This is a genomic window from Fodinibius roseus (assembly GCF_900129315.1).
In the GTDB taxonomy this organism is placed as follows: domain Bacteria; phylum Bacteroidota; class Rhodothermia; order Balneolales; family Balneolaceae; genus Fodinibius; species Fodinibius roseus.
This window is the reverse complement of sequence record NZ_FQUS01000003.1, coordinates 1-230686: the sequence shown is the minus strand read 5'-3', so window position 1 is coordinate 230686 and position 230686 is coordinate 1. Positions and strand designations below refer to the sequence as shown.

Here is a 230686-nt window from a genome sequence, read left to right as displayed (position 1 = left end):
TATATCCGTAATCGCAAGCGGAGAATCAAATAAAAAGGACAGCCTACCGGTGTAAGCTGTCCTTGCTGCCATAACCAATAACCAATCAATGGATGTATATATGGTGCGCCGGTTGGCAGCGCCGCCGGCACGATCTACATATCCAGCTCAGCCATCACCTCATCCGTGATATCGTATTGCTGTTGCGCTTCATCCGAGGCATACAAAATAATGACATCGCCATTACTGGTGGTCGTATTAAGCACGTAGGTAAGCCCCATATCGCCGGCCACCGTCCCGATCGCCGTATCGATCTGGTCTAACAGGGGGCCTACCAGTTCCTGCTGCTTCTGTTGAACCTCCTGCTGCAGCTCGGTCTGAAACTGCTGGAGCTCAGCGCCGAGCTGCCCGAGACGCTCCTCTTCTTTCTGTTTGGCGCTCTCGGAAATGACCGATTCTTTCTGCTGATACTCAGATACCTGCTGCTGGTATTCTTCCCGCTTGGTTGCCAGCTCATCACGTTTTTTCTCCATAAAATTCTGGAGACGCTGCTGCACGGCCTTCATCTCCGGCATTTTACTCAAAATAGCCTGGGGATCCACATACCCGATCTCCAGTCCCTGGCCCTGGGCCTGTGCCGGAGGCGTAGCCGCAAATCCGATAAGAAATAAACAAAAAAATGATGCTGATAGTATTCGTTTAACCATAATGCTTATTGTGTTTTCATGTGTTAGTTCGTCGCAGAGGTCTCTTTTACGCGTTGAATAACCTGTTGCGTAATATCCAGTTGCTGATCTGCAGAGTAATAGATAACGTTTTCCCCGTTGGTTGTAGCCTGGTTGAGCACAAAGTCAAGGTCATTGCTTTCGGCCACGTCGGCAATAGCCTGATCCATGGCATTGTACAGTGGTTCCAGGAGTTTGGCTCTGCGCTCCTGAATTTGTGACTGGAGGTTTTGCTGAAACTCCTGTACCGAGGCTTCCTGCTGGGCCAGTTCCTGCTCTCGTTGCTGAATTTCCTGCTCGGACATGTTTTCCTGGTTTTCCTGGTAGGCTGCCACCTCATTTTGAAAATCAGTAATTCGCTCTTCAAGCTCACCCCGCCGGGATTCAATATAGCTGTTCAGCTGTTGCTCGACTTCCGATCGCTGAGGCAGCTCGCTTAATACCTGCTGGGTATTCATGTATCCGATTTTCAGCTGGGCACTTGCCGCCGTACTTATAAGAAAAAGGAAAAGGCCCGCTGCACTCAATATCTTTTTTATCATGGATCAGGTAATATCTTTTAACGTTGCACTTTGTTAAAACGTGTGATTATACTAACAATTTTTATCAATTGCTGGACTCATTTAACGTAATTCCCAGCTCCTGTAGTACCTCTTCATTCAAATTAAATTCTTCACCGCCAAATAGTAAACCCGAATTTTGGGCGCGGTCAAAGACAAAATCAAAGCTCTGACGCGCCGCTACCCTGTTTATAGCCTCAAAAATGGTTTCCTGAACAGGTTTTAAAAGCTCTTTCTGCAACTGGAAATATTCGCCTTCAGCCCCGAATTTCTGTTCCAAATATTGCTGCCGCTGTTCCACTTTGGACTGAATCTTCTGTTTTGCCTGCTCTTTTTGTTCGTCCGTATAAAGTACCTTTTTGGATTCATAATCTTCTTTCAGCTGCTCAATTTCTTCATCCATCCGCTGTAGTTCACTATTCCACTGTGAACTCCTCGATTGCAGCTGCTGCTGGATACTTTCGTATTCCGACATTTGAGCCAGCAGGTAATCCGTGTCCACATAGCCGATTTTCTGCTGCTGTGCCCCGGCCTCGGCTGCGCCGCACAGCATCGATAACAGGACGGCAGCAAGGGACAGTGTTATGGGGGTAGCCGGCCTAACCATTAAAACGGGGCTCCGATATTGAAGAGAAATTCCCATTCGCCGGCCCTGACCTGGGTATTGGGTATGCCGTCCAGCCGGTACCCGTAACTTAGGTCAACCAGTCCCAGGATCGGCAGGAATATGCGCGTGCCGAAACCAACGGACCGTTTGACATCAAACGGGGCAAACTGGCTGGGATTCAGGTATGCATTACCCGCATCCATAAAGGCGTAGGGATAAACCTGGGCCTGGTCTTCGGTAATTGCCGGGTAACGCAATTCAAACGAATATTTCGTATATAGACGTCCCCCTACTTCCTGGCCATCCTCAAACGGCGTAATGGAACCGCCCCTTCCGCCCGGAAAACCGCGCAGGTCAATATTGTCGTCCAAAAATGACTGCCGCTGCTGCATCTGCGTACCGCCCAGCTTAAATCGCTGGAAGTTACTTCGTTTGCCCTGTGCCAGGTATCCCAAATAGCCATATTCTATGGAATTCGTGAGAACCAGGTCTCCCACAATCGTCGTGTGGTTCTGGTAGCTCGACTTGAACTTGTAGTACTGGGCAAAACCGGGCATGGGCGGGGCAATCTCCCCGGACAGCCGCAATTTAGAACCGGTGGTAGGCGAAATCCTGTTGTCCGTGGAATTACGTTCCAGGATTTGCTGGATACTCAATATGTTGGAGGCCCCTTCAGGCAGAAAAGATGCACCGCCGGCCACATCGTAAAGCTGATAGGAAAGCACGCTTTGATGTGAGAAATAATCATCCGGCCAGTCCAGGCGGCGTCCCAGTGACACGCTGCTCGAAAACAGCTCGTTGCGCTGATCGCTGCCCCGGTACTTAATAAGATCATAACTCATATTGACCCCCAGCGAAAGCGGCCGGCCCGAAAGCCAGGGCTCTTGAAAACTGGTACTGTAACTTTGATAACCACTACCGGTGACCTGCACACCCAGCGAAAGTTTTTGTCCGTCTCCCGAGGGAATGGGCTTCCATCCCTCGCCTTTCACCGCCCGCTGAATGGAGAAGTTATTGAAGTTCACTTTTGCCGAGAGTATCAGTCCGATACCGCGTCCCCCGAACCCCCCGGAAAATTCAAAATTATCGGTACTCTGGGACTCATCCAGCGAATAATTGATATCAACCGTCTGATTTTCCGGATCCGGATTCAGGTTCGGCTCAATGGACTGCTGCTGAAAATATCCTATTTGTCCCAATTCACGGATCGTTCGAATAATAGCCTGCCGGCTGTATTTCTGACCGGGCACCGTTCGCAGGTTGCGGCGGATGACATCATCATGCGTCTTGGTATTGCCCTCGAATGAAACTTCCTCGACATAGGCAATCTCGTTTTCCACAAGGTTTATATTCAGATCAACGGAGTCTTCGGCCACAATATCGATTTCAGGTTCCGCCTGAAAAAACAGGTAGCCGATATCCTGGTAAAGGCTGGTGACATCAGGCCCCTTTTGATTGATTTCCAGGCGCCTTTGAAATTTGGTTTGATTGAAGACCTCTCCCTTTTCAAAGCCGAGCGTCTGGGTGAGCTGTTCATCCGTATACACCGTGTTACCCTCCCAGTTAATGTCGCGGACCTTATACTGGGGACCTTCATGGACTGAAATATCTACCTTTACACCACGAGCCGGTGTTTCCAGCACGTATAGCCTTTGTTGGGTATAGGGAAAGGTATACACGCTGTCGCTGGTTATCCGAAAATCGAGAAAGCCGTGATCGCGGTAAAACTGTCCCAGATTATTCTTTGCCTCTTCGAACTCATCCTCTTTATACAGCTTCTTGGAAAAAAACTTCCACCATTTGTCCTCTTTAATCGTCCCCAGCGACTTCTGAAGTGTCCTGTCATCGAACTGTTCATTGCCCCCGAACGAAATATCCTTGACTTCCAGGCGCTCGCCGGCATTGATATCAAAAATGACTGTCACCCGGTTTCGCACCGTATCCGTTTTCGTCTGACTTACATTCACCTGCGTATCCCAGTGCCCCTCCTGCTCGTAATACCGCTTAATAGTATTCACCGCCTGGGCAACCGAGGATTCGGTGACCGCATACCCCGGTATAAGCGTTATTTCCTCCTCCAGGTCGCTTCTCTCCGACCGCTTTACCCCTTCAATCCGAAACGTTTCGAGACGGGGTCGTTCTTGTACGCTGATCTTCAGATAGATTCCGCCGGCTTCCCGGCCGGTTTCCACAATCTCAATATCCGTAAAGAGGCCCGTCTGATGAAGGCTTCTGATCGCCTGGCCTATGGCCTCTCCGGGGATTGTTATTTGTGTCCCTTCCTGCAGCCCGCTGGTGCCAATGACAAATTCCTCCCGGGAGGTTGTCAGCCCTTCAACTTCAATACCCAGAATTTCGTACTGCCGGGGCGTAGCATCCAAGGGATTTTCAATTTGAATGGGCGTATCGTCAGAAGTAATATCTTGAGCAATTGCAGCAGTAGAAATGAAACAAAGCAGAAAAAGTGTGAGTAATAAATTCTTCACGTGTGTAATTTCTTGAATATTGAGCGTACGTTTATATATGAATATGATAAGTCAGGTAGTCAGCTCTTGAACGTGCAATTTCGCCTGTTTTTTTTGTTCGTCTTTCGAAAGTTTTCCAAAGCGGCGTTCACGTTCCTGGAAAGAGTGGATAGCTTTGTAAAGTTCCTTCCGGCGGAAGTCGGGCCAGTAGGTTTCGGTGATATATAATTCGGAATAGGCCAGCTGCCACAGTAAAAAGTTGCTGAGGCGATATTCCCCGCTTGTTCGGATGATCAGATCCGGATCCGGAATATCGGCCGTGGACAAATGACAGCTTATCATCTCGTCATTGATGTCTTCCGGGTCTATCTCCCCGCTTTTTACCCGGCGGGCCAGCCTTTTAACGGCTTCTTTAATATCCCAGCGACCGGAATAGCTAAGGGCCAGGCATAAATTAAGGCGGCTGTTATCCTGCGTCAGCTCAATAACCTCTTTAAGCTCTCGCTGACATTTGTCCGGAAATCGATCAATCTGGCCAATCGTCTCCAGCCGGATATCATTTTCATTGAGATTATCGGCCTCCTTCCGCAGGGAGCTGGCCAACAGTCGCGTTAACGCATTCACTTCCATTTTAGGGCGGCGCCAGTTTTCGGTTGAAAAGGCGTAAAGCGTCAGGTACTTTACCCCCATCTGGGCGCAGGCTTCCGTAATATCACGAACCGAGTCTACCCCGGCTTTGTGCCCGAATGATCGCAGGTTGCCCCGGCTTTTTGCCCACCGGCCATTGCCATCCATGATAATAGCAATATGTTCAGGAAGCTGTCCCTGCTCGATGAGCTGAGCCTGCAGCTGCTTGTCACTATCTTTCTGTTCCGTATTTGTAAGCGAAATTGGTTTCAAAAGCGTAAAATTGGTAATTAGCTAAGCTATTAATATTAGAGTTTTATCCACGTTATTTCAAGCTTTATAACATTATAATTGACTGATCTGATGGTTCAGATCAATCATTTCTAACAGGGCCAAGGCTGCCTCGGCTCCTTTGTTTCCCTTTCCGCTTTCCACGATTCCGGCTCGCTGCTGAGCCTGTTCTATATTGTCTGTAGTCAAAACACCAAAAACAACCGGTTTATTGCCCTGAATATTCAATTCCGTAATTCCTCTGTTTGCAGCATCGCACACATAATGAAAATGAGGCGTGTCTCCCCGGATGACGGCCCCCAAAGTAATCACACCATCGACCTTAGGCAACAATTGCCGGGCAATAAAGGGAATTTCATAAGCCCCGGGACAGCGAACCACAACAACCCGCTCATCTTCAATTCCCTTCTGGTGTAAAACCTCCAGGGCACCCGCGAGCAGTTCATCGGTAATAAACGAATTCCATTTAGCCACGACAATGCCTATGGTACTATCCGGATCCTCAACACTTGCTTTCAATGTTCGATGATTCTTCATATTAGACGGTCATTTCTTTTCGCTTGTTAGTCAGCCTCAACAGGCGGTATACATACTTTGTATTTATGGTTACGATCCCAAAATATTTCTGGTATTTTTCGGCGCCGCCATGAAAATCACTGCCGCCGGTGATCAATAGATTGTGACGGTCTGCAAATTGTTCAATCCGTTTCTGGGTTTTATAGTTGTGACTGGGATGAATCGTTTCTATGCCGTCCACGCCGGCTACTACCAGTGTTTGGAGCTCCCTGTCCGTATATAGCTTACCCGGATGGGCTATAATCACCGCGCCCCCCGCTTCCTTAACCGTATCGATAACTTTATGGTGCGTATAGTATTCATTGTAGATGGGTCCCAGTTTCTGGTCGCTGAGATACCGGATAAACGCTTCCTTGAAGGACCCCACGTATCCCTTGTTCAAAAGGACTTCGGCAATATGAGGCCGGCCGATATTGCCTCTGAAAGCTTCTGCCTTCACTTCTTCAATATCAATATCAAACCCTTTTTGGGAAAGCTGGTCGATAATCCATTGAGCTCTTTTCAGGCGCGACTGGTAGTGGTCACGGGTAAGTTGCCGAATGGAGGAATGATCGGGATCGAAACAGTAGGCCAGCAGGTGGCATTCGCGGCCATTAAAATCTGCCGTAATTTCAATGCCGGGCAGCAACCGGATCTCGTCTGTTTTTGAAGCGGTTTCCTGTGCTTTACGATACCCTTTTAACGTATCATGGTCGGTAATCGCAATAATCTCAAGTTTCTGCTTTATAGCCTGCTTAACCACGTCGGCGGGACGCATATGTCCATCCGAGGCCAGCGTGTGGATATGTAAATCTGCTTTTGCCACTCTGTCAAAAATAAAATTTCAGGTAACGAACCAGGATTTCTCACCAAAAAGTCTGTACTTCAGCACGGCGAAGAACAATAGCAGCACAGACCCGCCCCGCACGCTATAGCCATCTTCAACGCCTCTGACCGGCAACGTTCGAGGTATGGTACACACTGTTATGATTTTTTGACCTCAAAAATCGATAGTAGGTTATCTGTATCATACGGGTACAACAATATACCAAACCTCTTTGTGAGAAATACGGGCTAACACTTTGCCACAAGCCCGTTACTTATTCGGAACTGTTTATTATCAGTGTTTCGCCCACCTGAATCCGGGAACCGCTTAAGCCGTTTAATTCTCTGAGTTTATCCACGGAAACACCGTGCTTGTTAGCTATATCAATAAGGGTATCGTTCGGCTGGACGGTATATTCACCATCAGTACCCATAAGAGAAGCCAGGGTAATATCCTCATTCCGTCGCTGTTTGAGCTCAATTTCCTGCTTTTCGTCAAAAGGCATCTGGCTTATTTTCTGATAGTAAGACTTCTTGGATTGCTCGACGTGTACCTCCAGCCGGTCGCCGGGTCGTATGTAAGCAGTCAGGTTATTCCAGGTTCTTATTTTGGAAGCCGTTACGTCAAACCATTCGGCGATATGACCAATGGTATCGCCCTTTCTGACCTCGTAGGTAATTACAGGTCCACTGGGCTTTTTTTCTGTCCGAGCTTCCGTTTTCCCGGACGAACTCTCCGGCGAGGGCTCTGAGGCGGAGGCCTGCGAAGCCTTGCTTTTATCAGCCGGACGACCGGAGGCTATCTCATCGGAGCCTTCCTTCGCGCTGCCGCCGGGAATAGGAACCACGACTTTTTGTCCGGGATGAATGGTGCTGGACAACCCCTCGTTGGTCTCATAAAGGGCCTGAACAGATGTGCCGTATTTTCGGGCGATGATACCCAGCGATTCGCCGCTGCTCACGGTATGCATCGCAACATTCGATCCGCGTTCGTCTTTAGGTATATCTTCGTAATTTTCTGCAAAGGTATCTTTCAGGCCGGCCGGCAGCTTAAGCGGGTATTTACCGCCGGGAGGCGTTGCCCAGCGCAGAAGTTCAGGGTTATATTCTTTTAACTCTTCAAGGGTAATACCGGCGGCTTCTGCCAGCGACTCCAGCGACATTAAAGGAGCCACCTGATACACATCGTAGCTGTAAGGATCCTCTTCATATTTTTTGTCAAATCCAAACGATTCCGGCTCCATACCGATCAGGGTGGCGGCAATATAGCTGGGAACGTAGTTCCTGGTTTCACTCGGCAGATGAGGCCAGGCTTCCCAATAGTTTTTTTCTCCCCCACCCCGGCGAATGGCATATTTCAGTCCGCGGGGACTGATATTATAGCCGGCTAGCGCCAGGTGCCAGTCGCCCCATACCTCGTATAAATCCCTGAGATGACGTGCTGCCGCACGGGTGGCCTTTTCCGGGTCCCGCCGTTCATCTTTCCAAAAAGTCACATCGAGTCCGTACACCGATCCCGTACCCCGGATGAATTGCCACATTCCTACAGCGGAAGCCCAGCTCTGAGCCCGTGGATTCAGTCCGCTTTCAACCATCGACAAGTGAATAAGCTCCGTGGGTACGTTCTCCTCTTCAAAAATTTCCTTCATCATCGGGAAATACTTTTCCGAGCGCTTCAACCATTTCTCCATAACTTCGGGACGTTTCATAGAAAAATACATCAGGGAGCGATTGACCTTCTCATTTTGCACAAGAGGCACGCTGGTTGAGGGCGCAGGAAGATTTTCCGGCACACTGAAACTTTCCTTCATCCATTCATCACTATCAGAAAAAAGTTCCTCCTGTATTGCAAAAATTTCGCCCTCCGCCTGCATTTCCGATTCTTTAATTCCGTAAAATTTGCGGTATTCCGTCATGATTGAGCGGTATAACTCACTAAACCGCTGCTCCGTTTGCAACTCGGGATAGGTGTCCAGCAACTCCTGCAGTCCGTATAATGCATCGGTAATATGCTTTTCAGCCTGCAGGGGATTTTCGTTCATCTGTGCTTCCATTGCCTTCACATGTATCCGGTAAATTTCAGTAATACGCTGCATCGTATCCTTCCTGAAATCCCCGCTGCTTTCCATAGAGCCTGAAAATGAGGAACGGTCGGTTCCGGCCTGTTCCTCTTCCTCTTGCTCATCCTCCAGCGGGTTATTATAGGGCAGCAGCATGGGAGAAGTAGGGACTTCCCTTAATTCAATCGCATCAGTGGGTTGTGACTGTTGTGCAGTAGCTGAGAAGCTTATCGCCAGAGATAGGATAAGAGCGGAATATAACGTCTGTTGCATAGGAGTCAAACGATGTTTATGGTGTTATAGGCATTTGTATCTATGAAAAATACCTGACAGTATACTATATATTGGGATCGAAACCGTGATTCATAATTTCTTCAATTGAACAATGCTTTATCATTATATATGACCTGGCACAGCACCCCATCCATCGCAATCTTTCTGTTCGGGACACCGTACTATACTCACGGCGGTTTCGGTTATATGACCCGGAGAATAACTTTGCTCTTATAATAACTATTATTTAACCAATGAGCCACCTCATATACTCCGGAATTTCAGGGCATTCCATACCGCCAAAAACAGCTGGGATACAGACGTAAAGCATTCATTAATCCAGGTTACACATTCAATTTGCTATCCGCCTTCGGAATTTAGGTCCAGCCGTTTCAGAGTATATTACAAATACTGTACCACAAACAGGCGTTCCGCCTGCACTTCCACCCCGGTTACGGGCGTCCGGCATGAAATTGACGGTTCGGGCGACAAACCGCATCAGGCATTATGCAAAAGCTACCGGGCTGTGGCAGAAAACACTTTTTTTCCGGCCACCCATGTTTCCAGAACCTTTGTCCGCCAAATAGTGCGCGCGGGAACTTCAAGGATATCCCGGTCAACCAGGACGAAATCAGCCCATTTACCGGGTTCCAAACTGCCCGTTACTTCTTCCTGGTGAGCCGCGTAGGCAGCATCAAGCGTGAACGAGCGCAAAGCTTGTTTACGGCTCATTCGTTCCCCCGGGTACCACCCTCCCTCGGGATGGCCCTGGTGATCCTGGCGCGTGACAGCAGCATGCAGGCCATAAAAAGGATTGACATGTTCCACCGGAAAGTCTGAACCGGAAGCCAGCACCGTCCCCTGATCCAGGAATGTCTGCCAGGCGTAGGCCCCCTCCATCCGCCCGGTACCGATACGGTCTTCGGCCATATTCATATCGCTGGTGGCGTGCGTGGGCTGCACAGAGGCGATGATGTTCAGCAGCTTAAATCGAGCTATGTCTTCGGGGGCAACGACCTGGGCGTGTTCGATGCGATGGCGTAGATTTTGGGGACCCAGGCTGTCCCGGACATTGGCAAAAGCATTCAGCACTGTGCGGTTGGCGCGGTCCCCTATGGCGTGGACGTTGGTTTGAAATCCGGCTGAAGCCGTTTTCAATAGCTGATTCGTCATCTCTTCTTCGGAAGAGAACAGTAATCCCCTGTTTCCGGGATTATCACGGTACGGCTCAAGCATAGCTGCCCCGCGGCTTCCCAGCGCCCCGTCAGCATACAACTTAACGCTGCGCAGGGCCAGCATGTCGTTGTTATATGATTTTACCGGTCCGTTTTGAGCAAGGGTGTCGAAGGTCGCCCCGGCCCCGGAGATCATCGCGTAAATCCGCGTCGTCAGGCTGTCGCGATCAGCCATTTGCCGGTATAGCCTCCAGTCTCTCACGCTTACCCCGGCGTCATGTACCGTCGTCAAGCCGTGGCTGCTCATCTGCTCAAGCGCTTCTTTCAGAGCCTGCCTCCGGGCCTCGCCCGTCGGTTCGGGCATGGCACGCTCGATCAGGCTCATCGCTCCATCTACGAAAACACCCGTCGGAGCGCCGGTTTCGTCACGTATAATCTTTCCGTCTTCCGGATCCGGGGTGGCCGCGGTAACCCCCGCTTGCTTCATCGCTGCGGTATTGGCCCAGCCCGCGTGTCCGTCTACCCGGTGCAGCCAAACCGGGCGCTTAGGCTCAGCCCGGTCAAGTTCCGCTGCGGTAGGAAAGCGACCTATATCCCAGTGGGTGTGATTCCAGCCGCGTCCCCGTACCCATGATAACCCGGGGTGATCGCTCCCGTATTCGTCAATACGCTGTAGTGCGGCCTCCAGCGACTCCGTACCCGTCAAATCTGCATTAAGCTGCTGAAAACCAAGCCCCATAACATGTCCGTGTGCATCAATCAGTCCCGGCAGCATCACTTTTCCCTTGCCATCGATAATCCTGATATACCTATCCGCAACGGGATCATCAAACGTCGTATCGCTGTAGACATCCACCACTCTCCCCTCCCGAAACGCCATCGCCGAAAATTCCTTCAGGGTTGAGGCATCACCATAGAAGGTATACCCCTGTACATTCTGAATAACGGTCGTAACTGGGGGTTCCCGCCGGCAGGAAAGGAGAGCCAACGACAACATCCAAAACAATAAAGCGTATGTTGCGGGTTTTATCATATTCATGGAGAAAAAATATCAAAAGACGACCGGTCCCGCCAGTGCTTTAGTTTACGTAGCAGGTCCAGGGGCTCAAAAGGCAGGTTATCCAGTTCATCGACCGCGGTCCACGCCACATCCTCAATCAGCTGGTCACGGTCTCCCAGTTCAGGATCACGTCCAGCCGATGGCTTTCCTGTTATTTTGCTGACTTCAAAATAGCATTCCACCGCATGGTACGGCTCGTCAATCAGCTCGCGAAGGTGCAGCAGCCGGTGAACGCCTATCTCGGTTTGCGTTTCTTCCCGGAACTCACGCCTGAGAGCCTCAACCATTGATTCCCCGAAATCCACCCCGCCCCCGGGCGGCATCCATACGGTTTTGCCGGTTACCGGAGACTGCAACTTTACCAACAGGATGGCATCCTGCTCGACCATTAACCCGCCGACGCGCAGTCGCAGCTGATGACCGAAAACGGATTCCGGTTCATTCATGGCGTTTCACTGACCACTATGCGCTCACCTTCCACCGGAATATTGAGATCATGCTCCCGGGCATGTTCCAGACTGGCTTTTACAAAATCAACAAAGAGAGGCTGGGGGTTATTGACGGTTGAACACAACTCCGGATGGAACTGTACTCCCAAAAACCAGGCGTGATCTTCAAGTTCAATAATCTCAACAAGATCACGTTCAGGATTAAAGCCGGAAAGGATCATCTTTTCTTCCACCAGCTTATAACGCAGGTTGTTATTCACCTCATACCGGTGCCGGTGGCGTTCATGGATCAATTCTTCTCCATAAGCCGCATAGGCTTTTGTTCCTTTTTTAAGTTTGCAATCATACAGGCCCAGGCGCATCGTGCCGCCCTTGTCTTCAATATTCTTTTGATCAGGCATAAGGTCGATAATCGGGTGTTCCGTATGTTCATCGAATTCGGTACTATTCGCTTCGGGCCACCCGCATATGTTCCGGGCGTATTCAATAACGGCACACTGCATTCCGAGGCAGATGCCGAAAAAGGGAATATTGTTCGTCCGTGCATAAGTGATCGCTGCCAGTTTTCCATCAATACCACGCCCACCGAAACCGGGCGCCACCAGTATACCGGAAATATCCCTCAGCTTATCCGCTACATTATCTCCGGTCAGATGATCCGATTGTAACCAACGGATATTGATCGCACAGTCGTTGACGGCTCCCGCATGAATAAACGCCTCCACAATCGATTTATAGGCATCATGGTGCTCTACATATTTACCAACCAGTGCAATAGTAATTTCAGTGGAAGGATTTCGCACAGCCTCCACAAATCCTATCCAGCGTTCCAGGTCGGGCTCCCCGGCCTCCAGCTTTAGTTTTTCAATGACCCGCTCGTCGAGGCCCTCTCCCTGCATCAGCAGGGGGACCTGGTAAATGCTTTCGGCATCAAGGGAGGCGATGACATCCGGTACTTCTACATTACAAAACTGGGAGATTTTTTTTCGGATGGATTCATCCAGCTCATGCTCGGAACGCGCCACAATGATATCGGGCTGGAGTCCGCTTTCGGAAAGCGTCTTAACCGAGTGCTGGGTAGGCTTGGTTTTCAATTCGCGGGCGGCCGAGAGGTAAGGCACCAGCGTCAGATGGATGGAGAGGGTATTTTCGCGGCCCACGTCATACCGGAACTGGCGGACAGCCTCGATATAAGGCAGGCTTTCAATATCGCCCACCGTGCCGCCAATCTCGACAATGACCACGTCATAGCCGTCGGACTCCCCCAGGGCGACGATATGCGACTTGATTTCATCAGTGATGTGCGGGATCACCTGCACCGTTTTACCCAGGTAGGCGCCCTGCCGCTCTTTGGAGATTACATCATTATAAATGCGTCCCGTCGTGACATTATTTTCCTGGGAGGTTTTGATATCCAGGAAGCGCTCGTAATGGCCCAGGTCCAGATCGGTTTCCGCCCCGTCTTCGGTTACAAAAACCTCCCCGTGTTCATAGGGATTCATGGTGCCCGGATCCACATTAATGTAGGGATCCAGTTTTTGCACCGTAACACGGAGTCCCCGCGCCACTAATAGGCGCCCCAGCGACGCACAGATGATTCCTTTACCGAGTGAAGACGTAACCCCTCCGGTTACAAAGATGTATTTTGTGGACATGAAAGCATTGGTTAATTAGGGAAAGTAAAAAATAGAAGGTTTCCGCTCATCATTCAAACCTTTATGCATTTTTTTTGAAAAAAATCGTTCTCTCCATCCGGAATCCATATTTCCCAACGGGTTCTCCTCCATCCCTCATCGATCAGCCATACCCTCCTCACCGAGGCAAGTAGGCCCACCCCAGCTTTCACTGTTCTTTCCTCCACTGGTCAATTACAGCCTTAAGAAGATCCGGTTTATTTGTAAAAATGCCGGTAACCCCGGCATCCAACAGCTTCCACATCCGATTCGGGTGATCCACGGTATAAATAAAATGAGGAATTCCGTTGCTGTTAAGATCCCTTCTTCTTTTTGTGTTAAACTGGCGATAGCTCATATTACATGCATCGGCTTTATACTGCTTCACAAGCTCGCCGGGCAATCTCTTACCCGATGCCGACCGGTTGTATAACAGCGCAACGGGCACGGCCGGATCCAGTGCTTTCAGGTGCGACACGGCCCGATAATCAAAGCTGGAAAACAGAACGTGCCGATCCATCCCATACTCTTCCACCAGCCGCAGGCATTTTTCCTCTACACCTCCGGAACCCCGATCCGTGACGGCCTCCGTCTTTAGTTCTATGTTGACCGCGATGGTACCGGCGGCAAACGCCAGTACTTCTTCCAGCGTGGGGATGTGAATCCCCTTAAAACCTTTATCAAACCAGGCCCCGGCATCCAGTGCTTTAAGCTGCCGAAGCGTGTAACCGGAGAGCAGCCCCTTTCCGCTGCTATGTCCCTCAAGTTTTGCATCATGAAAAACCACCGGTACACCATCACTGCTCAACAGCACGTCCAGCTCGATCATCTCAGCCCCCAGTTCTTCGGCACCCTTGAAAGCAGCCATCGTATTTTCGGGATAATAGGCGCTGGCACCGCGGTGGGCGATCACGATGCATCCATCTTCATTGTGCTTGTAGAGCGCGGGCAGCCGATATCGGTCGGTCATATAATATTATGCAGGGGACAAAAGGTTCTCATTGACGACTGAATATCTATTTTTCGCGCTCTTTTTTCCACGTCAGGTATTCGACAAGCTCTTTGAGCTGCTTCTTTTGATAGAAAATGAGTCCCACATTGATACCGAAAATTGCTATAATAATCAGAAAGACCGTCTGGCTGAGTTCGGTAATATCAAAATAAAAGGAATAGCCGAAAATCAACAGCGCGGCGACATTGACCGCCAGCATAATCCATTTATTGCGATCTTTTTTGTACAGTTCCTCAATCTGTTCTTCTATGGGCAGCGTTTGTTTTTCATTCTTCAAATGAATATTAATATACGATTGCATCCGCTGCTGTTCCCGGTCATCCGTAAAGTCAGTCATATTAATTCTTAGATTCCATCACTCGTTTCATGGCATTGCGCAGCAACAGGTTCGGATCATGCATTTTAGAAACCGTATGATACACCAGAAAGAACCCCGCCATGGCCGAAATACTCGACATTCCGGTCAGCAGCGTAGACAGCCAAAGCGGCTGCACATAGCCTAAAATAGTCACGGCTATAACGGTTAATCCCAGGAGAATCTGCAAAGTTCCGGCCAATATATAAATACTCGATACCGAATGGATCCGATTCATTAATTTCGAAAGGCCCCGCCCGTATATAGAATCCTTTATATTTCGATTCCTGGATGAGGTCTTCCAGTCGTTATTTCTCTTTGAATTGCTCATAACTATTTTCCGTATCTTTTAAGTAAGCCTTAATAAGCCAGCATGTACTTATAACTTAACCGAAATTGTTGATTTTTCAATCCTGTTTTTCTATGCCTGACACAAACTCCGATATTTACATATACGGCCGCAACCCGATACGCGAGGCCCTGACCAATGAAGCCGGGCGCCTCGAAAAGATCTTTGTGCGCGACTCCCTCCGCGACTCACAGCTTTCTGACATCTTTGAGCTGGCCTCGCAACATCGCATTCCTATCTCACACGTGCCCGGAGCCAAACTATACGACCTCGTAGGCGGGGTAAACGACCAGGGCGTCGTGGCGTTGAGGAGTGCCGTTTCGTATCTCGAATTCGGGGAGTGGCTCAAGGAAGTCGACACCTCAACCTATCCCGCCATCCTGCTGCTCGATGAAATTGAAGATCCGGGTAATTTCGGCGCCATCCTTCGCACAGCAGCAGCGACGGGACTGTCAGCCGTGCTGGTCCCCAAACATCGCCAGGCACCGGTCAATGCCACGGTTTATAAGACGTCGGCCGGCACCGCGGGACGCATTCCCATCGTGCGGGCTGGCAACTTGAATCAGGCGATCCTGAAACTGAAAGACGCCGGCTTCTGGATCGGTGGCCTCGACATGCAGGGCGACCGGGAGCTGTGGGACCTCGAAGTCGATCGTCCCCTCGCTTTTATCATCGGCAGTGAGGACAGCGGCATCCGGCAAAAAACCCTCGAGCACTGCGATTACCGGATTAGCATTGCCATGGAAAACAGCGTGGAATCACTGAATGCCTCCGTCAGCGCCGCCCTCTTGTGCTACGAATGGAAGCGAAAACGGTAATTAGCACCCGCGAACTCGGAGCAAAAAATCATCATGCGGCCATCTTAAAAGCACCCTTTTGCAAAACTGTTTTTTCCCCAATCTCTGCATTTTCGCAATTTCAACTTCCTCAGGTATAGTCAATACACCGCGATTTTAAAATCGCTCAGGGGTTGATATGGAGCAAAACCCTGGTTTTTCAAAACACTCTTAACATTAAGGCAGTTGCTTTCGAACATTCTTTCAGCCTCCTGAAAAGACCTAAACCCCGGATTTCTCATCAGGTAATTTTGTCCCTCAGCAGGGCGAAGGAAAATAGCAACGGAGACGTGGTTACGCTAATTCATTCATACAGTAAATATTTTGACCGCTGCTCGGAAAACTGCTCCGCCGTCTCTTCCCACTGCTCCCGGTAGCTCCCGTCTTCCAGCTGTTGCAGGAGTTCCGACCGGTCTATACCGCTGAGCTTCTCTATAAAACCGGAGAGTTCAGCCTTCGGCGTGGCATCCAGCATTGCAGCCAGCAGCTCGACTCCCAGTGCTATCGGGTCAACGCGGTTAATATCCGTAATTTGCAGTTCTACCCCGTGACATCGCTCTCCCTCGAACTTGGGGCTTGGGGCTTTCCCCGGTATGGACCTGGGTCGAAAGGAGATTCGTTCGATATTAACGCCCTCAAAATTACGCCGGAGCGGGGCAATATGGCTGGTCGTCAATGTCGTAGAGGGTGAACCGATCATCATAAAGGGATCCGGCGTTCCGCGTCCCTCTGAAATATTCACCCCCTCAAAAAGGACCGTTCCCAGGTAGAGATAGGCATGCCGGAATGTCGGCAGGTTGGGAGAAGGCGGAATCCATTCCAGTCCCGTTTCCCGCCATTTCATGGCGCGCTGCCACCCCTCCATAGGAATGACGCGCAGCGTGCTTTTGTCCGCATACTCAATCCACTGTTCACCGACCATCATCCTGGCCAGTTCTCCCAGGGTCATCCCGTGGGCCATGGGAATGGGGTAGCCGCCCACAAACGAGCGGTGCTCATCCTGCAGCATCCATCCCGAAATGTAGTTGCCGCCCGCGGGATTGGGACGATCGAGCACCCACACCGGCACGCCGTGGGCCGAAGCGGCCTCAATGACATTGCCGAGCGTGACGTTGTAGGTGTAGAAACGAGCTCCCACATCCTGCATGTCAAAAAGAAGCAGGTCGACCTCCTCAAGCATCCCGGCGGTGGGTTTTTTGGTCTCCCCGTAGAGCGAAAAGACCGGTAGTCCCGTCGCCTGGTCAACCCCGTCTTCAATGGTTTCCCCCGCTCCTGCATCGCCCCGGAAGCCGTGTTCTGCGGCAAACAGAGCGGTCACGTTGACACCCCTTGCCAATAACGTATCAAGCATATGCTCCTCCTCCACGCGCGCGGTGGGGTTCATCACCAGTCCCACCCGCTTCCCTTCCAGTTCGTCGAGATGCTCATCGATCAGTACGTGCGCCCCCACTTTAACGCCGGAATGGGAGCCGGATGACTGAGACTGGCAAGCATAGGTGCAAACAGTTAAAAGCAGCAGCAGAGATCGTAAATACATGGCAAAGCTGGTTATCAGTTTATGAGTTATCGGTTATTTGTCTCCAATAACGAATAACAAGTAACAAATAACGATTGAAAAACGCCGGTTGAAAATTTATCGCCGAACGACCTTTAAAAAATCATGCCTTATTCGCCACCACTTCAGCTTCCGTAAAGAAATAGGCGGCTTCTTTTTTGCCGTTTTCTACTGAATCGGAACCATGAATGATATTTTCTCCCACGCTGTCGGCAAAGTCGGCGCGAATGGTCCCCTCATCGGCCTCAGCGGGATCGGTCGCACCGATAAAGGTACGGAAATCCTCGATCGCATTCTCCTTTTCCAGAATCATCGGCACGCAGGGACCGCTGCTCATAAACTCGCACAGTTCATCATAAAAAGGTCGTTCCCTGTGCACAGCATAAAAGCCGCCGGCCGTGTCCGGGGTCAGACGTGTCATTTTCATTGCAACAATCGTAAATCCCGCTTCCTGGATGCGCCGGGTTACCTCCCCGATTAACTCTTTGCGTACACAGTCAGGTTTGAGGATCGTCAGCGTTCGTTCTACAGCCATTTTACTTTCCGGTCTATATTTAATGTTCAACTTCTATTTAACAGAGAACCCAAATATAACGTATTGTCCATTAATTCACGAAGAGATTTCTCAGGTCTGCCGGACCGACACATCGATGCTGCCGCTCCCCGCCCTGTTTGGAGATCGCAAAAAAGGTTTCGAAAAATCAGCTGTTTCGTTCAGGGTTAAGATCAGGAAGAAGAGTGGAATCACAGCATATAGTCCATGGATCAGGATTTCAACCGCCCGTTCACACCCAGGTTGGCCGAAAGAACGGTTTTACAAGGCACTTTAAAAATAAATCGCTTGAGAGCGATCAAATCTTACCTTAGCTTACTGTCTTGTAAAAGCGGCTAATCAACTATTATCCTAACCTACTTTTATTTATATCACCATCATGAGTCTTAAAAAAAGCTATAAAGATGCCGATCCGCCTATTGCTCACAGCTCTAAAAGAATGGGCAAAAAAAAGAACATCGCCCTTGTGGCCCACGACCACCGCAAAGAAGATCTGATCGACTGGTGCGACTTCAACCAGGGATCCCTTTCCAAGCATAACCTGTTTGGTACCGGTACCACCGGACAGCTGATTGCCGATAAAGTGGGGCTGGAGGTAACCCGGTTTAGCAGCGGACCGCTGGGCGGCGATCTGCAGATCGGGGCCGCCATCTCCAAGCACAAAATTGATATGATGATCTTCTTTTGGGACCCTCTGCAGGCGCAGCCCCATGATGTGGACGTCAAAGCCCTGCTGCGCATCGGGGTGCTCTATAACATCCCGGTCGCCTGCAACCGGTCATCGGCCGACTTTATGATCTCATCAGAGCTTTTTGATGAGGAGTACGGGCGATTCCTGGTGGATTACAGCCAGCGTTTTACCAAAAAAATTGAAGAGTAAAGAAGAGTAATTCTTAACCATCTGGAACTATGACGACGCAAAACCGCCTGGCACAGGAATCGAGTCCCTATCTCCTGCAGCATGCGGATAACCCCGTCAACTGGTACCCCTGGGGGGCCGAGGCATTTGAGAGAGCGCGGGAGGAGGACAAGCCTGTTTTCCTCTCCATAGGCTACGCTACGTGCCACTGGTGTCATGTAATGGCTCACGAATCGTTTGAGGACGAGCAGATCGCTGATATGATGAATGAGGCATTTATCAATATCAAGGTCGATCGCGAGGAGCGGCCGGATATCGACCATACCTATATGCTGGTTTGCCAGATGCTTTCCGGCAGCGGAGGCTGGCCGCTGAATGTGTTACTCACCCCGCAAAAGAACCCCTTTTATGCCGCTACCTATATCCCGAAGCGGGAGCGACAGGGACGTCCGGGCATGCGGGAGCTGATCCCCTGGATTTCGCAGCTGTGGCAAAACGAGCGTGAAAAGATCGCAAAATCAACCGATGAAATCACCCGGGCTTTTAACAAGTCCAACGCCTTTGAGCCGGGGGAGCGACTGGACCGTTCGGACCTGGAAAAAGCCTATCGGCAGTTCAAAGAACAGTTTGACAAGCAGTACGGGGGATTCGGATCCGCTCCCAAGTTCCCGGCCGCCCATAACCTGATGCTGCTGCTCCGCCTTGCGGCCAGGGTTGAGGATTCCCACGGGATTGGGATGGTCGAACAGACGCTCACCCGGATGCGGCTCGGGGGACTCTTTGACCATGTCGGAGGGGGCTTCCACCGCTACTCGACGGACCGGGAATGGCTGGTCCCCCATTTTGAGAAGATGCTCTACGATCAGGCCATGCTGCTGATAGCCTATACCGAGGGCTGGCAATCTACGGGCCGCCCGCTCTTCAGGCAGACGGCCGGAGAGATTGTTTCCTACCTGATGCGGAAGATGCAGCACCCGGACGGTGGTTTTTATTCGGCCGAAGACGCCGACAGCGAAGGCGAAGAGGGCAAATTCTATGTTTGGAGTCCCGCCGACATACGTAAGGCCCTCCCCAACCCGAAAGCAGAACTTGCCCTCGAGGTATTCAATATCACGGAGGAGGGCAACTACAGGGATGAAGCCTCCGGCCGGCGAACGGGAAAGTCTATTCCCCACCTCCGGAAGCCGATCAAAAAACTCGCAGAGGAACGGGATATGACCGAAGATACCCTTCGATCCCGGTTAGAGGCCATTCGAAAGAAACTGCTTGCCGCGCGACAGCAACGGGTGGCTCCCCTGCTGGATGATAAAATTCTCACCGACTGGAACGGGCTGACCATTGCGGCCCTGGCCAAAGCGGGACGTGCATTCGACAACGAGGACTACCTGCGGCAGGCGGAACGCTGCTACCGCTTTATTGCCGATGAACTGATGCCCGACAAAACCACCCTTCTCCATCGCTTTCGAAAAGGGGAAGCCGGGATTGACGCTCATGCCGATGACTATGCGTTCCTGATATGGGGACTGATTGAACTCTATGAGGCGACCTTTAAAAGCCGGTACTTGTCCCGCGCCGTAGAACTAAACAACACGTTCATGGCACGTTTTTGGGATCCCGATAACGGCGGATACTTTTTTACCTCACGGTCGGGCGAAGAGCTGCTGGGGCGAAAAAAAGAAATATACGACGGGGCCCTGCCCTCAAGCAACTCCGTGGCTATGATGAACCTGTTGCGTCTGGGACGGCTGACCGGGAACACCGGGTGGGAAGAGAAGGCGGATCAAATCAACAAGCTGTTTGCTTCGGACATCCGCAAGGCTCCCACCGGCTTTGGGTTTGCGCTCCAGAGCGTGGATTTTACTGCTTTCGGCTCACAGGAAATTATCATTGCCGGGCCCATAGATAACGACCAAACGAAGAACATGCTGCGGCCCCTGCACCACCGCTTCCTTCCCCGTGCGGTTGTCCTGTTAAACGATCCGGCGGATGAACAAATCGGGGAGATAGCCCCGTTTCTTTCGAACTTTCCGGTGCAAAAGGGACTACCGACCGCCTATGTCTGCCAGAATTTCAGTTGCGAAATGCCCACTACCGACCCGGAGAAGATGCTGGAGATGATTGAGAAATAATGTTCGGCCTGCTATTTCGGCTGAAGTTCTATCACCGTAACGGTAGGCGGCGCATTATAGCGTACCGGTCCCAGGGTAAACCCAAGCCCGTTATTTACGTGGATGGGGAGTGCCCCTTCCCAATACAAGCCGCTGACATATTTTGTCTCCCGCTCGGAAGCCGAAAAATCCATGCCCATAAACGGCACGCGTATCTGTCCCCCGTGCGTGTGCCCGGCCAGCATCATATCGTAATGATGTTTCATGGCGCTTTCGATCAGGTAATCGTTAACCTGGTGGGAGGCAAAAATTTTCAGCGCGGCTTCCGGTGCGCGGCGGGACAGCGAATCCACGGTATCCGGGTTCGAACGCCGGCTGTATACTTCCGTAACACCCGTCAGCACAGCAAAGGAGGAGCTATCCACCGGAATCCTGATGTTTTTATCCTGCAGGAGAAAAATCCCCGATTCATTGAGCGCCCGTTTTACCTCCCCGGTGCCTGCCCAGTAATCGTGATCCCCCACGACAGCATATATGCCGTGCCGGGCTTCGGCTTTCCCGAACGCGCGGGCTGACATCCCGATGAAGTCCGTCCCATAAGAAATAAGGTCCCCGGTAAAGATGACCAGATCCGGATTCTGTTCATTCAGTTTGCTGATATAGCCGCTTATCTCCTCGCGGCCTGTATACTCATCACCCTGTATATCGGAAATGTGTGCTACTTTAAACCCGTGGAGCGGTTCAGGAAGATCTTCTACCGGCAGCGGGATATTTTCCACTACAACCCGGCTGGTATCACGGTACACTTTCCACCCCGTGTACGAAAAAACAACCACAAAGAGCAGCAAAAGCAGGCGTGCGTGGATACGATCCACGCGGCGGGGGTCCCATGAAAAAAAGCGCGTTATCCCTTTCGCCAGGTCTGCCAGAAGTATCCAGGTTGCCAGCTGAAAAACAAACACCAGTCCGAACCAAAACCAGTACGTCAGCGGTTTAGGATATTTGAGCAGATCAATATCGCCGGAAAGGTAAAAATCTATCACGCCGATGACTGGTAACAGGTAAAAAGAACATACCACAGCCGGCAGGATCTTTTTGCTCCATGTTGATTCATCCAGCAATTGTTTGGCGGAAACATATAGCCGCCAGACCAGGTATATAACGGCCGGGGCCATCAACAGTGATACCAAAAGCGTCATTCTGAGAAGCCAGGGCATTATTCAAATAGCTTAAAAGTTCTTTGTATATTGTTTTTTGATGGCGAAGGACCCTGTCGGACTTAGAGGATTGTAACGAGAGTCAGATTTTGGGATTTTTGAGGCGAATAGTGGGCCTGTTTAGCGAAAAAGAGCTCGGAATCTGGCCAAATTCGACGGATTCGCAGTAGATTTTGCTACGTTCGACAGGCTCCTTAGCCTAACGTTATTTTTTGATTTCAACAAATTTTTTTAAAGATCAAACGATTGCGCTTCTTTTTGGGTAGTAAAACAGGCATGCAGGGTGATTACCTTCATTCTGCCCGCAACCATCGGGAACGCATTTCGCGGCGATTGCGTCGGAGCAATTGAATTAATGAAACGCAGTGAGGAGCATACATCCGCTGATGGCTAATGAGCATTCACATAACAAAACGTTTAAGGAACGCTGTGCCGGCTATCTGTTGCAGACGCTTGATGCAGACGAGCGTAAAGCATTCGAGCAGATGCTGGAAAATGCAACAGAAGAACAGCAGCGACTTTACAGGGAGATGCGATCGGTCGCCAATCAGCCATCGTTTACGCAGCAACCGGGAGAATCTTCCGAATCACTGAAAAAGCGGCTTATGGAACGGATACCATCGGAGGAGGAAGATCCGGAAGCAGAAGAAATTCCCTCACCCCCCGTTCCTGCTATTGAGGAAGACCTTTCTTCGGAAAATGAAGGGGATGAGGATATGGGGGCGGAAGCAGGGGAAGAACCCTTCAACTGGGCGACCTTTTCGACCGCCGCTTCGTTTGCCCTGCTGATCCTGAGCCTGAGCCTGCTCTTCTACTCCTTTAACCTGAGCGCTGAAATCAATGATCAGGAGTCGGTTATTGACGATCAGCAGGCCGAAATTACCGGATTAGAGGAAGAGCTCCGCCGGAAAGAAAAGATGCTGGCCATCCTGGAGTCACAAGGCCTCGAGATGGTACTGATGTCCGGGCTGGAAGTCAACCCGGATGGCTATGGCAAAGTAATATGGGATTCCGAAAACCGCCGGGCACTGCTCCAGGTATCAAATCTGCCGCACGTACCGCCCGATAAAGAGTACCAGCTATGGATCATTCAAAATAACGAGCCGGTGAGTGCCGGTGTTTTTGCCGTTAGCGACACCAGTGACACCTTTTTCACCTTCGAGGAGACGGCCGATGCCCGGAATGATTCCGCCAGTGCTTTTGCCATTACGATGGAACCCAAAGGAGGTATGCCGCAACCCACCGGAGATATGTACCTTCTGGGTAACATGAACAGCGATGCGGAGGGGCCGTAGGAAGAAAAGTCACCGGTTATTCATCTTCCGGAACAGATATTCCTGCATGCTGAGTACTTTGACGCCTGACGGCACCTCAGTCATTGCGGGATCAACGGGCGCTTGCTTTATCTCCGTAACTTCCAGGGCCGATGTGAGTTTACCATCTTTATAGGCTTCCAGCTTCAGCGGAAAATAGTTTTCCTTAAAAACAAGATCCATCGGAAAATCATCACTGATCAAAGCGTCGGTATCCCCGCCCCACGGCTCAGCCAGCATTCCCCAGTTCACATCGATTTCGTTTGTCATCCAGACTTCGGAATAGTTCTGGTCGGGATCTGATTCATCCCTGAAAACAAATTTTTCGCTCCGGTAGCCTTTAATCGTTTGCGTGTCCCCCGTTCGATTTTGCCGGATATCATAGTCTTTGTCCAGGGGCTCACCACCATTACTGCCGTTATTAAACATATTCATAAGAGAAGTGATATCCGTTTTGGCAATTTTCAGCGCTTCATCTCCCCCCGTTAAGAATACGAAATCCTGTGAGTCGAGGCGGACCAGCACCCCGTCGGTCTCCAGGGATTCCATAAAGTCATACTTTTTCTCCCCCTGCAGTAGTATCCGTTCCGGGGTAATATACAGCATAAACCTATCGCCACTTGTCTCATTTCCCTCCGTATATTCGTAACTGTTATAGGTTATTTCCCCTTCAAACTGGGCCGCGGCCGGTTGTGTAAAACAAGCTGCCATAAGCATTGCGGATAAATAATAGGTTGCTTTTTTCATGATGGATTTCTTAAAAATTAATAAATAAATGATCTGGTGCTCCAATCCCGGAGGCCGTAGCGCGCGTATAAAAAAATAGCCTGCCGAAGATATTCATCGACAGGCTAACTAACGAGTGAAAGAAATTAAAATTATGCTTCCCGGAGTACATCCATATCAACATTGACTTTGTGGATCCACCCACCCGCAACCACATCGTCGCCTTCGTAGCAGACGACCGCCTGTCCCGGTGCAATAGCTTCACGACCGGTTGGGAACGTGACCTCGATCTCATCTTCTCCCAGCTGCTTCAGATGTCCCCTGACACCGTCATCATTATATCGGATTGTACCCGTCACATCCATTTCACCGCCGGGCACTTCACCGTACTTGCTCAGGTTCACATTCCTGGCGCGGCAAGTGGTGCTTACCAGGTCTTCCTTTTCACCGATGGTAATCACATTGGTGGCGGGATTGATATCGGTTACGTATACCCGTTTTCCGAGCGCCAGGTCAAGCCCGCGACGCTGACCGATGGTATAGAACGGGTATCCCTCGTGCTCTCCGACAATATTGCCCTCCTGGTCCACAAACTTACCGCCCTTCACGCGCTCTTCGAGTCCATCCACCCGATCCTTCAGGAAGCGGCGATAGTCGTCATCCGGCACAAAACAAATTTCATAGGAATCCGGTTTCCCGGCCACTTTATCCAGGCCGAATTCTTCGGCCAGCTCCCTGATCCGGGTTTTTTCAAAATTACCCAGTGGAAATTTTGTGCGAGCAAGGTGCTTTTGCTCGACTCCCCAGAGAGCGTACGACTGATCCTTCCTCGGATCCCGTCCGCGGGAGATCACCTGCCGGCCGTTCTCTTCGCGTACCCGGGCGTAGTGTCCCGTTGCAATAAAGTCGCACCCCAGGTTATCCGCACGGCGCAGCAAGGCAGCCCATTTGATATGGGTATTGCACAAGACACAGGGATTCGGCGTGCGTCCGCTCATATAATCATCGACAAAACGGTCGATAACCCAGTCGCCGAATTCTTCACGGATATCCACAATAAAATGCTTGAACCCGTGCTTCACGGCAATCTGCCGGGCGTCATTCATGGACTCGAGCGTACAGCAGCCGGTTTCTTTATCCGATTTCCCGCCTACCCGCGAGTAATCCCACGTTTTCATGGTAATGCCGATGACATCATATCCTTGTTCTTTGAGCATAACCGCCGCAACAGAGGAATCTACTCCCCCGCTCATGGCTACCAATACTCGTCCTTTGCTACTCATGTCTGGTTACTGGTGATTGGTAATTTGTTATTTTATGGAGGCTTTTGTAAAACCCGCTCGTTTGCCCAATATCGGCATTTTCGCGAATTCAGAATCCTCACTTATGTGATAATAAGCTGTGGTTTTGAATTCGTTCAGGGTTAGACCCTGAATAAAATCCATGGTTTTTTCAGAAGCCTCTTGTTGTAAATTAGTTAAAAGTTATGGATAGCCGGCCAGGATATCCACATTCTACCGTATGGTCATTAACCGGTCAATAATATAACGAAGCCTGAAAGGTAAGAATTTTTTATGTAAATAATGTGAAGGAGAAAGTTGCGTTACCGGCTATCCTGTATTCTTCCGTTACCTGTGATAGCGAAGGTCGTACCTTGTTATGTTCACGGGATCTTATACGGGTGGCTCGGCAAATTACTAAAGTTATCCTACATATACAGGTAGGGCTTCCAGTCCTCCGATACGCCGCCTAAAAGAGACTGCAGGAAAGTAATATGAATCGGACGATAAGGCTTTCTTTTTAGGGGCATATTCGCTTCTTCCGGGGTCCGGTTGCCTTTATTCACATTACACGAATCACAGGCAGCGACCAGATTCTCCCAGCTATCACCACCCCCGCGACTTCGGGGCAGGACATGATCGATCGTCAAATTCCGGGACGAGCCACAATACTGGCAGGTATTGGCATCCCGTTTCAGAATATTATGCCGGGTCAGGACAATTTTATTATAGGGAATATTGATATAGCGGCGCAGTCGTATAACCGACGGATAGGAATATTCTTCCGTCACGGTCCGTAGTTTTTTATCCGGGTAATCATGCAGCATTTCGGCCTTATCCAAAAAGAGTAGCTTTATGGATCGATGAACCGAGCATACACTCAGCGGCTGATAGTCTTTATTTAAAACCAGAACATTGGCGTCCATAGCATTGACATATTTTTTACGGCTCTGTCTGCCTATTTTCAATCACAGACAGATATACCGGAAAAACTTTAATGTGTAGAATCAACATTAAATTTTACTAAAATGCAACCCAAAAGTGCATCAGCTTAACTAAAATGGACTTTTTATCGTTTTAGAAAAAGAAATTGATCTTACATCATCTACAAAATTTTTCATACCTTCTTTTTTCAAGTTATATCTGTTCTTAAAAATACGCGGCATCTACGCCTGAAAACCGGTCCGGTGTCTCCTGTGTGGCACCGGTTACTTATACCTGCACTATGACCTCAGAGAATACCAAAAAAATGATTCTTCCGTCCTCTCTCGAGGAGATGGACAAACTGGATTCCTTTGTCGATGAACTGCAAGAGTGGGCTTCCCTGGACCAGCAGCAGCGAAACCGAATTATGCTTCCCCTGAGCGAAGCCCTTAACAATGCCATACTTCACGGCAACCAGCTGCAGGAGCACAGGTCCGTTACCGTTGTCGCTGAGCTCAAAAACCAGCTCTTAATCATCAGCGTGGAGGATGAAGGAGCGGGATTTGATCCCGATAGTGTTCCGGACCCCCTGAAAGAAGAAAACCTGCTCAAAGAAGGAGGACGCGGTATTTACCTGATCAGGGAGTATACCGATGATATCGACTTTCAAAATAATGGTTCTAAAATAATCATGACCTTTAATTTGACCTAATTAAAATTACATGACCGGGCTTCGCTTCCGAGAGCCCGGCTATGTATTACCTGCGTATGAAAGATAGTCAGCCTGTTGCTATTTCCATAAACAGCTATCCTCTGCCAACCTACCATCCCGGATTCTGATCAAGGCTGGAATTCAATAACAGCTCGGTGCGGGGTAACGGGTACAGGTAATCCTTGCTCTCGTCAAACGTTCGCTGTTCATTAGACCCGGGCTGGGGAATAACAAGACCCCGGTCATCCAATACCACATCTTCCCCGAGCCGGAGATAAACGATTCCCTCCTGTTTGTTGTCAATCGATCCGGAATAGATAACCAAATCCATATCGCCATCATCCTCCAGATCGTATTCACCGGTACCCGGAAAATACATTCCCCGGAAGGGCTGCGTGAGTTTCTGCCCTTCCTTCCACCGCATGAGATCATCCCATCGAAAATTTTCCATAAACAGCTCAATCCGGCGTTCCCGTCGAATCTCCAGGATAATACCTTTATTGGGACTCTGCCCAATGCTTTGATACTGCTTCTCAAGAAAAGGATCAGGGCTCGCATTCGCCTGACCAAGCGACAGGTCCGGCATCGCCACACGGTCCCGAAGCAGGTTGACAGACCGGTCCAGATCGGCCTGCGTAAGGATACCCAATTCCGCTCGAGCTTCTGCATAGTTCAACAGCACCTCTGCATACCGGAACAGGGGCAAATCGGCAATCGAGGCATCATAGCTGTCATATTCCGGCTCTGTAACGAACTTCGTAATTTGATAACCGGTTACGGTGGCTCCAAAATTAGGCGGTATCGTCTGGGTTTCCCCCATCCGGTGATATCCCGGGGTACGGATCGTTTGCTTAAGGCGGGGATCCCGGTTCTGCACCTCTTCGGTAAACTGCTTCTGCCGGTAGCCATCCTTATCCGTAAAGCGGGAGCCATCGTTCATCAGGTAACTGTTAACCAAATCCTTCGGCATACCCGGGCGACCATAGGAAGAGGTGATTGTGTAATAATTCACGTTGTGATCGATCTGTTCGGCACTGTTAAACTGTCGCGCCAGAATGATCTCATCGGCAACCGCATCGTGAGAGGCAAACAGATCCCTGTAATCACTGTCCGGTTCTCCGGTTGAATAGACCACATAATTTCCGGATTCCATCAGTTCCCCGGCAGCCTGCCAGGCAATATTCAAATACTTTTCAGCGCCATCCAGGCCATGATACTTCCTGAAGGTACCTTCAAACAGTCCTACTCGGGACCGGAGGGCCAGTGCCGTCCATTTTGTGGCCTGATATACCCGCGGGGTCTCCGACATATTGTTGACCGCATAATCCAGGTCATTCAGGACGGAATCCACCACCATGCCCCGGGGATCACGGGCTTTTTGCAACGCCTGCTCGTCGTCCGGATCCACCGGTTCCGAGTACCACGGGACATCCCCAAACCGCTTGACCTTGTTGAAATAGAAGTATGCCCGAAAAAAACGGGCGACCCCGCTGTAATGACGTTTGGCAGCGTCATCATTCGCTTTCTGATAATGAGCCAAAAAATAGTTTATTTTCCTAAGATCATCCCAGGTCCATCCTGCCGAACCGGCGTCCGTCGGTACCACGCGGTCTCCCCTGATGCGAGCCGACAGCGAGGTCTCCATTATGTTGTCCGCATCCCCGTTATAGATGCTGGCCTCCGGAAACATCAGATAAAAAGAATTTGTATACAGTTCCAAATCGCTGGCCGTTTGGAAGAAGTTGTCGGTCGTAACCTCAGCGAGCGGATCGGTATTAAGGCTATCCTGACAGGCTGTAAGAAGCAGGACCGTGAGCAAAAAAACCGTGATAACAGATATATAATATTTCATCGGTCTGTGGTGGTTATTGAAACTTAATGTTTTACGTTGCATAGCGTTTAAATTTAAAAGTCCAGGTTAATGCCGAAAGAGTAGACCTTACTGAAAGGATAGGTCTGAGCGGTAGAGCCCTCACCGTAACGCTCTTCTGCCTGGGAAAAGGTGATCCCATTGGAGGCTGCCTCAGGATCGATATAGTCGGTCAACTTGCTGAATGTCAACAGGTTTTCACCGCTAAAATAGAACCGTACACGCGACCCGATTCCTGCAGTCCAAGCCCGGGGCAAGGTATAGCCGACCGTCAGGTTCTTTAGCCGCAGATAAGCAACACTTTGCAAATAGCGATCGTTGACGGCGCCCAGCTGGCGGGAGCTGCCCAGGGCTGTGTAGCCTCTGAGACGTGGAAAATAGGCATCGGGATTTTCCGGCGACCATATGTTATTTACCAGGTCCTTACGCTGGAATGAGTCGTAGGGACGATTGTACATCGCCCAAAAAATGCGGGAGTCGTTATCGGGATACCAGTCCTGTTTACCGATACCCTGCAGGAACAGCGAGAGATCGATATTATTCCATTCGGTCTGTACAGAAAAACTGTAGGGGAATTGTGGCGTGGCGTTGCCGATGACCCGGCGATCGCCCGGATTCTCAAGTGTATTATCCCCCTCGTCGATGACCCCGTCGCCGTTCAGGTCGGCATATTTTACGTCTCCGGGCAGAAGCTGACCATACTCGCCGGGCGAAGAATTGATGGATGAATTCACGCGGGTCTGGTCAGCATGACCGGCAATCTCCTCCTCACTCCGAAATAGCCCGTCAATGTGATAGCCCCATATCTCGCCAATCGTCTGTCCCTCGTAATAATCACCGAGATAATCATTGGGGTTATCAAAGTCGGTAATGGTGGTTTTTTGATTGGAAAGAGCAGCTTTCAGAGCCAGATTCAACGGCTGTCCCCCCACATCGAAGGTATTTTGATAGCCAAGCTGTACCTCAAATCCGCGCGTGCGAAGATCGGCCGCGTTCTCCTCGGGAGATGAGGTTCCGAGTACGGCCGGCAATGTACGTCCCTGCGTGAGCATACCCAGCGTACTTCGCTGGTACAGATCAACACTGGCCGTCAACTTGCTGCTCCAAAGCCCAAGATCCATACCCATATTGATCGTATTTACCTCTTCCCACGTAATATCGCGCGGATTCAATTCCGGGGGATCGATATATTCGAGTTTGCTGTCATTGATAAGGTAGTCAGCCGTGCCCTTGTTAAGCGTGGGCGTATAAGCATAGGTTGCCACCTGCTGATTGCCCAGCGATCCGTAGGAACCTCTAATCTTGAGCTGGCTCACGGCCCCGGTCAACCCGCTAAAAAAGTCTTCATTGCTGATCATCCAGCCTGCTGAAACGGAGGGGAAGAAGCCCCAGCGATGCTCTTCGGGGAATCGAGAGGTAGCATCGTAACGGCCATTGACCTCCAGCAGGTAACGCTCGTCGAAGTTATAGTTCAGGCGAAAGAAATAACCCAGCACGGCCCATTCACGGGCACTTCCGTAAGCCTCCGAAGCCCCGGTGCCCAAATCGAGCGCATTCAGGTCATCCGAAATACTATTGCGCTTTCTTGCCTGTACGGATTCATACTTAGCCTGCTCATTATTTAAACCGATCGTTTCCTCGAAGCTGTGGTCGCCGGTCTCATGGGCATATTTGGCATATATATTGAACGCCGTGTAGGTATCTTCATTCCTGTACTCGCGGAGCTGATCATTGCCGAGATACTCGATCTCTCCCGGGTGCACGGACCACGGTACCCTGGTATTCCGACGGCTTTCCCTGTAATACTCGACCCTGGTGGTATAATCGGTTACAATCTCGACATTATCGGCCGGCGTTACCGTCGCTTCAATCGTATTTCCCAGTTCCCTGTTATTAATAATCTGCTTCGATTTCCCGTACAGCAATGAAGCAAACACGCCGTCTCCTATCGTATAGTTGTTTAGTTCCGTGCGAAAAGTGGCGGTGCCGTCCGGATTCCTGGGTACATATGAAGGCAACGCGTGAACCCAAATCAGGCTCCCCCAGGGCTCTCCCCAGCCGTACATACTTCCGCCGTGACGAACTTGCTCGCTGCTGTTGAGATGAATATTGTCGGAGAGACGCAGCCAATCATTCACCTGATAATCGATCTTGGCCCGTCCGTTGTATGAATCGTAGGTATCATCCTGCACCTTTAATATGCCCGCATTCCTGTACATTCGGCCGGACAAGCTTACGCTGAGGCGGTCGCTCCCACCAGAGATGGACAGGTCGTGGGTTTGGGTGGGATGGAACCGGCGGAACATCGTATTCCACCAGTCGGTATTGCCATAGTATATATACTGCTCCCGGCCGTTTCTGTTGTCAACAACCACGTCCGGCAGCGAAGGGTCTCCCGACCGGCGCTGAAGTTGTTCATAGTCCTCCTCGGTATAGCCGGTATACGAGTTACCGGTGGTCACCCGAAAAGACTCATCCACCAGACGAGCCGCCCGGTAGGGATCTGTCACAAAGTCGGTGTTTGTTGTCGTTGTCTGCCACCCGAAGTTATTACTATAGCTGACTTGGGCCCGCCCGCTGCGGGGACTTTTAGTCGTAACCAGTACCACCCCGAATGCTGCTCTTGCCCCGTATATAGCCGAAGCCGAAGCATCTTTTAACACCGTGACCGATTCAACATCCTTGGGATTGATCTCATTAATATCCCCCTCCACTCCATCAATGAGTACCAGGGGATTCCCGCCGTTAATGGAAGTAAAGCCGCGAATATTTATATTGGGAGCGGAAGCGGGATCCCCGCTTGACTGCGTAATATTAAGCCCCGGAAGAGTCCCCTGTAAACTCTGTGACAAGTTTGCGGTGGGACGCGCTGCAATTTCTTCGCCGTCAATGGCAGAAGCAGATTCGGTGAGGGTGGACTTCTTCTGTTCACCGTACCCTATAACTACCACTTCCTCCCCGGAGATAGCCCGGGACCGCAGAGCTACATCCAGTACGGATCGCCCGTTGATGGCCACCTCACGGGTTTGATAACCGATAAACGAAAAGACCAGCGTATCCCGTATCGATGGCGCGTATACCTCAAAACGACCCTTGCTGTCGGTTGAGGCACCGATGGTTGTGCCTTTGACCATCACATTTACGCCGGGCAACGAACCGGCGTCTTCCGCTGCCGTAACCGTCCCCCTGACCAGATGATTACTATTTTGTGCCCATGCCACGGACACTGAACAGCTTAGCAGCAGACAAAACCATATGAATCCCACTCCGTTCAGCTTACCAGATGATTGCCTGTATGTAATGCCCATACCTATTGTAATCCTTTTTTATTTATGTTATTGGTTGAAAATGCCGTCCTCCCGCCGGCAGACTGTAGTTTCTCCTGCAGCAGGGAAGCTGTTTTTTGAACTGGTTAAAAGTATGGGGGCGTTATTGGCATAACATTATTGGTATTTAAAAATAATGTTATGCTTAATGCTCCATCTCCTGGATAGGTGACGTGAGACGAATTCCAGTGATCCGGCCGGCCTTTCCCATGCGCATGAAACGATGGCACGCCAAGCTTTTTAAAGTAAAAAGCCTGCAAAAGGTTTGTTTGCGTTGCCTGCGTTAATTAATTAAACTGGCTGGTGTGCATTGTGCATTTTAATACGAGGGCGGTTCCCCGCCTGTTTTGTTTTATCCGCAGGCAGGGACGTCATTTTTTTACCCGCACAACGAATGATTTCGATAAGTTGGCATTGAAAAACCAGGAGTTTCGGTCAAAATCAACTCCTGAGCGAATTTAAAACCGCGGCATATAAGAAGGCGTATGTGAGGATGTTGAATGCGCGGACATCCAGAAATTGGCCGAAAGAACGGTTTTGCAACGCTCTCTATACGTTGGCTTAGGTAGAAAGGGCAATTAATGAAAAGTGGTATTGTGAAAAACGTATTGTATCACCGGTTTTTATCCGTATTATTTTTTTTCTGGGGAGCCGCTGTGCTCCTCTCCTCATGCAGCTTCTTCAGCGGGGAATCCCGGGAGACCCTTTTCGAAAACGTTCCCTCCTCTTCCTCCAGCGTTGATTTTGCCAATGAACTGACCCCGACCAATGCGTTCAATATTTATACCTACGCCAATTTCTACTCCGGGGGCGGCGTGGGACTGGGCGATTTTAACAACGACGGCCTGCTCGATATCTATATGACGGCCAACCAAAAGGACAACAAACTCTATTTGAATGAGGGGGGCTTCACCTTTAGGGATATCACGGGAAAGGCCGGTGTCGGCGGAGACCGGGCGTGGTCCACCGGGGTAAGCGTGGCCGATGTCAACGGGGATGGCTGGCCGGACATCTATGTTTGTAATGCCGGGGAGATCAGAGGCGACGATCGCCGGAATGAGCTTTTCATCAATAACGGGGACCTCACCTTTACCGAGCGCGCCGAGGAATACGGCCTTGCCGACCGGGGCCTGTCCATCCATGCCTCCTTCTTTGATTATGATAAAGACGGCGACCTGGATATGTATCTCCTCAACTACACCTCCCAGTCCATCGGCAGTTTTGATCTCGAGCAGGATCTGCGTATCAAAACGGGCTTCAAAGGCGGGGACCGGTTTTACCGGAACGACCTCATCCCGCAGGACACCGCCGCTTCCGGAAATTCGGAATCCTCCGCAGCAGAAGTAGCCGGATTTACCGATGTGACGGATGAGGCGGGCATATACAGCAGCGACATCGGGTTCGGACTCGGCGTTTCCGCGGGGGACGTCAACCGGGATGGGTGGCAGGATCTTTTTATCTCGAATGACTTTTTCGAACGCGATTATCTGTACCTGAATAACCGGGACGGGACCTTCCGGGAAGTACTGACACAACAAATGAAGAGCATCAGCACCACATCGATGGGGGGAGATATCGCGGATTTAAACAACGACGGGTATCCTGAGATCTTCGTCACTGATATGCTGCCCGAAAGCGACCAGCGGCTTAAAACCATCACAACCTTTGCCGACTGGGAGCGGTACCAGTATGAGCTGGAGCATGACTACTACCATCAGATGACCCGCAATGTCCTCCAGCTAAACAACGGCAACGGTACCTTTAGCGAAATAGGTCGCTATGCGGGCGTGGAAGCAACGGCCTGGAGCTGGGGAGCCCTGATATCCGATTTCAATATGGACGGCCGGCGCGATATTTTCGTGCCGAACGGCATCTACAAAGATATGACCGACCAGGATCACCTGCTGCATGTCACCCAACCCAAGGTAAGAAACAGCATCGTCCAAAATAACCGCGTCAATTATCAGAAATTGCTTGAAATGACACCGACGAACCCTATCTCCAACTATATGTTTGAGCAGACGGGCCATCTCCGGTTTACCAACCGCGCTTCGGCATGGGGACTCGACCAGCCGGGCTTTTCCCACGGCTCAGCCTATGGCGATCTTGACAACGACGGCGACATGGATCTGGTCGTAAACAACGTTAATGCAGAGGCCTCTGTCTACCGAAACAGGACCCGGGAAGAACATCCCGAGCGGGGCTGGCTGCAGCTGAAACTCGAGGGCAAGGCCCCCAATACTTCAGCTGTAGGTTCACAGGTAACCCTCATCGCCGGCGGCAAGCGCTGGTACGCCGAGCAGATGCCGGTCCGGGGCTACCAGTCATCCGTCGACCCGAAACTCCATTTCGGGCTCGGCCGGGTGGAGCGTATCGACACTCTTTGGGTACGGTGGCCGGATGGCCGGCTCAGCCGGAAGCTGGATGTAGCAGCGAATCAGCTATTAACGCTCAGCCGGAATCAGGCGCGCGGGGACACCACCCGGACCCGGCAGTGGAGAGAGCAGTCCCTCCCCTCTCCTGCCGAAAACCCTCCTCTGCTGGAAGAGGTAACCGAAACTTTTGCGCTGGACTGGCAGCACCGCGAAAATGAGCAGGTCGATTTTGACCGCCAGCCGCTGCTCTTTCACGCGCGCTCCACGGAAGGTCCCCCGTTATGCACAGGCGATCTCAACGGGGACGGGCGGGAGGACTTCTTTGTCGGGGGAGCCAAAGGACAGGCCGGAGCCTTGTTCCTGCAAACGGCGGGCGGCGGATTCCAAACCGTTAGTGACGACGTTTTCAAAGCGGGAGCCGGCAGCGAGGATACCGGCTGCGCCCTGTTCGATGCCAACGGGGACGGAATCGAAGACCTGTTCGTGGCAAGCGGGGGGAGCGGATTCGCATCGGGTGACACAGCGCTGGCCGACCGGTTATACCTTAACGATGGAGAGGGAACATTTCGGAGATCAAACCGGGCGTTTTCTTCCCTGGGAAACAGCTTTAACCAGCCGACCGGTGCTGTTGCGGCCGGGGACTACAACGGCGACGGGCATACGGATCTTTTTGTGGGGTTCCGGATGCAGCCGGGCGCCTACGGAATACCGGCGGGAGGGTACCTGTTGGAAAATGACGGGTCCGGCCGGTTCCGTGATGTGACCGCAGACCGGCTGCCGGGGCTCTCCGAGGGCGGACTTATGACCGACGCGGCATGGGGAGATCTGGATGGGGACCAGGATCCCGATTTATTGGTAGCCGGGGAGTGGATGCCTCTCAGGCTGTTCCGTAACAACGACGGGACCTTCGCCGAGGCAACGGGTGAGGCCGGACTCGACTCAACCCAGGGGTGGTGGAACAGCATTGCCCTTGCCGACCTGGATGGCGATGGCGATTTGGACTGGGTGGGAGGCAATCACGGACTCAATTCACGATTTGAAGCATCCCTGCAACAGCCCCTGGAACTGTGGGTCAATGATTTTAACCGGGACGGAAACTTTGAACAAATTCTGACATCCTACAAAAACGGCGAGTCCTACCCGGTAGCCCTGCGTCACGATTTATTAGCCGTACTGCCCATGCTGGAATCAAAGGTTCCCAGCTACCACGCCTATGCAGAGACGACGGTCCGGGAATTATTCAACGGGCAGCAGCTGGAGGAAAGCCTCCACTTAAAGGCTACGATGTTATCCAGCAGTGTGGGCTGGAATGATGGCAACGGACAGTTTACCGTTTCAGCACTGCCGATGGAGACACAGCTTTCGCCGATGTACGGTATCCATGCCCGGGATTTCAACGGGGATGACCGGGCGGAACTGTTGATGGGGGGGAATCTTCACCGGGTAAAACCCCAGGCGGGCCGGTACGATGCCAGCTACGGGGTCATGCTTCGGCAGGATTCCACCGGGCGGTACCGGTCCGTCTCCCACCGGGAGAGCGGCTTTTTTGTAGATGGAGAGATAAGGGCCATCCGTCCTCTCCGCCTGAACGATCAACAGCTTATCCTAATCGCCCGGAATAATGAGCCGCTCCAGGTGTTGAAGGTCAGGGAGCCGAAATAGCTCTTATCCCACCTTTGATACCTTCATATCTGATCCAACCTTCAACCCTACTCTAATATTATGTAGACTGGACGGGCATCCAACCCCACCCGCAGGCAATACCCGACAACGAAACCATTGCCTGCGGATCACGATCAGGCTGTAATAATCAGGGTTAAAATAATATCGATATCCTACTTGGAATCCGAAAAGGCCTGCAGTTCTTCTTCAGAAGACCCCGTAGCCGCTGTTGCAGCTTCGCCCTCCTCCTCACTCAGCGCTTTCCTTCGCCACCAGTTGGCCAGCGTGGAGCCGGAGATATTCATCCACGGGCCAAACACCGCCGGTGCCAGTCCCACGGTCGCAATCTTGCCCATCTCCGCAGCCAGTCCCGAGGCCATGCCCCCGTTTTGCATGCCCACTTCGAGGGCGATCGTCCGGCACTCCTGCTCGTCCATCCCGAACAGGCGTCCCCCCCAGTAGCCCAGCAGGTAGCCGGCCGCGTTGTGTAGAATGGCCGCGCCAACCAGCAGCAGGCCGATCGACACCAGCGAATCGCGTCCCGCCGCGGTGATCACCGCAATAATCACGGCGATCCCCACCATCGACACCACCGGCATAATATCGTCCAGCCACCGGGCCTTCCCGTGCAGGAAGTGATTAAACGCCAGTCCCAGTACAATCGGCAGGATAATCATATTCAGGATACTCAGCATCATCCCCACCGCGTCGATGGGCACAAACTGCCCGGCCAGCAGCTGCATCAACAGCGGTGTTACAAAGGGGGAGACCATCGTTGCGGCCGCCGTCAGCGTAATCGACAGTGCCAGGTCCGCCTCCGCAATAAAGGCCATCACGTTGGAGGCCACCCCGCCCGGGCACGAGCCGATCAGTACCACGCCCGCGGCGATCTCCGCCGGAAAGCCGAAGCTCAGCGCCAGGCTGATGCCCACTAATGGCATGATCGTGAACTGGCAGGCCATCCCGATCAGGACACCGCGGGGCCGTTTCAGCACGCCTGCGAAATCGCTCAGACTCAGCTGCGTGCCCATTCCGAACATAATGAGCTGGATCAGCGGAACAATCAGCCGGCTGGTCTCAAAGCCGCCCACTTCGGTAATCAGCCCGGGGTAAAACATCGCCAGCGACACCGCCGCAAAAATCCAGATCGAAAAGGAAAACGACTTGAAGAGCGTGTCTGTGGACCGCACGCCCAGGGCCAGCGTGGCGAACATAGCAATGGTGACCGGACCCAATACAGCGGGACCGTAGCCCGCCACCCACAGCCCCGTCAGGAGCACCACGCAGCCCATGCTTACATATAACAATGCCTGGTATAATTTCTTCATCGTAGCGTTGTTTTTTAAATTGTTGGATTTCGGCTTGGGGTTAGCGGTCTCTGAAAAACCGTTTTTGGGGCCGGCCTCCGAATTTTCGCGAATTCAAAATCCTCCCCTACCTCTTATACTGGGGGTTAAGTTCGATCAGGGGTTGATATTGATCAAAGTTCCCGGTTTTGCAAGAACCCCCGGTTATGTTGTCACCACGTGCGCTGCTGAAGGTACTGCTTCATTTTTTCGATCGAGACGGGCAGCTGATCGATGCGGTTTTCCCTGAGCCATCCCAGAAAATCCTCCTCGATCTGATCGGTCCACTCCGTATCAATTTGTCCCGCGGTATACACCCCGGCCTCCATGCGCTGCTGGGCAAACTCATCCCGCAGTTTCACAATCTCTGCGGTAATGACCATGCCTTCCAGCAGGTGGGGCGGGATAAAGACAATGCCTCTCTTTTTGGCAAGCACCACGTCCCCCGGCATGACGCTCACCTCGCCGATTCGGATCGGCACGTTGATCCCGGTGAGCATGGTTTCTTCAAGAAAAGACGGGTGCCAGTCGCGGACAAACGCATTGAACCCCTCCAGCTTTTCCAGGTCCTCCCCATCCCGGAGCGAGCCGTTGAAAATGACGCCGTTGCCTGAATTGTCAAAAATAGAATTACCCAGATTACTCCCAATCAGGGTCCCCTGGGCAATCTTCCCATAAGAGTCAGCCAGGTAGACATCTCCCTCCCGGAGCATATCAATCGGCCAGGTATTCATCGGCCCCACATGCCCGGCCTCGGTCCCCTCGCGCTCCAGGCGCTGCATAATATCCGGTCGCTTGGGCATATACTGGGCCGTGAGCACCTGTCCCACGATGGGACGGTCGGGATGGAGTTTCTTCCAGCCGCCTTCATACTGGTTGTTATAGCCCTGTTCATACAGGTACTGCCAGGCATCCTCCAGCCTGATCTGTTTCAGCCGTTCCAGCAGGGCATCGGAGACGTCGGGGCGCCCGTCCGGCATCCGATCCCCCTCCCACTCCGAGGTGTAAAACAGGATCTCCTCTTTCGGGGCGACCAAATGGTCATCAGCCGGCGACTGTGCCACGGCCGCTGTGACCAGCAGCAGCGGCATGACTAAGGTACATATCAACACGCGTATCTTCATAAAACAATGTTCTTTTATTACTATGTTCTGATTCTAATGGGTCTTGTAACCAAATCGTACTATAAAAAAGCTTAATTACTTACCATGGGATTGTTCCTTCTGCCTGTATGTCTTTATTCAGGATAATAAGCCGATGATGCCCGGCCAGGATCCAAAGGACCTCTCACCGTAGACCCCGGAAAAAGGTTGACCGGCGTACCGGGCGACTGAAATCCATGGATTTCAAAAAGATCCCCTGTCACTCTTCCTCTTCATCCCAGGGCGAAGCCGCCAGCCCGTTGAGATCGTAGACGACTTCCCCCTCCCGTATCGTCAGTTCCGTCTCCAGTTTTCTGTCGGCCCCCGGCTTCAGGTTACCTCGCGAGTCGACAAAGCCAAAGTCCCCCTCCCGCATACCGAAGACGGCCACGTCGGCCACCGCCCCCTCGCTCAGGTGACCCAGATCCTCGCGGCCGATGACCTGCGCCGGGGTCCACGTGGAGGCCTCAATTACTTCTCCCAGCGACATGCCCATATCCATCATCTTCGAGACCACATTCAGCATGTTCTTCATCCCGTCGTTCATGCTCCCCGTATGCAGGTCCGTGCTGATGGTCGTGGGACGCAGTCCCTGCTCGAAGGCCGGAATGGCTACGGGGTAGAAAAAGCTGCCCCCGCCGTGGCCCACGTCAAACACTATGCCCCGGTCCCGGGCTTCCAGCATGCCCTCCCGGAGCTCCTTGTCCTCGTCAATCACCGCCTGGCGGGCTCCATCGGGATCGACGCTGCCGCCGTACATGTGCGTATAAATATCGCCGGGACGCAATACCTCCAGCAGCAGCTTCTCCAGCGACAGCGGAGGGGACGCACTGCCGAAGTCCACCATCACCGGCACGCCGGCACGCTCGCCGGCCTCCACTGCCTGCTCGTAGGGCCCCCACTCATGACCACGGTAGTGGGCAATTTTAACCCCCACCACCTCCGGGTGCTGCCGGGCCACCAGGGCCGTCATCTTCGGGTCCATATCGTCGTTATTTTGCTCAATAACGCCCCCCTTCATGCCGCTGCCGATAATATTCAGGAACGCCAGCACGCGGGTCCGGGAGCGGTCGATGACCTGCTCTTTGAAATGATCGAAGTTCCGCCAGCCCGCGCCTCCCACATCCACGGTGGTCGTGACCCCGGCCCGGAAGGTAAAGCCGTCGGGGGGAAGAGCCGTAAAGCTGTTGCTCAGGTACGCATCCGGCTCGGTGCCGTGGTAATGGTGCCCGTGGAGGTCGATCAGCCCCGGGGTGACGTACAGCCCGGACGCGTCAACCACGGTTTCGGCTTCTGCCGGGGACAGGGAAGCGGACACTTCCACGATCTTCCCGTCGCTGATGCCCACGTCCATCGGCTCGTCGATGTTATTTTTGGGGTCGATCACATGTCCGCCTTTCAGCAGCAAATCGTAGGACTGGGCCTGTAGGACGGAACTGAAAGCAAGCAGCATCCATCCCAGCAGCGCAATTCTGGTGATTGCCGCGAAGCCGGTGTTGCGGGTCCCCGTGCAACGGTCACATACCGCGGTTTTTATTGTTGCCATCACTGATCATTGGTTAAGAGTTATAGAGAGTTCGTGTGTCATATGCTCTGCAAGAGTACCAGAGAAAAAGGCCTGTATAGCCGGGCCTCACGTAATAAAGGGACCATTACTCATTTAAAGCCGCGATACAATCGATTTCCACCAGCGAGTCGCCCGGAACCCCGCCGTAGGTCGCAACGGTCGTACGCACGGGAGGATTATCCCCAAAACGTCCCCGGTAGGCGTCGTTCATCTCGTCATAGTCGTCGAGGTCAGCCAAATAGACATTTACTTTCAGCACGCGGTCCATCGATGATCCCGCCTTTTCCAGCTCTTCCTCCAGCGAGTTAAGCACCTCGGTCGTATGCTTGGTGATATCTCCCTCTTCGTGGTATCCTTTCCCCGCAATGTATACGAGTCCGTCGTGGGTCACCGATCCCGAAAAGAGCGGGACCTCCTGTCCCCCGGCACCCGAGGCAGGCATGCGCTTGATCGAACGGTCTTTTTTATCCGACGGCGCAGCCTGGGCCACGCCGAACATGCCGGCCACGCCGGTCAGCAGTCCCGCAAACAGTGATTTAATGATGGAGCGTCGCGATTGGTTTTCATTTGAAAAATCCATAAGTCTATAATTTAGTAGTTAATGTAAGTTAAAGGTTCGTTTGTATATATAATAGTTATATCAGTCGTTTTTCAGCATCCAGCTTCGTCCCGGCTGTTCGACCCGGAACGACTGGATATTGCCAACATCGGCAACGGTAACGTACACCGTCCGGCCCTCCGGTCCCCCGAATGCCAGGTTCGTGGTATTTTTACCCTCAACCATTGGTATTTCAAGGAGCACTTCGCCCTCCGGGGAGACCTTTACGACCGTCCCTTTCCCATGACGGGTAATATAAAGATTACCAGCGGTATCGCAACGCATGCCATCCATGCCGTTGTCAGAAAATTCAATCAACAGACGCTTATTGCTAATAGCTCCCTCCTCCGACAAGTCATACGCCCATACCTTTCGCTGTACCGACTCATTGACGTACAGCGTTTTCCCGTCCGGGCTGACTTCAATGCCGTTGGTGGTACCCATATTCTTTTCCAGGAGGGTGGTCGTGCCGTCGGGATCAATACGCCACAGCTGGCCGGTGGACTCACTCCAGTTCGGGTCACTGGCGTACAGGAGGTCATTTGCTCCGATAGCGATATCATTGGGCTGATTCATCTCCGGTTCATGGGCATAGGTAGTAATCTCTTTGCTATCCATGTCGACCTTCAGGATATTGTGATTCACATAATCCGCGATCAGCATCTCCCCCTCGCTGTTGAACCTGATCCCGTTGCCGATACTCCCGTCGGACAATTCCACAAATACACCGGCTTCTCCCTCCGGCGTCACTTTGCCGATCGTATGCTGCCGGTCATAATTAACCGCATACAGGTTTCCATCACCGTCCACGGCCGGACCTTCGGCACCGGAGGTAAAGCTGCCGGGTTCCGTAAAATGTTCAGCGGTATATATATAGGTTTCCAGTTCTGCCGGTTTTGAGGTAACACACCCGCTGCCGGCCACGACAGTGATGATACAAAAGACGGGCAGCAGCGCTGCACCCCATATCCTGAGAGAATGCGATCTGTTTATCTGCTTGTTACTCATAAAAATAATATTGTAAATGTAAGCTAAGACATTTAATCATGATTGAAACCTTATGTAAGAAGCGGGCGGAAACGGCCCTCAGTAAACAGGATCAATCACCCAACGGGGAGAGGATCTTCTACCGCTCCCGGCTTCCATGGAGACAGGAGCCGGCTTTTTAAACGGCTTGCTCCAGGACCTCCCGGATCCTCCGGGCCACAATATCCACCTGCTCCGGCTTCATCATTACGACCGTAATATATAAACCTTCATCGTTCGATGATATCTCTATTCTGGGTTTTCCTTCTTTCAGTTTCTTCACGACCTCTTCTGGACTTATCCCGACCTGGCTTTGATCCCAGCTTAACTGCAAGTCCGGAAAGTGATTCGCCGGTCCTTCATTCACCTTGAGTTCACCGCTTACGGATGGGAGAGTTTCCGCTTCCTCTGCAATCGTTTCGGTCCATCCGACCCATTCCTCCCACTGTTGTTCATGGTCCCGCTCCAGGTAGGATTCCAGGGCGACCATCATGCCGAAGATCTCCTCTTTATTCACCTTCATCCCCCTTCCTATGGAATTCGAATGCGGGTTATGGTTCAGCTTGGCCGCTTCGATGAGATCGTTCCGGCCGTACAGCAGCCCCGCACTTTGCGGTCCCCGAATCGCCTTGCCCCCGGAGAACGTAACCAGGTCAAACCCGATCTCAATATACTTGAATAAGTTTTCCGGCGGGGGCACGTCCGCAGCCGCATCGATAAAGGAGGGGATGTCGTGCTTTCGGCTGATAGCTACAAATTCCTCGTGGCCTATGCTGTGCTCGAATCCGCCAAACTGGGCAGCCGCGTTAAAGAACAGGGACATCACCGTCCGATCATTGATGGCCTCTTCCATCTCCGCAGCGCTTTCTACCTCAACCATCCTGATGCCTGTGTTCCGAACCGCGTGATCATAACTGTACCGGTGTCGTTTCTGGATGATCACTTCCCGCCGGGGTCCCGGCAGGTTGGGAAGCTTTTTAATCTTTTCTTCATCCGTCCCGGTAATCGTCGCTGCCGTACCCAGGGTGAGAGCTCCGGCAGCCCCGGAAGTGACCATAGCTGCTTCACAGTTCAGCAACTCGGCGATGCGCCGGCCTACTTTATCCTGCACTTCATACAGGTTGGCAAACTCATCGGAGGTAGACTTGATGGCCTTCACCACCTCCGGCTGCATCAGCGAGCCGGACAGAAAGGTTAGTGTGCCCCTCCCGTTTATCAGCGTTTCAATGCCCAGCTCCTCAAACAGGTCCCTTTCAGCTACCGCCGAAACCGACGAAGTTGAGGCGGTTTGAGCATCAGCATCTCCTATCTTAGCTGCCGCAATTCCACCAAAGAGAGGAAATCCGGCCAGTATTTTCAACATTTTTTTCCGGCTAATCATAACGATCTTGGTTTTACATTAACATTTTGACGTTAGTTCTGCATGCGCTGGCGAATATCGTTCACTTCTTCCGGGGTAACGGCACTTGCGTCATTATCAAAATTCTGCCGGATATACGTCAGCACCTCAGCGACCTCCTCATCGCTTAAAAAACTGTGCTGAGGCATCACATTATTGTATTGCTGTCCCTTGACCTCGATACTGCCTTCCAGTCCGTTCAGGATGACCCCGACCAGTCGATTCTTGTCGCCGGTCACCCAGTCCGTGCCAGCCAGCGGAGGAAACCGGTCCGTCCCCTGTCCATCACGCTGGTGACAGGAGGCACAATAGGTTCGGTATATCTGCTCCCCGCCCGCGATCTCCCCCTTTTGTAAATTATCTTCTTCTGGATCAGGCCGGCGAATATTGCTTGCGGTCTGCTTTTCCTCTCTCATCCGGGCCAGCTGCTCCTCCCCGAACGCCGCTTTGTCCCCGGTAAAGCTAACTTTCCAGATCCGCCCGTTTCGGTCTTCCGTAATATACAGGGAACCGTCAGGGCCAACGGCCAGTCCCGAGGGACGGTGTTCGGCATCGCTGGTGTTGATAATCGGGTCTGTTTCGGCAAAACCATTGGCAAACACTTCCCACTCCCCGGATATTTTTCCATTTTCGAACGGCACAAAAGCAATAAAATACCCCGCCTGGGGATAGGGACTTCGAATCGTGGAGCCATGCCAGGCGATAAAGGCTCCATTCCGGTAATGCTCCGGAAACTGATCGCCCTGGTAAAAAAGCAGGTCATTAGGTGCAAAGTGACCCGGAAATCCCAGTATGGGATCATCATATTCACGGCACCGTCCCACCGTTTCGCCGTCTCCCCCGTACTCCGGGGCCAATACTTTCTTTTGCTGAATATGATCGTAATAGCAATAGGGCCAGCCGAAATCAGATCCCTCGGTGACTCTCATGAACTCCTCTGAGGGCAGCACGGCATTCTCCCAGGGAGAAAATTCATTCGGAAACAACCGGTGCAAATCGTCCCGGCCGTGCATCACAAGATACAAATGGTCATCAGCCGGGTTCCAGCTCATCGCAACGATGCTTCGCACTCCTGTGGCAAAGCGTTCGCCGTCTCCCTGCTTTTGATTCTTTTTGTCATCTTCAAACCGCCAAATTCCGCCGTGATTCTCGAGTATCGGGCAGGGGTCCAGTCCGGGGATCCCCGGCGTTCGCTTGGGCTCCTGGCATGCGTTGTTCGGAGCGCCAAAAGGCACATACATGTGGCCCTTTCCATCAAATGCAAGGGGTTTGGTATTGTGTTCATGGTCGCCGTGTTCATGATCATCGATCAGAATGGTATCCACTTCTGCATCGGGGAGCAGCTGACCGGGAATAAGTTTTTGGCGGTAAACACGCAAGCTGGAAGTATAGTAAAGATAGCCGTCATGGATGGTCATTTCGGTTTCCGCAAAATTTCCGTCCCTGTTGCCGAATCTCTTGACGACATCCATGACGCCGTCCCCGGTGGTGTCACGCAGCGCCAGGGCTCCCTTTTGATCGTCGGAGGACTTCATTTTTACATAAATGTCTCCATTATCATTAACAACCAGGTGGCGGGCTTTGCCGATGCTGTCGGCCACGATGGTAACTTCAAATCCCTCCGGCACCAACAAACCGGCATTCTCGGAATCCGTATTGGTACCGGTACCATCATCCGCTACCCTGCAGTTTGTCAACAGGACAACCAAAAGAAAAAACGGTACTATTTTCAGGGGAGAATTAGCTATTCGGTTCATGCCATTTGGTTGGAAAAATAATTTAACATTTTCTGGATATTGTTAGCGCCTGGCTTCTGTGCAACAATTAAGAACGCACCCGTCTTTTTAGGGACTTACGGCATGCCGCAGTATCCCTCCCAAGAGGTGTTTATGCCACAGAAACGCGGAGGCAAGCAGGGTTTGTATGAGAAGAAAGCCGTAAAAACTACTCGCCCACTTCTACGATCATATCAATTTCAACCGGTATGTTGCCCGGCAGCGAACCCATACCTACAGCAGCACGGGCGTGTTTTCCTTTTGGGCCGAACACTTCAACCATCAGATCAGAAAAGCCGTTGATGACCTGCGGGTGCTCCGTAAAGTCACTGGTGGCGTTGACCATACCGAAAACCTTGACCACGCGTTTGACCTTGTTGAGGTCGCCGATTTCGGCTTTAAGGGAGGTCAACAAAGAAATAGCCGTTAAACGAGCCGCCTGCTGGCCCTCTTCAATAGAAAGCTCCTCTCCCACTTTGCCGATCACCTGGCTTCCATCCGGCTTATCGGGACCGTGCCCCGACAGAAAGATGAGATTGCCGGTTCGCACGCTGGGCACATAGTTCGCCACAGGCGGGGTGGGTTCTTCGTCGAGTTCGATACCCAGCTCTGACAGCCGTTCCTCGACATCGTAATCATAATTGTCGGGCTCGTTATCGCTGACCGGCTGACCGGCGTCATTGGAGCCGCAGGCAAGCAGGGTAACAACCAGAAAGAATAACAGAGCAGGTGTTGCCAGACTTCTGTAAAGAGTGTGTTTCATAAATGCGGAGAGGTTTGATAAATATTAACAGAGCTAAAAAAAGTTTGATACATCGATTATAACATACATGTCATCAGACTACAGAAGAGCAGTATTACTCTAACTAATAGGTATAACAGGGAGTAAAGGGGTTCCTTTACTCCCTGTTACGTACTATATATTACTTTTCTAATCTAATCTCTACTTTGCGTCCCACCAAAGTTCGGTAGTCTCATCATCCGATCCGGATGACAGTAACTGTACTGCATTTTGCACAGCCTCTGCATTATCCGAGTATTCACTGCTGACAAAAGGAATACGTTTTACCCGGTCAGTTACCGGAATATCGGAGTTCAGGGAATTAATCGGGTCGTACAGGGTGGGGTATCCCGTTCGGCGGTATTCCGCCCACGCTTCCATGCTGTTGGGATAGAGCGCAAGCCATTTCTGGGTAATAATCTGCTCCAGTCTCTGCTCTACACTGCCAGAATTATTAAAGGCCACCGGAATGTCGGACAAGGCCGGGCTGTTCCACACATCATCCGGGGAGGCGGGCGTATTACCGCTTTCTATGTAGGCCTCGATCTCTGCAGAAGAAGCCGAGGTATTTTCCTGCATGGAGAGGCGAATACCCTCTTCATACAACTCTTCGGCCGTTCCATTCATATTCCAGCCGATCAGCGCTCCTTCGGCTCTCAGGAAATAGACTTCAGAAGCATCCATAATATCGATAGCGGGATTGGAACCGCCACTGCTACTATTCATCCAGTCGATGCCCATATCCGAATACCGGTCGTTTAGACCCTCCTTTTCTTCTCCTTCACCTACGCCTGCCTCTTTCTGGGTTTTGGGCAAGCCGTTGCGGAATCCTTCGTAGGCGCTACCGTCCCCGTCCTGATCCCCATTGGCCGCGGGCTGAAAGTATGTTGACCGGCGAGGATCTTCATAGCCGTCAAGCGCGCTTTCCATGGCCGCACTCATGCGGAATTCGCCCCAGTCGGTAATGGTCGTATAGGGATTCCTGGAATTCTGGGTGGTCAGCAGATCGGCATTATCCGAATTGGCCATCATAACACCCGCGCTGACCGCTTTCTCGGCTTCGGTCTGTGCCAAATCCGGGGCAACATACCTGACTCTCATCGCCAGGCGAAGCCGCAGGGAGTTGGCAAACGTCAGCCACTGATCCACGTTTCCCTCGTAAATCTGGTCATTGCTGCCGAATGCATTGCCGCCCGCATTGGATTGCAGGACCGTGACCGCTGAATCGAGGGCGGCGAAAAAGTTATTGTACACTTCTTCCTGGGAATCGTAGGGTACGCTGGTCTCTCCATTGCCAAACTCCGAGTAAATAATGGGTCCCCAGTAGTCGGAAATGCGGTGATAGAGCTGTACCCTCATCACTTTGGCGATAGCATTCTCGAGGTCCATCCCGTTTTCGGCGGTAAAATTCTCGACAAAATCGAGCTGGGGTGCAGCCGTGCCATAGAAGCCATTCCAGGCCCCGTCCTGCCACCTCCCGATCATCACAAACTGATCAGAATCAAAATTTGCTGCCGTCGTTGCAAAATACTGGGCGTAAATATCCGCATGCAGCGACTGCATAAGCTGAAAAGGACCCGGACTTCCATACATCCCGAAAAACTGGGCCTGTGCAAAGGCCTGACCCAATTGAGGAGCCTCCAGGTTATTTGCGACCAGCTGGTCATCCGGCGTATTCAATTCCTCAAGGTCGTTGCAACCCGCCATAAAGAGCATGACCAGCAGACCCATGCTCACCATTGTAAGTGTATTATTTTTAAGTCTATTCATAATGTAATTCCCTTAAGACATTTGCATTAATATTATTTCTAAAAATCTATCTTGATGTTCGCACCGAACGTACGGCTTGATGGCGGAGTAAAGGATTCAAATCCTTCGGCCGCGGCATTCGTTCCGGTCATAAGGTCGGGATCCAGGTTCTCGGATGCCCGGTGGATAAAGAGCAGGTTTCTGCCCACCAGCGAGAATTTCACGTTGGAAACAGGAAGCGTGGAAATCAGGCTCTGCGGCAACGTGTAACCGAGCGTGAGCTCCCGCAACCGGGTGTTGGTGGCATCTACGACAAACGCTTCCCCCACCGGCGTATTACGTCCCCCGATCGATGTCCACAATTGCTGGGAACTGATTGGCGTGGTATTCTCGCTATACTCGGGATTTTCATCGGTCCCGCCGGTTCGCACCACCGCATCAAGATTACTGTAAATGTCCCTTCCGAACACCATACCCCCTTCACGCCCTTTCAGCGTTTGCTTGGTCAGGCCATCGTCAAACAGGATGGCATTCGTAAGAGAAGCAATGCTTCCTCCCTGGCGGTGATCGATCAGAAAGCTCATGCTCAGGTTCTTGTAGGAAAAAGTACTGCGAATACTTCCTCTCCAGTCGGGAGAAAAATTCGCGACGGGGACGGTCAGTCCGCCGGTTACCTCCGGAATGCCATCCTCTCCTACGATCACCCGTCCATCTTCTGTTCGCTCCCAGCCCCTGGAATAAACCTGTCCGAAGGGTTTACCCTCTTCAATGCGAAAAGCGCGAAGAAAATCGGTGGCCAGTGTCAGGCGAGGCTGATCTTCCGAAATCTTTTCCACCATATTTTCATTGGTAGAATAGTTCACGTTCAGATCCCAGTTGAAGTCCCGGTTTTGTACCGGCGTTGCGTTCAGAAGGATTTCATACCCTTCGTTTGATACATCTCCGCCATTCGTAAAGAAGGAGCTGGCGCCGGAGCCTACCGGTACAGCCACCTGGAACAGCTGATCCCGGGTATTGGTTTTATAATAGGTGAAATCCAGCCCCAGTCGATTTTCCAGAAATTGGACATTGGCCCCCAGTTCAAACGACTCCGTTTCTTCAGGTTTCAGGTTTTCATTGGGCAGGGTGGTGTCCAGCTGCAGAAAGCCGTTATTACCCCCGGCGGAAAGACTGGCGGTCCGGATGGTCATAAAAGGAGGGGCGCTGTTCCCCACCTTCGCCCAGGATCCCCTGATCCGAGCGTTATTTAGGACCTCCGGCATCCCGGGAATTAACTCCGTTAAACTTGCGGACAATCCGACTGAAGGATAGAAATACGATCGGTTGTCTTCGGGAAGGGTGGAACTGACGTCATTACGCCCGGAGACATCCAGGTAGATGGCATCCTTCCAGACCAGTTGTCCAAATGCATAGGCCGAATAAATGTCCATCGGGGATCCGATATTTTCGCTGGCCGCTACGTTCTGCGTATTGGAAATGGCAAAAAAGTTGGGGATCGTCAGGGCGTTATTCGTATTTGAACTCATACCGGAGTTACGCTCCTGCTTGATGTTCCCCCCGAGGTTGGCTTCCACATACCAGTCTTCGGTAAGATCCTGGTTGTACGAAAGCAGGAAATCACTGTTCCACTCATAGCCAGTGCTCTGGTTAATTTGATAATATCCATTCTGAGCGATTACATACGTATCGTTATAGCGCCTTATTTCGGCTTCTCCGCTTCCCCCGTCATAGGCGGAACGGACCATCAGGCTCAGGTAATCCGTAAAATCGTAGGTCAGCGAAGCCAGTGCATTAATGCGATCGCCGACATTCTCTCTAAGGTTCCGGTTCATAGTCCAGTACGGGTTCGCGCCTCCGTTGGAAAGCGGGTTCCAGTAGTGCTGGCGCCGGGTCCCCTCCGGTGTAAAATACTCAAAGTTTTCGGCATCCGCCGTCCGGATATTCCGCGGCATGCGGTAAATATGCCGGATAGGATTGGCAAAATTCTCGCCCGTAAACAATTGATTATCAATGCTCTGGCGCATATAAGACAGCTTGCTGTCCAGCGACAATTTGTCCGACAGCTGGCTGTTTACGCGGGCGCTGATGTTGTGGCGATCCAGTTCATTACCGGGCACCACGCCTTCTGAATTGGTAAAGGTATATGAGAAGAGAGCCTGAATATTCTCGCTTCCCATACTGGCCGTCAGGTTATTGGAGGAATTATAGCCGGTTTGAAAAGCATCCCGTACATTATCCGGCTGGGGGTTGAAGGCGTACTGTTCCCCGTCCCTTTCAGGATTCGGCGACCAGTGATCTACCATTCGTCCATCCATTCTGGGGCCAAAGCTCGACTCGGAGCTGGGAGCATATTCACCGGACGTCCCCTGACCGTACTGGTTCTGATATTCAGTTAACAACAGGGGATCCCTGAACATAAAATTGCTGCTGTAACTAATATCTATTTCTCCCGCCTGGCCTCTTTTCGTCGTAACGACGATCGCGCCGTTCTGGGCCTCACTACCGTAAAGGGCGGCCGCATTCGGTCCTTTCAGTACGTTGATGCTTTCTATAATATCCGGGTTCATATTGCTGATATCCCCGCGAATGGGCACCCCGTCGACGACATACAGCGGCTGGCTGCTCCCCGAAATAGATCGGTTCCCGCGGAGAACCACCCGGGTATCACCGCCGACCCCGGTACCGGCCTGGTTTATCTGCATTCCCGCCACTTTACCGGAAAGCGAGTTCACGACATTCAACTCCCGTGCTTCCGTCAGCGATTCGCTGTCCACACTTTCCGTACTGTAGGTCAGTGACTGCGTTTCCCGTTCTATACCGAAAGCCGTAACGACCACTTCTTCACCCGATATGGCCTGAGGTACCAATTCAACATTTATGGTCGTGCGTCCATTGATAGGCACTTCCTGGGTCTGGTAGCCAATAAATGAAAAGATCAGGGTATCCTGCAATGACGGGGCATTAAACTCAAAAGCACCATCGGCATCACTTGAGGAACCAATAGTCGTCCCTTTGACCATCACGTTCACACCCGGCAGGGGTTCCCCGGTCTGGGCATCCGTTACGGTACCTGAGATCACTTCCATATATATCGTCTCTTCCAAAGCCAACTCTGCCGGAACGATCCCCAAGGTCCGGTGGGTAAGCTTTTTATAGGTAAAACCGAATTCGGTAAGCAACCGGTCAAGAATATCAAACAGATCACGATTCAGGTATAGTATCTTATTTTCAGACAGGTGCCGGTCGGCAAGCAGCTTGCTGTCAAACAAAAAGTTAACATTATACTCTTCCTCAACCAGGGAGAGAACCTCCTGCAGGCTGGTTCCTTCTGCAACTTCATGCAGGTTTTGCGTGCTCCAGTCGCTGGCAGTGACATATACATTATTGTTACTCTGGTTATTCTGGGCCGCCGTCCATTGCGTAAAAGCGACCAGAAAAACAATCAGACTTGCTATCCATTTGTACCTTTTCATAATCATGCCTTGTTTGTTCTTATTATTGTTTGATAATGAGGGTCTCCCCTGATCGATGAATTTGAATTTCGAAAACTTCCGCTACCGCACTCGTTAATCCTTCCAGGCTCCTGAAATCTACGGATCCGGACAGTTTTTTCTGCAACAGCTCATCGTCTTCTGCTTTAACTTCTACACCATAGGTGCGTTCAATCCGATTTGTCAACACCGACAGGGGCGTGTTATCGAAAAAGAGTTCATTCGTGGACCAGGAGGTGTATACCCTTGGATTTACCTCTTTGAGTTCTACCGTATTATCGGATTTACTGTAGCGTATCATCTGGCCGGGCTGTATGGTCGTTGCGGATTTTTCTGTGGCTTCAGCTTCTTCTGAAAGGATCCGTACTTCTCCCTCCTCCAAAACGACCCTGGTCCCAGTTCCGTAGGTATCCATCGTGAACCGGGTTCCCCAGACAGAAGCGGAACCATCTTCGGTATTAACGACAAAGGTAGGTTGCCCTGTAGTTCCCTGAGATGCAATAGAGAAATACGCTTCTCCCTCCAAATTAATTCGTTTTACCGGCTTTTCCAACCAGTTTTCCCGATAGGTGATTTTGGATTTGGGAGCCAGGATAAGGGTCGATCCATCAGAAAGATTAATCGTCCTTTTTTCACCATACTCCGTTTGAACAGTTCGCAAAGCTACAGGCTCCTCTTCGGGTACCGGTTCCTGATACATATAAGCAGCCAGGCCCATAAAGGCCCCGACCAAAAGAACGGCCGCCGCTTTTAAGACCATACTGAGCGGATCGCGATTTTGGTCGTTACTCATCTTCTGTGCTATCCCTCGCGCTTCCTTTTTTGAGGCAACCTCACGATAAATGTTCTTCCATTCAGACTGAACATCAGGCAGCACCGGATCCCCGAAAGAGAAACCCGTAATTCTTTTTTGAGCTTCTTTCGCCAATTTCCGGTTCTGTTCGCTTTTCTGAACCCACCGGTTCCACCGCTTAGCCTGGCGGCGATTCAAATCTCCCTCCACCCACCTGACAAAGGAGGGGTCATCAAGCAATTGCCCTATGATATGCCTTTTTTCTTTCACGCTGAATCATCGGTTTGAAAAAATCTTCATTCACTACCATAGAGCAATTCAAATCATTTTGTACTCACCCTAATTTTATTTTTTTCTATTTACACTGAAAAGGCGGTTATATGACGTTAACGATACCTTGTGACGTAAACATTACTTCAGGAAGCGCTCTACTACAGGTGAAAATGGCTGCTCTTGTGTGCGGGCATTACTGAAACAAGCTCGAGTTGTTCGCGCAGTCTCCATTCAGGAACGGCTGACACGCAAAGCCGAACGAACGGTTGTTCAACATTCGCTTTATAATGAACCACAACGATTCAAAACACTTCAAAAAGGAACAAACAAGAGAATGAGAGCGGATAGGAGTCTATCTGTCTTAGGGGACGCGGGGAGGGTCAGACGGGTTGAATCAAATTTTTAATTTTTTTTGAGGCAAATAGTGGATCTCTTTAACGAAAGAACGTCGGAACCCGGCCATATTAGACGGAATCGCAATAGATTTTGCTACGTCCGACAGGCTTTTAGATGGCAATTTCAGAAAATTGATCGTTCATAATTTTCTTCAGCCTTTTCACCGCCCGGTACATATGATTACGTATGGACTGATAATTGATCCCCAGAATTTCTTCTATTTCGTCATAACTCATACCGTTAAAATATTTCAGGTAAAGCACCTCTTTCTGTCGATCGGGAAGGGAATCAAGGGCCTTGTACAAGGCATTTCGCTTATCCGCTTTTATTTCGTCCCTGATGATGACCTCTTCCGGCGAAAACTGGATATCGACCGTGGTATGTACTTTTTCGTCCCAGTCTACATAATGTTTTCGCTTTTTCCTGATCTTCTTCAGCAGACTTCTACGCAGGGAAGCCAAAAGATAGGCCTTGACAGATTCTACCTCATCCAAATGTGCTCTGCGATCCCACAGTACGACAAAAAGTTCATGAATACAGTCTTTGGTGAACTCCGGCCGAGACGACAATTTTATACCGTAGCCATACAGATCCTTGTAAAACAACTTAAAAATCTGTTCCCAGGCCTTCAAATCGCCCTTCAGAAAAGACTCCCAGAGTCGCTGCTCATTTGACGTGTAATCTACCATGTTCTACCTATCCTTTTAAAATAAAAATACAAGAAATTAGGCTGTAACTAATCTTCCATATAAATTTATTTATTCCTGTTGCAGATCCCTCCTTACCAGGCCACCAAAGTTTATATTCGCCTTTCGCACTATTTTTTTATAGCCAATCTCTTCTTATAGTCTAATTAAATGATAATAATGGACTATTGCCAATTAATAAAGTACCTCCAATATACATCCTAAATAATTATGATCTGTCATCCGCCTTTATTTTTTTTAAAAGCCTCAATGCAAGCAGACCGTAATACGGTTTCTGTAAGCAGCTTATGCTCCGGGAATCCAGGCCCTTCCGCCTTTTATTCAAAACCGGTAACATCAGCGTAACGTTCAGCCTGAATAGGATAAGTACGACGGGATGGAAAGTCTAAAGGATATGGTGATACGGGATAACCCGGATTTCCCGTACAACTAAATTCTTGGTGAGAAACCAGGATTAACCCAAACAAAAAAGGCGATGGATAACCCACCGCCTTTTCTATACAAATACTACTATGTCGCCGCCTGATCACATGGTCATCAATTCTGGACTTGTGCTTCCAGCTGCTTTTTAAGCTGTGCCTTCGGCACGGCTCCTACGATCTGGTCGACCACTTCCCCATCCTTAAAAATGAGCAGGGAGGGGATACTTCGAATGCCGTATTTGGTCGATGTTTCGGGATTGGAATCCACGTCCACTTTCCCGACTTTGGCTTTGCCTTCAAATTCACCGGCCAGTTCCTCCACGACGGGACCCACCATCCGGCACGGGCCACACCATTCGGCCCAGAAGTCCACCAACACAGGAGTGTCGGAATCCACATTCAGGACATCCTCTTCAAACGATTCATCTGTAAATTCAAGTGCTTTACTCATAATAACATCTTATTCGTTAGTTAAGGTTAAACTCTTTAATTATTTCAGATCAATATCGTACAATATATATTGACAATCATATCATTTCTTGCTATAGGGCAGATTGCAAAAACTTATCTCCCGTTACCGGCGCTTCGCTTCAGGGCCACCGATCCCTTGCCCAACAGGGACTTGAGTCCGCCCATCAACTCTTCGTTGGGATCGACTACAAACTTCCGAACGTGCATGACAAAGGGGCGTTTGGCCTCCCTGCTCAACACATTAAAGCGCACATTCGTTTGTCCCAGGTTCTGCTCAAACAGACTGGCCATCTCGTGCAGCTCCTCCTCACCTATCTGCGAGGTGTCAATATCCAGTTTCAGCTCAATCTGATCCTGGTATTTCTCTCGCATGCTTTCGATTCGTTCAAAACTGTTGGCGATAATCTGCGGTTTACCGCGGCGGGTGTCAATGCTGCCATCAACCACCACCAGGGTATCGACCTGGATCATTCCCAGGTTACGGTCATAGACCTCGTTGAAAGCAATCACCTCTACGGTCCCGTGCAGGTCCTCCATCTGCAGAAAGGCAAAGGGACGTCCTTTTTTATCGGTTACCCGCTTGACCTGCGTGATAATGCCCGCGCAGCGCACATCGGTACGATCGTTGAGCTGCTCCAGCTCCCCGGCATCGAGCGTATGCGAGCAAAACATTTCCACATCTTCTTCATACTTGCGCAGCGGGTGTCCGCTCAGGTAAAAGCCGATCAGCTCGCGCTCTTTGTTGAGCCGCTCAATATTGGACCACGGCTGAATCTCTTCCAGCACCGGCTCATCAATAGCCGAAGCATTGCCGCTGCCGTCCCCGAACAGGTCGGACTGGTTGGAGTTCTCCATCTCCTGTACCCGCGAACCATAGCTGATGATCACCTCCATATTGTGAAGCAGCTGCCGGCGGTTCTTATTAAAATCATCAAAGGCGCCCGCCTGGATCAGGCTCTCGAGGGTCCGCTTATTGCAAATTCTCGAATCAATGCGGCGGGCAAAATCATATATGGATTCAAAGGTACCGTTTGCTCTGCGCTCTTTTACGACTTCCTCAACGGCATTGGAGCCCACCCCCTTGATCGCCTCCATCCCGTACTGGATACGTCCGTCCACGGCCACAAACTTGCCGGCACCCGTATTAATATTCGGCGGATCCACCGTGATGCCGTTGTGGTAGCACTCCTCGATGAACTTGGATACCTTGTCAATATCCCCCATGTTATGGGTCAGTACGGCCGCCATATACTCCGGGGTATAGTTGGCCTTGAAAAAGGCCGTTTGATAGGCCACCACCGAATAAGCCGCCGAATGCGACTTGTTGAAACCGTAGTTCGCAAACTCGGCCATGATATCGAAGAGCTCTTCGGCCTTATCCGCCGATACCCCGTTCTCGATGGCCCGCTCGGTGAAGACCTTCCGCTGTTTGGCCATCACCTTCTGCTTCTTCTTTCCCATGGCGCGACGCAGCAAATCCGCTTCGCCCAGGGAATAGTTGGCAATAATCTGGGCGGCTTTCATAATCTGCTCCTGGTAAATCATAATGCCGTAGGTCGGCTTCAGCAGCTCCTCCAGGTCGGGATGCGGGTATTCCACTTCGCTTCGCCCGTGCTTGCGATCGATATATTCGGGAATAAACTGCATCGGTCCCGGCCGGTACAGGGCGTTCATGGCGATGAGATCGTCCAGTGACGTCGGCTTCAGCTGTTTGAGATATTTCCGCATGCCGTCGGACTCAAACTGGAAAGTCCCGATCGTATTTCCTTTCTGATACAGCTCGAAGGTCTTCTCATCATCCCGGGGAATCTCATCCAGTTCGTAATGAACGCCGTGGTTCTCTTCCACATACTTAATGGCCGTTTTCAGGATGGACAGCGTTTTCAACCCCAGGAAATCCATTTTCAGCAGTCCGCATTCCTCGGCGTGGGGACCGTCGTACTGGGTAATCAGTTCCTTGTCTTTGGACAGCGCCACCGGGACATATTCACTGATCTCGCCGGGCGCAATGATCACGCCCGCCGCATGAATGCCGGTCTGCCGCGCCGATCCCTCCAGGGTCCGCGCGAAACGCATCATCTTCTGTATTTGCGGGTCGGGATGCTCGAAGAGCTGCTGGATATCCTTGGCCGACTCCGGGTTTTTTCGGCTGTCCAGTACATCTTCAAACTCCGTAAAGCCGGGACCGTCCGGAAACATCTTGGTGATGCGGTTCACCTCCTCCAGCGGAACACCCAGCACGCGTCCCACATCGCGGATTGATGTCTTGGCCTTCATGGTGCCATAGGTCACAATCTGGGCGACATTATTGCGGCCGTACTCTTCCACCACGTAATCAATCACTTCCTGGCGGCCGCTGTCGTCGAAGTCGATATCGATATCGGGGGGACTCACCCGCTCGGGATTCAAGAATCGTTCGAACAGCAGGTCGTGTTCCAGCGGATCGATATTGATGATGCCCAGGCAGTACGCCACAATGGAGCCGGCGGCCGATCCCCGGCCGGGCCCCACAAACACGTCACGGCGGCGGGCTTCGGTGGTAAAATCCTGCACAATCAGGAAGTAGCCGACAAAATCCATCTCTTTAATGATCGTCAGCTCCTGCTCAATCCGCTCGCTTACCTGCTGGGTTATCTCCCCGTAGCGCTCCCGGGCGCCGTCGTAGGTAAGCTGGCGCAGATAATCGTACATCGAATCGTACTCGTCGGGGATACTGTAATGCGGCAGCAGCAGTTCCGAGCTGAGATCAATATCCTCGACTTTTTCGATAATCTCGTTGGTATTGTCGATGGCCGAGGGCTGGTCGTCGAACAGCTCCTCCATCTCTTCCGGGCTCTTCAGGTAGTAATCGGTGTTCAGATTGTTGTTGTCATCGGTAAACCGGAAACGATTGGGGTCATCAATATCGGCATTGGTCTGCAGCGCCAGCAGAATATCGTGCGCCTCCGAATCTTCCTCATCCACATAATGCGAGTCGTTCGTGGCGACCATCTTCACGTTATATTCTTTTGCCCACCTGACCAGCACCTCGTTACACCGGTTTTGGTCTTTCAGCCCGTGCCGCTGCAGCTCGATGTAATAATCATCCCCGAACACGTTCAGGTACCATTCAAACAGCGGCCGCGCCTGACTTTCTCCCTCCTTAATGATCTTCTGGTTGATTTCACTGGCGATGCAGCAGGTCGTGGCAATGAGTCCCCCGGCATGTTCCGCCAGCGTCGGCTTGTCAATGCGTGGCTTATAGTACATCCCCTCGGTATATCCCAGCGAACAAAGCTTGGACAGGTTGCGGTAGCCTGTCATATTCTTTGCCAGCAGCACCTGGTGATAGCGTGTGGTATCCTTCTTGTCGTCCATGCCCGAGGGCGTCACATAAAACTCGCAGCCGATAATCGGTTTTACGCCCTGCTTATGGGCTTCATTGACAAACTTGGGCACCCCAAACATATTACCGTGATCGGTAATGGCAATAGCCGGCATCCCTTCATTCTTCGACTTTTTGACAAGCTGGCTGATGCTGGCCGCACCATCGAGCATGCTGAATTGGGTGTGACAATGAAGGTGTGAAAAATCCATCCGGCTTACCTGAGGTTTGTGATCTTGTTCGCATTATTATACCATTCCTTAACCACAAAATTAAGGGAATATTTTGGAGAAATGAATCTCCTTTTTGATTTATCCCTCCCCCCCGGGGACGTGATACAGCTCCCAGGGCCCCCGGATCCCGGTGCCTTCCTTTATGCTGCCCTGTTACCATACAAAGTCTTTGAAAAACCAGACCCGAAGCATCGGGAAATTTCAAGGCCAGAGAGATTGCAGTCGCAGCATATCGACCACAGACGAAGATTTAATCGATCGATAGCGCCGACATTGACCAAAAAAGGTTTTGCAAAGGCTTCCATACACAAAAAAAGGCCCGATCGCGATGACCGGGCCTTCCCTTAACCGAAAATGAGCAACCCTATTACGATTACTCGATACCCAACTCCTGCTTAAGCTGAGCCAATTCATCTTTCAAGCTGCTCACCTGATCCTGTAAATCGGCCTTTGTTTCTTCAAAATTCTCACCAGTACTTTCTTTTATTTCCTGGTATTGTTCATCCAGCTCTTCCTTTTGGTCCTTCAACTCGTTCCAGCGTTCTTCAAGGGCGGGCTCCAGGGCATCTGATTGTTCATTAAGGGCCGCCTCAATGTCCTCCATCTCTTCATTCAGGGCCTCACGTTGTTTTTCCACATATTGCACAAATTTATCGTTTATCGTTTCCGCTCCCTCTTCCATCGAGCTCATGGACTCATTGGCGGATTGCTCAGCCTGCTCCTGCATCTCATTTATTTGGTCATCCGACTTCTCACTGCAAGATCCGAAAAACAATCCTACCGATAGTACAATTACTGCAATTGTAATCCGTTTCATAATACTGATACGTTCATTTATATTACTGTTAGCATCTTCAACCCCTGTTATTCATTTACTGTTCAGATGTTCCCTGTTCAACACATTTTTAATCTCTTTTAATCTCTGCTCCTTTTTGTACTATAACTTCTCTTATATATATTTACCCGGGGCTTTGAAAAACCAGGAATTTTAGTCAATATCAACCCCTGAGCGCATTCAAAACAGTAGCATATAAAAAGCATTTGTAAAGATGTTGAATTCGCGAGAAAGAAGGGATTGGCAAAAAAAAGTTTTGCAAAGCTCTCTACTCACAGACACGTTTCATTATGATTATTAGTATTTTAGGTTGCGGATGGCTGGGCCTCCCCCTTGCCGAACACCTTCGGGACAGCGGTCACAGTATCAAAGGTTCGACCACTTCCCGGGAGAAGCTGGCTCTCCTCAAAGGCAAAAACATTCAGCCATACCTGATCCGGCTGGATCCCGATCTCAATGCGGACGCCGATCCCGGGTTCTGGGACGCCGACCTGCTTGTTCTGAATATTCCTCCCGGACGAGGCCGTGAGAATGTAGAGGCCTTCCACCTGCGGCAAATTCAGTCCGTCGTCAACCGGCTTCAGGAATCCTCGATTGGTGAGGTCATATTTGTAAGCTCTACCTCGGTGTACCCCGAAAAACCGGATATTGTAGGCGAAGAGGATACCAAACCGGGCGAGGCCGTCCGCGATACCGGCAATGCCCTGCTAAAAGCGGAACAATTACTCATGAATCACTCCTCATTTGAGACAACGGTGATACGATTTGGCGGATTGTACGGCTATGATCGGCATCCCGTCAATCACCTGGCGGGACGGACGAACCTGAGCAGGGGCAATGCCCCTGTGAACCTGATCCATCAGGATGACTGCATCGGCATTATCCGGGCATTAATCGACAGCGATATCCGTAATCAGATTTTTAACGGGGTTTCCGACGGACATCCGCCCAAAAAGATGTATTATCCGGCGATTGCAGAAGCAAAGGACCTCAGTCCCCCGGAATACGCCCGGGACGAGGGGAAGGACTATAAAGTCGTCTCCAACCTGAAGCTCAAGCACATGCTCGACTACGAGTTCAAGTACCCGAATCCGATGGATTTTTAGGACCGTTTACCCCGCCCGCTTGCGGGAGAACTAACCGGGGCTTTTATCCCGCGGATCACCTTGTTTTAACCTTAAATTTTATGCAAAATCCCAGAAAACCATGAAATTAGATATTTACAGCTATCAGGCGGATGATATCACCATAGAGTACGACCAGGAGCGGTGTATCCACGCCGCGGAATGTGTTAAGAACCTACCGTCGGTTTTTGATCCGGACAAACGGCCGTGGATTCAACCTGAACATGCGTCCCCCGATCAAATAAAAAAAGTAATACACAGCTGTCCCACAGGCGCCCTAAAATATCGCGATACCGAACCACTGGAAGGACCGGAACCGCGGAATGCCATTATCATTTCGCCTGATGGTCCCGTCTTTCTGCGCGGAGATATCGAAGTGCATAATGCCGAGGGAGAAACGGTCCTGAAGGATACGCGCCTGGCCTTGTGCCGTTGCGGGGAATCCCGGAACAAACCGCTCTGTGATAATTCACACCGGGATATCGCATTTGAAGCCCCCGCTTCTTTTGATGAAAGCAAGCTAAAACCTTCCGATGCCGCAAAAGAGAAGGACCAATCCAAACTTGTGGTGAAATTGATGAAAAACGGACCTGCCTTAATAGAAGGAGCCTACCGGGTATATTCTATTGCGGCCCAGCCGGCGGCCAGTACCAGGAATATCGCCCTCTGCCGCTGCGGCAGCTCCTCTGGCAAACCTTTCTGTGACGGCACGCATAAGGAAGTGGGCTTTGAAGGGTAATATTAAATCAACTTATACTATGCAAAAACTATTTTTAACAATCGGATCCGTCGCCATGGCTCTGGCCGTGATATTGGGTGCTTTTGGAGCCCACAGCCTTAAAAAAATACTTTCAGAGGAGATGCTGACCATCTTTGAAACCGGCGTCACCTATCATTTCTACCATGCCATCGGGCTGCTGGTTATCGGGATCGTTGCACGTTACCTGCCCGACTCCGCACTGTTATCGTGGTCGGGATGGCTGATGCTCGCCGGTATCATTGTATTTTCAGGAAGTTTATATCTGCTTTCGGTCAGCGGCATCCGCTGGCTGGGGGCGATTACGCCTGTCGGGGGACTTTGTTTTATCGCCTCATGGATATTATTTGCGGTAACAGTTTGGAAAAATATATAACCGATGGTAACCATCATTTCTACGGGCAAAATTCATACTTGCAGTTCCCATTCATTATTATAACTTAACACTAATTAAATAAGTGCTTTTAAAAGCCTGGGAGACGGTTAAAACCCGTTCTATAGGCACTTAGCCAGTATCAGAAACCCCATGCGGTGAAAGTCACAGTATATGAGTATATCCATAAAAATAAACGAGCGACTCTTGCTGGTGCTGATGCTATGGCTGATTCCGATGCTTGTTTTTGCACAAAATGAAGTGGCTCGCGAGCGAAGTTCCCTGAAAGGCATTCAATCGATGGGACTTTCGGTCAACTACGAGGCCAACGCCCCGTTGACGGAAAAAACGAACATTAACGTCCCGTCCCTACAGGAAAAAGGCAAACGGGCCCTGCAGGAAGGCGGTATACGAGTCGTCCCGAGGGAAGAAGTCAGGCAGTCCGATGAAATCCCGCTATTGTATCTGCATATTAATGCCATGGATGCCGGAGAGGGACTTGTACCTTTTGCTGTAAACTTATACTTCTATCAGCCTGTAAAACTTGTGCTGAACCAGGATTTACAAACTACAGCCAACACCTGGGAAAGCGGCACAGTGGGCATTGTCTCCTACGATAAGCTGCAGCTCATAGACCAGGCAGCCGAAGATCTCCTTCAGGAGTTTATCCATGATTATAACGAAATCAATAACTAAAGCAATTAAACATTCATGAACATAGAAGATTTTCGAGAATTTTGTCTCTCTTTCAAAGGTACAACCGAACATTCTCCTTTTGAGGACAAAGATATCTTAGCATTTAAAGTGATGGATAAAATCTATGCCATTGCCGATGCAGATAAATTTAAAAACATTGAACTGAAGTGCGACCCCGTAAAGGCTTCCATGCTTCGCAATCTTTATAAGGAAGTTCAGCCCAGCCGACACATGGATAAGCGTCAATGGAACACGATCCATCCCGAAGGAGCCCTCGATGAAGAGCTGATTAAAGAATGGATCAAGGATTCGTATAGTTTAGTGGTGGACGGACTGTCAAGAAAAAAGCAAAAAAAACTGGAAAAAATGGAGGAAAGCTGAGATTAAGGCTGAGTATTTTCGCCGCGGACAAATAAGCTTTTTATACGATGGAGGCTCTTTTTCTCAAAGTTCCACACGAACTCGAACTGGCCCAAAATAAACCCGTACAGCAGGAGCAGAACCTGGTAGGCCGGAAAGACAATAATAATCCAGGCGACAATTTCGACCAGGATGGGCGTCTCGGCATTCACTCCTATCCACCCGAACATAAACTTTCGCACGTAAAGGACGGTGATGCCCGTTAATGAAAAAATAACCAGAATAAGCAGCAGGCCGCCGTAACTTTCGACCCCCCACCGCTTCATTAATTTTTCAATCAGTTTACTCATGTATCAATTCCAGATTACAAAAAATTACTGCGGTTGCCTGCCCTTCCCCTGTTCCGGCTGTCCGTAAGCAGAAGCAGTATACAACACAACAGGCTCAATCTTCTCTTATAAATTAAAACACGAAGACTGTACAACGTCCTTCTACTCTTTTTTATCAGCTAACTGTTGATAGCATCAGCTATAGCCGTGTCAGCTGCTGTTATTGTTTCATCAAGCATCGCTTCGGTATGTGAGTTTGCTAAAAACCACGACTCAAAAGGAGACGGCGGAAGATACACACCGTTCGTCAACATTCCATGAAAAAAATCCCTGAACAGTTCCCGGTTCGTTGTTTGAGCAGTTTGAAAGTCTCTTACTTCTTCCCGGGTAAAAAAGACACTCATCATCGATCCCACGCGATTGATGGTGGCTGATACCTCATGATGTTCAAAAACTTCTTTCATTCCCCGGAAAAGATAGGTGGTCTTTTCTTCCAGCTCATCATAATGAACTGGATTTTCATACAGTTCCGAAAGCAATGCGTAACCTGCAGCCATCGCAAGCGGATTTCCGGACAGCGTGCCGGCCTGGTATACCGGACCATCGGGGGATACCACCTGCATAATCTCCCGGCTGCCGCCAAACGCCCCCACCGGCAGACCCGCACCAATAATTTTTCCGTAGGTCACTATATCAGCAGTGACCCCAAACCGCTGCTGGGCACCCCCCTGGGCCACTCGAAATCCCGTCATCACTTCATCAAAAACAAGTACGGTATCCTGCGCATCACAAAGTTCACGGAGACCCGCCAAAAACCCTTTCTGTGGTGGAATACACCCCATATTACCGGCCACCGGTTCCACTATGATAGCGGCGACCTCCCCTTTGTACTCATTTAACAGCTTTTTAACAGAATTAAGGTCGTTAAAATCGGCCGTCAACGTATCTTTGGCCGTTCCCTCGGTTACCCCGGGACTGCTGGGCGTTCCGAGGGTCAGGGCCCCACTGCCGGCATTAATCAGGAACGAATCGCCGTGGCCGTGATAGTTTCCTTCGAACTTGATGACCTTATCTCTCCCGGTATAGCCCCGGGCTACACGAATAGCACTCATACAGGCTTCCGTCCCTGAATTCACCATGCGGATCTTGTCGACGCCGGGCGCCATCTGTTTAACCAGTTCCGCCATCTTCACTTCAATCTCAGTCGGGGCTCCGAATGAAGTGGACTTCGCCGCCGCTTCCTGTACCGCTTCAATCACCGGCCCGTAGGCGTGCCCCAGGATCATCGGCCCCCACGACCCCACATAATCGATATACTCCTTGCCATCGACATCCGTAAGGACGGATCCCCGGGCCTGTTCCAGAAAAACGGGTGCGCCGCCTACCGAATTGAAAGCCCGCGCTGGGGAGTTTACCCCGCCGGGAATGGATTGCTGTGCCCGTTCAAATAATGTTTTGCTTGTTTCCAACATGAAGTGATTTTTGATTTTCTAAATATAATATAAGGCCGGTTACGAGCCATTCAGTACTTTCGACGCGTCCTTTGCAAAATAGGTAGCGATCAAATCCGCGCCGGCCCGCTTGAAGCCGATTAACGCCTCCATCATCACTTCCTCTTCGTCCAGCCAGCCCTTCTCTGCAGCGGCTTTTAACATAGCGTATTCACCGGAAACATTATATACCGACACCGGCACCGATACCTGCTCCTTAACGGCCCTGACAACATCCAGGTACGGCATACCCGGTTTTACCATAACAATATCGGCTCCCTCCTGTTCATCCAGGGTTGCCTCCTTAACGGCTTCCCGGACATTGGAGGGATCCATCTGATACGTTTTTTTATCCCCGAAACCGGGGGCGGAATCCAGGGCATCCCGAAAGGGCCCGTAATACGCCGAGGCATACTTGGCGCTGTACGCCATAATGCCGGTGTGCTCAAAACCAGCCTCGTCAAGGGCTTCCCGCATAGCTCCGATACGACCGTCCATCATATCAGAAGGGGCCACCATACCAGCTCCGGCTTCAGCGTGGCTTACGGCCATTTTGGCCAGCACCTCCACCGACTCGTCGTTTACTATTTCTCCATCTTCTACGATGCCGTCGTGGCCGTAACTGGAATACGGATCCATTGCGATGTCGGTCATAACCAGCATCCCGGGAAATGCGTCCCTGACGGCCCGGACCGCCCGCTGCATCAGGCCCCCGGGATTCAACGCTTCGGAGCCTTTATTGTCTTTCTTCTCCTCCGGCACTTTTGCAAAGATCAATACCGACTGGATTCCCGCTTCCTTCAGCTCTTTGACCTCCTCAAGCAGCAAATCGAGCGTATGGCGGTAGTAGTCGGGCATGGAGGGAATTTCGATTTTCTCATCTTCTCCTTCCATCACAAAGACCGGGGCGATAAAATCCGCTGGTTTCAGATCGTGCTCTGCGACCATCCGGCGGACCGCCGCACTGGCCCGCAGCCGCCGTCCGCGTATATAGGGAAATTGTCCGTGTGTCATAAAAATACGTTTATTGATATTGACAGATTACCGGTGACCCGGGGCGAACGAGTCGCACCCAACAAATATATTCATCTTGTTACCATTGACCATATAATATTTATATTACCGGTTGACCCGGACCTGCTCCATCCGCCTTATGGCTCTTCCATTTCCAATTCTTTGCCATATGCGATCCAGTCTACAGGATTTTTGAGCCGCTCGATCAAATAGGCTTCTTCGCTGTCTTCCGGCACCTGGAAGTCATAATCCCATCGCACGCGCGGGGGCAGACTCATTAAAATAGACTCCGTTCGTCCTTCCGTTTTCAGACCAAACAAGGTACCGCGATCGTGAATTAAATTAAACTCCACATACCGGCCGCGACGGATCTCCTGAAAATATCGCTGCCGGTCGGTATAGGATTCCTCCTTTCGCCGTTTTACGATAGGCAGGTAGCTCTCCAGAAACCCGTCGCCCACTTCCGTGGTAAAGGCGTACCAGTCTTCGGGAGATCGGTTCCCGGTGGGACGCAAATAATCGAAAAAGAGTCCCCCCACCCCGCGCCCCTCGGAGCGGTGCTCGTTATAAAAATACTCATCGCACTCTTTTTTGAACCGGGGATACAGCTCGCTGCCGTGCTTGTCACAGGCCGTTTTCAGCACCCGGTGAAAATGCACCGCATCTTCATCCCGCAGGTAGTATGGCGTCAGATCGGCCCCGCCGCCAAACCAGCAGTCCCGGACCTCATTCATGGCGGCATCGTCATATAGTTCAAAATACCGGTAGTTCGCGTGCACCGTGGGCACCATCGGACTCCGGGGATGAATCACCAGCGAAAGTCCCCCGGCCCAGAACCAACCCTGCTCTACCTCAAAACGCCTGCGAATCAGTTCCGGCAATTCGCCGTGAACCGTAGAAATGTTGACCCCGCCTTTTTCAAAAACAGCTCCCTTTTCAATCACACGGCTGTGTCCCCCGCCCCCGCCTTCGCGATCCCAGTCATCGCGGCGGAACCGGGCGTTTTGCTCGAGTTCCTCCAGCCGGTCGCAGATCTCATCCTGCAGGTTTAGGATGTAATCGGTAAATCTATCCTTAATCGTCATACATGCTATCTTGTCTTTTTTCTTTCATCTATATCAAACAGGATTTTTAATCCCCCTGTTTGTCACCCTGACCATCGTTGAAGGATCTCCAGCTTGCAGGAACAGAAAATGTATCCGGGAGATGCTTCGGCAGGCTAAATGTAACATTTATGGTTTTTCAAAGCTTTTTCATACGACCTTCCTGGGCTCATACTCCTTTACGGCGTCGATGAAAGCACGGGCGTGATCCACAGGGATGTTCGGCAGGATTCCATGTCCCAGGTTTGCGATATATTTTTGAGGCCCAAAGCGGTCGATCATCCGCGTTGTCTGACGCTTAATCTCATCCGCCGGCATCATCAGCTTGGAGGGATCAAAATTCCCCTGCAGCACGATTTCGCCCCGGGTAGCCTCCCGCCCGTATTCGGGGGTAATCGTCCAATCGAGTCCCACTGCCGCAGCGCCGCTTTTGAAGCTGAGCCGCTCCAGGGCGTACCAGCTGCCTTTGGCAAACAGGATCAGCGGTACCTCATCCACTGCATCACAAATTTCCATTAGACAGGGCATCGCCCACTCGTTGAAATCTTCGGGACCCAGCAGGCCCGCCCAGGAATCAAAAAGCTGCACCACCTGGGCCCCGGCTGAAACCTGGGCCTTCAGATAGTCAATCGTAGCCTTTGTCAATTCCTTCATGACATGACGCGCCGCATCCGGATGCTGGTACATAAACGCTTTGGCTTTGGCAAAATTCTTGGATCCCTCGCCCTGCACCATATAGCAGAAAAGCGTCCACGGCGCCCCGGCGAAACCGATCAGCGGTACCCGCCCGTTGAGCTCCCTGCGCGTCAGCGTTATCGCTTCCATCACGTGATTCAGCTTCCCGGGCACGTCCCGGGCTAAAATGGCAAAAGCATCGTCCACGCTGCGGATCGGATTGTCGATCACCGGTCCCTTGCCCTTCACCAGGTCTACATCGATGCCGAGGGCTTGCGGGACCGTCAGGATGTCTGAGAAAATAATTGCGGCATCCGGGCCGAGCTCGTCGATGGGCTGGATCGTGATTTCACAGGCCAGCTCGGGCGTCTCCACCCGTTCAAAGAAGGTATATTTCTTCCGGATTTCCATGTACTGGGGCAGATACCGTCCCGCCTGGCGCATCATCCACACCGGGGGACGTTCGACTTCCCGGCCGTTGAGGGTCCGCAGTAACAAGTCGTTTTTCAATTCGGGAAATGCATTTTTCATACTATTTTTTATCTGTCCCAGGTTCTTAAAAATTAAAAAAGCTAACTGTAGCAGAGAGCTTTGCAAAATCGTCCTTCCGGCCTGTCTCTGCATCGTCGCGTATTCAATGTTCTCACTCTCGCCTAACTTATACTTTTATATTATATGTTGTGGTTACGAATGAGTCCAGAGTTTTGATATCGACCAAACTCCCGGTTTTTCAACATCCGCGATACGGTCAGCGTTTCGCTGTTATAATGCTACCCTGTAGTTAGATGCTTTCTGCTTTATTATTATCATTAAAAATATAGTTGGCCGCCGTGCGGAGGAGGACTTCGGTATCGGGTTGCCGGGCAGTTTCCACCGGCTGGTTGCTTTCCTCTTTCAGGATCTTTGCGGTAGTGGGACCGATGGCAAACAGCGGGGGCAGATGGTCGTGATCAAACCCTTCCCCCCTCTTAAAGCCCTCTACCGCACTGGGACTGTAAAACAGGATACCGCTGACCGGCTTATCGGGCAGATAGACGGGATGTATGACGGTTTCGTAGACCTCCAGCTCGATAACTTCAATTCCTTCATCCACCAGACGATCGGTCATTTCATCGCGGCTCAGGTTCCCATGAAAATAGATCACCGAATTTATTTTTCCCTCCTCGACGATCAGCTCCGCCAGGTGTTTGCCATCCTGTATGCGCGGAATCCGTGATTCAAGCCCCAGTTCCCCCAGGGCTTCCTGGGTTTTGGCTCCCACCGCAAAAAGCTGTGTTTCGGGACGCACCTGCAGGCCGGCCCTCATCAGCTCTCCCAGAGCCTTTACCCCGTTGGCGCTGGTAAACACCCAGTCCGACTTGAGATGATCATTGATCACCTTGAGGACGCCATCCCAGTAATCCGGGAAATTGAATTCAAGGGCGGGTTCGACCACCGGTTCCAGTCCCAGGATACGGGCATATTCCAGCTGCTGCGCGGACAAGGGGCGTGTGACTAAAATATTTTGCTTGTTTTGTCTCATTGATCGGGGATTAACCTTGTTGTCTGATTAACCTGAGTGATTTGGTTACGCTGAGATTTATTCGTTAGATCAACCTAAACTGCTTCATATTTAGTCCGATTTCATCTCGTCAATAACGGTGTCAGCTCCTTTGCTGAGCAGGGTCCGGGCGGCGGCATGACCCAATTCCCCGGTTTCACTGACGGGGACCCGTTCTTCACAGTCGTATCGCTCACGCCCGTCCAGGGTCAGGGCCACTGCCTTAAAGTGGACGTTTTCCTCTTCAATGAAAGCGTAGGCGCCGACCGGAGCGCTGCAGCCGGCTTCCATGTCGTGCAGAAAATCACGCTCGATCCCCGTGCATAACGCCGTATCATCGTGGTTCAACTGCGCAACAATCTCGTCCATCTCTCCGTCATCTTCCCGAACCATCACCGCCATTGCTCCCTGGGCCGCAGCCGGCACCATCCAGTCCAGGTACCCGCTTATATGATGACCCAGATCAATACGCTGGAGTCCCGCCGCGGCAAAGATAGCCCCGTCCCAGTCGTTGGTTTCCACTTTTTCCAGGCGGGTATTCACATTCCCGCGGATATTTACGATTTCGTGATTCGGGTAGCGGTGCAGCCACTGGGCACGCCGGCGATTACTGCTGGTGGCGATGGTGGCCCGGTAATCGGAGTCACTCAAAAAACCGGGGCCGCCGGGGGCCACCAGGGAATCACGCGGATCGGCCCGTTCCATAACAGCCGCTACCTTGAGGGGAAGGGGATTTTCGGTCGGCAGATCTTTAAAGGAATGAACCGCTATATCAACCTCGCCGTTTAGCTGAGCGTTATCGAGTGCTTTGGTGAATACGCCCTTGCCCCCCATTTCGGTAAGCGGGGTCGTCAGGTCTATATCACCCTCCGAGGTAACAAAAATAAGTTCGGTCTCGTGGCCGATCTCCCGGAGTTTTCGGGCCACCTGTCGGGCCTGCCACGTCGCCAGCTGACTCTTGCGGGTCCCAATACGAATCGCAGAATGCTTACTCATTATCGCCTTTCAACTCTAACTTAAACATATCATGTACCACCTTCGTTACCTGTTCCGACTCGTGATGGTCGCGCAGGTGTTCAATGGAGTAAGCGGCAATTTTATTGACAATACGACGAGTCAGATTCTCAACCTTTTCTTTATCCGTCTCTGAAATTTTATTTTTAAAAAATTCGAACTCATCTTCACGGATCGTATCGAACTTGGCCGTCAGTGCCTTGATGGTGGGCACCACTTTTTGCTTGCTGAGCCAGTTTTTGTAGTCGGTCAGTTCATCTTCAATAATCTTTTTAACCAGCGGGATATTCTCTTCGCGCCGCCGGTACGCCTCATCGGTGACATCCGTGAGAAAATCCATATTCGCCAGATCCACAAAATTCAGATCGTCAATTTCCGGGTCGATGTTGCGGGGCACCGACAGGTCGACCATCACCTTGAATTTCGGGTTCAGAAGCGACGGCTTCATATCGTCAAGCGTAATCACCGGCTCCTTGGAACCGGTAGCTACGATCACCAGATCCGCCTCGGCGATCTCCTGCGGAAGCCGCTCCATCCCCGCCACCTGCAGGTTGTACTTCTCAGCCACAAACTCCGCCCGGTCGCGCGTGCGGTTGATCAGCGTCAGTTTCCGGGCTCCGAGGTTGATCAGGTTTTTACAGGTCACTTTCCCTATTTTGCCCGTCCCGACCAGCAGAATATTCTTATTCTTCAGGTTTTCGAACGTCTTGATGGCAAACTTGACGGCGGCATAGGCCGTGGTGGCAGCGCCTTCGCCCAGGGAGGTCTCATTTCGGGACCGCTTGTGGGCCCGAAACACATGCTGCATCAGCCGATGCAGTTCACCATCAACCGCATCCAGTCTGCTGGACCGTTCATATGCTTCCTTGACCTGTTTTACGACCTGAAGATCGCCTAAAATCTGGGAATCAAGTCCCACCGTAACCTGGAAAAGATGCTCGACGGCCCGCTGTCCCTCTTTCTCAAAGCCGTAGTTGTGGAATTCCTCCAGCGTAGCCCCGGAATAAGCGACCAGCAGGCGAATAATCTCCTGGGGCGTGGCATCCCGGGCAAAAATCTCCGTGCGGTTGCAGGTAGAGATCACAAAAAGACTGTTGATGCCCTCGCGCTCTGCGCCCTGAATAAGCTCTTTCTTTTGCGCACTCGTCAGGCTGAAGCGCTCACGCACATCGATGGTCGCTTCCCAGTGGTTGACTCCAACGACACAAAAATCAGCTATGTTAGGCGGATCTAATCTCATGCTTCAAGCCGAAACCTTTTCAGATTGTGGATTGGTTCCCGTTTCAACGTTAATTTCATGGTCCAGTTTATCCATGGCCTGGCCGGCCAGCGCCTGAATATAGTCGGGATGATCATTAATCCCCGGCATAACCGTTATGTGTTCAAAGTCATACCCCTCCTCTTCAAGATCCTCTGCCAGCTCGACGCCCAGTTCGTAGAGCGTTTCAATATGGTCGGTTACAAAAGCGATCGGAATCATCAGGAAATTTTTAATGCCGTATTCAATATGGCGCTCAACCAGCTCGGCCGTATTGGGCTGGGTCCATTTTTGAGGACCCACTTTCGACTGATACCCCAGCCAGTACTCGTGATCGTAACCGCGCATCTCCATGATCGCTTCCATGGTCTGGTTAATTTCCGCCGTATACGGATCTCCGCTTCGCACCTCGAGCATAGGCGTACCGTGAGCGCTGAAAATAAAATGGGTCTTATTACGCCTTTCTTCATTCATCCCGGCCAGCGCCTCATCGATACGATCGTTCATGGCGCTCAAGTAATGCTCGTCGAGATGGTAATTTTTGACATGAAATTCTTTCCAGGGCGCTTGCCCCCCGAACTTCTCTTTGCGCGTGCTTTCCCAATCCCGGAAACTGCTGCCGGTCGTCGTCCATGAAAAGTGCGGGTACAGCGGCACCATAACAGCGTGGGTAATACCGTCCTCCACCATATCATCCATGGTCGTACCCGCAAACGGCAGCCAGTAACGCATGCAGGTGTAGACCTTCACGTGTTGTTCGGGCATCGTCTTTTTAAAATGCTTTTCCAGGGCACGCCGCTGTTGCTCCGTCAAACTGTTGATGGGGGAACAGCAGGTTGACACCACGCTGTTCTTGCGGTTCAGGCAGTGCTTGTTGCCCATACAGCCGCGGGGACAACCGTTGATCTCTTCGTAATCTTCCTGCACGTTCGGGGCCCTGAATTTAGATATAATCTTTGCAAACAGCTCCTGTATTTTTCCTCCGCCCATTTTAATAATATCTTCATCGCGGAAGAGGTTGTTTAAAAAGGGGCGTACCGCGTAATCGGCCGTGGGGCCGCCCATATTCATAAGCACGACCCCGATTCGCTTGTCATTTTCAGTAGCCATGGACGTAATCGCTTAATCTAAGGCAAACAAGGCCTTGTTGCTGTTTACTTTGATCTGTTTGCAGTTTACTGGTCATCAGGGTAAATAAATCCATTCTTTGTGAAGGGAATTTGAAGAAAGACGAATGAATTCTATTTAGAACGAGTCTAATATTTAACCCGCATCCCTGACAAATAATCGCTGATAATTTGATTCAGTATTATTTTTGAATTTATTTTTCCTGCGACAAAATAACTATTACTCGCTGCATACACAGGTAAATCAAGACATAGAACGAAACTTGCCGGGTTCCCTGCCGGGGCAACAACAGCTGTTGGTTATCCCTTCGGCAACCTAAACCAAAACCGGGTACCCTCTCCCCTCTTGCTGTCAACATGGATAGCTGTATCATGGGCCTTCAGGATACTTTCGACTACCGCCAACCCGAGTCCCGTGCCCCCCTTGTCCCTCGACCGGGCTTTATCCGTGCGGTAGAAACGATCGAAAAGCCGGTCAAGGTGTTCTTCGGAAATACCAATGCCCGTATCAGATACCTCAATGGTCACTTCCTTTTCCTGTTCGATATACTGCAGGCGTACCTCCCCCTTGTTCGTATATTTCAAGGCATTGGAAACAAGATTGTCAATTACCTGCTCTATCTTTCCGGGGTCGCCGACAGCCCGGCAGGGTTGGTCATCTATATGAAGCGCAATGCCTTTTTCCCGGGCCTTGTCGGAATACCATTCCCGCATGTGCCGGGCAATCTGAGAAAGATCAAATTTCGTCATTTCCACGAAATACTCGTCAGAGTCGTAGCGCTGCAGGGTTTTCAAATCCCTGAAGAGACGAGAGATCCGCTTGGTCTGGTTTTTAGCCGACCGGATATACTTTTCCTTTTGTTCGGACGAAAGCTCTTTCAGCTCCAGCATATCCAGGGCCGCTGAAATATTGTGGAGCGGGTTGCGGATTTCATGGGTGATATCGGCAAAAAACTGCTGCTGTTTTTCGGCAAACTGCTTGATCTGGCGGGTATCCTCGCGAAGCCGGGAAGCCATCTGGTTGAGCGAAGTTGCCAGGGTGCCGTATTCGTCGCTTCGGTTGAGATCGATTTCCCGCTCCACATCCCCCTCGGCAATATCCTGTGCGGCATTTTTAATTTGCGTGATCGGCCTGGTGAGATATCGCGAAATCCAGATACTTACGATCACGACCAGTCCGACAGAGATAAACATGCCGTAGTAGATGATCCACCGGATTGTTTTTATAGGCGCATAAATCCGGTCTTTCAGCTGCCCGACATGCAGGTACCGAATGTGGCCGGACGCATCCTGCAGTTCAATATAGCTGGTTAACAGATCCGAATCCGGATTACGCGGCAGCAGTGGAAGTCCCTCGCGCGCGCTGATGCTTTCCAGGATCCCGGCCGTCAAGTTTTGGGGGGGCACGAAGGTAGTATCGCTATCCCGGTAGGCCTCTGTCAGCTGTCCCGACGAGTCGTACAGCGCCAGCTGATAGCCGGAAGTCTGTGCGGCTTCTTTAAAGCGGGTGGAAAACTGCTCGTCGTTGGTCAGGTTGGCTACGGTTACCGCCAGCCAGCGCGTGTCCCGCTCCATCTCGGTCCGTCCCTCTTCCAGAAGGTAATCCCGGATAAACAGGATGGAATAACTGCTGATGGAGGTAATCCCGAAGATCAACAGCAGGATAAACGTCCACGCCAATTTTGAACGTATACTCATAACCGCTTATTTCCAAATAGTCTTTCAGTGTACAAAAATCCCGGAAGTATTGTATTGTTAAAATGCCGGCAGGAGCCGACTCTCGTTGAAACGCTGCCAGAGCCGTCAACCGTACAAAAGTATCCGCTCCTCAGCCTGACAGGACAGATGCATTCCAGCACTATACCTTGACGATTTCGCGGTTCAGTCCGTAACCGATGCCGCGGTAGGTTTTTATAATTTCACCCGCATCTTCCATTTTCAGGCGGAGATTTTTAACATGCACATCCACGGTCCGGTCAAACACAAACCGGTCTTCTTCGGTAATGTGTTCCAGGATCTCCTGCCGGGTATAGACGCGTTTCGGATTTTTGTAAAAGAGCTCGATCAGGGTGTATTCCGTTGAGGTGAGGTCAATTTTCTCATTTTCCACATACAGTTCCTTGGCGTCAGTATCGAGATAGGTATCCCCGTACTGCAGCCAGTTGGCCTTCTGCGGGCTCTGCCGACGAAGCAGTGATTCCACATGGGCCTTCACAAGGTTGAGGCTGGCCGGCTTGGGAATATAGTCGTCGGCTCCCAGCTCAAGGCCTTCGATCTCATCCTGTTCTTCGTCTTTGGCAGTCAGGAAAATAACGGGAATATCATGCAATACGGGATGCTTGCGGATATGACGACAGATCTCTTTCCCATTCACGTTGGGGACCATGATATCCAGTATGGCAAGATGTATTTCGCCTGCGTGCTGCTCGATCAGCTCCAGCGCCCGGTTCCCCTCATGAGCAACAAGGACCTCGTAATCATTCATTTCCAGGAAGTTAGCCAGCATTTCGGCCGATTCCTCTTCATCTTCGACTAATAATATACTGTGTCTGGGTTTCACGACAACTAATTTTGGTTACATTCTGAAACAGCTACCCGGATTATTCACAAAGAAGACTTAACTATGCGCTAAGGCTTTAAAAAATAATAGGATTACGAATGATTCCTTATTATTTATGAATAATTCAGGCTATAGAAGCATATCAAACAGTGCTCCGCCCGAAATCGTTGGTAAGATAGTAAACTTTACAGAGTATCTGAACTTCTCATTGATACCCAGTGGCTTTTGAAAAACCGGGGATTTTGTTCGATACCAAAGCCGGAACAATGGTAACCCACAGTGTATAAACAGACGATACATGATGATGAGGAGGATAGTGAAACTGTGAACATGTAGCCACTGAACAAAACAACGATTTTGCCACGGCCTCTTGCAAAATAAACCTTGTCATCTTCTGCTTGTTTCAACATCTTACCTGAACCGACGAGCAATACCCAACACCTACTAATTTAACGAAAAAGAACTCGGAATCCGGCCAAACACGACGGACTCGCAGTAGATTTTGCTAAGTCCGACAAGCTCCTCGCCAAAAGAACGGCTTTGCAAAGCTCTCTCATACTGATTTTACTGTTAATATTTATATCATATATCACATGACATTCAAAAATAAGGCAATCTGGATTACCGGGGCTTCTTCCGGCATCGGGGAAGCCCTGGCGTACGCTCTGCATGAGCGCGGGGCCAGGCTCATTTTATCCTCGCGCCGGGAGGAAGCCCTGAAGGAGGTAAAGAGCAACTGTGCCGGTTCCCCGGAAGATATTCACATCCTGCCGCTGGACCTGACGGAGACCGATGCCCTGGACGATAAAGCCCGGCAGGCACGCGACCGGTATGGCCGCATCGACTACCTGTTTAATAACGGGGGCATCAGCCAGCGCTCCCTGGCCGTGGATACCAAACTGGAGGTCGTACGGAAGGTGATGGAAGTCAATTTCTTCGGTTCCGTGGCGCTGACCAAGGCCGTGCTGCCCGCTATGATTGAACGGCAAGGGGGACATATTGTGGTGACCAGCAGCGTTATGGGGAAATTCGGCACGCGACTGCGGTCCAGTTACGCCGCTTCCAAACACGCCCTGCACGGTTATTTCGATTGCCTGCGCCAGGAAGTACACGAGCATAATATTACCGTTACGCTGGTCTGCCCCGGTTATATAAAAACCGATATCACCCGAAATGCGCTGGAAGGCGACGGAAGCAAACACGACAAAATGGGCAGGGGACAACAAGAGGGGATGCTGCCGGGCGAGTTTGCAGAGAAGCTGCTTCCCAGGATTGCCAAACAAAAAAATGAAATCTATATCGGGGGCAGGGAAATTGCGGGCGTTTATCTCAAGCGATGGGCCCCGGGCCTGCTTAACAAGCTGCTGTTAAAAACAGAGGTCACCTGACGCAAAATTTAATGGTAAAACAGCAAGACAAACCTTATGCCGCAACTCATTACCACTGCTGAACAGCTCTTTTTTAATAGCATTGATGACCTTTCCTCCATGCCGCTGCCCACGGACGTACTGATGGTCCGTCCCCTGCACTATTCGGTGGATTACGTGATCAATCCCCATATGGCGAACCAGGTGGGAAAAGTGGATACCACAGAGGCCCACAAGGAATGGAAAATGGTGCGCTCGCTGTTCGACCGGATCGGCCTCAACGTACGAATTATCGAAGACCAGGATGGATTGCCCGATATGGTATTCTGTGCCAACCAAAGCCTGCCGTATATCAATGAGGAGGATCACCGGCACGTTTTTATGAGTATCATGCATGCGGAACAGCGCAAAAAAGAGGTGCCCTACTTCGAGCAGTGGTATCGCCAGAACGGCCATGAGATCCATTACCTGGATGAACGTAAGATCGAAAATTTCGAAGGGTGCGGGGATGCCATCTGGCACAGCGGAAGGCGCCTGCTCTGGGGCGGATATGGTCATCGTTCTTCACTGGATGCCTATCAAACCATTTCGGATACTTTTAACGTGCCGGTGATCACGCTTGAACTGGCGGATGAAACATTCTACCATCTCGATACCTGCTTCTGCGTGCTGGATGAACATACCGCGCTGATCTACCCGGAAGCGTTCACGGAGCACGGGCTGGAGCTCATCCACGCGGTCTTTAATCGGGTAATTGAAGCGGCGGAATATGAGGCCGAAGAGCTCTTTGCCTGCAACGCCTGCTGTCCCGACGGACGCAATGTCATCATACAGCAGGGATGCACGGATGTTAATAAAAAATTACAGGATGCCGGTTTTTCGGTTCACGAGGTCAGCACGTCTGAGTTTCTGAAAAGCGGGGGGAGTGTCTTCTGCATGAAGATGCTCCTGTGGTAGCGGGATCATAGTCATGAGTCGTAGGTATTGAGTAGTGAGTTCAGAAAAGCGCGAGAAGTGCTAAGTCTTAAGCTGATTAAGTTGAACGTTACAGGTTGAGGTTGAGATAATGTATTCAGAACACCAGTGGTCCCATTTATCCTTTTTTAATTATTGTTTTTTACTCATGACTCAATACTCACGACCCATGATTCCTAATAGAAAATAATTGATATTAGTCCTTGGGAGGAGTTAACAACCGGCATCCTCCGGTAATTAATAATAACCTGAATGAAATACTATGGCCAATCATGTGATTCGGCTGCTTGTTTCAGCAGCAGCTACCCTGCTGCTCTTTTGGCTTCTTTCCATTGGAGTGGGACCTGCTCCTCCACTGGGACCTTTTCTGAATCCCGCTACCGGCTTCTGGGCGAATGCGGTTACGGATAAGCCGGCCGACCGCATCACGACGTTGCCGGCCGGTGCCCTTGCGGATACGGTCGGTATCCATGTCGATAAGCATAACATCCCGCATATTTTTGCCGCGAACGACCGGGACCTCTATTTTGCCCAGGGATATATCACCGCCCGCGACCGGCTCTGGCAAATGGAATTTCAGACGCACGCGGCAGCGGGAAGACTCTCCGAGATCATAGGTCCCGGTGCCCTGGAATACGACCGCTACCGGCGGCGCATCGGGATGGTGTATGCCGCTGAACAGGCCCGGGAAGAGATGCTCGGCCACCCGGAAACAGCTGCTGCCGTCCGGGCTTATGCGGACGGTGTGAACGCCTGGATTAACGAGCTTGGAAAGGCCGATTATCCACTGGAGTACAAGATACTCGATTATGAACCCGAGCGGTGGACCCCCCTGAAAACCGCCCTGCTTCTGAAAAGTATGACGTACACGCTGGCGGGCAGCAACCAGGATCTGCAGATGAGCAACACCAGGGCGTTTTTCGGCGACGCTTTTATCCGTCAGGTGCTTGATCCGGATCCCCGGCTGAATGACCCGGTTATTCCGGCAGGCACCGAGTGGTCCTTCGATCCGATTCCGGTCCAAAAGCCTGACTCGACCTTCAGGCCCTCCGTTGTGGATGATATCCCACCCTTCCGGCCCGACCCGCTCAACGGAAGCAACAACTGGGCGGTCAGCGGCTCCAAAACAGCCAGCGGCTATCCTCTCCTCGCAAACGATCCCCACCTGAATATGACCCTGCCCTCCATCTGGTACGCCGTGCAGCTGCACAGCCCGGCACAAAATGTGATGGGCGTTTCCCTGCCCGGGGCCCCCTCCGTCATTGTTGGTTTTAATGAAGAGGTGGCCTGGGGCACGACCAATGTCAGCGCCGACGTTTGGGACTGGTATGAAATGACCTTCCGCGACTCCACGCTTTCCGAATACCGGTACGACGGGACGTGGAGATCAACGCAGAAACGGGTGGAACAGATCGAGGTACGGGGACAGGAAACGGTCGTTGACACGGTGGTCTATACCCATCACGGTCCGGTTGTGCAGACCTCCGGGAAGGAACCGATGCGCTCGCATATCCCGAAATTCCATGCCATGCGGTGGATTGCCTATGAACCGTCCAACGAGCTCCGTTACTTTTTGGATATCAACAAGGCGGAAAACTATGAAGACTACCGGCGGGCCTTAACCCATTACCGGAGTCCCGCTCAAAACTGGGTGTTTGCCGACAGCAGCGATATTGCACTGACGGTTGCCGGTAGGTACCCGCTGAAGTGGGAGCAGCAGGGACGATTTGTCAGCGACGGTTCCGATCCCCGCTACGACTGGCAGGGATGGATTCCCTTCGATCACATTCCCTCGGTCAGGAACCCTAAGCGCGGTTTCGTGAGCTCGGCCAACCAGGATCCCACGGGCGATGCCTACCCCTACTACCTGGATGATGATTTTGCTCCCTATGAACGGGGACGGCGCATCAACGACCGGCTTGCGGGGATGGATGATATTACCCCGGAGGATATGCAGCAGCTGCAAATGGACACCTACAGCTATCACGCCCGGACGGTGCTCCCCCGGCTGCTGGAAGACCTGAAAGGCCATACGCTGTCCGGCCGCAAGCGGGAAGCGCTGCAAAAGCTCACCAGCTGGAACTATGAAAACAAGGGCGATCTTATCGCTCCCTCCCTCTTTGCCTACTGGTGGGAGGCACTTGAAGCGGCCATCTGGGATGATGAGTATCACGCTATTGACGCCCCGATGGAGCGGCCGGCCCGCGATCAGACGGCCCGGATGATCCTGGCCGATTCGGCCGCCCGGTGGTACGATGATATGAACACAGTGGAAACGGAAACACTGGATGATCTTATTGAACAATCGTTTCACCGGGCCTTCCGGCAGCTTAGCCGCGAATTCGGATCCTTCGGGGAACACTGGAAATGGGGCTATGTCAATAACACGAATATCGGTCACCTGGCACGGGTTCCGGGCCTGGGCCGCCGGGAGGTCTTTACCGGGGGCGCGGCGGAATCCGTCAATGCCGTCCGGGGCAGTCACGGTCCCTCCTGGCGCATGGTCGTTGAACTGGGGCCCCGGCCCCGGGCCTACGGTATCTATCCCGGGGGACAGTCCGGCAACCCGGGCTCGCCCCATTATGATGATATGATCGACGAGTGGACTAAAGGGACCCTCTACCCGCTTTGGTTTCCGAAACAGCAACCTGCCCGTGCCGATTCGGTGGCTTATTCTATTGTTTTGCGAAAGCCTTAAATAAAAGCAGCAAAAAACTGTCGTTCTGAGAGAAATGAGCGAAGCGAATGAACTTTTTTAGTATTTAGTAAAAAGTATCAGGTAGAAAGCAGTGCTAAGCGATAGTGGAATTTTCTGATATTAGCGACAACCCCACCCGGCCTCATTCATTATGATGAAACGAGTGACCGGAGCCGAAGCGTTAGATGTTCTTGTATCTGCCTGGGATGAAAGAAAATGCGATACCTGGTATTAATAAGTAACGGGGTCTGTGGAATAACGCGAAGGTTTTTTTAAAAAAGTACTATTGGGGAAGAGCTATCCCAGAGGAAAAGTTTTGACAAGTACAAGATTTTGCTATTCCCCAGGAAGTTTTTGGTTCGTTTTTCATCCTGGAAAAATGAACCAAAAATCAGTAGTATCAATTTATTCAGTCGGGGTTTTTATGACTGAAAAAACGGAATAACGTAATCTGTATTTTATGGGAAACCTTATATTCTTACACTACTGTATCCATAAACGACAACGTATAGCAGTAACACAATCATGATTTTAGCGATCCTGCTCGCACTCTCCGCCTGGATGTTGAGTTTTATTCTGCCCTGGTGGTCGCTGGCGATCCCCGCCCTTCTTCTGGGAATGTGGATGGGCAAAACCGGATGGAACTCCTTCGGTTACGGATTTTTGGGAATAGGGGGATTATGGCTCCTCCAAACGGCCTATATACACTTCGCTAATGACGGGATTCTCACTATGCGTATCGCTGAGCTTTTTAGCCTCCCTTATCCTTTTCTGGTTATTACCGGTACCGTCGTGGCAGGCGGTATGGCAGGCGGACTTTCGACCCTGACGGGCTACTTCTTCAAGAAAGTGTTCTTTAATCGCAATATATAAGGCGTAGTTATTGATTAATACTTCTCTTTCAACACCTCTCGGGTATTACGGCGATATTCCTCTATCATTTCATCTACATTCTTGATACTCTGTTCTTTTATATACCTATTGTTATTTTTCATGTCCTTTTTAAAAAGATCATAATATTCAATAGGAATACTGGTCTTCAAAAATTCGTCTCTTGACATATCGAAGACCATGCGATTATCGACCACCTTTATGTGTTCGATACTTATTTCCAGGAGTTGCTTTGCTAACTTTTTTTGTTCAGGAGTCTTTAGGCTGTCAGGAACTTGCGTTACGTAGTCGAAACCCGGCTTTAGATACGTACTGCTGTCTTTTTTAGTTGCTGCTGCCGTACTATCCTTAGCTATTTCAGACTTTTCAGATGGATCCTTACAAGCCGTAAATAATAACAATCCCCCGATAATAACTGTATATGCATATTTCATAATATATATTAAAACATCCTTAGAGATTTGAAATAGTTTTTAATAGCCAACGCCCCTCCCATTCCCCTGCCATAAGGATAAGAACACCGATAATTTGGTTATGCCTGCTCTTGTAAAGAGGAGATAAAGAGGGGTTAGTTGACCTGGGATTGCTACAAAAATATATCTTTAATACATGGATTGCCAATCACAAACCCCTCCGTTGGAGTCTGTCGTACTAAAAAAGAATCTCCCTGAATAGAACTTGTTATTTTTTTTAACAGAAATATACGGCCTTGAAAATAATGAAAACTCATTTTCCGGCCTTGAGTTGTGAGCCCCCCAGAGGGAGGCCGCAAGAACCGGCCGTAAATAGGCTTGTCTGAGCGATCCGAGAGAGCGAGTTTTGCCTTTTACAGGTTCGAAGCGGCCACACTCCGGCGAAGAACCCTCAGCCGGTGATTTTTTTGATTCCTTTTTTCATCATCGAAAAAAGGAATGGAACCTTTAGTAGAAAAAAGGGAACCCATACCAAAGTAGCGAGAAAAGCTTCCCTGAGCCATGATACCACGGGATGAACATAAAAAAATCTTTTTGATTTCATTACCAGGCTTTCAATAGTTCAACAAAGCCTGTAGATTACAAAAGTAATCATCCACCGATTAACATAGGTTGATCATGCCCCCCATGAAGCCTGAACATACCGACAGCCCCTCCTTCACCTGCACCTACTGCGGAGAAGTGAACGCAACATTTGTCGACCCTTCGCAGGGTAAAACCCAGAAATATATCGAAGACTGCCAGGTTTGCTGCCGGCCCAATGAGCTCTCCGTCTCCTACGACTATAAAACCAGGGAATTTCTCATCCAGGCCCAGCCTTCACAATAAATGAAATTTCCCCTAAGATTCCGTTGGAATTCAAATATGCGATTTGTATCTTTATGCAGTTTTGCGCTGGAATTACTGTTTCACGCACAAAAAGGTTAACAATAGGCGAATAACAAACACAACACTTGGCCTGCACGCACACACTTTTTACCAAAAGCGGGAGTCATTACGGCTTCCAGCACGCTCAAAAAATATTTGACCATTTCCCGATGGTCAGCACACCTCCCCCTTTCCCTGAATCCGGCATCTATTTCGTTGCCGGATTTTTTTTATGTCTAAATTTGAACCCTACAAAAATTTCTTTTCAATAATATGTCACTGTATTCACGAGATAAAGCGATCATTGCGCTCTCCGACGGCACCGTAGAGCATGGCTATGCCATCGGCAAAAAAGGAACCACCGGTGGTGAGCTCTGCTTTAACACCAGCATGGTCGGCTACCAGGAAATATTTACCGATCCCAGTTACTACGGTCAGCTTATGATGATGACCTACCCGCATATCGGAAATTACGGCACGATGAGCCGCGATGACGAAGCCCGGCGCGTCATGATAGCGGGACTCATTGTTCGCTCTTTTTCGTGGGAACACAGCAATTCGCAAGCCGACGGCAACCTCCAGCAATACCTGGAACGCAATGAGGTGGTCGGTATCACCGGTATCGACACCCGCAAGCTCGTTCGTCATATCCGATCAAAAGGAGTTATGAACGCCGTTATTTCATCCGATGAGCTGGATGAAGAACGGCTTGTGCAAAAAGCCCGGGACTGGGACGATATGGTCGGGCTTGAGCTGGCTACGGAGGTCACCCGCGACGAGCCGCAAACCGTACACAGCGACGGCCCTTTCAAAGTGGCTGCCTTCGACTACGGCATCAAACAAAGTATTATCGACAATTTTGTAAAACGGGGCTGCACGCTCCGGATTTTTCCGGCCAAAGGCGATTTCCGGGAAGAACTCGAACAGTGGAACCCCGACGGCTTCTTCTTTAGCAACGGGCCCGGCGATCCGGATGCCACGGCCAAATATGCGCTGGATATCGTTGACTATGCCAAAGAGACCGGCAAGCCGATTTTCGGTATTTGCCTGGGACACCAGCTGATGGCCCTCTCGGAAGGGATCTCTACCAAAAAAATGTTCGTGGGTCACCGCGGCGCCAACCACCCGGTCAAGAACCTGGATACCGGTCTGGTGGAAATCACCACCCAAAATCACGGTTTTGCAGTAGATGAAGAGGCGCTGGACGAGTCCAGGGTGGATATTACGCACAAAAATTTGAACGACGGGACGATCGAGGGACTTCGGTTCAAAAACTTTCCCGGCATTTCGGTACAGTATCACCCCGAGGCCTCGCCCGGACCCCATGATTCGCGATATCTCTTCAACCAGTTCATGGATATGATCAAAGAAGGGAAAAAGGAAATGGCTTAAGGAACAGCACGGGCACGGCACGAGCTGCTCATACACACATGTGGGCATCTCACGCCGCATTCCGGCGACGACTCACATTTCAAAAAACACGTTAATCAGCTAACAAAGAAACTTACCAACGCAATGCCACGACGCAACGACATCAACACCATTCTCATCATCGGATCAGGGCCTATTGTGATCGGTCAGGCCTGCGAATTTGATTACTCCGGATCGCAAGCCTGCCGTTCCCTGCAAGAGGACGGGTACCGGGTAGTGCTGATCAACTCGAATCCGGCTACTATTATGACCGACCCGATGATGGCCGATGAGATTTATCTGAAGCCGCTGACCATCGAATCCATTAAAGAAATTGTCGAAAAAGAACAGCCGGATGCGGTCCTGCCTACCATGGGGGGACAAACCGGGCTGAACCTGACGCGTGATCTCCAGCAGGAAAACTATTGGACGGAGCGTGGCATCCAGATTATCGGGGTGGATATTGCCGCGGTGGATATCACCGAAGATCGACAACAGTTTCGCGACCTGATGGATGAGATCGACATACCGCAGTGCCGCAGCCGCGCGGCCGAATCGCTGCTGGAGGCCAAAGAGATTACCGAAGAGCTGGGGGGACTCCCGATTGTCATTCGTCCCTCTTTTACGATGGGCGGGGCCGGCGGCGGTATCGTATGGAAACAGGATGAATTCGAGCGAAAAGTGCGCCGCGGGCTGGAAATGAGTCCCGTACACCGCGTGCTTATCGAGGAATCCATTTTCGGCTGGAAAGAGTACGAGCTCGAGCTGCTGCGCGACCCCAACGATAACGTCGTTATTATCTGTACGGTCGAAAATATCGATCCCATGGGCGTGCATACCGGCGACTCGGTTACCGTAGCCCCCTCACAGACCCTTACCGACAAGCAGTTCCAGATGCTGCGCGATGCGGCTATCAAGATGATGCGCTCCATCGGTACCTTTGCGGGCGGGTGTAACGTTCAGTTCGCTGTTGAACCGGGCAGCGACCGCTATGTGGCTATTGAAATCAACCCGCGGGTAAGCCGCTCTTCTGCCCTGGCCTCCAAAGCCACCGGCTACCCGATCGCCAAAATCGCCACCAAGCTGGCGGTGGGCTACAACCTCGACGAATTACCCAATCCGATTACCGGCAACACCTCGGCCTGCTTCGAGCCCTCCATCGATTATGTGATTGTCAAGACCCCGCGATTTAACTTTGAGAAATTTCCCAACGTTGACGAAGAACTCACTACCCAGATGAAGGCCGTCGGGGAAGCGATGTCGATCGGACGTAATTTTCCCGAAGCGCTGAACAAAGCCTTTCAATCGCTCGAAATCGGCCGCGCCGGGCTTGGGGCGGACGGCTACAATGAGCTGGATCGCAAGGATGTGCGCCAGCGACTCCTCAAACCGTACTGGGATCGCATGCTGAATATCCGCAATGCCTTCAAGCTGGGAGCCTCTGTCGAAGAGATCGCCGATATCACCAAAGTCGACCCCTGGTTTCTGCAGCAGATCCGCTACATGGTATCCCTCGAAAACCGCACAGAGGGACAAACGCTGGAGGGGATACCCAAAGAGGACTTTTTTGAGCTTAAACAGGCCGGATTCGGCGACCGGCAGATTGCCTGGATGCTCAGCCAGAGCAACGGCCAGGTAACCGAAAATGAAGTCCGGGCCCGGCGCAAGGAGCTGGGACTGAAACCCTCCTTCAAAGTGGTGGATACCTGTGCCGCTGAATTTCCGGCCGAAACGCCCTATTTTTATTCTGCCTACGAGGGAGAAAATGAAAGCGAGACGTCGGACAAGAAGAAAGTGATGATCCTGGGCAGCGGACCCAACCGCATCGGGCAGGGTATTGAATTCGACTACTCCTGCGTGCACGCGGTCAAGGCGGCCCAGGATATGGGATACGAGGCTATTATGGTGAACTGTAATCCCGAAACGGTCTCCACCGACTTCGACATTGCTGACAAGCTCTACTTCGAGCCCGTCTTCTGGGAGCGCGTGCTGGATATTTACGAGCATGAGCAGCCCGAGGGGGTCATCCTGCAGGTGGGGGGACAAACGGCCCTGAAGCTCGGCAAGCGGTTTGTGGAAGAGGGGATTCACATTTTCGGCACCGAGTTTGAGATGATTGATTTTGCGGAAGACCGCGGGTCGTTTTCCGAATTTCTCAAGAAGCTGGATATTCCCTTTCCCTCCTACGGCACCGCCGAAGATGTGGAAGGCGCCCTTGAAATTGCCGACCGCATCGGCTATCCCGTCCTCATTCGTCCCAGTTATGTGCTCGGGGGACAAGGGATGCGTATCGCCGTAAAACAGGAAGAGCTGGAGTATTATACCGAGCGCGTCCTTGCCACTCATCCCGAAAACGCTTTCCTCATCGACAAGTTTTTAGAGCATGCCGTTGAGGTAGACCTGGATGCCGTTTATGACGGCGAGCAGCTCCATATCTCGGGTATCATGCAGCATATCGAACCGGCGGGCGTGCATTCGGGCGACTCCACGGCGGTCATTCCGACCTACTCGCTCAGTGATGAGGCGCTGGATAAAATCCGGACCTATCACGAGAAGATTGCCAAACACATGGGTATCATAGGATTCCTGAACGTGCAGTATGCCGTGAAAGGGGATGAGGTGTATGTGCTGGAGGCGAACCCGCGATCGACCCGGACCATCCCCTTCCTGGCCAAGGCTACCGGACGTGCGGAAGCCCAAATCGCTGTAAAGGTGATGCTGGGCGCCAAATTAAAGGACTTCAGCGAAGAAGAGCTGACTTCCACTCTCGACAAATGGGCGATCAAGGAGCCGGTTTTTCCCTTCGACAAATTTCCCGAGGTAAAGAAGGAGCTTGGACCGGAGATGAAGTCGACCGGTGAAACAATCTACTTCATGGAAGATTTCAACGACGAACATTTCAAGAAGCCGTACGAGTTCAAAAACCTGTATCTAAGCAAGTAGGATCGCTGATTCTATTGATTAAGCTGATTACATCGATTTATTGTTATTATGTAAGGATTTGGTTCTTATTAGTATCTTACTAATAAATCAGTAATCTTATGGACTAAAATTATAAATACCGCAACATTACCGGTAATATCATCGGTAGTGCAATGAAGGTTCATTCATCACTCGGGAATGGATTTCCCGGGGTTATTTATCAACGAAGTTTGGCTATAGAATTTCGAGCGGTAAGAATTATCTATAGTCGAGAAGCCTCCAATGCCTTTGTACTATAATAGAGGAGGATCCGTCGGTAAACGAAGAGTCGATTTCTTAGTAGAAGAAAAGATTTAAGTTGAACTCAAAACAATTTCAGAAAGTAACGAAACTCATTACAATCAAATTCTGAACTATTTAACAGCCTTTCAGTTAGAAATTGGGCTCCTCATTAATTTCGGTGAGAACAGCCTGAACTTTAAACGTTTTATTAACAGTGATTTCAGATAGAATATCTGAGTAATCAGATCAATCAATAGAATCCGCGATCTATGATTAAAGAAGCACGAAACAAGCTCAATAATGTTTTTGGCTACGAAGACTTTCGTCCCCTCCAGGAGGATGTCATCACCCGGGTACTGGGAAAAAAACACGCGCTCGTCATTATGCCGACCGGCGGGGGAAAGTCGCTCTGCTACCAGATCCCCGCGCTGCTTTTTGACGGACTGACCATTGTCGTCTCTCCCCTCATATCCCTGATGAAGGACCAGGTTGAGCAGCTCCGCCAGTACGAGATTCCCGCTATCTACCTGAACAGCTCGCTTTCCCCCGAGGAGTACCAGGCCAATGTGGCCAAGCTGAAGCGCGGGGAAGTCAAAATGTTGTACCTGGCCCCCGAAACGCTGCTTATGCCTCAGACCCGGGAGCTGCTCAGCAACCTGCAGGTGGACCTGTTTACCATTGACGAGGCGCATTGCATTTCGGAATGGGGGCATGATTTTCGCCCCGAATACCGGCAGCTGAACGAAGTGCGCGAGGATTTTCCGGATGCCACCTGTCTTGCCCTGACGGCCACTGCCACCCCCCGCGTTCGAAAGGACATCGAGCAGATTCTTGATCTGGACAATTCCGAAACGTTTCTGGCCAGCTTCGACCGGAAAAACCTGTTTTTAAAGGTGGCCGACAAGGACGACCCGGTAGAACAGACGCTCGATTTCCTTTATACCCGGAAAAAACAGTCCGGCATCATCTACTGTTTTTCGCGCCGGCAGGTTGAGGAACTGTATGTGGAGCTGAAAAAGGAAGGGCACTCAGTGAAGCCTTACCACGCGGGACTTTCAAAGAAGGTACGTGCCCGCAACCAGGAACTTTTTATTCGTGACGACATCTCCATCATTGTGGCAACCATCGCTTTCGGGATGGGCATCGACAAGCCCAATGTGCGGTTTGTCATGCACTACGATATGCCCAAGAATATAGAATCGTATTACCAGCAGATCGGCCGGGCGGGACGCGATGGCTTGCGTTCCGATTGCCTGCTGCTCTACAGCCGGTCCGACAAGCAAAAAATCCAGTATTTTATCAACCAGAAAGAGGGCCAGGAGAAGGAGGTGGCTGAAAAACACCTGAAAGACCTGATGAAATTCCTGGAAACCGATGAGTGTCGCCGCAAACCCCTGATGAACTATTTCGGCGAAACCTATCCCCACGACGAGTGCGGCATGTGCGATAACTGCCTCTCGGTGGATGCGGAAGTGGAAGACCTGACGGTGCAATCACAAAAATTTCTCTCCTGTGTGGCCCGGACAGACCAACAATTCGGGGCCTATCACATCGCGGACGTGCTGCGCGGTTCTTCGGCCAAAAAAGTGATTGAGAACGGTCATAACGAGCTTTCAACCTATGATATCGGCAATGAATGGTCGAAAGAGCAGTGGATCCTGCTGGGACGCATGCTCGTGCGGCAGGATTACCTGAGCCGCGACGAAAATTACGGTTCGTTGAAACTCACCGAACAGGCCCGGGCGGTACTGAACGGGCAGGAAAATGTATTCGGCGTACTCGACCGCACCGACACCGTCATCGGGGATGATGCGATCGAACGCACTTCTTCGGATGTAGAGAACGACTACGAACGGGACCTCTTTGAGCAGCTGCGCGAAAAACGCAAGGAGATGGCCGACCAGCAGGGCATTCCTCCCTACGTCATTTTCCCCGATACGACGCTCATGGAGATGGCCTATTATTTTCCCCGGGACGAGGACGATCTGCTGGCTATCTACGGCGTGGGCTCGGTCAAGCAAAAGAAATACGGGAAGGATTTTCTGAAACTCATCGGAAAATACGCCGAGGAAAATGACGTGGAGCCGCGTCAAAAGTCCCTGAAGAAAAAGAAGAAGAAAAAATCGTCTGCCAAAAAATTTCAACAGGTGGGCGAGGCCTTCAACAAGGGACAGTCGATCGATCACCTGGCCGAAGAGCACGGCGTCAAGGAAGTGACCATCATCAAACACCTGAAAACCTATCTGGAAGAAGGAAATGACCTGAGAACCGAAGGAATCGCCGCCGCCTCTTCGCTTTCCGTCCGAAAACGCGATGAAGTGATGGACGTTATGGATGAGGTGGGCGCCCGGATGTTGCGTATTGTCTATAACAAGCTGGACAAGACCATCGGCTACAGCGAACTGCGCGTGATGCAGCTGTATTATATGGCGCAGAACAGGGATTGATGCGGAACGCTCATAAACTTCCTCCACAACAGGCAGCATATGAAACAGCGGCCTGTTTTTATCGCTTGTAAACTTCGGTCATTTATATCACATCAAAGAAGATCTTTTCTTATCATTACGTTTGAATAAACTTAACGATGATAAGATGTTATGAGTCACAGAAACATTGTTGTCGCCTTTGGGGGCGTCTCTCCCGAGCACGAGGTATCCGTACTCTCGGCCATGCAGGCTATGTCCTCCCTGGAGGATACCGACTACACCATCATTCCCCTGTACATCTCTAAATCGGGCCGGTGGCTGACGGGTCCTCCGCTGCTTGACCTGGAAAACTACCAGGACCTGGATGCGCTGGTCAACCGGGCCACGGCCTGTACCTTCGCCCATAATGATCTGGGCAAGCCGGTGCTGCAGGAAACGGAAAAGAAAGGATTATTTCGCTCGCCGCAGCAGCATCCCATCCATGCGGTGATACCGGCCTTTCACGGCTCGGAAGGCGAAAACGGGGCTTTTCAGGGGACCTGCGAAATGTACAATATCGCCTATGCCGGCAGCCGGGTACTCGCCTCGAGCCTGGGCATGGACAAAGTGAAAGCCAAAGAGCTGTGCCGGGCTCATAACCTGCCGGTCGTCGATGAATTTGATTTCTATGAAAGGGAATGGGTCAAAGACCGGCAGTCCGTGCTTCATTATGCCGAAAAGATCAGCTATCCCGTCATGGTTAAGCCTGTTAGCCTGGGCAGCAGCATCGGGGTAGCGAAGGCGGAAGATGAACAAGCATTGACAGAAGCGGTGGAAACGGCTTTCCGCTACGACAATAACCTGATGATCGAACAGGCTGTTACCCCGCTCATGGAAATCAACTGTTCGGTGCTGGGGACCCCCGAGAAGATGCAGACGAGCGTCTGCGAGCGTCCCCTGGGACAGGAGGAAACCCTTTCGTTCGAGGACAAGTATCAAAGTGACGGCGGGGGACCAAAAGGCATGGCTTCGGCCGATCGCGTGATCCCGGCTGATATTTCTGACGAACTTGCCGGGCACATTCAGTCGCTTTCCCGCAATATATTTACCATCTTCCGCGCCAGCGGGGTCGCCCGGCTCGACTTCCTGGTGAATGCCGATACCAAAGAGGTCTATTTTAACGAAATCAATACCATTCCCGGGTCGTTTTCCTTTTATTTGTGGGAGGAAAACGGAATGAATATGCGGGAATTAATGCTAACACTTATTGAGATCGCCCTGCAGCAACATAAATTAAAGATAGGGCGTATACGCTCCTATGATACCAACCTGCTCAGTGAGAAGGCCGTTAAAGGTATCAAGGGACTCAAAGGAACCAAACAACCATCAGAATGACCGATACGTCTTGGTTTTCCCATTGACCTCTAACTTATCAGGATTATGAATCTATTTTCCCCTGCCAACCGTGTAATGACCTTTTTTTTTATCGTAGCAGTAGCTGCGGCCTGTAAACAGCCGGAAACGATCGTAGTCGATCGCGATCCCGAAACAACGGCCGCTGACACTGTGGAACAATTCCCGGCTGCGGAACAACAGGATGCCGGATTTCGGCAGCTCAATATCGGGGAGTATCAGCCCATCCGCTCGCTGGATCCGCTTTTGGCCGACAACGCCACCAATATCCGGGCCATTCAGCTGGTCTATGAGGGACTGGTTCGATTTGATGAAGCGGGAACCATCGCTCCCGCCATTGCTCAAAAATGGTCGGTGGGAGCCAATGATCGCAGGTATACCTTTCATCTTCGACCGGATGTGTATTACCACGACAGCGACATCTTTGGAAGCGGGACGGGACGAAAGCTTACCGCCGACGATGTGCCCTTTATTTTCGAACGGATGGCCAACAATGCGGTGCCCCCCCGGGCCGCCGGGCTGTTTATGAACATTGAAGGCTTTGATGAGTATTTCCGGGAACAGCGGCACGTCTATAACCCGACGCTAAGACAGCTGGACCGTATTTCCGGCATTCAGACGCCCAACGACACAACGGTGGTTTTTGAGTTGGATCAGCCGGATCCTGATTTTCTTCAAAAGCTGGCTCTTCCCCTGGCGGTCATCTACCCGAAAGAAGCGGTCGGGACAAGCACAGGGGATTTCACCCCGGTGGGCAGCGGACCTTTTACCTTTGCGCAGCGGTCCAGTGATTCTACCTTTGTCTTTTCGAAGTTCCAAAACTATTATGCCGCTTCCGACATCCGGCTCAACCGGGTGGATATGATTATCAGTGACACCCCTTTAAGCTTTTTGAATGCAATGGAGGCGGGCAACGTCCACTTATTGCCGGAACTTGATCCCGCACTTTCGCGGCAGTTGTTAACGGAAGAGCGCAGCCTGGCCTCCCCATACAGCGATCGCTATATTCTTTCTCAAACAGGCAGCACTATGTTTGCCCTCCGGCGTTACCCTTCATCCGATGTGTCGGAGGATCGCGGCGCTGACATTGCGCAACTGGCCAAAAACAATGCCTCCTCCCTTTTTGACCCGTTGGGTCCCGCCATCACGGATACCTCATTTTTTACCGATGATTCCAAAATAGCAGCAATGAGTGACCTGAGCCTGGAAGTGCCGGCCACGGAACATCCCTATGGTAAAGTTTTCCTGCAGCAGCTGTCTGATCTGCTGGAAGGACAAGGCGGGGAGCTGGACATAACCGGCATCCGGGTGCCCACGCAACGGACCGGGCTATTTTTTACCGAGCATCCGGAGCTTTTCCCTCCGATGGAATGGGCTGACCATCCCCCGCTGATCACCTTCACCGTGCAGCAGTTTTCACTGAAGCGACAGGACATTGACGATCTTCCAGCCAACCAATACCCGTGGTGGATTGACCTGCGCGGAGTGGAACTCCCGGCCTTCGAAAATATAAACAGACCCTTATGAAACTCGCGCTTATAGCAAACCCCAAAAAATATTCTGTTAAAGAATCTTTTATCGACATCCTGTCCTGGGCCGATGATCATGATGTGCATATTGTATTTTGTTCTGAACTGCACGAACTGTACCGGGGCGAGGAACATCCCTCCGCTATTGTCACAGACAGCGAAAAAGAGGCTATAGATCAGGCGGATATCGTTATTGCGGTGGGGGGCGACGGGACGATGCTCTATACGGCCCGCCTGATGAAGAACATCCAGAAGCCGATACTGGGCGTTAACAGCGGACGACTGGGCTTTATGGCGTATACACAGAAGGAAAATATTGCGCAGGCGCTGACCGACCTCAGGGAGGGGAACTACCGTATTGACAAGCGATACCTCCTGGAGGCCGAAGATAGCGAGGGCACGATCTACCACGCCTTGAACGAATTCCTGTTTGCGAAAAAGGATTCCACCTCCATGGTAAATGTCAGTGCGGAATACGATGATATGTTTATCAATAACTATTGGGCGGACGGGCTGATTGTGGCATCCCCGACCGGATCTACGGCTTATAATCTCTCCTCCAGCGGCCCCATCGTAATGCCGAATACGAATGTGATGGTCCTGACCCCGATCAATCCCCATACGCTGACGACTCGTCCCCTCGTACTCTCTTCCAACAAGTCGCTGAAAATCAAAGTGGAAAAGCAGGACCATGACGTCCTTTTCTCCTACGACGGTCTCATCAAGGAGATCGAATCCTATCCTTTTGAAGTGAATATAAAGCGCTCCAACTTTACGGTTGATCTGATCGAACTGCCCACGCAAAGCTACTTCGATACCCTCCGTCATAAGCTGATGTGGGGCATGGATTCACGAGAAGCTTAATTTTTCATTCGTATCCGTTCTGACATTCACGAATTTTACCATTATCTTTAGGCAAAATTTTAACACTTAAAAAAGTCAGTCAATATGAAAGTAACAGTAGTTGGTGCCGGCGGTAATGTCGGTTCTACGGTGTCGATGGCCGTGGCACAGCGCGATTTTGCCAAAGAGGTCGTCATGGTCGATATCGTGCAGGAAAAAAATGGTAATAAAATCTATCCGTCAAAAGGCCGGGCGCTCGACCAGTGGGAATCATCGCCCATTCACAAATTTGATACCAAGCTCACCGGATCCGTCGACTATGAAGACACAGCGGGGTCTGACGTCTGTGTGATTACGGCCGGAGTGCCGCGCCGCCCCGGGATGAGTCGCGATGATCTGCTGGAAACCAATGCCAACATCGTACAGTCCGTCACCGAACAGCTCATCGAACATTCGCCCGATACGATACTTATTATTGTTTCCAACCCGCTCGACGTTATGGCCCAGGTTGCCTATGAAACCAGTGGACTGGATTCCAGCCGGGTGATGGGCATGGCAGGCATTCTGGACACCGCACGATACCGTTCCTTCCTGGCCGAAGAGCTGGATGTATCACCCAAAGATATTCAGGCGCTTCTGCTGGGGGGACATGGAGACACCATGGTACCCCTGCCCCGCTTTACGACCATCGCAGGAATGCCGGTCACCCAGTTTATCGATGATGAGAAGCTGGAGGAAATTGTCGAACGCACCAAAGGCGGCGGCGGAGAGCTGGTCAACCTGATGGGTACCTCAGCCTGGTATGCTCCCGGTGCAGCTGCAGCACAAATGGTGGAAGCCATTATGCTCGACCAAAACCGAATCTTTCCCTGCGCGGCCTACCTGAACGGCGAATACGGCCACGAAGACCTGTTTCTGGGCGTTCCCGTGAAATTGGGCGAAGGCGGCATCAAGCAAATAATCGAGGTTGACTTAATCGCAGAAGAACAAGACCTTATGGATACATCGGCAGATCACGTGCATTCTGTCCTTGCAGAATTCCGCGAGCTGATGGATAAATAAATCGCAATAAACTGAAGACGTAAGGCTTCTTCACTACTTGCATTTTTTAAAAAAGGCTCCGCCGACCATAGCGGAGCCTTTTTTGGTTTACCGACTTTATCAACAGGTTGAATACGTAGCTACTTTATTGCCAAGTATTATTCCACACTCTTCCACGAGCTGGGAATGCTTTTCCGGGAGCATCCATACAAATCAGCTGCTTATTGTTGGTTGGTTGTACTGTTCTTATTTGACGGATTCCACAGCCTGACGTTGGAAGGCATCGCTGTATCTTCGGGTAATACCTCCTGTGGGTGTTATCGGTTGACTTAATGTGTTTATTTTTTTCAACCTATTTTAGGATGGGCCCTTCAAACTTTTTACTTAAAACTTGCTACTTTCTACTCCTCACGGTGCGCTTATAAGCACTATATTTTCCGCCACCAGTCCCTTTTCATTTTCAATCAGGTCAAATTCAAAAATAAGATGGCGACTCGGCAGAAAGCTGGTCTCAAAGTCGCTTTCGAACTGCGAGATATGGGCGAACACCGTTTTGTAGGGCGATTCTTCGAAGCGCGAATCCGTAATCCAGAGCTTTTCGTTCAGCGCAACCAGGTAACGCATGAAGCCGTAGCCGTCGTCATGGGAAAAATCATAGCATACCCCGCGTACACGCGATCCCACTTCGCCCCACCGATAGGGCGACTCAATAGGCAGCAGTCCGGGGATAAGATAGCCGGAGATATACAGATCCGCCTCCTTGCGAAGCTCTGAGGGCATATCATCAAAACCCACCAGCTCCACCCGCGTACCTTTCTGTTGAATCGCTTTGATCACGCTGACATAGCTTCCGTCATTGGTAAGCAGCACGATATTATCCAGCTGATCGGCCTGTGTCAGCATGTCCACTGCCATATCCATCGCCACGGTCGACTTTGTAATAACCTCGCCCGTCTCATTATCTTCATAATATTGCATCGGCTTTTCTATAACCTTGTACTCAAAATCGCGCAATACCTCGCTGAATCGTTCGGTCTTGGCCTGATAAGATTCATCCTCCTGTGCCCTCTGTTGATCATAGCCAAGATACACATTCATGCGTGAAGGCGATCGGCCGTCGCGGCAGGCAAATTTTCGCAAAATATCATATCGCAAACCGAACCCTCCGTTCATCGTTACATTTACGGCATCGACGAAAATACCAACATTACCTTCCATAATAATTTCCTCTCTATTTATAATTCTTAATAATAGCTTATTACCGGCGGGTGAGCTTTTTTTGTCACCCTGAACAAATAATGGATAATAAATAACCTATTTCTCACCTGTAGGCCGGGATAGCCACAGGAAGCCTGCTATACCAATTATCAACATAATTGTACGGCTCATCCATTCCCCGGGAATCCAGTAGGTCAGGTAGGGCTGGAAATACCAACAGAGAACGGCAAGAAGCATCATTCCGAAGGCCCGGTGAATCTGGTAATTCACCGGATATATTTTTATGCTCTGATAGTAGAGCAGTAACGCCATCGCAGCGTAGCTGACAAGGGTTGCGACGGCTGACCCCATCATGCCATAATAAGGGATAAGTACGAGATTAACCGCAATCGTAACTCCCGCACCGATAAGTGTAATAACAGGCAGAACTTTCGTTTTCTCTTCTATGAAGATGCCGGCAGAGAAGTTCATATACCACCCGTGAAACCAGTAAGCCCCGAGCAGCACCGGTACGATATGCAGGCCCATCCAGTATTCCTCCCCCACCAGGTAGGCGTCGAGCAGGGGGACTCTAATTTGGACAATTTGCTGAACAAACAGCGCTACCACCAGAAAGCATATTGCTGCGACGACGTTGAAATACCGAAACACATCCCGATAGGTTTTCGGTGCTTCCGGGTCATCGGACTCCCGCAGGAAAAAGGGCTGCCAGGCCATCCGGAACATCTGTACCAGCAGCAGCATAAAAACCGATACCTTATAGCTGGCACTGTAGATACCCACAATATCAGCAGGAATCAGATCGGCGGAATACAGTTTCGCAACGGTAGACTGCGACAGGTAATTACCCAGGAAAAAACGGTCGAGGGTCTCGTTGATAACGAATCCCAATCCCGCCGGCACAAAAGGCAAGCCAAACCAGAGCGCTTTTCGGAGGACCGGCGTATCCCAGGAACCGGAAAACATATCCGCTGTAACGATCCAGAGGACCACCGCGGTGAGTCCCGATGCCACCAGACTGGCAAAAAATACCGCTTGAATCCCCCAGTTCAGCCCCAGAATAAGATAGAACTGCAATCCAACGTTAATCAGGATGTTACCCGTTTTAATTATAGCAAAAAGCCATTGCCGCTGTACCAGCCGTAGCTCCGCAAAAGGAATTAAGACCATGGTATCAAACCAGAGTATTCCGAGCATCATCCAATATAAATTTTGGTTGCCCGAAGCCTCCAGATTCATAGTTGGCATTAGAAACGGGGCCGCCAAAATGAGTAACAATACGAGTATGGAAGAAAGCCCGGCCAATCCAGTCTGAAGTGTTTTGAACACATCTTTTGCAAGGTCCCGGTCCTTGGCATACCGCAGGTAGGCTGATTCCATCCCGAAGGTAAAAATCACGTTCAGAAAAGCGAGTCCGGCGTAAACAAGACTAACAATTCCGTATTCAGATGTTTCAAATACCCCACTGGTATGCAGAGGCACAAGCAGGTAGCCGATAAATCGGGCCAGAACACTGCTGATACCGTAAACAAGCGTGTCGGAAAGAAGTTCTTTAAGTTTTTTCAAGGTGAATGTTCGTTATAAGAATGCCTTTTTCACGCCCCTGAACCTGAATGAACCGATCGTCTTACAGTCTATTAACCTGAATGTGATATAAATTTTTTTATTCCGGTCCAGTGAAATAACAGATAAACAACTTGAGTTGCGCGGATATTCAGCTTTTAGCTATTTCCCAACAGTCTTTCCATGGCATATACGCCCAAGACGTAGCTGTGTTTCCCAAAGCCGGTAATAATGCCATTGGCGACGCTGCCGGTGAGCGTTTGCTCGCGGAATTCTTCGCGCGCATGAATATTGGACAGGTGGACCTCCACGATCGGTATTTCCAGCAGTTCCAGGGCATCGCGAATGGCTACCGACGTGTGTGAGTAACCGCCAAAGTTAGCTATGAGTCCGTCTACGTCGCTTTTCAAAAGGGACTGGATCGCCTCTACAAGCTCGCCCTCCAGATTACTCTGGAAGAAAACCATTTCATCATCGGGGAAGGTGTCGATCAGCAGCTGTTCAATATGCTCAAGCGTATCTGACCCGTATTGCTCGGGATCACGGGTGCCCAGCATATTCAGGTTCGGACCGTTTAGTACGGATAATTTCATAGGGTTACCTGTTTACTGATTAGCTCTTTCAGCTCTTCCATTCGATCTTCGCTTACGGAGACATTATGTCCCAGCGCCATCACCTGATGGGTTTCATACAACGGGATCAGGTGAACATGCGCATGCGGCACTTCGAGTCCCTGCACGATCACGCCGGTACGAAGCGGGGCAAGGGCTTCATCGAGCGCACGGGCAATGGTTCGGGAAAAATCCATCGTACTCTTCATTAGCGCATCCGGCAGGTCAAAGAAGTAATCCACCTCCTGTTTAGGCACCACCAGTGTATGTCCCTCCGCAATAGGATTAATATCCAAAAAAGCAATATGATCGTCGGTTTCTGCCACTTTATGACAGGGAATTTCGCCCTCAATAATTTTAGTGAAAATGGTTGACATAGGGTACAGGTTCTACGGTTACGGTTACGGTTACGGTTACGGTTACGGTTACGGTTACGGTTACGGTTACGGTTACGGTTACGGTTACGGTTACGGTTACGGTTACGGAATCTGGTCATAGCTCGCCTATTTGTCAAATCGTAATGGCATATTTTTAGGCTTCATTTTCAATTTGAAATTTGCACTTTCCAATTTCAAGCTCCCGGCTCTCCATTCTTGATTCCCAATTCCCAATTCCTAAAACTATATCTTTTCATACAGAATCCCTCCCGATGTATTTACTTGCCGAATGGTCCCTTCCCGCTCTCCCCAGTCCAAATATCCCAATATCTCCGACAGTACCAAAAACAGGGCGCCCTGCTCGATAGCATCGGCAAACAGGTGCCGGGACAGCTCCATCAGGCTCTTTGGGTGCTGTTCCAATAGTTGCTGAATACCCCGATACCGCTGTTCATGCTCACGCAAATGATGCTGCGTCACTTCAACAATATTACGGATTCCTTTCCCGTGTCCCGGTAATACCATTCCCTGCTGCTTTGCCATCCACTTCAGCGATTGCCGGTATTGCAGAAGGCTTTTATTCCGTTCCCCTGAATCGGGGTCAAAATTTATCAAAGCGTTGGTACTGATCTGCTTTAGCAAGAGATCCCCGCCGAACAGCAGTCCCTCTCCGCTGTCAAAAACGATATGTCCCGGTGCATGTCCCGCCGTTAATCTGACACGTACAGAAAGACGACCGCTCGTTAGTTGTTCATCGTCCCGGACCCATTGAGGTTCTATGGGCAGCTGGTATTGCTGCAGCCACTCTAACTGATCCAGCATTTGGTCGACCAGCGATGGCGGGAGTGCATGCGCATAAAAGAAATCCCGGAACAGCTCGCGATCGCTGTTTCCCGCAAAATTAACCCGCTCCTTGGGATGTCCAAACACCTCCGCCCCCGACTTGTCTGCCAGCCATGCCGCTTGCCCGAAATGATCGGGATGTCCATGGGTCAGCCAGATTTCATCCAGATCGTTAACCGTCAATCCATGTTCTCTCAGGTGAGACTTCAGCTGCTCACGGGAATCCCCGGCATAATGCCCACAATCAATAAGCACAATCTTTTCGTCCAAGAGAAGATAACTGAACACATCACCCACAGCAAAGGGGGTGGAGATCTGAAGAGGGTAGACATAATCACGGGCGAAAGAAGGCAGCTGCAAATCGAACCAGGTTTCTTTTTTTAATCTGTTCTTATTATCTAAAACCCCTTTTTGCGATTGGTTTCCAAATAACTTTTTATGTCCTCAAGACCTGAAAGTATCGTTTGGTAAAGCCATTGGGAGAAACCGACGTCCGTTGGTACGCTGTCAGACCGGTTTTTTATGATAACCGCATAACGAGGTTGTCTGAATATAAGGGAAAAAGGTACTGAACTTTAGGTCAAATTTAATGCTGCCGGAAGATCAAAACCAGCCGAAACTCCCGGCAGATAAATTTTTCCCGTTTTTCAGTTGAAATTCAACCCATTAAAGCCGTATATTTGGAATCTCTTTTGAGTTGGAGAGTCGGTAGCTCAGATGGTAGAGCAACGGCCTTTTAAGCCGTGGGTCGAGGGTTCGATCCCCTCCCGACTCACATCTATGACACTCTCTCTTAAGCCTCTGTGGTTGATAGCCTCAGGGGCTTTTTTTAAGCACTATTTGAATATGGTACTTTCAACTGTTCAATTCATCGCAATTCCATCTTGCTATTCGTATACTTGAGGTATGGAATTACACTCCCTTAGTTTTGTGTTGAAAGGGGACATACTCTATTTGAATCTTTTTCTATCTTATTATTTAACTCATATTTATGGCCGAGAACAAGAAACAATCATCGGACAGTAATACTCCACAAAATAAAAAAGGAAATAAAAGTCCGGGCGGCAAATATCAGTATAGCTTCTATTGGATCATTATTGCCACCCTCCTTGCTTTTTGGCTTTTTAGCTCACAGGAGGGCGGGCTGTTCGGCGGTCCCCCCACCATTGATTACAGCACCTTTCGCGAACAAATTCAGGCTGGTAATGTACAGAAAGTAACGGTTCGCGGCGAACAGATCGACGGGGAGCTTAAGCAGAAAACTGCTCTTAAAGCCTCTGAAGATGATACTACCCGGTACAACCAGTTTTCGACGTATCTGCCCTCTTTTGGCGACGAAAAGCTCATGGATATGCTCGAAGCCAATAATGTGGAAGTACAGACCCTCCCTGAAAGCGACTACAACTGGTGGACTATTCTTATATGGGGGCTTCCTCTGATCTTCCTTATCATCATTGGCATCCAGTTTTTCAGGCAGATGCGTATGCAGGGACAAAATATGTTTAAGATCGGTCAAAGCAAGGCCAAACTGCAGGATGCGGAGAAAGTCAATACCACATTTGAAGACGTGGCCGGACTGGAAGGGGCCAAAACGGAGCTCCAGGAGATCGTGGGATTCCTCAAAAATCCCAACCAGTTTGATTCGCTTGGCGGGGAAATTCCCAAGGGACTGTTGATGGTGGGTCCGCCCGGCACCGGCAAGACACTGCTGGCTCGTGCTGTGGCAGGCGAAGCCAGGGTTCCCTTTTTTACCATTACCGGGTCGGATTTTATGGAAATGTTTGTAGGCGTCGGGGCCAAGCGTGTGCGTGACATGTTCAATAAAGCCAAAGAAAAAGCTCCGAGTATTATTTTCATTGATGAAATTGATTCTATCGGACGGAAACGGGGAGCAGGACTGGGAGGCGGACACGATGAGCGCGAACAAACGCTCAATCAGCTGTTGGCTGAACTCGACGGCTTTGAACCCAATGAAGGAGTCGTTGTGATGGCTGCGACGAACCGGCCCGACATACTGGACAAGGCCCTGCTTCGACCGGGACGATTTGACCGCCAGATTACCGTTCATTTGCCCACCCAGGAACACCGGGAAGAAATATTAGAGATCCACGCCAAGAACAAAAAGCTTTCCGATGATATCGACCTTGGAGAAATCGCCCGGTCCACGCCCGGCTTCAGTGGCGCGGATCTTCAAAACCTGCTCAACGAAGCCGCTCTTATCGCTGCTCGGTACAAGCGCAAAGCGGTGGAACAGCAGGATATTGACCAGGCTCGCGATAAAGTAATGATGGGACTCAAACGAGAGGGGATTCGCTTGTCGGACCACGAGAAAAAGCTTTTGGCTTACCATGAAGCAGGCCACGCTATTGTCGCTGCTGCCCTGCCCGATACCGATCCTATCCACAAGGTTACCGTAATCCCGCGGGGCAAAGCCATGGGAGTCACCATGCAGCTGCCTGAAAAAGAAAAACTGCTGTATGAAAAAAAATATATGCTTGACCGCATGGCCGTTATGATGGGGGGACGAGCGGCAGAAAACCTTATTTTTGACACGGCCACCAGCGGGGCCGAAAATGACCTCAAGCAGATCACAAAACTCGCCCGCAAGATGGTGCTGGACTGGGGTATGAGCGATAAATTCAATAATATTGCCTTCGGAGGACAGCGGGAGCAGGTTTTCCTCGGCGAACAGATGGGCAGCCAACAGGAATACAGCGACAGTACCGCCCGCGAGATCGACCAGGAGGTGCACCAGATTCTTAAAACAGCCTACGACAGGGCCCTTGAAGCGATCAATGAACACCGGGATGTCCTCGATAAGCTGGCGGATGAGCTAGTGGAAAAAGAGGAGGTTTCCGGCAAAGTAGTGATGCAGTGGATGAATGGGGATCTGGGCCCGTTTGAGGATGAAGAAGGAGATAATAAGGGGGATGCAGAGGGAGAAGAAACAGGAGGTGGAGTAGAATCAGAGGATGAGAAGAAAAATGGAAAAGGGGCGGCTCCCGGCAGATCCGGATCCGGCGAAGAGGAGTGACAACGGATCTCCCCGATTCCGATTCCTCCGTATGCATATGAATGACTGCTCCACTTTATAGAAAGAGGACTTTGAAAACCGGATCTCCTCCTGAACATAGTCGAAGGATTTCTTTTAATGGTTTTCCAAGTCTCACTTAACATTGATTATCATGTGGAAAGAGTTTAAAGCCTTTGCGGTTCGCGGCAACGTCATTGATATGGCGGTGGGTATCATCATCGGGGCGGCTTTTACGACGGTGGTGCAGTCGCTGGTAAAAGATATCCTAATGCCGCCACTGGGATTGCTGACCAGTGATATCGATTTCAGTAATGCGTTCCTGGTGCTCAGCGAAGGAACGGCCCCGGGGCCTTACGCCTCCCTTCAGGTGGCCGAAGAGGCGGGCGCTGCCATTCTTCGTTATGGGACCTTTTTAAATTCGCTGATCAGTTTTGCGCTTGTTGCCTTTGCCGTTTTTGTGCTGGTACGTTATATCAATAAGCTTAGAGATCCAAAGCAGACGCCTGAACCGGTGTCGCCTATCGTTAAAAAGTGCGGCTTCTGCTATTCCGATATTCCGATACAGGCTACCCGCTGCCCGCACTGTACCTCCCGGCTCGATACCGAAAGCTAACGGCTCATAGAGGGCTTTGAAAAACCAGAAATTTTGTTAAAGATCAAGGCCAGAGGTTGGTTGAAACCGGAGCATATAGCCTATATGTGAGGATTTCAACCGACCGGTAACGCCGACATTGATCAAAAAAGCGGTTTTGGGAAAACTCTCTCATACAAAAAATACCACCATCAACGTCGATAGCACGGCCCCTATGCTTGCGGCGAGAATAGCCAGCGGGGCCTGGGTGTAGACATGATCCATGAGGTCACAGCCGGTAGCCAGTGATGAAAGGATTGTCGTATCGGAAATAGGCGAACACTGGTCCCCGAACACCGCCCCGCCCACCACGGCTCCAAAACAGACCGTCAGAAAAAAGGGATCAGGAAGTACGGCCCAGACCAGTGGAACCGCTACCGGAAAAACAACCGCGTAAGTGCCCCACGAAGTCCCTGTAGAAAAGGCGATAATAATGCAAAGCAGCATTAGGATAGCGGGAAGGGCCGCGGGAATAATGGCGTCACCGACCAATTCGATAATATAGGCGGCCGTGCCCACCGAATCGGCTACGCTTTTCAGGGAAACCGCCAGCGCAAGGATAATAGCGCCGATCGTCACGCCCTTACAGCCATCGATAAAGCCCTCCATCACAGTTTTGAGTTCCATCCCTTTGGACAGGGCCAGAAACATCCCTACCAGCACGGCCAGCACAAAGGCCTCCGCAATCATTAAGAGCGGATCTTCCTGTCCCATAATATAAAAAGTAACAATATAGGGAATGATCGCAATCCCCAGTAGGGTGCCGATGGGGCCGAAAAAATCAACCAATCCGGGTTGATAATCGTCAGGAACCTTCATCTCCGTGAGTTCGGTGGCGGCCAGCGGCTCGGATTCGTCCCGGTCCAATTTGCCGGTCTCTTTAGCACGCTTGATCGCCGCCCTCATTTTTTTCCCGGGGATCCAGGGCAGGAGCTCCCACGCAAAGAGAAGGGTCACAACCAGGGCAAAAATACCGTAAAAGTTAAACGGCAACGCGGAAAAGAAGAAAGCAATCCCATCTTGCGAGGTCTCAAACATAGGGATGGTCCCGACCACCAGTCCTCCGATATAAATCGGCCAAACATTAAACGGGATGACCGTAGCGGCCGGGGATGCGGTCGAGTCTACCATATAGGAGGTTTCTTCGTGAGACACCCCGTGTTTGTCTGTAATGGGTCGGACGGTAGCCCCGGTTAATACCGTGCTTATTGTCCCGCCCTGGTGAAAAATAAGTCCCATCAGCCAAGTAAAAAATTTAGCCGTCTTGGGTCCCCGGACGATCTTGTCGCTGGCCCAGGCGGCGAATTTTTGAGCCCCCCCCGTTCGCGTCCATATGCCAATGAGTCCGCCGAGCGACCACAGGTATACCAGCAGTATCAGAGCAAAATCTTCGGTACCGATCGAAGGAATCAGGTATTCCTGGACAATATTCAGGTTTCCCGATATGACACCCCCGAGGGCGATACCGACAAAAAGGGCGCTGACCACTTCCCGGGTCCAGAACGCCAGGACGATAGCCACCAGGGGCGGCAATACCGACCAGAAACCGAAATGATCGCCCTGACGGGGGATATCCCCGGCAAAAATAACGCCGAGGATGATAACCAGCAGTGATATTCCGATATTGATCCGGTTTCCTTTAGAGAACGCCTCCCATCCAATGGTATTCATACAGACTTGATTTGATTAACATTTGATACTCTCATGTTTATCGGTTGAATAAGTTGTGCCGGTGTTCCCTGCGCCTGCTCTAAAAATACGCTGTATCTTTTGGCCTGATCCAAAAGGTACGTAAAAGATCAGGACTGAGCTTTTCTCCTTATTAAAAGTGACAAGATCCTTTCGGAAAAACTGCTTTTCCACTATTCCCCAGACCTCTGAATTATTGTTCTTAAAGAAACAGGCTTTTTGAGGATAATTTCTGTTTGCCCGCGGCCCTTACTCAATATACAAGAAAACTATCCCCCGACCTTGGGTTATGAGCCGCCCGCAGTGAGTCCGCGAAAACGCCCGTAAATAGGCTTGTCTGAGCGACCGGAGAAAGCGAGTTTTGCCTTTTTACCGGTTCGAGCGGGCGACACTCAGGCGAAGAACCCTTAGTCGGTCGTTTTTGCACCACTTTTGGCGACCCAAAAGTGGTAGTAAAGGGCTTATATCAACAGCTATCAAATCAAACCTCGGAAAAACATGATGGCACCGGCACCTCCAGCATGGTTTTGAGTCCCGCCCGGGCTTTTGTCACCGAAGGAATAGCATTGACGGTGATCGCACTGGTGGCAATGTCACCATTTATTCCCCCCTCAATCGTAGAGCTAAAAGTGGGCGTCCCAATAATTTCAACCTTGTCATACGCTTCCTCTTCTCCTACCGCTGCTCGAAAATGAAGCGTTATTTTTTCTTTTCCGTCGACGAATCCCCTGCCATACTGCTCAACGCCACTGGGATGGCCTTGCCCGATCTCCTTATACCCCGAAAGGATATCAGCTGTGGCCAGCACCGGATCAAGGGTTTCTTCCACCCGGTCCAAGGTCCAGTTAAGGGCCTTCGCTATCATATGCACCGATTCAGGCAGACCCACATGACGAAGCGTGCCGTTTTTTTCCTGTTGCTCAAACTGTTTTTCCGTTAAACCGGCTCCTATTTTTTGTTGAAAAGGGATCCGCCTGATGGAAGCATCCTGTACGCGTGTCACTTTAATCCGCTCCACCTCCTGGCAAACCGAGCTGAGCACCGAAGGCAGATAATCCATCAGGAAGCCCGGATTGACGCCGGTCCCCAGACAGGTAACGCCCTGCTTCTCACAGGCCTCATCAATACGTTTGGCAATCTCCGGCTGTGTTTCCCACGGGTACGAAAGTTCTTCACAGGTCGATACGATATCCAGTCCCGCCGTTGCAATATCTGTAATCTGTTCTTCTATGTCTTCTATGCTTGAAAGCGTGGCAACCACGGCAACATCAACATCCCGATCACCCACGGCCTCCTCCAGCGTTTCTTTGACGGTCACGCCCAGCGGTACGGTAGTGCACAGTTCTCCCAGGTCTTGTCCCACTTTCCGGGGATCGAGATCCACTGCTCCTACTATTTCGATGCTTTTTCGATCAAGAGCATAGTTTACAATTTTCTGGCCCAGGGGCCCGACCCCTATTTGTACTACGTTAATCATGATGCGAAGTCTGTTGGTTATGTGTGTGAAGTAAAATGAGCTCTAAGTGTAGAGATAAATAAATTTCAGATCAATGTATTCCACACTTCAATCAAAAAAAACGTTCATTTCCGTTCTTTATCATCCTTTTCTGCTATATGACGTAGAATCCTGCCGGCGCGTTTGGATGAGAATGTACCTTCCCGAACCACAACCGTGCCGTTTACCAGCACATATTCCATGCCCGTTGAATACTGGTGCGGCTCTTGAAACGTGGCCTTGTCTGCAAACTGTTCCAAATCAAACATAGCAAAGTCGGCTTTCGCTCCCTCCCGGAGTTGTCCCCGGTCTGTGAGGCCGAAAACCTGTGCCGGGAGGGTAGTCATGCTGCGAATGGCAGAAGGCAGATCGATCACTTCCTTTTCCGTCACATATTTCTTTATTTTACGGGGATATGTACCGTAATTCCGGGGATGTGGCACGCCCTGCCCCAAAGGTACCAGTCCCCCGTCAGAGCTCGTCATGGTCCAGCGCTGACGCATGAAACGATGGACATCCTCTTCGGTCATGTTGAACGATACGATGCCGGGCCTGCCCTCTTTAATAAGTTCAATGGCCATCTCCAGCGGCGATCTGTTTCGGGCACCGGCGACCTCTTGCAGGGTTTTGCCCTCAATGGTGGCATCGGGACGATAATAACGGAACTGTATCCGGTCCGCACCCCCGCGGCGAGCCAGGTTTTCCTTCATCCCGGATCGAATTTTTGGAAACAGCTCCGGATCCTCCAGCCGTTCAACCAGCTCATCATGCCCCCCTACTTCAGCCCATCGCGGCACCAGGGCTGGAATAAGCCCGGTAGCGGAAGCCATATAGGGGTATTGGTCGGCGAACACCTCGACGCCTTCCGCGCGCGCCTGTTCGATATTCGCCACGATCGTCTCCGAAAGTCCCCATACCGGCGGCCCCAGTGCTTTGATGTGAGTAACCACTCCCGGCAGCCGGGCTTCCCGGGCAACTTGAATGACCTCATCGACGGCCGCCTCCAGCCCGATGGTGTAGTTGGATTCATCCCGGATATGGCTGGTGTAGGCCCCGTCGTATGCGGCCGCTTCCCGGGCCAGCTCGACCAGTTCTCCGGTGGTGGCATAACTGCCCGGCGAATAGAACGGACCGCTGGAAAGCCCGAAGCCCCCGGCCCGCATGCCTTCCCGGACCAATCGTTTCATCTCCCTCATCTCATCCGGAGCAGGCGCACGATCCTCCATCCCTATTACTTCCCCGCGGATTGACCCGTGGGGAACCATCTGTGCCACGTTAACTCCGATACCATCTTCAAGCAGTTCCCGCCGCTGCTGCTCCAGGTCGACGGCTCCACCCCCGTCCGGGTTAACAAAAACCGTGGTAATGCCCTGCAGTAGCAACGGTTTGGCCCCGCTGAGCTCCGGATCGGTAAGGCCCGAGCCGGCGTGGGAGTGCACATCGATGAAGCCCGGGGTCACATACAGGCCCGTCGCATCGATGGTGTCTCGGGCCACCTCCCCCTGCACTTCACCGATTGTTACGATTTCGTCGCCTTTTATGGCTATATCCGCATAATACCAGGGATTGCCGGTGCCGTCGAGGACTCGGCCGTTGGTAATGATGGTATCATAATCATATTCAGATCCTGCCGGCATATCAGACAGGATGGCGCAGGAAATCAGAGTGAGGCAGAAGACTCCGGTTACGATATTATTGATCGCTTTCCTAACGGTAAAGCCCATACTGTCTTCGATTTTCCCATTGTATGCTTCCATAAGATAAAATATAGAGCAAATAAACCAAGGTTCGTTAACCCTCCCACACGACTGTCATGGTCATGTGGAATGGATATTGTTGTTAACATTTTTACTCTTATATCCCTACATACAGATAACCATTGAAGTTCTTATGGTTATAACATACAAGTATAATCACATTAAAAAAATACATTGATCCCCTGCTTTTTGAAATAAGATTTGAGATGTACCAAATACATGAACTTGCTATAGGATCTGGCTTACCTTGCTGTCCATTTTGTTGTAGCAATTCCTCTCCGGAGCGTTATGTTTTGACGTGTATAAACGCCGGAATGTCAACACAAACGGATGCCACTGCCTTATTAATTCGGTGTCTTGTGTGAATAGCTATTTTGCAGCCAGTAATATAAATAACAAATCAAGATTCGTTTGGTTCCCAATAATCGCAATAGCCCTCTGCAAAAACGGGGCCGTCGAATAACACGCATCCTCCGCATTTATTACCCGATTCCGGTTCCAGATAGAGGCTGCAGTTGCTGCAGGACATGTTCGGATAGGAGGATTCCTTCACATAACCATACACCTCACGCTTCTGAATTTCCTCCTGGTTTATCCCCGATAAATCCTCGCAGTCTTCTCTGCCGGAACTATTCCCGGAATCTCCTTCATCCTTGCGATCGGAGTCTTCCGACTGGCATCCCCCCGCCACCATGCCAAAACCAAGGCAGGCGGAACCGAGCTGAAAAAATTTACGGATAAACGTTCGCCGCGAATAGTCGTCGTTCTTCATGATTGCTGAATTACACGAGTATTTGAATGATCGTTATAATGAGCCGGAATAATACGTTCTTATCCGGTCTATTCTCTTTGTTATTTCAGCCTCTGAGTCAGACTCTGTTATTCCCTGCAATGTTTCTGCCAAATCAGAATGGGTATCTTCGTGCTTTTCCAGACCCTCAGACAATCCGCTCAGGCTGATCACTTGCCAGGTTTGCCGGTTACTTGTATCTAATTGAGATAAAAGATCTAACATGGCTATGACCTCCCTTTCCGCATTACGCGAACCGATTGCAAAGCAGAGGTTTTTTAAAAACGTTTTTTCCCATGGATCTATTTGTTCATAGAATGATTCTCGACTGAACAGCTTGTCCATCAGCTCCACCGAAGAACCCGGCCCGGAGCTTAACACCGCCGTCCGAAACCAGGCATCCCGGCCATGCCGCTCTACCGTTTCGGCCAGTGCGGAGGGAACCCGCGGATCTTCAAATTGTCCCAAACTCAGGCTCGCTTGCAGGGCCACCCTTGCGGAGGTATCATGAATGGCTCCGATCAACTGCGGGATAAGCCCGGGATACTGTTCCGATAGTATCATGCCGTGTTCCCTTAGGCGGGGGTGGTCATCCTCCATCGCCTGGCGGACCAGCCCCTCGTTCAGGGCCCCCAGTCCCTCCAGCGTATAGAGGGCATGCAGCCGGGCCCTCGGATCTTTGTTCTGGGTGAGCATTTCTTCCAGCACGGGAACAACCGACCGATCCTGTCGCTCCACTAACAGTCTTTGGGCGGTAAGACGCCACCATTGATTCCCGTGAGCAAGATGCTCTGCCAGTTCTCCATTATCCATCTCCTTCAGGTTTGCGGATATTCTTTTCTCTGTATCCTCACCTTTCGGAACAATACGGTAAATACGCCCCTGTTCTCGTCCCCGGGAAAAATCAATATCCGTTTTCAGATCTTCATCGATGGCGACCGGATGCTCAATATGCTGGCGGTACATGTCGATAACATACAGGTAGCCATCCGGGCCCACGGTAAGCGTTACCGGACGAAACCACGGATCCCCAGAGGCCAAAAATTCCCGGTCAGTCTCCTCCTCGCTGCGGCTTGCAGTATACGTAACGCTGTCTTCGTCCAGTCTCAGTATATCCCGGTGGACCAGGTTCCCGGCCGACTCGCCCGTAAAAACGTTCCCGTAGAACTCCTCCGGGAACGCGTGGGCGCCGTAATAGGTTCCCCCCGTGGCACCGGTAAAGTGGTCCTCGGCATATTCCGTCCTGTCCAGGCCCGCCTCATCGTAGCGCTGCTGGCGGCGCTTGGTTCGTTCAACCCGCCAGTAGGGCGCCTGGGTCAGCTGGAACATACGCAGCCCGTGATCATTGATATTGTCAATGGCAACAGGAGAGGCAAGGTGCTCGTGGCGCTTCAAATATCTCCGGGGGATGACCGCATATCTTATGTGCGGGACAGCAGCGCTCATAAACCGATGTCCCCAGTCATTGAATGTGCGTCCAACCCGACCGGCCCCGGTGGCCGTTTCAAACTCGCCGCGGTCCAGCCGAAAACGAAAATCAGCTCCCTGCACCGGCAGCGGAGCGGCCTCCGGACGCCGGTTAAACCGGACTTCCCCGGGACGGCCGTCATTGGAGGCATAGATCCAGTTATCCACGCCAAATCGCAGGCTTGTAATTTGAGACTGCATATTATCTTTGGAAAATCCCGTAAAAAGCACCTCCCTGGTGTCGGCGCGACCGTCTCCGGTGGTATCCTTATAGTAAAGGATATGGGGAGCACTTGTTACCAACAATCCCTCTTTCCATGGCAAAATACTGGTCCCCTCTGATATGCTATCGGCAAATATGGTGGACTCATCTATCTGCCCGTCATTATCCGAATCCACCAGCAGCCGAATGCGTCCCCCCGCTTCAGCGATCTCCGAGTTGATGGGATACTGACTGATGCTCCCGACAACTTGACTGTCATCGAGCGTATCGGATTTGAACGGATAGTCTGCCATTTCTATCACGTAGGCATTACCGCCCGCATCAAATACCATCTCCACAGGGTCCAACACATGGGGTTCTGAGGCAAATACTTCTATAGCAAACCGCTCATCCAGCTCAAACGACTGAATGGCTTGCCCGGGCGTCAACGAATCCGGATACCGCTGCTGCCCGCATGAAATCAAAAGTCCTGCGATACAAATACTTATTCCGACTATTATATACTGTCTCATGAGATCGTTCTCTATGTCCTGTTTCCTGCTTATTATATGGAAGTTATTCCACCGCTACTCCGTCTCACCGTACATCTTGTGCAGCAAGTCTTCGGCCGCCTCCACCATGATCAATCCGGCCCGGTCGGTGCCCAGATTCGTCTTCTCTCCCACTTCGTATCCTCCACGGGCCTTTTCTCCCGGCATGCCCACATAATGCACCCCATTGCCATTGGAATACCCCAGCACCAGGGTCTGCGGGAATGGGGAGCGCTCCTTAATAGCCATCCCCAGTCCCGTCATCGGTTCCCCGGGAAGCGTCACAATCGCCAGCGAACCGTACCTGACAGCCTGTATTTCGGCCGGCAGGGTCTGCAGCCCCGTGCGCTCGCGCCCGTAGTCGGTCAGTGGCAGTCCCACGTGCGTCCGGTCGATATGTAGTTTTCCGGGTTGCAGCTGCGCGCTGTACCGGTATGCCCGCCCGGCATATCCGGCCAGCCCTTTTGCCATAATCTGCACAGCCTCCGCCCCGCGGCGCCAGGGATTAATATCCCCGGCCGTTCCCTGTAAAAACATGCTCGGCCCACCCAGCTGTTCGCTTATGGCCCGGGTGGCCGCCCCGGGCCAATCCCCGGAAAGGGCGTCTGTGTAGGGATACACGGATACGGCATGACATGACAAGTGAAACAGCGTGCCGATCATATTCCCGGCGGGCGATCGAAACGAGACCAGCGTCATCGCCCGGTCCAGCGGACCAAAGGTCCGGTTCCCGCTCAGTACGTTGGGGTCCCACTCCGGGTGACGGTAATTATAATTGTCAGGCATATGAGATTCCGCTATTCCTTCCCGAACGGGACGCGGGCGGCGATTTTGCAGGTACCGGGAGACATCCGCGCGCCCTACCCACGCTGTGGCTGGCTCTCGGGCCCGGTCGGCGGCGGCGGCCGCGGCCACGCTTTGGCTGATCAACCGATCCATCCATGCTTTAAAAGGAGGCTCCTCGTGCTGGGGTGGCATGTACCGGACCGCCCACCAGGTGTCCCGCTCCAGGCCCCGGTGTGCATTGTCGTAGACCGGCGCCCACGGGGCCGAGTGGTTGTGGGAGGCATTCACCATAATATGATCCGACGGAATCTCCAGGGCGTCCGCTACGGCCGAGCGTACCTGCTCGGTGGCCGACTCACCGGCATCCACCAGCTCCCAGTGGAGCAGTACGACTTTCTGATCCCCGGCACGCAACACCAGAGCACGGGTGTAAATCGAGTCCCGTACCTTCCCGTACGGCTTGCCGGTCACCCAGTTGTTAACCATTGGGTCCGGCGTGATTTTACTACTTGCAAAGCCTACCTCCAGGCTGCTGCTTTCCTGATCCTCCATCGTACGTTGCTGGGCTATGAGTAGATTTGTTGATCCCCAAAACAAACAGGTCAAAAAGATTATAAACACGTGCCTATACGTCGTTATATCAAAGTTATCTTTCATACGTAGTACTAAACTTAGTTCCAGGGATATTGGTTTTATCCTTTAGAAATGGTTAAAGTTTTTTTAAAAATGAAAGGATAATTTTCTTCATTCAATCTCATGCTCGAAAGGAGTATGATCAAAGACCTTATCTATAAACTGATACGCTTCACGGCGTACTTTTGTTGGGAAATCATGTCCGGACTCAGGATACCGCACCTGGAGATTTTCATCGGCATTTAAAAATTTATAGACTTTTCGTGATTTTGAAATTCCTTTTCGTACTCCATTAACTTCGAAGTTGTTATCCTTAACGGGAGAGTTCGAAAAAAAGAATCTTGGAGCTATTACCGCGATAATTTCATGAAAATCAAAAGGTATGATATTATCATCCAGATTATATCTGTCCCGTAAAAGGGGCATATATACATCTTGTGCCCAGGGTCCCAGTCGTCCCCCATATTTATCATGCGCAGCCTTACCCGTATCATAGTATCCGAGTTGGGTCCATCCGCTGCTGGAAACTACGACTTTTAAGCGCGTATCAAAAGCGGCGACAAACATGGCATTGTGTCCCCCCAGCGAGTGTCCTATAACCCCAATTTTATGAGGATTGACATCTTCTCTTTTTTGGAGCAAATCCACACTACGCATATGATTAAAAATTCCTTTCATCGTTCCCGACTTGTACCGGTCCCTGTCAAATTTGTACTCTTCCAACGCTCCAAAACCGGGGTAATCCGGTGCAATCACAATATATCCCCGTTCTGCCAATTCCTTTGCGTATCCTCTGTTGGCAAGCCCTTGTCCATCGACAATATCTTTTCCTATTTCTCCTGTCGGATGAAGGGCAAGCATTGCAGGCAATTTTCCAGTGACGCCGCTACGATGAGGTATATATAAATAAGCAGGTACCTTTTCCTCTTTTGCAACCGTAAAACTGATCGTAAGGCGGCTATAGTTATCTGTTCTCAACGTATCAGAAACCTGCATATTTAATGGGGGTAAATCAATTCGTTGCGGTAATTCACCCATCACCTCTTCCATTCCCTTGATGATACTCCATCTCTGCCTCTCCCATTCGGCTATTGATGAAATGCGTTTTATACTATTGTCGGCAGAACGCTCAATAGTAAAAGGATGCTCATCAGACTGGGCCTGCACTTTACTTAATGAGATATTTAATAAGCAGATAACAAAGAAAAAAAGAAATCCAGATTTCTTGTCAAGTGACATTCCCATTATTTCTAAACCCAATGATTTTATAAACCATTTTTTTGTCATTACTAATAAAATATTTTAAAAAGCTTGATACACCATCTCACAAGCCTCCATGATCGATTGTAAAATATTGAAGGCAGTCCCAGAACGTAATCCTCAATATACAATGAATTGCAATACCTCATTACTGCAGATATAAACCTATTATCCAGTTATTTGCAGATAATCAACAGTTTAAATTCATCGCATGTTAACATGAAGAACAGTTACATTCGGGTCAGTTATTTAGAAATTGAAATCTCTGAATTTAAACAGCCGGTCAGAGTTATTTTTCAATCGTATCTTCAATTGTGTCCAGTGGTGTACTGTTATTTTGATACCCTTCGTAACCATAGTTTTGATTGATTGTACCCTGGGTATTTGCTGTAATTATATTTTGTGGTATCGGCCAGTAAATATTATATGGTTCAATAGTAACAGATTGACTACTCCACCAAGTGCCGGGAGGTTGATTGTACAGATCATTAACTCTCATTACTCGGTCATACCACCAGCTTTGTTGGCCAATATTGTCCAAGTCATAGCCATTTATATTTAACCTGGCCATTATATTTGAAACCCTCACCATCTCCGTATGGCGAGGTTCCTCCATGTATAACTCACGTGCTCGCTCATCAAATATATAGTCTATTGTTACATCAGCACCAGTAATGGAGGAAGCATTTGCACGTAACCTAACCTCATTAATATCAGCAGCGGCTTGAGCTAATTGCTCATTCCAGTAATATGCTTCGGCTCTTATTAAATAAGTTTCAGCAAGACGAAACAGATACCAATCACCATTACCTCCTCCCCAAGTGCTTTCTTCCTGACTTGTGGGATTATATGTTTTATAATGAGGCCAGGGAAACCATCTCAATGTAGTGTCACTTGGAGTCGACCACCGCTGTTCGATACGCTCGCCAAAGTTAGGGGAATCAGCTACATTATATCGAATTTCTCTCATTTCAATCCAGTTTATATCCGATCTCCTAAGATCCGTAGTCGTTTCCCAGGAACTATTTTCATCTCCCCATATTTTATATTGAAAATACTTGTTCGATACCGTAATACCTTGTCCTCTCATAACGGTATCCATGAGTGCTGATGGGTATTCAATGCCTCTCTGGCCATCTACATCCTTTACATCCCACCAATGAGGATTAAAGTTTGCGGCCATAGATCGGTATCTCCGCGCTTCTTCCGGGGCTTCTGCTCTATCTACCAAACCCAATATAGTCTCTGTATTTTGGCCGTTATAAATATTTTCGTGCCTGAAAAGATCCCAAATCACATTACGGGCAGGATCGTCTGACCAACTTCCAAACCTATTGGTCATCAGTGCGAAAGGACCATTAATTACATTTGTAGCAGCTTCAATTGCTTTATCAAACTCTGTATTAGCCAAGTAAATCTTTGCTAACAGATGCCAACCGGCATATTTTGTAGGTACTCTGGGAGGAGCGGACTCAGGCATCCATTCTACAGCCCATTCCAAATCTCTTTGAATTTTATCTAAAATCGCCCATCTGGTATGAGTTGTAAAATCAAGCTTGGCCCCTTTTAATTCTTCACCAATCCAGGGCACATCTCCATAGGAATGGATTAATCGATAGTATAAATAGGCACGGTGCCAAAAAGCTTCTGCAAGAAGTCGATTACGTATTGATTGATCTTGCCATTCAACCTCATCAATGCGAGAGATTAATACATTCGGATCCTTCAAATACTCGTAGATATCACCAAACATATCATCCACCGGGTATCGCTCTGGAGTACCTGTAGGTGTGAGAAATGAGAAATCAGGTCCGTACCCCCCTACCGCCAAATCAGATGACACATATTCAGCTGTTGACCAGCTAAAAAAACCATAATGTTCATCCTTGATATTTTTTCTCATCGTTATCAACAGAGATTCAAATCCCTCTTCATCTACATATACATTTTCGGGTGTGAACGTCGAGAGAGGGTCAGGTGCAAGCCAGTTATCGGTACACGAGTTCAACAATGAAGCTGAAAATATTAACCCGCCTATCAGCCAGACTTTTATATTTATATTCATAATCTTCATATCGTATCCTTTTTTACAAATTTAGCAGAAATTTATAATGACAAATCAATGCCGACGGTAAAGGTTTTTGGCATAGGGGTCATTCTTGATTCCGGATCCCATCCCGCAAAATCATCAAATGTCAGCAAATTACGTGACGATAAATATATACTCATTGTATTTATATCAAACTTTTCTAATAGGGAGTGAGGAAAAGAATAATTTAGTGTTACATCCTGGACTCGAACAAAGGTCCCCGGCTCATAAAAGTTTAATCCGCCCCCATATGCAGTATGTTTGGGTCTTAAACGGGCGTATTCATTGTTCCTATTCTCCGCTGTCCAATAGGGAAGGGGGCCCATGTCATAATTCCGCCTGTCATGGGACAAAGTGCCTCTTAAGGCCTCATTAAACGGGATAAGATGACCTATGTCACCCCTGATAAATATATTGGCACTGAACGGTCCCATATTAAAATTATTTCTTAATCCTACGTGGAATCGAGGCTTAGTGTACCCGATAAACTGTTTGTCTTCTACATCTACATAACTGCCGTCATTATTTACATCCTCAGCCTTGTAGTCTCCTGGCAACATATTGTATTCTGCAGCCTGTTCAGCCTCTCCCGTCTGCCAAACACCTGTAATATCATAATTCCATACGGCATCTATAGCGTGACCGGGAAACCAATTGTTTGAAAAGTCCGGCAGCTCTCCCCTTCTCTGTTCCCCCAACAAAGTATATTCACCGAAATCCCCATACAAAGATACAATTTCATTCCGATTGAAGGAAAATGCCAGGTCGGTACTCCAGGAAAACGCTGGCTTTATAATGTTGTTACTTGTTATACTGACATCCAATCCACTGTTTTTCAATTCACCCAGATTGGCCGTAATATTTGAAAAACCTGTAATAATAGGTAACCGTCGATTCATTAATACATCCTTGGTAGTACCTATATAATAATCGGCACTAATACCTAACCGGTCATTTAACATACCAATATCAGCTCCAAAATTAAGAGCAGTAGTTTGTTCCCAGGCTAAACTTTCATTTGCTAAAGAGGAATTCTCAACTCCAACCTTAACATTAGATCCATCATAATCGAGCGTAGAGCTTAACGAAGCCAAAGCGGAATAGGCTCCAATTGATCGGTTGCCGTTTATACCCCAGGATACCCTTAATTTTAGTCTGTTGACGAGCCAATCTGTATTATAAAACTCCTCATCTGATATCCTCCATGCCCCCGCCAAGGCCGGAAATACAGCCCGCGGCTGATCCTGTCCAAAGGCAGAATATCCATCCCTGCGAATTGACGCGGTCAGAATATATTTATCAAGCAAAGTATAATTCACCCGACCCATCAAGGCATCTGCCGTTTCTTTCGTGTCTATATTATTTAAATTCGGGCTATCTCCAAATTGTAACCCGTGATATCCCAGATTCGCGTTTGGCGCGAAATTTTGATTGGATTGCGTTTCATACAGGCTTGATTTTTTTTCGACATTGTATAAGAAAGTCAGGTTTACAGCATGAATACCAATCTCCTTTTCCCACGTTAACAAGTTATCCACCATCCAGTCACTGACTTTACTGTTGACGCGGGTAGCGTATCCTCCCGGATAAGTTTGGGTACCCGTTATAGTTTGTCCCCCCCAAAAGTTTAGTTCATTGGTATAAGACAATCTGGGTTGATAGGAAAATTCATATTCAATATTGAAAGGCAGGGTAATTTCTGTATATAGATTCGAAAAAATCGAGTTTATTTTTCTCTCGCGATTATGCCCATAATAATTCATTAACGGATTGTAGGCGCTGGGGTCACCATAAGGACGTAATTTCAGAGATCCATCTTCATTACGTACATCGCCAAACGGACTGGCAATATACATTAACCCTAAACTTGCTGGTGTATCTCCCTCGTCTCGACTACTATATTGTGTATTTGTACCTACAACCAACCAGTCATTGATTTCGTATTCCAGGTTCAGCCTTGTGCGAAACGTCGAGTATTCGTCTCCTTTTATCACCCCTTCATTGTTTAAATATCCGACTGACCAATAGTAATTTAGATTCTCCAATCCTCCACTAACACTTATATCATAATTCTGCTTTATTCCATTCATCATTACAGAATCATACCAATCAACAGTCTTTCCAGCCAAAGCATTTTCTTGTTCAGTCGGATACAGATTCAACCTTTGAAGATACTCGGTGTATGGATCGGGATTAGGACTACTATTTAATTCCAACCATTCATCAACACTTAGGCTGTTTGGAAGATTATCAGGATCAGTATAAAAGTGCTCTGAGATCGTAGGATTATTTCTGGTCGTCTCCCTAAAGTAATCCGCCCTAAATGTCAAATACTCTTCAGGTCCCAAGGGTTTTCTATCCTTTGTTGGCGTGGACACACCTACTTTAGAAGAAAAACTGATAGTTGGTTCACCCTTGGATCCCTTTTTAGTAGTTACAAGCACCACACCATTCGCAGCTCTTGACCCATACACAGCTGCAGAACTTGCATCTTTCAATACATCGATTGTTTCAATGTCATTAGGGTTAATATCCCGCAAACTTCCATTATAAATAACCCCATCAAGCACAATCATGGGATCCGTATTTGCACTTATAGAAGTTGGTCCCCTTACTTCCATAGATCCTCCACCTGCAGGGGAAGCCGATTGCTGAGAATAAAATCCGGGGATAGTTCCGGACAACATCTCAGTAAGCTGGGAAACAGACTGTTTATTATAATCATCGGCTTCTATTCGACTTACTGAACCCGTAAAATCCTGCCTTTCCTGTGTTCCATACCCCACTACTATAAGTTCCTCCCCCGATATTGCCCGCTGCTCCAGGGCTATGTTAAGCTCAGTTTGACCATCAATAGGGACTTCCCTGGTTTGGTATCCAATAAAAGAAACAACCAAGGTATCCTGCAGGGAAGGGACTTCCAGCTCAAAAGTGCCATTTCCATCCGTTGATGTCCCTGTGGTTGTTGCCTTTACTATAATATTTACTCCCGGCAGGGTTTCTCCTGATTGGGCGTCAGTTACCGTTCCAGTTATTGCTTCTTGAACCAATGGAAATTGCTCCAGTGTTTTTGCCTTAATCACAATTACTTTTCTATTCTCAGATAAGGTAACATGTAGCCCGGTCCCTTCAAGAGCAGCTTCCAGAACGGTATATATCGACTTATTTTGACCATGATATGTGATCAACTTTGGAGGAACTGCCTGAGTATCGTATGAAATCCCGACATTTACTTTTTGAGCCAGTTTGTGAAGTACACTTGGAAGGGGCTCATTCTCGAAGTGAACCGAAACGAAATACTCATTGCTATGGGTTGAGTTATCTAACAGCGAAGCAGTCGCCTGGATTGGACTCAACTGACCTGCAGTAGCTGCCTGTCCCAGTAGAATAAAACTGAAACACAGATAAAGTACTTTTGGTACCATGCTAATATTTAACCCGAACATGCTGCCATATCTAAACCTATTTTTCATAACTATATTCCCTTCTAATTAATCTGCTTTATGCCTGCTATTGTTAAAAAACTTTCATTCATATGAGCTTCTAAATAAGAATTCAGGAAATCACCAGTTTCTACTCTATCCAGACGACTTGATCCTCCTTCATACGGAATTGAATATCAAAGGTATTTGAAATCGTGGTCACCACTTCTTTCAAATCGACTTTTTCCATGTCTGCTGTCAGTTGCAGCTCTTTCAGCCTGTTACTTTCGAATGCTATCTGCACCTCATAGAGACGCTCGAGCTGACGACTGACCTGTCCCAGCGTCTCCCCGGTAAATTTCAGTCGATTTTTAAACCAGCTTACATAGTTTTCGGCATTTGCGTTTTCAATCGTAATCTGATTGTCGGAGAGCCTCAATACTCCAACGTTGTTACGATTCAGATGAGCACTGGCCGCATTTTCCGTATCTCCGCTTTTAAGGGCCACTTTCCCTTCAAGTACCGCAACCTGAACCTGCCTGGCAGCTGAATCAGCCCTGACATTGAATCTGGTCCCAAGCACCTCGACCACAGAACCTGTCGTTCTTACCCAAAAAGGCTGTTTCTCATTACTTTCGACTTCAAAATAGGCTTCCCCCTGTAGCTTCACTTCCCGTTTACTTGCTTTGAATTTCTCCGGTACAATCAGTTTAGCTCCTTCATTCAGTCTTATCCGGCTGCCGTCGGACAGTGTCAACACTTTCTGTTGGTCCGACTCGGTTACATATGTTGTATAAACCGGCTCTGGATTTTCATCACTGACTGTTGACGTAATGCCACTCCAGTAAACCAGGGAGGAAAATGTCGCTACCAATAACAGAATGGAGGCAACGCGGATGCCTACCAAGCGGCTATTCTGATACCTCTTTTTCTTATTCAGCTGGATACGATTGAATAGCTTTTCGGTTTCCACTCCCGGGTATAATGACAGCTGTTCTTCTTTCGTTAACTGCTCATCCGACTGATCCATATCCTGTTCCAGGAATGCTTGTCCCTCTTCTGTTTGAAACCAACCCAGCACCTTGTCCACCTCCTCTTCTGTGCATTCGTCCCGGAAGTATCTATTTAACAGTTTGCGGTCCATCAATAATCAAATCCTTGCGATTTTTACCTTCTTTGATAGTACTACAGTTGCCAATTGCAAAAGTATTACGCTAAATCAGTTTTTTCTGAAAAATTTTTGGAGATATTGAAAACGAATACTATCTAACCAAAGCGTCTTTGAATACTGGGATTTAAATATTGCTAATTTGATCATTCAAATACATTTTATATCTGACTTTTTAATTGTTAATTACATTGTAAACTGGACGTAATAATTATGTAACTTTTCCCAATTTCAGGAATTTTTATATGAGGCTAATCTATCAATGTCACACACCCTATATAGCAAAAATGAAATATATAATAGTACTCTTTGCGATTGTATTTTCATTTGCAAACCAGGTAAGCATGGCACAAAATAATCCCGAACGAGCTATTCTTTTTATCATCGATGGATTGCATGTCGAAGCTCCTATAAAATTAGAAATGCCTAATTTTTCAAAACTTTCAAAACAGGGCTCCCTGATAGAAAGAACGTACGGCATTATGCCGTATCATCCAACCCACGGGGAATATGCAGAGGTTCATACCTCTTCGTATCCTAATCCTGTGATGATGACAGGCACTATTTTCTTAGAACCGAATCAAAGAATGCTCCAGCACAGTTTTGATAATAGTGCTTTCGTTGCTAATACATCATCTTACCAGTCTATTACCGAAGGGTATCAATTTGTTGTACAAAAAGATGGTCCGGATAAATTTTCGGTTGATAAGGCTATTAGAATATTAGACGGCGAAGACTTGGACTTTATTCGAGTGCATCTGCAAGCAGCTGGTGGAGCGGGATATCAATCATATACCGCTGATGATGATAAACCCTATAAATATAACATCTGGGATGAAGAATCGCCCTATACTGATGCAGTAAGAGAGGCAGACAAACAGCTGGGAAGGTTCATTTCAGAGTTGAAAAAAATAGGGAAATGGGAAGGTACCTTATTAGTGGTCACATCTGACCATGGTCAAACAAAGACAGGTTGGCATCCAATTTTACCTGAAGAGAGTTGGCAATTTCCTACGATATTCTATGGGCCAAATGTTAAGGAAGGTTCCACTTTAGAATGGGGTGACCAAATCGATATTATACCTACGATTGCTCATTTGATGGATGTTCAAATTCCTAATGCGGATGGCGGAACAGGCAGAATATTATATAATTTGATTACAGGGGAAAGTAATAATTCTCCGTCTTCTTCCCGTTTGCTTAAGTTTAATAGAATTCTTGCAAGATACTTTACGATACGAGCTAAAATGTTGACGAATTCTTCGAAACATCCTTATTTAAATAGTAGTGTTATGTTGTATGAGAGAGAATTTTATGGGCTAAATCGTATAATGGATTGGAACAATCTAAAATCAATCGATTCCCTTAACAACCATAACGAACAGATTGTGGATAAAATGAAAAAAGAACTGAACAATGCGATTCACCAGGAATAATTTTTGGTGCTTGAAGAAGAAATATATTTTGGGTCCCAAGAGTTTGTCAAATTTAATGTCCCTTAATTAGTATCTATAAGGAGCTATAAAGATACTATTCAATATTATGGTCATTGGGGGTGTGGTCAAGCTTCTGATCGATAAATTGATAGGCCTCCAATCTGACCTCTGTAGGAAAATCATGTCCCGCCTCAGGATAGCGAACCTGCAGGTTATCTTCCGCATCTAAAAAGCGGTAAACTTCCACCGAGGCCTTAATTCCTTTTTTAACACCTTCTACGTCAAAATTACCGTCATTGACCGGGGAATTAGAGAAAAAAGGGCGGGGAGCAAGGGCCGCAATAATTTCGTGAAAATCAAAGGGTATCTTATCTCCATCCAGTCCATATTTATCACGGAACAGGGGCATGTACCGATCTTGGGCAAAAGGTCCCAAGCGTCCTCCATACTCTTCATGGGCGACCTGTCCAATGTCATAATAATCCATTTGTGTCCACCCACAACTTGAAACCACAACCTTTAGCCGCGGGTCAAAAGCAGCGGCAAACATAGCGTTGTGTCCCCCCAGTGAGTGTCCCAACACACCTATTCTCTCCGGATCAACATCCCCTCTGGCCAACAGCACATCAACGCTGCGCATATGGTTAAAGATCCCCTTCATGGTGCCAGACTTGTACCGATCACTGCTAAAATCATAATCCCGTAATTCTCCCATACTCGGGTAATCAGGTGCGATAACAATATATCCTCTCTCGGCCAGTTCTTTCGCCTGGGCCCGATTTGCTCGTGGGCTTTCGCCATCAACCAGTCTTTTTCCGCCATCACCTGTCCCATGCAACACAAGCATGGCGGGGTGTTTTCCTGATGTACTTTTCCGAAAAGGAAGATACATGTAGGCTGGTACGATTTCCCCTTCCGCAGCGGTAAAACGTATGGTCAACCTATAATAACGGTCTGTTTCCAGGGTATCCGACACCTGGATATTCAAGGAAGACAGCCCGGTTCGCGGGGGCAATTCACCCATCACGTCTTCCATTCCCTGCAAAATTTGCCAGCGTTCTTGCTCCCACTGAGCCATATTGGTGATGCGCTGTTCCTCACCGCTGGCATCACGAAACTGAAAAGAGTCCGTTGATTCAGAGGATTTTGTACAACTGACTATGCAAAATACAATTAGCGGCACCAGGAATAATATTGCTTTACGATGATATCGATACATATGTCGTTAGTTAGGGATTTATGAGGAGGCAGCCATAGTGATTAATTTAGATCGTACAGTAAGAACGAGTAGACACAGCAAAGATCTGTCTTAACTTCTATTCGATTTAAACCAAATACTGGTCAAAAAGCTGGTATGCCTGCATACGCTCCTTCTTTGGAAAAGCATGCTCGGCGTCGGGATGCGCTATCTGCAACCGTTCGGGAACATCATAGAGTTCATAAATTTGCATAGCCGATTCAACGATAGTCGCCGCGCTCTTCCATTTAAAATTACTATCCTGAAGGGGAGCATTAACAAAACAAACACGTGGTGCCAATGCTGCAATCATCTCATGAAAATCAAAAGGTATTTCCTCAAGCGCATAATTTTCTATTTTCGGCATATATCGTTCTTGTGACCAGCCGCTAATATCCCCGTCCATATAATCAACAAATGAATCGAAACCACAACTTGAAACGACAACCTTGATCCGTTCATCAAATACGGCAGTAAAAATAGAGTTGTGTCCACCAAGCGAATGCCCGATTGAGCCATATTCTCCACTGCGTACAAACGGGAGCTGATCCAAAAGATCAAGTGCACAAACATTATTCCAGATAGCTTTCATAGTCCCACTTTGATAACCAAGTTCATCAAGATGGGGATTATATACCCCGAGAATGGGGTAAGATGGCACAAGCGTCACATATCCCTGCTGAACCAATTCCCGGGGCCAGTCTCTATAGTCGTCCCAAACGGGAAACTTCTTCATCTCGATAGCATCCTCTCCAAATGTTACCTGACTTTGACCGGTACCGAGAGGGCTGAGAAGTGCTGGAAATCGGGTATCAGAATGAAGCGCCTCTTTCGGTATAAGAAGGTAGGCGGGAACCCGTTCCCCTGCATCAGACGAATAAGAGATGTAGCGTATGATATACGAGCCTTCATCAACTTCCCAATTAATACTGGGATCCAGGGGGACACGCTGCTTCTCTCCAGGGAATGGTCCCATCACTGTTTGCATGGCGCTCAAGATACTCTCTTTGCGCTGAAGCCAATCGCTTACAGCCTGAACAGGACGGATTTCTCCTTTTTCATCACGATAAATCAAAAGATTTTCACGATCCAGCCTTGTTCCCTCCTGTCCATTTCCAGTGGTAGCGTAGCGCATACAAGCAGGGGCAACTCCAGTAGCACACAGACTCAGTACAGTTGCATACCTCAAAAACCGTTTACGACTAATCCCGTTATCCTTTACCTCCTGTTTATTTGATCCAAAGACATTATTTGTTGTTTCTCTCATTCCATATTTCATTTAGCATTCCAACAAGACATACTATGATTATTGGTCATATTTTTAAAAAAATTGTCTATAGAACCTATGTCTAACTGAAAATTAGTTCTGATATAACTCATACAAAGTCATCACCGACTTTTAAATCCCCGAAAACTGATTTCATCACTATATGAGTAAAAGCTCTATCTATGGCTAATTTGCCAGTCCTGTCTGATAGCCAGGTTCTGGGATCTCTTCAATCGGAGGCTCATTATTTTGAGCACCAGCGTAGCCGCGATTTTGATTGACGGTACCAAAAACATTTGAATTGATGATTCCATCGTCTATTGGCCACTGAAAATGGCGGGGTTCAATTTTGGGTGACTCCCCAAGGACAACAGGTGCGGGACTGATGTGATATAGATTATTAAGATTATAAACCCTATCGTAAAACCAGTTGTTTTCATGTAAATTATCCGGACTATATCCATTTATGCCTTGAGCAGCCATAATATGGGATACTCTGTTTAATTCGTTTTGCCTTGGTTCTTCGGCATACAGCTCTCGAGCCCGTTCATCAAATATATAGTCAATGTCCACATCACCGGCTGAAATTAGTGGAGCATTTGCACGTTCCCTTATCATATTAATATCATCAGCAGCTGCCTGTAGATTACCCTTCCAGTAGTATGCTTCAGCCCTTAAAAGATACGTTTCAGCCAAACGATAAATATACCAGTCAGCATGTCCCCCATTGGGCAGCGAAGCTGGATTTTGCTCTGGTGAATAAACTTTGTAGAAAGGCCATGCAAAGAGCGTATAAACGCTATCTGATGGATTTGCCATCCATTCTCCTTTCATAGGGTCGCCAAAATCAGGGGAATCCGGATTGTTTATTGTTATCTCGTGCTTATCAATCCAGTTGATATCAGCCCGACGCAGATCGGGGGTATTACTCCAATGGTAACCATCCTCTTCCCAGATATCATACATATGCCAATCACTTGCTGCATGGTCAGGATTCCCATTTCCCAAGGTATCATGCATTGCTCCTCCCCGTACAAACGCTACATTACCCTCACTATCCCTATTATTAGAATGCCACCAGGAAGCGGTGTATATCCGCATGGAATAGCTACCTGCAGTTCGTGCCTCCTCTGGTGCTTCAAATCTGTCAACGGTAGCGAGAATGGTTTCGTTATTTGCCGAAATATTTTTGTTGTAGGGGCGGTGAAGATCCCATAGTAAATTTCGTTTTGGATCATCAGCATCTTCCCCGAACCGCTCGGTCATCAAGGAATATGGCCCATTAATAACCCTGGTTGCTGCTTCAATGGCTAAATCCCACTCCATGTTGGCAAGATAAATTTTTGTCAAAAGGTGATTTCCAGCTCCCAGCGTTATTTTATGTGGACCTTTCGCTTCAGAAAGATATTCTATTGCGAACTCCATATCTGCCTGAATACGGTCAAGTATGGCCCAACGGCTATGGGTATTATAATCAAGAGTTGCCCCACGCACTTCTTCAGAAACAAAGGGCAAATCACCATAATTGTGAACCATCCGATAATACCAATACGACCGATGCCATAAGGCCTCAGCTAAAGCTTTGTTTCTACTTTGTTCATCTTCCCATTCAATATCATCAATTCTTGTTATTACGGTATTTGCATCCTTTACATAATTAAACATATTGTTTAGCTGGTTCACAAATTGCTGATACCGATCGGTACTGGGAGTCAAGTTGGTATAATCCATCTGTAAAAGTGGAGACCCCGTTTCCGAAGCATGAAATTGATGGGATATATTATCTTTCTGTCCAGCATGTTCGCTTAGCAAATTTTTCTTCATTGTAACCAGCGTAGCTTCAAGTCCTGATCTATCCAGAAATACATTTTCAGGTGCAAAAAATGATTTAGGTTCTGGTTGGAGGAAATTCTCTGAACATGAGCCCATAAAAATCAACAAGACTGAGAATATCAACACGTTTGTTATTAGTCGTTTCATAATCAGGGTATTTTATTGTATTGCATTTCTTTCAATTTATTTAGGCGCAAGTACTATATGGATAGACTCAATCCAATCGTAAAGGTCCTTGGCATTGGATCATGTGCTGATTCCGGATCCCATCCAGGCCAGTTGTCAAAACTGTATAAATTTCGTGCAGAACCGAACACTCGTACACTTTGCATTAATATCCTCTGAGCTAGTTCTGAAGGCAAATTATAAGAAACTGATAAGTTCTGAATCCTAACGAAAGATGCAGGCTTATAAAGCATTATCCCTCCCCCAAACGGCTGCGTTGACTTTGATAGGACAGGCCATTCATTCGAGCGATTTTCAGGTGTCCAGTAAGGATAATTGGGCGTGCTTCTGCGATCAAAAGTAGACCATCCTGATAACGCCTGAGGAAATGGAAGAATATGACCAAGATCAGCGCGCACAAACAAAGACGCAGAAAAATTTTGCCAAAAATCCACTTCATTTCGCAGGCCTATTCGAAATCGAGGTTCGGTATGGCCAATAAATCTTTTATCCTCTAATGCTTCATAGGTCCCACTATCGTCCAAATCACGGGCTTTAATGTCTCCGGCCCTTAAGTTGTATTCAGATGCCTGTTCCACCTCCTCTTCTTGCCACATGCCAAGGACATCATAATCCCAAACCGCGTGAATAGAACGGCCGGGGAACCATTCATTTTCAAAATCCGGTACTTCCCCTTCATATTGTTGTCCGGCCAACGTATATGTTCCTGTCTGGCCATAAAGTGATTTAATATTGTTGCGATTTAGAGAAAAATTAAGAGAAGATCTCCAGTTAACATTCGATGAGGTAATATTTCTCGTTCGTATGGTTGCCTCAAATCCCTTATTACCAAGTTCGCCAAGATTGGTTGTTACATTATCAAATCCAGTTATAGATGGCAAAGAGCGATTAACCAACAGACTTGTAGTCGTCATGTCATAATAATCCAGCGTCAGGTTAATGCGATTATCTAACATGCCAACATCCATACCGAAATTAATGGACTCCGTTTCCTCCCAGGCTAAACTTGGATTTGCCAGGGAAGAAGTTGAGACCCCCATTTCAACTTCGGATCCATTATAAAATTGGTTGGCACTTAATTGGGCAAGAGAGGAATAAGCCCCAATAGCCCGATTACCATTTCTACCCCAGGAAACCCTTAATTTTAACTGATTGATAAGATCAACATCAAAAAACGATTCATCCGAAAGATTCCAAGCCAGAGCAACAGCCGGAAAAATCGCTCTCGGATTCTCTTGACCAAAAGCAGAATAACCATCTCTTCGAACCGAGGCTGTAAGCAGGTATTTATCTAACAGCGTATAGTTCAATCGGGCCATCATACCATCTCCGGTCACCTTGGTATCCTGGGACGAAAGGGATGGATTAATTCCAAATTGAATCCCGGAATATCCAAGGTTTGTTGTAGGGCGGAAGGTATTATTGGAAGTGCTTGTCTGCCATGTCTTACCTTCCTCAACGGTGTAAAGTAATGTTAGATCAACATCATGGATACCAAAAGTCTGCTCCCATGTCAACAGATTGTCAAGCATCCATTCAAATTCATGAAAATCCAGTCGGGTTGCCCGTCCGTCTTCATAAGATCTTCCGCCAATAATAGTTTCAGGTGACCAAAAATTATAATCTCTAATTGTTTGAATCCGAGGCTGAAATGAGATCTTATGAGTAATATTATACGGTAGAAAAAACTCAGCGAAAATGGAACTAAACGCACTGTTAATTATTCTGTTTCTCTCTTGGCCCAGCGTATTAATGAGTGGATTTTGTGCATTCTCAGACCCCCCCGGGAACCATTCCAGATCACCTTCCTCATCATAAATTTTTCCATACGGGGTAACCAGAAGCATTTGACCTAAACTGGCTTCTGTTACACTTTCATCCCGATTAGCATACTGCGCGTTTATCCCCGCACTTAACCAATCAGTAACTTGGAAATCCAGATTCAATCTGGTCTGAATAGTTTCAAATTTATCACCTTGTATGATGCCTTCATTATCAATTTGATTAATAGACCAATAATATCTGGCATTTTCTGTTCCTCCAGCAATGCTCAGATCATTATCAAACCGTAATCCCGGTGGCATGACTTCATTAAACCAATCTGTAGTTCTTCCGGACTGGTAATTTTCAATTTCACCACCATAAAAATTAAGACGATTTAACCATTCAACCGTATCATCTGAATTTGGAGAACCCACTGTTGATCTCCAATCTTCGAGGGTAATACCATCTGGCAATTCATTAGGATTCATAAAGTGATATTCAGGAAAATCAGTCGGAACAGTCCGATAATAATCTGTTCTGAAATCTATATAATCCTGGGGTCCCCTTGGCCCATAATTCCGGCTGGCTACCTCTGTGCGCCCTACCTTGGAAGTGAATTCGATGGTAGGCTTTCCGATATCACCTTTGGTCGTAGTTATCAGTATTACCCCCGAGGCAGCTCTTGCACCATATACCGCGGCAGAACTTGCATCTTTTAATACATCGATTGTTTCAATATCATTTGGGTTAATATCTCTGATACTGCCATTGTAAACTACTCCATCCAGGACTATCATCGGCTCAGTACCGGCAGATAAAGATGTAGGTCCACGAATTTCCAACGAACTCCCACCGGCTGCTGATGTTCCCTGATTCGCATTAAAACCAGCGATAGTTCCCGCCAGCATATCAGTAACATTTGTCACGCTTTGGTTTTGAAAGTCTTCGCCTTCAATTCGATCAACAGATCCGGTGAGATCTCGTCTTTCCTGAGTCCCATACCCCACTACGATTACTTCATCTAATCGGCCGAAATCCTGCTCCATAGCAACATCAATAATACTCTGTTCTCCCACCGTTATTTTCTGGGTTTTATAACCTATGAAAGAAAAAACAAGAACAGATTCAGGTCCCGGTACTTCGAGGCTATATTCACCCGCTGCATTAGTAGAAGTTCCGGTAGTTGTTCCCTCAACAGAAATATTAACCCCTGGTAGTGGTTCCCCGGACTGTGCATCAGTAACTGTCCCATTTATCTCCTCCTGAATCCTTCCTATTTGCTGCACATTCTGTTCTTTAATTACAACTACTTTTCTATTATCAGATAACGTTATGTATAGACCGGTCCCTTCGAGGACAGCCTTCAGTACGGTATAGACTGACTGACTTTTACCCTGATACGTAATCGATTTATGAGGTATTATGTTGGCATCATATGAAAAACCTGCATTCACTTCTTGAGCCAGTTCGTTCAATATCTCCGACAAAGGCTTATTGTTAAAATTAACTGAAATAAGTTGCTGTTGTTCATCGACGGGTTTATTTAATGATAAGGCCGTCGCTCCGATCAAATTAGCCTGGCCGGCATAGGCTGTCTGTCCCATTATGATTAACCCAGCAAACAACAAGAGAAGTGCTCTTCGGACCGCCTCTATTTTTCTTATATCAACATTTTCGTATTCGCCACTTATAATCATAACCCTTTCAATTGATTTGTTGTATAATGTTTAAATAATACCTGTTTTTTTATCCCAAATATTACAGAGAACGGTTCTACTCAATAGAGGCGTTCGTATTGGCAATTCACCTGTCCCTACGGTAACCCTGAAAATTTCAGTCGATTTTCAAACCAGCTTGCATAGTTTTCGGCATTTGCTTTTTTAAAAGTAATCTGGCTGTCGGAGAGCCTCAATACACCTACGTTGTTACGATTCAGATGAGCACTGGCCGCATTTCCGTATCTCCGCTTTTTAGGGCCACTTTCCTTCAAGTGCCGCAACCTGTGGTCCATCAATAATCAAATCCTTGCGATTTATGCCGTCTTTGATAGTACTACAGATGCCAATCGCAAAAGTATTACGCTAAATCCGTTTTTTCTGAAAGAAGGTGAAATAAGGAAGGCAACTTTTTCCTTGTTGCGAGAAATACCGTACAGGATGGACCAGACAAACTGTGATGAAAGAGTATCCTTGTTTTCAAGGATGTAAACATGTGGCCTTGAAAAGTCAGTGCCCCGGGTGGCGGACGCAAGGCGGAGGAATAAGAAAAATATTTGTCTGAGCCCGACGCTGTCGGGTGAGTTTATATTTTTCTCCGGAGCCGGCGCGACTGCCGGGCGCTGAGTTTTCTCAGTCTTGACCTTTTACGCACCTTTTGGGTCAAGCCAAAAAGGTGCAAAGAATTTGGTCGTTCCAACAATAGAACCTATAATAGTAGTATAAAGGAGACTCAAAAAATCCCTTCAACTCCCCGTCTCTCTGTTCATATTCCTGCGCACATACTCTTTGATAAAGGTAGATGCCTTATAATACTGCGATTTGACGGTGTGTACGGAGATCTCCATATACGCTGCTACTTCCCTGTTGGTTAGTCCCTCTTCCGTGCGCAGCTCAAAAACTTGACGTCTCTTTTCAGGAAGATGTTCAACAGCTGACTGATAAAGTCCCCTGTATTCGGAAAGCTCAATAACATTAGCGGCTTCCAACCGGCTGGCCTTCTTCTCGTATGAATGGTTAATGTGCTTCTTCAGCCTTCGCTTGTCTTTGTCAATCACATTCAGCACGTGATTTTTGATGGCGGTAAATAAAAACCCTCTCAGTGATCCGGATACTCTTAGTTTTTTTCGGTCATTCCACAAGCTGACAAACACTTCGTGGACGGCATCTTCGGCCAGTGACTTGCTGCGCAGGTATTTGAATGCCAGTCTGAATAACCGCTTGTGATATTTCAGATAGATGGTTCGGAAAGACGTTTCATCTCCTCTCTTAAGCTTTTGCAGAAGTACCTTGTCCCCATTATCACCTGAGCCCATAGTTCTGTTTATTTATGTATCATTTTGCCCGAAAAATTTAAATCTATTTCCAGGGCTCTTCCCATCCGAAAGCATTTCCAATAAACTCACCCTGAAAAATCACACCTCCACTTGTAAATACGTTAGCCCTTTCCCGGAGTATGTTGTTTTATAATTGCAAATTTCATAATTAAATCCAAAAACATAATGCAGCGAATCCAAATAAAACATTCCATAACCCCTCAGAAAAGCCGACCGGTAATAATAGGTAACAGTTGCCTCAAAGCGTCGCACAGAGCAGATATAGAGTACCCAAGAGAAGCTTGTCGTGGTTCGGGTGTCTGCATACACTATCGTCCATATGATGGGAACGACGATATACAATTGTATTCAAAGATCGGAATTTAACCACGCCCTGGATCATTCACCCCGGACTACCCGGGAAGGTTCAACGCAGCAGATGTGACGATTACATACCTGGGAATGCCGGTTCAGGAATACGGTCCGATTTTATAACCCGATCATTCCAAATGAAATGTACGCGGCTAATCGTCTGATTCCCGCTCATTCTACAATCTCTTTCACTCTACCATCTCCGCAGCCCAGTCAACCATGTCCTCTTTCATTTCCGGGGAAAGCCTGTTGTAATCCTCCGGCTTTTCGAGGCGGAGCGCGTCCCCGGCCCCATATAACTGGTAGACCTCGGCAGCTTCATCCACCGCCATGGTGACATCCTCCGATGAATTGTACTGGTCCCACGTCGGAGCCGTAACCAACACCGGCCGGGGGGCAATGGAGGCAAGGATTTCGTGGTAGTCATAGGGAATCCGGTCTTCATGCCCGACAAAAAAGCCCAGCCGGGGGAGCAGCCCGTGCAAATGCGAATAGCGGTATATCCCCTCGGCGGTTTTGCCGGGGCGATCGGTACGCATGGGCGAAAAGCCCGCGACAGAAATGACGCCGGCAATGCGAGCGTCCAGGGCCGCACTGTACAGGCTAACGGTGCCTCCCAGCGCATAGCCGCCGACAAAGAGGTTATCATGGTCCAGATAATTCACGGAGGCCAACTCATCGATAGCCCAACGGACATCAGCGACCATGCGTCCCATTTTGGACCAGCGGGGAAATCGCTCATAGAACAGCCGCCCCTCTTCTATGCGGGTTCCGAAACCGATCTGGTCGAACACATAAACGGCAAATCCCCGGTCCGTAAACCGGTCGATGATATCCCCCGTCCGGAGAAAACCCGTCGAATAGGTATACTCGTGAAGATATACCACCACCGGCAGGTCATCGTCCACCGGCTGCCCCTCCCCGTCGGCGGGATAATACAACCGCCCGAAAGAGATAGGACGGCTTCCCACGGATTCATCCACCCTGGGCAGCCCGAGAACATCCCGCTTGTAATTACGCTGCGGGCCCGGACTCAGGGAAGGCGGCTCTTTGCCCAGGCCCCAGCTGATACGGGACCGGATCTCTTCTCTTTTTTTCTCCCAATCTTCGGTTTTATCGATCTTCTGCCCGTCAGGGTCTTCCAGCATGTCATCTATTCCTTTGGAGGGATAATCAAGAGGATCGATCATCTCCCCGGACAGGCCCAGCCACTTTGAAAAGGTATAATCGTAATACAGTTTATTCTGTGGTTCCGTATCCCCTCTCTCAAAAACATAATCGAAGAAGTCCAGGTACCGCTCCATATCCCGGGCGGCCGGGGAATGAAATCCATCTCTCAGATCAATGGCTATGTTCTCTTCAGCGCCCAAAAATTCATACACCGACTTGGCCGACCGGTAAGCCTGTTCGATGCCCCAGGGATCTGCGGCGTGCTCGTTAATCGAAGAAGTCAACATGAGTCCCCGGGGAGCAACCAGGGCCATGAGCGAGTTTTGATCGACGGGCAATTTGTGTTCCCGCCCCACAAAGAAGCGAAGCCTCGGGTGCAGCCAGTGGGGTTGCACCCGGGTAAGCAGTTCAATGGATTCATTGTTATATTTAGCCGACGTATAGCGAAAAGGATGCTCGCCCCCGGTGCCCCCGCTGATCGGTACCACGGCCTTGATGCGCTTATCATAAGCGGCGGCCCAAAGAGCGGACTTGCCGTTGCGCGACAGCCCCGTGAGTGCTATCTGTTCGCGGTTTACCTGCGGAAGCGTATGCAGGTAATCGATCGTCCGGGACGCAGACCAGGCCCAGCGCATGAGCGTGGTAAAATCATAGTCCGGCCACCAGATATCGGCATATGCTTCGCTGTCATCTTCAAGTCCGTATTTGGGATCCGTGGCAGCAAATCTGACGCCGATATACCCCCGACGGACGGCCGCCTGTACCCAGTCGTAGCGGTCCTCTTTCCAGGGACACATAAATACCGGAAAGGGTCCCTCTCCGGGCGGGATCAGCAAGGTAATACGAAGTTGCGCCTTGTGGTCCGGTCCGAACCTGAGGAGAACATCCTGCTCGGTCAGTTCCCCCATTTGACGTTCCTCAAGAAGCTCCGCCTTCAGGTTGCCGGGCGGCGGCGGGACGGTCCCGGTAATCCAGTGCTGGGCTTTTTCTTTGATCCATTGACGTTTTTTCCGCCACTGACTGATCGTCTCCACCGGGATGTGCTCACCCCCCTCATTCAGCACCAGGGGATCGGGAAGAAACGGCAGGGAGGGCATCTGTTCAAAATCCGGCGGCAGCTCCCCGGTTCGCTCCACCCAGGCTGACCAGGTAGAATCTACCGGGGTCGGCGGCAAAGCATCCGATCTTCTCTGATACCGGTCCGGCGGCAACACCTCCAGCAGCTGTTCCAGATATTGTTGCCGGTCTTCTTCTCCCCTCTGTGCATGAGCACTTGAATGGGAGATATGAATAAAACCAACACACACTGACATCAAAAGGAATAACACATTAGCAATATCCTTGCCCATAGTTCCTGAATAATTTTAAATATATAGTATTTGTTTGCGGCTGGAACCGTTAAAAAACAAGTATAGAACAATGACCTGAATTATTAAAATAATAAATATAGGTTATGGAGGAGCGGCGACATTAATTTTTGGGATTCTTAATAACTGCTGATTTATGAGCGAAAGCACGTTCAGCACGATCGATTATATTCGCAGTATGCTTGCTATTACGGCTTTTTTTCTGATTTTTCTGATGGCAGCCCCCGTTATCCTTTTTTTTCTGGTGATAACCCTGGGAAAAGCCACCAACTATATCATGGAAACTATTGCTCCGCTGATGGTCCGGCCTGTCCTGTGGTTCAGCGGTATCCGTTTTAATATAGAACGCCATGCCGGCACCATACCGTGTCCCTCCGTATTTATTATCAATCACAGTTCCACACTGGATGTGCTGACCCTGTTGGCGCTGGGACTCCCGAGGATTCGTTTTGTCGCCAAATGGGAATTCCAGTACAATCCGCTTTTCTTTCTTTTGGGGAGATTAACGGGACAGATTTTTATCCGGCGCAACCAGTCCGAGAAAGCCATAGCACAACTGCAGGAGGCCTGTAAACGTATTAAAGAACAGCAGATTTCGGTGATGATGGCGCCTGAAGGGTCACGCAAACATCCCGGAATTATCGGTCCGTTCAAAAAGGGCCCTTTTCGGATGGCGATGGATCTGGGCTATCCTGTGGTACCTGTCTATTTTGAAGGCAGCCGCGAACTCAGCCCGGGGGGTACGCTGCTGACAAAATCAGGAATCGTAACGGCCCATATCCATGAACCGGTGGACGTTTCGAACTGGAGGCTTGATGACCTGGAAGAACATATGACGGGCATCCGCCGCAAATACCTGCAGTGGGCCAAAGCGGATAAAGAAGAATAGCTTGCCACTGCACAAAAAAATAGTTAAAAATATGTGTCGGTGTCCTGAGCATTACTCAACCTGTAAAATTCATTAAAGTGTAATCCCCATGAGTTCCCATAAAAAAAGCCAGAGTGACCTTTTTTCCTCGAAACTGGGACTAATCCTGAGCGTGCTGGGCATTGCTGTGGGGACCGGCAACATATGGCGCTTCCCGCGCATCGCCGCACAGAACGGGGGAGAAGAGGGAGCCGGGGCTTTTCTTATTGCCTGGATCTGCTGCCTGTTTCTGTTTTCCATCCCCCTGATTATCGCCGAGTACGGCATCGGACGGCACGGTCGGAAAGGAGTCATTGGCTCCTTCATTAAGCTGGTGGGAAAAGAATATGGCTGGATGGGGGCGTTCATCGGCTTTGTCGCTACCGCCATCATGTTCTACTACAGCGTAGTAGCGGGATGGGCGCTCTTCTACCTCGTGGAATCGGTCACCTCCAGCCTGCCCGGGAGCATGCAGCAGGCCAACATGATCTGGGAAGGGTTTCAGGGATCGCTCTGGCCCTCGGTTTATCATGCCCTGATGATGGGACTCGGCGGCTTTGTGGTCGTGAGGGGAATTTCTTCCATCGAGCGCATCAACAAAATACTCATTCCCTCCCTGCTGCTGGTTGTTGTCATTTCACTGATTCGCGCCTCCACGCTTTCCGGGAGCGCGCAGGGTCTGCAGTACCTGTTTACTCCCGACTGGTCTACACTGACTGAACCTCGCCTGTGGCTTGAGGCCCTTACCCAAAACGCCTGGGATACCGGGGCCGCGTGGGGACTCATTCTCACCTATGGAGCCTATATGCGCAGCCGGGACGACATCACCGTCAGCGCTTTTCAGACCGGCATCGGAAATAACATCGTATCCCTGCTGGCAGCGATGACCATTTTTGCCACCGTTTTCGGCACGCTGGGCAGCAGCATGGGCAACAGCGAAATTCTGGAGATCATGAAAACTTCCGGTCCCGCTTCGACGGGACTTACGTTTATATGGATGCCCCAGCTCTTCAACGAGATGGCAGGAGGACCCGTTTTTGCCATTCTCTTCTTTTTGGGCCTAACTTTTGCCGCCTTCAGCTCCCTGATATCGATGATTGAACTGGCAAGCCGCGTGTTTGTGGATATGGGTTTTTCCCGCAAAAAATCCACTTTTTTTATCTGCCTGTCCGGCTTCCTGCTTGGTATTCCTTCAGCCATGTCGCTTGACATCCTGGCCAACCAGGATTTTGTGTGGTCGGTGGGCCTGATGGTCTCCGGAGCCTTTATGTCCTTCGCGATCATCCGTTTCGGACCGGCCCGCTTTCGATCTGAAATTGTAAACAATGGAGAACAACAATATACTCTCGGGAGATGGTGGGAAATAATCATCCGGTATGTAGTGCCGGTGGAAGTCATTTCACTGCTCATCTGGTGGATCTACCTGAGCATTACAACTTACGCTCCCGACAGCTGGTATAACCCGCTCAGCGCCTTCTCGGTAGCTACCATCGCCATGCAGTGGGGCATCGTTATGGCACTCTTCTATTTTTATAATGGCACGCTCGCCGACAAAACCACCGGCAGCCGGGAAGTCAACCCGGGTTAAACTGTTTCAAACGCTTGCCGTTAATGATAATAGCATTTGATCCCGCTCCCTTTGGACCGCTATAAAATATAGTTGAAATCCGTTTGACTCTGTTATTCTTCGAGAGGTTGCAATTCAAGTTTTCGAATATATATTTCCGAGTATTCCGACTGGATCAGAATTTTGCCCTCTTTGACACTGGGCTCGGTCCCGATATTAACCACTGTACCATTCAGTTTATAAATAAGGCTATCGGGACCGGCAATTATTTCTACCCTGTTCCATCCGCCATAATCTTTCTCCAGGTCGCCACCACCTCTGTATCCTTTTACATTTGCCCAGTCGGGATCGGCGCCATACCAGTGCACCTGTCGTATTCTCTGCGGGTCATTTCGGGTATCGCTTGCGGTTATCGGATCAGCACCCCAGTGATATTGATATCTACCGTTTTCATTTTGATGTGCGTTAACAGTCACGGTAGGACCTTCTTTGACACTACCATCCTTGTTCCAGCCCCCCATCATAATTATGTCTCCGATACGTCCTTCCCGCATCTGGTATTGTATGCCATACATAAAAGGAGCCTTGCGATCTTTGTGCCAGTTGCCCGCCTCTCCCTGGCAATGAATTTGAATGCCACTGTCTCTCGCCCGGTGTGCTCTGGTATATTTGCCGTAATGCCATTCCCAGGTAACCGGTCCCCACCGGTATTCCGCAATGAGGTGATAATTTTGATAGCTTTTTTGAGTAATCAGGCTGCCGATCTCCTCTCCGCTGATCCTGATGGCGGGAAATCCATCGATATTGCGTACTACAGAAAACACCCGGTTGGGATCTTCATACTCATGGGCGGGAATCCACGTATAAAAATTCGAGAGATCTTTTCCGTTAAATAATTGAATCGGTTCCCCGGGCGTGATCGGTTCAGGGGCCTCCTGGCTTTGAGCCGGTATAGCGCCCGCGATCAATAAAAGGAAAAACCAAACTACAGGTGTGTTTTTCATGCTAAAAAAAACTCATGCTTCAACAGTTGCATTATCGGGTAACAGCAACCACTCCTACGCATTAATCTCATGGTTAAAATATTTCCACCAAGGTTATACTAAATTTTATTTACTGATTAATCCTGACCAAAAAAGAGCATTTCGGATCGATCTGGTATGAACCAAGCTTAAGATAAAGAAACTATAATTCATACATAAATGGCTTTCGGTTTTTGATCGAAGGCAACTATAATAAAAATTATCGAACCCAAATCAGATCAACGCTTCCCTTCCGGTACAAAAGACAATACTATCGAGCGATCTGGCACCTGATTATATGTTACTCGCGTTCAGACATTTTTACAATAAAGCTGAAACAGATTATAATTACTCCCGAATTTTTGTATTATTAGGCATCCGGTAACGAAAAAAATCAGTTTATGAATACCATAGTCCAAAACGGGTGCATAGCATGCCTGCTGCTTATAGGGACCACTACCTTATGCCAGGCTCACCCTGCTTATCCCGCAGAAGATCAGGCTTTAATATCCCCGTCCCCTCCATTCTCGGAGGCTGATGCGGATACCCTGTCCCTGCCTTCGCACAGCGAGTACGAGGGGGCACTTGCTACTCTCCTTGAGGCCTGTCGCAACGAGGGGCTCGCGATAGATGACCTGCTCCGGGATGAACGATTTACGATTTATGAAGGTATTGCCGATCGTTTTCGGAAATCCGCTGAGCGGAAGTCCATAAACCTCGAAGAATACAAACAGATTCTCGGATTTGAAGAGAAAAAAAGGCGGGGGGTGGATTTCATGCGTGACCATGCCGATCAGCTGCAAAAAGCACAGGAAAAGTACGGTATTCCGAAATACGTAATTACTGCCATTATCGGTATTGAGTCGGATTTCGGGAATAACATCGGCAGCTATAATCCTTTTAACGCCTACGTCTCGATGTACGCGGTGGATTACCGGGCCGACTTTGCAAAGGCACAGCTGCTGGAGCTACTGGACTTCGCTAAACGAAAGAATATTGACCTGTTTGAGCTGAAATCCAGTTATGCCGGGGCAATGTCATTCGCGCAGTTTATTCCCTATTCCCTGAATAAATGGTTTGTCGGGGATGACATTTTTGATATGGGCAATAACATTATGTCGGTAGCCAATTATTTAGCCTATTTTCAACAGCGAACCAACAACCTGCGAACCTCCATACTGCGCTATAACCCCAGCGGGCTGTATGCCGATGCCGTGCTGGATCTTGCCAAAGAGTTTGAAACCGGAACAACGACCGTAAACGCCTCAACCACTGAGACGGATTAGGTTGGTTACGGTTATTGGTTTTTCTTCCCTGAAGTCAGGGAAGAACGAGCTTCCAATTTTTATTTTTCAGCTTTGATTTTTTCCACTTTGGCTTCTCGCTCGCTCATGAATTTACAGCTCATAACTTGTAATTCCCCGTTCGGTGATCGTGATGAGCTTTTTGAAATCCTGCATGGGATAATAGCCCTTACTGCCCGGGACAATCCATGGATATACTTTTCCGGTGCGGCCAGTTCCCAAACCGGCTCTCCCTGCTGCCGGGAAAAGGCATAAAAACCTGACTCTTTTACGTTGTCCGCAATACTCGAGACATTTCCAGACATCGTGTCAGGTTGAGGAAACAAATAAAAAAGCCCCACTCTCCCGCAAGGCGGAAAAGTGAGGCTTTATTTTATACCTGTAGGGTGTTTTAAACCCGAAGCGTGGGATCGGGGGCTATATTTACATCATACCGCCCATTCCACCCATGCCTCCGGGCATGCCACCGCCGCCCATTCCGCCGGGCATGCCACCGCCGCCGGCAGGTCCGTCATCATCATCATCACCTTTGGAAGGTTTCTCTGAGACGAGGGCTTCGGTCGTCAGCATCAATCCTGCTACAGAAGCAGCGTTTTCAAGCGCGGTGCGCGTTACTTTCGTAGGATCGATAACGCCTGCCTCGATCAGATCTTCATAGGTCTCGGTACGAGCGTTGTACCCGAAAGCATCTTTACCTTCTTTCACTTTCTGTACAACGATAGAACCTTCGGCTCCGGCATTGTTGGCAATACAACGAAGCGGAGACTCAAGGGCCCTGCGTACAATGTCGAACCCAACTTCCTGATCGGGATTTTCGCCCTTCAGGCTATCCAGCGCCCTCTGAGCACGCAGTAGTGCTACGCCACCACCAGCTACGATGCCTTCTTCTACGGCAGCGCGGGTAGCATGCAGCGCATCTTCAACACGGGCTTTCTTCTCTTTCATCTCAACTTCAGAAGCAGCACCGATGTTTAGGACAGCAACACCACCGCTGAGCTTGGCAAGGCGTTCCTGCAGCTTCTCACGATCGTAATCGGAAGTGGTAGATTCGATCTGACCTTTGATCTGGTTGACCCGGGCTTTGATATCATCATCAGAACCTTGGCCCCCGACAATCGTCGTGTCATCCTTGGTGATATTGACACGGTCGGCCGTACCCAGATAGTCAAGCGTAGCATTTTCCAGTTTATAGCCCCGCTCTTCCGAAATAACGGTACCGTTTGTCAGGATAGCAATGTCTTCCAGCATCTGCTTTCGGCGGTCACCGAATCCGGGAGCTTTGACGGCTGCGATTTTCAGCGAACCGCGCAGCTTGTTAACAACCAGTGTAGCCAGTGCTTCGCCTTCAACATCTTCAGCGATAATCAGCAACGGCTTGCCGGTTTGAATTACTTTTTCAAGGATTGGAAGCAGATCCTTCATATTGCTAATCTTCTCATCGAAGATCAGGATATGAGGCTCTTCCATTTCCGTAACCATATTTTCAGAATCGGTTACGAAATAAGGAGAAAGATAGCCGCGGTCGAACTGCATACCTTCAACTGTCTCGAGATAGGTTTCAGTCCCTTTGGCTTCTTCAACCGTAATGACACCGTCTTTACCTACCTTCTCCATCGCATCGGCAATGTTCTGGCCAATCTCTTCATCACCATTGGCCGAGATGGAGCCGACCTGCTTGATACTGTCCAGGCTGTCGCCTACCGGCTTGCTCATTGTTCGAAGCTCTTCGACAATCGCTTTAACGGCGGTGTCGATCCCTCGTTTCAATTCCATCGGATTAGCACCGGCCGTAACATTCTTCAAACCGGTTTGAATGATGGACTGAGCAAGAACAGTAGCTGTTGTTGTTCCGTCACCGGCATTGTCGCTGGTTTTGGAGGCAACCTCCTTCACCATCTGAGCACCCATGTTTTCTCGCTTGTTGGAGAGCTCGATCTCTTTGGCTACCGTGACACCGTCTTTGGTAACGGTCGGTGAACCGAAAGATTTCTCAATTACTACGTTTCGTCCACGCGGACCCAAGGTGACCTTGACAGCATTTGCAAGCTTGTCAACGCCACGCTTTAGTGCATCGCGTGCCTCCATATCATAATGAACTAATTTTGCTGACATAGTTGTCTATTAATTTTTAAGTGTTTGTAATTAGTTTGTTGTAAAAATAGATGAGATACTTAGGAAACGATTCCAAGAATATCGGCTTCACGCATTATAAGATATTCATCCCCATCCAGCGTGATTTCCGTGCCCGAATATTTCCCATAAAGCACTTTGTCGCCTTCTTTTACCGACATGTCAATCTTGGTTCCGTTTTCTACTTTGCCGGGACCTGCGGCAACAACCGTCCCTTCCTGGGGCTTTTCTTTAGCCGTATCAGGGATAATAATTCCGGAACTGGTTTTTTCTTCGGCAGGTTCTGGCTGAACCAAAACGCGATCGCTTAACGGTTTGATTTTAGATTTAGCCATAATTATGACTCCTACAATTTAAGGTTATTAGTTGAAGTTGAAATACATCGACATCAGCATAATGATGCTGTAAAAATGATTCAATATCGTACAAAGCAAATTACTTTGTTAAGATATATAGGTGAGCAAGGACCGTACCAAACTATGCGAAAAAAATGAATAAAACATCAAATAGCTATTTAAACAGATCAAAGCCCGCTTAAGGCAGTAATCATCCAATACAGCCCAAATAGATGAAAAAAGATTAGTCGAAATTTCAGGTCAAAATGCCATTTTTTTCGAATTGTGCTGTCAACTTTTCATACTCGGAGGGAGGCCAGGCTTCGGCCCGCTTGTCAAAATCAAATGCCCGGGGCAGCTGATCTTTGGGAATAATGGGCTTGAGGGCATTGCTCAATTTTTTACGCCGCTGGTTAAAGGCCGTGCGCACCACCGTTTTTAAGTGCTGATCGCTACAGCTCAGCCTGTTCTTGTCAAAAGTCAACTTCACCATGGCGCTGTCGACATTGGGCTGGGGACTAAAACAATGGCGGGAAACGGGGAATAGTATTTCCGGGCTGCTCATAAGCTGTGTTTGAACACTGAGGATGCCGTAAGCTTTGGTACGAATATCGGATACAAGTCGTTCGGCTACTTCCTTTTGCATCATCAGGATGGCATCCGAAAGAAAATATCTGTGCTCAAGCAGCGAAAATAAAATCTGACTGGTAATATAATAGGGTAAATTCCCTACCACATGCGTTCTGGATTTGCCAATGGATAGTTCTCTCCAGTCTACCTCCAATACATTGGCGTGCCGGATCTCAAGTCCCTCGAACTTCCTGTGCAAAAGTTCAATTGCCCGCTCATCAAGTTCAACAGCCAGAAGGTCATCAAAACGCTTCACCAATGCGCCGGTAAGCGCACCGGTACCAGCACCAATTTCAATAACCCTGTCACCCGCTTCGGCCGGGATGGAATCTGCAATTTTTTCTATGACATTTTCATCCGTTAGAAAATGCTGCCCTAAACTTTTTTTAGGTCTGATACTCATTGTGAAATAAATGATGGAAAATTATAAATGAAAAATCCCCGTTACGAGCTTTTATTTTACATCTGTTCCACATACTTTCGATTAATTTGGAACTCTAACCCATCCTGTCATCATGTTTCTGAATACACGTACACAGAACTTGTCAGCTGTTTGAAAAAGGTACAACAGGAAGGTTCTTATTTTGTATTCAGTCTTGACGTGTTCAGCTAAAAGACCAGAAAAGTAAGTATGTTTATCACAGGTAGTCGAGGTTTTTGTATATAAAAATCACTTAATTTTTCATTTATCATTGTCTTTTTTGCTTACTGCAGCTCTGTCATTTAAATTATCAGAAATCAGGTTCTGGAAATACTATTTTATGGATATAAAACCGCTCGAAACCGAACAAATTGGTATACAGACGCTGGAAAAACAACTCATGACGTCTGAATCCAATATATCGCTTAAGATAGGGCTCCCGAAGGAGGTTTCCAACGATGAACGACGTATCTGTCTCACCCCCGACGGGGTCTCCATACTCAAAGCAAACGGACATGAAATCTTTGTGGAGAAAGAGGCCGGATCCGAAGCCAATTTTACAGACCAGGAATATGCCGATGCCGGGGCCACCATCGCCCATGGCATTGACGAGGTCTACCAGAAGTCAGAAATGATTGTGAAAGTAGCCCCGCCTACCGAAGAGGAGTTGGATTTGCTGGAAGATAATCATATCCTCATTTCGGCGCTGCACCTCGGCAACGCCAACGAGCCGTTCATAGAGACCCTTATTGAGCGATCCATCACCGCCATCGGTTTTGAATTTATCAGGGGAGAAGACAAAGAATTCCCCATTGTACGCATGATGCATGAAATAACCGGTTCCATGGCTGTTCAAATCGGGGCCCATTATCTCGAGAAAGGCGAAGGAGGACAGGGTATCATGCTGGGCGGCATTTCGGGGATTCCTCCAGCGACCGTTGTGATCCTGGGGGCGGGTATTACCGCCGAATATGCTGCGCGAACGGCCCTGGGATACGGGGCCCAGGTATTTGTAATGGATAATGACCTGGCCCGGCTTCGTCATCTTGAAAACGCCCTTGATCGACGTATTATTACGGCTACGGCCAATTATCAATATATATCCTCCGCACTGGCATATGCTGATGTGGTCATTGGGGCGACGGAGCAGGAAGGTGACCGGGCTCCCTGCATGGTTACCGAGCCGATGGTCATGAATATGAAACCGGGCAGTGTTATCGTAGATACGGTTATTGACCAGGGCGGGTGTGTTGCCACAAGCCGCACCACCACCCATTCCAATCCGATATTTTCGGCGCATGAGGTCATTCACTACTGTGTGCCCAACATCCCGTCCAATGTGGCCCGAACCGCCACCTATGCACTCAACAATGTAATTGTACCATACCTGCTCGACATCGGTGATGCCGGAGACATCAAAGAATGCCTGTGGAAGAACACCGCTCTGCGAAATGGCACCTATGTATATAAAAAGCATCTCACCAAAAAATCACTTGCAGAGCTGTTTGATATGCCTTACCGCAGTATTGAAATGCTCATAGCCAGCCAAATCTAATATTATTATCATATTTTTGACGTTGTTATCGTAGTACAGATAACCGGGAACCGCCTTCCCACCTAATCCATATTATGAAACACCAAGAGCTCAATCTTAAAAATTTCAAACGTATTCATCTGATTAATTCGTTACTCTGCATTCCCTTGCTTTTACTCTTTACCTGGCCTTATATCTATATTGCCCGATTTGTGGGTATTGAAGATTTTCTTGCCTATCCCGGTGCTGCCTTTTTTGCGATTCCCTTTATGATTACTATTCTGCATGGTCACGTAACAATAGCCTTGGGAAGCGTCCATCGCCACCACTACTACGAATGGCTCGCCGAAACGCCCCTTACCTATGGCCTGCTGTTTTACCCTATGATGATACGGACAAGATTCCGGCTTATGCTACTGGTGGTAAGCCTGTTGCTTTTCATTACCGGGTTTGCTCTTCAGACCTAACACAAATCTGCCTCTCCCTTCGAAGGAGGACGGAGGATAACAGCGCTGGCGTCGGTTTTCCCGCAAGCCCCGGATAGCCTCCAGTAGACGATGATCCTCGCTTTGGCTATGTATGATGTCCGATATTTGGAATCCGGACCGAACAGTATTATGTGCCTGGATCGTCCGGTTTATCCGGTTTCATGGCATTTCCACCCGTGTAAACTTGATGACAAAGACGTTAAATATTTTCTTACTTATCTTGCCAAAGAAAAAAACGTATCGGCCGGAACTCAAAACCAAGCACTTTCAACTTTTGCTTTCCTGTATCTGGAAGTGTTATAGGATTAACGATCAATGATTTAAGATGTGAAGAACTTTATGAATTGAATGAAACTGTTCGCAGTTAAACCCCGATTTTACCGGAAGATAAACAAAAATACAGACGAAATAGTAACAGGCACACCAAAGAAATGATGTGCCTGTTACATAAAACGTGAAATATGCGTTGATTCCCTGCTGTTAATAAGCTTTACCGGCTATGATCTCGTCGACAACGGTGGGATCCAGCAAAGTGGAAGTATCGCCCATGTCATCGGTTTCGCCGGCTGCAACATTTCGCAGTATGCGACGCATTATCTTACCGGACCTCGTCTTCGGCAGCCCCTCTACGATCTGAATCTTATCGGGCTTGGCAATGGGACTGATAATCTTGGAAACCAGATCATGAATCTCTTTCTTGAACGTTTCCGGTTTCGAGACACCGTCATCGCAAGTCATAAAGGCAAAGATCCCTTCTCCCTTGACATCATGGGGGTAGCCCACAATGGCCGCTTCTACCACTTTCGGATGCTCATCGATTGCATTCTCAATTTCAGCTGTTCCCAAGCGGTGACCTGAAACATTCAGTACGTCATCCACCCGGCCGGTAATGCGGTAATAGCCGTCTTCATCGCGACGACAACCGTCTCCGGTAAAATAGAAGCCCGGGTAATCTTCAAAATAAGTTTCTCTGTAACGTTCCTGGTTCCCCCAGATACCCCGCGTTACGCCCGGCCACGGGTGCTTGATGACCAGGTTACCCTGTACGCCGTTACCTTCAATTTCTTTCCCGTTCTTATCCATCAGGGCCGGTTGAATACCCGGCAGCGGCAAGGTCGCAAATCCCGGCTTTGTCGGCGTGACGCCCGCTAACGGGGAAATCATAATGCCCCCCGTCTCGGTTTGCCACCACGTATCCACGATTGGACATTGTCCGTTCCCGATATGATCGTGATACCAGTGCCAGGCCTCTTCGTTGATCGGCTCGCCCACACTTCCGAGCACCTTCAGGGAGCTGAGGTCATACTTGTTGACGTACTCAATATCTTCTTTCATCAGGGCGCGAATGGCGGTCGGCGAGGTATAAAAGTGGGTTACGTTATACTTGTCGCAGACTTCCCAAAGACGCCCCGGATCGGGATAGGTTGGGGTTCCCTCGAAAATAATGCTCGAAGCACCGTTCAGCAGAGGTCCGTACAGAATGTACGAGTGCCCGGTAATCCATCCGGCATCAGCAGTACACCAGTAAATATCCTCCTCTTCAACCTGAAATACATTCCGGAAGGTATAGCTGGTATACACCATATACCCGCCGCAGGTGTGGACCTGTCCTTTAGGCTTACCGGTGGAGCCGGAGGTATAAAGAATAAAGAGCGGATCTTCCGCATCCATCTCCACCGCCTCATGTTCTTTGGAAGCATTTCGAATCAACAAATGCCACCATTCATCCCGGCCTTCCACCCAATCTATGTCACGATTGGTACGCTGACACACGATGACTTTGTTCACCGAGGGACAATCTTCCAGCGCTTCGTCAGAAATATCCTTGAGCGGTACATGTTTTTCGCCGCGCCGCAGCCCGTCATTGGTGATCAGCATTTTGGCATCGCAATCCTGTATACGCTCGGCAAGCGACTGGGCCGAAAATCCAGCAAATACAATGGAATGAACCGCTCCGATGCGGGCGCAGGCCAGGGCTGCAATCATCAGTTCAGGTGTCATAGCCATATAGATGGCTACGCGATCGCCCTTTTCAATACCTTTCGATTCCAGCACATTTGCAAAACGGCATACATCCTCATGCAGCTGCCGGTAGGTAATGGTACGGCGAAAAGAGTCCGGATGGTTGGGCTCAAAAATAAAAGCTGTTTTATTACCGATCGTATTAAGGTGGCGGTCGAGACAATTTTCGGTGATATTCAGCTTACCGCCTTCAAACCATTTTATATCTCCATCCTTAAAGCTGCCGCTATGCGTCTTGTCCCATCGCTTCCGCCAATAAAAGGTCCCGGCCTCATGATCCCAAAACTCCTCCGGATTTTCCACGCTGTGTTCATACACTTCCTTATACTCTTCAAACGAATCGATATTCAGCCACATAACAATAACTCAAATTTAAGTTGAAAATATTCTACGTTCATAAATTCATATTACAAAATTTAGAGACACAATCAAGGGATTAACACCTAAAAAAGCAAAAAATTATTAACTTTTTTATGCAATTATTTTTGTTAAAATTTCAAATCCTTTAGTTCTCTATTTTCCGTGCTTCTCCCGGGTATCTGATCTCTTCCACCATCTCCTGGACATCTTCCGGCGGATCAGTGGTCAATCTGGATATGACTATGGCCACAACCAGGTTGACCAACATGGCGACGGTACCGAAGCCTTCGGGGGAAATACCAAACCACCAGTCTTCTTCAAGTCCACCGCCGAAGCCACCCAGCTTGTATTTTATCATATAAAACAACATCAGAAGGATTCCCACAATCATTCCGGAAATAGCGCCCTCCCGGTTCATTTTCTTATCAAAAATACCCAGTAAAATGGCGGGAAAAAACGAAGCGGCCGCCAGGCCAAAGGCCAGGGCAACGGTCGCAGCTACAAAACCCGGGGGATGAATGCCAAAATAACCGGCTACCAGGACCGCAAAACCTGCGGCAACCCGGGCCCAGATCAATTCCCCTTTTTCTGTAATTTCAGGCATTATCTGCTTTTTCACCAAATCGTGGGCTATACTGGTGGAAATAACCAGTAATAATCCTGCAGCCGTCGACAAGGCGGCCGCCAGCCCCCCCGCAGCTACCAGAGCTATAACCCAGTTGGGCAGGTCGGCAATCTCTGGATTCGCCAGCACCATAATGTCCTGGTCTATCGTAAGTTCGTTGGCCTTTTCATCCGCCACATATTGAATTCTGCCGTCACTGTTCTTGTCCGTAAATTCCAAAAGTCCCGTTGTCTCCCAGTTGTCAAACCAGGCCGGCATCTCAGCATACTCCTCATTCGAAACGGTTTCAATCAAATTAATCTTGCCAAAGGCAGCAATGGCCGGGGCCGTTGTATAAAGAATCGCGATAAAAAGCAGGGCATAACCCACGGACTTCCGCGCGTCGCGCACTTTCGGGACTGTAAAAAACCGGACAATGACATGGGGAAGCCCTGCGGTTCCCACCATTAATGCCAGCGTAATGGCAAGTACGTCGACCGTAGATTTTGTCCCGGAGGTATACTCCGCAAAACCCAACTCCACGTGCAGCTGATTTAGTTTCTCCAGCAGGTAGGTCCCGGAACCGTCGGCAAGCGTTCCACCAAAACCGAGTTGGGGAATAATATTGCCGGTCAGCTGAAACGAGATAAAAAAGGCGGGTACCATGTAGGCGAAAATAAGAATACAGTATTGCGCAACCTGGGTGTAGGTAATACCCTTCATTCCTCCCAGAACGGCATAGAAAAAAACAACGACCATTCCTATATAGACTCCGGTGTTGACAGAGACTTCCAGGAACCGCGCAAAAACGACGCCCACCCCCCGCATTTGTCCCGCCACGTAGGTAAAGGATACGATAATGGCACAAATTACGGCGACGGTCCGTGCGACATTCGAGTAATAGCGGTCTCCTATAAAATCCGGAACGGTGAACTTACCAAATTTTCTCAGGTAGGGGGCCAGCATCAGGGCCAGCAACACATATCCCCCCGTCCAGCCCATCAGGTAAACGGCTCCATCATACCCCATAAATGAAATCAGACCGGCCATCGATATGAAGGAGGCCGCCGACATCCAGTCCGCAGCCGTTGCCATCCCGTTGGCTAATGGGTGAACGCGGCTTCCCGCAATGTAAAAGTCACTTGTGGTTCCAACTCTTGCCCATATTGCGATACCTATATACACGGCAAACGTGGCTCCCACCAGTATATACATCCATGTTTGAATATCCATAATTATTTATTATATCCCGCTGTTGATAAGTTAATCTTCGTAAACGCCAAATCTTTTGTCGAGCCTGTTCATAAGCCAGACGTACACAAAAATGAGAACCACAAATACGTACATTGATCCCTGTTGGGCAAACCAAAAGCCCAGCTCAAAACCACCCAGCTGTATCGTATTTAACGGTTCGACCAGCAAAATGCCAAATACAAACGACACCAGGAACCATATGCTCAACAGAATACTTACATAGCGGAGATTTGCACGCCAGTATTCCTTCCTGTTTTTTTCCTCTTTCATCACCTTGTTTTTTGGTTAACCTGTTTGTTGCAAGCAGGGAAATAAGCTTTTTTATAAAAATTTGCAATAAATAATTGCACCGCCAAAATGCCCTTTTATTTCAACATATGAAACCATTGTTCAAAATTTCTTTTACAACATAACAATATAATTCAGAAGCGCAAGTGTAAAAAAATTGAAAAAAATCCCGCCTGCTATGGTACATGCCGGGGGACCGGCGTAACTGAATCTCTTATTGCAAAATAATACAATCAGCTTATCTTATGGGTTCATCCTGTTCACAGATCGAAAGTAGATCTTTATGCGTCGCCTCAAATGCTCCTTTTTCATGAGTTATAATTCCGTTGGTTACTGCTTCGGGCTTCTTTCCCTGTTGATTGCCGCAGCAGCCTGCAGCAGCGATGAGCACGTGACGGTTTCCGGAACCATCGACTATGTGGGGTCAGCAGAGATTTATATCAGCCAGCAGCCACTCCATTATAAATACTCAGATAACATTCAACACCTGGTGCAGCCCGATAAAAAAGGGACCTTTCAGGTATCTATCCCGGTCGATTCCACCCAGCTTGTGGAACTGACAATCGATGATCAATACCACCCCCTCCTCCTGCGGCCCGGCCGTCCGCTGACCGTCACCATAGAACGGGCGAATTTTCCGGGATCGGTTGAAGTGGAGGGCTATGAGGAACCCTGGGATGAACGCTACGCCGACTACAGGGACAGGGAACAGTCGCTGCTTCGAAAAATCCAACGCCAGCTCCCTGCTTTTCGGGAGGGAAATTCGACCCGGGTGCTCTCATTCTACCGCCAGCGATATGAATTGGCTGAGCGCTATTTTAAAGATACCCCTTTCGAAGATCTCTATCTGAAAGCAGTGGGCGAATACCTCGTTAAACGACTTGAAAATATTACGTATCGCCGTACGCAGCCTGGTTTTCATCCTGAGAACGAGCGCCAAAACGTCCTGCAAACAGCCAATGAGCTGGATTTCTTTACTTTTGAATCTCTTCATGCCCAGCGAGCAGGCATCAGGGATTTTACCAATGCCTTTGCCAATACCTTTGGGGTTGCCGACAGCCTGGAAGAAGAACTGGGACAATCTCTGATGCAGTACGATGTCAAACGGCTGGGCTACGAAACCCTTGACTCAGCCCGCACCTCGGTATTGCAATATGTAGATGAACGCCGGGCCCGGGCCTATGCACAGCTGTACCTGGTCACCGAACGAATCGGTGAAATGCCGCTGGATGTAGCCACCCCGAGCTATAAAGCGTACCTGGATACCTATTCGGATTTCCCGCGTTATACCTCTTTTCTGAAATCCTTTTATCGTGAAATAAAGCGGGTTTCCCCGGGAGAGCCGGCCATCCCCTTCGCCCTGCCGAATGCTGACGGTGAGACGGTGCGAATGGAGGATTTCCGGGGCCGGTATGTACTGCTTGATTTCTGGGCCAGCTGGTGTATTCCCTGCCTTGACGAATTTCCGCATATGAAAGACCTTTATAACGAATATAGCCGCGATGAGTTTGAAATCCTGGCTATATCAATAGAAGAAGACAGCCTTCGCTGGCGTCAATCCCTGAATCAGTTTCAAAATCCCTGGCCGCAGCTGTACGGAGGCGATGGATTTCAGCAAGAGACCTTTTCGGCTTACCGGGGGGGCGGTATCCCCTTTTACATTCTGGTTGGCCCGGAGGGTCGTATTCTCCGTTATAATGACGTTCGTCCCTCTTTTAATCTCGACACCCTGCTGGACAGCTTGCTAACACAACAGGAACGCCCCTGATATCACAGGCCCATGACCGTGAACCGTCACATTACGATGCTTCTGATGCTTTCATTATTTCTTGCCGGGGAGGCCTGCAGCCAGGATACAAGCGATGAAACTGCGGAAGAAGAGATTTCCCTGGATCAAAAGATCGGACAAATGCTGAATGTGGGGTTCCGGGGGACAGCGATATCGGATACCAACCATATTGTGCGGGACATTCAACACTACCATCTCGGCGGTGTAACGCTGTTTGATTATGACGTGCCGCTGGACACGGCGCTGCGCAATATCCGGTCGCCCCAGCAGCTCAAAACACTTATAAACGATCTGCAGGCGCGCGCTGAAACACCCCTGTTTGTTGCGGTCGACCAGGAGGGCGGAAAAGTGGCCCGGCTCAAGCCGGAACGCGGATTCCCTGCCTCGGTATCTGCTCAATCCCTGGGCGAAACAAATAACACCGACAGCACGCGGTATTATGCCCGCAGAACTGCTGAAACGCTTTCCGAGCTGGGTTTTAATCTCAATTTTGCCCCGGTGGTGGATCTTAATGTCAATCCCGGCAATCCCGTGATTGGCCGCTTAGAGCGTAGCTTTTCTGCTGATCCCCGCACCGTGGTCAAACACGCTTCGGTATATATAGAAGCGCATCATAATTTCGATATAGTAACGGTACTCAAACATTTTCCCGGCCACGGAAGCTCAAAAAAAGATTCACACCTCGGCGTGGTCGATGTCACCGAAACGTGGTCCAAACAGGAACTCATTCCCTATCGCCGGTTAATCCATTCCGGTCAGGCTGACATGATCATGACCGCCCATATTTTTAATGCCGAATGGGATACCGCTCACCCGGCGACCCTTTCGAAACCCGTCATTACCGGAATGCTGCGGGACAGCCTCGGATTCGATGGTGTGGTAATATCAGATGATCTGATGATGGGCGCCATCCGCAAGGAATATGGACTGAAGACGGCGATCAAACAGGCGCTTCTTGCGGGGGTCGACATACTGACCTTTGCCAACAATGCGATCTATGATCCCGAAATTGTGCCCCGGGCACACAACATTATCCGTGAGCTTATTGCCGGAGAAGAAGTGAGCCGGCAACGCATCGACCAGTCGTACCGGCGGATTATGGAGCTGAAAAGAAACCGGTTAACACCATAACATAACCCCAAAAACCTGCCGCCTACCAGTCCTGCCCCAGCGAAGCTTCCCAATACGGCACCACATCCTCCCCGTACAAGCGGGTGTATTCTCTGGTAAAAAAGGCTCCGACCAACACGATCTGTACATTATAGTATATCCATATCAGAAAGACGACGAAGGAACCAGCGGTTTTATAGGCCGGTCCGAGCGTTGTCCCTGACAGGTACCATCCGACCACCATCTTTCCCCCCATAAAAAGGAGTGCGGTAAAAAGGGCGCCCACTGCAATATCGCGCAATCGCACCTCCAGATCCGGCAGAATTCTAAACAAGGCTAAAAAAAACACGAATGCCAGTACGACATTCGCGCCGCTGCTGACCAGCTGTATCAGAAACAGCTCTTCGACGCCAAAAAGCAGTATCAACACCTGTTCCATACCATAGAGTATGCTTTCAGAGATCAACCCCACCAGCAACAACAGGCTGAGAGCCCCGACAAACAGAAGCGCTTTAAATCGACTCCACAAAAAATGTCCTATTTTTCCGATCGCCGGATCACGGACCCCCCAAATCATATTAAGCGTGTGTTTTACCTGTGAGAGCAGGGTTGTAGCCCCGAAAAGGAGCGCGGCAACCGCTGTCATCGACGACCATAATCCCGTGGCGCTGTGCGTGGCGGAATCTGCCATCGACTGTATCGAATCGGCGATACCGGGACCCACCACAGCATATAACGTCTGTTGCAGACGGGCCTGACCCATTTCACCGCCCAATACCATACTGAGCAGCCAAACCAGGATAATAATCAGGGGTGCCGTTGAAAAAATGGCATAAAAGGCAATAGCAGCTCCATGCAGTCCTATATTAAATTGCAGGATCTGTTCATAGGTCTGTTTGAATAGCCTGCCTGAATTTTTGATGAATTTCACAACGGTCTCCCAAATGGCTATTTTATAGTTACATTATAATGTTATACTGGTGATTATTATTAATCTGCCAGCTATTCAATAAGTTAAACCTTAATCAGCATATCTCCCACCCATGATCTTGCGGTACAGCTTTGATTGGTATATACAACAGTTTGCCGAGGCTAAAGAAACAGCGGAGGATTTTCTCCTCTCCGTGGATGAAGCCTATTTTCTGAAACCTCCGGCCCAAAACAGATGGTGCGTTGCAGAGTGCTATCATCATCTTATCAAATTCGGATATATATATCATAGAAACTTAAGCCGTGCCCTGCAAAATAGCAGGAAGAGAATTCACAATGTGGACCAATCCTTCCGACCCCGTTGGCTGTGGAAAAAGGCTGCCGATTTTTTTGAACCGCCTTACTCTTTCAGGTTAAAAACGATGTCATCAATGGAGCCTGAGGTTACGGCCGACTACAACCGGTTCGAGTTGTTGGACGAGTTTATGGAGCTGCAGGATCAATTTATAGCTCAGCTTGAGCATGCCAAAAATGAACATATTGATTTAAGCGGAACCAAAGTTTCGCATCCGATAGCAGGCTTTCTCAAACTTACCTTCTCAGAGTATTACCTGCTAACCATTGCGCACCAGCGCCGGCACCACTGGCAGGCGGAGCAAACCTTGTCGGTTCTCAAGGAAAAGTATGGAAAGCCACACGCGGGATGAATATGAATATATAATTAAATCTCCGGTGCTACGTTTCTCTTGTGAGAAAACGAACAATGTCTTGTTAAGTAATCAAAACAAATCACGGAATAGTCTGTGTGAGGAAGTGGCATATAGAGGATCCCTTCAGCGGTTCCCGATATTTAAACTCGCGGTATGGTGTTATTTCTGTTATGTGTTTATCCAGGCGCAAGCTGCCATACACACCCTTAACGATCAGAAGTTTTTATTATGACGACCTTCGATCCCGAAACAGCTGAAATTAAATTTGCCATTGCCGATGCCGCAACTGATCTGTTTGTGGAAGGCGATGGTCATTTTCTGATTAAAGACGTCGCTAACACTGTTGGCATAGATCCTGCAGACGTCTTTAATTATTTCCCGAACAAGCAAGCTATCCTCCAGTTTTATTATACAGCGATCATCTATCGCTACCGGCTGATGATCGATGAAATCGACCACTTCGACTCCTACACGCTCAGCGAAAAACTTTCGAACTTTGCGTATGCCAGCTTCGATATGCTGGATGAAAAGAAAGCCTTTGTGGAAGATACCTTTCAGAATCTTATTTTACGCTCCTGCAGCAGGACTGATTTTGAAATGGAGACAGAGGAGCTGCTCCGGCAGCTGTTGGAAGACGACCCGCGACTTCCGGCCAGTTCTTCGGTCCTCATGAATGACATTTTTTATGCCTTCCTGCGAAATAAATACCTCGGACTCATCCGGTTTCGGCTGTCTGATACCAGCGAGGATTATGAACTGACGATGGAGCTTACGGACAAGTTAACGACTTTTTTGCAGGAATTGATGTATAGCTCCGTTCTCGACCGGGGGTTTGAGCTGGGTAAATTTTTATATGCCAACCGGGAAAATTTTTTATGCGAAATTCCGGTTGTTAAACAGATTTTTTCAAAAATAGAAATTCGATAGTTCATGAACGACGATTTTCCATCATCCAAACTTGAACGTGGCAAAATATTTGCTAAAACAGGCCTTAAAGTCGGCACCAACTACGCCAAGCGTTATCTCAAAAAATCCATGGGCCAAAAAGAGAGCAAAGAAGAGGGACGCCAGTTCCATACCGACAATGCCCGGCAGGTGTTTAATGAGTTTACCAAGCTGCGCGGTACGGCGCTGAAAATAGCCCAGTCGCTGAGTATGGATGAGGGCGTACTGCCCGGCGAGTTTGCTGAAGTAATGAGCGAAGCCCAGTACAGCGTGCCGCCTATCAACAAGGCGCTGGCGCGGTCGATTATCAAAAAAGAGCTGGGCGATTATCCCGAAGCGCTATTTTCGCATTTTGAACCGGAGGCTATTGCTGCCGCCTCGATCGGGCAGGTACATGAAGCCCGGCTGCACGATGGACAAAAAGTCGCCGTTAAGATCCAGTATCCCAATGTGCGTAATACCATCCACTCGGATATGGCCATGGCCAAGTCGCTGGTCAAGCGGCTGGCCAAACGGGGGGCCAACCTGGATGATTATTTTGATGAGGTAGAGGCGACCCTGATGGAAGAAACCGACTATCGGCAGGAAGGCGAATATATCGAGTATTTTCACCGGAGATTCTTCGGAGAATCCGTTGTCACTCCCCGCTGGATTAAGGATCTGTCCTCCCGCAAGGTGCTGACGATGACGTTTGTGGAAGGGAAGCACCTGAAGGAGCTGTTGGAAACAGATCCTTCCCGGCAGCAACGTAATCACTTCGGACAGCTGCTATGGAATTTCTTTCACGATCAGGTAGAGCAGAGAAACTTTATTCATGCCGATACTCACCCGGGCAATTTCTTTTTCCGGGATGACGGCCGGCTGGGGGTCATTGACTTCGGGTGCGTTAAGAAATTTGATGAAGAGTTTACCCAAAACTACATGCAACTGCTTCCGATGCATCTCGAGGGGGATGAAGAAGCGATCCGGGACCTCTATACCCGCCTGGATATCATCAAGGCAAACCCGGACAATCCCGAAAAGGAGGAGGAGTTCTTCCAGTTTTGCAAGAACTACGGCAACACCTTTGCCCGCCCGTATATGAAGGATAACTTCGATTTCGGTAATCCCTCTTTCAAGCGGCGAATCAATCATTACGCCAGAAAAATGCCGATTATGAATGAACCTCGCGGCGATAAAAACTTCATATACAGCACCAAAGTCCACATGGGACTCTATAGCATCCTGATGAAACTGCAGGCCCGGATAGATACGCGCCGGAGTAAAGAGATTACGCAGAAGGTGCTGGGTGAAATGGAAAATGACCCGGCGATATGACCTGCGCTATTGTGGCAGCGAACACTACCCTTCTTCGGCTTCTTTCTCCCCGTTAAAGGCTTCAAATACCATTTTTAAATCGCTGGCTACTTCCTGCTTCGTACGTCCTTCAATACGATGCCGCGGAATCATAGCCTTGATCTCTCCATCCTGAAAATACGCAAAAGCCGGAGAGGAGGGCGGGTATTCGCTGAAATACTCACGGGCCCGGGCCGTCGCTTCGTTATCCTGGCCGGCAAAAACGGTAACCATGTGATCCGGCGTATCTTCCGATTCTTCAAGGGCTATCTTAACCCCCGGTCGTGCATTCCCGGCCGCGCATCCGCAAACGGAATTAATCACCATAAGCATAGTGCCTTCGTTATATTCCTTCATTGCACGATCGACATCTTCGACGGTCTTCAACTCCTCGACGCCCAGGTCTGTCAGTTCTTCACGCATCCATGAAACATCAGGTCCGGTTCCTAATCCAAATTGCATAATAAAACATCCTTTTTTGTTTTGCAGCTATCATTTAAAACCCAATATAACAAGCTTTTATGAAGTATTGAAGAAGAAAACGCTCCACCGTCGTCCGCGGAGCGTTTTCTCATTTTTATATTTACACTTCTCAACAAAAACTCCTATTACGTAGCCTCTGCATAATATTCATTCACCTGGTCCCAGTTGACCAGATTCCAGAAATGTTCGACATAATCACCGCGTTTATTCTGATAGTGCAGATAGTACGCGTGCTCCCAGACGTCAACGCCCAAAATAGGGGTCAGACCATTCATATAGGGACTGTTCTGATTAGCCGTGGAGAGTACTTCGAGACTGCCGTCATCTTTGACACACAGCCAACCCCATCCGGAACCGAACTGCCCGGTTGCGGAGTTACTGAACGTTTCCTTAAAATCAGCAAAACTTCCGAACTCGTCGTCAATCGCATCCGCAACATCGCCGGTAGCAGGTCCGCCGCCGTTCGGAGAGAGAATCGTCCAAAATAGTTTGTGGTTAGCATAGCCACCGCCATTGTTGATCACCGCCTGGCGGATGTCCTTGGGAACATCGTTAATGCGTTGTAAAACCTCTTCAATCGGGAGGTCAGCAAATTCATGTCCATCCAGGGCAGCATTCACCTTGTTGGTGTATCCCTGATGGTGCTTGGTATGATGAATTTTCATGGTACGCTCATCAATATGAGGTTCCAATGCATCGTAATCGTATGGGAGGTCAGGTAATTCGTAAGCCATAATTGTTACAATTTTAAAATTTTAGAATTCGTACTATATAATAGTGTGTGTAAAGAATTTAACTCCTTATGAATCAAGGAGTTAAATTTAGCATCTTATTAGCACACTCCCAATCAAAAACGACGATATTTTCGTTCCAATTTTAAAAAATTTAAAACTAATCGCTTAAAACGGAGAAATCCTTCGCAAATTCATCTATTTTACTTTTCTTGTCACAAAAACCTTTAGCGATTACATTGTACCATGAGTCGAGATTATAACGTAATTATTATTGGCAGCGGGCCAGCTGGTTTTTCGTGTGCCATGCAAAGTTCTAAATTTGACCAGCAAGTACTGGTAGTTGAATCGCACGAAGATTACCTGGGAGGAACCTGGATCAATACCGGCACCGTCCCCAGTAAAGCATTGCGCGAGGCTGCCAAGACCATTCTGGAATTTAACAGCCAGTTCGGTGACCACGAGAACAAAAAACCGTATGAACGGTTTCGAATGACGGACCTGCTTCAATACAAGCAAGAGATCCTGGAAAAGGAAAACCGGAAAGTAAAAAATGATTTCATCAATAATAAGGTGGATGTCGCGCGCGGATTCGGCCGCCTCAAGGATGAACATACCGTAGAAGTCGAAACGCATTTGGGCACCACGGAAACCTACAGCGCCGACTATATTCTGCTGTGTACCGGCAGCAGTCCCACGGAACCGGAGACCTTTGAAATCGATCACAACAAGATCCTGGATTACAAATCAATCCTTGACCTTACGCATATTCCCCGACGGTTGGTCGTCATCGGTTCCAGTGTAAGCGCGTTCGAATACGCTACCATCTTTGCTGCACTGGGTACACATGTCACCCTGCTGAACGAGCAGCAGGATTACCTCCCCTTTTTAGATCTTGAAATCAAGGATCATTTTAAAAAGGCCCTTGACAGCAGGGGCATCAGCATCAAAAATAATGTGTCGATCCAGGATGTGGAATTCAATGCCCTTCGCAATAATACCGAAGTTAAATTTAAAGATAAGTCCGGCAACCAACAGCTCCAGGTAATAGAAACAGAGCACGTCTTATATCTCGGCGGTCGCAAACCCAATGTAGAAAATCTAAACCTCGACAAGGTAGGAGTCCGGACCGATGCCGGTAATTTTGTGATCGTTGATGAAGCCTATAAAACAACTATTGACAACATTTACGCCGCCGGGGACGTCATAGGCTTTCCCAGACTGGCCTCCGCCTCATTTACACAGGGGCGCCTGGCAGCATGCAATATGTTTAGCATCTCCAGCCTGGAAATGCCAGAACAAATTCCCTACGGTATCTATACCATTCCCGAAATTTCGAATATCGGAATGACCGAACAGGAAGCACAGGCAACAGGCCTGGACATTACCATAGGCCGGGCTCATTTCAGTGAAATTACCAAAGCGGATATGACCAATCACAGCGACGGGCTGCTTAAGCTTGTTTTCCGCACCGACACCTTCAAGCTGCTGGGCGTCCATATTCTCGGGGATGAGGCCGCCAATCTTATTCACCTGGGCCAGTCGGTCATGGCTCTTGACGGGGATGTACGGTATTTTATACAGCATGTCATGAACTATCCCACCCTGAGCGAGGCCTACCGCATAGCTGCTTTTAATGGCGTCAACCGCGTATACCAGAACGGAGTAAAATACCGGAATATCCTGGGAGAGCGGGATGGGTAATATTGAATTTTGAGTTATCTCTTTGGTGGAGTTTTCGGGACATCTCTGAATTTCAAGAAAAGGCTTCACCCTAATTATTCTCGCATGAGTGCGAAATATCCCGTTTCCGGTGAATAGTCCGTGCTCACATTCCCTCCGCCTGGTCATTCACGAATAACCGATAAATAGATAGTAATCCCCTTTTAAAGATAATGAATGGCCATTTTAAGACCGGTTTCGTCGGCAGGAGGGTCTTCCGGGATTGTTTTAATCTCCCGATTCAGCGAATCCCGGGCGAACAGGGCCAGGACCATGGCATCCACGATATCGTCTTCATCAACCTGATTCCGGCGATATTCCTCTTTAATATCCCGGAAAAAGTCATCAGCGTAGGTACTCTCTTCTTTGATGAGGTCCAGGCGGTGACGCAGGCCCTTCTTGGTAGCTTTTTTCTGCAGGATGGGATTTCCCCCGTTCAGTTTTTGGAAAAGCAGCTCCGGGTGACTTTCAAAAATCTTCTCCCGAAGTGTTTTATCCTGCTGCAGGTACTGATCAACAGCTTTAATCTCCGGGGTAATATTCCAGGACTGAATCGACACTTTTTTACCGGTCGCCTCGTAGCTGATCATGGAAGCTTCACCATAGGTGGGAGCGTGCAGAGCCCGCCGAATGGGAGGATTGAAAACGCTGGCCGTATAGTCAGCCCCCAAAACATCCCGGAGAAGACGGTCGCATTCCCGCACATACGCTTCTTCCTCCAGCCCGATGGGCACATCAATAAAGATGCGGTCGTATGCTTCAAAATAGGTTCCCAGCTCCCGGTCCGATTCCAGCAGCCAGTATCCTGCATGATCCTCATCAAGCGATATGGCGATCCATCCCGCCCTGCAGCCGTCAATACCTAAGGTTTTCAAACTATCCCTCTGTCTGTCTTTATGGTTACGTTATTCGTGTTCTTCCCCCACGCCGCGCTTCAACCGGATATGCAGTTCATCGAGCTGTTCCTGATCGACATATGCGGGACTGTTATCCATGAGGCTCTGTGCCTTCTGGTTTTTGGGGAAAGCGATGACATCCCGCAGGCTGTTGCCTCCCGAAAGGATCATAATGATTCGATCCACTCCCAGCGCAATGCCTCCGTGGGGGGGAACGCCGTATTTAAAGGCTTCGAGCAGGAACCCAAATCGTTCCTCCGCTTCCTCTTCATCGATACCCAGGAGCTTGAACATACGCTTTTGCAGCTCCCGGTCATGGATACGAATTGAACCGCCGCCAATCTCATAGCCATTCAGGACCAGGTCGTATGCCCGTGATCGCACAGAGGCCGGATCCTCATCCAGCCGGTCCACATCCCCGCGATGCGGAGCCGTAAACGGATGGTGCAGGGCCTGGTATCGCTGATCTTCACGGCTCCACTCTACGAGCGGAAAGTCGGTTACCCAGAGGAACTCAAATTCATCCTTGTTAATAAGGTTATGTTCTTCGCCCATCATCAGGCGCAACTTGTTCATCTGCTGGTATACATCGGGACTGCCTCCCGCCAGGATAAGCACCAGGTCACCCATCTCCGCTTCCGCCCGCTCGACCATGGCCTGCACGGTTTCTTCTTTCAGGAACTTCTCAACGCTGCATTTTACCCCGTCTTTTTCATTCAGCTTTATATAAATGAGTCCCCCGGCCCCGGTTTCTTTCTGAACGCGTTCGGTGAGCCGGTCAATGGCCCCGCGCCCCATGCTTCCCTGTCCCGGCACGGTGATACCCAGCACGGCGCCGCCCTTCTCAACCGTACCGGAAAAAATATTAAACTCAGAATCTTTGACCAGCTCTGAAAAGTCGGCAAACTCCAGTCCGAAACGCGTATCCGGTTTATCCGTGCCGTAGGTTTTAATCGCCTCCTCATAGGTCATTCGCCTGAATGAGGTTTCGATCTCCCGGCCGATGGTTTCTTTCATCAGCTTCCGCATCAACGCCTCGGTATTGCTCATCACAGCCTCTTCATCGACGAACGACATCTCCACATCAATCTGGGTAAACTCGGGCTGGCGGTCGGCCCGCAGGTCTTCATCCCGGAAGCATTTTACGATTTGGAAATAGCGGTCGAAGCCGGAGACCATAAGCAGCTGCTTATAGGTCTGCGGACTCTGGGGCAGCGCAAAAAACTTGCCGGCATTTACGCGGCTGGGCACCAGGTAATCGCGGGCGCCTTCCGGGGTACTTTTCATCAGTACCGGCGTTTCGACTTCCATAAAATCGCGATCATGATAGAAAGAGCGAACCGACTGATAAAAATCGGAGCGAAGGATCATATTCCGCTGGAGATCGGGGCGACGCAGGTCCAGGTAACGATAGGTCAACCGGATCTCTTCACCTGTGGCAATGTCTTCCTTGATCTCAAAAGGAGGGGTTTCCGCTTTTGAGTATATCTGAAGATCCGTTACTATAATTTCAATATCCCCGGTATCAAGGTCGGGATTTATATTCTCCTCATCCCGTCTTTCGACCACTCCCTTCACGCCGATCACATATTCACCTCGCAGCTGCTCGGCTTTCTCATGCAGCTTTTTGTCCGTCTCATTAAATACAATCTGGGTAATGCCGTGACGGTCCCGCAGGTCGATAAAAATAACCCCGCCCAGATCGCGACGGGTGGCTACCCACCCGTTCAGAATAATCTTTTCACCTGTATGTTCCGCTGTCAGTTCTCCACAGTTGTGGGTTCGTTTCCACGCCATAAATAACATTAACTTAACTTATATATTGACAATCTGTTTTCAGAAGCCTTGAAAATAAGTATTATGCAGACCAATCGCCCATGTTATTTACAAACCATATTTTTAAGGGTGCCACTCCTGTTCAGACCTCCCGAACCGGGCAGATACCTGGTCTCGGATCCTCCCGTCTGCCCTCGCGTAAGGCTGTTGAATATCCCTGCTTATCCCCCTCCTGCCTTCGCCCTGTCGCCTGTCAAGCGATACGGGATCTATCAGCTGACCGGGATATAATATAGTCAGGATGAATGTATTTACTTTACTCGGAGCTTACCGGACTCAGAGGGTGCGGAAATCCCCTCCTGTGCCTCTCTTCTCCAAGGGAGGGTAACGGTTATTACCTCAACAATGCCGTAGATCCGGTATTATTCAAGCAACAAGCACTTCGTTAAAAAGAAGACGAGAGGATTCTATTTATAGGAATAATCAGTTGCAAACAGGTATTCGACCGGTCGTACCTATGGGGATGCGTACAACAATCATAGAAAAGCAGAAAATTTGTCCCGGAGCGTCTGCAACGCCCGGCATATCTGGGTATCCACGGTGTTCACCGATATATCAAGCTCTTCCGCAATCTCTTTATAGGTCATGCCCTCATACCGGCTAAGCATAAACACCAGCCGGCGTCGTTTCGGAAGGGCTTCAATCGCTTGTTTGACTTCTCTGAGCATTAATTTGTTGTGAAGCTTTTCATTGATCGCCTGATCTGCCGGCGAAAATGAGTGAAGCGCTTTTTGCTCTTCCTCCCAGTCGCGGACTATTTTCCTGTGACGAGTGTGATCGATTGCCAGATTCCGCCCGATTTTGTAGAGGTAAGTCTTTATTTTTTTATCAGGATTTAAGGCATACCGATTTTCCCAAACTTTTACAAACACCTCTTGTACCAAGTCTTCCGCAACCTGCTGATTTGTTACATACCCCCATAAAAACCGCTGCAAGCTGGAGTAATATTTCCGAAATAGCTTCTCAAAAGCCTCCCTGTCATTATCTCTTATTTGCTCTACCAATACTTTATCAGCCGGCAAAGAATTATATCTGTGTGCAGATTCCACAACGGTAGCTGTTATTTTACGGATAACCGGAATTACTGACTTACATCCCACAATTATATCAGGCAAGTTACTAATTTAAGATTAACAATCAACTTTTATGGTCTGATGGGATATCACTCCGATATAGAAGAGCCCGTCATGCTTAGAAAATTCTACTGCGAGTCCGAAAAGGCTCCTATGAACCCATACGGATAGCTTAAGTATTCAGTAGTTTCTCAAGGGGGGGAGCAGGCAGGTTACCGGTGCCTTTCAGCGCTGCGCAGGCGGTCATACTCACATGACGACCATGGATGCCTGCTGTTACATTCGCATTGACGAGCAGCGGCATTCATCTACCTCTTAAATCGTATGTCATTCCGAATGACTGCTTTGAGACATCTGTTCCAGAAGCTCCCGCGATCTCAGCAATCCCCGGATCGTATGATAGTTTCCTTTCCAGACAGTAGCTTTGGGCGCTGTACGTTCTTCCGGTTCCTCATCGATACCGCTCCGGTACCATCCCCCATGCTCGTGGTCCAGCATATATTTTTTAATATAAGCCCACTGGCGGATAAAATGACCAAAATAGCGGCGTGGATCACCGGGAAAATAATCGGCCATAATCAGCAACGAATGCAAGGCTTCAACTTGCGACCACCACTCCTTGGAGGTCTGGGTGACGGTCAGGGAATCGTCGCCCTGGAAATAATAGCCGTAGTCATAGATGCCGCCCTCCTTCTCATCCCAGGCATGATCAATCGTATGGTCCACCATTTTTTTAGCCTTTTTGAGTGTAGAATCTGCATCAAACTCCAGGGAATGGGCGGCTTCCAACAGCAGAAAAGCCGTTTCAATATCATGACCAAAGGTGATGTGATCTGTCGCCTGCATTTCTTCCTGCAGGGACCGTGAAGAATCGCTGTAGACGACCGGGGACCAGTCTTTGCGGAAGTACAGGTTCATATATCCTTTATCCGTGACGATAGTATCACGTACAATTCTAAACATTTCATAAAGACGATCCCGCAGCAGGCTGTCCGGCCACACCAGGTGGAGTTCCGCAAGGGCCTCAAGCATATGGATACTGCTGTTGTAATCTTTGGGGAAATCCTCTTCATATGGCTGTCCCTCTCTTGTCAGGCTGTTAAAGTATCCCCCATATTCCCGGTCATAGGCTCCCCTCTCGAGCCATTGAAAGGCTTTCTGCGCCAAACGCAGGGCTTCCCTGTCCTCCGAAACCTGATAATAGGCCGCTAACCCGTAGATGGCAAAGGCGTTTCCGTAGAGCTGTTTTCGGATCTGTCCATCGTCTCCGGTTATAACCTCTCCTTTATGGGTGACCATATTGTAAAAGCCCCCGTGCTCCCGGTCCCACATTACCTCCCGCAGAAACCGGAACCCGTGCTCGCCGTATTTTTCGAAATCCCGGTGACGTTCATCGCGAAAAGCAATTTTTGAGGTCGACCAGACATGTCGCGCCTGGGTGACAATAAATTTATCCTGAACCCCCTCAGGACGCCAGTCGTAGGTAAAGCGGCTGAAAAAGCCCCCGTGTTCCCGATCGACAACCCGGGGATACCACAACTGATACTGATCATTCAGCACGCTGTCGATTTCAGCGGCAATACGCTGCTGGCGGCTCCCTGTCTCTTCACCGGCTTCTGCCCCCTGATCCCGGCAGCCCCCGATCACCATAATCAGCACTACAAGCCATATACCATTTCGGAATATCTTACTCCATTGATAATCAAAACCCATTCTGCTATGTAATTATTTGCGGCGTAAATCCGGTCCCTTAACTCCAGAGGCGATCCCAGGACCGGATCTCGTTCCACTCTGGCGTAGGCTCAAAGAACCCGGCCCCTTCGATCAGGCTGTCCTTCACCACATCCATATTCAGTTCCACTCCCAGTCCCGGCTTCTCCGGCACCGTGGCATAGCCCTCATCAAAAATCATCTCAGGATCTCCATCGTACATATCATACCAGCGGTCAACGCCGACCGAGTGATGCTCGAGGGTGTTAAAATTTTGTGTCGCCGCGGCTACGTGCACCGACGCCATAAAGCCGACCGGCGAGCCCGCAAAATGAAGATTCATGGCTATGCCCTGCGCCTGGGCGTAGTCCCCGATCTTTTTGGTCCCCAGAAGGCCTGTCGAACCCGGATCCGGATGGATAATATCGACCGCCCTGTTGTCGATTAACGGCTTGCACCCTTCCCAGGTACCGATGTCTTCACCTGTTTGAGTGGGGGTTGTGGTGGCCCCGGTAATTTCCTTCCAGAGGTCCGTCCATTTCCAGGCGACCATATCCTCGGCATAGGCGATGGTATACGGCTCCAGCATCCGAGCAATTTTTATCGCTTCGTTAACCCCGAAATGGCCGAAATGATCGATGCCCAGGGGTATTTCATAGCCGACCGTATCACGCATGACCCGTACATATTCTTCCATCAGTTCGAGTCCCTTTTCGGTAATCTGGATGCGCGTGAACGGGTGATCAATTTGTCCATACTCATCCGGGGTACCGGAATACTGGCTCTGCAGCCGGCGTTCGCCTTTGGGAACGTGCGCGCCGGAATTCACCAGTGTACCGGGCGTCCGGGAAAGCAATTCAATGCCAATATCCATCTTCAGTGCAGTATACCCCGCATCTACGCGGGTCTCCTTCATCCGCCGGGCAAATTCATGCGGGTCCTTCGCTCCGGCGGTATCCGCATAGAGCTGAATTTTATCACGATATTTGCCGCCCAGCATCTGATAGACCGGCACCCCGTAGGCTTTACCGGCGATATCCCAGAGCGCCATTTCGACCGCCGCCACGCCGCCGGCCTGCCGTCCTTCGCCCCGGAACTGTTCAATGATTCCGAGCACTTTTTCAACATTACAGGGGTTCTTACCCACTATACGGCTTTTCAACATCAGCGCATACTCTTTGGCCCCGCCGTCGCGCACCTCCCCATAGCCGGAGATCCCCTGGTTGGTGTCTATGCGGACCAGCGGCACCCGGAAAGGAATGCCGTCTACTTCCGCAACCCGCATATCCGTAATCTCCAACTCTGAAGGGGCCGAATTTCGGTTTATCTCAGAACTCAGATATCCGACCTGCTCCGTTATCGGGCCCAGCGCCAGCGAACCCAGCCCGAGTCCCCCCATCCCAGCTTTTTTTAAAAAATCCCGCCTGCTGTTCCCTTTTGCATCACGTCGCTTTTTTTTCTTCATCAGTTATATATACCATTTGGTTAAAAGTTGGTTCTCCCGGATATGCTATTCTTCCAACATGTCATCGATAGTTATCTGACTGACTCCAAGCTCCTCTTTCAGCCGATCGGCATTCTTTTCCACCCACTGGATAAAGTCTTCTTCAATCGCCTGAGTCCATTCAGTATCCATTTGCCCGGCCGTATACGTCCCGCTGCGTACGCGCTCGTGGGCGAAGGTATCCCGGGCCCGGATCACCTCTGAGCGGGAAACCACACGTTCGGCCAGGTGAGCCGGTATAAAGATCACCCCATCTTGCTTGGCCAGCACCACGTCCCCGGGTATGACCGTCACCGAACCCACCCGTGTCGGGCTATTCAACCCTATCAGCATCATTTCCCGGATATACGACGGGTGCCAGTCCCGTACAAAAGCATTAAAGCCGTCAATTTCCGCAAGTCCCTCCCGGTCCCGCGAGGAGCCATGAAGCACGACCCCGTTGCCGGAGTTGGCATAGATCGTGTTGCCCAGCCGGTCGCCGATCAAGGTCCCGTCTTTCACCTTGCCATAGCCATCGGCTACATATACATCACCCTCTTTCAACATATCAATCGGCCAGGTGTTGGGCGGTCCCGAACGATCCGCTTTCTCACCCTGCCGGTCTATATACGCTTGTACCCCCGGACGCGCCGGGCTGTACGTCGCAGTAAGCGCTCGGCCTACAATCGGCTCATCCGGGTGCAGTATTTTCCATTCCCCGCCCTCAAATTGATTGTCGTATCCTTCCCGGCGGATAATCCCCCAAGCTTCCTCGATAGTCACATGCTCCATGCGCTCAAGAATATGGTCCGGCACCCGGGGACGACCGTCCTCAAAGCGTTCTCCCTCCCACTGCGGGGTCAGGGCAATTAACTTCTCTTTGGGAATCGTCTGGCCATTGGCCGGCAACTGAAGTCCCAAACAAAAAACAAAAAGTGCAATAAAAAAAGATTCCAGGTATTTCATGTTTATTTTTTGGTTGTAATCTTTCCGAACATCCCTGACATGGGTAACAGCATACCGACTGCGTGCGGGAGGGTGCTAACCCGTATTTTTTCATTCCCTGGCAATCGGAAAGTCCATCCGGCGCAGAAACTAACGTCACAGTGAAGCCCCCGAAGTATTCGGGATGAACAATACGCCATATTTGTCCGCCTTCTGATAGTTATACGCTTGTAACCGGCAGATCCACTACAAAAAAGGATCAAAGAAAGATATGCTAGAACAGGCTGGCTTGTTCGTTGTCTTCCTTTTGTGCCCGTTTTATCCTCGGCTGAGCAATATCACCCTGGTTGATATTCAACATATCGGCATGAAATTTCTTCCCGTAAACTCGTTGTGCAATTCCCTGTAACGCCTTTTCGCCGCGCGGAGTAATCAGCAGTCTCTTTTGTTCGTCAATAGAGAGGAAGCCAAACTCTTTCAAATCATTGATGATCATGTATGAGAGTTTGCTTATGACACCGGCGTTCTGTTCCACGTGATCCCGGCGGGGTGCTTCTCCGTCCGCTGCGTAGGCCATCCCCAACATATTCATTTCCACTTCGGTCAATGGATATCCCTCACTCCCCCTGGTAAGGGTTTTGTCCCACGCTTTTTGCTCATAATATTGACCGAACCACCACTTCCCCTCTTTAATAAGGTTGCCGGTCGCTGCACAGGCAAAATACTCCCCCGGTTTGGCTTTTTTGGGGATCCCCCGGTCCCGGTACATGGAGACCAGCGTCGCCAGGTCGATCTCATGCAGGTTACCGGGATATCGGAAGTAGTGTTGTGATGTTTTTTCCATGACTTATCAAATTAGAAAACTAACAGATCATTGTCATGTATAAATTTTTATAATTTATAAGCAGAGCGCTTTGCAAAACCGTTTTTAGCCAATTGTTGCATTTTAGCGCATTCAACATCCTCCGTATGCCTCTTCTCCGTATATGCGGTGATTTTGAATTCGCTCAGGGGTTGATGTTGATCAACATTTCCGGTTTCTCAGAGATCCCGGGAAGAAGATAACACTTTTCCCGCACTGCACGTACTGCTTCCGACAGCTATTTCTTCCCCTTCTCTTCAATGAGCTGCACCGCAATCTCCATCGAAACATCTTCGGGATCAAAGTCATTGGGAAGGCTGATATTCTTTTTTCCGTACTTGATATACGGCCCGTAACGTCCGTCCATAACCCGCACTTTTTTACTGTTGTCCGGATGATCGCCCAGATCCTTGATGACAGAACTGCTTCCGGATTTTTTCTTTTTCTTATTCTCCAGCAGTTCTACGGCCCGGTCCAGCTCAATATCCAGCACGTGATCGCTGCGCTTCAGGGAAGCAAAGGTGCCGTCATGTACCACAAAAGGACCATAACGTCCCACACCCGCCTTTATCACCTTTCCGGACTCAGGATGCTCGCCCAGCGGACGCGGCAGCTCCAGAAGACGAAGCGCCAGTTCAAGATCTACATCCCCGGGCTTCATTCCTTTCAACAGTGACGCACGCTGTGGCTTTTTATTATCGTCGGACACTTCCCCGACCTGTACATAGGGGCCATACCGCCCATTCAGTATGAAGATGGGCTCCCCCGTATCCGGGTGATTGCCAATCGACTTGGGACCTTCTTCTTCCGCCTTAACCAGTTCTTCCAGTTTTTCCACCGTGATGTCGCTGGGTTTCCAGCTGTCAGGAATCGAAGTTGTCAGTTCCTCGCCATTCGTCTCCTTTTTCAGGTACGGTCCATACCGTCCTACAAATACCTTTATACCGTTCAGATCCGGCAGGGGCAGATCAAGGTGCCGCGCTTCTTTGGGGTCTATCTTATCCTCCTGCTCATCGACCTTCGCTTTAAGTCCCTCCTCCCCTTTATAGTACGTGCTTAAATAATCATTAATGTCCAGCTTTCCACGGGCGATTTCATCCAGTTTAGCTTCCATCTCCGAAGTAAAATCACTGTCCACAAGGTCGTGGAGATTCTTTTCCAGCAGTTCCGTAACAGCAAAAGCCGTAAAGGTAGGAACAAGCGTCTTCCCATCGGCCTCCACATACCCTCGGTTCTGAACGGTACTGATAATTGAGGCATAGGTGCTGGGACGACCGACACCGCGTTTTTCCAGTTCTTTCACCAGTGTCGCCTCCGTAAATCGCGCCGGCGGCTTGGTTTCGTGAGAAATAGGCTCTATACCCTCCTCTTCCACCTCTTCGCCCTCGTTCAAGCCGGGAAGGAATCGCTCCTGATTTTCAAGCGCCGCATCGGGATCGTCACTCCCCTCCACATACGCCCGGAAAAAACCCGGGAAAATAATTTTCTTGCCGCTTGTTTTGAATTCGGCCACCCTGCCATTCGCTTTGGCCTCGATTGTAACGTTTGTAAATTCCAGTTCGGCCCGGGCCATCTGGGTGGCAATGGTTCGCTTCCAGATCAGGTCATACAGTTTGAACTGGGCTCCGCGCAAACCTGCAGCTTCCGGTTTCCGGAAGCTGCTTCCGGCGGGACGTATGGCCTCGTGGGCTTCCTGCGCTCCTTTTGAGCTTCCACCGTAATTACGGACCCGCTCAAAAAGATATTCATCGCCGTATTCCTCTTTTACCGCACTTCGGGCCGCGTTGATAGCCTGTCCCGACAGCCGCGCCGAGTCGGTACGCATATAGGTTATATAACCATTCTCATACAGCTTCTGGGCGACACCCATGGTCTGCTTGGCCGAGAAATTAAGTTTGCGGTTGGCTTCCTGCTGAAGCGTAGAGGTGATAAAAGCAGGAGAAGGATTGCGTTTCTTTCGATTTTTCTTGACTTCCGAAACCTTCCATTCGGCATCCACCAGGTTGTCGCGCAGCTCGGAAGCCGACTTATCATCCAGCAGTACGACTTTCTTCGGTTTCTTCAGCTTCCCGGTATTTTCGTCAAAATCCTTTCCCGATGCCAGGCGTTTGCCATCCAGGTGCGTCAGGTCGGCTTCAAAAGCCGACTCATCATCCACCTTGTGAAGCGTTGCTTTTAAGTCCCAGTATCGGGCCGTGCGGAATTTCATGCGCTCTCGCTCGCGCTCCACCAGAAAACGAACAGCCACCGACTGCACGCGTCCCGCCGAAAGTCCGGGGGCAATTTTTTTCCAGAGCAGCGGCGAAATGGTATAGCCGGCCAGGCGGTCGATAATGCGACGGGCCTCCTGCGCATTCACCAGGTTAATATCGATATCACGAAAATGATTCAAGGCCTCCTGAATTGCTTCTTTCGTAATCTCCCGGAACACCATTCGCTTGACCGGCACCTTGGGTTCCAGTATCTCCGTCAAATGCCATGATATCGCTTCCCCTTCGCGGTCTTCATCCGTCGCCAGGATAAGCTCGTCCGCCTCCTTCAGCGCTTTTTTCAACCGCCTGACCACCTTCTTCTTGCTGGACGGGATCACATACAGGGGATCAAAATCATCATCGGTATTTACACCCAGGTTGGCCCAGTCCTCGCCCTTGAATCTTTTGGGCACCTCTTTGGCATTGGCCGGCAGATCACGGATATGTCCCATCGATGAATCGATAACGTAATCTTTCGGCAGATACTTTTGGAGCGTTTTAATTTTTGTGGGGGACTCTACAATTACAAGAGACTTCATATACTTTGTGTTCTACAAATTTTGGATCATATCCTTTAACTCTGAGGCATGATCTTTAGTATTTACTTTTTTTATGATGCCCTGAACAGTGGCGTCGGTATCAATAAGATAAGCCGAGCGCGTGGGTGCTTCATACGTATTACCAAACATATTTTTTTCAACGATCGAATCGGTAGCCTCGGCAAATTTATACTCCGGGTCGGACGCCAGCACATAGTTGATGCCCAGTTTTTCCGCATAGTTTTTATGCGACCCGCAACTGTCTTTGCTGACAGCGACCAGGTTATATCCCCGCTCATCGAACCAATCGGCTTCTTCAGCCAGGCTTTTATTCTGTTTATCACATCCCGAGGTATTGTTCCGCATATATACAGAAACTATAGTGGGACGATCCAGCAATTCGGAAAACGTTACGGTTTGTTCTTCGCCATCCCTGACGATGTCGAGCGAAAAATCAGTGGCTATTTTCGTGCCTGTTTCAATCATAAGTGACGCTTGTTTAATAATTACCAAATCAAAAAGAAGTTCACTGGCATACTTCATTTGTGCGCGCAGTGCCATTCGTTCCCGTCGTTGTATAATAACGTGATTACCCAGACACTGCAATAAATCTTTGGATGATCGAAGGTAAGACTCCAACTTGAAGATTGGATGAAGGACTCCGGACAAAAAAACGAGAAGAGAAAACAAGGTCCTCTTCCCTTTTTGCCTTTCCTTACCCTCTTAGCCTCATGTCTCACCTCTCCTTTAGCAAATACTTCGCTACGGCAGCCACCACAATACTGTGATGGATGGTTCCCTCCGCTACATACTCCAGAAAAGAGTCTAACGGCATCAAATGGACGTGTATGCGTTCATGCTCGTCGGGTCGTTGCGCCTGCTCGTATTCGCATTCGGTCGCCAGGTAGAGATGGGTAAAATTATCCATCATGGCGGGATTTGAACTCACCTTCCCCAGGCTGCTCCAGCGGTCCGACCGGTAGCCGGTCTCCTCCAGGAGCTCACGTGCAGCCGTATCATCCGGATGCTCTCCCGGGTCCACCACACCGCCCGGAATTTCAAGGGTAGGTTGTTCTATGCCATACCGATACTGCTCTACCAAAACAACTTCTCGATTCGGAGTAACCGGCATCACATTAACCCATTCGGGCGCCTGCAGAACATAAAAATCACCCTCATTTTGCTCCTCCTCCGTCTCCAATATCATTTTCCGTTGCAAAAGATTGAATATTGGTGTCTGATATTCCTTATTTTCATATGCTACCGACCAGGGCTCGATCGTAAACTGAAACGACTTTTTATTCATAAAGCTCAATATTTATGACTGACCGATTTAAATTCCAATCCGAAGATACCCATTCAGAATCGGAAATCAACGACCAGGTTGAAAAGGCTTGCGATATCATGGAATCGATTTATGAGAATGGTGAATACCCGAATGTACTGGTCAAACGATCGTGGTCCAAACATAATCCTGTTATCACGGGAGAAATAGCGCGCCCGAAATCCTATCGATGGTACCTGCTGCGTGAGCTTAAGAAGCTGGCGCAAAAGGGAGCCGAAATCAGTATCATCCCCTCACGCGACCGGCTGTCGATGAATGATCCTGCGTTACTGGACAATACCGATGAGGATGACTGGGATATTACTCAGAAGAAACTCTTTTTGTTCAGTCCCGAGCGCATTGAGATATCGCTTAACCGACTGGAACATTACACCGGCACCAGGCCCGAGGACTTCCAGCGCTATATTTTGTTTACCAATTACGACATGCATGTCCAGGTTTTCCAGGACAAATTTCCCGGCTGTGCCAAGCCCCGCCGCAGCGGGGTTCAGATGCCTGCCTACCATCACAAATTAGCTGATAACAAAGGTATATCTTTGGTTAACATCGGCGTGGGTCCGGCCAATGCCAAAACCGTCACCGACCATGTAGCCGTACTACGTCCCGATGCCATGATCATGGTCGGCCACTGCGGGGGGCTGCGCAACCACCAGGATATCGGCGACTTTGTGCTTGCTACCGGCTTTATGCGGAACGACGGCGTGCTGGACGAGATACTGCCCCTCAATATTCCGATTACACCGAATTATTTGCTGAATGTCTACCTGAAAGAGGTCCTTGATTCCTACGGCCGCAACCACCGGATGGGCACGATCTTTACGACCGCCAACCGCAATTGGGAATTCATGAAACGGCGCACGGTCGAACAAATCCATATGAGTCGAAGTATCGCGGTGGATATGGAATCAGCTACTGTCGCCACCAACGGCTATCGCTATCGTATACCCAATGCTACGCTGCTCTGTGTAAGCGACAAGCCGCTGCACGGCAAACCAAAGCTGAGTAGCGAGGCGCAGGAATTTTATGAAGATTCCAAACAACTGCATCTTGCCATGGTTATCAAGGTCCTGAATATCTGTAAAAAAAATTATCCCGAAGGCCTGCCCAATGCCAGCATACGGGCAATGAATGAACCCCTGATGGGCGGACCGGATGAAGAGTGAGAAACTCCCATAGTTCTCGCCGGCACTAACCACCGTATATCAATACAGGTACACTTTTATCTTATCATAATTCTTATCCGTCATGGCGAATGTAATTGTCAATAGAGTCAAGGAATTTTTGAAAAAATACCCCCCGTTCAGCTTTCTATCCGAGAGCCTGTTGGAATCCGTGGCATCAAAAGTTGAACTGAGGTATTACGCCAAAGAGGAATACCTTTTTCATGCGGGCGATTCGGCCAAAAAATATTTCTTCGTGGTCAAGGAGGGAGCCGTCGCACTCACCGAAGATCAACAGGGAAAACAAATTCCGGTCGAATATTGTGATGAAGGAGATGTTTTCGGGGTACGTTCCCTGCTGGGAAGAAGATCCTACGTTTTGGATGCCCTGGCCCGTGAAGACAGCCTTGTATATGCGATCCCCGTGGAGATATTTGACAAAGTGCTAAGCGAAAATAACAGGGTCAGCCAGTATTTTGCGGCGGGATTTGCATCGGGACAAATTGTTGTCAAAACGGATCTTTCCCAGGCCGAGTTTACCTCGACCCGATTTCAGGAGGATATAGAAGACACCGGATTAACAATCTTCTCGGGTCAATCGGATATCACCTACTCATCAGATGTTGTCAGTTGTTTGGAGCACGAAACCGCGGAGGATGCAGCCGGGCAGATGAGCCGGGCCAATGTTGGCTCCATCGTGGTTGTTGACAAAAAAGGATTTCCCCGGGGCATCGTTACGGATAAGGATTTACGAAACAAGGTGGTCGCTGCAAGCCAATCGCCCGGGGTCCCGGTCTCCGAGATCATGAGCAGTCCGGTCCTTACAATGACAAAAGAGGACGACTTTGCAACACTTTATCTGGCCATGATCAGGAACAGGGTGCATCATCTCGTTTTAACCGAAGACGGTACCGATCAGAGTAGCATAACCGGCATTATCTCGGATCATGATCTTTTGCTGTCCCAGGGAAACAGCCCGGCCGTCATTATCAACACGTTGATCAATTCCAAAAGCATAGAGGAACTGAGACGGCTGAGGGACCAGGCCGACCATTTGTTAACCTACTATTTGGAAAATGAAGTATCCATGAGCTTTGTCACCGGTATTATCTCAGAAATCAACGATATCATTATCCAAAAAGCCGTGGAACTGGCCCGGTCCAGGATCGACCCCGGTTACCCGGATATCCGGGATACCGAATGTTGTTTTTTATCGCTGGGAAGCGAGGGGAGGGAGGAGCAGCTATTGCGAACTGATCTGGACAACGCCCTTGTATATGAAGACGTAGCCGATGACCAAAAAGAACAAGCGGACGAATACTTCCAGGCGCTGGCAAAAGAAGTGATTGACCTGTTGGTTTCATGTGGCTTCAAACCGTGTCCCGCGAAGATGATGGCCAGCAATCCCCGGTGGTGCCAGCCGCTGTCCGCCTGGAAAAAATATTTTAAAGAATGGATCACAACACCGGATAAAAAGGCCCTCCTGCATGCGGCTATCTTTTTTGACTTCCGGCCTGTTTATGGTCACAGCACCCTGGCAGAAGAGCTGTCCCGTCATGTTCATGATCTCATTGACCGACATGAACTTTTTCTGAACTTTTTTGCCGGCAATGCCCTCCTGAATTCACCTCCGCTCGGCTTTTTCAGAAATTTGCTGGTGGAAAAGTCCGGTAACCAAAAAGATAAATTTGATATTAAGCTCAGGGCAATGATGCCCCTCGTAGACGCCGCCCGGCTGTTAATACTCAGTCATGGTATCGCTGATCTTACCAATACGCGGAAACGATTTGAAAAGTTAGCCGAAATAGAGCCCGGCCACGCTGAATTATTTACCGAAGCTGCACGAGCTTATGATATTTTTATGCGTTTCAGGACGCTTGAAGGTTTGCGCGCCGATAGTTCAGGCCGCTATATAGATCCCGATTCGTTGGGAAAAATAGAACGACAACTGCTGAAAAATGCGTTTTACCCGATCAATGAAATTCAAAAGATCATCCGGGTACGATTTCAGCTTGACCTTTTAGGCATGTGATATGGACTGGTTCAATTTTTTAACCGGACAGAAAGCTCGGCAATCCTCTTTTGTCGTCGATTATATTCGGCGTTTTGAGAATAAAAAAGCCGATAGCGATGAGCCTGTATCACGGTGTTCTTTTGTAGCTCTCGATACAGAAACGACTGGACTGGAGGTTAAGCGGGATTATATTGTATCCTATGGCAGTGTCGCCATCCGAAGCTATGCGATCAAGGTAAACAGGGCCCGGCAGCTATATCTCCATCCCAAAAAAGAGAGCACAAAAGAAGCCATCAAGGTTCATGAGATTATCAACGCAAAAGATACGTTGTCTCTCCGCAGTTTTGTGAAGCTTTTCTTGGGTGACATTGGCCATGCCGTGCTTGTAGGTCATAATATAGGGTTCGATATAGCTATGCTCGAAAAGGCAGCCCGGCCTTTCGGGCTAAAAAAAATACGTAATCACCGGCTGGATACCTATGACCTGGCGGTGCGCCTGGAGCTGGGAAAGCACACAGACTACTCGCTGATTAACAAAAAAGATTACCAGCTGGATGCGCTGTGCCGGCGATATCATATTCCCCTCGACGACAGGCATACCGCTGCCGGAGACGCTTTCCTTACGGCACAGCTCTTTCTTAAGCTGTTGAAAATAGCAGAAAAAAGAGGTATTACCACCCTGGGAAGCCTGCTGTCCTGAGCGTTTGACCGGTGGCCGGTGCATTTCCACTCGCCCGTTCAACTTCTTACTCTTCCTCCCTTTACGGCCGGCCGCTGCGGCGCAGGTAGTGCCTTTCATACCATTGGCAAAATTTTTTGTAAGGATTGGTCCTTATGGGGCTCTTACTAAATAGATTGATGATATAATCATTTAAAGAAAGCTGTGTTTCGTATTACAGCCCCGGCTGAATTTATGAGCAAGGATATTAACTACCGGGTATCTGCTATTTGGGAGGCGCCTGTTCATCTTTAACAGATGTCTTGCTTGTCAACCTTTCCAATAACCACCTTGCAATGAACGAATAACGACCCTATAACCAGGGGGCGTTGAAAAACCAGGGAAAAACCAGGACTCTTGATCAATGTCAAAGCCTGAGCAAATTCAAAGCCAAAGCATATAAAGGCATATGATAAGAGTTTTGAGCTTGCGAAAATGCAGAGATCGGACAAAAGAACGGCTTTGCAAAGCCCTCTATGGAATATATAAACATTAATATAACAGGAAGAATTATTATGTCTGACAGAGAACAGTTTGAATCCAGCGAATTCTTCAGGAGAACCGTCAAGGAGATGAATCCCGATGAACAACCGCGCGAAAAACTGATGAACTACGGCAGCGAGAGTTTGTCGGATGCCGAACTGCTTGCCATTCTTTTGCGTACCGGCAGCCAAAAGATGAATGTCATTCAGATGGCCAAAGCCCTCCTCGATCACTTTGACGGGATCCGCTACCTGGCCCGCAAAGACTGGCAGGATCTGAAGATCATCCCCGGGATGGGCAACGTAAAGTCCCTCACGCTGGAAGCGGTATTTGAGCTCTCACGTCGCATCCAGGTTGCCCGGCTGGGCGAACAGGTCCAAATAACATCACCGGAGGATGCCATTGCCTATTTCGGGCCCAAACTCCGAGATCTTACCAAAGAGGTATTTCTGGTCGCATTCCTGAACAATGCCAAGATTGTAACGGGCTATAAAAAGATCAGCTCCGGGGGTGCAACGGCTACCATTGTAGATCCCGCCGAAGTTATGCGCCAGGCCGTAATGAATGAGGCCAACAGTATACTACTGCTGCACAATCATCCCAGTGGACAGAATAAAGAATCGAAAGCAGATATTCAGCTCACGAATCGCATCGCCAAATCTGGAAAACTGCTCGGCATCCCCGTGGACGACCATCTCATTGTCGCCGGCGACAGCTATACCAGCTTCCGCGCAAAAGGACTACTTAATTAGGAATTAAGAATGAAAAGCGAAATATCATATTGGAGAAAACATATGCTTTTGCCGTAAGAATTGTGCAACTCCATCAATCACTGGCTAAAGAACACCAAGAATATATTTTATCTAACCAGATTTTAAAAAGTGGAACCTCTATTGGTGCTAATGCAGAGGAAGCCGTAGGAGCAGAGTCCAAAAACGATTTTAAATCAAAATTATCAATTGCTTATAAAGAAGGGCGCGAAACTCATTACTGGTTGCGTTTATTACGGGATACAGGATTTCTAAATTCTCACTTAGCTGCATCATTGCTATCCGATTGTAATGAAATTTTAAAAATTATTGGCTCTATTATAAAAACGCTCAAAAAATCCTATTTCCTAATTCTCAATTCCTAATTCTACTGCTTATATTGACGCCTGAATTTAAAGACAGTAAACAATCTACATGAAAGACTACCTACGCTCCATTTTAAGATCCGCTCTGAAACAGTTCGACCTTTCTGAAGAGGAACTTCCCGATATCCAGATAGAAAAACCGAACCAGCCCGGTCACGGGGATTCAGCCTCGAATATTGCCCTCAATCTGTCCAGTGTACTCAAAACGAATCCCCGAAGCATTGCAGAAGAAATTGTGCAAAAACTGGAGTATGATCCCAAAAAGATTAAAGCTGTAGAAATTGCGGGTCCCGGTTTTATCAACTTCCGCTATGCCGAAGACTACCTTTACGATGAGCTTCAACATGTTTTAAAGCAAGGCCGGGATTTCGGAAAGACCGCCACGCTCAGCGGCAATCGTATTCTTATTGAGTTTGTCAGCGCCAATCCCACCGGCCCCCTGACCGTCGGACATGGACGCAATGCCGTGTTGGGCGACACGGTTGCACGGTTGCTGGAGTGGACCGGCGCCGAGGTTGATCGCGAATACTATTTCAACAATGCCGGCCGTCAAATGCGTATACTGGGACAGAGTGTACGGGCGCGCTACCTGCAGGAACTGGGGCGGGAAGCAGCGCTGCCGGAGGATGGTTATGAAGGCGAATATATCAGCGAAATCGCCCGTTCGTTAGTAGAAGAACACGGCGAGAGCCTTCTCAACGTCGATGATACGACCGCCTTTAAGGAGAAAGCCGAACAGCTCATCTTTGAAGAGATCCAGGCTACGCTGCAGCGAATGAACATTAGAATGGATTCGTTCTTCAACGAGCAGGAAGTCTACGATGACGGATCCATCGAGAAGGTCATTGAAACTTTCCGTAAACAAGATTTGGCATACGACAAAGACGGGGCCACCTGGTTTCGAACCACCCGTTTTGGCAAAGATAAAGACACTGTGCTTATCAAAAGCAGCGGGGAGCCAACCTATCGCCTCCCCGACATTGCCTACCATGCCAATAAGCTCGACCGGGGCTACAATCAGTGTATCGACGTCTTTGGCGCCGATCACATTGATACCTATCCCGATGTACTTTCCGGTATCGAAGCTCTGGGATACGATCGTTCCAGGGTGGATGTGATTGTCTACCAGTTCGTCACTATTGTCAAGGAGGGCAAGCCGTTCAAGATGAGTACACGGAAGGCCAATTTTATTACTCTTGATGAGCTGATGGATGAGGTGGGCCCGGATATCACCCGTTTCTTCTTTTTGATGCGGGCACCCAACACGCATCTGGAATTCGACGTTGCCGAAGCCAAGGCGGAGGGCGAAAAGAATCCAGTTTTTTACCTGCAATACGCTCACGCCCGTATCCACAGTATCCTGAGAAAAGTAGAGCAGGAGTACGCCTTTGAAGATGCTCCCGAGCTGGAGCGGCTGACTCACGAATCTGAAAAAAAACTTATCAAAAGCATCATTCGCTTTCCTGAGATGATTCAAAGCGCCGCCGAAAGCCGCGAACCGCATCGAATGATCAACTACCTGGATGACCTGGCCTCGCATTTTACCTCCTTTTACCACGACTGCCGCATTCTTGGCGAAAAGGAGCAGCTGGTCCAGGCGCGAACCGTACTGGCAGAGGCCACCGCCCGGGTCCTGGCCAACGGACTGACGATATTGGGGATCAGCGCCCCGGAACAGATGTAGGTTATCAGTTCACCTTCTGGTTAAAACTTACCATCTGCTACTATTTTTTACTTCCCGATCTTTTTGCATATCTCGCGACGAGCAGGGGCTTCCCCGCCGGGAAATACGCCTTCAATACCGATCAGGCCGGCAGAAGTTTTGTAAAACAAACAATCCCCTTGCAGAACTGATCGGCGACCTTAAAACCGGTCTGCGCAAAAAGTTCATTGCTTTCTTCAATGGCCCAAAATTTAATGCCGCTGAACTCGGTCGACTCCTGCAGCAGCCGCAGGTACCAGGCATCGGCCTTGACCAGGTGCATCATGAAAAAAACACCCTCCTTTTTTATAACACGCCGTGCCTCATACAAAACCCTGGCGGGATCCGTCAGTTCATTAAACGTGCCCCCCATCGTCAGTCCGTCAAAAGTGGCACTAAAGAAGGGCAGTGAACGCGCATCTGCCCGTACCAGGTATTGGTTCGCTTCTTCCGCTTCCGACTTTAGCCGCGCCTCCTCCAGCATTTGCACGGAAAAGTCGAGCGATACCACCTCGCATCCGGGCTCCGCTTTCTTCAGCAGGCGCCCGTAGAGCGCTGTTGAACAACCGATATCCATATACCAGAAGGCTGGCCGGGGATCGAGCCAGCGATTAAGGAGCTCCTGTTCTTTCCGGATGGGAAATTCTTCGCCGCTTAAAATAGAAAGCGATCGCTTGCGCCAAATATCTTCGTAGAGGGCGGCTGTTACTTTCCAGTGGTTCGAACTCTGGGCCCACGACATATCCATTGCTTTGTCACCCAGCAGATCGATAATATTATTGCGGATCGTATATTCATCGCCCTTATTGGAACAAACCGTGCCGTTGAATCCTTTTTGCAGGATAGCTGCCTCCGAGGGGATCGTAATCGCAGCACGTTCATATTTTGGAGATCGAATTTCAAGAGACATAGGCATAAACGGGTTCGGTTATCCCAAAGGCCTTCAGGATCATGAGCGGAAAGCAGCGACCCTGTTGGTATTCAGCATAATACTGACAATTCATTGAACTGTTTTGTGATACGTTGATTTCATATCAAGAGTTACAATAGATATTAGCCTGAATTTCTCACCAAGAAATTTTTTCCTCAGCAAGGCGAAGGACGAATAGTGGCGGGAACGTATCTGGATACGTTGAGCAAACCATTTTAGCTTCAACGCAGCTGATGGAGAAATTTCGCAGAAAAAAACACCCTGTCATTTTTCAAGGGCCCAATTATTGCTTTAACTCATTATCGAAAAGCGAGGTACGATATATTCAACAAAATACTTGTGAGAAATCCAGGTTAGATCTTACTTTTGCAGAACCAGTGATATCTGGGCTCCCTTTTGAACGCCCAGCATTTCCTCGGCATCTCCCTTGTTTATGCCGATCTCGAGCATGCCCGCACTGCCGATATAGGCCACCGGCTCTCCTTCAGCTACCGACCCAAAAGTGTTTGAAATATCATTCAGAATAACATTACCGATATAAATCTTTACCTCCTTGCCTTCTACCACCTCTTTAATAAGAACCTGCGGTATATTGGTAATCAGATTGCCAAACTTATCAATATGGATCACTGTGCCCTGCACCCCGTCTTTGTCGGCGATAGGCTGCATCCATCGATAGCTGACCAGTTCATCCAGGGGTTCTCCGAGCTCTCCCAGCGGCACGCCCCGGCTTAAATGGGCGGCCGCCGGGGCAAAGATATCGCGGCCGTGAAACGTGCTGGAGGGGCTGTCCCGCAAGTACTGCTGCCTGGTAAGACATACAGCACTGTAGTCGCGGTCGGACGTCAACAGGGAAAAAATGCCGTTATCGGGTCCCACAAAATATTGATCTTCAACCTGCAGGGCGATGGGATGACGTTCGGTACCTACCCCGGGATCTACGACCACCGTATGCACCGTTTTGGAAGGGAAAAGCATAGCAGAGTTTTTCAACACCCATGAACCCGCCATAATATCCTGGGAAGGAATATCATGAGAAACATCTATCAGGCGGGCTTCCGGTGCGATGCCGAGCATCACCGCTTTCATGGCGCTTACATAGTAATCCCGTAACCCGAAATCGGTTGTAAGAGTAATGACATTACGCATAGGTGTTCAACATCACCGGCATCACAAGCATGAGCATCTGCTCGTTTTCATCTTCTTCGGAAGGCTTTACGATTCCAGCTCTATTGGGTGTGGAAAACTCAAAATACACTTCCTCATCGTCGACATTCCCCAACACATCGGCCAGATATTTTGCGTTAAAACCGATCTCCATCTCCTCTTCATTATCATAGTCGCAGGAGATGGTTTCCTTTGCTTCGCTGCTCATATCAATATCTTCAGCCCTGATCGTTAGCTTATCGGGTTGTAACTGCAGCCGGATTTGTCGGGTCGTTGAACTCGAAAAAATAGCTACACGCTTTACCGTAGCCAGCATCTGCTCTTTGTTGATAATCAGCGTTTTGTCATTTTCCCGCGGAATAACAGAATCATAATTGGGGTACTGCTCATTGATCAGTCGTGTAATGACAATGGTATTCCCGCTCTTGAAACGCGCATGATCTTCCGTAATGGTAAGCAGGCACTCCTCGCCGTGCAGCGCTTTTTGAACAAGACTCAAGGCCTTTTCGGGCACGATAAAATTGATTTCCTGCTCGCTGGTCAGGTCCTGCTTTATATAACGCACCAACCGGTGTCCGTCGGTAGCGACAAATTTGCTTTCTTCGGGACCGATATCAAAAAAAACACCCATCATGGCGGGACGCAAGTCATCATTGGAAACGGCAAACAGCGTCTTATTAATAGCTTTGAGGATATCGTCTTTTGTTGTCTCGAGCAGATGTCCCTCATCAAGATTCGGAACTTCGGGAAACTCGTCCGGGTCTTCCCCTACCAGTTTATACGTGCCCTTGTCTGTGCGGAATTTCACATTGAATTTTTCGTCAACTTCAAACGCAACCGGAATATCCGGCAGCTGACGCAGCGTTTCCGTTAACCGGCGTGCGGGAATAGCAACCGCCCCCCCTTCCTCAATATCAGCGTCCATATATTCAATGATCGAAATCTCCAGATCGGTAGCTGTAAGCCGCAGCTGGCCATCCTCACTCGTAAACAGAATAGTTTCCAGGATGGGAAGCGTAGCTTTATTAGGTACAGCCCCCGAAACGGCGGAAAGTGCATTAACTAATTTGCTACTTGATAAGTTGAATCTCATAAATAATAATATTTAGCTGAGCGTTTATCAGACCTAAAAACAGTCCGCAGAATAAGTACCGTATACTAATAAATCCTCGCTCTCTTAGCAACCAAATTAACCGCCCTTTATCCATCGAAAATAGTTCCCTTTTCTACTGCGCACGCTTCAACTTTTCTGCCGCACGCTTCAAGGAAATGCCATTCCCAAACAAAGATCTTTTTTCTTATCTTTATGAATGAACTGATCATCGAACTATTTGAGTGACCTTTGAATTAAATTCTATTTTGTGCGCATATTACTTACTGGTCCCACCGCCGTCGGTAAAACGGCCCTTTCAGTGGATTTAGCACGGGATTTTTGTGCAGAAATAATTTCTGTGGATTCCCGCCAGTGCTACAAATACCTGAATATCGGTACGGCTACCCCTACAGAGAATGAGCAGGGTGATGTACCGCATTATAATCTCTCGATCATTGATCCGGGAGTCAAGGACAACGTAGCAAACTACGAAGAGCGGGCCCGCAGCTGGCAGCAGGATATTGAACATCGCAAAAAAAATATTTTATACACAGGCGGCAGCACATTGCATGTGCAGTGTACGATCCAGCCGCTTGATGATGTGCCAGAGGCGGATGAATCCAATATTGTCCGGCTGGAAACACAAATAGAGGAAGAAGGCATTGAACCGCTGTTCAAAAAACTTCGGGAGGTAGATCCCGACTACACGGAAAAAATGGACGGGATGAATACGCAACGTATTGTTCGCGCCCTCGACGTATGGATGCAGACAGGCCGGCCCTTTAGTTCCTTCCATTCAAATGACAACTCTATTACGGTGCCGGACGATATGATCGTTTTTGGCCTGCATCGCAATCGGCAGGTGCTCTATGATCGGATCAACAGCCGTGTGGAGCAGATGTTTGCACAGGGATTGCTGGAAGAGGTTGAATCGATCCTGAACCGCGGCTATACCCTTAAAGACCCCGGACTTAATACGGTGGGATACAAGCAGGCTATCCATTACCTCGAAGGCAATATTAGCTACAAGCAAATGGTTAACAACATCAAGACCAAAACCCGCCGCTACGCCAAGCGACAGCTTTCGTGGTTCCGGCGGTGGAATTTCATTCACTGGATTGATCTTGATGATACCTCGCCTGAAGAGGCACGGAATTTTATCGGTAAACAGGTAGCAGCTAAGCTAAATAAAGATTAACTTTACCCTCATTTAAACTTGCACAATTTTTATACCGATGTATAAGGCTACTGTCAACGTAACACTACGCAAATCCATATTAGACCCTCAGGGAAAAGCAGCACATCACGCACTGACCAATTTAGGCTTATCCGATATTGAAAGTGTACGCATCGGTAAGCTCATTGAGCTGAATATTGACGCCGACAGCAAAGATGCGGCTTTTGATATCGCCGAAACGGCCTGTACCAAACTGCTGGCCAACGAGGTTATGGAAGATTTTGAGATTACGGTTCACGAAAATTAACTTTGTTGCTATGAATGATCCGCTTGCTAATGTTTGGGGATCTGAACCTGGCAAACAGGAAGCACCCGAAATCGACGTCGATGTTCTTGAAGAGGAACAGGAAGATGAACATGAGAAGACGCCCTGGAGAGTTATTCTCTACGATGATGACGTCCATACGTTCGAGGAAGTCATCGGACAGCTAAAAAAAGCATTGGGATGCAGTCAGTCTCATGCCGAAGAATTAACCTATAAAGTACACAATGAGGGCAAAGCCGAAGTCTTCGAAGGCAGTTTTGAAGACTGTTTCGAAGTAAACGGCGTACTCAAAGAAATTCAACTTGTCACCGAAATAAAAGGATAATACCTGTGTCTGCTAACTTTGGAGTAATTGTTTTCCCCGGCTCAAACTGCGACCATGATGCCTATCATGCCCTGGCGCATGTGATGAATGCCAATGCACAATTTATATGGCATAAAGATACCGATCTCTCGGATATCGACTTTCTGTTGGTGCCCGGTGGGTTTTCATATGGAGATTATCTCCGGTCGGGAGCCATCGCACGCTTTTCACCCATTATGCAGTCGGTTACTGAATTCGCACAAAAAGGGGGACCCGTTTTAGGGGTTTGCAACGGCTTTCAAATTTTATTGGAGGCGGGATTATTACCGGGAGCGATGCTCCACAATGAACAACTTCGGTTTATCTGCAAACAGTCATACCTCCGCTGCGAAACCTCCGATACCCTGTTCACCCGAACGATAGAACCGGGGGAAGTTTTGCAGCTGCCCGTTGCCCACGGCGAGGGAAATTACGTAACTGACAGCGATCAGCTAAAAAAACTGCAGGATAACAATCAGATTGTCTTCCGCTATTGCAACAGGGAAGGAGAAACGACCCGGGAAGCCAATATCAACGGTTCGATCGATCATATCGCCGGCATCTGTAATCAAAAACGCAACGTTCTGGGCATGATGCCGCATCCCGAACGCGCTGTGGAAAGCATCCTTGGTTCGGACGATGGAAAGCGAATTTTTGAATCCGCATTGCACGAACTTGCTGCAGTTTAAGCATTAATGTCTTCTCATGGCGGAACAATCCGGTAACAAAACGCTCTATAGCAAAGGACTCACGAAACGTTATAAGCGACGTACGGTTGTTTCAGATGTATCCATTAAGGTCACTCAGGGCGAAATTGTGGGGTTACTGGGCCCCAACGGCGCCGGAAAGACGACTACCTTTTACATGTTTGTAGGACTTGTTACCCCCAACAGCGGAAGGATTTTTCTGGATGACCGCGATCTGACGGGTATGCCCATGTACAAGCGGGCGCGGCTTGGCATCGGATATCTTTCCCAGGAAGCCAGCGTATTTCGCAATCTGACGGTGCGGGAAAACCTGGAAAGCATTCTACAGTTTTTTGAGCTATCCAGCCGGGAGATCCAGAATCGTACGGACCAACTTGTTGAAGAGTTCGGCCTTCAAAAAGTAGTGGACAGTAAAGGATATAGCCTCTCCGGAGGGGAGCGAAGGCGAACTGAAATTGCGCGTGCCCTCGTAACCGATCCCAATTTTATTTTACTGGATGAACCGTTTGCAGGGGTCGATCCTATAGCCGTGGAAGATATCCAGCAAATCGTTGCTGAGCTCAGGCACCGCAATATCGGAATCTTTATTACCGACCATAACGTGCACGAGACCCTTGCTATCACCGACCGGGCTTATCTTATGTTTGAAGGAAAAATTCTGAAAGAAGGATCGGCCGATCAGCTGGCCGATGATGAAGAGGCCCGCCGGCTATACCTGGGTAGTCAATTTCGCCTGGATCGCTATGACTCCTGAAAAAGTCCATAAAAAACAATATCGCATCTTGAGTCTTTGTGGACCTGTATGACTGCTTAGAATAAGCGGAAGAAATGCCGGATATTGTTTTAAGGAGGACTTTAGAAAACGGGGAATATTAATCAATATCGATAAAAACTAAAATCTCTTTTATAAAAATGAAAGAAATAACCGTACAAGAGTTAAAAAAGAAGATCGATAACGATAAAAATGTCTTTCTGCTGGACGTTCGCGAACCTTTTGAGCAGTATCAGTCAAACATTGCCTACGACCATTCCACTCTCATTCCTGTAGGTAAATTGAGGGAACGACTGGAGGAAATTGCCGATAAAAAAGACCAGGAGATCGTGTGCCTGTGTCGCAGCGGTTCACGAAGCGCCCAGGCGTGCAAACTGTTGGAAAAAGAAGGATTTGCCCATGTCAAAAATCTGAAGGGCGGTATTAACCAGTGGGCAAAAGATATTGATAACTCACTGCCTGTTTATTAGGTACTTCTCCATACAGTATGCCTGCCGGTTTCCTTGCATGGACCGGAAGTACAACAATTTTCAGATCTCTTTCAGGGTGGCAAAAAAAAATCGGAATCCGGCCAAACTCAACGTACTCGCAGTAAATATTACTAAGTGCGGCAGGTTCCTAAACCCTTGAACCCCTGTTACGAATCTCCTTCACTCTTGAGGCACTGGCCGTATCGATAAGATATTCCCTGCCCGCGGTAGATCCCATCCCGGATATCTGTCCATTTCGATACCGCATACGGCTGGGACGTGTTGTTTCGGCGGAAAGATGAATCTCATTAACCCCCGTTTTTTTTATAATTTCTTCTACTGTACCTTCATGCACTCCACATCCCGCCATAATAGCAATCCGATCATTCGCCTGTTGCACGAGCGTGCTGATAAGAGGAATACCCTGTTGCGCATCCTCTTGCTGACCGGATGTGAGTATGCGGTCAAATCCCACCTCAATACAGCTCTCCAACGCTTCTGTCGGGTTCCTTGTCATATCAAAAGCACGGTGGGCAGTTACTTTCAACGGGCGGGCGAGGGCAATAAGCTCCCGGTTGCGCTCCCGGTCCATGGTCCCGTCCGGGGAGAGAATGCCGAACACCACCCCGTCCGCTCCCAGCTCTTTAGCTCGCGCGATATCGCCCTTCATAGCCTCAAACTCAAGGTCGGAGTAGCAAAAATCGCCTTCGCGGGGACGAATCATCACGAACAGGGAGATATCCAGGACTTCACGCACCACGGCTATCGTCCCCGAAGAAGGGGTCGTTCCGCCGCCCCCGGGGTTATCACAGAGTTCAACACGGTCGGCTCCTCCGCGCTGGGCGTTTAATGCCGATTCAATATTGTACACGACGACTTCAGTAATCAATGCTGATCTCCTCAATGATTGGGACTTAAACCATAGCGGCGATCTGGTTAAGCAACTCCTCGTTGCTTTCGGTATTCTTCAACACCTTTAGCAAGCTTTGCATTGACTCCTTTGGCGACTTTTTAAGCAGGTAGCGACGCACCATATTTCGCTCTTCAATATCATCGATAAATTTATCCTCATTCCTCGTACCGGACGCACTGATATTAATAGCGGGAAAGATGCGATCATTTGCCAGCTCGCGGTCAAGTACCAGTTCCATATTACCGGTGCCTTTGAATTCCTCGAATATAAGATCGTCCATGCGGGAATTGGTTTCTACCAGGCAGGTAGCTACAATGGTTAGTGACCCTCCTCCCTCAATTTTACGGGCGGATCCGAAAATCTTCTTGGGAATTTCGAGCGCCCGGATATCGAGTCCCCCGGAGAGGGTTCGACCGCTGCTCTCCTGTGCATTGTTATACGCCCGGCCCAGCCGGGTAATAGAATCAATTAACAAAACGGCATCTTCTCCCATTTCTGCTTTTCGCTTGACATAACCGAGTGCCAGTTCCGTTATCCGTATATGGCTCTCCGTCGACTTATCGTTCGAAGAGGCAAATACTTCGGCATCGGTGGTTCGCAAGAAGTCGGTCACCTCTTCCGGTCGCTCATCCACCAGCAGAACCCCGGTGGTGATATCCGGGTAATGCGTGGTGGCGGATTCGGCAATTTTTTTCAGCAATACCGTCTTGCCTGTCCGCGGCGGAGCTACGATCAGCGCACGCTGGCCCTTTCCGACCGGCGCAACCAGATCCAGCACCCTCATTTCAATATTATCAGGCTCCTGGCCCAGTTTAAGGTATTCGATCGGCATAATAGGCGTCTGCAGTTCAAAACGGGTGGCCCGTTGCCACTCGATTGGATCGCGCCCGTTTATTTTATCAATAGAATAAATATGACGGTTCCCGTGGTTGTCTTCCTCATATTCTCCCTCAATGACCAGGCCCGGGCGCAGGTAATGTCGTTTCACTTCATCCGGCTTCAGAAAAGGATCATCGGGCTCATAACTGAATTCGTGATCCATTTCACGGGCAAAGCCATAGCCTTTGGCATTAATTTCCACAACGCCGCGGTATTCGCCCGCTACCTCTACCTGTCGGTTATCATGAAACCGGGGTACAAAAGTGTTTTTTTTCTTGTTACTGCCGCGGTTTTTATTATTTCTTGAACGTCCCATTACATCCGGTGGTTTTAGCTTAATATCTAATATTCCCATAAGGCAAAAAATCGCTTACGGGAATGCAGAGATAAAAATTGTTAGATTTATGTGTACAAAAACTGGTAGGAGATATAAACAGGGCAACCGTTTACGATGCCCTGTTTTAGTAGTCAAAGTATTTAAATATAAAAAGGTTTGACCGATATTTAAAGAAACCTTTGCAAAATCGTTGTTTTGCCCGATGGCTACATTGTCGCGATTTCAAAATCCTCATGTATCATCTATACACAGCGGTTTTGAAATCGCTCAGTCTTTGGCATTAAACAAAACCCCTGGTTTACAAAGGTCTCATAAAGTCTATCGGCGAACCGTGGTCGTTTCATTAATCCATCCATAGCATGAATTCAATGATCCGTCAACATTTAACTGCTGGCCCTCTTCCCAATTTTTAAAAAACTGTTGCTCGGTTGTGGGCGTTACCGCAGCATACGAATTAATCTTGTTATTGGCTTCACTGCTGACAGAACTGTCAATGCTTTTCGCCCTGTTGAGGTAATCGAGAACCACCCAGTAAACCACCCGGTCTTCCACTTCAAGTTTCCGGTTACTCGTACAGTTACTAACGGCCTGCGCGTAGGCGTCGGCAATATTGATATACGGTTTCCCCCAGTCGCTGTCGTGATCTGCCGCGATGCGGGCGTATTCCCGGGCCTGCGGCAGCTGTTCACTGTTCAGATACGCACTGGAAATGTTCAACGCAATAGCCGCTTTTTGATCGGATTTTTCCGCCTTGTCGAGCGCTTCCTTGAAATATTCGATCGCTTCGCTGTAATTGGCGTCACTTTGCGCACTTTCTGCCAAGGCCAGGCTGTTTTCATAGTTCGGGTTAATTTCATACAGTTTTTTATTGATAGCCTGTAATTCGGAAACCATATCCTGCTGTTCATAGATATCCTGCAGCTGGGTCAGCAATTCTTCATTCTCCGGATCATCTTCCAGTTCTCCTTTCAGGAATGCGATGCGCTCCTTGGGAGTATCAAACAGCTCATTACGCGCACTGCTGAAGTACTCCTTCAGCTTTTCGGGGGCATAAGGTTCTGCTTCCTCGATGATGGCCAGGGCTTCTTCCTTTTTATCCTGTGAAATCAGATTGCGCAACATGGATTGCACGTAGTAGCCGTCGCCCATTTTGGTAAACTCTTCGGGCTTTAAATCAAACGCCTTTTTATACTCGGCAGCGGCCTTCGTTGCGGCATCATCGATATAATCGGCATGGCTCTCATAAAAACGACCTTGTCGCAGCGCCCAATCATAGACATCGAGATCATCACCATACTTTTCATAAACCTTATCAAAGATCGTTAAAGCGGTATCGGTATAGGCTTCGGCTAATGACGGGTCCTGGGCATTCTCTCCGAGATTGGAATACACGTTGATAAGGCGGCGTAAATTCCTTTTCAGGTCAAATTTCGGATATCCTTCAATCGTTTCCGGCATCCCTTTCAATATCCAGCGCCCGAACTGCAGGGCCTGCTCATACGATTCATTCTTATAATTTTCATAAAAAATGGAATAGGCCTGGATCTCGCTCATTCCGCTCGGCGGCTCTTGTGAGGATTGTGCCATTGTCCAGCTACTGCTGAATAAAATAAAAGCCGGTAATAAGAGGAGTAGCTTTTTCATAATTCTCAGTTTTTTAATCTATGGTTCATATTATAAACTTATTTTCGGGTCATTTATTTTATCTATTGTAATTTTGGCCGGAAAAACATGAGTTCCGCTAAATTCAGGGACAACCGCACGCCCCATATCTGCTCTTCAACCAAATTCATGCTTTGCGTGCCCCGAAGCCCGTATTCAAAACTTAAATCGATGGTTGAATTAGAATTTGACCGCGGGGACAGGAACTGCGGTGACAGGATGCCTAACCCGAATGAAAATTTCAGGGTATTGATCTTCTCTCCCTGGATTTTCAGATGGCCGGTATCGTATGATACTCCCAAACGATACTTAAACTTTGATAAAAACTTATTTGATCCTGTAATGTAAGGAAAATATTGGAATCCCAAACCATATTTATAGCGATCGGTAAAAAGAGACCCTTCCGAGGGTTTGAAATCGTTATCAAAGTTTGACCATTTCTCATATTTAGCTTCTGTAGCGAACATTGTCAATCTGTTGGGATGATAACTGAGTCCTGCATTTATAGTCATCGGCAGGGTGATTGTTCCGTCGCCCAGGTTTTCGCCGTCCTCTGTTGAGATAGAACTTGACCCGAGATCGGCCGTTTGCTTTCGCTGCGCATCAATGGAAACCGGCAAGTTTACACTTGCTCCTATACCCAGCTGATCTTCAGAACCCAATAGCTCTGGTATGCGAATATACGTGCCAAAACGGTTTCCAAAGCCTGAACCGCTGGTTTCGAGCGTATATCCGACCGTCTGGTAATTCCTATTGCCAAAAACACCGGTATAGCGATCATCAAGCGAGACAAAAACAACGGAAGCGGCATATCCGACCGAAATATGGGGGGTTATACGCCAACCAAACCCTAACTCCGCCCGGTTCGCTCCCCCACTGCCCCGGTTTTCAATACCATAGAGCAGCGTATCCTGTGCCGCACCGGTACCGGTATCCATAACATCTTCCTGGTAATTACGAAAGTTCGACTGAGTAACGGGACTAAAAGAAGCCGATATGCCAAACTTGCCTCGTATAATGGGCAGCTGCAGCTGGAACTGATGGATGCCAAAATGAACATTTCTTGCCTCCGCAGAGGCTTCACTGGCATTATAAGAGTTAATACCGACGCTCCCGGCCCCCAACCCGAAAACAGTGTGTCCCCAGTGCGCAGGGTTCGTCAGTCCGGCCACATAGGTTTCATTATATGACACGCCCGTTAATCCCAGCGACCGGGCCGAGGTATTCGACATACCTACAGGATAACCAATGCCCAGTTTGGAATATACAGATCCGCTGTTAGCCTGCTCATCCTGCGTTTGAGCTACGGCCGCAGTACTGGTAAAACAAAAAATTAGCGTTATGAATACAAATTTTTTCAACGTTACTCAGTGCTGTTTTTTAAATAAGTGATTACAAGTTTCGGGGCCGTTTCGCTGGCCGGATCGACGGAAAGAAGGCTTGCCTTAACTGATCCGTCATTGGGTAACATAAAGTAAAAGGTTCTGTTCTCCGGGAAACCGTTAATCAGTCCGTTTTGCAACAATGAAGTCACATTGAAATGAAAAGCGTGGTCCTCTTCCGAATAGGTACCGTTCGCTGCGGGATTCCCTGCTATCAGGTTATCCGGGGTCTGTTCGGGATTTACAAAATGCAGCTGAGCCGACTGCGGTTGTGGACGTTTTACCGACCCTGAAATAGATTGTTCCATTATAGCATTATCCTGGTAAAAGATAAGCTCGGCCCTGGAGATGCTGGGACCGTTAATATCAATACCAGAAAGGTCAAGCCGAAAGCTCAGTATGTTTTCCAGCATATTATAAGCAGCTACCGACCCTTCCGGATGATCCGGCTCATTATCTCTGCTCATATGATACGACCACTGCCCGTTTGAGACTTCAAACGTATCGGTTTCGGGGTTCTCGATAACAAACCGGGTTGACTGTGCGTCAAGGGGAATGATCTTATTACTGCCCGAAGGTACAAGTGCCAGCCCGTATACTTCGTTTTGATAGAGTGAATCAGCATCGGCGTCCTCCGACTCTGCGTAGGCCCGGTAGTATTCGCTAACCCATGCCGGGTCCAGCGTCACATCCATAGAGTCTCCGGTCGCAACGGTAAACGAGGCTACCGCCTGACTTCGGTCAAGCTGCAGCTCATTCTTTAACTTATGGGCTCTGCCTCTCCAGTATTCCTCGATTCTATATACCTCAAATGACTGATCCGCCAGTGTGTCTCCATAGACATTCTGCGAATCGAAAAGAATACGCATCTTCATTGTGGCATCCTCCTCAAGGCTGTCGCCGGCGGCAGGCAGAGAGGGCCTCACGAATCCGGTGGCCGTCAGCTCTCCAAAGAGAGGATCATTATAGGCTCCTGCTGAAAAATAGGCATAACTTCCCGAATAGGAATTGAATCCGAGCGTGTCTATAGCACCAATCGTATCTCGCACGATTTCAACATCAGCGCCTGATTCACTTAGTCCGCTGCCAACAGATCCGGGATTTTCGCAGCTGGAGATTACTACTGCTATTCCCAAGACCAATAGTAAGCAAAACGCATTTGCATTTTGAAGGGTGCTGCTCATTATGTTCTGCAACAAAATACTTCTCAAAAATTATATTAGGATTCTTCCGTTTCTTCCTCAGTTCCAGCAATCTCATCATAGTACCGTGCGAACTTATCGGAGACGTCTTCCGGTGAGCCCTGAATCTTCTTTGGTGAAATATTGAGTTCACCGAAAAGATCATCCAGCTGACCCGTCAGATGGTTCCCGGTCACAACATGGTCACTATATTTTAAACCGAGGGTGCGTAAGTCAACGTTATCACCCTCTATAAGATTGTCCTGATTCAAAGAATCCGGTAATCCAACAAGGTTAAGCAGTTTTTTATTGAATACACCATTGTTTTCAGGATGATGGATGTTATAAATAAGCTGGGTATCCTTAAAAAGATCCAAGTCATTATATTTTTCTTTGACCAGCAGCGGGATAAGTCCGGCCGGCCAATCGTGACAGTGAATGATATCGGGCTTCCATCCCAGTTTGATAACCGTCTCGAGCACACCCTTGCTATAAAAGACAATTCGCTCATCATTATCCTCGTAGTGCTCCCCATTATCGGGATTCATAAACATAGCCTTCCGGTTGAAATAGGTATCGTTATCCAGAAAGTATACCTGGAGCTTGGCGTTCGGTATACTTGCCACCTTGATGCGCATGCTTTCTATTTTGTCCCCCACTTCGACTTCAATACCGGAGAGACGAATCACCTCATGCAAACGATTTCTGCGATCGTTAATCGTACCGTATTTGGGTAACAGGATACGTATTTCGTATCCTTTGTCTTGTAATGAGGCCGGCAAAAAACGCAGAAGATCAGCTGTATGCGTCATTCGGGCAAAAGGAGATATCTCGGCTGCAGCGTATAGAACTTTCATATATTATTCGGAATAACTTCGTTGGTATTTCATTGATTTAATCTTTCGACTTCGTATCCCCGTGGTCGGGGTAAAGCTGGTTCATATCATCATCATCGAGCGAATAAAAGTCGAAAAGCGTGTCGCCTCTAAGCCCCAGCCGCAGTGTTTCCACCGGAATAACTTCTGATGGCTGAACATTGCCCAGGTTTACATTACTCCCAAACTTGCGAATAAACCAAACCTGCTGCTCTTTTTGGGGAGCTTCAAAGATTAGGTTCTCCACAGGCACCTGATCAGCTATTTCGTCAATGAGACCGGACCGCACTTCACCATTGGGTCGAAAAACGCCAACGGTTCCACTTTCTCTGGCCTCACATATCACTTTCCAGGCCCCTGCCTCGAGTTCGCGCTCAATCATTTTTACCCATTTATAGGGAGGGATAATATCATTCGGATTTTTGCTTCCTATTTCTGACAAAATCGTAAAATGCTTACTCATAAGCTGTATGATTTCGATCTTACGCTGATCAGACAGCCAGATCGTCCCGTTGGAAACTTCGGCATGCCCGATATCAAACCGATCGAGCAGCTTCATATAGGCATCCAGCTGATCGCGCAGCACATAAGCTTCGAATAAGGTCCCCCCGAAATACACCGGTATTTCGGCATCAGCATAAACCGCAAGCTTATCCTCAAGGTTTTGTGTAACATAGCTGGTTCCCCATCCCAACTTTACAATATCGATATAGTTGGAACACGATGCACAAAAATCTTCGACTTGACGGACACTCAACCCTTTATCCAGGATGAGTGTCATTCCTTTTTCTCGGGGTTTTTCAGTACGACTGGGAAGATGATTGAGCTTGAAAGCCATTGAACATTACAATTTTGACAAATTAAACGAACAAATATACTAAAATGCAGCTTGTTAATAAAATGAAACCCAATCTTATTCAAAGAAGGCTTTGCAAAACAAGGATTTTTGATCAGGACCAGAGCCAAAGGGATGTTATACCGCAGCATATTGCGTATATGTGAGGATTTCAAAATCCCGATAACGAAGAGAGTGAGAAAAAAGACCGTTTTGCAAAGCTTTCTCACCATCCATTGCAGTTATGCAGACCATGATTCTATCATAACACTTATTCCTCTGCCCCATCCGGAATCCATCCCAGGTTACCCGAACTCCGGGAAAAACTCGGGTTAGTCGGCTGGTTTCAGCAGTAATCCGGTAAAGGGGGGAACGGAAACATGCTGCTTACCCATCTCTCCGTAATGAGACCCGCGATTTTGTCCCCCGTAATACTCCGAATCACTGTTAAAGACGAGTTCATACTGTACCCCGTCGAAAGGACTCAAATGGTAATTATCCATGGAATAATCAGCAAAATTCAAAATACATAGGATATGATCGGAGGGATCACGGGCTTTGCGCAAGAAAGCGAACAAACAGGGAGTTTCGCGTCCCAATTCAATCCACTCAAAACCTTCGTTTTCCCGGTCTATTTCATGCAGCGACTTTTCCTGCTGATAGAATCGATTAAGGTCGCTGACCATCCTTTTTATTCCCCTGTGGCGGTTGTGATCCAATAAATGCCAGTGTAGGGCGTACCCTTCAGACCATTCTGAGGTTTCCGCAAATTCATTCCCCATAAACAGCAGTTTTTTCCCGGGGTGACTGAAAAAATAGGTGTACAGCAGCCGCAGGTTCGCAAACTGTTGTTGTTCATTGCCCGAACTTTTCCAGACCATGGGATCTTTGAGGTGCACCACCTCATCGTGCGAAAAAGGCAGTAAAAAGTTTTCGGAATAATTGTACATCATGGGAAAGGTGATCTTGTCGGGATCCTCGTGCCGCTGGGCCGGCTCCTTCTTAATATAACTCAGCGTATCATTCATCCACCCCATGTTCCACTTATAATCAAACCCCAACCCCCCGTGATGTACCGGCTTTGTGACCCCTTCCCACGAGGTTGACTCCTCTGCCATCGTCAAAATACCCGGGAATTCACGATGAATAATCGTATTAAAGTCCTTGAGGAAATCAATCGCCTCCAAATGCTCATTGCCCCCATACTTGTTGGGAGTCCATTCGCCATCTTTTTTGGAATAGTCCAGGTACAACATGGAGGCCACCGCATCAACCCGAAGACCGTCAATATGAAACTTTTCGCACCAGTAGTGGGCATTCGATAATAAAAAATTACGAACCCCCGGCTTGCCATAGTCAAAAATATAGGTTCCCCACTCTTTTTGCTCGCGTTTCCTGGGATCCGCATATTCATATAAAGGGGTCCCGTCAAACATCTGTAATCCCTGTTCATCTTTGGGAAAGTGGCCGGGCACCCAGTCCATGATCACACCAATGCCCGCTTTATGACATTCGTTGATAAAATACTTCAGATCGTCAGGGTCACCGAATCTGCTGGTCGGGGCATAATAGCCGGTAATCTGGTAGCCCCAGGATGGATCATAGGGATGCTCGGCGATCGGCATTAACTCGACATGGGTAAAGCCGCACTCTCTAACATAGGGAACCAGCTCATGGGCCAGCTCCCGATAACCGAGGTATTCATTGTTATCCGGCCCTTTTCGCTTCCAGGAAGCCAGATATACCTCATAAATGGAGATCGGTTTCCGAAACGACTGTTGTTCTCCGCGGCTTGCAAGCCAGGTGTCATCTTCCCAGTCAAATTCCTCCGAATCGTATACCAGCGAGGCTGTTTTGGGACGCACTTCCGCAACTCTTGCATAGGGGTCGGACTTCAGAAAAGGTGGTGCATCTTCAGCCGTTTTAAGCTCAAATTTATAGAGGTCCCACTTCTCAACGCCCGATACATGGGTTGTCCAGATGCCCGTTGCGTCTTCTTTTTTCATGGGATTTTCACGCCCATCCCAGTTGTTAAACTCTCCGACCACACTTACGGAATGAGCGTGGGGCGCCCAAACGGCAAAAAAGGTGCCACCATCCGTTACATGAGCTCCTAAAATGGTAAATGCTTTATGATATACCCCTTCATTCCATTGTTTGATATGCTCTGTAGTCAGCCTTTTTTCCATTCCAAGCTCCATTCAATTATAGTTGATTATAAGAAAAAATATGCCGCTCGACACCTGAATACAAATATTCCAGTATCATGATTAAAAACAAAATTTATTCCCTTTATTTTGCAACTCTTTTCATTGGTTTTCGTAACATCTACTACATACGCAGGTTATACATTAATACTCTGCGATTACTCTCAGTTACCTGCGTATCGCTGCATAGTTGCAGTTATAACAGAAAAGCCCCGACCTGGCGTCGGGGCTTTTCTGTTTCTTGGCATATCAGGGGAAAATACCCATCTGTTCATACATCACGCCCACTTTTTCAATAGCATTAAGAAAGGCGGCCGTCCGCAAATCGATATCATGCTTTTTGCGAAGCTCATTAAGCTGGTCATATGAATTAATCATGGTTTCCTCAAGTCCCGAATCTACCAGGTCGTATTCATCGGCCCCGCGTGCCAGTTCCTTCATCTCTTCTTCGGTAAATGTTCGGTCCAAACCGCTTTCGATAACATTTAGGATCTTCCGATAGCTACCCTCTTCAAACCGTTTTTCCATACGTCCGAAACGAACATGTGAGAGATTTTTTAACCATTCAAAATAAGAGACCGTCACGCCACCGGCGTTCAGGTAATTATCGGGAATAATAAGAACCCCTTTCTCTTTAAGTGTTTGATGGGCACTTGCGGTAGTGGGACCATTGGCGGCTTCGGCCAGAATCTTAGCTTTAATTTGAGAGGCGTTGTCATCATTAATCTGATTTTCGAGTGCGGCCGGTATCAGAATATCACATTCGGCTTCCAGCACTGCTGTGTTACTCGCAAGTTCTTTGGTAGCGCCAAAGCCAAGAATCGAACCCGTTTCCTCCCTGTATTCAACAAGTTTTTCCAGGTCAATACCGTTCGGGTCATATACAGAGCCTTCAATTTCTGCAACGCCCACCAGCCTGGCTCCCCCCTCGCTCATATACTTTGCGGTGTGATACCCCACATTGCCCAACCCCTGAATGATGAAGGTTTTGTCTTCAAGACCCGGTTGCAACCCCAGCTTGTTCATGTCCTCCGGCTTTCTGCAGGCTTCACGAACTCCAAAAAAAACGCCCCGGCCGGTTGCTTCCGTCCGACCCCGAACCCCGCCCTGGGGAATGGGCTTTCCGGTCACGCAGGCTTCGGCATTGATATCCGATTTCAATTGCCGGTACGTATCCAATATCCATCCCATTTCGGGGGCTCCCGTCCCGTAATCCGGGGCCGGAACATCTGATCCGGGGCCCAAAAAGCCCTTTTTTATAAGTTCGTAGGCGTAGCGGCGTGTAATCCGTTCAATCTCACCGGCGGAGTAATTCGTCCGATCAATTTTTATGCCTCCTTTTGCGCCCCCGAAAGGCACATCCACTACGGCACATTTATAGGTCATGAGTGCGGCGAGGGCCATGGTTTCATCTTCATTAACCGTCATACTAAACCGGATGCCACCCTTGGTCGGAAGTTTATGATGGCTGTGCTCAACCCGCCATCCGTGTATCACCTCAATGGTTCCGTCGTCACGTTCCAGCGGAAAGGTTATATGATAAACGTTATTGCAAATCTTAATTTGATCCAAAAGACCCTTTTTAAAACGAGTATACTTGGCAGCAGCGTCAAAAGCATGATTAACCTGTTTAAAAAACTTGTATTCAGACATATTGAACAGCCCTTTTGATGGTTGAATTAGGTTGTCAATTGATTATCCTGTAACGTAAATGAGAATCGGCATAATACAAAAGAGTATCAACTCCAATAGCCTGCCATTATTGCAGTTTAAAAACAGCAGTATCTATTTTTTCCCACTGCTGCGGGGGACCTTCGGTTTGCATAAGCACAATACTTTTAACCGGAAACCGAATATAAAACTCTCTGCCAGTGATATTCAGGATCCGCTCCTTTTCCTCCTGGGACAGATCTCCATATAACAAACTGAGGTGGGGGCGATAACCGTCGGGATCACGCACATCAAAAAGTTTGCAGACTCGGTTTCGCACCTCTTCGAGCATGCTGTTTTTCTCCACGTGCAAAAAAAGCGACTGATAAAATTCATCGCTATAGCCGGCTTTTGTCAGCGTAACGTCAAAGGGAGACAGGGATGATACCAGGGTGTCCGTCAGAGAAACAAGTTCTGTCTCCGAGGACTTCAAACCGCCCAGCAGCGTTATATGCGGGGCAAAGGAGGGCGTACCGTATTGCTTGCTCATTTTATTAATACGTTCCTGCAGGCGATAAGCAATATCTCCGCTTGGCTGTAACCAGAGTGAATAGACCGATGATGACATAAAAGCCTCCGTTTTTTTCAGTTTTTTTATAAATAAACGAGGAATGACATCGCTTTACAAAAGCTAAGAGAGTTTCAATAATCATTCAACGCTATAATTGAGAATACAACCCGGAGATGCCCGGCATATTGCCATTGTTTTCCCATGCGGTGGAGGCTGTAAGGTACAGGAAGTGAATAGACGAAAAATAAAAAGGACTCCAACATATGCCGGAGTCCTTTTTGTACACCTCATCACAATCCCTGAAAGTAATCTTAAAAAAATTGTGGTAAGATGCCAACATGAATTCCAAAAAATTTAAAAATTGTTCAATAACTCTTTAGCCGTACCTATCCTTCCTGTGAAAGAAAAGCATTTGCTATAAACAGGAACGTAACGGCTCCTAAAATCGAATACATCAAGGGCAGGTCAAAGGCAAAATAGTAGGCGATACCCCCAATGAGTACGGCTCCAAGGGTGCCCAGGGAGATACTTAAGCCGAGGCGAATGCTGTACTTTATGAAAACGAAGTAGCTGGCATAGCCCAGTATTAAGCCTATCGCAATCATCCAAAACAGTTGTGCACCAAACGAAGGTACCATACGGTTATCCCTTTTTTAAGATTACACCTGTCTTTTTAAATGTAATATTGTGCTTCAGGGTTCCCCGATATTCCCCTGTCAGTGTGCCTTTTGGCTCTCCATATGAAAGACATTCAGGATAAAAAGAATAGAAAGGCTGCCTACAAATGCAAAAAGCAATCCCCCGGGCAACTGAAGCGCTGCCGTGAGTCCTCCCACCACAACCGAACCCATTACCCCCGCAACAAGATTTGATACCAGGTTCACCGTTGTATTCCACATTACTAATTTTACCGCGCCTCCTACGAGCAAACCGAGCGCAAACAGCCAAAAAATGGTGGTTCCATCTAAAACTTCCATTTAACTTATATTGTTTTATCATTAAAATTTACAGAGACGGAAAATAACTTTTTTTTGGTGATTTTGGAATCCTAATATTCAGATCTTCCATGGCAAGTGGTGGATAAATGACCCGAAGCTAAAATAGGAATGAACGCGACATCAATTACTCTTTAGCACTAAAATATTATGAGCGAAGACTCAATCCGTAAAATCATCCATATCGACATGGATGCGTTCTATGCTTCCGTAGAGCAGCGCGATTTTCCGGAGTATCGCGGGAAACCGCTGGTCGTGGGAGGCTCTCCCGAAGGTCGCGGGGTAGTAGCCGCAGCAAGCTACGAGGTGCGCAAATTCGGGGTTCATTCCGCGATGCCCGCCGCCCAGGCGATACGGCTGTGTCCCCACGCCGTGTTCGTAAAACCTCGTTTCGAGGTATATCGAAAAATTTCCACCCAAATACGGGATATTTTTTTTGAATATACCGACCTGGTAGAACCTCTGTCGCTCGATGAAGCCTACCTTGACGTCACTGAAAATCATATCGGATTGCCTTCGGCTACCCTTATTGCCCGGAAGATCCGGGAGCGAATCAAAAAAGAGACCGGCCTCACCGCATCTGCCGGCGTGGGACATAATAAATTTCTTGCCAAAATAGCTTCCGACCTTGAAAAACCCGACGGACTTTCGGTCATATTACCTGAAGAGGCAGAAGACTTTTTAGCCGAACTCAAGATCGGGACGTTTCATGGCGTAGGGGATGCAACCAAGTCAAAGATGCATTCCCTGGGCATTTATACCGGCAAAGATTTGAGAGAATGGTCGGAACTTGATCTGATTGAAAAGTTCGGGAAAGTCGGGCGCCATTATTATCGTATTGTTCGCGGTATCGACCACCGGGAGGTGAAAACAGATCGTATTCGCAAGTCCATTGGCAAAGAACGCACCTTTTCGGAAGATATCGACGACCTCAACTGGATTCACAACTTTCTCACTGAACTGGCCGGCAAAGTAGCCGAAAGCATGCAGGACAAACAGGCGGCAGGCAAGACGGTAACCCTCAAGGTGCGCTACGCCGATTTTGAAACCGTCACACGCAGCACTTCCTTCAACCACTATATTGACAAAGCGGACGACATTGCCCGGACTGTCATTCAGCTGCTTGAGGAGACGGAGACGGGTAATCGCAGGGTGCGGCTCCTGGGCATCACCCTCTCGAACTTAAACCTAAGCGAAAAAGGACATTACAAACAGCTGGAGATTCCTTTTGAGTCGTAAGTGTTGAATATTGAGTCACATATCATCCGAAGAAGACTGCTATTAAAAACATGATCACCGTGCCGATAAACAGCGTGTGTTTCTAATAGGAAGCGCTCACCCCGGCGGTAACCGGTCCCCGGCGTGGTGCTCAAGCTGACACAGATTGCCCGTTTATCTTCCAATCAAAGGTTTCCTCTGTGCCATTCTGTGCTTACCTTCCACCGCAGAGACCATTTCCCTGTTTATCATCTGAGGGCTTTAAAACCAGGGATTCTGGTCGATATCCATCCCTCAGCGAATCAAAGACTGCAACACAATAACCCGGATTAGTCACCGGGAAATTTGGTCGTGAAGGAGGCGAAGGAAAAATGGATGTTACATTCGCTAAAATGCAGAGATTGGCCAAAAGAACGCTTTTGTAAAAGCTCTATATATCCACAATTTGTACTATGAATTATACGCTTTCGGATTTTGATTATGATCTCCCGGAGAAACTGATTGCCCAGCAGCCGGCTCAGCCGCGTGATCATGCCCGCTTGCTGGTCTATGACCGAAGCACGGGAACCATCACAGATGCTGTTTTTTACAATCTTCGGAATTACCTGCCGGGGGATACCACGCTTGTGCTCAATAACAGCAAGGTTGAAAAATGTCGCCTGCTGTTCGAGGACGGGAAAAAAGAGATTTTCATTCTGGATGCCGCCAATGACACGACGGTTCGCGCGCTCGTGCGTCCCGGCAAAAAATTCCAAAAGGGGCGGACGCTTTCGCTTACCGACAGGATTTCCGCTACGGTCGTGGATATCGATAAGGAAGGCATCCGTACGCTGCGGCTTCGCCCGCCTCTCAATGAGGAGGTCTATGATCACTATAAATACACCCCTTTTCCCCCTTATATCGAGCAAGACGAATCGCTGTCGGAAGAGTATCAAACCGTGTATGCCCGCGATTCGGGAAGCAAGGCCGCGCCTACGGCGGGACTTCATTTTACGGATGAGCTGCTCTCCGAAATCCAGGATTCAGGGATATTAAAGGCCGAAGTTACCCTTCATGTGGGACTGGGGACCTTCGCACCGGTCAAAACGGAGACTATTGAAGAACATACCATGCACTCCGAATGGTTCAGGCTCACCCCCAAAACCGCCCGGCAGCTGAACCAGGCCGATCATCTTACGGCCGTCGGCACCACCAGCGTGCGGGTTTTGGAAACATGCCTCCAACAAAACGATCGGTTTACCCCGACCGCTATGGACACCGATATCTTCATTCGTCCGGGTTACAGCTTTAAGGCCGTCGATGCCCTCATCACTAACTTTCACCTGCCCAAAAGTACTCTGCTGATGCTGGTGGCCGCTTTCACCGGCTTTGAGGAAATGAGACATATCTACCAGCATGCCATAGACGAACAGTATCGCTTCTACTCCTTTGGGGACGCCATGCTGATCTTGTGATTCCGCTCTGAGAGCCGATCACCAAGGCCAAATGAGCATCGGACAATCCACGTTATCCCCTTTTAAAAGCTCCTGTCCCCAGGATGCCACAAAAGAGCCCCGGCAAGGCCGCGAAGCCTTACCAATACCTGACCCCTTGCGGATCTATATCTGCTCAACTTTCTGAATTTCAGCCTCAACCAGCCCGAAACGGACCTCACTTAACTTTCCGTATCCGGCTGCTGCATCTGCTGCATTTGCTCTTTCATATCGTTGCTGTCCACCATCTTCACCTGGTTTTTCAGGGAGGTGGAGAGCTCTTCAACATCGTCCTCCGTAAGCACTTCGTCGATATCTTCAATACCGATCTTTTGCAGCAAATTATAGATCATGCGGTTAAACAGCATCTGCTGTGCCGCTGAGCTGAGTTGCATGAGCTGCTGTTGTGGAATTTGCGCGCCGGACAATTTCACCTTATTCATGACCGGCTCAAGCAGTGCTTCGATCTTTTTGGACATCTGCTGTTCCAGCTCTTTGGCGTCTTTATTCTCTTTACTTGTGACCTCGTTACCGGAGGGATCAACTAATTTCATTGGTATCTATTTTATTTGGAATTACTTCACGTTCACTGTCATAAACAGAGGCTAAGAGGATATCGTTTATATTGCGAAACGGCAAATGTTTTGTGGGATTTGGAAGCCCACAAATAACAGGCAACAAGTTTCAAACCATAAAGATCCGAAATATACCAATTTAAAAATATCCTCTTGACGTGGAATTAAAACCAGCAATCTCCGGTAGCTGATACACTGCTTACTAAAAATAGTATTCTCTATAAAACCAAACCGGCCGGCCTTTTAAAGCCAGCCAGCAGGTTTGTTATATTATACTACCCTTTGTTGGTATCAGTATCCCGGATTTTGCGGGAAGGCATCGCTGCCGCCCTCCGTACGGTCGATCTGGGCCTGGGGGATCGGCCGTAGCTTATGGAACTCCTGCAAATTACCCAGCGGTGCTACAACATCGGGATTGTGTGCCTTCGCCCGTTCCAGGAGCTTATCGGTACGCACCAGGTCAAACCAGCGGAACCCTTCCCCCAGCAGCTCCCGGCCCCGCTCATCCAGGATAAAGTCGATTCCTTCGCTTGTAAGCGCCTGGGGCGTTCGGGCGGTAACTGTCGCCTCTTCCCCCGGCCATGCGGCCCGCACTCTAACGGCATTCAAATGATCGATCGCATTAACAGAGGTCGGCCCTTCCATATAGAAATAGGCTTCAGCCGCGATCAGGTGGGTTTCGGCAAGACGAAAAGCAAGCCAGTCCCGCGATCCCGCCGTGACATTCACGCCGGCGCGATTGGGATCCATATGCTTCCAAAGCGGAGGAAAATTAATAGAATTATACTCTTCCGGGGTAATAACCTGCATATCTTTTTCCTGCTGTTCGGCCAACGGCATATTGTATCCCGGGAACCAGATCGCGGTATCACCTTCAGCAAGATCCTTTTGGACGCCATCTATTTCATACGTACCGGGATCGATAACCCGGAAAGCATCCTTAAAGGATTTCTTATATCGCGAATCGACCTCCCGGTCATCCAGGTTAAACATCTCCTGGGTGGTAAACTGGGTGGGACGGAACCGGCGAAAAGGCCTTCCGAATTCCACTGTTCGAAATAAGCCGGGCTCCTGGTCATACGGAAAGTTAAAATAGAGATGAGATGAATTCCCGTTCTTGTCATCCGCCGACTCATTGGCCAGCGGATTGTCAGAAAACTGTACCGCCCAAATCACTTCCGCGTTTCGCTCGTTGCCGACGGCATGGACATCGGCGAAATCCTCCAGCAGTTCAAAGCTATAATCGTTGATCACCGTCTCCGCCAGGTTGGCCGCCTGTTGATAATCATCCGATCCGGCCGCATCAGAGGTGGCCCGGGTTAAATAAACGCGGGCCAGCAAATGTTCGGAAGCGGGTTTTGTAGCTCTCCCGTACTGTTCCGCCTCGACGGGCAGGTTGGCAATGGCAAATTCCAGGTCTGAAATGATCTGGTCATATACCTGACCGACGGGTGCCCGGGAAGCCTCGAGCTCCACCCCCTCTGTTTCCTCGGTGGTCAGATGGACCGGACCGAACAGCTGTACCAAAATAAAGTAATAGTGGCCACGCAGAAACCGGGCCTCGGCAGATCGCCGGGTCGCCTCTTCCTGGCTTACCCCTTCGACCCCGGCCCCGGCCCGTGCAATGACGGTATTGGTAATATTGATTCCCTCATACATGTTTTGCCATATCCAATCGCTGATATCATCGAAAGCATCGAGCTCGTTGCTGTAGCGATTCATATACTTAAAATCGCCGTCAGCGCCTTCGCGATAGGTGTCGGTCCCGAAGACCGTGGCCGTCAGTCCCTGTTCGGTACCGTAAAAACTCCGCAGGGGGTAATAAGCCGCATTCACCGCTTCATTGAAGCCGTCCGGTGTATTATAGCGCGTGTCGCTTACCTGGGTATGCACCTCCTCCTGCAGGAAGTCAGAGCATGAAACAAACAACCCAGCTATCATTACCAAAGTGATTATTCTAAAATACTTATACATAATGTCATCCGGTTGTGTTAAAATGTTAAGTTGATGCCAAAATTCATTTGCCAGCGCGCGGGGGTGCCCGTCCCGGGATTTTCCGGGTCGATGCCGCCGTAATCCTGCACGTAGGAGGAAAAGATAAACGGCTGATCCGCACTGGCATAGATACGGAGCGACTGGGCTCCCAGCACGTTCTGTACAATATTTAGGGGGAAATTATACCCCAGCTGTACGTTTCGAACCTTGACAAAGCTACCGTCAAAAAAGAGGCGCGCATCGTTATAAATAGGAAATTCCCTGTTTATGGTCGGCCGGGGATGCCTGTTTGCGGGATTGTCGGGCGTCCAGTAGTTCACATCATGCTCGTTATATCGCCCCACCAGGGCCGTATTGTGGATGCCGCTGTTGATTGTATTACCCAAACTCGCGTATAGGAAAAAAGAAAAATCCACTCCCTTATAGCTGAACCGGTTGGTCATTCCCCCGGTAAACTTGGGCATTTCCTGACCGATAATCACGCGATCACTCGCATTTATTTGTTCATCTCCGTCTACATCCTTAACACGAATTTCACCGGGAATTTGATTATACTGAGCGGCCAGCTCTTCCTCGTCCGATTGCCAGACTCCCACCTGGTCGTAGTCATAAAATACATCGATCGGTTCGCCAATAAACCACTCATTACCGATATCATCTTCATCCCCACCGTAGAGCTCCACAATTTCCTCTTTGTTGGAAGCAAAGTTCAGGTCGGTAGTCCACTGAAAGCCGTCCCCGCTCGAGGACTGAACATTTACGGTGGAAAGCGATACTTCGATACCCGTATTGCGGGTCGAGCCCACATTTTCCAATATGCTTTCATAACCGCTGGTGGGCGGCAACTGGCGACGCAGCAACAGATCGCTGGTGTTTTGCTGATATACATCCACACTACCGGTGATACGAGAATCAAGTATCCCGAAATTTAGCCCAATATTGGTGGTGGCCGTGGTTTCCCACTTGAGATCGGGATTCGAGATTTGAGAAGGCTGGTACCCGTAGGCCAGATCACTCCCGTAATTATAGGTGGTGCGGTCCAACAGAGCCAGCGTCTGGTAGGGAGTAATGCCCGTCTGACCGGTTTGTCCCCAGCTGACGCGCAAGCTGAGATCATTCAGGAATCCCTCACTGTTGAAAAAATCTTCATTGGCGATATTCCAGGAAAGAGCCATCGAGGGAAATACCCCGTACTTGTGATTATCTCCAAAGCGCGAGGAACCATCCACCCGTCCCGTCGCGGTCAACAAGTAACGGTCGTCATAGTTATAGTTAGCTCGCAGCATGGTTGACAACAGATTCCATTTTTCAAAGCGGGTATCCGAACCTAAAATTTCCTGGGCAGCCCCGAAATTATGATGCTGCATATCCTGAATGGGGATGCCTCGAACCTCCATACTATCCGATTCGGTCTGAAATTCCTGTATGCTGAAAAGACCGGTTAACTCAATGTTATGATCTTCCGCCAGGGTCTCTTCGTAGGTAATAATATTTTCCCACGTATACTCGAAAGTAAAATTATTGGCTTTTTGTGCGGCAGAGGGACCCAAAAATTGGGCGCGGGAGCGGGAAGCCTGAAAATCGCTGTCCCGTTCATACCGGATATCGGGAGCAAAATTCATTCGAAAGTTCAGGTTGTCGAGCAGGTCGTATTCGGCAAAAACATTACTCAAAAGCCGCTGCCGCTTCTCTTCATCCACATAGGTATCGGGAAGCACCTCAATAAGCGGGTTCGAGCGCTGGCCGTCATTAATAGGCTGAAAGACTAAGTTTCCCTCTTCATCGAAGGGAGATCCGAGGGGACTATTGTCAACGGCTTCGCTGTAAAAGTTGCGGTCCCCCCCGTTTCTGACGCTATAACTTCCCAGGGTCGTCGTACCTATGGTAAGTTTATCCGTAACATCCATATCCACATTAATTTGAATATTGTAACGGCTAAAATCCTCGGGGGCAAGGATACCCTGCTCCTGCAAGGCCCCAAAAGAGACATGAAATCTCGTATTTTCATTTCCGCCGGATATCCCCAGGTTATGATTGTGCCTGACGCCGGTCTCAAGAATCATCTCCTGGTAATCCACCCACTCCCCGTTGTTTAACTTCTCCAGCTCCCCCGGCTCCAGGAACTGGGAGTCGTCGGTATACTCCCCGGCCGCCCGGTGGGCCTCCCGGTTGAGTTCCGCATACTCTTCCCCGTTCATGCGGTCCACCTTGTCCAACGCTTTAGAAAAGCCCACGGACCCGTTGTACGTCACCGACAATTCACCGTCATAGCCCCGGCTGGTTGTTACGATAACGACCCCGTTGGAACCCCTGGCGCCGTATATCGCCGTGGCAGAAGCATCTTTCAACACCTCGATCGACTGAATACTGGCCGGATTTATATCCCGGAGTCCCCCCGATATCGGCACCCCGTCTATGACATACAGCGGTTCATTGCTGGCATTAATGGAGCGATTGCCCCGAATGCGTACTTCGGCGTCCGAACCCGGTTTTGTCCCGCTTTGCGTGACGGTTACTCCGGCCGTTCGTCCCTGCAGCCCCTGGTCAATAGAGGTAATGGATACTTCATTCAGTTCCTCTGCAGAGACGGAGGATACGGAACCCGTAACATCGCCCCGTTCCTGGGTTCCATAGCCGACCACAACTAATTCCTCACCAATTTGAACACGCTGGCTCAATACGATATCCAGCGTCATAGTTTCACCTTCGGAAATAGAAAAAGTGGTCTCATATTCTTCATACCCCACATATGAGGCGGTAAGAGAATAGGTACCCGGCTCTACGGATATTTCATAATTGCCTTCCGCGTCGGTTGCCGCTCCCGTTTGCAGCTCGGAAATATAAATATTGGCCCCTGGTATCGGCTCGCCTGTCTCTTCATCCGTTACGGTTCCCGTCACTTGTTGTGCCCAGGCCGGTCCGGCAGTACACAGAAGGGTACCCACCAGAAAAACAAACATCAAAAGTGTAGTTCGAATCGTCTTTCCCATAGTTGTATCACCTTAGTTAAAGTTGTCATTATCCCCATATTATTACCACACAACGTTTTATGTAACCGGTTAAGTAAACCGATTAAAAAAAAATCCCCTGCTAAAACTTTATTTAATTCACTTCCCTTAAGTGTTATAATTACAATTCTCTCTCTAATTAAAAAATCTTAATCTAATTTGCAAACAATTTGCAAATTAATTTGTACCGGTTTTCGTAAATTGTTTTTATAATGCAATAACAATACACCGAGAACGGTATTGATATCTTCAACCCAAGCTGTTGACTAACAGCACATATTTTGCACCCCACGTGAAGAAAACAAGTGTTTTGCCCGACCGTTTTTTTAACATAGTATTCAGGAAGGAGTAGATAAGTATAAATAACCACGGTGACTCCTCACCGGCTAAATAAATACCCAACCCTCTATTGCGCATACTTTTCACTTACATCGGGATGGGATATGACATAGTCTTTTTTGCCTTCTGTCGTTTCTATGGTCTGGCGACGCCCGTCGAACCAGACAACCTCTATCTGTTCCACCTCTGCTTCTGCACCCAGCACCTGGGTAAAGCTATTTTGTGACCAGTAGCCGCTCCCGGCCTGCACCTCTCGCAGCGGTGCCTCCGACTGCCCTCCCCCGTAGATCAACCGGATAGCCGAACCGATCGCATCTTTGTTTTCCGGCGGCCCCTCCAAAGTAATGCGATAGCCTCGCCGCTCGGTCTGATTGACATAGAGTTTGGTTTCGAAATTGTTTTGAGAAACAGCCAAATCGACTTTTCCGTCACCGTTAAAATCGCTGAATCCCGCCCCGCGCTGTTCCCCGTAGATCTTTATCCCCGACCGGCTGCCCCTCAGAACCGTAAAATCTCCGTCTCCATTTCCCCGTAGCCACAAGCCGCGCCCGGCATCCTGCCGCGGAACCTGCCTTGGCACTGCAAAAAAGTTTTGACTCAGAAATATATCCTCATTGCCATCATTATCCAGGTCTGCAACACCGGCGTGAAGGGCGGCGCTGAACTGCGATTCCACCGGCAGGGGACGGGGTTTAAAACCGTCCCCGGTGTTTATCAGTACCATATGCTCCAGGGCATTGATTTCCTTGTACGAGATATCGGCAAGCCTGCTGCCAAAAAGTTCCTCCAGCGTAGTATTGGCGAACTGCCTGTGACTTCGCATCTGATTGACAATGGCGGGGACCGAGCCATAGTGATACAACCGCCTCCTGGGCACATATTTTCCATCGGGATTGGCATAGGTCTCAATAATTTCTACTCTGCTGTCCCGGTTAAAGTCCTCGTGATACATCCGGATCGGCTTATTCATTTCCAGCTGGTATGGGCTGTTACGACCCCGGTTGGTGACTACAAGATCGGGATAGCCGTCATTGTTGAAATCCCCGCTGGCAATGCCGTTCCACCAACCCTTGAGGCTGGAAAGGCCATACTCTTCGGATACATCCTCAAACGCGCCGCCGTCATTTTCCAACAGGAGTATGGAATCCCAGGCCCGGCTCAGCACCAGATCCCGATCTCCATCCCGGTCGAAATCCGTGAACACGCCGCCCGTCACCAGTCCCGCCCGCTGCAGTATTTTCGAATTGACGTTATCAGGTACAAAAGAGCCCTGTTCGTTTTTAAGCAATCTCGAGGGTGCATCCATCGGGTAGTGACCCGGAACAAATCGTCCCCCTGCAAAAAGATCAATATCCCCGTCACCGTCATAATCGGAAGCAGCCATCGGACCCGTTGTGGAGATGTTGCCGGGCAGGGAATCAGCCTCTATATTATCCGGTCCGTTCATCCTGTATTGGTAAGCCGAGGGAAATCGTATATCTCCCTGTTCATAATTGGCATTACCCGTCACGATGTTCGTGCCCCTGCTGTCCTCCCAGCCGAGAATGGTGGTTTGATCCCCCGGGGCGGGACGGCTGATCAGAGACAGGCGTGTGGGACGGAAGGAGCCATCACCCCGATTTTCGTATACGCCCGGGGAACGCCCTGCCGCGGATGCAATGAACAGATCATCGTCCCCGTCCCGGTCGAAATCAATCCAGGAAAGGCCGGGTCCCAGCTGACTAAGCCGTATGGGAAGCAACGGCTGAAACTGAAAGTCATCAAACGTACTTTCCCGGTGGCGATGATCAATCCTGCCGGAGACATCGTTAAAAACAGGGCTTGCGGATCGCCCGGACTCATTGGCCTCCCCCGGCCTTTTCGGGATCTGCTCTTCCTCAATTTCATATATGCGATTGGCCGGGATACTATCTACCCGGCTTTTCGAACCATCGGGCCAGGAGATGACCAGCCGGTGATCGCTGTTTTCCGGATCGGCTGCAAATACGACCATGGGCTCGGAGCCGGACAGATAATCTCCGCCGGACACCAGCTCTTTCCGCTGGTTAACCGGTCCCCCGCGCAGTTCAATTTTTGCTCCTATGGCCTGTGTATTCGGCGGTTTCCCGATTAACCGGACGGCAATACGGGGAGCTTCGCTCATATTTTCATAAACGGCGGCCTTTTTGTTCATACGGTTGACGGCCAGGTCCATTGCTCCATCATTATTCAGATCAGCCACGGCCATGCCATGTGAAATATCGGCCTGCTCAAACCCCAGATCCGAACCTTCCTCCCGGAATGTCAAATCACCGTTATTCATAAAGATCCGGTTTCGCAGTTCCAGGGAGGGAGCCCCTCGGATAAACTCCGTAAAATGTTCATCCATATTTCTCTCCTTGCGCATCATGCTCACCTGTGCATCCATATCCAGGATATGATACATATACCCGTTATTCACGAGAAGATCTTCATACCCATCCAGGTCGATATCCATAAAAGTGGCATCCCACGACCAACCCGTCCCCTCCACACCGCCCAGGTATGCTATCTCTGCATAGGTAAGATCTTCTCGTTTGAGATACAGCGAGTTCCGGTTATTGGTGGGACGAGCGGTCGTTTTCCTGAATTGATCGGGATTGGGGTCGTCGGAGCCTACCTGGCGCAGCCGCTCCTTGTGCTCTGGACTGAGCATTTCGGCGGTAAATATATCCAGCTCGCCATCTCGGTTGATATCTGCAAAGTCGACGCCCATACACGCAAAGCTCAGGTTTCGAATGGCCCATTTTTCTATCAGCCTGAATGTCCCCCCGCCCCGGTTCATCCATATCCGGTCTTTGGTGAAAAAATCGTTGCAGGTATACAGGTCGGGTTTTCCATCCCCGTTCAGATCCTGGAATTTTGCGGTCAATCCCCAGTCAGGGGGCAGCCCGTGCGGGTCCCCCTGCTCATCAAGGAACCGCTCATCCGTATTCGATACCTTTTTAAAAGCGCCATCCTGATTGAGATATAAAACATCCTCTTTGCCCGTTTCGGCCAGACCGGCCAGACGATTATCCTCCGTCATAAAAATCCGGTAATGCTCGTCAAAAGGGGGGACAAGGGTAAAGGGCCCCGTCTGTTGCTGTTTATTATAGGGTTCATTTAAGATATTATCCCAGGAAAGCTCTTCTGTGGAGTAAATATCCTTGACCGATTTTTCCTTGTACTTTGCCATATACAGATCCAGGTCCCGGTCCCCGTCAATATCGGCCAGTGTCATGGTGCTGCTGCCCTCTCCTGCTCCCAGCCCGCTGCCTTCGAACAGCTCAAACGTACCCATCCCGTCATTCATATACAGCGCATTATCCCGGTATATGGAGCTCACCAGGAGGTCGGGATGGTCGTCCCCGTTGACATCCGCGAAAACGGTTCCTGTCGAATAATGGTCGCTGTGAGCCACGCCGGCTTTATCCGTAATATCCTTAAACTGCATCCCTCCCATATTTTTATACAGCTTGTTAGCCTCTTTCAAACCGGCAAAATACAGATCGACAAGCCCGTCCCCGTCAATATCACCGGCCGCTACTCCGGAGCCGTTCAAATAATGGCGGTTCTCGGCCAGCTCCTCCTCGGTCATCGTATTATTGAAGGCAATACCTGTCTGAGAGGGGGACTGTAATTCGAAACCATAGTGATCCGGAGAACCGGAGGGAATGGCAGACCATCGATAGCCCCGCTCCTCATGCCATTCGAGTTCGGGGGAAGAACTACAGCCGGCTGACAGGAGAAAAAGAATACAGATACCGGCCCTGCAACAAAATCTGACGGCCCGCCTGTGGAGAATAAATTGTAGTCTCTTGCTCTTCATTATTCAAAAATTATGTATCCGCCCAACAATCATCATGTAAGCAGGTGCCCGATCCTCCTGTTACTCCCAATACGAAGCTTTTCAAAAACCGGGGAAGGATTGTTCAGTACCAACTCCCGGGCGATTTTAAAACCGCAGGGTATATGCAGACTACCTGTGAGGATGTTAAAATCGCAAAATATAGTGATCGGGCGAGATAACGGTTTTGCATAAGTCTTCTATACCATATCTTCCTTATTCAGAATCCTGGTTTGCAGGGAGATAAGTTCCGGGGGTACCCCATCTTCCGATTCTATCTCCATAATCAATCGTTCAAAAGCGCTGTATCCCATTTCAAACGTAGACTGGTCAATACAGATGAATGGATGAGCAAGGTATTGATTAAACTCACTGCTTCCGAACGCAAGAATAGCTATTTCAGCGGGATCCATATCGTGGTCTTTCATGTATTGAAGCGCTCCCAATCCCACCGGGTAGGTCGCACAGAACACGGCTTCCGGTTTACCGTACTGCTCCATTAGTTTTGCAAATCCTTTATAGCCATCATCTTCACTGAATCCCGCTTCAACGATAGCGTTGCGGTCAACCTCCAGTCCCGCTGCGGACATGGCTTCCTCATAGCCAAGACGCCGGTCTTTTCCGATTTCCACACTCAGGTAGCCCGACAGATGTGCAATTTTCTCGTATCCCTGTTCTGTCATATGGCGTACTCCCTTACGGGCTCCCCCCCGGTCTTCCACTTTGAGATAGGTATAATCCGACCCCGTAAAACCCCTGTCAAAAAAGACCAGCTGAGTGTCCATGCCTTTGACGAGATCAAAATTTTCGACACTGCCTGTTTTTTCAGAGACAGAAATCAACAGGCCCTCCACTCTCATATCAAGCATTGATTCGATATGCTTGCGTTCCAGCTTATCGTCCTCCATGGAGACGCCAAGAATCACTTCATACTCACTTTCGAGGGCCGCCTGATAAATCCCCTCAATGACCGAAGAAAAAAAGGAATGGGCAATCTTGGGTACAATAACACCGACGGTTTGTGATTTTTTGGAGGTAAGGGAACGGGCCACCAAATTGGGTCGATATCCCATCTTTTGGGCCATTTCCTTCACCCTTTTTTTGGTTTCTTCTGAAATATCCGAGTGATCTCTCAGTGCTTTCGAAACACTGACCTTTGTAAGGTCCAGCCGTTTTGCAATGTCTTTTAATCGTACATTTTTCATTATCGTCATTTGGATGAAACTACCCCGGGGCCGGGCAATCGGGGTAGCAATTCAACTTTTTTCCACAAACGTTTTCTGTTTCCGACCTGGGCAGGCGGATCACCTGCATTATTTAAATATTAAATAACAGACAGAAATCATGATTCGTCCCTTCCTACGCGCCCCTTGTGGGATGCGGGGTGAGGGAGGTCAGGTCTTCGATGCGAACCGGCTCGCCCGACTCGATGCTCTTGCGGGCGGCAATGCCCACCAGGATCGACATCGCTCCATCCCGTTTACCCGCCGCATGCTTCAGCGGATCATCCATATCCGGGTTCCGGAAGATCTGGTCCTGCAGCCGCACGTCGCCGCCGCCGTGGCCGCCACTCTCCTGGCGCACTTTGATATGCTCGTACTGGCTGCTAAAGTTATCCATCACCATAATTTCTTCATAGTCGGCCGCTTCCTCGCGCTCCTCCTGAGACATCTCCTGCTCGTGGAGCTCGGCCTGACTTATTTTCTCATCCTCGCGCCACGGGATCCCGTGCCAGGCGTCAATGCGTCCGTCAAAGCCGTTAAAGGCGATCTTCATCCCTTCATAAGGCGAGTAGGTCGTCAGTGAGTATGTCACCTGTACATCGTTGGCATATTTTACCTGCACCGACATTTTATCGTAGATGTCAATCTCGTGGCGCCACAGGCAGTTATCCCGTATGTAGCCGTCATGCTCCTCGTTTGCTACGTACAGGTCCATATAGGTATCGTTCTGGGTGATATCCCAGTAAAAGTCGCACTTGTCCTTATGGGGACAGGTCCGGCATTTGTTGCCCCGGAACGGGTGATTGCTGCCGTAATGCTCCAGGGCTCCCTCGGCGTAGACTTCCACCGGGTCGGAGTCGAGCCACCAGTTCAGCAGATCGAAGTGGTGGGTGGCCTTGTGGACCAGCAGCGTACCCCCGCTGGCGGTGATGCCGTGCCAGCGCCGAAAGTAGGAAGCCCCGTGATAGGTATTCAGATACCAGTGGAAGTCCACAGACGTGATCTTCCCCACGCGCCGGTTGACCAGCATCTCCTTGAGTTTGGTGTGATGGGGGCTATACCGATAGTTGAAGCCCACAATCAGTTCTCCCTGAGAGGCCTTTTCGGCGTCCAGGATCGCCTGACACTTATGCTCATCGGTGGTCATCGGCTTCTCCGTCAACACGTCAATACCGCGGTTGAGTCCCTCAATAATAAACTGGTGGTGAGTCGCATCCACAGTGGTCACGATCAGCATGTCCGGATCAGTGGTATCCATCATCTCGTCAAAATCGGTGAAGGTCGGACAATCGGCCCCGATATACTCTTTGCCATACTCCAGCCGGCCCGGATTGATGTCGCAAAGCCCCACAAATTCCGTGATGTCGCCGTACCGCTCCCGCACCGTCCGTCCCCAGAAGGTGATCCCCCGGATACCGGTGCCCACCAGGACGATCTTTCGGGTCTGGGCTTTCTTGCGGGCTCCCTCAAACGCTCCCATCGGCCGGGCCAGCATACCGCCGGCAAAGGCGCCCGTCGTACTCTTCAGAAAATCCTTGCGTGTTATTTTTTTCCGTGTCATAAACTTACCCTTATTTTTTAATTAGCGAGATATGTTATGTTAAGCTACCTCAAGTTATTTGTTTCAGTATGTCAAATGTTACGGCTATGCTTCATTGAAACGAGACCATCCGCCCCCTTCACATCCCGTGTTACTGGTTGCATCTGCTGCTGAAGACGGGTTAAACCAGTTTATCAGTTACCGCACGTGTTCGAAATCATCCAACCTTTGACCTGTTCTTAGAGACTGCAGCCGGTTTCACTTGCTTTCATTAATTCCCCAACTTAAACTTCGGCCTAAATAAATTTGCACGAATTTTAAATTAATTTGCTGTCTTATCCTTATAAATATTAAACATGCGTGCAAAAAATTCTTAAAGACTTCTCTATTTAACCGGTTACTTTATATATAACATGAAAAAATGAAAAAGACAATTTTTCAGAATAACAGCTTCCTTACGACCTGCGACCGCTTGCCCTTGGGGGACTGAAAAAAAGCCGATCCGGCCTCAACAGGCTCTCATAGACAAGCTGACACGTTGTTATCTGCCTATCCGATCAATTGAATTTTTATAAAACAGGTATCATATATTCAAAACCGGTGCGTGTAGCTCACTTTTAAAGCACCCGAGCGCTGCGTCGTTCGAAATCCGGCCCTGCCGTCTCTCCAATTATGCTTGTAGACCAAATACAGGTCAGAACCCGGGGTGATTATCCATCGCAGCCGGTTGTTTACCGCCAGCAAATCGCTGAGATTATCAAATTGAATATTTGTCGTCAAAAACAGGGAGGTCGTGAAATCGAGATTTGCTTCAAACCGTACCAGATCGGTTGAGAACTTTTCTTCAACGTTCACATCCGTTCGGATATATTCGGGAGACAGTTCAATACCGGGGAGGGGGCGCAGGGTAATCCCCATGCCGTATTCTATCTGGCTGCCGGACCAAAAGCCGCCTCCCTCAAAACGTGCGTCAACCGATATTTTCCGATACGAGGCGGTCTCCATTTCAACGCTGGCCAGCCAGTTCACATATTCATCAACGGGTACAATAACAGAACCATCTCTTTTGATATCAAAAGGCTGCTCGAGGCGCTCGTAATTTCTGGTGATGCTTAAGGAGATCTGATCGTCGCTCACCAACGCTATGTCAAACAGCGTAAAGGTGAGGTATTGCGTCAGCAAGTCGAAATCGAGATCGGTCAAATGCTCAAACCGAATACCCCACCCCACCTGCCGGATGATATCGCTGCCGGAGAATTGCGGGGTGTACTCAATCGTCGGCTGCAGGCGGCGAAATGCATTGCGTGGAGTAAATCCCACGGCAGGATCAAATGCATCGCCGAACTCACGGTAAGAAACATGAGCGGACCAGGGCTGATTGGGGAAATTAAGACGAAATCCCCGCGAAGAACGGTCCCATACACCCGTGGTATCATCGGAGACAAAAGGCGAATTATGAAATACGAAGAAAGCCTGAAACTGCAGGTTGTCGCTTCCCATGAAACGAGAGGTCCCGAGCTCCAGATCCCCCCCCAGCGTATACTGCTCCTGCAGTGCCGGCCTGTCATCTATGGCATCGCGTGCAGATCGACGGGTATAGATTAATCCGGCCGTACTTTCAGAACCTATGTTTCGTTTAACACGCGCCACCGAAAAATGTTCGGGCTGCACCTCATCCTTTTCGCCGGTGCGTACGTGCAGCAGCGCCAGGTTGTAACCCCCGGCATTTCCCAGAAGGCGAGCCCCATAGGTAATCGTGACCGGCGCACCATCACGCAAGCCGATCCTCCGGCTGAAATAGGGATTTACTCCACTTGCGGGAGCAAATTCGTAAATATTTGCTCCCTCCAGGAAAAAGTCGCGCTGTTCGGGAAACTGCAGGGGAAAACGAGTTAAATTTACCTGCCGCTGGTCGACTTCTGCTTCAGCAAAATCGGTATTGAAGGTCAGCGATGCCTTAAGGCTGGGGGTAATGCTGTAATTGACATCAAGTCCCCCATCCATGTCAGCCTTGGTATCATCGCCTGCTTCTCGCCGCTGCTCAGAACCGTTGAGCACTCCAAAAGGCACGACCTCAAGTCCCAGTCCCTGCGACATGCCGGTAAGACCGGTAAGCAGTCCGGCATCCTGCGGACGTTCGATCCCCTGGTTCCGGCGGTAGCCGGACCACAGCACCGTTTCGCTTTTCCGGCGGATGACCCTCATAAAATTCGTTCCCCAGCGATCGCTTTCCATATCAAAGTTCAGTGTTCTGAACGGAATTTTGATCTCGGCCGACCATCCGAAGTCACCGATAACAGTACGGGCATCCCAGATACCATCCCAGTTGAGATTAATGCTAATGCCCTGTCCCGTGCTGATGAGTCCGTCGGTTCGGAGTCCGTTGGGATTGATTTCCATAAAATAAGCACTCCGCTGATCATTGTAGGTGTCGAATATCCAGGTAAAACGCTCATCAGCAACAATCCGCACATCCCGCCGTTTCTGGTTGGCCTTAATACCCGACGGGTCGCGGTCATAAAGCATTACCCCCAAGTAAAGATAATTCTCATCATAGGCAATGCGAACTTCTGTGCGTTCCGATGCTGCGGCTCCCTCATTCGGCTCCTGTTGACGAAATCCGGCAGCGGGTTTAACATTATCCCAAAAATGTTCGTCCACTTTACCGTCAAACAGCAATTCCTCGCCGGGCGCAAGCTGATAGGCTTCGAGCTGCTTGCGTCCGGGGACATCCTGGGCAGGTAACAGCAACGGCAAACAAAGCAAAAAGCAAACTCCCAATGTTGTCCCCGGATATGCCGTTATCGTATTCAATCTCTGCTTATTTTAATAGGTGTTGACATGGGTATGGCCCTAATTCCTTTCTGTCCGTATAACAAACAAGTTTTTGAGCTAAATAACCAACAATCAACTCATATATTTCCGCTCAAATCAGTGTTACCGGTTATCGGAGGTTGTATTTTATAGCTTCATTTAAGATCTTCATTCACTGGACACTGAACTCTCAGCTTCCACTCCCGACCGGCATGCCGTACATTTCAGATCTTCATGTTCACTCCTGTTACTCCCGGGCAACAAGTAAAGACCTAAACCTCGAATCGCTCTACCAGTGGGCCAAAATAAAAGGTATCAATGTGGTGGGGACGGGCGATTTTACGCATCCGGAATGGTTTGCCGAACTGAAGGAGAAGCTGCAACCCGACGGACACGGTTTCTTTATCCTGAAAGATCCGCCTGACGATGCGGGGATTCCCGGCGTCCGCACCAGGGATATCGATGTTCGATTTTGTCTGACCTCCGAAATCAGCTCCATTTATAAACACGGCGATCGGGTTCGAAAGAATCACAACCTTGTATACGCTCCCGACCTGGAGACAGTGGCGCGGATCAACCACAAGCTCTCATCCATAGGCAACCTGGAGGCCGACGGACGACCCATCCTCGGACTTCCCTCCCGCGACCTGCTGGAAGTTGTGCTTGATACCTCCGACCGGGCCCACCTGGTACCCGCCCATATCTGGACGCCCTGGTTCTCGACCCTGGGTTCCAAGGCCGGCTACGATAGCATAGACGCCTGCTTCCGGGATCTCACCGACCATCTTTTTGCCGTTGAAACGGGACTTTCTTCCGACCCGGCCATGAACTGGAAGCTCAGTGCCCTTGACCGCTTTACCCTCATCTCCAATTCCGACGCCCATTCCCCGTCCAAACTGGGACGAGAGGCCAACCTGCTCGATACCGAACGCAGCTATGACGCCATGTTCAGGGCTTTCAAAACAGGCGAGGGGTTTTTGGGTACCTACGAATTTTATCCCGAGGAGGGGAAATACCATCACGACGGACACCGGAAATGCGATATATCCATGCCACCCGGGGAAGCACGCAGGCATCATAACCGCTGTCCCCATTGCGGCAAACCCCTGACGGTCGGGGTCCTTCACCGCGTTGAGGCCCTGGCCGACCGAATGAAATCGGCCCAACCCGAAGGGGCGGCCGGTTACCGGTATATCATTCCGCTGCCGGAAGTACTGGGTGAAATAGCGGATGTAGGGGCGAACACCCAAACCGTACAAACAAAATACCGGCGCATTATTTCAACGTTCGGCAACGAGTTTTCACTGCTGCATGACGTGCCGATCGACGATATCCGGCAGCAGAGCGGACCGGTACTGGCGGAAGCCGTAAAGCGCATTCGACAGAATGAGGTACAACCCCGGGCCGGATACGATGGGGTCTATGGCGTCATCAGGGTGTTCGGGCCTGGAGAAATCGATCGTATACGGGGACAGCTGGGCTTTTTTACGGAGCGGAAACCGGCCAATCATTCGGCGAAAAAGGCCGCTGAACCGGACTTCCCCTGTCAGCAGCAAGACCGGGAGCCAAGCAGCGGCGCAACCGGCCTGAATGCCGGGCAGCAGTTAGTTGCGGAAGCCATCCGGGGGGCGGTATTAGTGAAAGCGGGTCCCGGTACCGGCAAGACCCATACCCTGATCGAGTGGCTGGCCCGACAAACAGAACGTAAAAAATTCGACGCTTCAGAAATCACCGCGGTAACCTTTACCAATAAAGCAGCGGATGAAATACGCCGGCGACTCCGGCATCGGGTGGGACCGGAAGCCGGCCGGGTATCCCTGGGCACTTTCCACGCCTTGTGCTGGCAGTGGCTTAGAGAAAAATTCGATCACCTGTCTACGGTCTATGATCCCTCAAACCGGAAAGTGATGCTTCAGATAATCTTCCCGGAATTAACCACGACGGACCGCAAGGCGCTCCACGAGCAAACAGGATCCTTTTTGGAGCTGGAAAACACGAGAGAATCGTCCTATAGCAGCCAAATCCGAATGTACCGCGAACATCTCTGGCAGCAGGGGGCCGTGGACATTTCTGACCTCATTCGACGTACCGTCGAAACGTTACGGGACGACAGCTGCTGGCTTTCCGGGCTTCGACGCCGCTGCAGGGTCATGGCCGTGGATGAGTTCCAGGATATTAATCCCCTGCAATATGAGCTGGTCAAGCTGTTGGGACGAGGCCAGAACCTGTTGGCTATCGGGGATGCCGACCAGGCCATCTACGGTTTCCGGGGAGCTGATGTTTCTCTTTTTTTTGATTTCACGGGCGATTTTAAGGCCAAAGAAGTTGTCCTCCGTCAAAATTACCGCTCAACCGACCGTATCCTCAAGGCAGCAACCTCCCTCATACGTAACAACAGGCAGCATCGGGAAACCGAACTCATAGCCCGTAGCAAATCCAAAACGCCCATTACCATTTTTGAAGCCAAAAACCCATTCCGGGAAGCCGACTATATCCTCGGCGAAATCAAACGGTATGTGGGCGGTGTTGAAAGCCTGACGACCGGCAGGCATACCGACAGTGCCCACAGCTACGGTTTTGGCGATATGGCCGTGTTATTTCGGACCAATGCTATTGGAGAAGCGCTTTTTAAAAAATTCCTGAAGGCCGGGATACCGGTTCATTTTGGGGACGGCACTGCTTTCTTAAGCGAACCCCCGTTTACGATCGTAGCGGATATGCTTCGGCTGGTACGACATCCGGAAGACCGGGTACTGCTCAGTGCCCTGCTGAAGGATGGTTATGGTTGGAGCTCCCCACAAGTCACCTCGCTGCTTCAGGCACTGAAAGAAAAGCACCGTACCCTGTTCGGCCAGAGTCAGCCCGTCTCTTCTCTGGGCCGGTCATTTCAGGAAGATCTGGCTGATTTGCGCAACGTCTACAGGACCGTATCGGAGCGTACGAAGTCACAGGAGATTGCGGAGGCTGCAACATACATTTGTGATCATTTTATCGATAATAATCAGCTGACAGAATCCCAGCAGTTGAAAAAAGAAGCACTATTGGAGCTTGCGGCGGAAGCAGAAGGACAGCTCGAATATTTCCTGGAACAGCTGCAGCTTAATCCCTATACCGACGCCGGACGCCTGAAGAAACAAGCCGTTCATCTTCTCACCTTTCATGCTGCCAAAGGATTGGAGTTCCCGGTCGTTTTTATTGCCGCCGCCGAAGATGGAATCACCCCCCTCATACGCAAGGATGCTGACACTGATATTGATGAAGAGCGTCGGCTTTTCTATGTAGCCATGACCCGGGCGAAAAAGAAACTCCAAGTAACCTGCTCAGGCGAACGCAGCTATTACGGAGAGCAACAGGTCATGAAGCCGTCCCGTTTTATCGGTGAAATACCGGGCAACATTAAGCACAAGCGAAAGGAAGGAATCTCATCGCCAGGCGAACCAAACAGATTGGAAAGTGATCAGCTTAACCTCTTTTAGCGGAAGAGAATCCGGGTTGTAAGGATGAAAAAACCCAAAAAAAGCACTCATATTAAAATACGGTAGGTAATCCAAAAAAAATATACTATACTTAGGTGTTCAAGGGCCCAATACTGCGTTAGCAGGCGGGTTTTGAACATTAAAGTAGCACAAGAAGTAAAATTTTTTGGAGAATTAACAATGGCAGAACGCGAAGTAGGTACGGTAAAGTGGTTCCATAACGGCAAAGGCTATGGATTCATTACTCGAGAAGAAGGCGAAGATATCTTCGTTCACTACAGTGAAATTGAGATGGAAGGCTATAAAAAATTAGAAGAAGGCCAGGAAGTCGAATTCACTGTTGCGGAAGGAGAAAAAGGTCTTCAGGCACAAGAGGTGATACCTGTTTGACAGGCAGGTTATAATTTATAATATAAAAGCACCATTCTATTAATGGTGCTTTTTTTATAAACGGATATTCGCTTTCCGGATTCCAGTTCCCGTTTACGCATCCGTCGGCTGTTCAGCCATTTTGGTTTTATAAGCCATCGCGTAAATTTTCATCTGCTTGACCATCGATGCCAAACCATTGGAGCGTGTCGGGGAAAGATGCTCCTGCATACCGATTTTTTTAATGAAGGTGGGATTCGTGGATATAATATCGCCGGGTGTCTGATGGGAATAAAAACGTACCATCAGCGCCACCAGTCCCTTGGTAATTGCTGCGTCGCTGTCAGCCTCAAAAATAACTTTCCCGTTCTCAAGCCGGGTGTGCAGCCATACCTGTGACTGGCAGCCTCTTACCAGGTTTTCATCCACTTTATGCTTTTCATCCAGCGGCTCGAGATCCCGGCCCTGCTTTATAATATGCTTATATCGCTCGGTCCAGTCACTGAGGGCATTAAACTCGTCTATGATTTGCTGCTGTATATCTTGGATATCGGCCATAATAGTTCGATAAAGAAACATTCCCTGTTGCAGTTGCAAGATACAAATAAATGGAGAGAATATAAGGGGCCGTCGATAACTTTTAACCCGGATTTCACGCTCCTGAATACCCGGGGAAGTTCATTTCATCACGCGGGTTATCTCAACGCTATCATCCCGGACCATTCGGGCAGCTGAAGGCGAGAGCCCTTTCATTTCGCATCATTGTTAACGTTCCTGCCAAAGGTGCGCTGGTGTTTCTGCAGGGTATCCATTACCTTTTTCTGAAATGAAATATTCTGAATCTCCGCCCGTATCACCTGTTGGTCCTTAAGGGTGAGCAGGCGCGATACTCCTTTCACCTGGATGGGAATACCGGATTTATGTTTAATAATGCCCTTAAATTCCTTCCCGTTTAAACGCGTGGCTTCCTCCGCCTCGTCAAAGCGTTCTTTCAGCGAATTTTTATATTTATTGGGAAATATCTCCCACACTTTATGTTTTTTGAGTTCCTCATTCTCATAGCCGGTCAGTGAGAGAAAGGCATTATTGGCAGAAATAATATTACCTTCCGCATCCACATCGATCATGGTGCAGTGGGTTTGCTCCCGGAGCTCATCAAACTCGATTTGTGTATCCACAAACTGCTTTTCGGCGTGTTTTCGCTTTGTAATATCATGCTGGTACGACACCCAGTGGGTCGGATTGCCCTGCTCGTCCGTCAGCGGGTGGATGTCCCACTGATTAATAAATTCGCTGCCGTCTTTGCGATAGTTGACCGTCTGACCAAAAAAACAACGTCCCTTCGTCAAGCGCTCTTTGAGTCGTTCCAACACCTCCCGATCGGTTTTCGGCCCCTGCAGGATTCGTGGCGTCTTGCCGATCACTTCTTCCTTTGCATAGCCTGTCATTGCACAAAACCCATCGTTGACATAGACGATCCGGGGACCCGGTTCCTCCAGGTTGAGCTCGGTGATCATAATGGACTCATACCCCTCACTGGTAGCTGATTCCAGAAGAGAAAGACGACGCTCCGCTTCTTCTTTTTCATCTGTTAAGGTCGTCACGATTTCTTTTAGATCCTGAAAGGATTGTTCGTCCTTACAAAAGTTCTTCAGCTTATTTATGTCGTCTGGTACCATGTGATAAGTATTATTTTAATTTAGAAAGGGTGCCCCGAATTTCTCACCGGGAACATTGATCGCGGGCATATCGAACCACAAAAAAGTGCGCTGCGATCCCCAGGCATGCATAACCAGTCAGTAATTATTTTGAAATTTACCATAGCACACAGCTTAATATAGCTGTTATTACAGGGTGCAACCTTAGGTTTTGCCTTAACGTAAGCAGAAAACAATAACGCAGTACTGTTAATAAGCTTGTGGCAGTTCCCACCTGCTATATGTAAAAAATACGGGTTAAGTGGCTACCTGTGGTTTGCTATGCAGTTGTACCATATCATTCACATGCAACACAAATATTAAAGCAAATCATTCCAAATGAATTGGTATTTTTTATCCGGAACCCCCTTTTTTCTCTCAAAAAGCACTACTGCAAGTATAAGCAGCCAAATATTATCCCCCTGAAGAACATCTGTCCGTAATACAATCGTGAGACTCACGGCTCACAGGAAGCATCTCATTTCCCGCTATTTCAACAGCAGTTTCGAAATGGTGTTGAGCTGCATATTGGAGGTCCCTTCGTATATTTTGCCTATTTTGGCATCCCGGTAATACTTTTCAACAGGATATTCCTTTACGTAGCCGTATCCCCCGAAGAGATCAACAGCAAGCGAACTCACATTTTCCGCCACCTCGGAAGCATGATATTTCGCCATCGCGGCTTCTTTTAAAAAACGCTCGCCATTCTCTTTGAGTCTTGCCGAGTTATAGACCAGCAGGCGGGCCGTCTCGATATCCGTTGCCATCCTGGCCAGCTGAAAACGAACACCCTGGAAATCGGAAATCTTTTTTTTGAACTGCTTACGCTCCTGGGTATATCCCAGCGCCGCATCCAGTGCTCCCTGTGCGATGCCCACCATCTGTGCCCCGATCCCAATCCGCCCCTCGTTCAGGGTTTCAATGGCCACTTTATAGCCGTTGCCGACGTCACCTAATATATTTTTCTTCGGCACATGGCAATTCTCAAGCAAAATTTCACACGTTGAGCTGGCGCGGATTCCCAGTTTATCTTCCTTTTTGGATACAGAAAATCCCTCAAATTCACGTTCAACAATAAACGCAGTGATTCCTTTATAGCCCGCATCGGGATTGGTGTTTGCAAAAACAAGGAAAATATCGGCCTCTTTGGCATTGGTAATCCACAATTTTGATCCGTTCAACACATACTCATCCCCCTCTTCCCTGGCGGTCGTCTTGAGAGCAAAGGCATCACTGCCCGAGTCCGCCTCCGACAGGCAGTAGGCTCCCACCTTGTCATTAGCCAGTTGAGGAAGATACCGCTCCTTTATATCGTCATTGGCCCAGTTCAGGAAAGCATTGTTAACAAGCGTGTTCTGCACATCCATAAACACACCTACGGATGCATCAACCCGGGAAATTTGCTCTATAGCGACGATGGACATAAAGAAGGTCCCACCCCCGCCGCGGTATTTTTCCGGAATTTCAATGCCCATAAGTCCCATATCAAAAAACTGCCGTACGAGCTCCGGATCCAATTCTGCGTCCTCATCCATCGCCCGTGTTTTGGGCCTTATCTGGCTTTCGGCAAAATCTTTCGCAGCATCCTGAAGCATCTTTTCATCTTCTGTAAGCTGAGTTAATGCGGGTGTCCTTTCCATGGCTTGTTTCATAAGACTTTTTCCTGATATTAAGACGATTCGGATGTTGGTAGATAAATATAGGCATTCCATTTTAAAAAGTTGGATTCTATTTCCTTCCGCCAGCCCGCTACTCTCAGCCGGGAATTTGTTTGCGGCAATGCTAAAATCACCAATGAGTGCCGGGGCATCCTGCTCCATTGAACAGACCTTTCAAATGAGAACATAGCACACAACAGGCGGCGCAGCATACAGACTTTTTTAACTCCACAACAGCCTTGGTCATGCACCAGTCAGACGGTATAAGCAACACGGGACAACGCTTTTCTCAATTCATTTCATTAGTAAAGTAACCATAAGCTCATTATTTTGAATACTTCTCAAAGCAAGCATAACGTTATGGCAAACGAATCAACAGACTATCCCGGCCTATTCGATGAGTTTCCCCCTGTGTCGACCCGGGAGTGGGAGGAAAAGATAAAAACGGATCTCAACGGAGCTGATTATCGCGAGAAGCTTCGCTGGCATACCGGTGAAGGTATTGATCCCCTGCCTTTTTACCGGCGAGAGGACCTGGAAAAACGGGATCAGCCGATCCCGATACCCAGTGGGGCCGGCCGGTGGGAGATACGCTCGTCGATAGCCGCAACCACGATCGAAAAAGCGAACAAGAGTATACGGAAAGCACTCCGGGGAGGATCCGAGGCCCTGTTCATCACCTCAAAACTGAGGTCCGCCCCCGGGGATGAACCGTTCTGCGGGTATGGGATACCCCTGCAAACAGCGTCCGATTTTATGCGGCTGTTTAATGAGGTCCCGCTGGACCGGACGCCCGTTCATTTTGATGCGGGCCTCCTCTCCCCGGCTTTTCTGGGCATGCTCAGGTTATGGCAGAAAAAATCCGATTTCGGGGCATCATCCCGGGACCTGCAGGGTTCCGTCTTATTCGACCTCTTTGCCGGGGGACTGCTGCGGGGCTCCCTTCCCTCCCGCCCGGAGCTCCGGGACCGGATTTTACCGCTGGCTTCCTTTACTCACGAGCATATGCCGGGCGTGCGTCCCCTGGCCATAGATACCCGAATCTATCACAACTGCGGGGCAACGATCATCCAGGAGCTCGGCTTTGCGGTGGGAGTGGCTGCTGAATACCTGGCCATACTCACCGACAACGGCTACTCTCCCGATGATATAGCCGGGATGCTGCACTTTAATGTTGCCACAGGATCCTCTTACTTTTTAGAAATAGCCAAAATCCGGGCCCTGCGATTGCTGTGGGGCAACCTGCTCAAGGCTTTTGAAGGCGACCCGGGGCAGTCTCCCGCCTACATCCATGCAGAAACGTCGCGCTGGAACAAGACGGTCTATGATCCCCATACCAACCTGCTGCGTACAACCACCGAGGGGATGTCCGCCGCCCTGGCCGGATGTGATGCCCTGACCATCCACCCCTTTGACGAACTCTTCCGGGAGCCAGGTCGGTTCTCCCGACGCATGGCCCGCAATGCGCAAATCATCATGCGTGAGGAAGCACACCTGGGAAAGGTCCGGGATCCCGCCGCCGGTTCCTATTATATTGAACAGCTGAGTCATACAATGGCCCGCAAGGCATGGCGGCTGTTCCAGGACATAGAACAACGGGGAGGCATGTACAACGCCATCGAAAGCGAATTTGTGCAGTCGTCAATCGCCTCATCGCGACAAGAAAAAGACCGGGCTGTTGCCCGCCGGAAACGGGTTTTTGTGGGGACCAACCAGTATCCCGACCCGGATGAGAAGCGGGGGGACGAACCGGGCCGATCAGCACAAACTTTTACGCTGGAACAATCCGATCGAAACTGGCCATCGGGACAATCCCCTTCCGTGGGCAACCTTGCTGCTTTTTTGGAGCGGGGAGCGACCCTGGGCGATGTCGCCTCGATGCTTCGTTCGGGTTCGGACAAAAAAGTTGCGTTATTGCACCCCTACCGCGGCGCCCGGGTGTTCGAAGAGCTGCGACTGGCGACGGAAAACCACCCCGCCACGCCCAAAGTACTCAACCTGCCGGTCGGAGATCCGAACATGCGCAAAGTGCGCTCGGCCTTCAGCAAGAACTTCTTCGGCTGCGCGGGGTACGATATTGACGATCCGATCGCTTTCGACACAATTTCAAAAGCGTCAGAAGCAGTTAACCGTGAACAACCGGACATCGCCGTTTTATGCAGCTCCGATAAAGAGTACAGGCAGCTGGTACCGGCCCTCTGTAAACAGCTTGGGGAAGCCGACCATCTCCCCCTGCTCGCCGTAGCCGGCTACCCGGAAGAAGATGTGGAAGCCTACCGGAAGGCGGGCGTGGATCTCTTCATCCATTCAGGGTGTAACGTGCTGGAAACGCTGAAAGAGGTCCAGCAAAAACTCGACATAATTAACAATGTGTAAATGAAAAATGAATTATAGATTGCCCATTTTTAATTTTTCATTTCGTAACTTTTCATTGACCTATGAGACCGGACTTTTCTGACATCAATTTTAGCCCAGTCTTTTCTCCTGATACTGATACCGGGGATAACGGAGAGACATGGGCGACCCCGGAACAGATCCCGGTAAAGGGCCGGTTCGATGCATCGGATATCGGTGAGCTGGAACATCTCGACTATGCGGCCGGTATCCCGCCTTTCCTTCGCGGTCCCTATGCAACGATGTATGCCGTTCGTCCCTGGACCATCCGTCAATACGCAGGCTTCTCGACCGCCGAGGAATCCAACGCTTTTTACCGGCGAAACCTGGCACAGGGACAAAAAGGCCTTTCCGTGGCCTTTGACCTGGCGACGCACCGCGGCTACGATTCCGATCATTCACGGGTAACGGGCGATGTGGGGAAAGCGGGCGTTGCAATCGATTCCCTACTTGACATGAAGGTATTGTTCGACCAGATCCCGCTGGATCAAATGTCGGTATCCATGACGATGAACGGGGCGGTCATTCCCATTATGGCCTTTTACATCGTTACGGCGGAAGAACAGGGCGTCGCCAGGGAACAGCTCAGCGGGACGATCCAAAACGATATTCTCAAAGAATTTATGGTGCGCAACACCTATATATATCCCCCCGGACCGTCCATGCGGATTATCGGGGATATTTTCGAGTACACCTCCGAGCATATGCCCAGATTTAACTCTATTTCGGTCTCGGGCTATCATATGCAGGAGGCGGGCGCCACCTGCGACCTGGAGCTGGCCTATACGCTGGCAGACGGACTCGAATACCTGCGCACGGGGCTGGAAGCGGGGCTGGATATTGATGAGTTTGCTCCCCGTATCTCATTCTTCTGGGCTATCGGGATGAACCACTTTATGGAGATCGCCAAAATGCGCGCCGGACGTATGCTGTGGGCCAAGCTGGTCAAACAGTTTGACCCGCAAGATCCCAAGTCGATGTCCCTGCGCACCCACTGCCAGACCTCCGGGTGGAGTCTTACCGAGCAGGACCCCTATAATAACGTGGCACGGACGACCATCGAAGCCATGGCCGCCGCGCTGGGACACACCCAATCGCTGCACACCAATGCGCTGGACGAGGCTATCGCGCTCCCCACGGATTTCACGGCCCGCATTGCGCGCAACACCCAGATTTATCTCCAGGAAGAAACGGGAATCACAAAGGCCGTCGACCCCTGGGCCGGCTCCTATTATGTGGAATACCTGACGGATCGTATTGCCCGACGCGCCTGGGAGCTCATCGAGGAAGTGGAGGAACTGGGAGGCATGGCCAAAGCGATTGAAACAGGTCTCCCAAAAATGCGCATTGAAGAAGCCTCCGCCAGGAAGCAGGCGCGTATTGACTCAGCCAAAGATACCATTGTGGGGGTAAACAAATATACCCTTGACAAAGAAGAACCGATTGATATTCTTGAGGTAGACAACGCGAAAGTCCGAACCACCCAGCTCAGACGCCTTGAACAATTGCGTGAGGAGCGCAATGAAGAGGAGGTGCAATCGGCATTGCGCCGCATCACAAACGTAGCGGAATCCGGTGACGGCAACCTGCTCGATGCGGCGGTAACGGCTGCCCGGAAGCGCGCGTCTCTGGGTGAAATTTCTGACGCGATGGAAAAAGTGTTCGGGCGTTATAAAGCAACTGTAAGATCAATATCCGGCGTGTACTCTTCAGAAATAGATGACGATAAAAATTTTAAAAAGGCACAGCAGCTGGCAGACCGGTTTGCCGAGCTGGAGGGACGGCGTCCCCGTATAATGATTGCCAAGATGGGCCAGGACGGCCACGACCGGGGGGCCAAGATCATCTCGACCAGCTTTGCGGATTTAGGCTTTGATGTGGATATCGGTCCGCTCTTTCAGACGCCGGAGGAGGCGGCACGTCAGGCGGTTGAAAATGACGTGCATATTCTGGGAGTATCCAGCCTGGCGGGGGGACACAAAACACTTGTGCCCCAGGTCATGGATGAACTTGAAAAACGGGGACGCAGCGACATCATGGTCATTGTAGGGGGCGTTATCCCCCAGCAGGATTATGAGTTTCTCTATGAGAAAGGCGTAGTCGGTATTTTCGGTCCCGGCACTGTCATTTCCAAAGCCGCCCGGCAGATTCTGGAAATTTTGATAGAAAGCGGGGGGAAGTAAGATTCTCCTTTTTTCAACCTGTTTCACCATGCTTCACAGGGAAAGCACAGAGCCCCTCCCGGCGCTCCCCTGTGTTTTCCGGTCCGTGCTATGCGATATAACTTTTAGGTATAACTTGAACAGACTTGTCCCGTGTCACAATCAGACCAACATAACGACTCTTCCTCCCCGGCCGGCGACGGTACGAACGGGAAGACCTCCATCAACCCGAACAGCCGAACACAATTTAACCGGAGAAAGGAACCGCTGTCCGCCAACGAGTACGTAAAAGGCATTCGAAACGGTAACAGAGCTATGCTAAGCCGAGCGATTACCCTCATTGAGAGCACGAAGCCCGGGCATCGTGCATTGGCACAGGATATTATCGGCCAATGCCTGCCCGACAGCGGGAACAGCATTCGTATCGGTATCACCGGCGTACCGGGCGTGGGTAAAAGCACTTTTATTGAAACCCTCGGCAATCGCATCATTAAGAAGGGACATCGACTGGCGGTGCTGGCCATAGACCCGAGCAGTACGCGCAGCAAAGGGAGTATCCTCGGTGACAAAACCCGTATGGAAACGCTGGCCAACAGCGACCGGGCCTATATCCGTCCCTCTCCCACCCGGGGATCGCTGGGCGGCGTCGCCCGCAAAACGCGCGAGACCATCTACCTTTGCGAGGCGGCCGGCTACAATACCATCTTTATTGAGACGGTCGGCGTAGGTCAGTCTGAAACGGCCGTCCATTCAATGGTGGACTTTTTCCTCCTGCTGATGCTGGCCGGAGCCGGTGATGAGCTACAGGGAATCAAGCGGGGTATCATGGAGATGGCCGATGCCATAGCAATTAACAAAATTGACGAGGCGGGGGGAAAAGCGGTGCGGCAAGCCGTGAGGGAATACAAAAATGCTCTTCACCTGTACCCGGAAGCGGCATCGGGCTGGAAACCGAACGTCGTAACCTGCTCGGCGCAAACCGGGGAAGGCATAGACGATATATGGAAGCTCATCCGGGAGTATATCAAACTGACCCGGGAGAACGGCTACTTTGAGATAAAGCGCAACCGGCAGGCCCGGCACTGGATGTACGATACGATAGAAACGCATCTCAACGAGCACTTTTTCCAGCATCCCGAAGTTAAGCAACGGCAACCGACTATTGAACAGAAAGTACTGGAAGGAAAGCTAAGCTCCTTTCGGGCTGCTCAACAGTTATTAGATGCCTATTTTAAATGACTATATATTCCAATGGCTGAACAAAACAGGAAAATAGCGCTGGTGCTCTCAGGCGGAGGTGCCAAGGGGGCGTTCCAAGTCGGAGTTCTTGATATTTTCTGCGAACGGGGGTATGAATTTGATGTGGTAAGCGGGGTAAGCGTGGGCGCATTGAACGGTGCAATGATAGCCACCCGCCAGTTTACGGAACTCCAAAAACTCTGGAGGACGATCAGAAAAGAAGATATCCTGCGCAGCCATTCGCTCGGAGAAGTTATCAAGCAGTTTGTGTTGTACAAAATAGGGATCGCAGATCCCCCGAGGGGACTCAATAACCTTACTCCCCTGAAACGACTGCTCTCCAACCACCTTTTCGGCAAGGAAGTTCGAATACCTTTTCATTTTGGCTTCGTGCCCCTTGAAAGCGGGCATTATGTAAACGCGACGATCCGGCGGGAGGGACACCGGATCGATGAAGATGATATCCTGCGTATTTTGGCTTCTTCTGCCATTCCGTTCCAGTTCGAGCCCGTGGATTTTTATGATCAGACGCTGGTAGACGGGGGAATCCGTCACATTTCCCCTATTGCCCAGGTATTGCCCTATAATCCCGATGAAATTGTCATTCTCCCCACGAAGCCTCTTGACGGCCGTCAGGAGGAAGCCGAAGTGAATGACATCCTGCAAATCGGCAAAAGGTCTATTGATGTGATGCTGGATGAGATTTTTATTGAAGACATCCAGCGTTTCGTGCAAATCAACCGCCTTGTCGGGCAGGCCAGCCGGCAGGGGGTCACCCTCAAAAAACCTGACAACACGCTCTATAGGCATATTAACGCCACGATTGTGGCTCCCACTCAAATCCTTGGCGATTCACTCGATTTTGGGGAAGGAGTATTACAAGACCGGTATGACAGGGGACAGCAGCGTGCGAGGGAGGTGTTAAAGCGCTCGGGTGCCAATAATGAAATAACATTTTAATTTATATTCAGCTCCGACTTGGCTGAAGAGAAGGCAACATTATCTTTATCTATATCCTGGTCGCCCAGAGCTTCCTGCATCTCACTCCTTAATTTCTGGATCGTCAATCCGCTGGTCAGCGACCCATTCTGTGCAATAGAAATACGCCCCGTCTCTTCCGATACCACCACTACGAATACATTATTAGTCTCGGTAATGCCCACGGCAGCACGGTGACGGGTACCAAACACCGATGATATATTTTGATTTTGCGATATGGGAAGATAACAGCTGGCGGCTACAATCCGGTTATTTCGAATCACGACGGCACCGTCGTGCAGGGGGGTCGACTTTTTAAAAATCGTCTGCAACAGTTCACTATTCACCCGGGCATCCAGTTTTATACCGACATCCACCAAATCCTGCAGCGAAGAGGAGCGGGCAAACACGATAAGGGCCCCGGTTTGGGAACGCGACATACTGCGTACCGCATCAATGACTTCGTCAATAACCGTATCGGGATTTGAGCGAACAAAAAAACGGTCGAGATTGGTATTCTGTCCCAACCGGTACAGAAGCTTTCGGATTTCGGGCTGAAAAATAATAAACACTGCCAGGACCCCGACATCCAGAATACCGCGCAGTATAAAATTAATGGTACTAAGCCCCAGTGCACTGACCGCCGCATTAATGATGATAATAAAAACGAGTCCCACCGCGGCCTGAATGGCAAAGGTCCCCCGTATCCACCGGTAAAGGTAGAATAATACCATGGTGATGATAAGGACTTCAATAAAATCCTTAAGTCCGAATTCTAAGAATCCAATGGGTATCAAGGAGGTACCTCGTTTAACTGAATATTCTTTTAATAAGGGTCTTATGAAGCATAGCATGTTATAAAAGTTTGTAACATATTGCTATGCAATGAATAACAAATATTATAAGCGTTCAAAAATTTCAGAGGCC

Annotated in this window: 179 protein-coding genes and 1 tRNA gene (1 of these 180 cut by a window edge); 63 read left to right on the top strand and 117 right to left on the bottom strand. The window is 49.4% G+C overall.

Going from position 1 to position 230686, the window contains the following annotated elements; translation table 11 throughout:
* On the top strand, nt 1-33 hold the final stretch of the coding sequence (locus tag BUB16_RS04015; protein WP_073059738.1) for a vWA domain-containing protein. The gene continues 1077 nt to the left of window position 1, outside the view; the window shows 33 of its 1110 coding nt (coding positions 1078-1110); its start codon lies beyond the left edge, outside the window; it ends in the stop codon at nt 31-33.
* Between the two features lie 101 nt (nt 34-134).
* On the opposite strand, the gene BUB16_RS04010 is transcribed toward BUB16_RS04015, so the two are convergent.
* From BUB16_RS04010 to BUB16_RS03945, 14 genes are all read right to left on the bottom strand, one after another.
* Nucleotides 135-686, bottom strand: a complete 552-nt coding sequence (locus BUB16_RS04010; protein WP_073059736.1) for an OmpH/Skp family outer membrane protein — start codon at nt 684-686, stop codon at nt 135-137.
* A 23-nt stretch (nt 687-709) separates the two neighbouring features.
* A complete protein-coding gene (locus BUB16_RS04005; RefSeq protein ID WP_073059734.1) occupies nt 710-1246 on the bottom strand; it encodes an OmpH/Skp family outer membrane protein in 537 nt (178 codons plus the stop codon).
* A gap of 64 nt (nt 1247-1310) precedes the next feature.
* The gene (locus tag BUB16_RS04000) at nt 1311-1871 is read right to left on the bottom strand and encodes an OmpH/Skp family outer membrane protein (RefSeq protein WP_073059731.1); all 561 of its coding nucleotides are present in this window, start codon (nt 1869-1871) and stop codon (nt 1311-1313) included.
* Nucleotides 1871-4357, bottom strand: a complete 2487-nt coding sequence (gene bamA / locus BUB16_RS03995) for an outer membrane protein assembly factor BamA (protein WP_073059729.1) — start codon at nt 4355-4357, stop codon at nt 1871-1873. The genes BUB16_RS04000 and bamA overlap by 1 nt, the downstream gene beginning before the upstream one ends.
* A gap of 51 nt (nt 4358-4408) precedes the next feature.
* Complete coding sequence (gene uppS / locus BUB16_RS03990; protein ID WP_073059727.1) at nt 4409-5236, bottom strand: undecaprenyl pyrophosphate synthase; 828 nt, start codon at nt 5234-5236, stop codon at nt 4409-4411.
* A 72-nt stretch (nt 5237-5308) separates the two neighbouring features.
* The gene (ribH, locus tag BUB16_RS03985; RefSeq protein WP_073059725.1) at nt 5309-5791 is read right to left on the bottom strand and encodes a 6,7-dimethyl-8-ribityllumazine synthase; all 483 of its coding nucleotides are present in this window, start codon (nt 5789-5791) and stop codon (nt 5309-5311) included.
* A 1-nt stretch (nt 5792) separates the two neighbouring features.
* Complete coding sequence (locus BUB16_RS03980) at nt 5793-6635, bottom strand: PHP domain-containing protein (RefSeq protein WP_244545633.1); 843 nt, start codon at nt 6633-6635, stop codon at nt 5793-5795.
* A 274-nt stretch (nt 6636-6909) separates the two neighbouring features.
* Nucleotides 6910-8967, bottom strand: a complete 2058-nt coding sequence (locus BUB16_RS03975) for a LysM peptidoglycan-binding domain-containing protein (protein ID WP_084088018.1) — start codon at nt 8965-8967, stop codon at nt 6910-6912.
* A gap of 516 nt (nt 8968-9483) precedes the next feature.
* A complete protein-coding gene (locus tag BUB16_RS03970; protein WP_244545632.1) occupies nt 9484-11181 on the bottom strand; it encodes an amidohydrolase in 1698 nt (565 codons plus the stop codon).
* Nucleotides 11178-11648 (bottom strand): NUDIX domain-containing protein, encoded by a 471-nt coding sequence (locus tag BUB16_RS03965; protein WP_073059718.1) that lies wholly within the window; start codon nt 11646-11648, stop codon nt 11178-11180. Before BUB16_RS03965 ends, BUB16_RS03970 begins: the two co-directional genes overlap by 4 nt.
* On the bottom strand, nt 11645-13306 hold the full coding sequence (gene pyrG / locus BUB16_RS03960) for a CTP synthase (RefSeq protein WP_073059716.1): 1662 nt from the start codon (nt 13304-13306) through the stop codon (nt 11645-11647). Before pyrG ends, BUB16_RS03965 begins: the two co-directional genes overlap by 4 nt.
* A 187-nt stretch (nt 13307-13493) precedes the next feature.
* Nucleotides 13494-14294 (bottom strand): glycerophosphodiester phosphodiesterase, encoded by an 801-nt coding sequence (locus BUB16_RS03955; protein WP_073059714.1) that lies wholly within the window; start codon nt 14292-14294, stop codon nt 13494-13496.
* Nucleotides 14295-14340: 46 nt separating this feature from the next.
* Nucleotides 14341-14673 (bottom strand): hypothetical protein, encoded by a 333-nt coding sequence (locus BUB16_RS03950; protein ID WP_073059712.1) that lies wholly within the window; start codon nt 14671-14673, stop codon nt 14341-14343.
* A gap of 1 nt (nt 14674) precedes the next feature.
* Nucleotides 14675-15022: a hypothetical protein gene (locus BUB16_RS03945; RefSeq protein ID WP_073059710.1), complete on the bottom strand. Its 348-nt coding sequence runs from the start codon at nt 15020-15022 to the stop codon at nt 14675-14677.
* A gap of 92 nt (nt 15023-15114) precedes the next feature.
* On the opposite strand from BUB16_RS03945, the gene rlmB reads away from it, so the two are divergent.
* Nucleotides 15115-15858, top strand: a complete 744-nt coding sequence (gene rlmB / locus BUB16_RS03940; protein ID WP_073059708.1) for a 23S rRNA (guanosine(2251)-2'-O)-methyltransferase RlmB — start codon at nt 15115-15117, stop codon at nt 15856-15858.
* 322 nt (nt 15859-16180) lie between these two features.
* On the opposite strand, the gene BUB16_RS03935 is transcribed toward rlmB, so the two are convergent.
* Both BUB16_RS03935 and ndk read right to left on the bottom strand, forming a co-directional pair.
* Nucleotides 16181-17413, bottom strand: coding sequence for an exo-beta-N-acetylmuramidase NamZ family protein (locus BUB16_RS03935; protein ID WP_073059706.1), 1233 nt, complete (start codon nt 17411-17413; stop codon nt 16181-16183).
* 121 nt (nt 17414-17534) lie between these two features.
* Entirely contained in the window at nt 17535-17966 is a 432-nt protein-coding gene (gene ndk, locus BUB16_RS03930; RefSeq protein WP_073059704.1) for a nucleoside-diphosphate kinase, read from the bottom strand.
* Between the two features lie 457 nt (nt 17967-18423).
* Between ndk and BUB16_RS03925 the strand changes: the two genes are divergently transcribed.
* Entirely contained in the window at nt 18424-18864 is a 441-nt protein-coding gene (locus BUB16_RS03925) for a methylglyoxal synthase (RefSeq protein ID WP_073059938.1), read from the top strand.
* Between the two features lie 29 nt (nt 18865-18893).
* Entirely contained in the window at nt 18894-20972 is a 2079-nt protein-coding gene (locus tag BUB16_RS03920; RefSeq protein WP_073059701.1) for a thioredoxin domain-containing protein, read from the top strand.
* Nucleotides 20973-20983: 11 nt separating this feature from the next.
* Here the strand turns inward: BUB16_RS03920 and BUB16_RS03915 are convergent, their stop codons facing one another.
* Nucleotides 20984-22168: a metallophosphoesterase gene (locus BUB16_RS03915; RefSeq protein ID WP_073059699.1), complete on the bottom strand. Its 1185-nt coding sequence runs from the start codon at nt 22166-22168 to the stop codon at nt 20984-20986.
* 386 nt (nt 22169-22554) lie between these two features.
* Between BUB16_RS03915 and BUB16_RS03910 the strand changes: the two genes are divergently transcribed.
* Nucleotides 22555-23463: an anti-sigma factor gene (locus BUB16_RS03910; protein WP_073059695.1), complete on the top strand. Its 909-nt coding sequence runs from the start codon at nt 22555-22557 to the stop codon at nt 23461-23463.
* Nucleotides 23464-23472: 9 nt separating this feature from the next.
* Here BUB16_RS03910 and BUB16_RS03905 read toward each other — a convergent pair whose 3' ends face one another.
* From BUB16_RS03905 to BUB16_RS03895, 3 genes are all read right to left on the bottom strand, one after another.
* The gene (locus tag BUB16_RS03905) at nt 23473-24228 is read right to left on the bottom strand and encodes a DUF4412 domain-containing protein (RefSeq protein ID WP_139240175.1); all 756 of its coding nucleotides are present in this window, start codon (nt 24226-24228) and stop codon (nt 23473-23475) included.
* Between the two features lie 131 nt (nt 24229-24359).
* The gene (mnmA, locus tag BUB16_RS03900; protein WP_073059689.1) at nt 24360-25490 is read right to left on the bottom strand and encodes a tRNA 2-thiouridine(34) synthase MnmA; all 1131 of its coding nucleotides are present in this window, start codon (nt 25488-25490) and stop codon (nt 24360-24362) included.
* A gap of 425 nt (nt 25491-25915) precedes the next feature.
* Complete coding sequence (locus BUB16_RS03895; RefSeq protein ID WP_073059686.1) at nt 25916-26413, bottom strand: HNH endonuclease; 498 nt, start codon at nt 26411-26413, stop codon at nt 25916-25918.
* Between the two features lie 299 nt (nt 26414-26712).
* On the opposite strand from BUB16_RS03895, the gene BUB16_RS03890 reads away from it, so the two are divergent.
* Nucleotides 26713-27123: an ATP-binding protein gene (locus tag BUB16_RS03890; RefSeq protein ID WP_073059683.1), complete on the top strand. Its 411-nt coding sequence runs from the start codon at nt 26713-26715 to the stop codon at nt 27121-27123.
* A gap of 109 nt (nt 27124-27232) precedes the next feature.
* On the opposite strand, the gene BUB16_RS03885 is transcribed toward BUB16_RS03890, so the two are convergent.
* Together BUB16_RS03885 and BUB16_RS03880 are read right to left on the bottom strand one after the other, a co-directional pair.
* Nucleotides 27233-28975 carry a RagB/SusD family nutrient uptake outer membrane protein gene (locus BUB16_RS03885; protein WP_073059681.1) on the bottom strand — a complete coding sequence of 581 codons (1743 nt, stop codon included), beginning with the start codon at nt 28973-28975 and terminating at the stop codon, nt 27233-27235.
* Between the two features lie 53 nt (nt 28976-29028).
* Nucleotides 29029-32301: a SusC/RagA family TonB-linked outer membrane protein gene (locus BUB16_RS03880; RefSeq protein ID WP_073059678.1), complete on the bottom strand. Its 3273-nt coding sequence runs from the start codon at nt 32299-32301 to the stop codon at nt 29029-29031.
* A 674-nt stretch (nt 32302-32975) separates the two neighbouring features.
* Between BUB16_RS03880 and BUB16_RS03875 the strand changes: the two genes are divergently transcribed.
* Nucleotides 32976-36356, top strand: a complete 3381-nt coding sequence (locus BUB16_RS03875) for a VCBS repeat-containing protein (protein ID WP_434083885.1) — start codon at nt 32976-32978, stop codon at nt 36354-36356.
* A gap of 173 nt (nt 36357-36529) precedes the next feature.
* On the opposite strand, the gene BUB16_RS03870 is transcribed toward BUB16_RS03875, so the two are convergent.
* The 5 genes from BUB16_RS03870 to BUB16_RS03850 form a co-directional block, all read right to left on the bottom strand.
* On the bottom strand, nt 36530-37570 hold the full coding sequence (locus BUB16_RS03870) for a bile acid:sodium symporter family protein (RefSeq protein ID WP_280173639.1): 1041 nt from the start codon (nt 37568-37570) through the stop codon (nt 36530-36532).
* A gap of 305 nt (nt 37571-37875) precedes the next feature.
* A complete protein-coding gene (locus BUB16_RS03865) occupies nt 37876-38826 on the bottom strand; it encodes an RraA family protein (RefSeq protein WP_073059672.1) in 951 nt (316 codons plus the stop codon).
* 238 nt (nt 38827-39064) lie between these two features.
* Entirely contained in the window at nt 39065-40297 is a 1233-nt protein-coding gene (locus BUB16_RS03860) for an amidohydrolase/deacetylase family metallohydrolase (RefSeq protein WP_073059934.1), read from the bottom strand.
* Nucleotides 40298-40496: 199 nt separating this feature from the next.
* Nucleotides 40497-40991: a RidA family protein gene (locus tag BUB16_RS03855; RefSeq protein ID WP_073059670.1), complete on the bottom strand. Its 495-nt coding sequence runs from the start codon at nt 40989-40991 to the stop codon at nt 40497-40499.
* A gap of 60 nt (nt 40992-41051) precedes the next feature.
* The gene (locus BUB16_RS03850; protein WP_084088016.1) at nt 41052-42017 is read right to left on the bottom strand and encodes an SMP-30/gluconolactonase/LRE family protein; all 966 of its coding nucleotides are present in this window, start codon (nt 42015-42017) and stop codon (nt 41052-41054) included.
* 38 nt (nt 42018-42055) lie between these two features.
* Here BUB16_RS03850 and BUB16_RS22015 point away from each other — a divergent pair, with 38 nt between their 5' ends.
* On the top strand, nt 42056-42178 hold the full coding sequence (locus BUB16_RS22015) for a hypothetical protein (RefSeq protein WP_280173638.1): 123 nt from the start codon (nt 42056-42058) through the stop codon (nt 42176-42178).
* On the opposite strand, the gene BUB16_RS03845 is transcribed toward BUB16_RS22015, so the two are convergent.
* The 10 genes from BUB16_RS03845 to BUB16_RS03795 form a co-directional block, all read right to left on the bottom strand.
* The gene (locus BUB16_RS03845) at nt 42175-43416 is read right to left on the bottom strand and encodes an aminotransferase class V-fold PLP-dependent enzyme (protein ID WP_073059668.1); all 1242 of its coding nucleotides are present in this window, start codon (nt 43414-43416) and stop codon (nt 42175-42177) included. The genes BUB16_RS22015 and BUB16_RS03845 overlap by 4 nt on opposite strands.
* Nucleotides 43417-43448: 32 nt before the next feature.
* A complete protein-coding gene (locus tag BUB16_RS03840) occupies nt 43449-45191 on the bottom strand; it encodes a PQQ-dependent sugar dehydrogenase (protein ID WP_073059666.1) in 1743 nt (580 codons plus the stop codon).
* A 187-nt stretch (nt 45192-45378) separates the two neighbouring features.
* Entirely contained in the window at nt 45379-45972 is a 594-nt protein-coding gene (locus tag BUB16_RS03835; RefSeq protein WP_073059663.1) for a RidA family protein, read from the bottom strand.
* 180 nt (nt 45973-46152) lie between these two features.
* Entirely contained in the window at nt 46153-47760 is a 1608-nt protein-coding gene (locus tag BUB16_RS03830) for a SusD/RagB family nutrient-binding outer membrane lipoprotein (protein ID WP_073059661.1), read from the bottom strand.
* Nucleotides 47761-47798: 38 nt separating this feature from the next.
* On the bottom strand, nt 47799-51212 hold the full coding sequence (locus tag BUB16_RS03825) for a SusC/RagA family TonB-linked outer membrane protein (RefSeq protein ID WP_211483082.1): 3414 nt from the start codon (nt 51210-51212) through the stop codon (nt 47799-47801).
* A gap of 22 nt (nt 51213-51234) precedes the next feature.
* Nucleotides 51235-52293, bottom strand: coding sequence for a FecR family protein (locus tag BUB16_RS03820; RefSeq protein ID WP_073059659.1), 1059 nt, complete (start codon nt 52291-52293; stop codon nt 51235-51237).
* Between the two features lie 509 nt (nt 52294-52802).
* The gene (locus tag BUB16_RS03815) at nt 52803-53381 is read right to left on the bottom strand and encodes an RNA polymerase sigma factor (RefSeq protein WP_073059657.1); all 579 of its coding nucleotides are present in this window, start codon (nt 53379-53381) and stop codon (nt 52803-52805) included.
* Nucleotides 53382-53936: 555 nt separating this feature from the next.
* Nucleotides 53937-54272: a thioredoxin gene (gene trxA, locus BUB16_RS03810; protein WP_170864275.1), complete on the bottom strand. Its 336-nt coding sequence runs from the start codon at nt 54270-54272 to the stop codon at nt 53937-53939.
* A 113-nt stretch (nt 54273-54385) separates the two neighbouring features.
* The gene (gene dnaE / locus BUB16_RS03805) at nt 54386-57868 is read right to left on the bottom strand and encodes a DNA polymerase III subunit alpha (protein ID WP_073059652.1); all 3483 of its coding nucleotides are present in this window, start codon (nt 57866-57868) and stop codon (nt 54386-54388) included.
* Nucleotides 57869-58262: 394 nt separating this feature from the next.
* The gene (locus tag BUB16_RS03795) at nt 58263-58706 is read right to left on the bottom strand and encodes a hypothetical protein (protein ID WP_139240174.1); all 444 of its coding nucleotides are present in this window, start codon (nt 58704-58706) and stop codon (nt 58263-58265) included.
* A gap of 308 nt (nt 58707-59014) precedes the next feature.
* Here BUB16_RS03795 and BUB16_RS03790 point away from each other — a divergent pair, with 308 nt between their 5' ends.
* The 5 genes from BUB16_RS03790 (at nt 59015) to BUB16_RS03770 (ending at nt 62055) form a co-directional block, all read left to right on the top strand.
* Nucleotides 59015-59830 (top strand): SDR family oxidoreductase, encoded by an 816-nt coding sequence (locus BUB16_RS03790; protein ID WP_073059645.1) that lies wholly within the window; start codon nt 59015-59017, stop codon nt 59828-59830.
* Between the two features lie 100 nt (nt 59831-59930).
* Complete coding sequence (locus BUB16_RS03785) at nt 59931-60587, top strand: CDGSH iron-sulfur domain-containing protein (protein ID WP_073059642.1); 657 nt, start codon at nt 59931-59933, stop codon at nt 60585-60587.
* 19 nt (nt 60588-60606) lie between these two features.
* Complete coding sequence (locus tag BUB16_RS03780) at nt 60607-60981, top strand: DUF423 domain-containing protein (protein WP_073059639.1); 375 nt, start codon at nt 60607-60609, stop codon at nt 60979-60981.
* Nucleotides 60982-61152: 171 nt separating this feature from the next.
* Nucleotides 61153-61674 (top strand): hypothetical protein, encoded by a 522-nt coding sequence (locus BUB16_RS03775; RefSeq protein WP_073059637.1) that lies wholly within the window; start codon nt 61153-61155, stop codon nt 61672-61674.
* A gap of 15 nt (nt 61675-61689) precedes the next feature.
* The gene (locus BUB16_RS03770) at nt 61690-62055 is read left to right on the top strand and encodes an MmcQ/YjbR family DNA-binding protein (protein WP_073059635.1); all 366 of its coding nucleotides are present in this window, start codon (nt 61690-61692) and stop codon (nt 62053-62055) included.
* 2 nt (nt 62056-62057) lie between these two features.
* Here BUB16_RS03770 and BUB16_RS03765 read toward each other — a convergent pair whose 3' ends face one another.
* The 11 genes from BUB16_RS03765 to BUB16_RS03715 all read right to left on the bottom strand — a co-directional run bounded on the left by BUB16_RS03765 (nt 62058) and on the right by BUB16_RS03715 (nt 74144).
* Nucleotides 62058-62384: a DUF6787 family protein gene (locus BUB16_RS03765; protein ID WP_073059633.1), complete on the bottom strand. Its 327-nt coding sequence runs from the start codon at nt 62382-62384 to the stop codon at nt 62058-62060.
* Nucleotides 62385-62542: 158 nt separating this feature from the next.
* Nucleotides 62543-63835 (bottom strand): glutamate-1-semialdehyde 2,1-aminomutase, encoded by a 1293-nt coding sequence (hemL, locus tag BUB16_RS03760; protein ID WP_073059631.1) that lies wholly within the window; start codon nt 63833-63835, stop codon nt 62543-62545.
* A 39-nt stretch (nt 63836-63874) separates the two neighbouring features.
* Nucleotides 63875-64867, bottom strand: coding sequence for a porphobilinogen synthase (gene hemB / locus BUB16_RS03755; RefSeq protein ID WP_073059629.1), 993 nt, complete (start codon nt 64865-64867; stop codon nt 63875-63877).
* Nucleotides 64868-65004: 137 nt separating this feature from the next.
* Nucleotides 65005-65946, bottom strand: coding sequence for an oxygen-dependent coproporphyrinogen oxidase (hemF, locus tag BUB16_RS03750; protein WP_073059928.1), 942 nt, complete (start codon nt 65944-65946; stop codon nt 65005-65007).
* A gap of 174 nt (nt 65947-66120) precedes the next feature.
* On the bottom strand, nt 66121-67176 hold the full coding sequence (gene hemE, locus BUB16_RS03745) for a uroporphyrinogen decarboxylase (protein WP_073059925.1): 1056 nt from the start codon (nt 67174-67176) through the stop codon (nt 66121-66123).
* A gap of 250 nt (nt 67177-67426) precedes the next feature.
* Nucleotides 67427-68167, bottom strand: coding sequence for a uroporphyrinogen-III synthase (locus BUB16_RS03740; RefSeq protein ID WP_084088015.1), 741 nt, complete (start codon nt 68165-68167; stop codon nt 67427-67429).
* A 90-nt stretch (nt 68168-68257) separates the two neighbouring features.
* Complete coding sequence (gene hemC, locus BUB16_RS03735; protein ID WP_073059625.1) at nt 68258-69181, bottom strand: hydroxymethylbilane synthase; 924 nt, start codon at nt 69179-69181, stop codon at nt 68258-68260.
* The gene (gene hemA / locus BUB16_RS03730) at nt 69174-70439 is read right to left on the bottom strand and encodes a glutamyl-tRNA reductase (RefSeq protein ID WP_073059622.1); all 1266 of its coding nucleotides are present in this window, start codon (nt 70437-70439) and stop codon (nt 69174-69176) included. The genes hemC and hemA overlap by 8 nt, the downstream gene beginning before the upstream one ends.
* 3 nt (nt 70440-70442) lie before the next feature.
* Nucleotides 70443-71567, bottom strand: a complete 1125-nt coding sequence (hemH, locus tag BUB16_RS03725) for a ferrochelatase (RefSeq protein WP_073059620.1) — start codon at nt 71565-71567, stop codon at nt 70443-70445.
* A 317-nt stretch (nt 71568-71884) separates the two neighbouring features.
* Nucleotides 71885-73282, bottom strand: coding sequence for a sensor histidine kinase (locus tag BUB16_RS03720; RefSeq protein ID WP_073059618.1), 1398 nt, complete (start codon nt 73280-73282; stop codon nt 71885-71887).
* Between the two features lie 160 nt (nt 73283-73442).
* On the bottom strand, nt 73443-74144 hold the full coding sequence (locus BUB16_RS03715) for a response regulator transcription factor (RefSeq protein WP_073059615.1): 702 nt from the start codon (nt 74142-74144) through the stop codon (nt 73443-73445).
* 593 nt (nt 74145-74737) lie between these two features.
* On the opposite strand from BUB16_RS03715, the gene BUB16_RS03710 reads away from it, so the two are divergent.
* The 4 genes from BUB16_RS03710 to BUB16_RS03695 all read left to right on the top strand — a co-directional run bounded on the left by BUB16_RS03710 (nt 74738) and on the right by BUB16_RS03695 (nt 80057).
* On the top strand, nt 74738-75532 hold the full coding sequence (locus tag BUB16_RS03710) for an SDR family oxidoreductase (RefSeq protein ID WP_073059613.1): 795 nt from the start codon (nt 74738-74740) through the stop codon (nt 75530-75532).
* 36 nt (nt 75533-75568) lie between these two features.
* On the top strand, nt 75569-76468 hold the full coding sequence (locus tag BUB16_RS03705; RefSeq protein WP_073059611.1) for a dimethylarginine dimethylaminohydrolase family protein: 900 nt from the start codon (nt 75569-75571) through the stop codon (nt 76466-76468).
* A 280-nt stretch (nt 76469-76748) separates the two neighbouring features.
* Entirely contained in the window at nt 76749-79184 is a 2436-nt protein-coding gene (locus BUB16_RS03700) for a penicillin acylase family protein (RefSeq protein ID WP_073059609.1), read from the top strand.
* Between the two features lie 525 nt (nt 79185-79709).
* Entirely contained in the window at nt 79710-80057 is a 348-nt protein-coding gene (locus BUB16_RS03695) for a hypothetical protein (RefSeq protein ID WP_073059606.1), read from the top strand.
* A 14-nt stretch (nt 80058-80071) separates the two neighbouring features.
* On the opposite strand, the gene BUB16_RS03690 is transcribed toward BUB16_RS03695, so the two are convergent.
* Complete coding sequence (locus BUB16_RS03690) at nt 80072-80509, bottom strand: hypothetical protein (protein ID WP_073059604.1); 438 nt, start codon at nt 80507-80509, stop codon at nt 80072-80074.
* Nucleotides 80510-81175: 666 nt separating this feature from the next.
* Between BUB16_RS03690 and BUB16_RS03685 the strand changes: the two genes are divergently transcribed.
* From BUB16_RS03685 to mdh, 10 genes are all read left to right on the top strand, one after another.
* Complete coding sequence (locus tag BUB16_RS03685) at nt 81176-81376, top strand: CPXCG motif-containing cysteine-rich protein (protein WP_073059922.1); 201 nt, start codon at nt 81176-81178, stop codon at nt 81374-81376.
* A 312-nt stretch (nt 81377-81688) separates the two neighbouring features.
* Nucleotides 81689-82807, top strand: a complete 1119-nt coding sequence (gene carA / locus BUB16_RS03680; RefSeq protein ID WP_073059602.1) for a glutamine-hydrolyzing carbamoyl-phosphate synthase small subunit — start codon at nt 81689-81691, stop codon at nt 82805-82807.
* 123 nt (nt 82808-82930) lie between these two features.
* Nucleotides 82931-85768, top strand: coding sequence for a carbamoyl-phosphate synthase large subunit (carB, locus tag BUB16_RS03675; protein WP_073059600.1), 2838 nt, complete (start codon nt 82931-82933; stop codon nt 85766-85768).
* A 152-nt stretch (nt 85769-85920) separates the two neighbouring features.
* On the top strand, nt 85921-86046 hold the full coding sequence (locus BUB16_RS22150; protein WP_211483080.1) for a GxxExxY protein: 126 nt from the start codon (nt 85921-85923) through the stop codon (nt 86044-86046).
* Nucleotides 86047-86119: 73 nt separating this feature from the next.
* Nucleotides 86120-86257 carry a GxxExxY protein gene (locus BUB16_RS22145; RefSeq protein WP_211483090.1) on the top strand — a complete coding sequence of 46 codons (138 nt, stop codon included), beginning with the start codon at nt 86120-86122 and terminating at the stop codon, nt 86255-86257.
* 41 nt (nt 86258-86298) lie between these two features.
* Nucleotides 86299-88476 (top strand): DNA helicase RecQ, encoded by a 2178-nt coding sequence (gene recQ / locus BUB16_RS03665; protein ID WP_073059597.1) that lies wholly within the window; start codon nt 86299-86301, stop codon nt 88474-88476.
* Nucleotides 88477-88626: 150 nt separating this feature from the next.
* Nucleotides 88627-89829 carry a D-alanine--D-alanine ligase gene (locus BUB16_RS03660; protein WP_073059595.1) on the top strand — a complete coding sequence of 401 codons (1203 nt, stop codon included), beginning with the start codon at nt 88627-88629 and terminating at the stop codon, nt 89827-89829.
* Between the two features lie 45 nt (nt 89830-89874).
* A complete protein-coding gene (locus BUB16_RS03655) occupies nt 89875-91374 on the top strand; it encodes an ABC transporter substrate-binding protein (protein ID WP_084088014.1) in 1500 nt (499 codons plus the stop codon).
* Nucleotides 91371-92240 (top strand): NAD(+)/NADH kinase, encoded by an 870-nt coding sequence (locus BUB16_RS03650; protein WP_073059591.1) that lies wholly within the window; start codon nt 91371-91373, stop codon nt 92238-92240. Before BUB16_RS03655 ends, BUB16_RS03650 begins: the two co-directional genes overlap by 4 nt.
* A gap of 84 nt (nt 92241-92324) precedes the next feature.
* Complete coding sequence (gene mdh / locus BUB16_RS03645; protein ID WP_073059589.1) at nt 92325-93281, top strand: malate dehydrogenase; 957 nt, start codon at nt 92325-92327, stop codon at nt 93279-93281.
* A gap of 387 nt (nt 93282-93668) precedes the next feature.
* Here mdh and BUB16_RS03640 read toward each other — a convergent pair whose 3' ends face one another.
* The 5 genes from BUB16_RS03640 to BUB16_RS03620 form a co-directional block, all read right to left on the bottom strand.
* Nucleotides 93669-94478 (bottom strand): LabA-like NYN domain-containing protein, encoded by an 810-nt coding sequence (locus BUB16_RS03640; RefSeq protein WP_073059587.1) that lies wholly within the window; start codon nt 94476-94478, stop codon nt 93669-93671.
* A 96-nt stretch (nt 94479-94574) separates the two neighbouring features.
* A complete protein-coding gene (locus BUB16_RS03635; protein WP_073059585.1) occupies nt 94575-96044 on the bottom strand; it encodes a lipopolysaccharide biosynthesis protein in 1470 nt (489 codons plus the stop codon).
* A gap of 155 nt (nt 96045-96199) precedes the next feature.
* Entirely contained in the window at nt 96200-96634 is a 435-nt protein-coding gene (locus BUB16_RS03630) for a type II 3-dehydroquinate dehydratase (protein ID WP_073059583.1), read from the bottom strand.
* Nucleotides 96631-97029: an HIT family protein gene (locus tag BUB16_RS03625; protein WP_073059580.1), complete on the bottom strand. Its 399-nt coding sequence runs from the start codon at nt 97027-97029 to the stop codon at nt 96631-96633. Before BUB16_RS03625 ends, BUB16_RS03630 begins: the two co-directional genes overlap by 4 nt.
* A 243-nt stretch (nt 97030-97272) precedes the next feature.
* Nucleotides 97273-98232, bottom strand: coding sequence for an MBL fold metallo-hydrolase (locus tag BUB16_RS03620; protein WP_073059578.1), 960 nt, complete (start codon nt 98230-98232; stop codon nt 97273-97275).
* A 342-nt stretch (nt 98233-98574) separates the two neighbouring features.
* On the opposite strand from BUB16_RS03620, the gene BUB16_RS03615 reads away from it, so the two are divergent.
* From BUB16_RS03615 to mscL, 3 genes are all read left to right on the top strand, one after another.
* Nucleotides 98575-98647 (top strand) — tRNA-Lys (locus BUB16_RS03615).
* 216 nt (nt 98648-98863) lie between these two features.
* Nucleotides 98864-100906, top strand: coding sequence for an ATP-dependent zinc metalloprotease FtsH (gene ftsH / locus BUB16_RS03610; protein ID WP_073059575.1), 2043 nt, complete (start codon nt 98864-98866; stop codon nt 100904-100906).
* A 151-nt stretch (nt 100907-101057) separates the two neighbouring features.
* Nucleotides 101058-101519 carry a large conductance mechanosensitive channel protein MscL gene (gene mscL / locus BUB16_RS03605; protein ID WP_073059573.1) on the top strand — a complete coding sequence of 154 codons (462 nt, stop codon included), beginning with the start codon at nt 101058-101060 and terminating at the stop codon, nt 101517-101519.
* 150 nt (nt 101520-101669) lie between these two features.
* On the opposite strand, the gene BUB16_RS03600 is transcribed toward mscL, so the two are convergent.
* The 10 genes from BUB16_RS03600 to BUB16_RS03555 all read right to left on the bottom strand — a co-directional run bounded on the left by BUB16_RS03600 (nt 101670) and on the right by BUB16_RS03555 (nt 118822).
* Nucleotides 101670-103208 carry a Na+/H+ antiporter NhaC family protein gene (locus BUB16_RS03600; RefSeq protein WP_073059571.1) on the bottom strand — a complete coding sequence of 513 codons (1539 nt, stop codon included), beginning with the start codon at nt 103206-103208 and terminating at the stop codon, nt 101670-101672.
* A 499-nt stretch (nt 103209-103707) separates the two neighbouring features.
* A complete protein-coding gene (locus BUB16_RS03595) occupies nt 103708-104703 on the bottom strand; it encodes an NAD(P)H-dependent amine dehydrogenase family protein (protein WP_073059569.1) in 996 nt (331 codons plus the stop codon).
* A 104-nt stretch (nt 104704-104807) separates the two neighbouring features.
* Nucleotides 104808-106478, bottom strand: coding sequence for an N-acyl-D-amino-acid deacylase family protein (locus BUB16_RS03590; protein ID WP_084088013.1), 1671 nt, complete (start codon nt 106476-106478; stop codon nt 104808-104810).
* 400 nt (nt 106479-106878) lie between these two features.
* A complete protein-coding gene (locus BUB16_RS03585) occupies nt 106879-107250 on the bottom strand; it encodes a high-potential iron-sulfur protein (protein WP_073059567.1) in 372 nt (123 codons plus the stop codon).
* Nucleotides 107251-107283: 33 nt separating this feature from the next.
* Nucleotides 107284-109470 (bottom strand): PVC-type heme-binding CxxCH protein, encoded by a 2187-nt coding sequence (locus tag BUB16_RS03580; RefSeq protein WP_073059564.1) that lies wholly within the window; start codon nt 109468-109470, stop codon nt 107284-107286.
* 54 nt (nt 109471-109524) lie between these two features.
* Nucleotides 109525-110931, bottom strand: a complete 1407-nt coding sequence (locus BUB16_RS03575; RefSeq protein ID WP_139240173.1) for a hypothetical protein — start codon at nt 110929-110931, stop codon at nt 109525-109527.
* 87 nt (nt 110932-111018) lie between these two features.
* On the bottom strand, nt 111019-112194 hold the full coding sequence (locus BUB16_RS03570; protein ID WP_211483079.1) for an alpha/beta hydrolase: 1176 nt from the start codon (nt 112192-112194) through the stop codon (nt 111019-111021).
* A 262-nt stretch (nt 112195-112456) separates the two neighbouring features.
* Complete coding sequence (locus BUB16_RS03565; RefSeq protein WP_084088012.1) at nt 112457-114241, bottom strand: RagB/SusD family nutrient uptake outer membrane protein; 1785 nt, start codon at nt 114239-114241, stop codon at nt 112457-112459.
* A 32-nt stretch (nt 114242-114273) separates the two neighbouring features.
* A complete protein-coding gene (locus BUB16_RS03560; protein WP_211483078.1) occupies nt 114274-117729 on the bottom strand; it encodes a SusC/RagA family TonB-linked outer membrane protein in 3456 nt (1151 codons plus the stop codon).
* A 100-nt stretch (nt 117730-117829) separates the two neighbouring features.
* Nucleotides 117830-118822 (bottom strand): FecR family protein, encoded by a 993-nt coding sequence (locus BUB16_RS03555; RefSeq protein WP_073059557.1) that lies wholly within the window; start codon nt 118820-118822, stop codon nt 117830-117832.
* Between the two features lie 368 nt (nt 118823-119190).
* Between BUB16_RS03555 and BUB16_RS03550 the strand changes: the two genes are divergently transcribed.
* A complete protein-coding gene (locus BUB16_RS03550) occupies nt 119191-120282 on the top strand; it encodes a sulfatase-like hydrolase/transferase (protein ID WP_170864274.1) in 1092 nt (363 codons plus the stop codon).
* Between the two features lie 94 nt (nt 120283-120376).
* Here BUB16_RS03550 and BUB16_RS03545 read toward each other — a convergent pair whose 3' ends face one another.
* The 6 genes from BUB16_RS03545 to BUB16_RS03515 all read right to left on the bottom strand — a co-directional run bounded on the left by BUB16_RS03545 (nt 120377) and on the right by BUB16_RS03515 (nt 132491).
* Nucleotides 120377-121501 (bottom strand): alpha/beta hydrolase, encoded by a 1125-nt coding sequence (locus BUB16_RS03545; protein WP_073059551.1) that lies wholly within the window; start codon nt 121499-121501, stop codon nt 120377-120379.
* A 106-nt stretch (nt 121502-121607) separates the two neighbouring features.
* Nucleotides 121608-122786 (bottom strand): alpha/beta hydrolase family protein, encoded by a 1179-nt coding sequence (locus BUB16_RS03540; protein WP_139240172.1) that lies wholly within the window; start codon nt 122784-122786, stop codon nt 121608-121610.
* Nucleotides 122787-122972: 186 nt separating this feature from the next.
* Complete coding sequence (locus BUB16_RS03535; protein ID WP_073059549.1) at nt 122973-124766, bottom strand: RagB/SusD family nutrient uptake outer membrane protein; 1794 nt, start codon at nt 124764-124766, stop codon at nt 122973-122975.
* 53 nt (nt 124767-124819) lie between these two features.
* Nucleotides 124820-128266, bottom strand: coding sequence for a SusC/RagA family TonB-linked outer membrane protein (locus BUB16_RS03530; RefSeq protein ID WP_211483077.1), 3447 nt, complete (start codon nt 128264-128266; stop codon nt 124820-124822).
* A 764-nt stretch (nt 128267-129030) separates the two neighbouring features.
* Nucleotides 129031-129600: an RNA polymerase sigma factor gene (locus BUB16_RS03520; RefSeq protein WP_073059544.1), complete on the bottom strand. Its 570-nt coding sequence runs from the start codon at nt 129598-129600 to the stop codon at nt 129031-129033.
* A gap of 560 nt (nt 129601-130160) precedes the next feature.
* Nucleotides 130161-132491 (bottom strand): glucuronyl esterase domain-containing protein, encoded by a 2331-nt coding sequence (locus BUB16_RS03515; RefSeq protein ID WP_073059542.1) that lies wholly within the window; start codon nt 132489-132491, stop codon nt 130161-130163.
* Nucleotides 132492-132645: 154 nt separating this feature from the next.
* On the opposite strand from BUB16_RS03515, the gene BUB16_RS03510 reads away from it, so the two are divergent.
* Entirely contained in the window at nt 132646-133398 is a 753-nt protein-coding gene (locus BUB16_RS03510) for a lysophospholipid acyltransferase family protein (RefSeq protein ID WP_073059539.1), read from the top strand.
* An 88-nt stretch (nt 133399-133486) separates the two neighbouring features.
* A complete protein-coding gene (locus tag BUB16_RS03505) occupies nt 133487-135004 on the top strand; it encodes a sodium-dependent transporter (protein ID WP_073059537.1) in 1518 nt (505 codons plus the stop codon).
* Between the two features lie 92 nt (nt 135005-135096).
* Here BUB16_RS03505 and BUB16_RS03500 read toward each other — a convergent pair whose 3' ends face one another.
* Nucleotides 135097-135987: a 3-keto-disaccharide hydrolase gene (locus tag BUB16_RS03500; RefSeq protein WP_084088010.1), complete on the bottom strand. Its 891-nt coding sequence runs from the start codon at nt 135985-135987 to the stop codon at nt 135097-135099.
* Nucleotides 135988-136406: 419 nt separating this feature from the next.
* Here BUB16_RS03500 and BUB16_RS03495 point away from each other — a divergent pair, with 419 nt between their 5' ends.
* Complete coding sequence (locus tag BUB16_RS03495; protein WP_084088009.1) at nt 136407-137291, top strand: lytic murein transglycosylase; 885 nt, start codon at nt 136407-136409, stop codon at nt 137289-137291.
* Nucleotides 137292-137350: 59 nt separating this feature from the next.
* Here the strand turns inward: BUB16_RS03495 and BUB16_RS03490 are convergent, their stop codons facing one another.
* The 4 genes from BUB16_RS03490 to rsmA all read right to left on the bottom strand — a co-directional run bounded on the left by BUB16_RS03490 (nt 137351) and on the right by rsmA (nt 140807).
* On the bottom strand, nt 137351-137614 hold the full coding sequence (locus BUB16_RS03490) for a hypothetical protein (RefSeq protein WP_073059532.1): 264 nt from the start codon (nt 137612-137614) through the stop codon (nt 137351-137353).
* Nucleotides 137615-137732: 118 nt separating this feature from the next.
* Nucleotides 137733-139421 (bottom strand): chaperonin GroEL, encoded by a 1689-nt coding sequence (gene groL / locus BUB16_RS03485; protein WP_073059529.1) that lies wholly within the window; start codon nt 139419-139421, stop codon nt 137733-137735.
* Nucleotides 139422-139480: 59 nt separating this feature from the next.
* Nucleotides 139481-139774 (bottom strand): co-chaperone GroES, encoded by a 294-nt coding sequence (gene groES / locus BUB16_RS03480; protein ID WP_073059527.1) that lies wholly within the window; start codon nt 139772-139774, stop codon nt 139481-139483.
* Nucleotides 139775-140030: 256 nt separating this feature from the next.
* Entirely contained in the window at nt 140031-140807 is a 777-nt protein-coding gene (gene rsmA, locus BUB16_RS03475; RefSeq protein ID WP_073059525.1) for a 16S rRNA (adenine(1518)-N(6)/adenine(1519)-N(6))-dimethyltransferase RsmA, read from the bottom strand.
* A gap of 358 nt (nt 140808-141165) precedes the next feature.
* On the opposite strand from rsmA, the gene BUB16_RS03470 reads away from it, so the two are divergent.
* The 3 genes from BUB16_RS03470 (at nt 141166) to BUB16_RS22140 (ending at nt 143150) form a co-directional block, all read left to right on the top strand.
* The gene (locus tag BUB16_RS03470) at nt 141166-142380 is read left to right on the top strand and encodes an alanine dehydrogenase (protein WP_073059522.1); all 1215 of its coding nucleotides are present in this window, start codon (nt 141166-141168) and stop codon (nt 142378-142380) included.
* A gap of 74 nt (nt 142381-142454) precedes the next feature.
* Complete coding sequence (locus BUB16_RS03465) at nt 142455-142826, top strand: hypothetical protein (RefSeq protein WP_073059520.1); 372 nt, start codon at nt 142455-142457, stop codon at nt 142824-142826.
* 90 nt (nt 142827-142916) lie between these two features.
* Nucleotides 142917-143150: a phage integrase N-terminal SAM-like domain-containing protein gene (locus BUB16_RS22140; RefSeq protein WP_350354130.1), complete on the top strand. Its 234-nt coding sequence runs from the start codon at nt 142917-142919 to the stop codon at nt 143148-143150.
* A gap of 177 nt (nt 143151-143327) precedes the next feature.
* On the opposite strand, the gene acs is transcribed toward BUB16_RS22140, so the two are convergent.
* The 3 genes from acs to BUB16_RS03445 all read right to left on the bottom strand — a co-directional run bounded on the left by acs (nt 143328) and on the right by BUB16_RS03445 (nt 147357).
* Nucleotides 143328-145226 (bottom strand): acetate--CoA ligase, encoded by a 1899-nt coding sequence (gene acs, locus BUB16_RS03455; protein ID WP_073059515.1) that lies wholly within the window; start codon nt 145224-145226, stop codon nt 143328-143330.
* A gap of 148 nt (nt 145227-145374) precedes the next feature.
* Nucleotides 145375-147066, bottom strand: a complete 1692-nt coding sequence (locus tag BUB16_RS03450; RefSeq protein WP_073059513.1) for a sodium:solute symporter family protein — start codon at nt 147064-147066, stop codon at nt 145375-145377.
* A 30-nt stretch (nt 147067-147096) separates the two neighbouring features.
* Complete coding sequence (locus BUB16_RS03445) at nt 147097-147357, bottom strand: DUF4212 domain-containing protein (protein ID WP_073059511.1); 261 nt, start codon at nt 147355-147357, stop codon at nt 147097-147099.
* Nucleotides 147358-147685: 328 nt separating this feature from the next.
* Between BUB16_RS03445 and BUB16_RS03440 the strand changes: the two genes are divergently transcribed.
* On the top strand, nt 147686-149143 hold the full coding sequence (locus tag BUB16_RS03440; RefSeq protein WP_073059508.1) for a TlpA family protein disulfide reductase: 1458 nt from the start codon (nt 147686-147688) through the stop codon (nt 149141-149143).
* A 45-nt stretch (nt 149144-149188) separates the two neighbouring features.
* Nucleotides 149189-150295, top strand: a complete 1107-nt coding sequence (locus BUB16_RS03435) for a glycoside hydrolase family 3 protein (protein ID WP_244545631.1) — start codon at nt 149189-149191, stop codon at nt 150293-150295.
* Nucleotides 150296-150317: 22 nt separating this feature from the next.
* Here the strand turns inward: BUB16_RS03435 and BUB16_RS03430 are convergent, their stop codons facing one another.
* Nucleotides 150318-151205, bottom strand: coding sequence for a YihY/virulence factor BrkB family protein (locus BUB16_RS03430; RefSeq protein ID WP_073059504.1), 888 nt, complete (start codon nt 151203-151205; stop codon nt 150318-150320).
* A gap of 112 nt (nt 151206-151317) precedes the next feature.
* Here BUB16_RS03430 and BUB16_RS03425 point away from each other — a divergent pair, with 112 nt between their 5' ends.
* The 3 genes from BUB16_RS03425 to BUB16_RS03415 all read left to right on the top strand — a co-directional run bounded on the left by BUB16_RS03425 (nt 151318) and on the right by BUB16_RS03415 (nt 154176).
* Nucleotides 151318-151911, top strand: a complete 594-nt coding sequence (locus tag BUB16_RS03425; RefSeq protein WP_073059502.1) for a DinB family protein — start codon at nt 151318-151320, stop codon at nt 151909-151911.
* Between the two features lie 231 nt (nt 151912-152142).
* The gene (locus BUB16_RS03420) at nt 152143-152841 is read left to right on the top strand and encodes a TetR/AcrR family transcriptional regulator (protein WP_073059500.1); all 699 of its coding nucleotides are present in this window, start codon (nt 152143-152145) and stop codon (nt 152839-152841) included.
* A gap of 3 nt (nt 152842-152844) precedes the next feature.
* On the top strand, nt 152845-154176 hold the full coding sequence (locus BUB16_RS03415) for an ABC1 kinase family protein (RefSeq protein ID WP_073059498.1): 1332 nt from the start codon (nt 152845-152847) through the stop codon (nt 154174-154176).
* Nucleotides 154177-154200: 24 nt separating this feature from the next.
* On the opposite strand, the gene BUB16_RS03410 is transcribed toward BUB16_RS03415, so the two are convergent.
* Together BUB16_RS03410 and BUB16_RS03405 are read right to left on the bottom strand one after the other, a co-directional pair.
* Nucleotides 154201-154656 carry a BrxA/BrxB family bacilliredoxin gene (locus tag BUB16_RS03410; RefSeq protein WP_073059496.1) on the bottom strand — a complete coding sequence of 152 codons (456 nt, stop codon included), beginning with the start codon at nt 154654-154656 and terminating at the stop codon, nt 154201-154203.
* Nucleotides 154657-154802: 146 nt separating this feature from the next.
* On the bottom strand, nt 154803-155411 hold the full coding sequence (locus BUB16_RS03405; protein WP_073059493.1) for a superoxide dismutase: 609 nt from the start codon (nt 155409-155411) through the stop codon (nt 154803-154805).
* 243 nt (nt 155412-155654) lie between these two features.
* On the opposite strand from BUB16_RS03405, the gene sthA reads away from it, so the two are divergent.
* The gene (gene sthA / locus BUB16_RS03400; protein WP_073059491.1) at nt 155655-157112 is read left to right on the top strand and encodes a Si-specific NAD(P)(+) transhydrogenase; all 1458 of its coding nucleotides are present in this window, start codon (nt 155655-155657) and stop codon (nt 157110-157112) included.
* Nucleotides 157113-157294: 182 nt separating this feature from the next.
* Here the strand turns inward: sthA and BUB16_RS03395 are convergent, their stop codons facing one another.
* From BUB16_RS03395 to BUB16_RS03350, 10 genes are all read right to left on the bottom strand, one after another.
* Entirely contained in the window at nt 157295-158005 is a 711-nt protein-coding gene (locus tag BUB16_RS03395) for a DUF429 domain-containing protein (protein ID WP_073059488.1), read from the bottom strand.
* A 30-nt stretch (nt 158006-158035) separates the two neighbouring features.
* A complete protein-coding gene (gene aspS, locus BUB16_RS03390) occupies nt 158036-159823 on the bottom strand; it encodes an aspartate--tRNA ligase (protein ID WP_084088024.1) in 1788 nt (595 codons plus the stop codon).
* A 515-nt stretch (nt 159824-160338) separates the two neighbouring features.
* Nucleotides 160339-160911 carry an RNA polymerase sigma factor gene (locus BUB16_RS03385; protein WP_170864273.1) on the bottom strand — a complete coding sequence of 191 codons (573 nt, stop codon included), beginning with the start codon at nt 160909-160911 and terminating at the stop codon, nt 160339-160341.
* Between the two features lie 351 nt (nt 160912-161262).
* Nucleotides 161263-162648: an AGE family epimerase/isomerase gene (locus BUB16_RS03380; protein ID WP_073059481.1), complete on the bottom strand. Its 1386-nt coding sequence runs from the start codon at nt 162646-162648 to the stop codon at nt 161263-161265.
* 37 nt (nt 162649-162685) lie between these two features.
* Nucleotides 162686-164110, bottom strand: a complete 1425-nt coding sequence (locus tag BUB16_RS03375; RefSeq protein ID WP_073059479.1) for a mandelate racemase/muconate lactonizing enzyme family protein — start codon at nt 164108-164110, stop codon at nt 162686-162688.
* Between the two features lie 45 nt (nt 164111-164155).
* Nucleotides 164156-165094: an RraA family protein gene (locus tag BUB16_RS03370; RefSeq protein ID WP_073059476.1), complete on the bottom strand. Its 939-nt coding sequence runs from the start codon at nt 165092-165094 to the stop codon at nt 164156-164158.
* A 253-nt stretch (nt 165095-165347) separates the two neighbouring features.
* Complete coding sequence (locus BUB16_RS03365; RefSeq protein WP_073059474.1) at nt 165348-165917, bottom strand: hypothetical protein; 570 nt, start codon at nt 165915-165917, stop codon at nt 165348-165350.
* A gap of 256 nt (nt 165918-166173) precedes the next feature.
* A complete protein-coding gene (gene topA, locus BUB16_RS03360; RefSeq protein ID WP_073059472.1) occupies nt 166174-168726 on the bottom strand; it encodes a type I DNA topoisomerase in 2553 nt (850 codons plus the stop codon).
* 12 nt (nt 168727-168738) lie between these two features.
* Nucleotides 168739-169287 (bottom strand): peroxiredoxin, encoded by a 549-nt coding sequence (locus BUB16_RS03355; RefSeq protein WP_244545630.1) that lies wholly within the window; start codon nt 169285-169287, stop codon nt 168739-168741.
* A gap of 175 nt (nt 169288-169462) precedes the next feature.
* Nucleotides 169463-170032: an NUDIX hydrolase gene (locus tag BUB16_RS03350; RefSeq protein ID WP_073059470.1), complete on the bottom strand. Its 570-nt coding sequence runs from the start codon at nt 170030-170032 to the stop codon at nt 169463-169465.
* A gap of 14 nt (nt 170033-170046) precedes the next feature.
* On the opposite strand from BUB16_RS03350, the gene BUB16_RS03345 reads away from it, so the two are divergent.
* The 6 genes from BUB16_RS03345 (at nt 170047) to argS (ending at nt 177265) form a co-directional block, all read left to right on the top strand.
* A complete protein-coding gene (locus BUB16_RS03345) occupies nt 170047-171234 on the top strand; it encodes a phosphorylase family protein (RefSeq protein WP_073059468.1) in 1188 nt (395 codons plus the stop codon).
* Between the two features lie 82 nt (nt 171235-171316).
* A complete protein-coding gene (locus tag BUB16_RS03340; RefSeq protein ID WP_073059465.1) occupies nt 171317-173263 on the top strand; it encodes a DUF294 nucleotidyltransferase-like domain-containing protein in 1947 nt (648 codons plus the stop codon).
* 1 nt (nt 173264) lies between these two features.
* Complete coding sequence (locus BUB16_RS03335; RefSeq protein ID WP_073059463.1) at nt 173265-173945, top strand: 3'-5' exonuclease; 681 nt, start codon at nt 173265-173267, stop codon at nt 173943-173945.
* A gap of 533 nt (nt 173946-174478) precedes the next feature.
* Nucleotides 174479-175198 (top strand): RadC family protein, encoded by a 720-nt coding sequence (gene radC, locus BUB16_RS03330; protein WP_073059905.1) that lies wholly within the window; start codon nt 174479-174481, stop codon nt 175196-175198.
* 29 nt (nt 175199-175227) lie between these two features.
* Nucleotides 175228-175581, top strand: coding sequence for a four helix bundle protein (locus BUB16_RS03325; protein WP_244545629.1), 354 nt, complete (start codon nt 175228-175230; stop codon nt 175579-175581).
* Nucleotides 175582-175630: 49 nt separating this feature from the next.
* Nucleotides 175631-177265: an arginine--tRNA ligase gene (argS, locus tag BUB16_RS03320; RefSeq protein WP_073059459.1), complete on the top strand. Its 1635-nt coding sequence runs from the start codon at nt 175631-175633 to the stop codon at nt 177263-177265.
* A gap of 121 nt (nt 177266-177386) precedes the next feature.
* Here argS and BUB16_RS03315 read toward each other — a convergent pair whose 3' ends face one another.
* The 3 genes from BUB16_RS03315 to dnaN all read right to left on the bottom strand — a co-directional run bounded on the left by BUB16_RS03315 (nt 177387) and on the right by dnaN (nt 180474).
* The gene (locus BUB16_RS03315; RefSeq protein WP_244545628.1) at nt 177387-178199 is read right to left on the bottom strand and encodes a class I SAM-dependent methyltransferase; all 813 of its coding nucleotides are present in this window, start codon (nt 178197-178199) and stop codon (nt 177387-177389) included.
* Nucleotides 178200-178574: 375 nt separating this feature from the next.
* The gene (locus BUB16_RS03310; protein ID WP_073059455.1) at nt 178575-179363 is read right to left on the bottom strand and encodes an SAM hydrolase/SAM-dependent halogenase family protein; all 789 of its coding nucleotides are present in this window, start codon (nt 179361-179363) and stop codon (nt 178575-178577) included.
* A complete protein-coding gene (dnaN, locus tag BUB16_RS03305) occupies nt 179356-180474 on the bottom strand; it encodes a DNA polymerase III subunit beta (protein WP_073059453.1) in 1119 nt (372 codons plus the stop codon). The genes BUB16_RS03310 and dnaN overlap by 8 nt, the downstream gene beginning before the upstream one ends.
* 268 nt (nt 180475-180742) lie before the next feature.
* Between dnaN and miaA the strand changes: the two genes are divergently transcribed.
* The 6 genes from miaA to BUB16_RS03275 all read left to right on the top strand — a co-directional run bounded on the left by miaA (nt 180743) and on the right by BUB16_RS03275 (nt 184268).
* Nucleotides 180743-181672: a tRNA (adenosine(37)-N6)-dimethylallyltransferase MiaA gene (gene miaA / locus BUB16_RS03300; protein WP_073059451.1), complete on the top strand. Its 930-nt coding sequence runs from the start codon at nt 180743-180745 to the stop codon at nt 181670-181672.
* Nucleotides 181673-181709: 37 nt separating this feature from the next.
* Nucleotides 181710-181958, top strand: a complete 249-nt coding sequence (purS, locus tag BUB16_RS03295) for a phosphoribosylformylglycinamidine synthase subunit PurS (RefSeq protein WP_073059448.1) — start codon at nt 181710-181712, stop codon at nt 181956-181958.
* Nucleotides 181959-181968: 10 nt separating this feature from the next.
* Nucleotides 181969-182301: an ATP-dependent Clp protease adaptor ClpS gene (locus tag BUB16_RS03290; RefSeq protein WP_073059446.1), complete on the top strand. Its 333-nt coding sequence runs from the start codon at nt 181969-181971 to the stop codon at nt 182299-182301.
* Nucleotides 182302-182306: 5 nt separating this feature from the next.
* Entirely contained in the window at nt 182307-183008 is a 702-nt protein-coding gene (gene purQ, locus BUB16_RS03285) for a phosphoribosylformylglycinamidine synthase subunit PurQ (RefSeq protein ID WP_073059443.1), read from the top strand.
* A gap of 16 nt (nt 183009-183024) precedes the next feature.
* A complete protein-coding gene (lptB, locus tag BUB16_RS03280) occupies nt 183025-183780 on the top strand; it encodes an LPS export ABC transporter ATP-binding protein (RefSeq protein ID WP_073059442.1) in 756 nt (251 codons plus the stop codon).
* Nucleotides 183781-183938: 158 nt separating this feature from the next.
* Entirely contained in the window at nt 183939-184268 is a 330-nt protein-coding gene (locus BUB16_RS03275; protein ID WP_073059439.1) for a rhodanese-like domain-containing protein, read from the top strand.
* A gap of 148 nt (nt 184269-184416) precedes the next feature.
* Here BUB16_RS03275 and BUB16_RS03270 read toward each other — a convergent pair whose 3' ends face one another.
* The 12 genes from BUB16_RS03270 to BUB16_RS03215 all read right to left on the bottom strand — a co-directional run bounded on the left by BUB16_RS03270 (nt 184417) and on the right by BUB16_RS03215 (nt 197737).
* Nucleotides 184417-185157, bottom strand: coding sequence for a copper homeostasis protein CutC (locus BUB16_RS03270; RefSeq protein ID WP_073059437.1), 741 nt, complete (start codon nt 185155-185157; stop codon nt 184417-184419).
* A 25-nt stretch (nt 185158-185182) separates the two neighbouring features.
* Entirely contained in the window at nt 185183-186415 is a 1233-nt protein-coding gene (gene rho, locus BUB16_RS03265) for a transcription termination factor Rho (RefSeq protein WP_244545627.1), read from the bottom strand.
* A gap of 300 nt (nt 186416-186715) precedes the next feature.
* Nucleotides 186716-188041 carry a tetratricopeptide repeat protein gene (locus BUB16_RS03260; RefSeq protein ID WP_139240171.1) on the bottom strand — a complete coding sequence of 442 codons (1326 nt, stop codon included), beginning with the start codon at nt 188039-188041 and terminating at the stop codon, nt 186716-186718.
* A gap of 62 nt (nt 188042-188103) precedes the next feature.
* Nucleotides 188104-189420, bottom strand: coding sequence for a hypothetical protein (locus tag BUB16_RS03255; protein WP_073059432.1), 1317 nt, complete (start codon nt 189418-189420; stop codon nt 188104-188106).
* Nucleotides 189421-189422: 2 nt separating this feature from the next.
* Entirely contained in the window at nt 189423-190577 is a 1155-nt protein-coding gene (locus BUB16_RS03250; RefSeq protein ID WP_073059429.1) for a hypothetical protein, read from the bottom strand.
* A gap of 83 nt (nt 190578-190660) precedes the next feature.
* On the bottom strand, nt 190661-191479 hold the full coding sequence (locus BUB16_RS03245; protein ID WP_073059427.1) for a glycogen/starch synthase: 819 nt from the start codon (nt 191477-191479) through the stop codon (nt 190661-190663).
* A gap of 37 nt (nt 191480-191516) precedes the next feature.
* Nucleotides 191517-192335, bottom strand: coding sequence for a phosphosulfolactate synthase (locus tag BUB16_RS03240; protein ID WP_073059425.1), 819 nt, complete (start codon nt 192333-192335; stop codon nt 191517-191519).
* Nucleotides 192336-192664: 329 nt separating this feature from the next.
* The gene (gene glgB / locus BUB16_RS03235) at nt 192665-194521 is read right to left on the bottom strand and encodes a 1,4-alpha-glucan branching protein GlgB (RefSeq protein ID WP_170864272.1); all 1857 of its coding nucleotides are present in this window, start codon (nt 194519-194521) and stop codon (nt 192665-192667) included.
* A 267-nt stretch (nt 194522-194788) separates the two neighbouring features.
* Entirely contained in the window at nt 194789-196192 is a 1404-nt protein-coding gene (locus tag BUB16_RS03230; RefSeq protein ID WP_073059420.1) for a Glu/Leu/Phe/Val family dehydrogenase, read from the bottom strand.
* Between the two features lie 106 nt (nt 196193-196298).
* The gene (locus tag BUB16_RS03225; protein ID WP_073059418.1) at nt 196299-196817 is read right to left on the bottom strand and encodes a 2'-5' RNA ligase family protein; all 519 of its coding nucleotides are present in this window, start codon (nt 196815-196817) and stop codon (nt 196299-196301) included.
* Between the two features lie 329 nt (nt 196818-197146).
* On the bottom strand, nt 197147-197398 hold the full coding sequence (locus BUB16_RS03220) for a hypothetical protein (protein WP_073059416.1): 252 nt from the start codon (nt 197396-197398) through the stop codon (nt 197147-197149).
* A 78-nt stretch (nt 197399-197476) separates the two neighbouring features.
* A complete protein-coding gene (locus tag BUB16_RS03215) occupies nt 197477-197737 on the bottom strand; it encodes a hypothetical protein (RefSeq protein WP_073059414.1) in 261 nt (86 codons plus the stop codon).
* Nucleotides 197738-197905: 168 nt separating this feature from the next.
* Between BUB16_RS03215 and dinB the strand changes: the two genes are divergently transcribed.
* Both dinB and queA read left to right on the top strand, forming a co-directional pair.
* Nucleotides 197906-198994 (top strand): DNA polymerase IV, encoded by a 1089-nt coding sequence (gene dinB, locus BUB16_RS03210; protein WP_073059411.1) that lies wholly within the window; start codon nt 197906-197908, stop codon nt 198992-198994.
* A gap of 431 nt (nt 198995-199425) precedes the next feature.
* The gene (gene queA, locus BUB16_RS03205) at nt 199426-200427 is read left to right on the top strand and encodes a tRNA preQ1(34) S-adenosylmethionine ribosyltransferase-isomerase QueA (protein WP_073059408.1); all 1002 of its coding nucleotides are present in this window, start codon (nt 199426-199428) and stop codon (nt 200425-200427) included.
* A 200-nt stretch (nt 200428-200627) separates the two neighbouring features.
* Here queA and BUB16_RS03200 read toward each other — a convergent pair whose 3' ends face one another.
* From BUB16_RS03200 to BUB16_RS03170, 7 genes are all read right to left on the bottom strand, one after another.
* Nucleotides 200628-200999, bottom strand: coding sequence for a hypothetical protein (locus BUB16_RS03200; RefSeq protein WP_073059406.1), 372 nt, complete (start codon nt 200997-200999; stop codon nt 200628-200630).
* Nucleotides 201000-201311: 312 nt separating this feature from the next.
* The gene (locus BUB16_RS03195) at nt 201312-202994 is read right to left on the bottom strand and encodes a RagB/SusD family nutrient uptake outer membrane protein (protein WP_073059403.1); all 1683 of its coding nucleotides are present in this window, start codon (nt 202992-202994) and stop codon (nt 201312-201314) included.
* 17 nt (nt 202995-203011) lie between these two features.
* A complete protein-coding gene (locus BUB16_RS03190) occupies nt 203012-206005 on the bottom strand; it encodes a SusC/RagA family TonB-linked outer membrane protein (protein WP_073059401.1) in 2994 nt (997 codons plus the stop codon).
* 424 nt (nt 206006-206429) lie between these two features.
* Nucleotides 206430-210191: a CRTAC1 family protein gene (locus BUB16_RS03185; RefSeq protein WP_084088003.1), complete on the bottom strand. Its 3762-nt coding sequence runs from the start codon at nt 210189-210191 to the stop codon at nt 206430-206432.
* 218 nt (nt 210192-210409) lie between these two features.
* Nucleotides 210410-211414 (bottom strand): LacI family DNA-binding transcriptional regulator, encoded by a 1005-nt coding sequence (locus tag BUB16_RS03180; protein ID WP_073059397.1) that lies wholly within the window; start codon nt 211412-211414, stop codon nt 210410-210412.
* A 154-nt stretch (nt 211415-211568) separates the two neighbouring features.
* Nucleotides 211569-212993, bottom strand: a complete 1425-nt coding sequence (locus BUB16_RS03175; protein WP_073059395.1) for a Gfo/Idh/MocA family oxidoreductase — start codon at nt 212991-212993, stop codon at nt 211569-211571.
* A 570-nt stretch (nt 212994-213563) separates the two neighbouring features.
* Entirely contained in the window at nt 213564-215786 is a 2223-nt protein-coding gene (locus BUB16_RS03170) for a carbohydrate binding family 9 domain-containing protein (protein WP_139240169.1), read from the bottom strand.
* Between the two features lie 212 nt (nt 215787-215998).
* Here BUB16_RS03170 and BUB16_RS03165 point away from each other — a divergent pair, with 212 nt between their 5' ends.
* Nucleotides 215999-219262 (top strand): UvrD-helicase domain-containing protein, encoded by a 3264-nt coding sequence (locus tag BUB16_RS03165; RefSeq protein WP_073059901.1) that lies wholly within the window; start codon nt 215999-216001, stop codon nt 219260-219262.
* 180 nt (nt 219263-219442) lie between these two features.
* A complete protein-coding gene (locus tag BUB16_RS03160) occupies nt 219443-219652 on the top strand; it encodes a cold-shock protein (protein WP_073059899.1) in 210 nt (69 codons plus the stop codon).
* Between the two features lie 93 nt (nt 219653-219745).
* Here the strand turns inward: BUB16_RS03160 and BUB16_RS03155 are convergent, their stop codons facing one another.
* The 3 genes from BUB16_RS03155 to BUB16_RS03145 form a co-directional block, all read right to left on the bottom strand.
* The gene (locus BUB16_RS03155; RefSeq protein ID WP_073059389.1) at nt 219746-220189 is read right to left on the bottom strand and encodes a SufE family protein; all 444 of its coding nucleotides are present in this window, start codon (nt 220187-220189) and stop codon (nt 219746-219748) included.
* Between the two features lie 191 nt (nt 220190-220380).
* Complete coding sequence (locus tag BUB16_RS03150) at nt 220381-221310, bottom strand: PAS domain-containing protein (protein ID WP_073059388.1); 930 nt, start codon at nt 221308-221310, stop codon at nt 220381-220383.
* Nucleotides 221311-221816: 506 nt separating this feature from the next.
* On the bottom strand, nt 221817-222980 hold the full coding sequence (locus BUB16_RS03145) for an acyl-CoA dehydrogenase (RefSeq protein WP_073059897.1): 1164 nt from the start codon (nt 222978-222980) through the stop codon (nt 221817-221819).
* Between the two features lie 366 nt (nt 222981-223346).
* Here BUB16_RS03145 and BUB16_RS03140 point away from each other — a divergent pair, with 366 nt between their 5' ends.
* From BUB16_RS03140 to BUB16_RS03125, 4 genes are all read left to right on the top strand, one after another.
* Nucleotides 223347-225362 carry a methylmalonyl-CoA mutase family protein gene (locus BUB16_RS03140; protein ID WP_073059387.1) on the top strand — a complete coding sequence of 672 codons (2016 nt, stop codon included), beginning with the start codon at nt 223347-223349 and terminating at the stop codon, nt 225360-225362.
* Nucleotides 225363-225424: 62 nt separating this feature from the next.
* Nucleotides 225425-227563 carry a methylmalonyl-CoA mutase gene (gene scpA / locus BUB16_RS03135; RefSeq protein WP_084088000.1) on the top strand — a complete coding sequence of 713 codons (2139 nt, stop codon included), beginning with the start codon at nt 225425-225427 and terminating at the stop codon, nt 227561-227563.
* Between the two features lie 132 nt (nt 227564-227695).
* Nucleotides 227696-228781, top strand: coding sequence for a methylmalonyl Co-A mutase-associated GTPase MeaB (gene meaB, locus BUB16_RS03130; protein ID WP_073059386.1), 1086 nt, complete (start codon nt 227696-227698; stop codon nt 228779-228781).
* Nucleotides 228782-228793: 12 nt separating this feature from the next.
* Complete coding sequence (locus tag BUB16_RS03125; protein WP_073059385.1) at nt 228794-229741, top strand: patatin-like phospholipase family protein; 948 nt, start codon at nt 228794-228796, stop codon at nt 229739-229741.
* Here BUB16_RS03125 and cdaA read toward each other — a convergent pair.
* The gene (gene cdaA, locus BUB16_RS03120) at nt 229738-230556 is read right to left on the bottom strand and encodes a diadenylate cyclase CdaA (RefSeq protein WP_073059384.1); all 819 of its coding nucleotides are present in this window, start codon (nt 230554-230556) and stop codon (nt 229738-229740) included. The genes BUB16_RS03125 and cdaA overlap by 4 nt on opposite strands.
* Between the last annotated feature and the right edge of the window lie 130 nt (nt 230557-230686).

Excerpts from the sequence above, each read along its gene's own strand:
- BUB16_RS04010 (WP_073059736.1), bottom strand. The coding sequence starts at position 686 with ATGGTTAAACGAATACTATCAGCATCATTTTTTTGTTTATTTCTTATC.
- BUB16_RS04005 (WP_073059734.1), bottom strand. The coding sequence starts at position 1,246 with ATGATAAAAAAGATATTGAGTGCAGCGGGCCTTTTCCTTTTTCTTATA.
- BUB16_RS04000 (WP_073059731.1), bottom strand. The coding sequence starts at position 1,871 with ATGGTTAGGCCGGCTACCCCCATAACACTGTCCCTTGCTGCCGTCCTG.
- ribH (WP_073059725.1), bottom strand. The coding sequence starts at position 5,791 with ATGAAGAATCATCGAACATTGAAAGCAAGTGTTGAGGATCCGGATAGT.
- BUB16_RS03975 (WP_084088018.1), bottom strand. The coding sequence starts at position 8,967 with ATGCAACAGACGTTATATTCCGCTCTTATCCTATCTCTGGCGATAAGC.
- BUB16_RS03970 (WP_244545632.1), bottom strand. The coding sequence starts at position 11,181 with ATGAATATGATAAAACCCGCAACATACGCTTTATTGTTTTGGATGTTG.
- BUB16_RS03965 (WP_073059718.1), bottom strand. The coding sequence starts at position 11,648 with ATGAATGAACCGGAATCCGTTTTCGGTCATCAGCTGCGACTGCGCGTC.
- pyrG (WP_073059716.1), bottom strand. The coding sequence starts at position 13,306 with ATGTCCACAAAATACATCTTTGTAACCGGAGGGGTTACGTCTTCACTC.
- BUB16_RS03955 (WP_073059714.1), bottom strand. The coding sequence starts at position 14,294 with ATGACCGACCGATATCGGCTGCCCGCGCTCTACAAGCACAATGAAGAT.
- BUB16_RS03950 (WP_073059712.1), bottom strand. The coding sequence starts at position 14,673 with ATGACTGACTTTACGGATGACCGGGAACAGCAGCGGATGCAATCGTAT.
- BUB16_RS03945 (WP_073059710.1), bottom strand. The coding sequence starts at position 15,022 with ATGAGCAATTCAAAGAGAAATAACGACTGGAAGACCTCATCCAGGAAT.
- rlmB (WP_073059708.1), top strand. The coding sequence starts at position 15,115 with ATGCCTGACACAAACTCCGATATTTACATATACGGCCGCAACCCGATA.
- BUB16_RS03935 (WP_073059706.1), bottom strand. The coding sequence starts at position 17,413 with ATGTATTTACGATCTCTGCTGCTGCTTTTAACTGTTTGCACCTATGCT.
- ndk (WP_073059704.1), bottom strand. The coding sequence starts at position 17,966 with ATGGCTGTAGAACGAACGCTGACGATCCTCAAACCTGACTGTGTACGC.
- BUB16_RS03925 (WP_073059938.1), top strand. The coding sequence starts at position 18,424 with ATGGGCAAAAAAAAGAACATCGCCCTTGTGGCCCACGACCACCGCAAA.
- BUB16_RS03920 (WP_073059701.1), top strand. The coding sequence starts at position 18,894 with ATGACGACGCAAAACCGCCTGGCACAGGAATCGAGTCCCTATCTCCTG.
- BUB16_RS03915 (WP_073059699.1), bottom strand. The coding sequence starts at position 22,168 with ATGCCCTGGCTTCTCAGAATGACGCTTTTGGTATCACTGTTGATGGCC.
- BUB16_RS03910 (WP_073059695.1), top strand. The coding sequence starts at position 22,555 with ATGGCTAATGAGCATTCACATAACAAAACGTTTAAGGAACGCTGTGCC.
- BUB16_RS03905 (WP_139240175.1), bottom strand. The coding sequence starts at position 24,228 with ATGAAAAAAGCAACCTATTATTTATCCGCAATGCTTATGGCAGCTTGT.
- mnmA (WP_073059689.1), bottom strand. The coding sequence starts at position 25,490 with ATGAGTAGCAAAGGACGAGTATTGGTAGCCATGAGCGGGGGAGTAGAT.
- BUB16_RS03895 (WP_073059686.1), bottom strand. The coding sequence starts at position 26,413 with ATGGACGCCAATGTTCTGGTTTTAAATAAAGACTATCAGCCGCTGAGT.
- BUB16_RS03890 (WP_073059683.1), top strand. The coding sequence starts at position 26,713 with ATGACCTCAGAGAATACCAAAAAAATGATTCTTCCGTCCTCTCTCGAG.
- BUB16_RS03885 (WP_073059681.1), bottom strand. The coding sequence starts at position 28,975 with ATGAAATATTATATATCTGTTATCACGGTTTTTTTGCTCACGGTCCTG.
- BUB16_RS03880 (WP_073059678.1), bottom strand. The coding sequence starts at position 32,301 with ATGGGCATTACATACAGGCAATCATCTGGTAAGCTGAACGGAGTGGGA.
- BUB16_RS03870 (WP_280173639.1), bottom strand. The coding sequence starts at position 37,570 with ATGTTCGCCACGCTGGCCCTGGGCGTGCGGTCCACAGACACGCTCTTC.
- BUB16_RS03865 (WP_073059672.1), bottom strand. The coding sequence starts at position 38,826 with ATGAAGATACGCGTGTTGATATGTACCTTAGTCATGCCGCTGCTGCTG.
- BUB16_RS03860 (WP_073059934.1), bottom strand. The coding sequence starts at position 40,297 with ATGCTGCTTGCTTTCAGTTCCGTCCTACAGGCCCAGTCCTACGATTTG.
- BUB16_RS03855 (WP_073059670.1), bottom strand. The coding sequence starts at position 40,991 with ATGGATTTTTCAAATGAAAACCAATCGCGACGCTCCATCATTAAATCA.
- BUB16_RS03850 (WP_084088016.1), bottom strand. The coding sequence starts at position 42,017 with ATGAGTAACAAGCAGATAAACAGATCGCATTCTCTCAGGATATGGGGT.
- BUB16_RS22015 (WP_280173638.1), top strand. The coding sequence starts at position 42,056 with ATGATTGAAACCTTATGTAAGAAGCGGGCGGAAACGGCCCTCAGTAAA.
- BUB16_RS03845 (WP_073059668.1), bottom strand. The coding sequence starts at position 43,416 with ATGATTAGCCGGAAAAAAATGTTGAAAATACTGGCCGGATTTCCTCTC.
- BUB16_RS03840 (WP_073059666.1), bottom strand. The coding sequence starts at position 45,191 with ATGAACCGAATAGCTAATTCTCCCCTGAAAATAGTACCGTTTTTTCTT.
- BUB16_RS03835 (WP_073059663.1), bottom strand. The coding sequence starts at position 45,972 with ATGAAACACACTCTTTACAGAAGTCTGGCAACACCTGCTCTGTTATTC.
- BUB16_RS03830 (WP_073059661.1), bottom strand. The coding sequence starts at position 47,760 with ATGAATAGACTTAAAAATAATACACTTACAATGGTGAGCATGGGTCTG.
- BUB16_RS03825 (WP_211483082.1), bottom strand. The coding sequence starts at position 51,212 with ATGAAAAGGTACAAATGGATAGCAAGTCTGATTGTTTTTCTGGTCGCT.
- BUB16_RS03815 (WP_073059657.1), bottom strand. The coding sequence starts at position 53,381 with ATGGTAGATTACACGTCAAATGAGCAGCGACTCTGGGAGTCTTTTCTG.
- trxA (WP_170864275.1), bottom strand. The coding sequence starts at position 54,272 with ATGAGTAAAGCACTTGAATTTACAGATGAATCGTTTGAAGAGGATGTC.
- dnaE (WP_073059652.1), bottom strand. The coding sequence starts at position 57,868 with ATGGATTTTTCACACCTTCATTGTCACACCCAATTCAGCATGCTCGAT.
- BUB16_RS03795 (WP_139240174.1), bottom strand. The coding sequence starts at position 58,706 with ATGAAACGGATTACAATTGCAGTAATTGTACTATCGGTAGGATTGTTT.
- BUB16_RS03790 (WP_073059645.1), top strand. The coding sequence starts at position 59,015 with ATGATTATTAGTATTTTAGGTTGCGGATGGCTGGGCCTCCCCCTTGCC.
- BUB16_RS03785 (WP_073059642.1), top strand. The coding sequence starts at position 59,931 with ATGAAATTAGATATTTACAGCTATCAGGCGGATGATATCACCATAGAG.
- BUB16_RS03780 (WP_073059639.1), top strand. The coding sequence starts at position 60,607 with ATGCAAAAACTATTTTTAACAATCGGATCCGTCGCCATGGCTCTGGCC.
- BUB16_RS03775 (WP_073059637.1), top strand. The coding sequence starts at position 61,153 with ATGAGTATATCCATAAAAATAAACGAGCGACTCTTGCTGGTGCTGATG.
- BUB16_RS03770 (WP_073059635.1), top strand. The coding sequence starts at position 61,690 with ATGAACATAGAAGATTTTCGAGAATTTTGTCTCTCTTTCAAAGGTACA.
- BUB16_RS03765 (WP_073059633.1), bottom strand. The coding sequence starts at position 62,384 with ATGAGTAAACTGATTGAAAAATTAATGAAGCGGTGGGGGGTCGAAAGT.
- hemL (WP_073059631.1), bottom strand. The coding sequence starts at position 63,835 with ATGTTGGAAACAAGCAAAACATTATTTGAACGGGCACAGCAATCCATT.
- hemB (WP_073059629.1), bottom strand. The coding sequence starts at position 64,867 with ATGACACACGGACAATTTCCCTATATACGCGGACGGCGGCTGCGGGCC.
- hemE (WP_073059925.1), bottom strand. The coding sequence starts at position 67,176 with ATGAAAAATGCATTTCCCGAATTGAAAAACGACTTGTTACTGCGGACC.
- BUB16_RS03740 (WP_084088015.1), bottom strand. The coding sequence starts at position 68,167 with ATGAGACAAAACAAGCAAAATATTTTAGTCACACGCCCCTTGTCCGCG.
- hemC (WP_073059625.1), bottom strand. The coding sequence starts at position 69,181 with ATGAGTAAGCATTCTGCGATTCGTATTGGGACCCGCAAGAGTCAGCTG.
- hemA (WP_073059622.1), bottom strand. The coding sequence starts at position 70,439 with ATGAGATTAGATCCGCCTAACATAGCTGATTTTTGTGTCGTTGGAGTC.
- hemH (WP_073059620.1), bottom strand. The coding sequence starts at position 71,567 with ATGGCTACTGAAAATGACAAGCGAATCGGGGTCGTGCTTATGAATATG.
- BUB16_RS03720 (WP_073059618.1), bottom strand. The coding sequence starts at position 73,282 with ATGAGTATACGTTCAAAATTGGCGTGGACGTTTATCCTGCTGTTGATC.
- BUB16_RS03710 (WP_073059613.1), top strand. The coding sequence starts at position 74,738 with ATGACATTCAAAAATAAGGCAATCTGGATTACCGGGGCTTCTTCCGGC.
- BUB16_RS03705 (WP_073059611.1), top strand. The coding sequence starts at position 75,569 with ATGCCGCAACTCATTACCACTGCTGAACAGCTCTTTTTTAATAGCATT.
- BUB16_RS03700 (WP_073059609.1), top strand. The coding sequence starts at position 76,749 with ATGGCCAATCATGTGATTCGGCTGCTTGTTTCAGCAGCAGCTACCCTG.
- BUB16_RS03695 (WP_073059606.1), top strand. The coding sequence starts at position 79,710 with ATGATTTTAGCGATCCTGCTCGCACTCTCCGCCTGGATGTTGAGTTTT.
- BUB16_RS03690 (WP_073059604.1), bottom strand. The coding sequence starts at position 80,509 with ATGAAATATGCATATACAGTTATTATCGGGGGATTGTTATTATTTACG.
- BUB16_RS03685 (WP_073059922.1), top strand. The coding sequence starts at position 81,176 with ATGAAGCCTGAACATACCGACAGCCCCTCCTTCACCTGCACCTACTGC.
- carA (WP_073059602.1), top strand. The coding sequence starts at position 81,689 with ATGTCACTGTATTCACGAGATAAAGCGATCATTGCGCTCTCCGACGGC.
- carB (WP_073059600.1), top strand. The coding sequence starts at position 82,931 with ATGCCACGACGCAACGACATCAACACCATTCTCATCATCGGATCAGGG.
- BUB16_RS22150 (WP_211483080.1), top strand. The coding sequence starts at position 85,921 with ATGAAGGTTCATTCATCACTCGGGAATGGATTTCCCGGGGTTATTTAT.
- recQ (WP_073059597.1), top strand. The coding sequence starts at position 86,299 with ATGATTAAAGAAGCACGAAACAAGCTCAATAATGTTTTTGGCTACGAA.
- BUB16_RS03660 (WP_073059595.1), top strand. The coding sequence starts at position 88,627 with ATGAGTCACAGAAACATTGTTGTCGCCTTTGGGGGCGTCTCTCCCGAG.
- BUB16_RS03655 (WP_084088014.1), top strand. The coding sequence starts at position 89,875 with ATGAATCTATTTTCCCCTGCCAACCGTGTAATGACCTTTTTTTTTATC.
- BUB16_RS03650 (WP_073059591.1), top strand. The coding sequence starts at position 91,371 with ATGAAACTCGCGCTTATAGCAAACCCCAAAAAATATTCTGTTAAAGAA.
- mdh (WP_073059589.1), top strand. The coding sequence starts at position 92,325 with ATGAAAGTAACAGTAGTTGGTGCCGGCGGTAATGTCGGTTCTACGGTG.
- BUB16_RS03640 (WP_073059587.1), bottom strand. The coding sequence starts at position 94,478 with ATGGAAGGTAATGTTGGTATTTTCGTCGATGCCGTAAATGTAACGATG.
- BUB16_RS03630 (WP_073059583.1), bottom strand. The coding sequence starts at position 96,634 with ATGAAATTATCCGTACTAAACGGTCCGAACCTGAATATGCTGGGCACC.
- BUB16_RS03625 (WP_073059580.1), bottom strand. The coding sequence starts at position 97,029 with ATGTCAACCATTTTCACTAAAATTATTGAGGGCGAAATTCCCTGTCAT.
- ftsH (WP_073059575.1), top strand. The coding sequence starts at position 98,864 with ATGGCCGAGAACAAGAAACAATCATCGGACAGTAATACTCCACAAAAT.
- mscL (WP_073059573.1), top strand. The coding sequence starts at position 101,058 with ATGTGGAAAGAGTTTAAAGCCTTTGCGGTTCGCGGCAACGTCATTGAT.
- BUB16_RS03600 (WP_073059571.1), bottom strand. The coding sequence starts at position 103,208 with ATGAATACCATTGGATGGGAGGCGTTCTCTAAAGGAAACCGGATCAAT.
- BUB16_RS03595 (WP_073059569.1), bottom strand. The coding sequence starts at position 104,703 with ATGATTAACGTAGTACAAATAGGGGTCGGGCCCCTGGGCCAGAAAATT.
- BUB16_RS03590 (WP_084088013.1), bottom strand. The coding sequence starts at position 106,478 with ATGGAAGCATACAATGGGAAAATCGAAGACAGTATGGGCTTTACCGTT.
- BUB16_RS03585 (WP_073059567.1), bottom strand. The coding sequence starts at position 107,250 with ATGAAGAACGACGACTATTCGCGGCGAACGTTTATCCGTAAATTTTTT.
- BUB16_RS03580 (WP_073059564.1), bottom strand. The coding sequence starts at position 109,470 with ATGAGACAGTATATAATAGTCGGAATAAGTATTTGTATCGCAGGACTT.
- BUB16_RS03575 (WP_139240173.1), bottom strand. The coding sequence starts at position 110,931 with ATGAAAGATAACTTTGATATAACGACGTATAGGCACGTGTTTATAATC.
- BUB16_RS03570 (WP_211483079.1), bottom strand. The coding sequence starts at position 112,194 with ATGACAAAAAAATGGTTTATAAAATCATTGGGTTTAGAAATAATGGGA.
- BUB16_RS03565 (WP_084088012.1), bottom strand. The coding sequence starts at position 114,241 with ATGAAGATTATGAATATAAATATAAAAGTCTGGCTGATAGGCGGGTTA.
- BUB16_RS03560 (WP_211483078.1), bottom strand. The coding sequence starts at position 117,729 with ATGAAAAATAGGTTTAGATATGGCAGCATGTTCGGGTTAAATATTAGC.
- BUB16_RS03555 (WP_073059557.1), bottom strand. The coding sequence starts at position 118,822 with ATGGACCGCAAACTGTTAAATAGATACTTCCGGGACGAATGCACAGAA.
- BUB16_RS03550 (WP_170864274.1), top strand. The coding sequence starts at position 119,191 with ATGGCACAAAATAATCCCGAACGAGCTATTCTTTTTATCATCGATGGA.
- BUB16_RS03545 (WP_073059551.1), bottom strand. The coding sequence starts at position 121,501 with ATGTATCGATATCATCGTAAAGCAATATTATTCCTGGTGCCGCTAATT.
- BUB16_RS03540 (WP_139240172.1), bottom strand. The coding sequence starts at position 122,786 with ATGAGAGAAACAACAAATAATGTCTTTGGATCAAATAAACAGGAGGTA.
- BUB16_RS03535 (WP_073059549.1), bottom strand. The coding sequence starts at position 124,766 with ATGAAACGACTAATAACAAACGTGTTGATATTCTCAGTCTTGTTGATT.
- BUB16_RS03530 (WP_211483077.1), bottom strand. The coding sequence starts at position 128,266 with ATGATTATAAGTGGCGAATACGAAAATGTTGATATAAGAAAAATAGAG.
- BUB16_RS03520 (WP_073059544.1), bottom strand. The coding sequence starts at position 129,600 with ATGGGCTCAGGTGATAATGGGGACAAGGTACTTCTGCAAAAGCTTAAG.
- BUB16_RS03515 (WP_073059542.1), bottom strand. The coding sequence starts at position 132,491 with ATGGGCAAGGATATTGCTAATGTGTTATTCCTTTTGATGTCAGTGTGT.
- BUB16_RS03510 (WP_073059539.1), top strand. The coding sequence starts at position 132,646 with ATGAGCGAAAGCACGTTCAGCACGATCGATTATATTCGCAGTATGCTT.
- BUB16_RS03505 (WP_073059537.1), top strand. The coding sequence starts at position 133,487 with ATGAGTTCCCATAAAAAAAGCCAGAGTGACCTTTTTTCCTCGAAACTG.
- BUB16_RS03500 (WP_084088010.1), bottom strand. The coding sequence starts at position 135,987 with ATGAAAAACACACCTGTAGTTTGGTTTTTCCTTTTATTGATCGCGGGC.
- BUB16_RS03495 (WP_084088009.1), top strand. The coding sequence starts at position 136,407 with ATGAATACCATAGTCCAAAACGGGTGCATAGCATGCCTGCTGCTTATA.
- BUB16_RS03490 (WP_073059532.1), bottom strand. The coding sequence starts at position 137,614 with ATGTCTGGAAATGTCTCGAGTATTGCGGACAACGTAAAAGAGTCAGGT.
- groL (WP_073059529.1), bottom strand. The coding sequence starts at position 139,421 with ATGTCAGCAAAATTAGTTCATTATGATATGGAGGCACGCGATGCACTA.
- groES (WP_073059527.1), bottom strand. The coding sequence starts at position 139,774 with ATGGCTAAATCTAAAATCAAACCGTTAAGCGATCGCGTTTTGGTTCAG.
- rsmA (WP_073059525.1), bottom strand. The coding sequence starts at position 140,807 with ATGAGTATCAGACCTAAAAAAAGTTTAGGGCAGCATTTTCTAACGGAT.
- BUB16_RS03470 (WP_073059522.1), top strand. The coding sequence starts at position 141,166 with ATGGATATAAAACCGCTCGAAACCGAACAAATTGGTATACAGACGCTG.
- BUB16_RS03465 (WP_073059520.1), top strand. The coding sequence starts at position 142,455 with ATGAAACACCAAGAGCTCAATCTTAAAAATTTCAAACGTATTCATCTG.
- BUB16_RS22140 (WP_350354130.1), top strand. The coding sequence starts at position 142,917 with ATGATCCTCGCTTTGGCTATGTATGATGTCCGATATTTGGAATCCGGA.
- acs (WP_073059515.1), bottom strand. The coding sequence starts at position 145,226 with ATGTGGCTGAATATCGATTCGTTTGAAGAGTATAAGGAAGTGTATGAA.
- BUB16_RS03450 (WP_073059513.1), bottom strand. The coding sequence starts at position 147,066 with ATGGATATTCAAACATGGATGTATATACTGGTGGGAGCCACGTTTGCC.
- BUB16_RS03445 (WP_073059511.1), bottom strand. The coding sequence starts at position 147,357 with ATGAAAGAGGAAAAAAACAGGAAGGAATACTGGCGTGCAAATCTCCGC.
- BUB16_RS03440 (WP_073059508.1), top strand. The coding sequence starts at position 147,686 with ATGAGTTATAATTCCGTTGGTTACTGCTTCGGGCTTCTTTCCCTGTTG.
- BUB16_RS03435 (WP_244545631.1), top strand. The coding sequence starts at position 149,189 with ATGCTTTCATTATTTCTTGCCGGGGAGGCCTGCAGCCAGGATACAAGC.
- BUB16_RS03425 (WP_073059502.1), top strand. The coding sequence starts at position 151,318 with ATGATCTTGCGGTACAGCTTTGATTGGTATATACAACAGTTTGCCGAG.
- BUB16_RS03420 (WP_073059500.1), top strand. The coding sequence starts at position 152,143 with ATGACGACCTTCGATCCCGAAACAGCTGAAATTAAATTTGCCATTGCC.
- BUB16_RS03415 (WP_073059498.1), top strand. The coding sequence starts at position 152,845 with ATGAACGACGATTTTCCATCATCCAAACTTGAACGTGGCAAAATATTT.
- BUB16_RS03410 (WP_073059496.1), bottom strand. The coding sequence starts at position 154,656 with ATGCAATTTGGATTAGGAACCGGACCTGATGTTTCATGGATGCGTGAA.
- BUB16_RS03405 (WP_073059493.1), bottom strand. The coding sequence starts at position 155,411 with ATGGCTTACGAATTACCTGACCTCCCATACGATTACGATGCATTGGAA.
- sthA (WP_073059491.1), top strand. The coding sequence starts at position 155,655 with ATGAGTCGAGATTATAACGTAATTATTATTGGCAGCGGGCCAGCTGGT.
- aspS (WP_084088024.1), bottom strand. The coding sequence starts at position 159,823 with ATGGCGTGGAAACGAACCCACAACTGTGGAGAACTGACAGCGGAACAT.
- BUB16_RS03380 (WP_073059481.1), bottom strand. The coding sequence starts at position 162,648 with ATGGGTTTTGATTATCAATGGAGTAAGATATTCCGAAATGGTATATGG.
- BUB16_RS03375 (WP_073059479.1), bottom strand. The coding sequence starts at position 164,110 with ATGAAGAAAAAAAAGCGACGTGATGCAAAAGGGAACAGCAGGCGGGAT.
- BUB16_RS03370 (WP_073059476.1), bottom strand. The coding sequence starts at position 165,094 with ATGAAATACCTGGAATCTTTTTTTATTGCACTTTTTGTTTTTTGTTTG.
- BUB16_RS03365 (WP_073059474.1), bottom strand. The coding sequence starts at position 165,917 with ATGGAAAAAACATCACAACACTACTTCCGATATCCCGGTAACCTGCAT.
- topA (WP_073059472.1), bottom strand. The coding sequence starts at position 168,726 with ATGAAGTCTCTTGTAATTGTAGAGTCCCCCACAAAAATTAAAACGCTC.
- BUB16_RS03355 (WP_244545630.1), bottom strand. The coding sequence starts at position 169,287 with ATGGCACTGCGCGCACAAATGAAGTATGCCAGTGAACTTCTTTTTGAT.
- BUB16_RS03350 (WP_073059470.1), bottom strand. The coding sequence starts at position 170,032 with ATGAATAAAAAGTCGTTTCAGTTTACGATCGAGCCCTGGTCGGTAGCA.
- BUB16_RS03345 (WP_073059468.1), top strand. The coding sequence starts at position 170,047 with ATGACTGACCGATTTAAATTCCAATCCGAAGATACCCATTCAGAATCG.
- BUB16_RS03340 (WP_073059465.1), top strand. The coding sequence starts at position 171,317 with ATGGCGAATGTAATTGTCAATAGAGTCAAGGAATTTTTGAAAAAATAC.
- BUB16_RS03335 (WP_073059463.1), top strand. The coding sequence starts at position 173,265 with ATGGACTGGTTCAATTTTTTAACCGGACAGAAAGCTCGGCAATCCTCT.
- radC (WP_073059905.1), top strand. The coding sequence starts at position 174,479 with ATGTCTGACAGAGAACAGTTTGAATCCAGCGAATTCTTCAGGAGAACC.
- argS (WP_073059459.1), top strand. The coding sequence starts at position 175,631 with ATGAAAGACTACCTACGCTCCATTTTAAGATCCGCTCTGAAACAGTTC.
- BUB16_RS03315 (WP_244545628.1), bottom strand. The coding sequence starts at position 178,199 with ATGCCTATGTCTCTTGAAATTCGATCTCCAAAATATGAACGTGCTGCG.
- BUB16_RS03310 (WP_073059455.1), bottom strand. The coding sequence starts at position 179,363 with ATGCGTAATGTCATTACTCTTACAACCGATTTCGGGTTACGGGATTAC.
- dnaN (WP_073059453.1), bottom strand. The coding sequence starts at position 180,474 with ATGAGATTCAACTTATCAAGTAGCAAATTAGTTAATGCACTTTCCGCC.
- purS (WP_073059448.1), top strand. The coding sequence starts at position 181,710 with ATGTATAAGGCTACTGTCAACGTAACACTACGCAAATCCATATTAGAC.
- BUB16_RS03290 (WP_073059446.1), top strand. The coding sequence starts at position 181,969 with ATGAATGATCCGCTTGCTAATGTTTGGGGATCTGAACCTGGCAAACAG.
- lptB (WP_073059442.1), top strand. The coding sequence starts at position 183,025 with ATGGCGGAACAATCCGGTAACAAAACGCTCTATAGCAAAGGACTCACG.
- BUB16_RS03275 (WP_073059439.1), top strand. The coding sequence starts at position 183,939 with ATGAAAGAAATAACCGTACAAGAGTTAAAAAAGAAGATCGATAACGAT.
- rho (WP_244545627.1), bottom strand. The coding sequence starts at position 186,415 with ATGGGAATATTAGATATTAAGCTAAAACCACCGGATGTAATGGGACGT.
- BUB16_RS03260 (WP_139240171.1), bottom strand. The coding sequence starts at position 188,041 with ATGAAAAAGCTACTCCTCTTATTACCGGCTTTTATTTTATTCAGCAGT.
- BUB16_RS03245 (WP_073059427.1), bottom strand. The coding sequence starts at position 191,479 with ATGAAAGTTCTATACGCTGCAGCCGAGATATCTCCTTTTGCCCGAATG.
- BUB16_RS03240 (WP_073059425.1), bottom strand. The coding sequence starts at position 192,335 with ATGGCTTTCAAGCTCAATCATCTTCCCAGTCGTACTGAAAAACCCCGA.
- glgB (WP_170864272.1), bottom strand. The coding sequence starts at position 194,521 with ATGGAAAAAAGGCTGACTACAGAGCATATCAAACAATGGAATGAAGGG.
- BUB16_RS03230 (WP_073059420.1), bottom strand. The coding sequence starts at position 196,192 with ATGTCTGAATACAAGTTTTTTAAACAGGTTAATCATGCTTTTGACGCT.
- BUB16_RS03225 (WP_073059418.1), bottom strand. The coding sequence starts at position 196,817 with ATGTCATCATCGGTCTATTCACTCTGGTTACAGCCAAGCGGAGATATT.
- BUB16_RS03220 (WP_073059416.1), bottom strand. The coding sequence starts at position 197,398 with ATGGTACCTTCGTTTGGTGCACAACTGTTTTGGATGATTGCGATAGGC.
- BUB16_RS03215 (WP_073059414.1), bottom strand. The coding sequence starts at position 197,737 with ATGGAAGTTTTAGATGGAACCACCATTTTTTGGCTGTTTGCGCTCGGT.
- dinB (WP_073059411.1), top strand. The coding sequence starts at position 197,906 with ATGAGCGAAGACTCAATCCGTAAAATCATCCATATCGACATGGATGCG.
- queA (WP_073059408.1), top strand. The coding sequence starts at position 199,426 with ATGAATTATACGCTTTCGGATTTTGATTATGATCTCCCGGAGAAACTG.
- BUB16_RS03200 (WP_073059406.1), bottom strand. The coding sequence starts at position 200,999 with ATGAAATTAGTTGATCCCTCCGGTAACGAGGTCACAAGTAAAGAGAAT.
- BUB16_RS03195 (WP_073059403.1), bottom strand. The coding sequence starts at position 202,994 with ATGTATAAGTATTTTAGAATAATCACTTTGGTAATGATAGCTGGGTTG.
- BUB16_RS03190 (WP_073059401.1), bottom strand. The coding sequence starts at position 206,005 with ATGGGAAAGACGATTCGAACTACACTTTTGATGTTTGTTTTTCTGGTG.
- BUB16_RS03185 (WP_084088003.1), bottom strand. The coding sequence starts at position 210,191 with ATGAAGAGCAAGAGACTACAATTTATTCTCCACAGGCGGGCCGTCAGA.
- BUB16_RS03180 (WP_073059397.1), bottom strand. The coding sequence starts at position 211,414 with ATGAAAAATGTACGATTAAAAGACATTGCAAAACGGCTGGACCTTACA.
- BUB16_RS03175 (WP_073059395.1), bottom strand. The coding sequence starts at position 212,993 with ATGACACGGAAAAAAATAACACGCAAGGATTTTCTGAAGAGTACGACG.
- BUB16_RS03165 (WP_073059901.1), top strand. The coding sequence starts at position 215,999 with ATGCCGTACATTTCAGATCTTCATGTTCACTCCTGTTACTCCCGGGCA.
- BUB16_RS03160 (WP_073059899.1), top strand. The coding sequence starts at position 219,443 with ATGGCAGAACGCGAAGTAGGTACGGTAAAGTGGTTCCATAACGGCAAA.
- BUB16_RS03155 (WP_073059389.1), bottom strand. The coding sequence starts at position 220,189 with ATGGCCGATATCCAAGATATACAGCAGCAAATCATAGACGAGTTTAAT.
- BUB16_RS03150 (WP_073059388.1), bottom strand. The coding sequence starts at position 221,310 with ATGGTACCAGACGACATAAATAAGCTGAAGAACTTTTGTAAGGACGAA.
- BUB16_RS03145 (WP_073059897.1), bottom strand. The coding sequence starts at position 222,980 with ATGAAACAAGCCATGGAAAGGACACCCGCATTAACTCAGCTTACAGAA.
- BUB16_RS03140 (WP_073059387.1), top strand. The coding sequence starts at position 223,347 with ATGGCAAACGAATCAACAGACTATCCCGGCCTATTCGATGAGTTTCCC.
- scpA (WP_084088000.1), top strand. The coding sequence starts at position 225,425 with ATGAGACCGGACTTTTCTGACATCAATTTTAGCCCAGTCTTTTCTCCT.
- BUB16_RS03125 (WP_073059385.1), top strand. The coding sequence starts at position 228,794 with ATGGCTGAACAAAACAGGAAAATAGCGCTGGTGCTCTCAGGCGGAGGT.